This window comes from Ochrobactrum sp. AP1BH01-1, assembly GCF_018066705.1.
Classification (GTDB): Bacteria; Pseudomonadota; Alphaproteobacteria; order Rhizobiales; family Rhizobiaceae; genus Brucella.
Map to the genome: position 1 here is coordinate 171,053 of NZ_JAGPOU010000005.1, position 230,686 is coordinate 401,738.

The following is a 230,686-nucleotide window of genomic DNA, read 5'->3' on the forward strand; positions in this document are numbered from 1 at the left end:
TCGCAGCGAAGGGCTGCGCTTCAAAAAAAACGCTGTTCGCCCTTGAGCAGGCGCGTGCCGACGTTGCTCGCAGAAGACAGCGATGGAAGGCCCTGCAAAATCATCTTGATCCCGAAAGGCTGGTCTTCATCGACGAGACCTGGATCAAGACCAACATGTCGCCGATCAGGGGCTGGGGTCCAAAAGGCAAGCGACTGCGGGCATTTGCACCGCATGGCCACTGGCGCACGCTGACATTCCTGGGTGCCTTGAGAAACGATCGGCTTACAGCACCCTGTGTCTTCGACGGACCGATGAACGGCCAGTGCTTCTGCGCCTATGTCAAGCAACAGTTGGTGCTGGTACTCAAGCCAGGCGACATCGTCGTCATGGATAATCTCGGCAGCCACAAGTCGGCAGCCATCCGACAATTGATCAAAGCAGCCGGTGCGCGGCTCTGGTTCCTGCCACCCTATTCGCCGGACCTTAATCCGATCGAACAGGCCTTCTCCAAGATTAAACACTGGATGAGAAATGCACAAAAGCGCACCATCGACGACACATGGCGTCATATCGGCAGGCTGGTCGAAACCATCCAGCCCGCCGAATGCCAAAACTATCTCGAAAATGCCGGATATGGTTCCGTCAAAAGATGAAACGCTCTAGCAGTCACTTCTAGTAATTTTACGCTGAAAATAAAAAGCCCGCCGCATTTCTTTGCAGCGACCTTTGATATTCGGGCTATCGTCTTAACAATCAGCTCTGAAGACGGCGGCAAATCTCATCGAGTTGCTCAAGAGAACTATAGCGTATCTTGACGTCCCCGCCGCGATCCCGATGATTGATCTCAACCTTCATGCCGGTAACGTCCGAAAGCAGCTTTTCAAGCGCCTTGGTGTCGGCATCCTTTTCGGCCTGACCCGGCTTTGCCGGTTTGGCAGCGGCTTCGCCGCGGGCTTCCGCCTGCGCAAGTGCCTCGACCTGACGGACCGACAGACCATCCTTGACGATCCGTTCCGCCATTGCGGTCGGATTTTCCATGGTGATGAGGCTGCGGGCATGGCCTGCCGAAAGCGCTCCATCGACAATGAAATCCTGCACTGGCTGCGGCAGCTTCAACAGGCGCAGCGTATTCGCAACATGGCTGCGGCTTTTGCCGATGACCTGCGCCAGATCGTTCTGCGTATAGTCGTGATTATCGATAAGTTGTTGATATCCAAGCGCTTCTTCAACCGCATTCAGGTCGGCGCGCTGCACGTTCTCGATGATTGCGATTTCAAGCGCGACGCGATCATCGACGTCACGAACGATAACTGGGATGGTATCGACGCCAGCCCGTTGCGAAGCACGCCAGCGGCGTTCACCCGCGATCAGTTCGAAGCGGTCCGGCTGCCCCGGCGCTGGGCGCACGACGATCGGCTGCACGACGCCGTGCTCCTTGATCGACTGCGCCAGATCCTCCAGCTCGCCTTCCGAAAACATGCGGCGCGGATTGCGCGGATTGCGCGTGACGAACTCAATCGGAACATTCCGCTCGATGGGAACGGGCGCCTTGCGCTCTTCCGCGGGTCGGTCGATTTCGCCGATCAGCGCCGCTAAACCGCGGCCAAGGCGCTTTTTTGAAGGATCGTCATTCATCGTTCGGCTTATTCCTGAATTGTTTCGTCGTCGAATCGATTGGTCCGGAGCATGCTCATGCCGCCTGCAACTGCCGCTCACGCTGGATAACTTCCGATGCGAGCTGCAAATAAGCCTGGCTGCCAGCGCATTTCAGATCATAGAGAATGGCCGGCTTCCCGTGTGAAGGCGCTTCCGATACGCGCACATTGCGCGGAATCACCGTACGATAGACTTTCTCGCCCATGAAAGCGCGAACGTCATCCACCACCTGCGCCGCGAGATTATTGCGGCTGTCGAACATGGTGAGCACGATGCCTTGGATCGAAAGCTCGGCATTGATGGTTGACCGCACCTGATCCACCGTCTGCAGAAGCTGGCTTAGGCCTTCCAGCGCAAAGAACTCGCATTGCAGGGGCACCAGAACGGAATCGGCCGCAGCCATCGCATTCAGCGTCAGGAGATTGAGCGACGGCGGACAATCGACAAGCACGTAGGAAAAGCGTTCGGATACCGCCGAATCGAAGCGGAGGGCATCGCGCAAACGCCGCGTGCGGTCGGCTGACTGGGCAATTTCCATTTCAATGCCAAGAAGGTCGAGCGTCGATGGCACGATATGGAGGTTTGGAACATCGGTCGGCATCGCCGCATCGGGAACCGAGGATTCCTGTGTCAGCACGTCATAGGAAGACACGGGCCGATTGCGACGATCAATGCCCAGACCGGTGCTGGCATTCCCCTGCGGATCGAGATCGACAATCAGTACTGTCTCGCCAATCGCTGCCAATGCCGTGGCCAGATTGATGGCAGTGGTCGTCTTGCCCACGCCGCCTTTCTGGTTTGCAATGGTTATGATCCTGGACATTTTGTTCATCACCGTCGCCTTGCTGCTGTCCGCCCGTTCGAAAGTACCAGTCATCAGGCGCTATTCCGCCGAAGGTTGGTGATTTCGAGTATGACCGAAGCCTGATCGATAGCACTTTGATGTTGTACCAGATCGAAACTCCAACCGACACGGCTTTCATCGATCTCACGCTGATAATCCCGACCTTTTTGGAAAAGCGCCTTTGCGCCCTTGGTCAGCCACGGCTCTGCCAAGCTGAAAAGATCGTTCAGCGAAGCCAGTGCGCGTGCGGTAACCACTTGCGGCGTTTCGATTTTCTGCCACATCGTTTCAATGCGCGCTGAATGAACCCGCGCGGGTACGTGCAAATGTCCCGCTGCCGTGCGCAGAAATGCCGCTTTTTTCCCTGCGCTTTCGATGAGATCGATTGCGCCATCCGCTTCATCAGCGAGGAAACAGGCCGTCACGATGCCCGGAAACCCGCCACCCGAGCCGATATCCAGCCAGTGTCTGGCCTCGCTCGCCAAGGGGAAAAGCTGCGCGCTGTCCAGAATATGCCGCGTCCACAACTCGTTCAGGGTCGACGGCGACGCAAGATTGATCGCTTTCGACCATTTGCGAAACAGTTCTTCAAAGGCAATCAAACGATCCGCTGTTTCACGTGAAACAGCGGGTACGATTGCTTTCAGGCTTTCAAACCGCGTATCGGCGCTCATGCAGCGCCCTGCCCGAGTTCTGCGGATGCTTTATGGCGATAACCGAACTTCTTGATCTGGGCGATAAGAAGCGCCAGTGCGGCAGGCGTCATTCCGTCGACGCGCTGCGCCTCGGCAATCGTTTCCGGCTTGCGCTGCTTAAGCTTGTGCTTCAACTCGTTGGAAAGACCGGATATTCCATCAATATCCAATCCTGCCGGAATGAGCAGTTGCTCCTCGCGCTCCATGACCGCGATGTCGCTTTTCTGGCGATCCATATAGACGGCATACTGCGCCTCGATCTCCAGCGCTTCCCGCGTGACCGGATCGATGCTGTCCAGTTCAGGCCAGATCGACTTTAGCCGATCCAGATCGATTTCCGGATAGGACAAAAGATCATAGGCCGAACGGCGAACACCATCCTGATTGAGACGCAAATCGTAGCGGTTGGCGAGATTGGGTGTAATCGTCAGCGTCCTGGCCAATGCCCTCGCCTCGCTCAAAGCCGCTTCGCGCGCTTCAAATCGCTCCTTGCGTGCGCTTCCCAAGATGCCGAGCCGGTCCGCCAGCGGCGTAAGACGCTGATCGGCATTATCGGCACGCAGCGACAGCCGGAACTCGGCCCGCGAGGTAAACATCCGATAAGGTTCGCTGACACCGCGCGAAGTAAGGTCATCCACCATGACGCCGATATAGGCTTCAGTACGCTGGATAATAACCGGCTCCCCGCCCGATGCCCGACGCGCTGCGTTGATACCGGCAAGCAGCCCTTGCGCGCCAGCTTCTTCATAACCGGTCGTGCCGTTGATCTGCCCGGCCAGAAACAAACCACTGACCTTGCGTGTTTCGAGACTGCGCTTCAGCTCACGCGGATCGATGAAATCATACTCGATGGCATATCCGGGTTGCAGCATGACAGCCTTTTCAAGCCCCGGTATCGTCTTCAATATATCGAGCTGGACGTCTTCCGGCAGCGATGTAGAAATACCGTTTGGATAGACCGTATCATCGTCCAGACCTTCCGGCTCAAGGAATATCTGGTGGCCGTCACGGTCGCCAAACTTGACGATCTTGTCTTCGACCGACGGACAATAACGCGGTCCGATCCCCTCGATCGAGCCCGAGTACATCGCTGAACGATGCAGGTTGGCGCGAATGATCGCGTGGGTTTCCGGTGTCGTGCGGGTGATACCACAATCGATCTGCGGCGTGGTGATCCGATCCGTCATCAGGGAGAACGGCACAGGCTCTTCATCGGCAGACTGCATGTCCAGGCTCTGCCAGTCGATCGTGCGACCATCCAGTCGCGGCGGCGTTCCCGTCTTGAGCCGTCCAAGAGCAAAGCCGAACGATGTCAGCCGTTCGGAAAGACCAAGTGCCGGCTTTTCACCCATCCGGCCTGCCGGGATCTTTTTCTCACCAATATGGATCAATCCATTGAGGAACGTGCCGGTCGTCAAAACGACAGCACCGCATGTCAAGGTCCGCCCATCTGACAGAACGACGCCGGTGATCCGTCCATCCTGTTCCAGAAGGTCATGAGCCCCGCCTTCCACGACAGTCAGATTACCCTGCGCGGCAATCATTTTCTGCATGGCAAGCCGATACAGCTTGCGGTCGGCCTGCGTGCGAGGGCCGCGAACAGCGGGCCCTTTCCGTCGGTTCAGGAGCCGGAACTGGATACCGGCTTCGTCCGCGACGCGCCCCATCAGACCGTCGAGGGCGTCGATCTCGCGCACGAGATGGCCCTTCCCCAATCCGCCGATGGCCGGATTGCAGGACATAACGCCAATGGTATCAAAGCGGTGCGTCACCAATGCGGTTTTTGCTCCAGCGCGTGCAGCAGCGGAAGCCGCCTCGCATCCCGCATGGCCGCCACCAATTACAATGACATCAAAGGCTGTAGCTTCGGTCGAACTCATTGGGTTCATCCTGACGCAACTCGAATCCGTTTCAGAAAGATGTCTCTTTGCCACGATTGGCCTTGGAACGGAAGATCAAATGAGCGCCTGCTTGATCAAATATCGGATATAGCTCGACTCATGAATGGTGAGGGGAGTCAACTGGCGTGTCGGAATTCCACAGACGTTTCACGTGAAACAATTCATGTCGTGGTGGTTCCAAATGTGTTTCACGTGAATCATTTCCCGATGCAGAACTGGGAAAAAATAACGTCCAGAATCTCCTCAACGTCAACGTCGCCAGTAATCCGTCCGAGATATTGCGAGGCCAAACGCATATTCTCGGCGCGTAGCTCGAGCGGGAGGCTTGTTCCGTTTAGTGCCCTGTCGATCTCGGCTACAGTAGATCGCAAAAGGCTGATATGCCGTTGCCGCGTAGGAACTGCGTCTTCAATCAGCCCGATTTGGGCTTCTGCAAAGTTTTGCAGATCAGTCAGCAAGCCGTCCAGCCCTTCACCTGTTTTCGTCGAGATGCGGTAGGACCACTCGCCATGTGCCTTCTCGCTCAGGTCGGCTTTGGTACCGACCTTCCACAGAGCCGCAGTCGTCTCGTCTGTAGCGATGGCGACGGGATCGTTCATGTCTTCCAGCAGCAGAACCAGGTCGGCGTCGGCCATGCGGGCGCGAGCGCGTTCAATGCCGATTTTTTCGACGGTACTTTCCGTTTCGCGCAGACCTGCCGTGTCCGTCACATAGACCGGAATGCCGCCAAGATCGAGCTTTACCTCGAGAAGGTCGCGGGTGGTTCCGGCTTCCTCGGAAATGATCGCCACTTCGCGCCCGGCCAGAAAATTCAACAGGCTGGATTTCCCGGCATTTGGCGCACCGACAATAACGACATGCAGACCATCGCGCAGCATGGAAGCGCGCTTGCCGCTCGCAATATGGTTCTCGATTTCTGTCTTTAGCTGCGCCAGCGATTGCCAGACCTGCTCCGAGACCGAGCCCGGCACATCGCTTTCATCGGCGAAGTCCAGCTCCGCCTCGATGAATGCACGAGCGCGCAACAGACGTTGGCGCCATTCGGTGTACAATTCGCGCTGCGTGCCGGAAGCAACCTGCAAGGCAAGCCGCCTCTGCCCTTCCGTTTCGGCCGCGATCAAGTCAGCAAGGCCTTCGGCTATAGTCAAATCCATCTTGCCGTTGGAGAAAGCGCGTCTTGTGAACTCCCCTGCTTCCGCTATGCGGCACCCGGCGAGCTCTCCAAGCTCCGATAACAGTTTTTCGACAACGGCTTTGCCACCGTGCAAATGAAATTCTGCGCAGTCTTCCCCAGTGAAACTGTTTGGTCCGGGGAAGAAGAGAACTAGTCCACGGTCAACAGGATCACCATTACGGCTACGGAACAGCTTATATGCTGCGTAACGCGGTGACGGAACGGAACCAATGATCGTTTCGAGTACGAATCTAACTCTTGGGCCTGAAATGCGCACCACTGCCACACCAGACGGCAAACGCCCGCTCGACAAAGCAAAAATCGTATCTTGAGGGAAAGCGACCTCGCTCATTCCATTTCCTGACCTATAATCATAAGGGAAGCAGCCGAATATTGCTGAAGCAATGGCATATTCATTCGCGCAGTGAAAGAAAAGCCTTATGACAGAGTTAGACCGCAATCGCCTCGCTGACAGCAACCGCCTTGCCGAAGAGCCGAGCGCCTATCTGCGCCAGCACGCGCATAATCCCGTGCATTGGCAGCCATGGGATAGGCAAGCGCTGGATGCCGCGAAGGAACTGGACCGGCCCATTCTGCTGTCAATCGGCTATGCCGCCTGCCATTGGTGTCACGTGATGGCGCATGAATCGTTCGAAGACCCGGATGTAGCCGCGGTCATGAACGCGCTTTTCGTCAATGTGAAGGTGGACCGCGAGGAACGGCCCGACATTGACCAGATATATATGGCGGCACTGGGCGCGATGGGGCAGCAGGGCGGATGGCCGCTCACCATGTTTCTGCGCCCCGATGGCAAGCCCTTCTGGGGCGGTACTTACTTCCCCCGGCACAAGCGCTACAATATGCCGGGTTTTGTCGATGTGCTGCACGCGGTCAACAATCTCTGGAACAAGGATAAAGAGAAAATTAACCATAATGCGCAGGCTGTCTTCGACCATCTGGAAGGCAGGCTGGCGGCACAGATCGCCCCAGTTACGAACGAGGTTGAGCGGTTTGACGAGATCGCGACACGCATCAATAGCCTGATCGATCCGGTCCGTGGCGGCATAGAGGGAGCGCCAAAGTTCCCGAATGCGCCTTTCATGGACAATCTGTGGCTCTCCTGGCTCTATGGCCGCAATGAAACGCATCGCGACAATTATCTCCTCTCGCTGAAAGCGATGCTGCAAGGCGGGATATATGACCATCTGGGCGGCGGCCTCTGCCGTTATTCTACCGACGCCGACTGGCTGGTGCCGCATTTCGAAAAAATGCTCTACGACAACGCCCAGCTGATCCGTCATGCGAACTATGCTTTCGCCGAAACCGGACTTGATTTGTTTCGTCTGCGAATCGAAGAGATAATCGATTGGCTTATCCGGGAAATGCGTTTGTCGGATGGAAGTTTTGCCTCCAGTCTCGATGCCGATAGCGAAGGCGAAGAAGGACGGTTTTATGTCTGGAGCGAACAGGAGATCGATGAGGCACTCGGCGACGACAGCAAAGCCTTCAAGGACTATTACGGCGTCACGTCGGGCGGAAACTGGGAAGGTCACAACATCCTGAACCGCCTTCACGCCGTCAATGACAGCGCGAAATTGCCTCCGTCGATTGAAGCATCGCGACAGAAGCTGCTTGCGCGTCGCGAATTGCGGATACGTCCCGGACGGGACGAGAAAGCGCTGACCGATTGGAACGGGCTTGCCATCCGGGCCCTGGCCGAAGCAGGCCGCAGCTTCGGCAGGCAGGACTGTATCAATCTGGCGGAGGGTGCCTATCGCGCCATAATGAGCAGCTTTCGCGATGGCCGCATCGCGCATTGCCGCATGGAAAATTCGCTTCTCTACCCTGCCCTTTCGACCGATTACGCAGCGATGATCAACGCGGCCATCGCCCTTCATGAAGCGACGAGCCAACGCGCCTACATCGATGATGCCTTGAAGTTCAAGAGGGCGCTCGATGACGCTCATAAGGACGGCGCCGGTAATTATCGACTATCCGCGCTGGACGCCGATGACGTCATCCTGCACGCCTATGGGGATTATGATGAAGCGATACCCAGCGCGACCAGCCAGATCATCGAAGCATTGACGAGACTGTTCCTCGCTACCGGCAATATCGAACTTTATCAGAGCAACGAGACGCTGATCGAACAGGCGCTCGGACGGGCTTTCGCGCAGCAATATGGGCAGATCGGCATATTGAACGCAGCGCGTTTTGCGGCTGAACCGCTCTCCCTTGTCGTCGCCTCCGAGGACGACGGGGAACTTGTTTCGACGGCGAATCGAAATCCAGACCCACGGCGTGTCGACAAGTTCGTGCGGTTCGAACCCGGCCAGACGATAGAACTGCCGACTGGAGGAACCGCTGACGTGGAACAACCGTCCGCATGGTTCTGCAAGGGCCATGTCTGCCTGCCGCCCGTCGAAAGCGCCGACGCGTTACGACTGCTGCTTGGTAAAGCATCCTGAAACAAAAACGCCGCAACGGTTTCCCGCGCGGCGTTTCACATGCTTGCAGACTATCGATTACGTATTCATCGAATCGAAGAATTCGCCATTGCTCTTGGTCTGCTTCAACTTGTCGATAAGGAACTCGATCGCATCGGTCGTGCCCATCGGCGCGAGGATACGGCGCAGAACGAAAATCTTCTGCAGATCGGCACGCGGAACCAGCAGGTCTTCCTTGCGGGTGCCGGACTTGAGAATGTCCATGGCCGGGAAGATACGCTTGTCGGCCACCTTACGGTCGAGCACGATTTCCGAGTTGCCGGTGCCCTTGAATTCTTCAAAGATCACTTCGTCCATGCGGCTGCCCGTATCGATCAGCGCCGTCGCGATGATGGTCAGCGAGCCGCCTTCTTCGATGTTGCGCGCCGCACCGAAGAAACGCTTCGGGCGCTGCAATGCATTGGCGTCCACACCGCCGGTCAGAACCTTGCCGGAAGACGGCACAACCGTGTTGTAGGCGCGGCCAAGGCGGGTGATCGAATCGAGCAGGATCACGACGTCGCGGCCATGTTCGACAAGGCGCTTGGCCTTTTCGATGACCATTTCAGCCACCTGAACGTGACGCGCTGCCGGTTCATCGAAGGTCGAGGAAATCACTTCGCCCTTCACCGAACGCTGCATGTCGGTCACTTCTTCCGGACGTTCATCGATCAGAAGAACGATCAGATAGCATTCGGGATGATTGGCCGTGATCGAATGGGCGATGTTCTGGAGAAGGACGGTCTTGCCGGTGCGCGGCGGCGCGACGATGAGACCGCGCTGGCCCTTGCCGAGCGGCGCCACCAGATCGATGACGCGGGGCGAAAGATCCTTGGAGGTCGGTACTTCGAGTTCCATCTTGAAGCGCTCATTCGGGTAGAGCGGCGTCAGATTGTCGAAATGAACCTTGTGCCGGATTTTCTCCGGATCTTCAAAATTGATCGTATTGACCTTGAGCAGCGCGAAATAACGCTCGCCTTCCTTGGGACCACGGATCGGTCCTTCGACCGTATCACCGGTTTTTAGAGAAAAACGGCGCAGCTGCGAGGGAGAAATATAAATATCGTCCGGCCCCGGCAGGTAGTTGGCATCGGCAGAGCGCAGGAAGCCAAATCCGTCCTGCAGCACTTCGACGACGCCCTCGCCGATAATTTCGACGTCCTGGGCGGCGAGCTTCTTGAGGATCGCGAACATCAGTTCCTGCTTGCGCATGGCGCTCGCATTTTCGACCTCAAGCGTCTCGGCAAAAGCCAGCAGCTCCACCGGAGTCTTGTTTTTCAGTTCTTGTAGTTTCATTTCCTGCATGGATGAGGAACTCTTTGTAAATATAAAGGGAAAATGCAGTTGTTCGGAAAGGTGGCCACATGGAGTTGTGACCGGCATCGAAGGCCTGCTGTCTTGAAGGGAAGAGGCTTACTACATACCGATTTGCAGCATGCAGAGCAAGTCTCATGTAGGGATAGCGCGAAATTTCTGCAATAGAAAAATGGCAGAAAACCGGCCGTGTGGCGGATTTGAAGTTATCTTGCCCATAAATGGACAGGTCATCGATAACTTCAAATCCGCAAACCACACGAATTCAAGGTGTTGCCGGTGTGGCTTTTGAAGCCGAAATTTCCATTTTCACGGGCAATCTTCGAGAAAATTTCGGTTTCGCCACACTGGCGGGTTTCTTTTTTAAAGTCTTTTTCAGATCAGAACGGCTTCACGATCACCAATATGACGATCAGGATCATGAGAACTGTCGGCACTTCATTGATGATTCGCCAATGCTTAGCCGAGCGCGTGTTGCGGTCTTCCGCAAAAAGCCGCGTGGATTTTGACAGATAGCCGTGCAGGCCGGACAACAGCACGACAAGCAGCAGCTTGGCATGCAGCCAGCCGCCCTGAAAGCCATAGATTTCCCAGGCCATCCACAGGCCCGCGATCCAGGTTACCATCATGGCCGGGTTGATGATGAAGCGCAAAAGCCGCTTTTCCATCACCTTGAAGGTTTCCGATGTTTCGGAACCGGGTTTTGCGGCTGTGTGATAGACAAAAAGCCGTGGCAGATAGAGCATGCCCGCCATCCATGCGATGACCGCAATCACGTGCAGCGACTTGACCCAGAGATAGGCGTTGGCCGGATTCACGTGAAACAATGCCCAGACGCCGAGCGCCACCACGACGAGTGCGACGATAGCGCGAACGGCAACTGCCGAGCCGCGATTTTCGGGAGCTGTCTGGCTCATGCTTTTCCTCCGCGAATACGGTCGATCATGCGTTGCACATTTTCAATCGGCGCCTGCGGGGTGATTCCGTGGCCGAGGTTGAAGATCAGCGGCCCCTGGCCGAGACGGTCGAGAATGGCATCCACGCCTTCATCGAGCGCACTGCCCCCGGCGACGACGCGCAGCGGATCGAGATTGCCCTGTACCGCGCCTTCGTTCTGGAGGGACGCGGCAAAGGACAGGGGAACTGACCAGTCGAGGCCGAGAGCGTCCACGCCGGTCTTCTCGCGATAGCTCGCATAAAGCATCCCGGCCCCTTTCGGGAAGCCGATGATGCGCGCCTCGGGATAGACCGCCCTCACCTTCTGGACGATCCGCGCAACAGGCTGGATGCAGAAACGCTCAAAGCAGTCCTCGTCCAGAACGCCCGACCAGGAATCGAAAATCTGGACCGCATCGGCACCGGCGTCGAGCTGTTCGATGAGATACTCGGCGGAAACATCGGCAAGATCGTTCAGGAGCTTTTCAAAAGCTTCAGGGAAGCGATAGGCGAAAAGACGGGCCGGTGCCTGATCCGGCGTGCCATGACCGGCGATCATATAGGTCGCAACGGTCCAGGGAGCGCCACAGAAGCCGAGCAGCGTGGTTTCGTCGGGCAACTGCTCGCGCAGCAGCCGAACCGTCTCGTAGACCGGCTCAAGCCTTTTGGCGACGCCTTCTGTCTCAAGCCAGAAAATCTCGTCGGCATCGATCGGCGTCATCAAGGGTCCCCTGCCTTCTTCAAAGCGAAGGTCGCGTCCAAGGGCATGGGGGATGACGAGAATGTCGGAAAAGAGAATGGCTGCATCAAAGCCAAACCGGCGGATCGGCTGAAGCGTCACTTCGACAGCCAGATCGGGCGAATAGCAGAGGTCGAGAAAGCTCCCGGCCCTTTTCCGCGTCTCGCGATATTCGGGAAGATAGCGCCCGGCCTGGCGCATCATCCAGATGGGAGGTGGAAAGATCGCTTCACCGTCGATCACTCTCAAGACTTTACGCTTCATGTCTTTTCCATTCCACCCTGTTTGTTGCTTTAACCGGTTCTGGTCTGAAACTTATCCAGTGCGGTTCTCATAAAGAAAGGATGATTCAGGAATCTTTTGATTCTTAGAGTCTGTTGGAATCGGGGATTAAGCTCTGTCCTGTTTTTCCCCACAGGTCCCACGCAGCCACGCCATCCTGTGCAATCATTCACCGACAGTCTGACCAAAAACAATGAAAACGCAATTCCCTCTTTTAATATAAGAGGTTACGAATTGACGCAGTTCCTGGGCATTTGTGGAAAAGCTGGGAATAAAGGCGGGCTTTCGCAGTTTCATGAGTCTTGTCCACACATGTTGATGACCGCTCGCCACACGTTCGCCCGCTGTGGATGACTTGCCAAGTTTCCCACGGCCTGCCATGGCTTGTGGAAGACATTCGGCCTTTACGCACAGCCGTCAACAGGAGGGCAACAAAACAGTGGTGAGATCGCTTTCCTACTTTCATCTCCATCTGATTTCTGATGCGACCGGAGAGACTCTCCTGGCGGCAGGCCGCGCAGCGGCGGCGCAATATGCCAATGCGCGCGCCATCGAGCACATCTATCCGCTGATCCGCACCGAAAAGCAGCTGCGCAAGGTTCTTGAAGGCATCGATGCGGAGCCGGGCATTGTTCTCTATACGATCGTGGACCAGAAACTGGCGGCGATCATTGACGAAACCTGCGCCGAAATGGGTGTGCCGAGCGTTTCCGTGCTGGAGCCGGTGCTGAACACGTTTCAATCCTATCTCGGAGCGCCCGCGCATCGCCGCGCCAGCGCGCAGCATGTCCTCAATGCCGATTATTTTCGGCGGATCGACGCGCTCAATTTCACGATGGAGCATGATGACGGGCAATTGCCCTACGATATAGAGGAAGCCGACGTCATTCTGGTCGGCATTTCACGCACATCGAAGACGCCGACGAGCATCTATCTGGCCAATCGCGGCATCAAGGCCACCAATGTTCCGATCGTGCTCGGCATTCCCCTGCCGGAAGTGCTGTTCACGACCAAACGACCGTTGATCGTGGGGCTGGTCGCAACTGCCGAACGGATTTCGCAGATCCGCCAGAACCGGCCGCTTGGCAATGTGCCGTCGCTGGATACCGGGCTTTACACGGACCGCGTATCCATCTCGGAAGAACTGGCCTATGCGCGTAATATATGCAATCGGCACGGCTGGCCGATCATCGATGTGTCGCGCCGGTCGATCGAGGAAACCGCCGCGGCTATCCTCGCTTTGCTGCGCGAAAAGACGAACAGAAGGGATTTCGATCATGTCTGAACTCATCCTCGCCTCCAAAAGTCCTTTCCGTTCGGCATTGCTGAAAAATGCCGGCATAGAATTTTCGACGGCAAGCGCGGATATCGATGAACGCGCGGTGGAGGCCCCGCTTTACGAAACGGGCGCCACGCCGGAGGAAGTCGCGCAGGTTCTGGCCGAGGCGAAGGCGGTCGATGTGAGCGAGAAGAACCCCGGCGCGGTGGTCATCGGCTGCGATCAGACATTGTCGCTTGGCGACGAGATTTTCCACAAGCCTGCCGATATGGAAGCAGCCCGCCGCCAGCTTCTGAAATTTTCCGGCAAGACGCACCAGTTGAACAGCGCCGTCGTGCTGGTGAAGGATGGCGAGACCCTGTGGCGTCACGTTTCGATTGCCCGCATGACCATGCGCGATCTCGATCCGGGCTTCGTCGGCCGCTATCTCGGGCGCGTCGGCGATGCCGCGCTTTCGAGCGTCGGCGCCTATCAGGTCGAGGGCCCCGGCATCCAGCTTTTCGACAGGATCGACGGCGATTATTTCACGATTGTCGGCCTGCCGCTGCTGCCGCTCCTGGCCGAACTGCGCAAGGAAAAACTGATCGATGGCTGACTTGACCGCCACAACAGGACGCAAGGCTTTTGTCACCGGCTTTCCCATCCGGCATTCGCGCTCGCCCTTGATCCACGGCTTCTGGCTGAAAGAACTCGGCATTGACGGTTCTTACGAAGCCATAGAAGTGAAGCCGGAGGAATTTGTTTCCTTTGCCGATACGCTTGCCGAACAGGGTTTTGCCGGCGGCAATGTCACCATTCCGCACAAGGAAGCAGCCTTTGCTGCCGTGGAAAGTCTGGATGAGGCCGCCAAAGCCATCGGCGCGGTCAACACGCTCTGGTTTGAAAATGGCAGGCTTCATGGCGGCAATACGGATGCCTACGGTTTTGCCGCCAATCTCGATGCATCGGCTCCCGGCTGGGACAATGCCGACAGCGCCCTTGTTCTGGGTGCGGGCGGCGCAAGCCGCGCAATCGTCCATGCGCTTTTGTCGCGCGGCTTTACGAAAGTCGCCATCGTCAATCGCACGGTGAGCCGGGCGCAGGATCTCGCAGTCCATTTCGGACCGCGTGTTTCGGCGCATGGCTGGGATGCGGCGCACGATCTGATTTCCGACGCCGGACTGATCGTCAACACGACATCGCTCGGCATGAGCGGACATGACGGCGAGGACACGTTCCCGCTCGATCTCGGCAAGGCGTCATCAAAGGCGGTCGCAACCGATATTGTTTATGTGCCGCTCAAGACGCCATTCCTTAAGAAAGCCGAAGAGGCCGGACTGACAACGGTGGACGGGCTCGGCATGTTGCTGCATCAGGCCGTTCCGGGCTTTGAGCGCTGGTTCGGCCAAAGGCCGCAAGTGACGAACGCGCTGCGTGAGCATATTCTGGATGACATGAAAAAGGCTGGTGCTTTATGATCATCCTTGGTCTGACCGGCTCTATCGGAATGGGAAAAACAACGGCGGCGAACATGTTCGCCGAAGCTGGCGTGCCAATCTATAGCGCCGATGACGCGGTACACCGGCTCTATTCCGGCCGCGCTGCCCCGCTGATCGAGGCAGCGTTTCCGGGCACTGTGGAAAACGGTGCGGTCAACCGGGAAAAGCTTTCGGCCGCCGTCATAGGAAAACCGGAAGCCCTGAAGAGACTGGAAGCCATCGTCCATCCGCTTGTGCGTGAGGAAGAAGAAGCCTTTCGCCGCGATGCGGAAGAAACCGGCGCCGCTCTGGCGCTGATCGACATTCCGCTGCTTTTCGAAACAGGTGGCGACAAGCGCGTGGACAAGATCGTGGTTGTCTCCGCCCCTGCCGAAATACAGCGCGCGCGTGTGCTGGCGCGGCCGGGCATGAGCGAAGAAAAGCTCGATGCCATCCTCGCACGCCAGACGCCGGACGCTGAAAAGCGCGCAAGGGCCGATTTCGTCGTCGATACGAGCGGGAGTTTTGACAACCTGCGCCGCCAGATCGCGGAGATCATCGCGAAATTGAGTGGAAAGCCCGCATCGACTGCCGAATAAGTTCCATTGCCGTGCTATGGTGTGCGGATGATTTTCGAGAGGTTCTTCAATGCGTGAAATCGTTTTCGATACGGAAACCACCGGTCTTGAAAGGCTGGAGGACCGTGTGATCGAAATCGGCGGCGTGGAACTGATCAACAAGTTCCCCACAGGCCGGACTTTTCATAAATTCATCAATCCGCAGGGCCGTCAGGTTCATCCTGAGGCGCTTGCGGTGCACGGCATCAGCAATGAACAATTGCTGGACAAGCCGACCTTTGCCGAGATTCTCGACGAGTTTCTGGAGTTTTTCGACGGTGCGAAGCTGGTCGCGCATAATGCTATGTTCGACCTCGGCTTTATCAATGCCGAACTGATGCGGCTCGGACAGGCAGAAATCGTCTCGGAGCGCATCGTGGATACGCTGGCGCTCGCGCGCCGCAAGCATCCGATGGGGCCGAATTCCCTCGACGCGCTGTGCAAACGCTACGGTATCGACAATTCGCGCCGCACATTGCACGGAGCGCTGCTCGATTCTGAAATTCTGGCCGAAGTCTATATCGAGCTGATCGGCGGCAAGCAGACCGCGCTTGGCCTCAGCATGAGCGATGCGGCAGGCGGTAATAATGCCGGAGCGAACAATACCGCCATCATTCTTGCGGCCCGTCCCCGCCCCCTGCCCCCGCGCATTTCGGATGAGGAACGTGCGGCCCACGCAGCACTTGTGGCAAAGCTCGGCGATAAGGCCATCTGGAAGAAATACCTGTCCTAGAGCATTTCCAGCAAAAATGTGAAACGGTTTTGCGTCCGCAAATGCGGCAAGAACAAATGGATAAGGCGGTTCCAACGATCCCGTTAAGACAAGAACCGCTCCAAACGAAAAAAGCCCGGTCTAAACCGGGCTTTTTGCTTCATGAAGCCTGCGATCAGCTCTTCACAGCGGACTTGGCCTGTTCTTCAGCCATGCGCGTCTGGAACATCTGCGCGAAGTCGATCGGGTCGATCATCAGCGGCGGATAGCCGCCATTGCGCGTTGCATCAGCAATGATCTGGCGGGCGAACGGGAACAGAAGCCGCGGGCATTCGATGAACAGAAGCGGCAGCATATGCTCCTGCGGGATGCCCTGAATGCGGAACACGCCGCCATAGACGAGCTCCGTGTTGAAGAGGACGTCCTTGCCGTCGACGGCCTTGGCTTCCAGCGTCAGCACGACGTCGAAATCCGTTTCGGAAAGCGGATTGGCGTTGACGTTCACGTTGATGTTGATGGAAGGCGCCTTCTCGCGCGGGCGCAGCGACAGAGGCGCGCCCGGGCTTTCAAAGGACAGGTCCTTCACATATTGCGCCAGAATGTTGAGGGACGGCTCGGCCGTCGCGCCATTGCCGTTCTTTACTTCGCCCGCGGCCTTATCGCTCATTATCGGTATGCCTTCTATCGGTGATTAGATTTTTGCGCTTCCGGCGCAGGCCGCAAACAGCCTGCCCCGAAAGGTCGGAGTGTTTGGCTAGCATGAGCGCGGGCATGAGGCAAGAAAGGCTTTTTAGGTTAGTATTTGCGTAATCAGTGATCTTTGCCCGGATGTTTGCTTGGCGGGTTTTCGTCGGGCCTGGCCGTGTAATCCTCGGGATCGAGATCGATGATATGGTCCTGACGCGGATCCCGGCCGGAACTTTGATGCCCGTAACCGGTCGAATAGCGTGTCGATGTGGCGACGACCATGCGACCGCGCATGAATTTTTCCCACATGAAATCCCGGATGAACGGAATGAACAGCAGGATGCCGACGGCGCTGCTCACAAAGCCAGGCACGATCAGCAGGATTGCCGCCAGAACCAGCATGGCGCCATGCACCACTTCGCGGTCGGGGACGCGTCCCGCTGCCGTTTCGGTGCGAATGCGCTGCAGAAGTCCGATACCCTGCACGCGCAGCAGGAAGAAGCCCAGCATTGCGCTCAGAATAACGAGGCCGAGAGTCGCGAAAACGCCGATCTTGCTGCCGACAATGACGAAACCGGCTATTTCGATGAAGGGCATCGCCAGCAGGACGAAAGGGGCGAGGGAGGAGGACACGGAGGTTACGACCTTTGTTGTTTGGTTTCTGCATTCAAGTCTAACCTGAATTGTAACTTTTTCAGGTTCGGAACGAAATTGAAACTGTCTATCATGCAATATCAAATAGGTACGCGTGATCGGGATTTGAATGATGACGTAAGCCGATCTATATGTATGAGATACACACAGGGATAGGGAAAGGCGCAACGCCTCATCCTTCAATCAGCGGCAGGCGGCATGGAATTTTTTGATTTTGGCACGATTTTCTTCTTCATCGCAGCGGTGATCATCTTTCTCCAGCTGAGGAATGTTCTTGGCCGTCGTACCGGAAACGAAAAACCGCCTTTCGACCCCTATACATCGGCCCGCAGCGCCGACACGGGGCCTACTGCCGCCGATGCCGACAATGTGGTTTCCCTGCCGCGCCGCGCAGGCGAAAAGGATTTTACCGCCATCGACAAGGCCGCTCCGGCCGGCACGCCTCTCAATGACGGCCTGCGCGCGATTTATGCCGCCGATCCTTCGTTCGATCCAGCCAGCTTCGTGGATGGCCTCAAGATCGCCTATGAAATGATCGTGATGTCGTTTGCCGATGGTGATCGCAAGGTTCTGAAAAATCTGCTTTCGAAGGAAGTATTTGAAGGGTTCGTTTCGGCAATCGACGAACGCGAAGCCCGCGGCGAAAGCGTGCGTTCATCCTTCGTCGGCATCGACAAGGCGGAAATCACCGGCGCCGAGATGAAGGGGCCGGAAGCGCATGTCACGGTCAATATCGTCAGCCAGATGATTTCCTCCACCTATGACAAGGACGGCAAGCTGATCGACGGCGATCCGGACAATGTGCTTGAGATCAAGGATCTGTGGACATTCTCCCGCGATACGCGCTCGCGCGATCCGAACTGGAAGCTTGTCGCGACCGAAGCGGAAGATTAAGAAAAAGCTTGTGAATCGGGCCGCTGACCCAACGCAGCGGCCTTTTTGTTTATGCATGGTTAGACGGATGCGGCGATGAACGGCTTGGCGAGGATTTTGCGCCCCGTGGCTTTTTCCGATTGTCCGGGCTGGGACCGTGACGATCAGTCCGCTGCGTTTGCCGCGTTTCGCCGTTCCGCGGACTATGCTGCCGCCCATTCATACAAAAGCGGCGGCCTCGGTATCAGTTTTGAAGCGCTGAAGCCTATCTTTGCCGCTGCGCGCATGCTCGACAATCCCGGACCGGCGCAAGCGCGCGCTTTCTTCGAACAGAATTTTATCCCCTGCCGGATCGTTCCCGACGAGGGAAACGGCTTTGTCACCGCGTTCTACGAACCGGAGATCGAGGCCTCCCTTCAGGCCGACGACCGATTCAAGGTTCCCTTCCTGCGCCAGCCGGACGATCTTGTGAAGGTAACGGACGACAATCGCCCGGCGGGTCTCGATCCTTCCTTTGCCTTTGCGCGCCGGACCGGGAATGGTCTTGTGGAATATGACGACCGCCGGATGATTGAACAGGGCAGCCTTTCCGGGCGCGGGCTGGAAATCGCTTTCGTGGCGGATCGGGTCGACGCCTTTTTCGCGCATGTGCAAGGTGCTGCGCGCCTCAAATTGCGCAACGGCGCGGTGTTGCGCATCACCTATGCCGCCAAATCCGGTCATCCGTTCACAGGCATTGGCCGCATTCTGGTCGCCAATGGCGAAATTCCGGCTTCTGAAATTTCCATGCAGTCGATCCGACGCTGGCTGGCCGGGCATCCCGACAGGGCCGATGATCTCATCTGGCAGAACCGGTCCTATATTTTCTTCCGGGAAGCGCCGGTGGACGATCTGCTCGCCGGTCCTATTGCCGCCGCAAAAGTTCCGCTTTCTGCCGGGCGTTCGCTTGCCGTCGACAGATTGCTCCATACATTCGGGACGCCGATCCATGTCAGCGCGCCGACGGTAACCGTTTTTGACGGGGAGCCTTTTGCGCGGCTGATGATCGCGCAGGACACCGGAACGGCCATTGTCGGCCCCGCCCGCGGCGATCTGTTCGCCGGTTCGGGCGATATTGCGGGCGAGATCGCCGGCGGCGTGAAGGACGAAGCGGATTTTTATGCGCTGGTGCCGCGCAGGCTTCTGGAGGTTTGAACGGAATGGCGCGCGCAACCGACAAGCCGGAAAAGGATTATCTGCGGCCCGAAGACCGCATCTTATGGGAAACGGTCGCGAAGACCGCAAAGCCGCTGGTAAAGCCGAAGGCGAAACCGGACGAGCTTCCCGACTTCAAATCCCTGATGGCGGAAGAGGAACAGCGTCCCGCCAAGGCGAAGGTTCCGCCTGCGGTGGAGGCGGCCAAGCCGAAGAAGGGCCTGTCGGCGCTCAGCGAAATGCAGATACAGTCGCTCGACAAGCCGACACACCGGAAGATCGCCAAAGGGCGGGTGGATATCGAAGCCCGCATCGATCTGCATGGTCTCACGCAGGGAGAAGCGCACGGCCTGCTCTACGGTTTTCTGGTCAGCGCCCATGCACGCGGCCTGCGCCATGTCATGGTCATTACCGGCAAGGGCCGTTCATACGGCAGCGAAGGGATATTGCGGCAGGCGGTGCCGCACTGGTTCTCCACCCCGCTGTTCCGGCTTCTGGTCAGTGCCTATGAGGATGCGGCGCGTCACCATGGCGGGCATGGCGCCCTTTATGTAAGACTTCGCCGGCAGACCCAGAACACGGCCCTGCAAGCATTGCCCGGAGGAAACAGGCCGCGATGACGCCATTTGGAATACGCCTGCGCGAGTTGCGGGAAGAACGCGGAGTGACGCAGAAGGATATGGCGGCAGCGCTGCGCGTTTCGCCTGCCTATCTGTCGGCGCTGGAACACGGGCGGCGCGGCCAGCCGACCTGGGACCTGCTCCAGCGCATCATCACCTATTTCAATATTATCTGGGACGAAGCGGAAGAGTTGCAGAACCTCGCCGCCGTGTCGCATCCGCGTGTGGTCATCGACACGTCGGGCCTGTCGCCGCAGGCGACCGAGCTTGCCAATCTTCTGGCGCGCAATATCCGCATCATCGACCGCGAGACGATCAGGCATCTGAGCGAGGAAATCGAGGCGGCGCGAAAGCGCCGCCGTGGGATCAAGCCTGTTCAGCCCCTGTGATATTCAGCCCTGTGGTGTTCAGCCTTGTGATCAGAACAGCGCTTTCAACTCGTCCAACTTGGAATTGACCAGCCAGCCGTAGTAATTTTCCTGCGGCAGCTGGGGTTCCTGTCCGGCCGCCTTGCGCTGGGCGTTTTCATTGGCCAGCACCCGTGCCCGCGCTTCCGCGCCGCCGGTATTGTAGAGCGTGGCGGTGAGGCCCGGATTCTTCGAAATGTCGAAATCGGCGATCTGCCGGTAGGAATTGATCGACTGTTTCAGCGTTGCCGCGATGTATGGCAGCGTCAGATCGGGGTCCATGATCGTCTTGTAGACCACGTTGCCGTCTTCGGCATTGAGTTTCGGCAGGCCGGAAACGCGGTTCACCATGTCCGACATCTGCAAGGCCGTCAGCGGATTGATCTGGCCAAGGCCGAATGTCTGCCCGGCATAGAAAGGCTGAAAGAAGACCGCGCTGAAACGATTGTTGGGATAGGTATTGCCGCCGACCAATTTGCCGCGGAAGCTTTTGTTCCAGACATTTTCGCGGCATGACCACAGCGAATAGCTGTCCTTGTATTTCAGGCAATCGGCAAATTCCGGGCGTTTGATGAACTGGCCGATGCTCTCGCCATTATAGCCGAAGCTCACGCCCTGATTCACATAGGACATGGCCTTGACGTAATAGGTCTGCAGCCGGTCATAGACGTCGACATTATAGGTGTGCTCGCCGACGATCGCGCCGACGATGTGGATAGGCTCGATGCCATAGGCCGCCGCCGTGGAACGGATTTTCGAGCGCAGCGAGGCATCCTTCTTCAGAAGGGTGTAGATCTTCTGATACTTCTTCTCGTAAGTCGTGCTCAGCTCACGCGTGCGCTTGGCGGATGCGCCGGGGATCGGTGGCTGTTCCGCATTGCGATTGCCGGGAGGGACGAGTGTTGCCGCATGGGCGCTCTGGCTGGCTACAATGAAGGCGAGGCAAAGGCCCGCAATGCGGTTCAGTGATCTGGTCATTGTGCGGAAACAGCCCCAACATGGTGAAGATCTGATTAATTTGGGCCGGAAAATAGAAAACCCCCCGATGCAAGTCGAGGGGTTTTTGCCAAATCCTCTAAAGTGACCGGAAGTCGTGGCTTTCCGGTCACTTATCGAGCATTAGCGTCACAGGATGAAGCGCGACAGGTCGGTGTTCTTGGCAAGGCCGCCGATCTTGTCTTTGACATAGGCGGCATCGATGGTGAAGACCGCGCCGGTCTTGTCGGGAGCGGTGAACGAGATTTCATCCAGAACGCGTTCCATCACCGTCTGCAAGCGGCGCGCGCCGATATTTTCGACCGTTGCATTGAGATCGACGGCAATATCGGCCAGAGCGTCGATGGCGTCGTCGGTGAAGGTGAGCTTCACCTCCTCCGTTTCCATCAGGGCGATATACTGCTTGATCAGGCTTGCTTCGGTCTCCGTCAGAATGCGGCGGAAGTCTTCACGCGTCAGCGCATTGAGTTCCACGCGGATCGGCAGGCGGCCCTGCAATTCCGGCAAGAGGTCGGACGGTTTGGAAACGTGGAACGCGCCGGATGCGATGAACAGCACGTGGTCGGTCTTGACCGGCCCGTATTTGGTCGCAACCGTCGTGCCTTCAACCAGCGGCAGGAGATCGCGCTGCACGCCTTCACGCGATACGCCTGCACCCATGCCGCCTTCCCGCGATGCGATCTTGTCGATCTCGTCGATGAACACGATGCCCTCGTCCTCGGTGACGCGAAGCGCTTCCTGCACGATCTGGTCCTGATCCAGAAGCTTGTCGGATTCATCGTTGATCAGGATCGGATAGGAATCCTTCACCGTGGTCTTGCGCGTCTTTGTGCGCCCGCCCATGGCCTTGCCCAGCATGTCGGACAGGTTCATCACGCCGATATTGGCGCCCGGCATGCCTGGAATCTCGAAGCTCGGGCCGGAGCCGGTATCGGCGACCTCGATTTCGATTTCCTTGTCGTCCAGCTCGTTATTGCGCAATTTCTTGCGGAAGCTGTCGCGGGTTGCTGGGCTGGCGGTCTTGCCGACCAGCGCATCCAGCACGCGCTCTTCTGCATTGAGATGCGCCTTCGCTTTCACGTCTTCGCGGCGTTTTTCACGTACCAGCGTGATGGCAACCTCGACGAGATCGCGGATGATCTGCTCGACGTCGCGGCCGACATAGCCGACTTCGGTGAACTTGGTCGCTTCCACCTTGACGAAGGGAGCGCCGGCGAGCTTGGCAAGACGGCGGGAAATTTCCGTCTTGCCGACGCCGGTCGGTCCGATCATCAGGATGTTCTTCGGCATGACCTCTTCGCGCATCTGGCCTTCGAGTTGCTGGCGGCGCCAGCGATTGCGCAAGGCGATGGCCACCGCGCGCTTGGCGTCGTTCTGGCCGATGATGAAGCGGTCGAGTTCGGAAACGATTTCACGAGGCGAAAAATTACTCATAATTACAACCCACTTTGCCACTGCTTGATGAACTCGAACGGATGCAGCAGCATGATCACGTTGAGCGTAAGATTGTCGCGGATGACGATCAGCGCCAGAACTTCCATGAACAGCGCGATGGCGACGGTGATTTTGGTTGGCAGCCTGGCTGCGATCAGAAAGCCCAGAGCGGCAGCGAGCGTATCGGAAACCGAATTGACGATGCTGTCGCCGAAATAGTCCACCGAGGACGTATTGGCGCGATAGCGCTCGATGATGAAATTCGAGTTCTCGACCAGTTCCCAGGCCGCTTCGATGCCGACTGCAGCCGCAAGCCTCAGGCCGAGCGGGGCTTTGGGCGCGATGACCGTAAAAAGCCAGTAGAACAGAAAGCCATGGATGACATGCGACAGCGTATACCAGTCGGATATATGCTGCGAGTTTTCAGTCATAAGCGAACCGGACCATAATTTTATGGTCCCGCATTCGCACATGGCGATCCGCCCGTCGAGATAGAGCCAGAAGGCTTGTACCGCGATGATGGCGATGACGATCAGGGCGCCCAGGCCCCAGCGTTGCGCACCCGGTTTTGAGGCCTGCGCCAGCGAGCTCATTCTGCGTCCAGGCTTTCCACGAGGATGTTGTGGTTGGTGTAGATGCAGATATCGGCTGCGATCTCCATCGCCTTGCGGGCGATGTCTTCCGCCGATTTGTCGGTATCGACGAGGGCGCGTGCGGCGGCGAGCGCATAATTGCCGCCCGAACCGATGGCCATCACGCCATGTTCGGGTTCAAGCACATCGCCCGTGCCGGTCAGCGCCAGCGTCACCTTGCTGTCGGCAACCAGCATCATGGCTTCCAGCTTGCGCAGGTAGCGGTCGGTGCGCCAGTCCTTGGCAAGTTCCACCGAAGCGCGCATGAGCTGATCGGGATATTGCTCCAGCTTCGCTTCAAGGCGTTCCAGAAGGGTAAAGGCATCGGCAGTGGCCCCGGCGAAACCGGCAATCACATTGCCCTTGCCGATGCGGCGAACCTTGCGCGCATTGCCCTTCATGACGGTATTGCCGAGCGAAACCTGTCCGTCGCCGGCGATGACGACCTTGCCGCCCTTGCGCACGGTAACAATGGTCGTGCCGTAGATTGTCGTGGGATTGTGTTCGATCATGGATGCTCCTTTGGCGGCACAGGCAATCCCGAAAGGCAATTGCAGATGCCCCTTCATCTAATAGAGAAACAGGCTCCGTCAGCCAGCGGCGGATGAATCGTGCTTCGCTGAGAATATTTAAGAACGTACGCACGAATTGCAAATGCCGAATTGCAGCTTGCCAAACCGGCAAAAGGAATTGGCAAAGTGGGCAAGCTGTTCTAGAACGCCTCCAAGCTATTGAATGAGGAAAGCTTATGACTGCAGAAAGCACCCGCAAGGCAAGCATCGAGCGCTCGACCAAGGAAACGAGCATTGCCGTTTCCGTTGACCTGGACGGCGTGGGCAAGTTCGACATCACCACCGGCGTCGGCTTCTTCGATCATATGCTGGAGCAGCTTTCCCGACATTCGCTCATCGATATGCGCGTGATGGCCAAGGGCGATCTCCATATCGACGATCACCATACTGTCGAGGACACCGGCATCGCGCTGGGTCAGGCCATTGCCAAGGCCCTGGGCGAGCGCCGCGGCATCGTGCGCTATGCCTCGATGGATCTCGCCATGGACGATACGCTGACCGGTGCCGCCGTCGATGTATCGGGACGCGCCTTTCTGGTCTGGAACGTCAATTTCACCACCGCCAAGATCGGCACATTCGATACCGAACTGGTGCGCGAGTTCTTCCAGGCTTTCGCCATGAATGCGGGCATCACGCTCCATATCAACAATCATTATGGTGCCAACAACCACCATATTGCGGAATCGATCTTCAAGGCGGTGGCCCGGGTCCTGCGCACGGCGCTTGAAACCGATCCGCGCCAGAAGGATGCAATCCCCTCCACCAAGGGTTCGTTAAAGGGATAGGTCCCGAACGAAAGGACAGGTCATGGCGCAATATGTCGTGCTGGAGCCGAGGGATAGTAAAGCAATTTCAGGAAAAGTGGAAACCGGTTTTCCGTCCGAAATTGCGACAGAAAAAAGCGCCGAAAAGGCTATTTTTGTGCGCGATGGATTCCACGTATGGGCGCTGGTCCTGCCCTTTGTCTGGCTGCTGGCGCAGCGTCTGTGGTTCGAAGCCTTTGCCGTGGTAGGCGTCACGATCCTGCTCGGTCTCGTCGCGACCCACTTCGGCATTGAAGGCGCGGTGCCTCTTCTCACCCTGTTCATGTCGCTCTTCGTCGCGCTGGAAGGCGCCAACTGGAAGATCGCCAAGCTCAGGCGGCAGGGTTTCGCCGAAAAGGCGGCCATCGACGCGTCCGATCTGGAAGAAGCGGAAATCCGCTATTTCCATGGTCGCCCGGATACGGCCCGGCCTGCGCCCGTCGCGGACAAGCCTGCCCCCGATTGGGCGCAGCAGCCCCCTCGTCCCACCTATTCCTCATTTGGCTCAACGATCGGATTCGTGGGTCATCGCGGAGAAAACTGAAAATGCGTGTTGCAATCATCGATTACGGCTCCGGCAATCTGCGTTCGGCCACCAAGGCTTTTGAGCGGGCTGCGCATGAGAGCGGTATCGCGGCAGAAATCGAACTGACGGCGGATGCCGACCGCGTGGCGACGGCTGACCGCATCGTGCTTCCCGGCGTTGGCGCCTATGCCGACTGCCGCCGTGGCCTTAATGCCGTCCCCGGCATGGTGGACGCGCTGGAAGACGTCGTTTTGAAAAAGGCGCATCCTTTCCTCGGCATCTGCGTCGGCATGCAGCTCATGTCGGAGCGCGGACTTGAAAAGGAAGTGACCGAAGGTCTTGGCTGGATCGCGGGCGATGTGCGTGAAATGACGCCAGCCGATCCGGCACTCAAGATTCCGCAGATCGGCTGGAACAGGATTCACGTGAAACATTCTCACCCGATCTTCGAAGGTATCGAGACCGGCGAGAACGGGTTGCATGCCTATTTCGTCCATTCCTATATGTTCGACGCCAAGAACAGGGCGGAAGTGCTGGCCGTCACCGATTATGGCGGTGATGTCACCGCAACGGTCGGTCGCGACAATATGGTCGGAACGCAGTTCCATCCTGAGAAGAGCCAGCTTCTCGGTCTCTCGCTCATTGCCAATTTCCTGAAATGGAAGCCCTGACATTATGATCCTTTTTCCCGCCATCGATTTGAAAGACGGTCAGTGCGTGCGCCTGAAACTCGGCGACATGGATCAGGCCACCGTCTATAATGAAGACCCGGCAGCGCAGGCCAAGGCCTTCGAGGATCAGGGCTTTGAATGGCTGCACGTGGTCGATCTCAACGGCGCCTTTGCCGGCGAAAGCGTCAATGGCAAGGCTGTGGAAGCGATCCTGAAAGCCACGAAAAATCCGGTGCAGCTCGGCGGCGGCATTCGCACGCTCCAGCATATCGAGAACTGGCTTTCGAAGGGATTGCGCCGTGTCATTCTGGGCACGGTCGCCGTGCGCGATCCGGCGCTGGTGATCGAGGCCTGCAAACAGTTTCCGGGGCAGGTTGCAGTCGGCATCGACGCCAAGGGCGGCTATGTCGCTGTCGAAGGCTGGGCGGAAGCGTCTGAACTGGGTGTGATCGAACTGGCGAAAAAATTTGAAGGCGCTGGCGTTGCCGCCATCATCTATACGGACATTGACCGCGACGGCGTTCTCGCCGGCATCAACTGGGATTCGACGCTGGCGCTCGCGGATAGCGTCTCCATTCCTGTGATCGCGTCCGGTGGCCTGGCTTCCATGGATGACATTCTTCGCCTTGCCGCTCCTGATGCCCGCAAGCTGGAAGGCGCGATTTCGGGCCGTGCGCTTTATGATGGCCGCATTGATCCGGCGGAAGCATTATCCCTGTTGAGGGCTTCAGCATGACACTCAAAGCACGTGTGATCCCATGCTTGGACGTTAAAGACGGTCGGGTCGTCAAAGGCGTCAATTTCGTCGACCTGATCGATGCCGGTGATCCGGTGGAAGCCGCCCGCGCCTATGATGCGGCGGGCGCAGACGAACTGTGCTTCCTCGACATTACGGCGTCTTCGGACAATCGCGAGACAATTTTCGATGTGGTGGCCCGGACGGCGGAACAGTGCTTCATGCCGCTTACCGTTGGCGGCGGCGTGCGTCAGGTTGCCGACATTCGCAAGCTGCTTCTGGCCGGTGCCGACAAGGTTTCGATCAATACGGCTGCGGTCAAGAACCCGGAATTCGTTGCCGAAGCTGCCGACAAATTCGGCGACCAGTGCATCGTCGTCGCCATCGACGCCAAGAAGGTTTCCGGCGAAGGCGAAGCCGATCGTTGGGAAATCTTCACCCATGGCGGACGCCAGACGACCGGCATCGATGCGGTGGAGTTTGCGCAGAAGGTTGTGAGCCTTGGCGCGGGCGAAATCCTGCTTACCTCAATGGATCGTGATGGCACCAAGGCCGGTTACGACGTGGCCCTGACACGGGCCGTTGCCGACAGCGTGCGCGTTCCGGTGATTGCATCGGGCGGTGTCGGCAATCTCGATCACATGGTTGCGGGTATTCGCGATGGTCACGCAACGGCAGTTCTCGCAGCATCCATCTTCCACTTCGGCACCTATACGATTGGCGAGGCCAAGCGCTATATGGCCGAAGCTGGCATTCCGATGCGGCTTGATCCGGTCCGCTGAGAACATGATTTAAGGAAGTCCGATGACCGAGTTCACACTTTCCGACCTTGAACGCATCGTCGCGGAGCGTGCCAGCGTGACGGATGGCTCGTCCTATACGGCAAGTCTGGTGGCCAAGGGGCAGTCGCGAGCCGCCAAAAAGCTTGGCGAGGAAGCCGTGGAAACGGTCATCGCCGCCATTGAAGGCAACCGCGCAGAAGTGGTGACCGAAAGCGCCGACCTGCTTTATCACCTGCTGGTGGTTCTCAAGGTTGCAGGCGTTTCGCTTGATGAGGTTCTTCAAGAGTTGCAACGCCGCACGGCGCAGACCGGCCTTGAAGAAAAAGCCGCTCGTCCGAAAGCCTAAATGCAAATTGGACCGGAAGCTGCTAGTGCAGAATTGGCGTTGAGGGAGAGCAGCGACAATATGTGGGAAAAAGTGGACCAGCTAACGCCGTCGCGTTACTCGCCTTACCGTTTCTTTTCGGCTGAGGAATGGGCGGGCTTTCGCGCCGACACGCCGCTCACTTTGACTTACGACGAGGTCAAGCGGCTGCGATCGCTGGGCGACCCCATCGATCTGGACGAGGTGCGGCGCATCTATCTGTCGCTGTCGCGCTTGCTGTCGGCGCATGTGGAGGCAAGCCAGCTTCTGTTCGAGCAGCGCAAGCAGTTCCTCAATATGGAAGAGTCGTTCAAGACGCCTTTCATCATCGGCATCGCCGGTTCGGTCGCGGTCGGGAAATCCACGACCGCGCGTATCCTGAAAGAACTGCTCGCCCGCTGGCCGTCGAGCCCGAAGGTCGATCTGGTGACGACCGACGGTTTTCTCTATCCCAATGCGGTTCTGCGCGAGCAGAACATGATGGAGCGCAAGGGCTTTCCCGAAAGCTACGATGTCGGCGCGGTTCTGCGCTTCCTGTCGGCGATCAAGGCCGGCATGAGCCAGGTGCGCGCGCCGCTCTATTCGCATCTGAGCTACGACGTCTTGCAGGGCGAATATCAGATCGTCGACAAGCCGGATATCCTCATATTTGAAGGCATCAATGTGCTGCAGGTGCGCGATCTGCCGGAAGACGGCAAGATGGTGCCCTTCGTGTCGGATTTCTTCGATTTCTCCATCTATATCGATGCGGAATCGCAGCTGATCCACAAATGGTATATCGACCGCTTCATGCGGCTGCGGGAGACCGCCTTCGTCAATCCGGAATCCTTCTTCCATCGTTATTCGCAGCTTTCCGAAGACGCGGCGCGTTCGATCGGCGAAGGGCTGTGGAACAATATCAACCTGAAGAATCTCAAGGATAATATCCTGCCGACGCGCCCGCGCGCCGATCTGATCCTGCGCAAGGGCAGTGATCATCTGATCGAGGAAGTCGCGCTCAGGAAGATATGAAGAAGGGCCGGTTTCCGGCCCTTTTCTTTTGGTGGCAAGGCAGCCGGTCAGGCCGCGCAGTCGCGCATGAAACGCTGCAGATACGCATCGAAGACGGCTGGCGTCTCGCGGAAAGGCGCATGCCCTGCACCATCGATGACATGGGTCTTGTCTTCCCACAGATTGCCGAAACGGACTTTCGAGACGAAATCGAGTTCGACGAACGGCTCGTCGCGCCCGTTGACCACAGCTATGGGAAGCATTGCCGCGGCAACGATATCGCGCTGGTTTCCGCCGGTCCCGGCTGCAAATTTTTCGAACATGATGCGCCGCGCGCGTCCATCCGTACGGGCGACGATATCGAGCAGCGAGGCTTCAAAAGGTTCGCCGCAGGTACTGCGCGCATAGGATTCGACATCACGGGCTGAAAAGACTTCCTGTCCGGCGAGCGCCATGTCGGGACCGCTCTTGAACCCCTGCCCCACTTCCTCGCGCGCCACCGGCGGCGTGCCTGTGATCATCAGGCCACGCATACCGGGAAAGCGCGAGATCATCTCGATGCCGATATGGCCGCCGAGCGACCAGCCGAAGACCACCGCCTCCGAAATGCCGAGTTTTGCGAGAACTTCCGTCATCGCGTCGGCATAGCCTTCCATGGAATAGCTGCGGTCCGGATCGAGCGCATCGCCGGACTGGCCATGGCCCGGCAGATCCGGTGCGATTATCCGCCAGTTCCTGCCGATCTCGCCTTCAAGCTGGGGCGCGAAGATGGCGCCTGCGCTGGAATTGCCGTGAATCATCAAAAGCGGCATCCCCTCGCCCGCGCTTTCACGAATGGCAATGCTGCCGTGGCTGGTTTCAAGCTCGCGATAATTGATCGTCATGTCATCTGTTCCCACAATCTGGAAATTTAGTCGAAAGAAACCTTTCCGCGGCCCTTCTTGATGTCGGATCGTCCGGACTTGGCCTTGAGACGGCGTTCGACGGAGCCTTTCGTCGGCCTGGTCTTCTTGCGCGGCGGCGGCGGTGGTTCGGCTGCCTTGGCAACAAGTGCGATCAGCCGTTCGCGCGCGTCCTCGCGGTTGCGCTCCTGGGTGCGGAAACGATTGGCTTCGATCAGGATATCGCCGTCCTTGGTGCCTTTCTGTCCGGCGAGCTTGAACAGCCGCGACAGGATATCCTCCGGCAGGCCGGAGCGGGCAGCATGAAATCGCAGCTGCACGGCGGTGAAAACCTTGTTGACGTTCTGACCGCCGGGCCCTGAGGCACGGATAAAACTCTCCTCCAGATCGTCTTCACGGATCGTCAGGCGATTGGTGATGCGGATGATGTTCCGGTTCTCTTCCATGACGAGGAGATATACCGCTTTGTATCCCTTATACAAAAGAAAAACCCGGCCTTTCAGCCGGGCTCTCCCTCCTCCTTAGGATGGTAAAAGCATGTCTCCAAAAAGTGGGAACCGGTTTTTGGATGAAGACATGCGTAGAAAAAGCTATTCCGCGGCGATGCGGATCGACGGAGCCGCGTCCTTGACCTCATGATCGACATGGCTTTCGAACTTTTCGAAATTCGTGACGAACATGTCGACCAGTTTCCTGGCCTGCGCGTCGTAGGCAGCCTTGTCGGCCCAGGTCGAACGCGGATCGAGGATGGATTTGTCCACGCCCGGTACTTCGACCGGAACCGCGAAACCGAAATTCGGATCGATGCGGAATTCGGCATTGTTCAGCGAGCCGTCGAGCGCTGCCGCGAGCAACGCACGGGTTGCCTTGATCGGCATGCGCTTGCCGGTGCCGTAGGCGCCGCCGGTCCAGCCGGTATTGACCAGCCAGCAATCGACCTTGTGCTCGGCGATCAGCTTGCGCAGCAGGTTGCCGTATTCCGACGGATGGCGCGGCATGAACGGTGCTCCGAAGCAGGTCGAGAAGGTCGCTTCCGGTTCGGTCACACCCTTTTCGGTACCGGCGACCTTCGCCGTATAGCCGGACAGGAAGTGGTACATTGCTTGTGCCGGCGTCAGCTTGGCGATCGGAGGCATCACGCCGAAGGCATCGGCCGTGAGCATGATGATGTTCTTCGGCTGGCCGCCCTTGCCCGTCTTCGACGCGTTCGGAATGAAGTCGAGCGGATAGGCGCAACGGGTGTTTTCGGTCAGCGAGCCGTCGTCGAAATCCGGCTGGCGGTGTTCGTCGAGAACGACATTTTCCAGAACCGTGCCGAAACGCTGCGTGGTCGCATAGATTTCCGGCTCCGCTTCGGCAGACAGGCGGATGGTCTTGGCATAGCAGCCGCCTTCGAAATTGAAGATGCCGTGTTCGCCCCAGCCATGCTCGTCATCGCCGATCAGCGTGCGGGTCGGATCGGCGGAAAGCGTGGTCTTGCCGGTGCCGGACAGGCCGAAGAAAACGGCCGTATCGCCGTTCGGGCCTTCATTGGCCGAGCAGTGCATCGGCATCACGCCCTTGGCGGGCAAGATGTAGTTGAGCGCGGTGAAGACGGACTTCTTCATTTCACCGGCATAGGAGGTGCCACCGATCAGCACGATCCTGCGGGTCAGGTCGACGGCGATCACCGTTTCGGTGCGCACGCCGTAGCGCTCCGGATCGGCCTTGAAGGATGGCAGGTCGATGATCGTCATTTCCGGCACGTAGGAAGCAAGCGCTTCCTGTTCCGGACGGATCAGAAGATTGCGGATGAACAGCGAATGCCAGGCATATTCGGTAATGACGCGGGCATTGATCTTGTTGTCGGCATCGGCGCCGCCGATGAGATCCTGAACGAAAAGCTCCTTGCCCTTCGCATGTTCGATGAAATCGGCATGAAGCAGGTCGAAGGCCTCCCGGCTCATCGGCTTGTTATTGTCCCACCAGACGTGATCTTCGGTGTCGGCGTCACGCACGACGAACTTGTCCTTCGGCGAGCGGCCCGTGTGCTGGCCGGTGCGTGCGACGAGCGCACCTTGCGCCGACAGCTCGGCTTCGCCCCGGCGAACGGTTTCCTCATAAAGACGCGCTGGCCCGAGATTGTAAAAGACTGCGGAGAGTTCCTTCAGTCCTGAAGTGGCAATGGAAGCGGCCGTGTTGTGAATGCCGGTCTCTCTCATGATGTCTCCGCCGTGGTTTGACAATTGATCGGTCTCTTTTCGCGTCATCATATTTGAACGCAAAACAGAGGATGGCAGTCAGAAACAGATTAATCGTGGCAATTCAAATATTTAATCGATTTAAAATTTTTGAATTTTTTTTAAATCGGTTAACCTGCATGTTATGAGCCGTTCGATTCCGGGAATGTCCGCCCTGTGGCCATTAACCAAACGGCGATTCGGTGAAAGGCGTTTCACCGCTTCTTCGGGCGCTGCCACATTTTGTACCTAATTTGTACTGCACAAGCAGGCGCATTATACTAATATCGACGCCGAACCGGACGTTCGATCCATGAATCCGCCGGTTCTGGCGGCTGAAAGACGTCCCCGGCCGAAGCTATCGGTCGGCTTAGTTGAAGGAGAAAGGTTCGCATGAAGGAAGCCTCGGCAACGCAGACAATTGCGCTGGTCGACGACGACCGCAACATCCTGACCTCCGTGTCCATCGCGCTGGAATCGGAAGGCTATCGGGTCGAAACCTACACCGATGGCGCATCCGCGCTGGACGGTCTGATGGCGCGTCCGCCCAATCTTGCGATCTTCGATATCAAGATGCCGCGCATGGACGGTATGGAGCTTCTGCGCCGCCTGCGCCAGAAATCCGACCTGCCCGTCATCTTCCTCACCTCCAAGGACGACGAGATCGACGAGCTTTTCGGCCTCAAGATGGGCGCGGACGATTTCATCACCAAGCCGTTCTCGCAGCGTCTTCTGGTAGAGCGCGTCAAGGCGGTGCTTCGCCGGGTCGCGGCGCGTGACGGCACGGCCAAGCCGACCGGACAGCAGGCGAAGTCGCTCGAACGCGGCCAGCTGGTCATGGATCAGGAGCGCCACACCTGCACCTGGAAGGGCGAACCGGTCACGCTGACGGTCACCGAATTCCTCATTCTTCATTCGCTGGCGCAGCGCCCGGGCGTGGTGAAAAGCCGTGACGCCCTCATGGATGCGGCCTATGATGAGCAGGTCTATGTGGATGACCGCACCATCGACAGCCATATCAAGCGCCTGCGCAAGAAGTTCAAGGCGGTTGACGACGATTTCGAAATGATCGAAACGCTCTATGGCGTCGGCTATCGCTTCCGCGAGGCTTGATAGACAATTACATATCGCCAGGCCGTGAGGTCTGGCGGTAATTCAGTGAGAGCAGACAGAGCGACATGGTCGCAGAGACCCGGAACGATGGCCTGACCGGCCAGAAATCGGATTTGCGCGAACGCAGGGCCCGGCGGCAGCGCTCGGTCTTCTGGCGTCGCTTCTTTGCGCCCCTGCGCAAGTTTCTCGGCCAGTACCTGTTCTCGAGCCTGACGCGCCGCATCCTGTTTCTCAATCTGGCGGCGCTGGCGGTTCTCGTTTCCGGCATTCTTTATATGAATCAGTTCCGCGAGGGACTGATCGACGCGAAGATCGAAAGCCTGCTCACGCAGGGCAAGATCATTGCAGGCGCAATCTCCGCTTCGGCGACGGTCGATACCAATTCGCTGATGATCGACCCGGAAAAGCTTCTGGAGCTTCAGGCCGGGCAAAGCCTGACGCCTTCGCCGGATTCCCCGGATAATTGGGAATTTCCCATCAATCCCGAAAAGGTCTCGCCGCTGCTGCGCCGGTTGATCTCTCCGACGAGCACGCGGGCGCGCATCTATGATCGTTATGCCAACATGCTGCTCGATTCGCGCGCGCTCTATTCGCCGAGCTTCCCTTCGGCGGGACCGGTTCTGCGCTATGACCTGCCGCCGATCGAGGAAGAAACGCCGTCCATATGGGAACGCGCCGGAACATGGATTTCGCACCTGTTCTACGGCGGTGGCCTGCCGGTCTATCAGGAACAGCCGGGCGGCAACGGCCTCGCCTATCCGGAAATCGTCAAGGCGCTGGCCGGTTCGCCGCAAACCGCGCAGCGGCGCAATGAAAAGGGCGAGCTGGTCGTCTCCGTGGCCGTCCCGATCCAGCGTTCGCGCGCAATCCTGGGCGTGCTCCTGCTTTCCACCGAAGGTGACGATATCGACAAGATCGTGCAGGCCGAACGCATGGCGGTTTTCCGCGTGTTCGGCGTCGTGTCGCTCGTCATGGTCATCCTGTCGCTTTTCCTCGCATCGACGATTGCAAGCCCGCTGCGCAAGCTTTCAGCCGCAGCCGACCGCGTTCGTCATGGCGTGAAAAGCCGCGTGGAAATTCCCGATTTCTCCGAACGTCAGGATGAGGTCGGCCATCTTTCCACGTCCATCCGCGAGATGACCGATTCGCTTTATACGCGTATCGAGGCCATCGAGAGCTTTGCCGCCGATGTCAGCCACGAGTTGAAGAACCCCCTCACCTCGCTGCGCAGCGCCGTCGAAACCCTGCCGCTCGCCAAGACCGATGAATCGCGCAAACGGCTTCTCGATATCATCCAGCACGACGTCCGCCGCCTCGACCGCCTGATTACCGATATTTCCGATGCATCGCGTCTGGATGCGGAACTTGCGCGCGAGCATATCGACCGCGTGGACATGAAGACGCTTCTGACCAATCTCGTGACGGCAGCGCGCGAAGTGCGCCGCAACAAGGTTGGCACCGAGATCGTCTTCAATACCGGCAAGCTGCCAGCCGGAAAGAAGGGTTTTTATGTTGCCGGTCACGACCTGCGTCTCGGCCAGGTGGTGAGCAACCTGATCGAGAATGCCCGTTCTTTCGTCCCCGACGATACGGGCCGCATCGTGGTGACGCTTTCCGGCGAAGGCAGCCGCCTGCGCGTGCTTGTCGAGGATAATGGTCCGGGCATTCCGATCGAAAATATCGAGCGCATCTTCGAGCGCTTCTATACGGATCGCCCGGCATCCGAGGCTTTCGGCCAGAATTCCGGTCTTGGCCTTTCGATCAGCCGCCAGATCATCGAGGCGCATGGCGGCACGCTGACGGCGGAAAACATTGTCGATCCGGCAAAGCCCGACCAGTTCAGGGGCGCGCGTTTCATCGTCGACCTGCCGGCAAGCGCATGACGCCCGAAGAGGAAAAAAGCGGGCTTCACGCGACAACGCTTCAGGTGCGGGGTCGCGGCGTCATGATCATGGGGCGTTCCGGCGCGGGCAAGACCGAACTTGCCTTGACCCTTGTGGAAAGAGCGCTCCTGCGCGGTGAGGCGGCATCGCTCGTCGCCGACGACCGCACATTGCTTCATGTGGAAGACGGCAGGCTGGTCGCCAGCGTTCCCGCAAGCCTCGCCGGTGGCGTGGAGATTCGCGGTGCCGGGCTTTTCAAGGTCGCTTTCGTGGAGGCCGCGCCGCTTTATCTCGTCGTCAGGCTTGTGGATCGTGACGAGGCGGAGCGCTATCCGAGCGGCGGGACGTGGGAGTTCGAGGGTGTTTCCCTGCCCCGGCTTCTTTTGCCGGCTTTGTCGTCGAATGGCGATTCCAACGCGCTTTCGCGGGCTATCGAGGCCAGCCTGTTCTACGAAAAATGGCCTTCCGAGGAAGGCTGAAACGGGCTTCGTTACGAATCGATTAATTTTTCGCGACACTGCGGCATTTTGCTTTTTTCATGGCAGCGTGGGAATTTTTCACTTGCTATCAAGATTTGCGCTGCCAAGATGCACAACTCGCCGGCGCTTTTCCGGCGTGGTTTCAGTGCCATCTGACACTCTGGCGGGGTGATGCGGCGGGCACGCGACGGGAGCTTTTATAGTATGATCGGACTCGTGCTTGTTACGCACGGAAGATTGGCCGAAGAGTTTTTGCATGCTGTCGAGCATGTAGTCGGGCCGCAAGACAATTTCGAGACCGTTTGCATCGGTGCCGAAGACGATATGGAACAGCGTCGGCGGGATATCGTTGACGCGGTGGAGCGCGCCGATAACGGCAGCGGGGTCATCATCCTGACCGACATGTTCGGCGGTACGCCGTCCAATCTGGCTATTTCCGTCATGAAGGAAGGCAAGGTCGAAGTCATCGCGGGTGTCAACCTGCCGATGCTGATCAAGCTGTCGAGCGTCCGCATCGGGGGCGACATCAAGACAGCCCTGCGCGAGGCGCAGGATGCGGGGCGCAAATACATCAATGTTGCGAGCCAGGTCCTGACAGGAAAGTAATTCATGCACTCCAGCGTGCCCGTTACCGGTGAATACGAACCCGAAACCGCAGTTTCCCGATCCTTCGAGATTGTCAACAAGCGCGGCCTTCATGCCCGGGCTTCGGCCAAGTTCGTGCAGCTGGTCGACGGTTACAACGCCCATGTCCGCGTGAGCAAGGATGGCATGACCGTGGGCGGCACATCGATCATGGGCCTGATGATGCTCGCCGCATCGCCCGGCTGCTGCATCGATGTCAGCGCCTCAGGCGAACAGGCCGACGCGGTGCTTGATGCCCTTCAGACGCTTATCGCCGACAAGTTCGGCGAAGAATGCTGAAGAACGAAACTGCCGCCGCTGTGGGCGATCTCAACGATCCGGTGGCCGTTTTCGATGCGGGGATCGGCAGTTACGCGCTGGTCGAACTGATCAGGCGCAGCCAGCCACATCGCGATATCATCTATTTTGCCGACCGGGCGAGTTTTCCTTATGGCGCGAAGAGCCGCGATCAGCTGCTGTCGATCATGCGCCGTACGATTCATTACCTGACGGGACTTGGTGCGCAAACAATCGTGCTTGCGTCCAATGCACCTTCCGTCATGGTTCTCGATACGCTGAAAAGCGAGTTTTCAGTGCCGGTCTACGGTGTGGCGCCGCCGGTTCGTGCCGCGCTTGCGGCAAGCCGCAGCGGCAAGGTCGCGGTCATGGGCGTGCGCTCGATGATCGAGAGCGAAGAGCTCGCGCGTTTTATCCGGACACAGACCGATAGTCCTGACGATGTTGCCTTGATCGATGCGTCCGCGATGGTGGAACTGGTGGAAAACGGCGCTTTCCTTCGGCAACCGGACGAGACTGCGCAACAGGTCGCCGCATTCTGCGATGAGATTGCCGCCAGCCACCCGCTCATCGACACGCTGACACTCTCGAGCACCCATCTGCCTTGGCTGCGACCATTCTTTGAGCAGGCGCGCCCGCACTGGCGGTTTTTCGATCCGGCTGACGATGTGATCGCCGCGCTCCCGCCACCCGAAGGCGGTTCGGGCCGCACGGTCGCCCTTGTCACGGAAAGCGAAACCTATCCCGTTTCCGGTTTTCGCCACATGCTGGAAATATTGCAGGTCGATCTTCCTTTGACGGTCATTGATCCCCTGCCCGGCAGACATGCCTGATATGCACGTATAAAGATTTCTTTATATTGCGTTGTGCTCCGGCCCGCAATCTGCTAGTCAGATCGCCAGCCGGAGCGCTTTCCCGCATGGAAAGCCGCTCCTATACTGGAATGCAATTCCGGCCACAGACTACATTTTCGTCGCGCTGGAACTGCCCCGGAATTGCTTTTTGATTGGAGCACGCGATGACCGCAAGCCAAGATTTTGTCGTCAAGGATCTTAGCCTGGCCGACTGGGGCCGCAAGGAACTCGATATCGCAGAAACCGAAATGCCGGGCCTGATGGCGGCCCGCGAGGAATTCGGCAAGTCGCAGCCGCTGAAGGGCGCGCGCATTTCCGGATCGCTGCACATGACGATCCAGACCGCCGTTCTGATCGAAACGCTGCAGGCGCTCGGCGCACAGGTTCGCTGGGCTTCCTGCAATATTTTCTCGACGCAGGATCATGCAGCCGCCGCGATTGCCGCAACCGGCACGCCGGTTTTCGCCATCAAGGGCGAAACGCTTGAAGAATACTGGACCTATACCGATAAGATCTTCCAGTGGCCGGACGGCGAGCCGTCCAACATGATCCTCGACGATGGCGGCGACGCCACGATGTATATCCTCATCGGCGCGCGCGCCGAAGCGGGCGAAGACGTTCTGTCGAATCCCGGTTCGGAAGAAGAGGAAGTGCTTTTCGCGCAGATCAGGAAGCGCATGGCTGAAACGCCCGGCTTCTTCACGCGCCAGCGCGACGCCATCAAGGGCGTGACGGAGGAAACCACCACCGGCGTCAACCGTCTTTACCAGTTGCAGAAGAAGGGCCTGCTGCCTTTCCCGGCCATCAACGTCAATGACAGCGTCACGAAATCGAAGTTCGACAACAAATATGGCTGCAAGGAATCGCTCGTCGACGGCATCCGCCGCGGTACTGACGTGATGATGGCCGGCAAGGTCGCCGTGGTCTGCGGCTATGGCGATGTCGGCAAGGGCTCGGCCCAGTCGCTTGCCGGTGCCGGCGCGCGCGTCAAGGTGACGGAAGTCGACCCGATCTGCGCGCTTCAGGCCGCAATGGACGGTTTCGAGGTCGTTACGCTGGACGATGCCGCTTCCACCGCCGACATCATCGTGACCACGACCGGCAACAAGGACGTGATCACCATCGACCATATGCGCAAGTTCAAGGACATGGCGATCGTCGGCAATATCGGTCACTTCGACAATGAAATTCAGGTGGCTGCGCTGCGCAACCTGAAATGGACCAATGTGAAGCCGCAGGTCGATCTTATCGAATTCCCGGACGGCAAGCGCATCATCCTGCTTTCCGAAGGCCGCCTGCTCAATCTGGGCAACGCGACCGGCCATCCGAGCTTCGTCATGTCGGCCTCTTTCACCAATCAGGTTCTGGGCCAGATCGAGCTGTTTACCCGCACCGACGCCTACAAGAATGAAGTCTACGTGCTGCCGAAACATCTCGACGAGAAGGTCGCGCGCCTGCATCTCGACAAGCTTGGCGCCAAGCTGACTGTGCTTTCCGAGGAACAGGCTGCCTATATCGGCGTCACTCCACAGGGCCCGTTCAAGTCGGAACACTACAGGTATTAACCATACATTAAGCATTGCACTACATGTTGAGACCGGACAGTTGACAAGCTGCCCGGTCTTTCTTTTTGCGAGCAAGATGCTTCACGTGGATTCGCCGGAAGGGTATTGTGTAGGCGAATCAAGGTGTTTGAGCGGGTGTTTGCGTTGCGCGTTTTTTGCCGGTTGTGGCGGGAAGCGACAGGACGATTCATCCGTTAAGCGCCGCGCATTGGCCCGGAAATCGGAACCGGTTTTCGGAAAGCACAATGCGCAGATCAAACAGTTAGAGTGTCCCTTGTGCGCTGGTAAGAGCGCACGGCGCTCTAAAATGTGTCGGCTATCGTGCACTGTGGTGGCGTGCGTATGGTCGGCCTTGATGTGTATTGAAGTGTTTTAATGCGGCCAGTCTGCCCAGTCGGCAGTTTTCATGGCCGGGTGGCGGAGAAAAGGACAACATGCCAGAGTTCGGCGCAGCGGGGATTTTGCGGAATGTTTCCGCAATCGTTACTGGCAGGCAATGGCGTCCTGCCGCCCATGTTGCAAGGCCGTTTGCCTGGCTTGCCCCCAAAAAGGCCCTGATGAAGGCTTCCGTTTCTGCTGCAACGCTTTTCGCGGCGGCGCCCGCCTTTGCGCAAGGCGCGGAATCGGCCCGCATTGCCCTTCCCTTTGGCGGCGGCAGTATCGGCGCTTTCGAGGTTATCCAGTTTTCCATGTTCCTCGGCGTCATGGGTGCAGCCCTTCTTTCTGCCGGATGGCTGATTCGCGAACGGTCACGCGTTACCGCCGAAAACAAGGAACTGCGCTCCAAATTCGCCGATCTCAATCTGGTCGCCCAGCGCAATGAAGCGCTGCTCAACCTCAAGGATCAGCGTATTGTTGTCTGGGATGGCCACAGCACGCGCGCTGAAGTCGTCGGGCTTTTGCCGGACGAAAGCGCTGCCCCGCAGGACCGTTCGGCCTTTCTGGCCTTTGGCCGCTGGCTGCGCCCGCAATCGGTCGTGGCGCTTGAACGGGCCATTGCGATGCTGCGCGAACAGGCGCGGTCTTTCGATCTCACGGTTGAAACCGTCAACGGCACCCTGCTCGACGTGCGAGGGCGCACGTCCGGCGGATTTGCGGTCGCCCGTTTCCTGAGCTTGCAGGGCGTGCAGGCGGAACGCGCGGCGTTGCAGGCGCAGAATCGTGAATTTTCCGAACGTATCGAGCTTTTCCGCCGTCTTCTTGACCGGATTGAGCAGCCCGTTTGGGTACGTGACACCGGTGGTCGCGTCGAATGGGTCAATGCGGCCTATGCACGTGCGGTCGATATGGCTGATGCAAGCCAGGTCATTTCCGAAGGCCGTGAACTTTTCGGAGCGCAGGCGCGCCAGCGTCTGGAGCGCGACCGTTTTGCCGAACCCGTCCTGCAGGAACAGCTCACGGCTGTCGTGCACGGCGATCGCCGTCTTTTCAACGTGACGGATGTGAGTGCGGAAACGGGTTCAATCGGCCTCGGCGTCGATCAGACCGAAGTGCAGGCGGTGCGGGAAGAACTGAGCCGTACGCTGAAGAGCCACGCGGAAACGCTTGACCAGCTTTCGACCGCAGTGGCTATTTTCGATCCTGAGATGAAGCTGCAATTCTTCAATCAGGCTTTTGCGAAGCTCTGGTCGCTTGATACGGCGTGGCTGGAATCGCAGCCGAGCAACACGCTGATCCTCGACCGCCTGCGTTCGGAAGGCAAACTTCCGGAACAGCCGGAATGGCGCAAGTGGAAGGATTCAGTCCTTTCTGCCTATCGCGCGGTCGAGCCGCAGGAACATATGTGGCATTTGCCGGATACGCGGACGATGCGCGTCGTCGCCAATCCGCATCCGCAGGGCGGCGTGACCTGGTTCTTCGAGAACATGACCGAAAAGTTCGAACTTGAAGGCCGTTACAACACGCTGATCAAGGTGCAGGGCGAAACGCTCGACCATCTGGCGGAAGCCGTGGCGGTGTTCGGTTCCGATGGCCGCATCCGGCTTTCCAATCCGTCCTTTGCCGATCTCTGGGCGCTGCCGATGCCGCTCATTGTCGAAGGCACGCATATTTCGTCGATCGCCAAGATCTGCAGCGAGCGCGGCGGCAATGGCCTTTGGGACGATTTCGTCTCCACCGTCACCGGCTTCCTCGACAAGCGCGACGGGCGCATCGGGCAGGTGGAACTGGATGACGGCACCATTCTCTCCTTTGCCGTGGTTCCATTGCCCAAGGGCCAGACCATGCTGACCTTCATTGACGTCACCGACACGGTGCGCGTCGAACGGGCACTCAAGGAAAAGAATGAGGCGCTGGAGCTCGCCGACCAGATCAAGAACGATTTCGTCCAGCACGTTTCCTATGAACTGCGTTCACCGCTGACCAACATCATCGGCTTTACCGAACTGTTGCAGACGCCGGCCTTCGGATCGCTCAATGAGCGTCAGATCGAATATCTCGACCATATCAGCACGTCGTCATCGGTTCTGCTGACGATCGTCAACGATATTCTCGATCTTGCTACCGTCGACGCGGGGATCATGGAGCTGGAAGTCGGCGAGGTTTCCGTCGTGGAAGCGATTTCCGCTGCCGCCTCCCGCTTAGGCGAGCGCATGCGCGACCACGATATCGGGCTCGATATCGACATTGCCGACGATGTGGATGTGTTCAAGGCCGATGCCAACCGCGTCCGTCAGGTGCTTTTCAATCTGCTGTCCAACGCCACGAACTATGCGCCGGAAGGCTCCAGCATCCGGCTGCAGGTGGCGCGCGAAGGATCGGAAATCGTCTTTGCGGTTCACGATGACGGTCCGGGAATGCCGGGCGAGGTGCTCGACACGGTTTTCAAGCGCTTCCAGTCCTATCCGAATGGCGGGCGCCGCCGCGGTGCCGGACTTGGACTTGCCATCGTCAAGAGCTTTGTTGAGCTGCATGGCGGTTCGGTCGATATCGATACGGGCTCCGGGCGCGGAACAACGGTCATTTGCCGCTTTCCGTCGGAAACACGCAGCTTCCGCATCGCCGCCGAATAAGATAAAGGGTGCTCATGAGCGCCTTACCATCCAGCATCAGCTATTTCTTGCCCGACGAAACCGCAACGCAGCGTTTCGGTGAAGATTTTGCCCTCGCCTTGCAAAAGGGCGATCTTGTTACGCTTTCCGGTGATCTGGGGGCGGGAAAATCCTCGCTTGCCCGCGCAATAATCCGGGCAATTGCCGATGATCAAGGGCTGGACGTTCCAAGCCCGACTTTCACGCTGGTGCAAAGCTACGAGAGCCTGCGTATTCCTGTGGCCCATACCGACCTTTACCGTATTTCGCACGGCGAAGAGCTGGATGAGCTGGGCCTGCCTGAATTTATGGAGGACGGCGTCGTTCTGGCCGAATGGCCGGAGCAGGGTGAGGGCTTTCTGCCCGAACCGTCTTTTGCCGTTACGCTGAGCCATGAAGGGGCAGGGCGGCGCATTGCTGTGTCCGGTCCCGTGGCCGCGATCCAGCGGCTGGAACGGAGCCGCGCAATCCGCGCTTTTCTGGAAAACAACGACCGCAGAGAGGCTTCGCGCCGGTATTTTCAGGGCGACGCTGGGCCACGCCGATACGAGCTGATTACAAGCACTTCTCACGGTGTAGAAGTTCTCATGAATGCGCCGGCGATGCCCTATGATCCGCCGCTGCGTGATGGCAAGTCCTATCGCCAGCTCGCCCATATTGCGGAAAATATTCAGGCATTCGTGGCAATAAATGGCTTGCTCGCAAAACATGGTTTTCGTGTGCCGCAAATGCGTGCGCTGGATATTGATGCAGGGCTTTTGATCCTCGAAAATCTTGGAACCGAGGGCGTTCGGGCAGCTTCCGGTGAACCTGTCGCGGAACGCTATGAAGCTGCCGGGCGCTTTCTGGCGCATCTGCACGGTGTCGCCTGGCCGGACCACGCGCCGGTGGAAGGCCAGCCCGACCACATCATCGCCGGGTTTGACCGTAATGCGATGATGATCGAGGTCAGCCTGATCGGCCAGTGGTATGCGCCGCGCATGATGGGCAGGCAGCTTACGGACGCGGAAAAGCAGGCTTTTGAAGCCGCATGGGACCGCGTGATCGCCGATATTGCCGATGTCGAGAAAAGCCTGCTCCTGCGCGATTATCATTCGCCGAACCTGTTCTGGTTTCCGGAGGCAGAGGGCAAGGACAAGGTCGGTGTCATCGATTTTCAGGATGCGATGATCGGACCAGCAGCCTATGACGTGGCTTCGCTGGCGCTCGATGCGCGGGTGACGATCTCGCCGGAACTGGAGCAGGCGGTGGTCGCAGCCTATTGTGATGAGCGCCGTGCGCTCGGACACGCGTTCGACGAAACCTTGTTCCGCAAGGCTTATGCTGTCATGGGAGCGCAGCGCAATGCCAAGCTGCTGGGGCTTTTCGTGCGGCTTGACGAGCGCGATGGCAAGCCGGCTTATCTGCAACATCTGCCGCGTATTCATGACTATCTCGGACGCGTGCTGAAGCATCCGGTCATGGCGCCTGTGGCGGCATGGTTTGAGCAATTGAAGCTGATGCAGCAGGAAGAGGCCGCGCAATGAAAATGCCTGAAACGTCCCCGAAGACGGCTATGGTTCTTGCCGCCGGTCTTGGCAAGCGCATGCGCCCCATCACCGAAACCATTCCAAAGCCGCTGGTCAAGGTGGCGGGCAAACCCTTGATCGACTGGGGACTCGACGCGGCAGCACTGGCAGGCGTCCGCACCGCAGTGGTCAATGTGCATTATTTAGCCGACCAACTGGATGAATATCTGCGCGATCGAAACGATATGGAAATCGTCATTTCGGACGAGCGCGACATGCTGCTCGATTCCGCTGGCGGCATTGTGAAGGCGCTGCCGATCCTGGGAACGCAACCGTTTTTCATTCTGAATGCCGATACATTCTGGGTAGGCGACGAGAAGGCCCCCAACCTCATGGCGCTGGCCGACCTTTGGGATGCAGACCAGATGGATATTCTCCTGATGACGGCGCGTCTCGATCAGGAAACCGGCTATGAAGGCAAGGGCGATTTCGTTGCCGACGAGAAAGGGCATCTGCGGCGCGCGCGCGATGTTTCGGGCGAGCCGGTGATCTATGCCGGAGCAGGGATCATCCATCCCCGCATCTTCGATGGCGCGGAGCCGGTCGTGTCCTCGCTCAACCGTTATTTTGATGAAGCGATTGCGGCGGGTCGCCTTTATGGTATGCCAATGACCGGGCACTGGCTGACCGTCGGCACGCCGGACGCAATCGGCAAGGCGGAGGCGGCACTGACCGCATTCGCATAAGGAGGCAGAACGCATGAGCGCACGCAGACCCAGAGATGGGAAACAGCGCCTGTTTTCAATTCCTCCCGGCACACCGTTTCTGCCAGCTTTTGCCAAGGCCCTTCTGGAAGGGCGGCTGGTCGAAGGTTTTCCCGGCAATCCTTCCGATCCGCTGGCATTGGCCAATGCCACCATCTATGTGCCGACGCGCCGTGCGGCGCGTGCGCTAAGATCGATTTTAGTAGATAAGAATCTAGCTAGAAGCGCAATTTTGCCGACGATAAAACCGCTCGGCGATGTGGATGAAGACGCGGCTTTCTTCAATGCCGGCTCGTCAGGCGTCTTCGACGTCAATCCGCCAATCGGTACGGCGGAGCGGCTTCTGCTTCTGGCACGGCTCATCCGACCGTGGCGGGAATCGCTGCCATCGCATGTGCGCGCCTTGTTTGGTGTTGACGACGTTTCCGTTCCGGCAACCACCGCCGACGCGATCTGGCTTGCCCGCGATCTGGCGGGGCTGATGGACCAGGTCGAGACCGATGGGGCGAAGTGGAGCGAGCTTGCGACGATTGCCCCGGAAGACCTCGCCGACTGGTGGCAGGTCACGCTTGGCTTTCTCAATATCGTCACCAATCTCTGGCCGGATATTCTGGCGGAGCGCAAGCTTTCAAACCCCGCCGCGCATCGCAACGATCTCATCTTTAGCGAAGTAAAGCGCCTGCGCGCCCATCCGCCTGCCGGGCCGGTTATCGTTGCGGGTTCCACCGGTTCCATACCGGCGACTGCGGAATTGATTTCCGCCATTGCAAACCTGTCGAACGGCGCGGTGGTGCTGCCGGGGCTGGACCGCGACTTGGACGATGCCGCCTGGCAGCTGCTGGCGTCGGCGACTGATAATCCGTCGACTTTCGGTCATCCGCAGTTCGGTTTGCGCAAGCTTCTCGATGCAATGCAGACCTTGCGCGACGATGTGGAACATCTGGACGATATGCCAGCCTCCAAACGCCTGCGCGAGCGGGTGGTCAGCGAAGCGCTGCGTCCGGCGGAAACGACCGACGCGTGGGGTAAGCTCGATATAGAGGCTGGCAGCCTGTACGCCGCCGCGCAGACGATCGACCTGATTGAAGCCGCCAATGAACGGGAAGAGGCGCTCGCCGTCGCTCTTGCCTTGCGTGATGCGATCAATGATGAGGGCAAGACGGCAGCGCTCGTCACCGCCGACCGCAATCTGGCCCGGCGTGTGGTGGGCGAACTTGCCCGTTTCGGCATCGATGCCGACGATTCCGGCGGCAGGCATCTGCGCGATGTCGAAACCACGACATTGCTGCGGCTGCTGGTCGAAACCGTGTTCAATCCGGGCGATCCGGTTGCCCTGCTGGCGCTGGTCAAGCATCCATTGCTGCGGCTGGAGGCTCCTCGTATCGAGCGACGCCTTGCTGCTGAGACTCTCGAGCTCATCGCCTTTCGCGGCGGTACGGGCCGCGCCTCCGTGCTCGATCTTCCGGCATTTTTCGACCGGCGGCTGGAGGAGAGCGCCAGCCAGCCCTGGCAACCGGCATGGCACGACACCGTTACGCCGGATATGATCGCGGCTGCGCGAAATCTTTGCGAAAGCCTGTCGAATGCCGTGGCGCCGCTCGCACCTTTCGTCCTCGCTGGCCGCAGGACTGAGATCGGCGAAATCGCGCGCGCCACGGTCGAGGCGCTGGAAAATCTGGCGCGCAACGAAAAGGCCAGCGTCGCGCCTTTTTATTCCGGCGAACGCGGAGAACAGCTCGCCGCCTTTTTGCGCGGTCTGGTTTCGAGCGAAGCCGGGCTCGATTTCGAAGCTTCGGAATGGCCCGCCGTGCTGGATGCCCTGATGGCGGGCGAAACGGTCAAGCCGCATCCGGGCGGCCATCCGCGCCTCTTCATCTGGGGTGCGCTGGAAGCCCGTCTGCAAACGATGGATACGGTGGTGATCGGCGGTCTCAATGAGGGCAGCTGGCCCGCCCGCACCCGCAACGACCCATTCATGTCGCGCCCGATGAAGTCGATGATCGCGCTCGATCCGCCCGAACGGCGCACCGGCCTTGCCGCTCACGATTTCCAGATGGCGCTGGGCATGGATCATGTCGTGCTGACGCGCTCGCAACGTTCCGACAATGCGCCAACCGTGCCTTCGCGCTGGCTGCAGCGGCTTGAAACGGTGCTGGGCGCGGATGTGACTGCCGAAATGCGCAGGCGCGGGGCGCGTTTCATCCAGTGGTCACGGGAAATCGATCAGGCACCTGACGTGCCTTTCGTCAAGCGCCCGGAACCTGCCCCGCCTGTCGCTGCCCGTCCGAAGCATTTTTCGGTGACGGAAATCGAAACGCTGCGCCGTGACCCTTATGCGATCTTTGCGAAAAAGATACTGAAACTGCGGCCACTTGAGCCTTTGATCCGTGATCCGGCGGCGGCAGAACGTGGCACATTGTTCCACGATATTCTGGGTCATTTCACGCAAGAGGCAATCGATCCGCTGGCACCCGATGCCGCCGAACGCCTGATGGAGCTTGGCCGCATTCTTTTTGCCGATATGGACCTGCCGACCGAAATCGAGGCCGTGTGGTGGCCGCGCTTCACGGCGCTCATCCCGCAGTTTCTGGCCTGGGAGCGCGAGCGCGCCTATAATGTCCAGACCCGCTTCGCCGAGATTTCTTCCGACAAGCGTGAGGTAGAAGGACTTGGCGTCACGCTATCCGGCCGCGCTGACCGTATCGACCTGATGCGCGACGGGACAGCCGAAATCATTGATTACAAGACCGGCTCGACGCCATCGCCCAAACAGGCGCATGTGCTGCTGTCGCCGCAGCTGGCGCTGGAAGCCGCACTTCTGGTGCGCGGTGCGTTTCGTGAACTGGGGTCGGTCCGCGCTTCGGACCTCACCTATGTCCGTCTCAAGGCGGGCGGCGAGGTGAAGCCGGAGTCGATCCTCAAGATCGGACGACCGCCGTCGGAGAAAACCGCGCCGGCGCTTGGCGAAGAATCCTGGCAGCGGCTGGCGCAATTGCTGGCTGAGTATCAGAAGCCGGAAAAAGGTTATCTTTCCCGTGCCCTGCCATTCCGTGAAACCGATCTGACGGGCGATTACGATCATCTGGCGCGGGTGCTGGAATGGTCTGCCGGAGGCGATGCTGGCGGGGAGGGTGAGGCGTGAAGAAGAAGCTTCATATTCCGCCGGAAACATTGTTTGCGCAGGGCAGGGCCGCCGATCCGGCGGCTTCCGTCTGGGTGTCGGCCAATGCGGGTTCCGGCAAGACGCATGTTCTGACCGAACGTGTTATCCGCCTGTTGCTGGAAGGCACCGACCCGTCCAAGATTCTCTGTCTCACCTATACGAAGGCGGCGGCGGCGGTGATGCAGAACCGCGTGTTCATGCGGCTTTCCGAATGGGCCGTCTTGCCAGATGAAGAGCTGGCCGAACGCCTGAAATCACTGGAAGGCCGCAGACCGGGCGATGCGCGTCTTGCAGCGGCAAGACGGCTCTTCGCGCGTGCGCTGGAAACGCCGGGCGGGCTCAAAATCCAGACCATCCACGCTTTCTGCGAAGCAATCCTGCATCAGTTCCCGCTTGAGGCGAACATTGCCGGTCATTTCGAGATGATGGACGATCTGATGCAGGCCGCACTTGTCGGTGAAGCACGGCGACAGTTGCTCGAAACCGCGCATGGCGGCGGTGACATGGAGCTCGCCGCGGCCTTTGCGGATGTTTTGCAGGCAGCAGGCGAGATGGGCCTGCAATCGCTTCTCGATGAGGCCGTCAGCAGGCGTAATGGCTTGCAGACCTATATCGCCGAACTGGGCGTGGCGGCGCATCGCAGCGAAGCTTTGCACCGGGCATTCGGCTTCGACCCGCAAACCAGTGAAGACGATCTTCTCGCCGACCTCTGGCCGATACCGGAATTTTCCGACGATGCGCTCGATCTTATCATGTCGGTCCAGAAGGGGGCTTCGCGCGCGCAGGATTTTGCGCTGCAGCTTCGGCGTTTCGATAAGGTGACGAACCAGCGCGACCGCGAAGCCGTGTTGCGCGCCGCCTTCCTGAAGAGCACCGGCGAGCCGAAATCCGGTTCCTATGTCTGCTCGGCAGCGGTGAAAAAACTTCTGCCGGATTTCGAGGAGGATTTCGACGCGGCGGCGGCGCGTGTCGAACAGGGGCTGGACCGGCTGAAGGAGTTGCGCCTTGTGCGGCTCAATCTTGCCGCGCTGACGCTGGTCGACAATCTGCTGCAACGCTATCACGACCTGAAACGCCAGCGCGGCCTGCTCGATTTCGAAGATCTCATCACCCGGACCGTGGCGCTGCTTGCCCGCAACGGGGCAGGGCAATGGGTGCAATACAAGCTTGATCGCGGCATCGACCATATTCTGGTCGATGAGGCGCAGGATACCAGCCCCAACCAGTGGCAGGTGATCCGCATGTTGTCGGAGGAGTTTTTCTCCGGCCTCGGCCAGCGCAATATCGGCCGTACACTCTTCGCCGTCGGTGACGAAAAACAATCGATCTATTCGTTTCAGGGCGCAGTGCCGGAGGATTTTGCGGCGCAGGGGCGTTCCGTCAGCCTGCGGGCGGAAGATGCGGAACTGAAATTCGAGCGCGTCAGCCTCAATTTCTCGTTCCGCTCCGCTCCCGATGTTCTGCAGGCGGTGGACGAGGTTTTTGCCAGACCCGAGGCCAATCGCGGCCTTGCGGGCGCAACGGTGCATGAAGCCATTCGCGCCGATGCGCCGGGCGAGGTGGAAATCTGGGATATGCTGACACCAGAAGCGGTGGAAGAGCCGGACGACTGGCGCGAGCCGGTCGATCATCTGGCGGCACCCGCTGTCCGTCTGGCGGATCAGATTGCGGCCACCATTCGCCACTGGCTGGATAGCGGCGAAGCTATTCCCGGACAGAACCGGCGGATCATGCCGCGCGACATCATGGTTCTGGTACGAAAGCGCGACCAGTTCATGCCTGCTCTGTCACGGGCGCTGAAAAACCTGTCCGTCCCGGTTGCAGGCGCTGACCGCCTGCGCCTCACCAGCCATATCGCCGTTCAGGACCTGATGGCGCTTGGACGTTTTGTGCTGCAGCCCTCGGATGATCTTTCACTGGCGTCTGTCCTCAAAAGTCCGCTGTTTGGCTGGGATGACGATCAGCTCTTCGAGCTTGCCCATCCGCGCGGTTCAAGCCTTACGCTGTTCGAGCGGCTCTATCAGCTCTCGCGTGATGACACTGCGCTGGGGGAGGTGCACAAGACCTTGAGCCGCTGGCGCAATATGGCCGACACCATGCCGGTGTTCGAATTCTATGCGCGCATATTGAGTGCAGACGGTGCACGGCGAAAACTTCTGGCGCGGTTGGGGCCGGAGGCGGGCGACATCATCGATGAATTCCAGAATTATGCGCTTTCCGCCGAGCGTGCCGGTTTGCCCGGCCTGCAAGCCTTTCTTGAAACGCTGGAAGCGGCATCGCCGGAAATCAAGCGCGAACTCGATCAGGGCCGCAATGAAGTGCGCATCATGACCGTCCACGCCGCCAAGGGGCTGGAAGGGGCGGTGGTGTTCCTGGTCGATCCGGGAAGCGCGGTCTGGACCGGCAGCCGCGCGCCAAAGCTCATTCCATTTGATTTTTCAGACGGCAATCCGCCGGTGAAAGGCTATCTCTGGCAGCCGAATGCCGGATACCAGACCGGGTTCACGGCGGCGCAGATCGAGAAGCTGAAAACGCGGGCGGAGGAAGAATATCGCCGCCTGCTTTATGTCGGCATGACGCGGGCCGAAGATCGCCTCATAATTTGCGGCTATCGCGGCACGCGCGAAAGCGGCGAGACATGGCATCGTCTTGTCGAGGATGCGCTGGCCACCAAGGCCGAAACATTCGTGCATCCCGTGCTGAAAGTTGCCGCCCGGCGTTATCGCAACACGCCGCGCGGAATGGTCGAGATTGCCGATCAGGACAGGACCGAGGATCATGCGCTGCCTTCGCTGCCGCTCGACTATCTGCGGCCGATAAAGCCGGAAACCGGACTGCCGCGCCCGCTGGCGCCGTCCGGCGCGTCGGCGCTGATCGAAGCCGATGAAGAGCCACCGCTCGATACGATTTCGCCGGTTCTGGGGCCGGGCAATGCTACGCCAGCCTTTGCGCTGCGGCGTGGTACGGCGATACACATGTTGCTGCAATATTTGCCTGATGTTCCGGAAACCGACCGTGAAGCACTGGCTCACGGCTATCTGGACCGTATCGCTGCCGACTGGCCGGAAACGGAGCGGCAGATGGCATGGCAGAGCGTCAGACGTATTCTGGACGATCCCACCTATGCGCCGGTCTTTGCAGAAGGTTCGCGTGGGGAAGTGGCTATCATGGGCACGATCGAGCTTGGCGGGCGCGATCATGCGGTGTCGGGCCAGATCGACCGCATCAGCGTCGGTGAGGACCGCGTGTTGATCGTCGACTACAAGACCAACCGGCCGCCGCCAAAAATCATCGAGGCAGTCCCGTTTGCCTATCGGGCGCAGCTTGCGCTTTATCGGGAATTGCTGGCACCACTCTATCCGGGACGGACGGTGGAAACAGCATTGCTCTTTACCGAAGGCCCGTTTTTGATGCCGTTGCCGGATGCGATCCTGGACGAAGCGTTGCAGTCCCTGAAAGACTCTCAAGTAAAGGTGACGAACCAGAACTTGACGGATGGCAGCAGACACGCCACATGATATAGCGAATAAAGAGCGGATTGTGTTGTGAGTCTGGAAAGACGTCTGCCGTTCTTGGTGAGAAAAGAGGATAGCCCTATGGCAACCGTTAAGGTCGATAACAGCAATTTTCAGTCGGACGTTCTTCAGTCGAGCGAGCCTGTCGTGGTGGATTTCTGGGCGGAATGGTGCGGTCCGTGCAAGATGATCGCCCCGGCTCTGGACGAAATCGCGAGCGAAATGGCCGGTCAGGTCAAGATCGCCAAGGTGAACATCGATGAGAATCCGGAACTGGCCGCGCAGTTCGGCGTGCGTTCGATCCCGACGCTTCTGATGTTCAAGGACGGCGAACTCGCCGCCAATATGGTCGGCGCTGCTCCGAAGAGCCGCCTTGCCGATTGGATCAAGGCTTCTGCTGCTTAATCAGCGCATCCAAGAAATGAAAAAAACCCGGCCTTCGAGCCGGGTTTTTTTGTTGGTGAGCAGAAAGAGTTCGGACTTACTTCGACTTTTTCTGAGCGCGGGCTCTGTCGTCGTCGCTTGGATTGCATTCCTGATGCGTTCCCGGGACGTAGAATTTTCCGTCAGCGGCGGGATTGGTGCCGCCATCGCACCCCGGCATTCCATTTCCCGTGCTTCCCCCATCGCCGCCATTGCCGCCGGACTGAGCGAAAGCGGGTGTCGCGACGCCAACCACAAGGAATAGAATTAAAAACAAAAACGTCCTCATCTCGATTCCTCCCGTGGAGCGAGATAGATTGCTCGTTATTCATTCTATTGCCGGAAGACCTTTGCCGCATCCCCCACTTGTTGCCAGCAACTGGTCAATCAAACAGGCGGAGTTCCATTGTCTCTCAAGACTTCACCTGCAAGATAAAGCGATCCGCCGATCAGGATACGAGGCGGCGCTTCGTCCGGGGGCCAAGTGTCTCGCAGAAGTTTCAACGCATTGGCAACCGAATGCACGGGTTCTGCCGAAAGATTGGCTTTCTGCGCCGAAATCGCCAGCTCATCATTGGGTATACCCGCATCGCTGGACGGGATCGGCACGGTAAAAACATGCCGCGCCATGCCGGAAAAGGCTTCGAAATAGCCGACCGGGTCCTTGGTGTTGATCATGCCGGTGATGAGGAACAGCGGGCGCGCATTACGCTCCTCAAGATCGCCGAAAGCTTCTGCGATCACAGCGCCCGCACCCGGATTATGACCGCCATCGAGCCAGATTTCGGATGCAGCCGGGGCCATATCCACGAGCGCGCCATGAGTTAGCCGCTGCATGCGGGCAGGCCAGTCCACCACCATCAGCGCCTTTTCGACGGCCTTGTCGGTCAGGCTGAAACCAGCCATCTGCACGGCCTCGATTGCCGCTGCGGCGTTGGAAATCTGGTGGCGTCCGGACAGGCGCGGCAATGGCAGGTCGATCAGGCCGTCCTCGTTCTGGAACACCATGCGGCCGTGTTCCTCGAAGGCGAGGAAATCCTGCCCATAGACCGACACCGGACAGCCAAGCCGGTCGGCGGTCGAGACGAGCACTTCGCGCGCCGCATCGAAAGGCTGGAACCCAACCACGACCGGGCAATCCTTCTTGATGATACCGGCTTTTTCAGCAGCGATCAGTTCCACGCGGTCGCCCAGATAGGCCTGATGGTCGATAGAGACCGGCATGATGAGCGAGACGGCGGGATCGGTAATGACATTGGTGGCGTCGAAACGTCCGCCGAGACCGACTTCCATGACGACGACATCCGCCGGATGCTCGGAAAAGAGCACGAAGGCGACCGCCGTCAAAATCTCAAAAACAGTGATATGCTGTCCGCCATTTGCCGCTGCAACGCGCTCTATGGCGTCGGCCAGAACATCGTCGCTGACCAGCTTTCCGCCACCGGGCGCCGCCAGACGATAGCGCTCGTGCCAGTGGACGAGATGCGGCGAGGTGTGGACGTGAACGTCAAAGCCGCCTGCTTCCAGAAGGGCGCGGCAGAAAGCCGTCGCCGATCCCTTGCCATTGGTTCCGGCGATATGGATGATCGGCGGCAGCTTCAGATGCGGATTGCCGAGCTTCTCCAGAAGACCGCGGATGCGGTCCAGGGAAAGATCAAAACCCTTTGGATGCAACTGCATAAGCCGCTCGATTGCGGCGGCGGCTTTTTCTGTCACGATCAGGCTGCCTTGCTGTCTGCTTCCGTCTTCTTGCCGTCCGGAATATCGCTGTTGGCAGGCTGCTTGGTCATGATCTTGAGCAGGCGCGCAATCGTGCTCTTCAGTTCAAGGCGCGAAACGACCATGTCGACCATGCCATGTTCCATGAGATAGTCGGCGCTCTGGAAGCCTTCAGGCAGCTTTTCGCGGATTGTCTGTTCAATGACGCGCGGTCCGGCAAAGCCGATCAGCGCGCCGGGTTCGGCAATATGGATATCGCCCAGCATGGCGTAGGAAGCCGTCACGCCGCCGGTGGTCGGATTGGTCAGAACAACGATATAGGGCAAACCTGCTTCTTTCAGCATTTCCACCGCAACCGTGGTGCGTGGAAGCTGCATCAGCGACAGGATGCCTTCCTGCATACGCGCGCCGCCCGAAGCGGCGAACAGGACCAGCGGACGTTCCAGCTCGATGGCCTTTTCAAAGCCCTGGATGATCGCTTCGCCGGCGCCCATGCCAAGCGAACCGCCCATGAAGCCGAAATCCTGCACAGTCGCGACAATCGGCAGACCTTCAATAGTGCCGATGCCGTTGACGACGGCGTCGTCCATGCCGGTGCGAGTGCGATAATCCTTGAGACGATCGATATATTTCTTCTCGTCGCGGAATTTCAGCGGGTCAACCGGCACTTTCGGCGCTTCAAGCGTGGTGTATTCGCCATTGTCGAAGAAGAAGCGCAGACGGTCCTTCGCCTTGATGCGCATGTGATGGCCCGAGGAAGGGATCACAAACTGGTTGCTCTCAAGGTCCTTGTGAAACACCATTTCACCGGTCGACGGATCCTTGATCCAGAGGTTTTCCGGCATTTCACGGCGGCCGAGCATCGAATTGATCTTCGGACGGACGTAGTTGGTGATCCAGTTCATAACGTTTGGTTCCGTTTCTTGTTCTTCGGCAAAGAGCTTGTCAGGCGCTTAGAGTCTGAGCGCGCATCTTGCCCCAAAACCGCTTCGCACTTTTTAGGATGCGCTTTAAATGGACGATTTATTGGGCGGCTTCAAGGCGTGTGGCGTGCACGCTCTCTGCAAGAGCGTGGACAAGCCGGGTTGCGGCGGCGACTGGATCGCCCTTCGCCTTGCCGTTTTCATCCAGTTCACCGGCAATCGCATTGACAATCGCCGTGCCGACGACGACGCCATCGGCATGGGTGGCGATGGCTGCTGCCTGCTCCGGCGTCTTGACGCCGAAACCGACGCAGATCGGCAGATCGGTGCTCTTCTTGATGTGGCGCACAGCTTCGCCGACCTTTGCCGTATCGGCAATGGCCGATCCGGTAATGCCGTTCATCGAGACGTAATAGACGAAGCCCGATGAATTATGCAGCACCTTCGGCAGGCGCTTGTCGTCGGTGGTCGGCGTGGTGAGACGAATGAAACTGATGCCCGCCTTCATGGCAGGAATGCAAAGCTCGGCATCCATTTCGGAAGGAAGATCGACGACGATCAGCCCATCCACGCCGGAAGCCTTGGCATCGGCCAGAAAGCGTTCCACGCCATAGATGTAGATCGGATTATAGTAACCCATCATGACAATGGGGGTCGTATCGTCTTCCTTGCGGAATTCTGCTGCCATATGCAGCGTCTTAGCCAGCGTCTGGCCGGCATTGAGCGCGCGCAGGCCAGCCGCCTGAATGGCGGGACCGTCCGCCATCGGATCGGAAAAGGGCATGCCAAGCTCGATCACGTCCGCACCGGCCCTAGGCAGGGCCTTCATCACCTTGAGCGAGGTTTCCAGGTCGGGATCGCCACCCATGAAATAGGTAACGAGCGCCGGACGGCCCTCGGCCTTCAGTTCAGCGAATTTGGTGTCGATGCGAGTAGTCATACCGTGCCCCGTGGCAAAGTGCGCGCCAGATAGTCGACAACGGGCTTGCCCGCCATCGCCGTTTCCATCCATGCGCGCCGTTCAAAGTCTATGATTCCGAGTTCCCACACGCAGGCCATCAAAATTGGCTGTGCGGGCATGAAGTCTACCTCGTCGCCGAGTTCCGACTGCCAGAGGATTTCCGTCGCGATGCCGCCTTCCAGCCACCAGTGCAGAAGCAGCCACAGGCTCTCCTCGCCCTGATGCAGAACGGCAAAGCCAGCGCCCAGATGCGGCAATGCGGTGAGTTTTTCGGCGGCGGTTTCGATCTGCCTGCGGGCGAGGCCGACAGCAGCCTCCGCAACAGGATTGGCCGGATCAGCTTCGATGATGTTGAGCTTGATCGTCGCCGGACCGCACGTCGTCAGGCCGTCGAACCATGCGGCTCGCGGCTTGTAGACGGAGATTTCGGCGATGTCGTTACCCATGTCAGATGTCCATGCCGAGAAGCTGGCCGACCGTGTGCACGTCCTTGTCGCCACGGCCCGACAGGTTGACGATCATCACCTGATCCTTGCCCATGGTCGGAGCCATTTTCACGGCCTGCGCGATGGCATGAGCGGATTCGAGCGCCGGAATGATGCCTTCGGTGCGGGTGCAAAGCTGGAATGCGTCCAGCGCTTCCGTGTCGAGGATCGGCACATAATCGACGCGTCCGCTGTCCTTCAACCATGAATGTTCGGGCCCGACGCCCGGATAATCGAGACCGGCGGAAACCGAATGGCCTTCGAGAATCTGGCCATCATCGTTCTGGAGGAGATAGGTGCGGTTGCCATGCAGCACGCCGGGACGTCCTGCGCTCATCGAGGCGCAATGTTCTTCGCCGTCTAGGCCGCGTCCGCCTGCTTCGACACCGACGATTTTTACCGAAGCATCGTCGAGGAACGGATGGAACAGACCGATGGCGTTGGAGCCGCCGCCAACCGCTGCCACGATCACGTCCGGAAGGCGCCCTTCCTGTTCCAGAATCTGCTGGCGTGCCTCATTGCCGATCACCGACTGGAAGTCGCGTACCAGTTCCGGATAGGGATGCGGCCCGGCGGCGGTGCCGATCAGGTAATAGGTGTCCTCGACATTCGTCACCCAGTCGCGCAGGGCTTCGTTCATCGCATCCTTGAGCGTGCCGTTGCCGGCGGAAACCGGCTTCACTTCGGCGCCGAGCAGCTTCATGCGGAACACATTCGGCTTCTGGCGCTCGACGTCGGTTGCGCCCATATAGACCACGCAGGGCAGGCCGAAGCGCGCGGCAACCGTGGCCGAAGCCACGCCGTGCTGGCCAGCACCGGTTTCGGCGATGATGCGGGTCTTGCCCATGCGCTTGGCAAGCAGGATTTGGCCGAGGCAGTTGTTGATCTTGTGGCTGCCGGTGTGATTGAGATCTTCGCGCTTGAAGTAGATTTTAGCGCCGCCCAAATGCTTGGTCAGGCCTTCGGCATAATAGAGCTTGGAAGGACGACCGGCATAGTAGGTGGAAAGCGCGGAAAGCTCAGCCTTGAATTCAGGATCGTTCTTCGCCGTTTCATAGGCTTCCTGTAATTCGAGGATCAGCGGCATGAGCGTTTCGGCAACGAAGCGTCCGCCGAAAATACCGAACATGCCCTCTTCATCGGGGCCTGTTTTGTAGGAATTGGGTTCAACCGGCTTGTTCAACGCTTTCGCTCCGTCATTTCAGGCTGTCTGCGGGCGTCAGTGACAGCCCGGAAAAAATTCTCGATGAGACGCACATCCTTTTCGCCGGGCGCGCGCTCGACGCCGGACGATATGTCGATACCCGGCGCCTTGGTCTTGTGCAGCGCTTCGGCGATATTGTCCGCATTCAATCCACCGGAAAGCATGTAATCGATATCCGCGTCAAGCGCAGCCAGAAGTTCCCAGTCGAATGACACGCCGTTGCCGCCCGGAAGGTCCGATCCCTTCGGCGGCTTGGCATCGAAAAGGAAGCGGTCGGCTATGCCCTTATAGGCCGCAATCGCTGCAAGATCGCTCGCCTCGCGCACCGAAAAGGCCTTCATGACCGGCAGGCCATAACGCGCCTTGATGAAGGCCACGCGTTCCGGCGTCTCATGGCCGTGAAGCTGCAGAATATCCGGCTTTACCGTTTTCACGATCTCGTCCAGCGTCCCATCGTCGGCATCGACCGTAACGGCCACCGCAAGCGCGCGTCCCTTGACCACATCGCGCAAGGCTGCCGCTGTCTGCGGTGTGATATGGCGCGGACTTTTGGGAAAGAAGATGAAACCGATATGCGTCGCACCGCCGTCCAGGGCGGCGGCAACGGCGTCGGGGGTTTTAAGCCCGCATATCTTGATATCGAGAACCATGGTTTTCCGTCGCATAAATCGGGGGGCTACTCAAGCTATTCCGTCCATTCCGATCTATTCGGAGACCGGATGGCCATCAAAACCCTGTGCGATCAGAAAATCATACGCTTCCATGACCTCAAGGGGAACCGCTTGCGCGATCTGATAGCCCTTGGCGGGATATTCCAGAATGCGTTGCAGGTCGCCTGTCATCTCATGGATAAGCATTTCGACCGGATGATCAGCCGTTGGCTGATCCTCAAAGGTGGTGAGCGGAGCGGTGATGCTTGCGCGCGCTTCCGGCCATTGCCGGGCTACTGTTGCGAGAACACGGCGCTGCGTCTGCGGCTTGGTCACGAGGATGGCGCTGAGGGCGCCGGGGGCGAGCTTTTCGCGGCTGAACCTTATGTTTTCGCCGATATTGGTGGCATTGGGTTCGACGGTGATCGCTTCTTCCGGAACGCCCCGCTTCATGGCGATTTCGGCAAAGGCTTCCGCTTCGCTGGCCTTATAGAGTTTCTCCGTCCAGTGACCGCTTTTGCCAGTAAACACCAGCCACGTCGCCATGCCGGACAAAAACAGATCGGCTGCCCGTTCCGCCACACGCGGATCGTAGCTGCCAAGCCCGATGATGACATCGGCGGTTTCCAGCGGATCATAGATGCAATGATAGTCCCACAGCACCTTGGCGGCGGTCAGTATGGATGGTTTCATGTAAAATCGATAGCCTGCAATGCGCTGCCATTGCGCTTCAGCCAAGCCTTGCAGCGCTCCGTATCGGGGCAAAGCTCATGGCAGAGTTTCCAGAATTTCGACCCATGGTTCATCTCGATGAGATGGGCCACCTCATGGGCGACAAGATAATTGATCACCGGGGCGGGGGCCATGCCGATGCGCCAGGAGAAGGAAAGGACTCCGTCCGACGTACACGATCCCCAGCGGCTCTTCGTATCCTTGAAACGCACCGCTTTGGCCTTGCGGCCCACAGTGGCGGTGTGGCGGACGACAAGCGCCTCTATCTCGCGCTTCACTTCGCGCTTGATGTGATCGGCAACGCGGCGGGGCAGATGTGCCGGGTCGCCATGGACGAGCAGGATGTTGCCTTCGAGAAGCTCGGTGGTGCCGCGTCCAGGCTGGTGCACGATCTTGTGCGGAACGCCGCGCAGGGGAATTTTGATGCCGGCGCGCACGCCCGGCTGGTCGGGCAGTTTTGCGATGCGGCTTTCGATCCAGCCCGCGTGGCGGCTGAGAAAACTCAGCACTTCGCGCTCGGGGAGTCCGGGAGGAACCGTGACGCGTAATCCCTTGCCGCCGGTTTCGATGCGCAAGGTCAGCCTTTTGGCACGCGGATTTTCAAAAACACGCAAAGGAAGTTCTCGTCCGGCGACCGCATGAATGCGCTCGCTGCGAACCGTTGTCGTGCCAGCGGATGCCCCTTTACCGCTGATTTGCCGAAGAAAGGAAAGGCCCATCTCTTAAGAATAAGCGATTCGTGCAGGAGCGCATCCCGAAAAGTGCGAAGCGGTTTTCGGGTACGGATTGCGTGGAACGCGCTGAAAAGGCGGGTTTTTCTGTGAAAGACAGGAAAAAACGGCGCGGACATGCCGCGCCGTTCAATGATTTTGCAGACTGTTTTACCGATCAAAGATCGGTGATGTCGTCCTTGCCGCCTTTCGCGCGGGTGGCAGGAGTTTTCTTCGCGCTCGCACGGCGTTCCGCCATGAAACGGTCGAACTCTTCCTTGTCGCGAGCGCGGCGCAGTTCTGCAGCATAAGCTTCGAATTCGGCGCGGGCTTCCTCGAGTTTACGGCGTTCTTCGGCCAGTCGCTCCAGCTCGGCGCGACGCCAGTCGTCAAAGGCCTCGTTGCCGGTGGTGCCGCCAAAGTTGAAGCTTTCACCCTTGCGGCAGTTGCGGAACGAGCCGAACATGGAATCGGTCTTCTCGTTCACGCCGCGCTTGAACCCTTCGAGGCGATCACCCCAGAGGATATAGGCGAGCATGGCAAGGCCAAGCGGCCAGAACAGGAAAAAGCCGAGCACCATCAGCGCAATCGTGGCTGGCGTCCATGCCGGGCGGATCAATGCAGTATTGGTCATGGTCTGCTCCGTCGAAAAGCGCATGCCTACGACCGTCCGACATCGTCCGGCCACATGCGCGAAACCAAGGCCTGCCAGCCCGCTCCATGCGGGCATTCTCTTCTGGCGGCTTGACTTCGACGTGGTGAAAAGATTGCGGCTTTTCAAGAATGCAACCGGAGGATTCGCAACCCTCTTCACCTAACCAATGTAATTATTTCGAGATTTTTTTGCGAAGATGTTCGAGAAAAGTCACGCAAAGCCCGGCGATCAGTGCCCAGAAGGCGGAGCCGATGCCGAAAAAGGCCATGCCGGAGGCCGTCACTGCGAAAGTTACGGTGGCCGCAAGACGTTCCTGTTCATCCTTCAGCGCCAATGACATCGCGTTGATGAACGGGCCTGTCAGCGCCAGACCGGCAACAAGGGCGATGAGGGTTACCGGCAATACGGCAAAGATCGCGACCAGTGATGCCCCGAACAGGGCAAACACCACATAGATCGCCGCATAGACTGGCCCGGTGAGCCAGCGCTTGGTGGCATCGGGATGCGCGTCGGGGTTGGTGCAAAGCGCCGCCGAAATCGCGGCAAGATTGGTGGTCGAAGCGCCGAAAGGTGCCGTCAGCAGGGAAAACAACCCGGTTACGCGCAGGCAGGCGCTGGTCGGCGGCTTATAGCCTGATGCCCGCAATACGGCGAAGCCCGGCAGGTTTTGCGACGCCATGGTCACCAGATAGAGCGGGATCGCAATGCCGATCATCGCGCCCATGTGGAACTCCGGCCAGATAAGCGTAAGCGTGGAAATCTCGGGCGCGGGCAGCGCGGGCGAGCGCCCCGTGACCAGAGCAAAGACCATGCCGATGACCAGAACCGCAATGACGGCGAGCGAAGGATTGAACAGGCGAATGACGAAGAACAGCGCCACCAGCGGCAAAACGAAAACTGGATCGCCGGGCACGGTCTTGGCGGCGGCAATGACGAAACTGAGCAGCACACCTGCTAGCATGCCCGATGCAACGGAAGCCGGGATGCGTGAAACGAGCACCGACAATTGGCGGATAAGCCCGGTGGCAACCAGTGCCAGTGCGGTCACGATGAAAGCGCCGACCGCTTCCGGCATGGTGAAACCGGCACTCGCGCCGATCAGCGCCAGCCCGGGTGTGGACCAGGCTGCGATGATGGGCATCTTGTAGCGGGTGCTGAGCCAGGCGGATGAGGCGGCAATTGCAAGGCAGATAGCCGTGACCCAGCTTGCGGTTTCGGCCTGTGTGGCGCCCAAAACCTGCGCTGCGGCAATGATGAGTGCCAGCGTGCCGCCGAAGCCGACAATGGCCGCAACCGCAGAGGAAGAAAAAACCGAAAAACGCATGATCGTGCCCCGCTATGATTTTTCGCCGATGCGTTCCGCCAGACCGGATACGGTGCGGATCAGAAGTTCGAGGTCCTGCGGTCGCGAAAGGCGATGGTCGCCGTCGCGCACCAGCGTCAGGGTCACGTCATCGACGGGCAGGTGTTCCACCAGCGTCAGCGCGTGCCTGTAGGGAACGTCCGGATCCTGCATCCCTTGAAGGATATGCACGGGACAGCCAGTCTCGATGATGCCTCTGAGAACCAGATTCTTCCGGCCATCCTCGATCAGCGCCCGGGTATAGATATAAGGATTGGGCGAATATTCGGAGGGCTCTTCGAAATAGCCTTTCTCCTGCAGGTCGGTCTTCTGTGCGTCGGAAAGCGTGGGTTCGACGAGCACAGCCGTAAAATCCGGCGCCGGCGCAATCAGCACGATACCGGCAGGCGGGTTGCCTTCCTTCTTGAGTTCCTGCGCCATGCGCAGCGCGATCCATCCGCCCATGGAGGAGCCGACGAGAATCTGCGGGCCTTTGGCAAACTGCCGGTAAACGGCAAGACTTTCGGCGAGCCAGCGCGAGATGGTGCCCTGATTGAAATCGCCGCCCGATTCGCCGTGGCCGGAATAGTCGTGCCTGAGCGCGCTGTGGCCGGTCTGCCCGGCCCAGTCATCGAGAACCGCGGCTTTGGTGCCCAGCATGTCCGAACGATAGCCCCCGAGCCAGACGACGCCCGGAGACTTGCTTCCGGCTCTGTGACGCAGGGCGATTTTCGCTCCGTCCACGTCGATGAATTCCGGCCCCGCAACGTCCATGTCAGATCTCCTTAATTTACCGGGCTGTTTTGGCATGTTCCCAAAAGAGAGAAAACCCGCCATGTGGGGCGATGCCCTTGAAATGACGGGAAATGTGACCGATATGCCGCTTGTCCGCCGCGAAATGATGATAAAAAGCACGTTTATCACGCGGGGGTGATTTTTCCTGTCAAAGATGCTATTGACTTCGCCGCGTGCTTGACGACATTTCCGCGATCAACTGTGGTTTGATCGGGGCCATGCCGTCTGGCAGCAAGCATCCGACCGCATGAGACGTAACAATTAGGAGATAACGACCATTCGCCGACCCTTCAGAGCGACGCCGGTTCAGAAAGACGGACCGCGCTCCAACCGTGATATCCGGGTTCCCCGGGTTCAGCTTATCGATGCCGAAGGCCAGAACCACGGTGATGTTTCCATTCAGGAAGCTATCGCCATGGCTGAAGAAGCAGGACTCGATCTCGTCGAGATCGTGCCGAACGCGGAGCCTCCGGTTTGTAAGATCGTCGACCTCGGCAAGCTGAAGTATCAGAATCAGAAAAAGGCCGCCGAAGCGCGCAAGAAGCAGAAAACGGTTGAAATCAAGGAAATCAAGATGCGACCGAACATCGACACCCATGATTATGAGGTGAAGATGAAGGCTGCTCAGCGTTTCTTTGAGGAAGGCGACAAGGTCAAGGTTACCTTGCGTTTCCGCGGACGCGAAATGGCGCACCAGGAACTTGGCATGAAGCTTTTGCAGCGCGTCAAGGAAGACACTGTCGAAATCGCCAAGGTCGAGTCCGAGCCGAAGCTTGAAGGCCGTCAGATGATGATGGTTCTCGCTCCGCGCTGAACATTTCGAAATGCCTTGGAAAAGCCGCCTTCGGGCGGCTTTTCATTTGCCCGGACAAATATGAGATAACGGAAATACCATGAAGACTTTGGGCGAACTGGGGAAGTATCAGCAGCGGCGGCGCCTCGCAATCGGCGTCGTAGTGGTGCTTCTGGTTGTGGCGCTGCTTTTCGTAGGCTCGCGGTCGACCGGGCATTTTCACGAATATATTGAGGCTTTCGGTCTCAGCCTGATCGTTGCGGCCATTATCGGCCGCATGTGGTGCACACTCTATATCGGCGGGCGCAAGAGTGCGGAAATCGTGCAGAGCGGGCCCTATTCGGTCACGCGCAATCCGCTTTATGTCTTCAGCAGCATAGGTGCGATGGGTATCGGCGCGCAGACCGGCAGTCTCATCATTGCGATGACTTTCGGCGTGCTTTGCTATCTCGCTTTTTCCGTTGTCATCCGGACGGAAGAGAAGTTCCTCCGGCAGAATTTCGGCAAGCCGTATGAAGCCTATTGCGCCAGTGTCCCGCGCTTTTTCCCGAAGCTTTCGCTGTTTCATGACGACAAGGAGCTGATCGTCCGTCCCGACCGGCTTTACCGCACCTTCACGGATGGTCTGGTGTTTTTCGTCGCCTATCCGTTTTTCGAGTTCGTGGAATATTTGCAGGATACCAATGTTCTGCCGGTGCTCCTGCACCTTTATTGACGTCTAGATGGCGATTCAGCCCAATTCGGGCATTGCCTTTTGCGGTCTTTGAGCCTATAAGGCCGCGTTCGAACCGCCCGGCAGGGCATGCCGTGGCGGTTTCGTATGCTTTTCAGGCTTGGTCAGTCTGGAAGTGAAAACAGGGTTCCGGTCGGTGGTGAGCACCGACGCCGCTCAAACAAGAGGCGTGGAGTGCCGCAGGCACGACGGGGACTAAACAAAGGAGTAGCAAAATGCCCAAGATGAAGACCAAATCGGCCGCCAAGAAGCGGTTCAAGATCACCGGCACCGGCAAAGTCAAGGCCGCAGCTGCTGGTAAGCGTCATGGCATGATCAAGCGTTCGAACAAGTTCATTCGCGATGCACGCGGCACCATGGTTCTCGCCGATGCCGATGCAAAGATCGTGAAGCAGTTCCTGCCGAACGGCCTCTAAGAGTCTGAGAAGGAGATCATAACATGGCACGCGTAAAACGCGGCGTTACCGCCCACGCAAAGCACAAGAAGGTTCTGGATCAGGCTGCTGGTTTCCGTGGCCGTCGCAAGAACACCATCCGCACCGCCAAGGCTGCAGTTGACCGTTCGAAGCAGTATGCTTACCGCGACCGCAAGAACCGCAAGCGCTCGTTCCGCGCTCTCTGGATCCAGCGCATCAACGCTGCTGTCCGCGAGCAGGGCCTGACCTATGGCCGTTTCATCGACGGTCTTGCCAAGGCTGGCATCGAAATCGACCGCAAGGTTCTGTCCGACATCGCAATCCACGAACCGGATGCGTTCGGTGCGCTGGTTGCATCGGCAAAGAAGGCTCTCGAGTACCTCAAGAACACCGAGACGCCGAACGCTTTTGAAGGCGCTGTCCGCTAAGCCAGCCGCCTTTCCCAAGCAGTATTGATAATTTTGGGGACCCGCGCTGGCTCGGCTGGCGCGGGTTTTCGCTTTTCGGGAGTTCAAACCGGGCATGAAGGATGAACCGGGCAAGCTGAGACTGGATCTGGATGCGGATGATCTCCGCAGCCTGCTGGTGCTGCTCGCCCAGAGCCAGGGCAAGCGCATTTCCAGCGCTGTCATTGGCGGTCATCGTGTCTGGATCAAACGCTATGATGCCGAAAGACGCCCGCTCCCGAAGCGCCTGCACAGCCTGATTTCGCCTCTGCTTCCCTACCCGTTCCTGCGTAGCCCGAAGGATGAAGGTGAGGCGCGCATGGCCGACCGCGAAGAGCGCAAGATGGCCGCTTTCCTTCAGGCAGGCTTTCAAGTGCCCCGGATCGTCTACCATCAGGGAGCGGTGATGGTTCTGAGCGATGTTGCACCGATCATTCAGGATCGGCTTGACCGCTTGCGCCGCGACGATCAGCAGGGACATGACGCGCTTCTCGTCCATTGTGCGCGTGCTCTGGGCGAGGCGCATGCGGCCGGGCTTTGCCACGGGCGTCCGCATCCGCGTGATTTCTTCGAGAAGAACGGCGTTGCCGGTTTTCTCGATTTCGAGGAGGAACCGGAAACCGTCATGCCACTTGCGGCCGCGCAGGCGCGCGATGTCTGGCTCCTGTTTTTCCAGATCACCGCGCAGGCGCGCCTTGCAGAAACGCCGAAACGGGCATTCGCGGCCTATCGGACGGTTGCGCCGGCGGCAGTGATTCCCGAACTGAAGAAAATCGTCGGATTTTTCCGATTTACCATCGCGCCTTTGAGGCTGTTCCGCCGCATTTTTCTCGGTGGCGACGGAAGACGGCTTTTGCAGGCGATGGAATTTTTTGACGCCAATCTTGATGCGTCTCACCAATCAGGTCAAAGAGAGTGACGACAACGCTTCTTTGGCTGCCAAGCGAAATATGTGGAGCGCTGCAGGCGCAAACAGGGAACTCGAAACAAGAGGCGTGGCGTGCCGCAGGCACGCCAGGGATGTGAACCAAGAGGCGTGGAGCGCCGCAGGCGCGACAGGGATTTAAACAATGAGTGATCTAGAACAACTCGAACGGCAAATTCTTGAAGATATCGCGGCGGCGTCTGACGAGCCGGCGATTGAAGCTGTGCGTGTCGCAGCCCTTGGCAAGAAGGGTTCGGTTTCGGAAAAGCTGAAAACGCTGGGCAGCATGACGCCCGAAGAGCGCCAGGCGCAGGGACCGGCCATCAACGGCTTGAAGAACCGGGTTACCGAAGCGCTGACCGAGCGCAAGACCGAACTGCGCAGACAGGCGATTGCAGTGCGTCTTGAGCGCGAAAAGGTCGATGTGACGCTTCCCGTTCGCGAAAGTGCTGCATCGCGCGGCCGCATCCATCCGATTTCGCAGGTGATCGACGAGATCACGGCAATCTTCGCCGATATGGGGTTCTCGATTGCCGAAGGTCCGGATATCGAAACCGACTATTACAATTTCACTGCGCTGAATTTCCCGGAAGGGCATCCGGCACGCGAGATGCACGACACCTTTTTCTTCAATCCGGACGAGAAGGGTGAGCGCAAGCTTCTGCGCACGCATACCTCGCCGGTGCAGGTGCACACGATGGAGAAGTTCGCCGCCATCCGCGACGAGGAAGGTCGCGACGAGCCGATCCGCATCGTCATCCCCGGAAAAACCTATCGCATGGATTCCGATGCCACCCATTCGCCGATGTTCCATCAGGTCGAGGGTCTGGTGGTCGACAAGTCGGCCAATGTCGCCAACATGAAGTGGGTCCTGGAAGAATTCTGCAAGGCCTTCTTTGAAGTGCCTTCGGTCAAGATGCGCATGCGTCCGAGCTTTTTCCCGTTCACCGAGCCATCGGTTGAAGTTGACATCCAGTGCGACCGTTCCGGCCCGCATGTGAAGTTCGGCGAAGGCAATGACTGGCTCGAAATTCTGGGCTGCGGCATGGTGCATCCCAACGTGCTGCGCGCTTCCGGCTACGATCCGGATGTCTATCAGGGCTTTGCCTGGGGCATGGGTATCGACCGCATCGCCATGCTGAAATACGGCATGCCCGATCTGCGCGCCTTCTTCGACGCAGATGTGCGCTGGATCGAACATTACGGTTTCCGTCCGCTCGACATTCCGACGCTTTTCGGCGGATTGAGCGCGTAAGGACAGGAAGGGACAAAACAAATGAAATTCACACTTTCCTGGCTCAAGGATCACCTTGAAACCGATGCGACGCTGGAACAGATCGTCGAGAAGCTGACCGATATCGGTCTTGAAGTGGAATCGGTCGATGACCGTGCAGCTTTCAAGGCGTTCAAGATCGCCAGGGTCCTGACAGCAGTTCAGCATCCGGACGCCGACAAGCTACGTGTGCTTTCCGTCGACGCGGGCGACGGCAAGCCGGTTCAGGTCGTCTGCGGCGCGCCGAATGCCCGCGCCGGTCTGGTGGGTGTTCTGGGCCGTCCGGGCGACTATGTTCCGGGTCTTGATGTCACGCTTTCCGTCGGCAAAATTCGCGGTGTCGAAAGTTTTGGCATGATGTGCTCGGAGCGCGAGCTTGAACTTTCCGACGAGCACAATGGCATTATCGACTTGCCGGAAGATGCTCCGGTCGGCACCAGCTTCGCGACCTATGCGGGTTTGGATGACGCGGTGATCGAAATCGGTCTGACCCCGAACCGGGCCGACTGCACGGGCATTCATGGCATTGCACGCGATCTTGCCGCAGCCGGTCTCGGCACACTCAAGAACACTCTGCCGGAAGCCATCACGGGCGAAGGCGAAACGCCGGTCAAGGTCGTTCTCGATCAGGACGCGGAAAATCCGTTCTGCACCGGCTTTGCGCTGCGCATGGTCAAGGGCGTCAAGAACGGCCCGAGCCCCAAATGGATGCAGCAACGTTTGAAGGCCATCGGCCTGCGCCCGATCAACGCGCTGGTGGACATCACCAATTACGTGACCTTCGATCAGGGCCGTCCGCTGCACGTCTTCGACGCGGCCAAGGTCAACGGCAATCTGACGGTGCGTGCGGCAAAGGATGGCGAAACCATTCTCGGCCTTGATCAGCGTGAATATAAATTCAAGCCGGGCATGTATGTGATCGCCGACGAAAACGGCCCCGAATCGATTGCCGGCATCATGGGCGGTGAACATTCCGGCTGTGATGAAAATACGGTGGATGTGCTGATCGAGTCTGCTCTGTGGGACCCGCGCATGATTGCACGCACGGGTCGCGAACTCGGTATCGTCACCGATGCGCGCTATCGCTTCGAGCGTGGCGTCGATCCGGAAATGATGGTTCCGGGTGCAGAAATCGCGACCAAGCTGGTGCTGGAACTCTGTGGCGGCGAGCCGACAGTTCTCGACGTGGTTGGCTACAGCAAGCCAGAGCCGCGCGTGATCGATTTCCCGGTATCGGAAGTCAAGCGCCTGACGGGTATCGACGTTCCTTACGAAACGTCGCTCGATATTCTGAAGCGTCTGGGTTTCGGCGTGGAAGGTGACGGCAAGGTCATCAAGGCAATCATTCCGTCATGGCGCGGCGATGTGGAAGGCAAGGCCGACCTCGTTGAAGAAGTCATGCGCATTCACGGCATCAACCGGATTGATCCGCAGCCGCTGCCAAGCCACGGCGCGGTCAATGGCCGTATCCTGACGACGCTGCAGATCCGCACGCGTCATGCGCGGCGTATGCTGGCATCGCGTGGCATGATGGAGGCGGTGACCTATTCCTTCATTTCTGAAGCACAGGCAAAAATCTTCGGTGGCGGCAAGCCGGAGCTGAAACTTGCCAACCCGATTGCATCGGACATGTCGGACATGCGCCCTTCGCTTCTGCCGGGCCTCTTGGCTGCAGCACAGCGCAATGCGGATCGCGGCTTTGGCGATACGGCACTGTTCGAGGTCTCTGGCATCTACGAAGGCGATACGCCCGATAAGCAGCGTCGCGTTGCGGGCGGCGTGCGCCGCGGCACGGCCAAGGTTGACGGCTCGGGCCGTTTCTGGGCCGGCAATGCGGCCCCGGTCGGTGTGTTCGATGCCAAGGCCGACGCGCTCGCAGCACTGGAGGCCGCCGGTGCGCCGGTAGATCGCATCCAGATAGAAGCCGGTGGACCGGAATGGTTCCACCCGGGCCGTTCCGGCACGCTGAAGCTCGGCCCCAAGGTGGTGCTTGGCCACTTCGGCGAGTTCCATCCGGACACGCTGGAAGCGCTCGACGTGGCGGGCAATCTCTGCGGCTTCGAAATCTATATCGATGCGATCCCTGAGCCGAAGGCAAAAGCGACCCGCACCAAGCCTGCTTTGAACCTCTCACAGTTCCAGAGCCTGAAACGTGACTATGCGTTCGTGGTGGATGCAGATGTCGAAGCCGGAAATGTCGTGAAAGCGGTTTCCTCTGCCGACAAGAAGCTGATCGTCGGCGTGCAGGTGTTCGACATCTTCACAGGCAGCACGCTTGGCGAAGGCAAGAAGTCGATTGCGGTTGAAGTGCTGTTGCAGCCGCAGGACCGCACATTGACCGATGACGATCTGGAAGCATTGTCGAAGCAGGTCGTGGCAAGCGTCGCCAAGCAGACCGGCGGCGTCCTTCGCGGGTAAAGATCGGAAACGTGATGAAGATGAAAACGCCAGTCTGATGAATTCAGGCTGGCGTTTTTTGTATTTACAAATATAATAATAGAATTGTTCAATATATTTCTGAATTTAACAATACTGCAATAGGATAGATATGCGCTATTTTCATGTTGTTTTGATTTTGTTTTTATTTTCTCTCTCGGGATTATGCTCCAGCGCGGCAGAGCCGCAATCAAGGCTGGATCAAATCATTGCCCGCGGAGTTCTGAAAGTCGGCACGCCGGGCGATTACAGCCCGTTCAGCTTCAAAGATCCGAAAACCGGAGAATTTACCGGGCTTGATATCGATCAGGCACACAGTCTGGCAAAGTCCCTGGGTGTCCATCTGGAAATCGTCGAAACATCGTGGCCGACGCTCACGCAGGATTTTCGCGACGACAGGTTCGACATCGCGATGGGCGGTGTTTCGATCACGCTGGAACGGCAAAAGATCGGATTGTTTTCCCATTCCTATCTGGAGGATGGGAAGGCTCCGATTGCACGCTGTGCAGACAAGGACAAATACAGGACAATAGCCGAGATAGATAAGCCCGGTGTGAAGGTTATCGCCAATCCGGGCGGCACGAATTCTGTATTCGTGCGCGACAATATCAGACAGGCGCAAATCATCGCATGGAAGGACAATAAAAGCATCTTTGACGCGCTCGCAGCCGGGGAAGGCGACGTGATGATTACCGACGGCGCGGAAACGCACTATCAGCAGAAGCTGCGCCCCGGCATCCTGTGCGCTGTTGATGTCGCTAAACCCTTCAATCATATCGAAAAAGCCTACTGGATTCAGCGTGATCCCTACTGGGCTGCTTTCGTCGATCAGTGGATCGACCTGTCGAAACAGGACGGCAGTTTCGATGCAATCCGTGACGAGTGGATCAATTGACGAGATCAGGCTGGCCGGTTGCACGGACAGGCATGGCAAGCATCGCCATATCGATGATCTTTTGCACCGCGGCGCGTGAATTGCCGTCGCGGGCTTCAAAAGAGATGCTCTGCTGGATCATGTGGTAGAATTCGGTCATCTGCGCAATATCGGCATGCGCAGGTAAGTCACCGGCATCGATAGCCCGTTCCAAACGCTTGAAAAGCCGCTCATGATTGGCGTGACGGATAGCCTGGAGAAATTCCTTCACAGGCACATTTTCAGGTTTGCATTGGATCGAGCTGACGCTGATCATGCAGCCGCCCGCCGGGCAGGCGAATGCGCTGTCTGCACTCAGTTCCAGCCATTGGCGCAAGCCGTCATGAATGGTTGGCGCATTTTCAAGCGCGTCGAAAGGGGCTGCACCGATTGTGCGGCGATAATAATCGACAGCCTCACGAAACGCCTGCTCCTTGTTGCCAAAGGCGGCATAGAAGCTTGGCGGGGTGATGCCGATGGCGGTCGTGAAATCGTTGATCTGGGCGCATTCATAGCCCTTGGCCCAGAAAACCTTCATCACCTTTTCCAGCGCGGCATCTCGGTCGAAGCTGCGCGGGCGTCCGCGTGGAACCATTTTTCTCCCTTTCTATAGTCTTCTCTATATAATTCTCTTGACCGTTGGGGGCAAGGTGATAATAGATTATGTAATCTACACTACATAAATAGGATTCGTCCCATGAACGATACGTGCGAATCTGCCCTTGCGGCGGAAGGGGTGGCTGTGCCTGCAAAAAAGGCGCGCGCAATCCCGCTGGTTGTCTATTGCCTCAGTCTCGGTGTTTTTGCGCTCACAACTTCGGAATTGATGATTTCCGGCATGTTGCCTTCGCTTCAGCAGGCGTTCGGCCGCTCCATTGCCGATATCGGCAATCTGATATCGCTCTATGCGCTTGGCATGATGGTAGGCGGGCCGTTGGTAACGATACTGTTTCTGGCGCTGAAGATTGAGAACAAGCGGGGACTCCTGCTTCTGCTGGTCTTCTATGCGGCCGCGCAAAGCGTTGCGGCGTCCACCAGCAGTTTTCAGGTCTTGCTCGTTGCCCGCGTCCTGACCGGCATGGCGGCGGCGACAAGCTTCGGGTTGATGCTGGCCATCACGGCGCAGCTCGTCGGGCCGGAACTGCGCGGGCGCGCCTCGTCGCTCGTTTTTGCGGGCCTCATGCTTTGCACCGTCTTCGGTGTGCCCATAGCAACCGCAATCACCAATGCGTTCGGCTGGCGGGCGAGCTTCTGGGCCATTGTTGTTCTGATCCTCGTCTGTGCGCTCGTCATTGCAATCAAGATTGAGTCGTCGCCCGATGCGCCGCAGGCCGATCTGCGTTCCGAACTGAACGAAATGCGCAAGCCGAAACTCTGGGCTGCCTACGCCACAAGCGCGCTCGTCATCGGCTCCTCCTTCGCCGTCTACAGCTATCTGTCGCCGATCACGACGCAGCTTGCCGGCTTTTCGGCGATGCAGGTGCCATTGCTGCTGGCAGTCTATGGCGGCGCCAATATCATCGGAAATTATGTTACCGGGCGGTTCGCCGATCGCCATACGATCCCGACTATCGCTATCGGTATCCTGTTCATGCTGTCGGCCATGCTGATCTTCGCGCTTTTCGCAGAGTTGAAGCCCGCTGCAATCCTCGCCATCGTGATGATCGGCCTGACGGGGATTGCGCTCAATCCGGCCTTCATCGCGCGGGTGATGCGGATCGCACATCCGGGCGCGCTGGTAAACGCGATGCACGCTTCGGTCATCAATATCGGCCTCGGGCTGGGGCCGTGGGTTGGCGGACAGGCAATGGAGGCCGGGTATAGCCTTCATGCGCCGCTCTGGGTCGGCTTTGCGATGACATTGGCCGGGCTTCTGACACTCGCACCGCCAGCTTTGCGCAGGATGTAAAAAAAGGGAGCCCGAGAGGCTCCCTTTTTTTTGGAATATTTTGATCAGAGACCGGTCAGCGCAAGTTGCTGTTCGTTGTAACGCTTGCCTGCAATCAGGTTCGGCGTGGACACTTCGTCCAGGCGTTGCAGGTCCTCCGGTGTCAGCACAACTTCGACAGCTTTCACATTGTCTTCCAGATGGCGGATTTTTCGCACGCCGGGGATCGGCACGATGAAATCGCCTCGGCTCAACACCCACGCCAGCGCCAGTTGCGCAGGCGTGACCTGCTTTTCCTGCGCAATCTCGACGATGCGATCCACCTGCCGGTTGTTGGCTTCCAGATTGCCCGGCTGAAAACGCGGCAGGGTCTTGCGGAAATCGTCTTCGGCAAGGTCCGACTGCGAGCGCAATGTGCCAGTCAACATGCCGCGCCCGAGCGGACTATAAGGTACGAAACCAATACCGAGTTCACGGCAGACGAGCAGCACACTCTCTTCCGGATCGCGTGCCCATAGCGAATATTCGCTTTGCAGCGCGGCGATGGGGTGGACCGCATGCGCACGGCGCAGGGTGGAGGCTCCCGCTTCGGAAAGACCGATGGTGCGAATTTTTCCCTCATAGATGAGGTCCTTCAAGGTGCCGACCACATCTTCGATCGGCACGGACGGGTCGACGCGGTGCTGGTAGAACAGGTCGATCACATCGATGCCGAGCCGCTTCAGGGAAGCTTCGGCTACGTCGCGAATATGTTCGGGACGGCTATCGACGCCCTTCATCTGGCCGTCTTCGATCTTGAAGCCGAACTTCGTTGCAATCGTCACCTTGTCACGGAACGGTTTGAGCGCCTTGCCGACGAGTTTCTCGTTCTCGAACGGACCATAGACCTCTGCCGTATCGAAAAATGTCACGCCGAGATCGACGGCGCGGTGCAGGGTGCGGATGGCGTCCTGCTCGTCCTGTCCGCCATAGGCATGGGTCATTCCCATGCAGCCGAAACCAAGGGCGGAAACACTCAATTGCTGGCCGAGTTTGCGCTGTTGCATTGTAGTCCCTTTTGAATGATTGATTGAAAGTACTGAAAATTGTGCGGGAAATCGGAAGGTGAACGGGGCTGGGCGGGCCTTCGCAGCGACTGCAATCCGCCCGAACATCATGCTGCGAACCATAAAACGGGGCGATCAGTTCGATAATACCGATTTATTTTCACGGCTTGTTCTGTAATTTATAACAATGAATCGAAGTCAACTGTCACAGCTTGCCGTTCTTGCCGCTGTTGCCGCGCATGGAAGTTTTCGCGGCGCGGCGCGGGAATTGGCGATTGCCCCCTCAGCCGTCAGCCATGCGGTGGCCGCGCTGGAGGACAGTCTGGGCGTGCGCCTTCTGGCCCGCACAACGCGCAGCGTCGCGCCGACGGAAGCCGGGCGGCAATTGCTGGAGAGACTGGCGCCGGCGCTTGAGGAGATCAATGCGGCTTTGGGTGCGGCGGTCGATTCGCGGGATCGCCCGTCAGGGGTGCTGCGCATCACTGCGCCCTATGTGGCGGCGCAGCTTGTCATTGCGCCGCGTCTGGGCGAATTCGCCAGAGCCTATCCCGATATCACGCTCGACCTGCGGGTGGAAAATGGCTTCACCGATATCGTAGCGGCGGGCTTCGATGCAGGCGTGCGCCTTGGCGAAAGTCTCGAAGCGGATATGATTGCAACGCGGTTGACCGGCAATGTGCGTGCGGCAATCGTCGCAGCCCCGGCTTATTTTGCGAACCGTCCGGCTCCTGTCGAACCGCGCGATCTTCTGCATCATGCCTGCATCCGCCATCGGTTTCCGAGTGGGCGAACCTATCGCTGGGAATTTGAAAAGGCGGGCGAAGCGCAGGAAATCGCCATAGAAGGACCTTTGATCGTCAATGACGACAGGGTTATTCTCGAAGCAGCTTTGAACGGTACCGGGCTTGCCTATCTGTTCGAGGCCTATGTGCACGACGCTTTAGCGGAAGGACGTCTTGTCCGGGTTCTGAAAGACTGGTGTCAGCCTTTCGCTGGGCTTTATCTCTATTATCCAAGCCGCCGCCAGATGCGCCCGGCGTTGCGCGCTTTCATCAATTTTTATCGTCATGGAAGCAGTCAATGAAAGTACTGTCGAACCATTTGCGCCATGCTGGTCTCTCGCCCTCACAGCAGCGGAATATCTTTTCGCAGATGGTGCTGGAAAGCCCGATGCTGACGGATGCGCTGCATCGGCTGCAAGAGCTGGGCGGAAAGGCGTCCGAGTTCTGGCTCGTTTCGGGCGCGCTTTACAACACCATCTGGAACCGGCTGACCGGGCGACCGAACCTGCATGGAATCAAGGATCTCGACATCATCTATTTCGACGGCAGCGATCTTTCCTGGGAGGCGGAGGATGCGGTTATCGCGCGCGGCGCTGAAATCTTTCGCGATTTTCCGCTTCCAGTCGAGATACGCAATCAGGCACGGGTGCATCTGTGGTTCGAAAAACGATTCGGAAAGCCTTATCCGCCGCTTCTTTCCGCGACCGAATCGATAGAACGCTATTCGACGATTGCCCATTGTGTGGGCGTGCGGCTGGCAAAGGACGGCGAGACGGCCGAGGGCGGGCTGCTCATCCACGCTCCTTTCGGCCTCGACGATATTTTTTCATTTCGCATTCGGCCCAATCGTGCCATCGATAACCGCGAAACGCATGAAATCAAGGCTGCCCGTGCGCTGCAATTCTGGCCGGAACTGATCGTTCAGGGCTGGGACGTGCCGGATTGAGTTCATAAGAATGAGGGAATTGCATGTTTCGTTGGGGTATTCTTTCAACCGCCAAGATTGGTGTCACGCAGGTGATTCCAGCACTTTGCGCTTCCGAGAATGGCGTCGTTCATGCCGTCGCAAGCCGTGATCAGTCGCGTGCGCGTGCTGTCGCCGACCGTTTCGGTGCGCCGCTGGCATTTGGTTCCTATGAAGAGCTTCTCGCAAGCGACGCTGTCGATGGCGTCTATATTCCGCTGCCGACTTCGCAGCATATCGAATGGAGCCGCAAGGCGGCGGAAGCGGGCAAGCATGTCCTGTGCGAAAAGCCGATCGCGCTCAAGGCCGATGATATAGACCAGCTCATCGCGGCCAGGGACGAGCATAAGGTCACGATAGCTGAAGCCTTCATGGTCTATTACCATCCCCAGTGGATCAAGCTGCAGGAACTTCTGGCCGAAGGCGCCATCGGCAGGCTTCGCCATGTGCAGGGTGTCTTTTCCTATTTCAATGTCGATCCGGGTAATATGCGCAACCAGCCGGAACTGGGCGGCGGTGCTCTGCCGGATATCGGCGTCTATCCGACTGTGGTCACCCGCATGGTCACGGGTCAGGAGCCGCTATCGGTCCAGGCGTCGGTGGAGTATGATCCCGCCTTCGGTACAGACCGCTACGCCAATGTTTCGGCCCGTTTCGACGGCTTTGATCTGACCTTCTACGTCGCCACGCAGCTTGCAGGACGCCAGACAATGGTTTTCCATGGCGACAAGGGCTTCATCGAAGTCTACGCGCCTTTCAATACCGGCAAATACGGTCATGGCGGCATTGCGCTTTTCGATGCGGGTCATACCACGGCAAGCGAATGGTCGTTCGGTGATGCCAATCATTATCAACTGCAGGCTGAAAGCTTTGTGCGGGCCGCGCAGGGCGACAGGGATGCGCGGCTGTTCTCGCTTGAGAACTCGAAGGCGAACCAGCAGTTCATCGACGCGGTCTATCGTGCGGGCAAAACCGGCGTGAGCGAGACAGTCCGTTGATCCTGTAAGGAATATCGGGCAAGGAATCTGTCTTTGTCCGGCTCTTGTGACTTGCAGTGAAAAACCGCGTTTCTTATATACGCCTCGCACAGGGCATTGATGTGCGTCTGGAAACCGGGAGCGGTATCCGGATGCGCATCGTGAAAAGAGCATTGTGAAACCGATAGGAACCGCCCATGGAACGCTCGGTAGAGGTCTTGGCGGTTTGCTGAATGGAGAGAAATATGGCTAAAGTTATTGGTATCGATCTGGGAACGACCAACTCCTGCGTATCCGTCATGGACGGCAAAAGCGCGAAGGTCATCGAAAATGCCGAAGGTGCGCGTACAACCCCTTCGATCGTTGCATTCAGCGACAGTGACGAACGTCTCATTGGTCAGCCTGCAAAGCGTCAGGCCGTCACCAATCCGGAAGGTACCATTTTTGCGGTCAAGCGCCTGATCGGCCGCCGTTTTGACGACCCGATGGTTACCAAGGACAAGGGCCTGGTTCCATACCAGATCGTCAAGGGCGATAATGGCGACGCCTGGGTTGAAGTCCACGGCAAGAAATATTCCCCGTCGCAGGTCTCTGCGATGATCCTTCAGAAGATGAAGGAAACCGCTGAGTCCTATCTCGGCGAAACCGTCACGCAGGCTGTCATCACCGTTCCGGCCTACTTCAACGACGCTCAGCGCCAGGCAACCAAGGATGCCGGCAAGATCGCTGGTCTCGAAGTGCTGCGCATCATCAATGAGCCGACTGCGGCTGCGCTCGCTTACGGTCTGGACAAGAACGATGGCAAGACCATCGCCGTCTACGACCTTGGCGGCGGCACCTTCGACGTGTCGGTTCTTGAAATTGGCGATGGCGTCTTTGAAGTGAAGTCGACCAACGGCGACACCTTCCTCGGCGGTGAAGACTTTGACATGCGTCTGGTCGAATACCTCGTTTCCGAGTTCAAGAAGGAAAGCGGCATCGACCTCAAGAACGACAAGCTCGCTCTGCAGCGCCTCAAGGAAGCTGCCGAAAAGGCCAAGATCGAACTGTCGTCCTCGCAGCAGACCGAGGTTAACCTGCCGTTCATCACGGCGGACGCCACCGGTCCGAAGCACCTTGCCATCAAGCTGTCGCGCGCCAAGTTCGAAAGCCTGGTCGATGATCTCGTCCAGCGCACCATCGAGCCTTGCAAGGCTGCACTGAAGGACGCTGGCCTCAAGGCTGGCGAAATCGACGAAGTTATTCTGGTCGGCGGCATGACCCGCATGCCGAAGATTCAGGAAGTCGTGAAAGCCTTCTTCGGCAAGGAGCCGCACAAGGGCGTCAACCCTGACGAAGTGGTCGCCATGGGCGCGGCAATTCAGGCAGGCGTTCTGCAGGGCGACGTGAAGGACGTTCTGCTGCTCGACGTGACCCCGCTTTCGCTCGGCATCGAAACGCTGGGCGGCGTGTTCACCCGTCTGATCGACCGCAACACCACGATCCCGACCAAGAAGTCGCAGACCTTCTCCACCGCCGAGGACAACCAGTCGGCCGTGACGATCCGCGTCTTCCAGGGCGAGCGTGAAATGGCTGCCGACAACAAGATGCTCGGCCAGTTCGACCTCGTCGGCATTCCGCCCGCACCGCGTGGCGTGCCGCAGATCGAAGTGACTTTCGACATCGACGCCAACGGCATCGTCAACGTCACGGCCAAGGACAAGGGCACCGGCAAGGAACACCAGATCCGCATTCAGGCATCCGGTGGTCTGAGCGATGCCGACATCGAAAAGATGGTCAAGGACGCCGAGGCGAATGCCGAAGCCGACAAGAAGCGCCGCGAGGCTGTTGAAGCCAAGAACCAGGGTGAAAGCCTCGTTCACTCGACCGAAAAGTCGCTGAGCGAATATGGTGACAAGGTTTCAGCTGAGGACAAGAAGGCCATTGAGGATGCTCTCGCAGGCCTCAAGACCGCGCTCGAGGGCGATGATGCCGATGACATCAAGGCCAAGACGCAGACGCTCGCCGAAGCTTCCATGAAGCTCGGTCAGGCCATGTACGAAGCCGCTCAGGCTGCTGAAACCGGCGCTGCCGGCGGTAGCGAAGAAAAGGCTTCGAACGACGATGTTGTCGACGCCGATTATGAAGAAATCGACGACGACAAGAAGAAGTCGTAATTTCAGGCTCAATACGCTCAAGCCCGGGGTTTGCCCCGGGCTTTTGCCAATTTTCGAGATGTTCATATTCGCAGGTTTTGTATAAGCCTGCATAGAGGCCGGTGTCGGTGGAATTCCGATGGAAGCATCGGGCAAAGCCTCCATTTGAAAAATAGCTCTGGCCTGCATACATCTTGAAAAGCACGAGGCGGTTTCGGGCAAAGTGGGTGCTGATACTGAAACCCGGAGTGCTCCTCCGACATATGGGTCGGAACGCACTTCGATCGATGAACAATTGGAAACGCTGGCCCCTGACGAGTGTTGAATGCTTCGGGGCGTATCGCACGAATGTGGGGACCGGTTTCGGGATACGATGTCCGTGAAAACAAAAGGCGCGTTCCTGTCGCCGGGATAACGAACTGATGAAGATCGACTACTACGAAGCTCTGGGTGTTGAAAGAACAGCCGACGACAAGACCCTGAAGACGGCCTTTCGCAAACTCGCCATGGAATATCATCCGGATCGCAATCCGGATAATCCGGAGGCTGAACGCAAGTTCAAGGAAATCGGCGAGGCTTACGAAACGCTGAAGGACCCGCAGAAGCGGGCCGCCTACGACCGGTTTGGCCACGCAGCCTTTGAAAATGGCGGCATGGGTGGCGGTTTCGGCAATGGTTTTGCCGGTGGCGGCGGTTTTGCCGATATCTTCGAAGACATTTTTGGCGAGATGATGGGCGGCGGTCGCCGTCGCTCCAGTGGCGGACGCGAACGCGGCGCCGATCTTCGCTACAACATGGAGGTGTCGCTCGAAGAGGCCTATGCGGGCAAGACCGCACAGATACGCGTTCCGACCTCCATTACCTGCGACGAGTGCTCCGGTTCCGGCGCGAAGGCCGGTTCGCAGCCCACCACCTGTACCATGTGTTCGGGTTCGGGCCGTGTCCGCGCTGCCCAAGGCTTTTTCTCGGTGGAGCGCACCTGTCCGACCTGTAATGGCCGCGGGCAGATCATCAAGGACCCTTGCGGCAAGTGCCATGGTCAGGGTCGCGTCACGCAGGAACGTTCACTGTCGGTCAATATTCCGGCAGGCATCGAAGACGGCACCCGTATCCGTCTTGCCGGTGAAGGCGAAGCCGGTATGCGCGGTGGCCCGTCGGGCGATCTCTACATTTTCCTTTCCGTCAAGCCGCATGAATTTTTCCAGCGCGACGGCTCGGACCTCTATTGCAAGGTGCCGATCTCGATGACGACGGCAGCACTTGGCGGGCAGTTCGAAGTATCGACGCTCGATGGCACGCAGACGCGGGTCAAGGTCCCGGAAGGCACGCAAAACGGCAAGCAGTTCCGCCTCAAGGGCAAGGGTATGCCCGTACTGCGTCAGGCAGCTGTCGGCGATCTATATATACAAATCGATATCGAGACGCCGCAGAACCTGTCCAAACGTCAGCGAGAACTGCTTGAAGAGTTCGAAAAACTTTCCTCGCAGGAGAACAGCCCGAAATCAGCGGGGTTCTTCTCAAGAATGAAGGAATTCTTCGAAGGTATCGGAGAGTAATAAAGGGAGCCTTTCGGCTCCCTTTTTTGTTCTTTTCCTTATTCCCGCCTTGCTTAAGGAATTTAAAGCGGCATAAACTTGTCCAATAACGACAATGGGAGCAGCAAGAATGGCAGGACAGCTCGGCAGGAAACTGGCCGCTAAGTTCGATGAGGAGATCCGTTTTTTCAAGGGATGGATTGACGGGCCGAAAGCCGTTGGGGCCATTTTGCCCACGAGCTCCATTACAGCGCGCCGCATGGCTAGCGTCATCGACATCGGTTCCGGGCTTCCGGTTCTGGAGCTCGGACCGGGTACGGGCGTCATCACCAAGGCGATCCTGAAACAGGGCGTGAAACCTGCCGACCTTTATTCCATCGAATATTCGCAGGATTTTGTGGACCACCTGAATACGACTTTTCCAGAGGTCAACATCATTCAGGGCGATGCATTCGATCTCGACGCCGCGCTGGGTGAGAAGAAGGACCAGAAGTTCGACTGCATCATTTCTGCCGTGCCGATGCTGAATTTCCCAGTGGACCGGCGCGTCCAGCTGGTGGAAAGTCTGCTTTCGCGCATTCCACGGGGCCGGCCCCTGATGCAGATCACCTATGGTCCCCTGCCGCCGGTTCCAGCCGGTCGCGGCAACTATGTCGTCCAGCACTATGATTTCGTGGTGCGGAATGTGCCACCGGCACAGCTCTGGGTTTATCGCAGCCCATTGGTCTAATTTCGCACGAGGCTTTTCATGACTGCACGTATTCTCGTCTTCGCGGGCTCGGTTCGCATCGGCGCTTTTTCCGGCCATATGGCGGATGCCGCCGAAAAGGAATTGCGGACGCAAGGCGCTGAGGTCACGCGTATCACGCTTGCCGATTATCCGCTGCCCTTGATGGACCAGAATCTGGAAAAGGAGCATGGCGTTCCAGAAAACGCCATGAAGCTCGGTCGGCTGTTTGCCGAACACGACGCGCTTCTGATCTGCTCGCCGGAATATAATGCCTCAATCCCGCCGCTGCTGAAGAACACGCTCGATTGGATCAGCCGCATTTCCAGGGACGGCGACCAGCCGCTTCGCCCCTATAGCGGGCTCACGGTGGGTCTGTGCTCGACGTCGGACGGCATATTCGCCGGTATGCGCGGACTTTATCATCTGCGCGCGGTGTTGATGGCGGTTGGAACGCAGGTCGTGACCGAACAATGCTCGGTCGGTCGCGCCTCGGTGGCATTCAACGAGGACGGCACGCTCAAGGACGAGCGCAGCGCCAAGATGCTCACTGCCGTCTGCCAGAGCGTGATCAGCCGGGTCGGCTGATTCTCCCGTTCAATCTGCATATTTCAGGGCGCGGTATCTTTCGTACCGCGCCTTGTTGTGCGATTAGAGCATGATCCCGAAAAGTGGGCACCGTTTTCGGAAAAGATCATGCTCAAGCAAAATGCTTGGGCGGGATGATGTTCAACGTGAAATGGATCCCGCTCAAGATAAATTCACAGCGGAGAATTTCATGACGACGACAGAATTGCGCGATCAGCTGATCGTGGGCCTCGACGTGCCAACTATCGCCGAAGCGGAAAAAGCCGTAGAGGAACTCGGTGATGCGGTCTCCTTCTACAAGATCGGCTATCAGCTGGTTTTTGCGGGCGGCCTCGATTTTGCGAAGAGCCTGATTGCGGCGAAGAAGAAAGTCTTCCTCGACATGAAGCTGCTCGATATCGACAACACCATCGCCAAGGGCGTGGAGAATGTCGCGAAGATGGGCGTTTCGATGCTCACGCTGCATGCCTATCCAAAAGCTATGCGCGCTGCGGTCGAAGCCGCCAAGGGATCAGATATTTGCCTGCTCGGCGTGACGGTGCTGACCTCGATGGACGATGCCGATCTGCGGGAAGCCGGTTATTCCGACAACGCGGAAACGCTGGTCCTGAAGCGCGCGCGTCAGGCGCGGGAGGCTGGCATGGGGGGCATTGTCGCTTCTGCCGTGGAGGCTGCGGCCATTCGTCAGGCCATTGGTCCGGACATGGCCATCGTCACGCCGGGTATTCGTCCCTCCGGTTCAGCAAAGGGTGACCAGAAGCGGGTCATGACCCCTGCGGATGCCTTGAAGGCCGGAGCCAGCCATCTTGTCGTTGCACGACCGATCGTCGGTGCGATCGATCGCAGAGCGGCAGCCCTTGCCATTCTGGAAGAAATGCGCTCGGTTGCGTAAATAATTTTCGAGGAGGAAAGCATGACGAAAGCCTATTGGATTGCCCGCGTGGACGTCCGTGACCCCGAGCGATACAAGGACTATGTTTCGACGGCAAAACCGGCCTTTGAGCGTTATGGCGCAAATTTCATCGCACGCGGCGGCAAGGCTGAAGCCGTTGAAGGGCCGGGCCGCGCCCGCAATGTCATCATCGAATTCGAGACCATGCAGCATGCGCTCGATTGCTACAATTCTCCCGAATATCAAGCCGCCAAGGCGATCCGGCAGGAGGTCGCCGACGGCGAGATACTCATCGTGGAAGGTATTTAATCAAAAGGGCCCGTGCGGGCCCTCTTGTTTCTATAGCCGGACCGGCGGATCGTGTCGTCCGGCAACTGTGAGATCAAGCAGCAGGACCTTTCCCGCGTGGCGATCGGACCGGCGAGCCTCTTCGTCCAGTCCTTCATGGGCGCTTGTCACGATCATCGCCGTTGCATCCGGTCCGACGAAAGCCGGGCATGATGGCTGGCGCACAGGCAACGGAACGGAGCGGATGAGACGGCCTTGCGGTGAATAGGCATTGAGCGAATTGCCGCCCCAGCAGGCATTCCACAGCGTGCCTTCGGCATCAACGACCGAGCCATCGACACCGCCCTCTTCGGTTCGGTGGTGGAAGACACTTTTGTCGGATATCGGCAAGCCGGTTTCAGGATCCGTATCGACCCGCCAGATGATGTTGCGATCCGTATCGGCGAAGTAGGCTATCTTTCCGTCGGGAGAAAAGCAGATCGAATTGGTGATCGTGATGCCGGAGAACAGCTTTTTCACCTGCCCTTCCCGATACCACCAGATGGAACCGGCATCGGGTTCGGCTTTTTTGCCCATCGTGCCGATCCAGAACGACCCTGACGGATGCACCCGCGCGTCGTTGGAGCGGGTGATTTCATTGTCCGCTTCAAGCGGATGATGGAGGGTCAGCCGCCCGTTGGCGCGCTCACGAATGAATAGCCCGTGTTCGCTGACGATCAACTGCCGGTCGCGGTCGATCACGGCCAGCGCGCTCGCTTTCATGCCGAGCGCATGGACATGTGTTTCGCCGCTGTCCCAGTTCTTCTCTATCAGTTTCTGGCCGAGAATGTCGAACCACCAGACATTTCCGCTCAGCGGATCGTAGCCGGGGCCTTCGCCCAGTTCTGCTACTTGGTCGGCAAACAGGGTAGTGTTAACGACGGTCACCTTTTCCTCCCGAAACGGCCGCGGCGATTGCGTCCAGCATAGACAATGGATGGAAGCCGATCCAGTTCAACTTCACGCACCGAGAAAGCACAACCTATGTCCGGGCCGGATTGAGAGAAAGGACTATATTGCCTGATCATTCCGTTTTAGATTTCCCGCAACTTCGAATCGCGAGGAAATCATGGCTCTCAAAGTCGCGGTCCAGATGGACCATATCAGCACGGTGAATATCGCGGGCGATACCACATTCGCCCTCTCGCTCGAGGCGCAAAAGCGCGGTCATGAGCTTTACCATTATACGCCGGACCGGCTTTCAATGCGCGACGGCGTGGTTTCTGCCCGTTTGGAAAAGATGGAAGTGCGCGATATCAAGGGCGATCACTATACGCTGGGTGAGCCGATCCGCCGCGATCTGTCGGAAATGGATGTGGTTCTGCTGCGTCAGGACCCGCCATTCGACATGAACTACATTACCACGACCCATCTGCTGGAGCGGATTCACCCGAAAACACTCGTGGTCAACGATCCGGCATGGGTGCGCAACAGTCCCGAAAAAATCTTCGTGACAGAGTTTCCTGACCTGATGCCGGAAACGCTGATCACCAAGGACCCTCAGGAAGTCATGGATTTCCGTCGCGAGTTCGGCGACATCATCTTGAAGCCGCTTTACGGCAATGGCGGCGCGGGCGTGTTCCATCTGGCCGATGGCGATCGCAACCTGACCTCGCTTCTGGAAATGTTCGGTCAGCTCTTCAAGGAGCCTTTCATCGCGCAGCGCTATCTGAAGGATGTGCGCGCCGGTGACAAGCGCATCATCCTGATCGATGGCGAACCTGTCGGCGCAATCAACCGCGTGCCTTCGGAAACCGATGCCCGTTCCAACATGCATGTCGGTGGCCGCGCCGAACAGAGCAAGCTCACGCCGCGTGAACGCGAAATTTGCGAGCGCATTGGCCCATCGCTGAAAGAACGTGGCTTCATTCTGGTCGGCATCGATGTGATTGGCGACTACATGACCGAAATCAACGTCACCTCGCCGACTGGCATCCGCGAAATCCAGCGTTTCGACGGAACCAACATCGCAGCCCTGTTCTGGGACGCAGTCGAAGCCAAGCGTTAATTTGTTCCCTTAACGTTCTTGTGTTTGCCGCTCGTCCGTGCTTAACTCTTCAAGTTGTATTTGAGTATTTACTCACTTAAGAGTGGTGCGTGGCGAGCGGGGGCACATGGTCGCGCGGGTTGGAACAGTTGCTTTTCAGGGCATAGAGGCTGTGCCTGTCGACGTGCAGGTTATGGTGGCGCCGGGCAAGATGGGCATTTCGATGTATGGGCTAATTAAATTAGAATGTTTACACTAAATCGTCGTCCCTTAGAACGTAGAATTAGCCGATCACTGGCGGGATGATGCGAGTGTTGAAAGTGAAATTAATTCGTCTATCCACGCATCGTCCAGCTTTTCAGCATGAAGGATAAGGCTCCGAAGCTTCAGACGACGCTCCGATTTGGTATGCTCAGACATTTCATCCGACCAACCGAAGAAATAATTTGGTTCAATTTCCAACGAGTTACAGAGTGAAAGGACTGCGTCATAAGACGGCTTGTTTACTCCAGACTCCAATTTACTGAGCGTGATTGTTGATAATCCGGACTTCAACGCCAATTCGTCCTGCGTTAATCCGAAATATTTTCTCGCAGTTTTGAGGCGTTCGCCAAAGCTTCGCGCGGTTGTTGTCGTGGAGCGGGTACTCGTCATTCATATCTGATGAGACAAGAAACCGCGCAAAAGAATATCCAGAGGTATTATAATTCAGTTGAAACCAGTCTAATTATATAATAATTTCCAAAAACTTATCCATTGGTATGAGTTTCAGGAGGTTTCCCTTCATATTTTTTGAGGAGAAAACCGATTTGTCTCGAGAAAGGGAATGATAGTGAAATCAGGAGTGACAGCATTCTTGTTGTGGTGTTGCGGCTTCGTTGGGCTATGCGGACTTCACCGCTTCTACCTGGGTAGACCGTGGACAGGCTTGCTTTGGCTTTGCACTCTCGGTTTGCTGGGAATTGGCCAACTGATCGACCTTTTCATGCTAGGCTCAATGGTCCGTCAAACTAATTTACTGAACGGGTTAGCGCGTGCGTCAGCGAATGTTTCCAATCACAACGTCGTTGCTCCGGTGATTCACGTTAACGTCGATCCTACAAAGCTGTCGTCCTGATATAGGAGTTAGGAGTGCTAAACTCCGTCACAACCAACCGTGAACTGTCTTCAAACATCCTGAAAACAAGAATCTGGAATGGTTTGGGGCTTTCCATGCTGGTACTTCTCTTGGGTGCAGCAGAGAAACCCGTTCCGGTTGAATCGGAGAGGTCCAGTTTGGCGGAGGCAGCCGACCAAATCTTGAGCGAGAACAAGACGTGCACTGCGATAGATGACGGATGCATCACTTGTTCTTTGGGCGGTCGTGAACTGGTTTGTTCAACGCCTAGAATCGCGTGCATTCCTCATGAGTTGAAATGCACACTGACATCGAGTGGTCATGTTGACGGAGGCGCGAACAGATGAGAATTCCCTTGGTTCCCACAGTGTGCTTGATGGCGCTATTCGTCGGTCATCTATCCCCAGCTTACGCGGAAAAAATGCGTTTAAATAAGCTGGATCGGAAAACCGAAGTCTATCTTCAACGAGGATTGAACGACGCAGACTCCAGATGCTTCACGTACATTCTCAAGAAATTACGGAAAGAAGATACCAAACAGTGGTACATCAGCTTTGAGGAACCTGACCAAGTTGGTGTTGGATTTGGTGCGGCGGATTCCGATTCGAATTATTCGTGCGAAAATGGTCAACTCGTAAGCTATGAGATCGGGGAAAAATACGTAATCAAAACCTTCAGATAGCCGTGATGGGCAGCTTATCTCTCGACGTGCACATTTCCCAGTTGTCCATTCATCCGGTGACCAATGAGAGCAAGCCGTCCTCGCTTTGGCAGGAAGGTGATAATCGCACCCGAGTAGGTATATACTTTTCGTCCATCAGTAAGCTTCTGGTAGTATATGGAATGTTACCCCTAGATCATCACCATCTCTGGTGAAAGCATCAAATTTCATTGTATATGATATCACTTTATCTATATCGCTCGTATACCGCTTTACATCCACATTCTCAATGTCAATTGCACCACTAGGTTTCTCTAGGATGTTCTTGATAACTTTATCAAAACACTCCTTCATCGAAGAATTCAAAAGCCAAACAGAATGTATATGGATGTTATTCAAGTCTCCCACTTCACTCCAGTAGCGTGACCCATTCGCATCAATGCATGCAATACTCAGAGGCTTCTCTGAGTTTGGAGCCTTATTATATTTTCTCCCTAATGCCTCTCGACAAACCAGATTATACAGATGACGGAATTGCTTTAGCTCAACCTCACCAATTGCATACTCCCGATCTTCATCCTTGTATTTTTGTAAAATTTTATTCTGGTTGAACACCAATGTTACGAAGTAGAAATTGAATATCAGATAGGTCTCAAATGTTTGATATGCAACTTTCTCAAACTCATATCTTTCCTTGATTAATTCCCTTATCCATCCAATAAGGGCCTCACTATATTCAGATTTTTTTATTTTATTCATTGCTCATTTTCCCATTTTAACACTTACAAATGTCCGCTTTGTCGGTCAATTATGTTCTCCAATCTAATTAAAGTTACATTCCATAGCGTTAAATATTTTTTATGTTTTTCTTTTATATGGCTTTTGCACACTATGACGGGAGGCAAAAAACTGATTCTTATAGTACAATAATATGATGTTATATTATAATTACAAATTATATACATAGACAATAATACCAATTTTATATCCATTTTCTTTTTGTAATATATTTAAACATAATAATATACTCCCACCGAAGGGTAGGACGAAAATATGCAAACGAGTCGAGTAAAAACGCAGAGGATAGCCGTAAGGTAGATAATTCGAGCCTATATGGACTATTTAGGCTCGGACGCAGGCCAACTCGGATTCTAGCTAATTTTTTTGGGGGATTACCGAGCAACTGGAACCACAGTTGCGGGGCTCGGTGGCATGTTACTTCTGGCTTCGACGACGGCGGCAGGAACGGGCACCAATGAGAAGTTCGCAGCCGGAGACTGAAGCACTGTATTGATTACTGGGAAAGCGATCAGCCGTTCCGACAAATTCTCGTCACTTACCCTGATAGTACAGAGGCAAATCTGACGACTGAGACCTACGACGATGGCTGTTCGGTTCTCCGGCGGCGTGATTGGTACGTTGCCGATGACACCGAGTCAGCTGAAAGACGTGAGAAATCTGTATCACGCCCGTCAGTACCAAAAAGAATGAGCCGCGAAGCCGTCTATGACTGCTGTAACTAAGGTCACTGAGGAGGCGTTTGATTAAAATCAGCCAGCCCGAAAATGCATTCAGAAAAATTGCGTTCTTCATCTTCTAAAGAAGATGCATTCAAATCAAAATAATATTGATGCAATGCTATACCTTTTATTCGCCCTATCAACGACAGACCACCTCTTCCGTCGGGTCTCTTCTGCGTCACAACCACAACATTTTTGGTGTCGTATGCTAAAGCATAAGATATTACTTGATTTATATCGTCTCTATTAGGCTTATCCTTGTATTTTACTTCGACAACAAGGGATTTTTTTGTAGTCTTCTCCTTGATAACGATGTCTGGTTGGGCGGGCGGATTCTTCCGGTCATCGAAGAGAGGTTTCTGTCCTCCGTTGTTGCCGTCTAGTACCCAGAATTCTTCATTATTCCGCGCCTGCAAAATGTTTCTCAGGTAATTTTCAAACAAAGTTTCGAAGTTTATAAGGAAGCCACTCATTTCGATGTCATTGCCCTCAGACTGTATGGATATGTAGTTGTCTGAAAGAGCCATGATGGCGATGGATAGCGGTTTGTAGTAATAATCCCTACAGGCAGGTAGCGACCTTTTACTGATACTCTGGAAGCAGTATTGAAGGTCCGAGGACGTGGCGCGGCGAATTGTATTCGGCATATGCCTTAGAAAATTGGCGAGCTCAACAAATTCCTTACTACTCCCAATCCCACTTTTAATAGCGTTTTGAAGAAGCAGTTCGCAGGCGCTCCGCAGAACACGGTTCACGCTAATGTCAACTAAGTGTTCAAACCTTGAGGTGACAACCTCGTGTGTATTTCCGACGCTCCAACACCTTTTTATAGTAGCTGTAAAATCCAGCTTTCCTCGAAATTGGGAGCTTTCGTGAGTGCGCCGAGTGTATTCCTTGTGAAAGCCGTTAGTTGATATCGCCTTGATCGCCCCAGCAAAATCGCGTGCAACGAACTCGAAGATACTGAGAATCGAATTGCTTTCAGAGCGATAAGAGTGCTGAGTTTCGGTTAGATTCACCAAATCGCCATGAGCGACATCCACGATGCGAGCAACACTTCTGACGGGAAGTCTAGGTGTCACCTCAATGGTGATGTTCCGCGTTAATGGAATTCGCCCCACGAAGGGCCCCGCAGACACGACCGCTTTGCTCTGCCGGAACTGCAAAAATAAATATCCACGGTGCTCAACAAACGGAAAAATCTGCGAGACACCATCGTGGAATAGTTGAGAAATATCAACCTCGCACGACTTTCTCGACTCAAGAGCAATATTAATCTTCTTATCGTTCGACGGAGTCACTTAGCACCTGATTTGTAGACTCCGCTGGGGAAGAAGGTTCTATGGGTGCACTAGCCAATTCCAGAGCAGTTATACCGGCAACACAAGCGGTCCAAAGAGCTTCTACCTCGGAAAGCGCATCTGGAGAGAACCGGAGTTTTTTCTTGACGAGAAACTTGATTTGGGTTTCCCAGAGGCGAAGAAGAGAATCTTTGTCTCGCACAGTTCTGAAAACAGCGTGTCCGATTTCAAGGTAGCTTTGGAGTCCAACGAAAAATTCGACGGTTCGACCTAATACATGGTTCTCAGTTCCGTTATCCGCCAGAAATTTACTCAACGTCTCCTTATTTGGATACATCGTCACCTTCGACCAACGGCGCTCCATTGCTGTATCTATTTCATCGACGGAGCGGTCATCTGGGTTCATCGTGGCGAGGAAGATGAGGTTCTTGGGGATTGCAACCCGTCTTCCGGACAGCAGATAAAAAGGAACATCTCTAAGAGAACTCTCCATATAGGTTAAAGCTTCTCCAATAACCCTTGCTGGATCAGAGCGACTAAACTCATCTATAATTATTACAACCGGTAAATCCGTGGAAGATGCGACCGAAATCATCTTTAGAAGATGCTTATCGGTCAGGCGGAACCCGCCTCCATTATCCGGCGTATACCCCTCAACGAAATCTTCATATTGGTATGAGGGGTGAAATTGGACGTCGCACACACGCGTTAGGTCGCCGTTGGTTAACTTCAGAGCGATCTGGCGAGCATACCATGATTTCCCTGTACCCGGCGGCCCGACAAACATGATCCCCGACGCATTGTCGATGGTGAGTAGCTTTTGGACCTCAAGTAGGATCGGGTCGTCATCGTCAATGGAAGAAGCGATAACGTTAGATGGGTCCTCTGATTTATCGGAGTTGATGGCGACAGCGTCATTAAGATGTTCAAACCACGCCCTCTGGTTTTCGCCAAAATCGAGCCACTGCTGATGCTTCGCCAATTCCTCAGGAACAAGTAGCGCGCCAAGGGCTGTGAAGGATCTTCTGCCTTGCGTAGGCTCTTTATCGATCAGGAGCCCCCCAAACCCTGCAGCAGAAAACCAAGGCGTTATCCGACGAGCTGCCTGTTCAGAGTCGGGGTAAATGGCAGGCCCCAAGTGAGCAGTTGCGCTTTCTGTATTCTGCGGATCATAGTCATTGTTAGTCCGTGCGGCTTCTATTTTAGCGATGGCCTCATCGACTTCTTCAGAGCGCATAGCGCGCAGTAGTACCCGATGCACCTCTTCCCAATGTAGGGTCTTAAGGCGGTCGATGGCCCGCCAGATAGCTCGATAAGGCAGAACATCACATTCAGCCGGATATCCTCTGTTTTTGGTAGTGGGGTTGAGTAGTTGTTGGCGACCCAACACCCGCACTGCTGTCGCGGCGATCTTCAACCTCTCCCGATCCACCGCACTTTTACATTCAGCGTGCCCGTCTAAAATGACTTCCCCGAAGTGCGTATGATGTAGTATGCCGTCTTCGACCCATACAAGGCCCAACTCTTGAAAAAGCTTTTTCCAAGTTTCCAGCCGGTTCTCTGTGATCTGCTCCTTGAGATTCGCTCTTATTTCATCGTAAGGGCGTCGGTAGGGCTGACCCGAGCTTTGAAGAAAGCCCATAAGCCGGGAGTTTAGCTCTCCCAGCTCAAGGCGAAAATCGGCATCTGCCAGCACATCTCGCAGGGGAGTGCCCCAATTATCTATAGGCAAGTATCGGACCCCTTTTGTTCACAGTGGAGCTTGGATAAAGTATCAGAATCGGTAATGGTACCATCGGGTGAGATGAATAGCACGGGATTACCCTGCACGTTAAGATGCATAGGAACGCTCAAGTGAACGCAGAGATTGATGTAATTGATTTGTTCTGCGGATGTGGTGGATTAAGCACCGGATTTCAGTCTGTCCAGGGCGGTTATCGATTTAACGTGTTAGGAGGCGTTGACGTTGATACTCACGCAGCGATGACCTTTCAGAAACAGGTCAATGCGCCGGTCTTGGTCGCGGACGTCAGAAAACTACTTGCCGAGGAAGAGCTATCAAAGGCATCTGGCCTCTGGAAACCACGTGGGGAGGGTCCGCTCGTGGTGGTCGGCGGTCCCCCGTGCCAAGGCTTCTCAGCTCACAGGAAAAAAGACCTTCGGAATGATTCTCGCAACGACTTAGTTGATGTGTTTTTTCAGGTAGCGCTAAAGCTAAAGCCCGAATTCATTTTAATGGAAAACGTGCCAGAGGTTTTTGATGATAAGCACTGGCCTGCAATCTCGAAAACGATAGAAAGAGTTGAGAATGCGGGATATCGGGTTCGCGCTCGCGTTCACAACCTTGCCGACTTCGGAGTACCCCAAGCCCGGTTTCGCGCCGTGATCATCGCCAGAAGGGGCGGCCGTGTGTTTAATTTTCCTCGGGAACTAGAGGCGAGCCACCGTACAGTGCGCGATGCAATCGGTTCACTGCCGCCTATAAGAGCCGGTGAGCAGCACCCTGACGATCCAATGCATGTCGCGCCGGCCCACACAAACCGGATTCTAGAGTTGATAGCATCGGTGCCCCATGACGGTGGTAGTAGGAATGAAGCAAACCGTGAACTCCTACCCAATTGTCATGACGAGGTGGATGGCTTCCGAGATGTGTATGGAAGATTGGCTTGGGATCGACCTTCTATAAGTATTACGTCGAAGTCCTCAACCCCATCATGTGGGCGATTTCTCCACCCAGTGCAGGATAGGAATATTTCGGTGCGCGAGGCAGGCCTTTTGCAGGGCTTTCCGTCGGACTTTGTTTTTTCTGGTCCTCTGGTTCAACGATACCGCCAAATCGGAAACGCAGTCAGTCCAATTTTTTCGCGACATTTGGCAGCTCAAATCATTGTCGAGCTGGCTACACCTTCCGTTGAATGCCTTGACCTGGAAAGGGATGTTTGGAGCGCGCAAGGCCGATCATTTACCAGCTCCATCGCAGCCAAAAAGAAGAGAGGCCGCTCAGGTCAGCGTTCTGTTTGTAATCGGTTGACAGCAATCGATCTGTTCGCTGGTGCAGGTGGACTCAGCTTAGGCTTAATGCGTGCGGGATTTGACGTCCGATTAGCACTCGATAATGACCCTGACGCAGTCCGGACGTATCGTTACAATTTAGGGCCGCACATAATTCAGCGTTCCGCGAATGACATTTCTTTTACCGAGATTTTGGCCCTTTCCGGTGTAAGTCCAGGTGAATGCGACTTCTTAGTCGGGGGGCCTCCATGCCAGGGCTTTTCTCAACAGCGAAGAGGAAATGATGAAGACAAGCGCAATGATCTGATTCATTGGTTTGGCTCTGCTATCGTTCACATTCGACCGAAAGTGTTCATGTTGGAGAACGTGCCTTACATAGCAGCCAAACGAGGGCGCGCGATACTCGCGGAATTCATCCATCAGGTTGAAGGTGCTGGCTATCGCGTGCAAACCTCAATTGTAGATGCATCGAATTATGGCGTGGCTCAGCGTCGCCAGCGATTCATAGCTGTGGGGTTCTCGAGCAATCTGGCTGGGGGTTTTACGCTGCCGCTCTCTGCCGATGTTTCGGGACGGACGGTTCGCGATGTTATCGGCCAATTTCCGACTCCCGACATCAAGCAAGAACATCCGGATTTTGCAAATCATATTGGAACTGCCATATCGGAAGACAACCGCAAGCGGATTTCTTATGTGCCCCAAGGAGGGGGCTGGATGGACATCCCTGAAGAGCTTCGTCTGAACTGCCATACTAATCATCGCGGTCATGGGCACCTTGATGTTTATGGACGCCTCAGCTGGTCGGGCTTGGCGACAACCATAACAGCTCATTCGGATAGCTTTACACGTGGACGATATGCCCATCCAGAGGAAAACAGACCATTGACTGGACGGGAACTTGCGGCATTGCAATCCTTCCCCGCTTGGTTTCGGTTTGTAGCCGACAAAAAGAGCGTTGCGAGATTGATCGGCAATGCGGTTCCGCCGGCCTTAGCCGAGACTTTAGCCGCGGCTGTAAGGGAAGAACTGCTGCGGCCAGACAACATGCGATTGAAAATTAAAAGGGTCGCATGAGCGGCTAGAAAAATTTTTAACCTTGCAGAGGCTAAAGACCTTACCTGGACATGCTCTGAATTACTCCGCTTTTTACTGAAGTTGACGGTTTGGTAGAAGCAGGGGCAGCTAATTGAAATAGAAGGAAACCGTACCACTGTAGCGGCGCCGAGTCTTTCCAGCGAGATTCCCGGCGTTGTATGCGCTAGGCAATAAGCTTGAGATGCTTATGCTCTACCGTCACCAGAGGAATTAACGGCATTGAGGCCGTTCACAACGTCACGTGCCTTGCGGGTAACAACAGCCTGTTCAAGGTGGGCATATCGCATCGTTGTTCGAATATCGGAGTGACCAAGCACAGCCTTGACCTCTTGGATTGAGAGTCCGTTTTGAACAAGGCGCGTCGCGTGCGTATGACGAAGCGTGTGAATAGTGCAGTCTTCAAGGCCAGCGCGAAGGAAGGCCTTGCGAATGGCGGTTGCTGAATATCCTCTCTTCTCTCCGGCCTTATTCACGAAAACGGTTGGCGCATTGCTCTCCCGTAGACGACGGTGCAGGATCGTTTCCACGCGATCCGTCATGTAGATCACGCTCTCATTTTGAACTTTGGAGCGCCACAGGCGTATTTCACCGCGGGTTAAATCAATGTCCTGCCACGCAATGTTAGCGATTTCGCTGTAGCGCGCTCCGGTATCGAGTAGCATAACGACGAGATCATAATTGTCCTGCATCCATTTTTGCCGATCTTCTCGACGGGACGGGTCAGCAGATAGGCCATTTGCGACACGTGAGGGGGAGAGTTCATGCAGCAGGCGACGCTCTTCCTCGATACTCAGATATCGCATTCGGGAATTGGGTGTTCTAATGAGGGGCGCGCTGATTGACGGACTTTGATAACCGTCCTTCCGAGCAAGCTGAATCGCTCCTATCAGACAGTTCATGGCGTGCTTGATAGTCTGCGATGCGCATCCTTGGGATAGTCGCTTTTGCCGAAACCGTTCCAGTGTGTCGGAGTTGACCTTCATCAAAGGAATCGAGCCATTCAGTATTTTCAGTATCACCCTGATCTGACTTTCCAGATTCCGGTAGTTCGGGGTTCCGAGCTTCGAGTTCGCAAATCGATGAAGAGCAGTTTCCAACGTAATCGCCTCCTTTTTGCCAAGCAGCAGCTCGGAGTGGAAATTAGCCCGAATCCTGGCGGCGACTTGCAGGGCAATTCTGCGGTCAGTCGTCTTTGTTGACCGGACAATCGTTTGATGTTCAATTTGAAACTGCGCATACCAGAATTTCGAATTTCCACGTTTTACCAGCAACATAGGCTCCCTTTTTGAATATCGAGATATCCTACCGATGCAGGGCAACGTTCAACGGCACTATGAGATCAAGTATTCTGGCAAGCCCTCGAGATTATGACGACGTTCCCCAACACATCGATGTGGTAGAATCCGGAAAGGGCGTAGATGCCTAAGCCCAAGCTTGAGAACAAATTCACCTTCAAGATCGAACCCGACGATGAAGGGGGCAGAACAAAAACGGTTTCTATTCAGAGCGAGAACATTTTTGAGCCGCCAGTCGCCGGAAAAAAGCGAAAGACAAGGAAGGACCCGAGCGCTTATCTGCTCCTTGGTTTTGACACCGAATATCAGTCTTTGAAGGCAAACGAGCAGGAAAACTGCATCGAAGCAGGTGCAAAAAATGAGCTTCTTTCGTACCAGTTCTCGATCAAGCTGATTACTAAAGATGGACAGCCTGGCACGCCCGAAACAGATGGAATTATTATCCCCGATGCCGAACAGAGGTTAACGCTCGCCGAGTTTCTGGGTATTGCGGTCGGATCGCTGATCGAGAAATTTCCCGATGTGAAGGTGCCGAAATCCATCTACCTTCTAGGGCATTTCATTCGCGCCGACTTCCCGGCATTCAGTGATTTCAAGGACAACGCTCGACTGACTTCAAATGTCAGAAGCACATTCGTCAGCATTGACAGTGCTATTCCAGTAAGGTTTGGCGAAGCGGATAATCCGATTGCCGAGTTCAACGTCATTGTCCGCGACACTATCCTGCTTGCTCCGAGCAACGCTAAATCGCTTGCAGATATCGGTGATCTTCTCGGTTTCCCAAAAATCCAGCTCGGTCAGACGCCGAAGGAAGAGCGGGAAATCAAGGAAAACATGGCCCGTTTCAGAAAGGAACGGTGGAGCGAGTTTCGTGAGTATGCGATCCGCGATGCGCAGGTGTGCGTCCGTTTTGCCGAACGGATAATTCAGCAGAGCACTGCGCTTTTCACCTCTTTCAAAATGCCTGCAACGTTGACGTCCTTTGGAACCGGGTTGCTGCTTCTCGGGTGGCAAAACGATGGGTTGGATAGCAATCAAATCTTGGGGCGAGAAACCATCAAAGAGAGATTTTTCAGCAAGAAAGACGGCTATTTCAAAATCAAGACCGTAACGCCGCTGAAAGAGGAAGCTTATTTCAACGAGGCGTTCATCACAGAAACCTACCATGGCGGCAGAAACGAGCAGTTCATATACGGCATTGCTGACGAAGGTCAGTGGAGGGACCACGATCTCAGTTCTGCATATACCACAGCGATGTCACTGATAGGCATGCCTGACTGGGACAATATCACTAATCTGACAACGCTTGATGATGTTGGACCGCTCGACCTCAGTTTCTTCTCCGTGGACTTTGAGTTCCCCGAAACTGTACGTTTCCCAACTCTCCCTGTCCGCACGGCAAATGGAATCATCTTTCCTCGTAAGGGCAACTCGAAGTGCTCGGCTCCCGAACTATATCTTGCCCAGAAACTCGGAGCGCTACTGACTTTCCGCAAGGGCGTTCACGTACCATCCGATCCCAAGCAACCAGTTTTCAGGGATTTCATTAAGGAATGCATTGAAAAGCGTGCAGCGCATAAGAAGGGAACTTTTGACAACCTGTTCTGGAAAGAGGTCGGCAACAGCACCTACGGAAAAACGGCCCAAGGTCTTCGTGAAAAGCGGGTATACAACCTTCAAAACGATGGAATGGAAGCCCTTCCACCGAGCAAGATCACCCAGCCGTATTTTGCATCATTCATCACGTCGTACACGCGAGCAGTCCTCGGTGAAATTCTCAACGGTTTCCCTGAGGACGTACATGTCTTCAGTGTCACCACAGACGGCTTCCTCTCCAATGCCAGCGACCAAAATATCACAAAGGCAACCAGCGGAGAGTTATTCGAATCATTTCGACAGGCCCGAAGTCATCTGGATAAAGGCAGTCCTTTGGAGATTAAGCATATAGTTCGCCAACCTGTCGGCTGGCGAACGCGAGGCGCGGCAACGTTGAAACCGGGTGACGGCGACAACGGGATTGTCTTACAAAAAGGAGGCATCAAAACAAACCCGCTCAACGGTCTGTTTGAAGAGAATCAGGAGACGTTACGACTGTTCTTCAACCGCAGTCCCGACCAAAAAATTCAATACAAATCGGGCGTCGGTATCAAAGACATGCTGCGCGGCGAAACCGATTTCGTTTTTCGGTCCGTGACCAAGCGACTTTCAATGGAATTTGACTGGAAAAGGAAGCCCATAAACGCGCGCGATACTATCTTCGAGTTCGAAGGCAAGCAGTACATACACCTTACGTTCGAAACGAGGCCGGTGGAGGACGTTGCAGAATTCAATCTTGTGCGCGAGAACTGGGAAAACTACGACAAGAAATCTCCACACCTTCTAAAAACACTCGAGGATTTCAACTCGTTTGAAACATACCGCACGTCAAGAGATTCCCTCGGAGGTCGATCCAAGAAGTATCTGCGACAAACCGACGGAGATTTAAAAAGGCTTCGGGAAAGCTTGACACGAGCTTATCAGCAGCACCAAGCGGGGTTCGACCTCATCCGAAGCAAACAAAAAATGAAACACGCCGACTTTGTTATTGCCTTGGAGGCTTGCGGTATACCGTGCAAAATCAGCGATATCGACAACGGCAAAAGAAAGACGTTCGAACCACACTGCACACCGGCTACGGACAGGGTAGTCAAAGCCTTGAAGAAGTTGCAGGTGGAACATTACCCCGAATTGGAAATCGAGCTATTTGTCCCGGGAGAAGCCCTGTAAAAAACTCAAAAATCGTGGGATGACGAGGAATATGGGGAGAGGGGGCAATTCGATTTTAGAGTTTTTTCCACGCCTTCCCCCTTACCGTTGATGATGGTGGAAAGATAAAATCCGTAAATGTTGTGTCCCCACCTCCCATATATAACATTTACGGATTTTGATAATGCATTTAGTGATTGTTGGCGGGTTCACTACGGCGTTCCTTAGCTAGACGCCGTCGGCAGTTGTACCAATACGTGAGGGCGCCTTTTTCTGTCAGTGTTGCGCCTTCGATAAATGCTCTGACAATCACGTCCTGCTCCATCCCTTCCAGCTTTGCGTAGATTGCCAACGCAGTATCAATCTTGGATTTGCCAGCAGCAATCAGTTTTTTCCCTTCCGAAATCGCTTCCTCGATGATCGCTTTGTCGGCGGGAACGTCCGCAACGTTTTTCGGCTTCGCCATATCGTTTCTCCTTACTTGGTGAAACGAGAATCCCGTCAATTCTAGGTCAAGACAACGCGATCTTCTGAAAAAGGCCATAGCAAGGGATTGCTGCCGCTGAAACAGGGTCAGATTTTCAGACTTTCGTGGGTTTGTTCAGTTTCGATAATGAGACCATGCTTATCGACGGCTATCAGTTGTATGACTTTTAGAGGCTCCCTCCGGCTTACAGTCACTCGTCTCATAATGCCGTCCAACAGAACGACGGAGAACGACATGCCCGTGCTCACCTCACCTGACTGCGCTCCTGTTTCGAAGAAATCGAACAGCGCTTCAGACGATCCAAATTGAGATAGCACCAGTTTTTCGGCATCTTTTCGCAAACCGTCCGGAGCAAGGGTAAGAGATTTGATCATCATCTGAAGTCTGTTGGCAACGACACGACGTTTTCGCTCCAGATCGCCATCGTCAGCATCCTGAAGTTCCTTGATCAACGATTTGATCTGTTGGTCATCAACCGGAGCGAGGGCAGCATCTTTCTCCAGTTTGGCTTCCACCGCTCCCTTCTGATTTTCAAGTTCCAGAATTTCGGATGAAATCTCTTCAATTTTCGACTGGATGAAATCCTTGGAGGCATTGCTTGTTTGAAGCATGTCAAAAGTTGTATTCAGTAGCTCCCTCTTCCCTCGTATATTTTCATTAATGGAGACCAGTTTTTGCTCCAGCGTGTACCGTTCTGATTGTTCGTCAGCACGTTTTAAAGTTTCAACGAGGTCAAGTTCATGAACAAAATAAAGAAATACGTTTTCAAAATGGTCATATCGCCAACCCGATGCGGAGCATTCGAAATGACGCTCAGCGTTGGTGCATCTTAGGAACTGACCTCCTTTGGGTGGTTGCCCTTTGTGTACAAAGCGCATGGGGGAGGCGCAGTAAGCACACTTGGCAATTCTCGAAAATAAATTTCGATACACAGGACCTTTTCGACCAGCTCCTTCGACCAGTCGCTTCCGGCGCGCATGTTTAATGCGCAAAAACTGTTCCTCATCAATCAAGTGTGGGAAATAATCCGGGACTATATCGCCATCAGGCTCGGCGGTTCCATTCACCAACTTGTGCGGCTGGAACTCACCCAAAACCGATCTGTTGTTGAGTATTCTCGTGATATATGAAGCATGCCAACCCTTTGAATTTTCGCTAAAGGGAAGAACGCCTTCGTTGTTGAGAATGCGGCCAATCGAATAAGAACCATATCCTGAATCGGCCAGATCAAATATACGTTTAACAACATCATCCCTGCCCGGAATAACTTCAAACGAGTTTGAGTCTGTATTCAGTTTCAGCCAAGCGGGGCATACTTTTGTAAGTTTGCGTTGGTGGATGTTTTTCCTCTTGTTCGCCCAAGCTTTGCCAACTCGAAAACTCTTTGCGACCGATTCCTCATGGGCGCGACTGAGTACGACCATCGGGTACAGCAAATCTTTGAAATCAGCATTTTCCGCGCCATACACTTGCTCATCGATAAGTGTAACGATTTTGATTCCGGACTTAAGTATTTTTATGAATAAGGGGATAGATTCAAATATGTTTTCTCTACTGAGTCTGTCCAGCGATTCAATTAATAGGTAAGACCCAGCAGGGACAGTTTTGTTTTCGATAAGGGAGATAAAATCTCCGAGCATTCCCTCCTTAATATTCTTACCCTTGAACGCAGAAACGCCGATATCTTCAAAATTTTCAACCAATTGAAGATCATGGCGAATTGCATATTCTTTCGATTTTTCTTTCTGTCGTTCTAAACTGTTGCCCTTAAGCTGCATATCCGTCGACATGCGAACGTAGGAATAAGCGAGCGGTTTAGTGTTTTCTCTGTCCATTATGCGAGTGTAATCGATAAATTAATTAGCCACAACATCTCCATCGTGGGCTTGCCGGACAAGGCTGTGGCGGAAAGCCGGGAGCGCGTGCAGGCAGCACTTCACGCTTCTGGCCTTTCCATGCCGACCAAGCGGGTGACGGTCAATCTGGCGCCCGCCGACCTGCCGAAAGAAGGCTCGCATTACGATTTACCCATTGCGGTCGGGCTGATGGCGGCAATTGGAGCTATCCCGGCAGATGCGATCCAGTCCTATCTTGTTCTGGGGGAATTGTCCCTCGACGGTTCGATCACCTCGGTCGCCGGCGTTCTGCCTGCTGCAGTCGGCGCGAACCGGGAAGATAAAGGTCTCATCTGCCCTTATGCCTGTGGACCGGAGGCAGCCTGGGCGGGGGCCGACATTGATATTTTGGCTCCGCGCAGCCTCATCGCCCTTGCCAACCATTTTCGCGGTACGCAGGTTCTGACCCGACCTGAACCATCCATGCGAGTTTGCGGAGAAACGCAACTCGATCTTGCTGATATAAAGGGGCAGGAAACAGCGAAGCGTGCGCTGGAAATTGCAGCTGCCGGCAATCACAATCTGCTGCTTGTCGGGCCGCCGGGTTCAGGCAAGTCCATGCTGGCCCAGCGGTTGCCATCCATTTTACCGCGTCTTTCTCCGCGTGAATTGCTCGACGTGTCGATGATTGCCTCGATTGCAGGGGAGCTTTCGGGCGGAAAACTGTCGGACCGCCGTTCCTTTCGCGCGCCCCATCATTCGGCATCGATGGCGGCAATGGTTGGTGGCGGGCTGCGGGCACGGCCAGGCGAGGTATCGCTTGCGCATCATGGCGTGCTGTTTCTGGACGAGTTTCCCGAGTTCTCCCCGCAGGTGCTGGATTCTTTGCGCCAGCCCCTCGAAACCGGTGAATGTCTGATTGCTCGCGTCAATCACCGAACCAGCTATCCGGCGCGCTTTCAACTGATTGCAGCCATGAATCCATGCCGTTGCGGCATGGCTGGCGAACCGGGGCATGTCTGCGCACGCGGGCCGCGTTGCCAGGCTGACTATCAGGCGCGCATTTCAGGCCCGCTGCTCGACCGTATCGATTTGCGGGTGGATATGCCTGCTGTCTCCGCGTTCGATCTCATCAAGCCATCCCAGTCCGAGGCAAGCGAGACCGTCGCACAACGCGTCGCCCGCGCCCGCGCAATACAGAGCGAACGTTATTCCGCGCTCGGTCTGGAACCGTCCATGACCAATGCCTATTGTTCGGCCAAACTGATAGAGGAGGTCGCAAAGCCGGACGCGGCAGGCCTCAAGCTTTTGAGCGACGCGAGCGAGCAGATGCATTTTTCCGCGCGCGCCTATCATCGTATCCTGAAGGTTGCCCGCACGCTGGCCGATCTCGATGGAAGCGACAAAGTCGGACGCATCCATCTGGCCAGCGCAATATCTTATCGCATGGGCGCGGAAAGGCTGGTTTCTGCCGCCTGAATACCTTCTACGGAGTCACGAGCGGCTTGGTTCCAGTGTGCGTTTGTACGCGGATTTGGCCATCATTGAGAAAGAGATAAGTATCGAACAAAGTAAGGTCGAGCGGATTGGGAAGCCGGATATCTTCAATTGCCGGACATGCCTTGGTTGATGGATCAAAGGAGCGATCAATCTGTGATATGCAGAGAACGATATGTCTTCGATTTGACGTGAATGACCTGAGCGCCGCCATCTGGGTCGATAGGGTGGGTTTGTCGCGCTTCTGATCCAGTAGTTGCAGATAATCAATGACCACAACGGTTCCCGTTGGGGCATCATCAAGTTTGGCGATTATATAATCGGCGCAGATGGCATCCGAACAATCGAAGCGAAACAGATGCCGAAAATCATCCTGTTTGCAGTCGAGTGCCTGGAAGCGCGCGGCAATATCTCTTTCTGTGTAATCGAGCGAAAAGAACACGCCGCAATTGCCGCCTCGCATCGCTTCTATCATTATATCGAGACTCAACAGGGTCTTGCCATGACCCGGTCTCGCACCGATCAGCGCCATGTCGCCAGTTTTAAGAAAGTTGTATATTTCCCTTGCAGAAACGGGAGCGGATGCCTTGTTGACGAGCAGGCTCCAGCTTCGATAGCCTTCCTGAGCCGCAATGCGATCAAGCGCTGCATGGAACGGAATAGCAGTCTCGTTTGCCAAACGTCTGGCGCGCCTCTTCAGGTGATAGATAGGGGACGATAACCGCATCGATAAACCTCCTGTGACGAGCTGTCGTTGCAGTCCCTCCTTGTGCATGTGCCCGAACAGTTGGTTCGATGGTTTATTCTTCCTGCATGAAAAAATGCTTTCCCCAACGGAGGGGGGAGGCTTGGAAGAAGCCAGAATCAAAGCATAGCGTAAATGGCCGCCCCGGGGAACCAGTATATAATTCGGTGGTATCTTCGTTGAAATTTCAACGTGGTGCTATCGGTCTCCAGTGATGGAGGACAGTTCTTTCTTTACATGAATAACACCAATAGTGTCCCTGATAGGGCTGATCGTACTGGCGGCTGATCGGAAGTCCCGCGAGAGAGCAGAGCAGCAGCGTACCCGCGCCGCCGTGCCCAACGATGGCGATATCACCAGAAGTTTCAAGCCGCTTTACAGCTTCGAAGCCTTGCACGATGCGCTGTTGCACATCGATGGCTCGCTCCCATCCACGGATGCTTGCTTCGGGTGCTGAAAAGAACTGGTCGGCGACCATTTCATGCTGATCGGCGGGTAGAAATCCGGTAGCGCTTCGGTCGATCTCGTTAAAGCGACCATCCGTTGACAGGTTTGTTCCCAGAACGCCGGCCAGAATTTCCCCTGCCTCCCTTGCCTTTGTTTCTGTGCTCGACCAGATCGAAGTGATCGAGCGCAATTCCGGTTTGCCGGCAAATATACGCATCCGTTCAATACCACGCTCCGCCAGATGCCATGATGGAACTGGCTTTGCGGGATCAATGACGACTTCAGGATGCGAGATGAAGTAGATTTTTGTCATGCGTGGCTCCAATAGTCACGTCATTGTAAGCCAGAGGGCGCGAAACGCGCCCTGCCAGCCATTGGGTTCATAGCCCGAATGTTACAAGGCCGTTCTCGTCGATGGCCCAGGCGGGGTTCCAGGCAATTTCCCAGGCATGATCGTCAGGATCGGCGACATAGCCGCGAAAACCGCCGTGGGCTGGTGCATCCGCTGATCGCAACAGCTTGCCGCCCGCTTGAACCAGCCGTTTCATCAGTGGTGGGACATCAGCTTCTCGCTCCACATTGTGCGCAAGCGAAAAGGCGCCGGGCTGCAAAAGGCCACGGCGGTTCATGTCGGTTTCGAGCGAGGATTTCAGAAAAGTTCCGAGAACGAAGCCGTTCATCTGATAGAAAATGATTTCTTCGTTCTCGAAAACCGGCGCCCAGCCGAAGCCTTCTGCGTAAAAGCGTCGCGAGCGCTTAAGATTCGCGATTCCAACTGTAATAACAGAGATTTGCTGTTTCATGACCAAGACCCTTTGTTCTCCAATGCATCATTGCAACGGAGTTGGAAGGTCAAGGGACTCGACGCATCTGCCGAAATGAAAGCAATTGCGAAGGCCAGGACCCGCTTTGAAACGGGGATCGGGCTAACCGCACCGACCTCTCCTTTTTAGACCCGTACCGATTAGCACAGTCCGGGCCTCCGTTCAAATGAAACAGGTCTTTTAACCTCAGCGTACCGAGCCGACGAGGAGGTTGTCTGGACCTTCGATGGTGACCCAGCGACCGGTATCGTTCGCGGCCTGACGCTTCAGATAGGTGTAATCCGTCTCGTTCCAGCGCATGACTTCATCGGTCAGGTTGTCGAGAACGAAATCGCCGCGATCGGTGCGGATGGTAAGCACTGCGTGGCCTTCGCCGTCCGGCTTGCGGACGACGGTAATCAGAAGATCGGTGAGCGGGATGCCGGCTTTCTGCAATTCACGCTGCTTCAGCAATACGTAATCTTCGCAGTCGCCAACGGTGGTCGGATAAGCCCAGTATTCCTCGACGCCGTAGATTTCCATGTCGGTCATCGGCTTGATGCGCTCATTGACCGAAAGGTTGATCTCGACGATGCGCTGCCAGTTTGAATGATTGAGCTGCAGCGCGCGGGTGTCTCGGCTGGTGATGCCGCATTCCTTGGGTTCGCGCTTGCAGAACTCATAATGTCCGATCGGCTGCGAGGTCAGTTTGCCGGTCTGCATGAAGTCGCCAGAGGCTGCTTCCGCACCAAAGCTTGCCATCAGCAGTGACACTGCAAAACCGGCAGCTGCCATAATCTTTGTGGTCGAGCGAACAACGCAAAACATACTCAACGCCCTTTGGCTCTCGCCATTACTCATTTATTAACGAAACGTTAATGTCTGAAATAGTCTGGAGTCAATTCGGTTCGCCCCGCCATCGCCTGACTTCTTAATTAATGGTTAATGCGAGTGCTTGAGAGAAATACAATTACTGATTGAAATCTTCGGGTTATCCGCAGCTGGTTGGGCGGAAAATCACTCATAATTTTGCCACGGTCCGGGCGCTTGTTTTTTGCCTCGAATAAGCCAATTGTTGGTGTTCGACCGCATCGGAACGATCCCTTTGCAAAGGCCACGAGATGACGGGCGCAACGACGCGCAAGGCCACGGCAGACGACATAGATGCGCTCCTGCGCATCGAAGAACGCTGTTTCGAGACAGACCGGATTTCCCGCCGTTCATTTCGCGCCCTTATCGCGCGGCCAACAGCAGAGACTATCGTTGCTACATTGGAAGGGGCGGTTATCGGCTATGCGATGATCCTGTTCCGGCTCGGCACCGCGCTGGCGCGGCTCTATTCGATAGCCGTCGATCCGGAGGCAAAGGTCAAGGGCGTCGGCTCGCTGCTGCTGCAGGCGGCGGAAACGGCGGCCTATGACCACGACCGTCCTTTGCTGCGGCTGGAAGTGCGCGAGGATAATCAACGTGCCATCGCACTTTACAAACGGCACGGCTATCGTCCTATCGGACGCTATCTTGATTATTATGCCGACCATTCGGATGCGCTGCGTTTTGAAAAGACGGTTCGCGGGGACATTTCGCCGGTCACCGTCTTTCCTTATTACGAGCAGACGACCGATTTCACCTGCGGCGCGGCCTGCCTGATGATGGTGCTGGCCCGGCATAATCGGGAAACGCTACTTGATCCCGTGCTGGAGGTACGCCTGTGGCGTGATGCGACGACAATCTACATGATGTCGGGGCCGGGCGGTTGCGAACCATTCGGCCTTGCGGTCGCCGCGCATGAGCGTGGGCTGAAAGCCTCGATCATCGTATCGGTCGAGGACATGCTTTTCCTGCAATCGGTGCGTTCGGAAGAAAAGCGCAAGGTCATGCAACTGGCACAGACCGATTTCCGCCAGCGCACGGAAGCCTATGCCATTCCGGTGGATTATCGCGGTTTCACGCTGCACGATATTCTGGCTGCACTGCGTCGTGGGGCGGCAGTGATCGTGCTTATCAGCGGCTACCATATGTTCGGCAAGAAAGTGCCGCACTGGGTACTCGCCCACGGTGAAGACGGGCGGCACATTCTCATTCACGACCCCTGGGTGGAGGAAGAGCTAGGCGAGACCATCGCCGACGCTGCAAACGTTCCTGTTCCCTTTCACATTTTTGACCGTATCGCCCGGTTCGGCAGTGATGGGCTCAGGGCCGCCGTTATTCTGGAAAAAAGGACGGATTGATGACGATCTGCGTCATTCTGGTAGGGCGCCTCTCGGATATCGACAATGGGGCGACGCCGCACAAGGTCATGACCACGCGCGACTATCTCGCGCATCCAGCGCTCTTCAATGGCCAGTTGCGCCCGCGGATCATCAATCTGTCGCGCTCCTACGCCTATCAGAGCCGCGGATACTATGCTTCGCTTCTGGCTGAAGCGCGGGGACATCGCATCATCCCTTCCGTGGAGACAATGATCGACCTGTCGGAGCGGCGGCTTTATGAAAACGCCATTCCGGAACTCGAAGACATGCTGAACAAGGCGCTCGGCAAACATCCGGAAAAGGCGCCTGAAACAATCCACGTGCATTTCGGACTTGCCGACAGCCCGGACTTTGAAAAATTCGGACGGCTGCTCTTCGATTGGTTCCGCGCGCCATCGCTGGAAGTCTCGATCAAGCCCGGTGAATGGGCACGAATCCAGAAGATCAGCTTTGCCAACATCGCCAAGTTTTCGAAGGAGCAGAAGGAGCGTTTCGAGGACGCACTCGACCGTTACACCCAGCGTGAGTGGCGTGCGGCGCGCCCAAAGGTACCGGCGCGCTATTCCTTCGCAACGCTATGCGACCCGAAGGAAGCAATGCCACCATCGACCGTTTCAACGCTGAAGCACTGGGCGCGAATTGCGGCGCGGCTCGGCGTGGAAGTGGAACCCATCGGCAAGCGCGATCTTCCCCGGCTTGCCAATTTTGACGCACTGTTCATCCGTGAGACAACGTCGATCTCCAATCACACCTATCGTTTCGCCCGCCGGGCGCAGCAGGAAAACATGCCGGTGATCGATGACCCGATGTCCATGATCCGCTGCACCAACAAGGTATATCTGCACGAATTGATGCAGGCCAACGAGGTGGCGGTTCCGCCGACGGTGATGATCGCTGGCGAGGAGGATTTGGAACGCGCCGCCGACCTGCTCGGTTTTCCGATGGTCATCAAGATACCGGATTCGTCCTTCTCGCGCGGCGTGAAGAAGGTGAAGGATTTTGCCGAACTGAAAGCGCTCGCCACTTTATGGTTGGAGGACAGCGATCTCCTGCTGGCGCAGAAATATATGCCGACGAAGTTCGACTGGCGCGTTGGCGTTCTTGACGGCAAGCCGCTGTTCATCTGCCAGTATATGATGGCGAAGAACCATTGGCAGATCGTCAAGCACGATACGGGCGGCAAGCCGCTGGAAGGCGGGTTTCGGTCCTATGCGCTGGGCGATGCGCCGTCATCCGTACTGGAGACGGGCTTGCGCGCGGCGCGCTGCATTGGCGACGGGCTTTACGGCGTCGATCTGAAGGAAACGGATGATGGGGTGGTCGTGATCGAGGTCAACGACAATCCCAATCTCGAACACGGTATCGAGGACGCAGCCGAAAAGGACGAGGTCTGGATCAAGCTGACCCGCTGGTTCACCGACCGGCTGGATCGGAAATAGATCCAGCAGTCAGGCGAAGCCTCGCCGAAATCAAAGAGGCGTAAAGCAGACCTTGGTATGCCCTGCGCCGATGAAGCCGAGCCGGCCAGCGGCGCCCTTGGACAAGTCCAGAACGCGTCCCTTGATGAACGGGCCGCGATCGTTGATGCGCACGACAAGCGACTTGCCGTTTCTCTGATTGGTAACCTTGACCTTGCTGCCAAGCGGCAGGGTACGGTGTGCTGCGGTCAGGCCGGACGGGTTCATGCGTTCACCCGAAGCCGTACGGGAAGTGAGGGCGTACCAGGAGGCACCGCCGCATTGCTGTGCTGAAGCCTCGATTGCGGTGGCCGCGAGAAGACCGGTTGCCGCAACGGCAAGCATAGCCATACGGGTCTTGAAAGTCATGCCAGATCCACTAGTTGTTAACGGGATGTCCCACAGTTGTCGCTGAGAAAGACGGTTCCGAACTGGAATCTAAATGTGGCGCTGGCGTGGTTCGAATGAGAACATTGTGCGATAATTGAATCTATATCGCGCAGGGAAAATTGTCCTATACTGTTCGTTGTTTACTTGATAACATAAACATAACTGAGGAATATTAGGAAAGATTCAATTTGATTGCTGTAAAGCTGTTTACGATTCGTTAGGAATCTGAGGCGGTCTTTTGCTGGGCGTTGTGTTAGCGTGCCTTTCGCAAGAAAAGCTGCTTGCTTGGCTGCCCGTCGGACGGATCCGGGTTGCAATTTTTATTTGTAGGGAAAGTTTTGAGCTTCCGCGGCAAAGTTGACAAAATAAGGCATTTCGGGGGCAAAATTGCAATTTGTAACTGTGTTGCAGGGCAGCCTGTCGGCCTCAAAAAGTTATCCACAGGCCGGAAAGGCAGTGAGTTGACGTTTCTTTGACCGCCAGGGCCTGCACGAGAGGGCTGGATTCCTGCTATAAGCGTTCAGACCAGATGACGGAACGCCATGCAGGACCATCCAGAAAAAGACAGGATCGATACCGCTTCGCCCGCAATTTCAGCGAGCAAGCGCATCATCTATCTGTGTCTCGGCTTTCTCATGCTCGGACTTGGCATTGTGGGGGCCTTCCTGCCGGTCATGCCGACGACGATCTTCATCATTTTTGCGGCATGGTTCTTTGCGCGGTCTTCGCCGACGATCGAGGCGCGGCTACTGGCCGATCAGCGTTTCGGACCGCTGGTCATAAAATGGCGCGAACGTGGTGCCATTCCGCCGCGCGCCAAGCTCTACGCATGTCTTGGCATGGCGTTGGGATATATCCTGTTCTGGTGGGGTGCGAAACCTGGCTGGCTGCTGGCGACAGCGGTGACACTGTTCATGCTGGGCTCTGCCGCCTACGTGTTGTCTCGACCGAACGAGTGAGTTGAGCCGCCTATGGCGTCACGTCGAAACCGAACCATTTTTCGGATAATTTTTTGATGGTGCCATCGGCTTTCGCTGCCATGATCGCAAAGTTGAATCTCCGCTTGAGATCCGCTTCGTCCTTGCGCAGGCCCACAGCGACGCCGCGCCCGAGCAATCCACCTTTGAAAAGCGGGCCGGTCATGACGACATTGGAATATGCCTGCGTCTTCTGGATCGTGTTCAGATAGGAGCGTGCGGTGACCTGCATGTCGATGCGTCCGCTTGCGAGATCGAGATCGGCCTGCTCAGCGGTTTTATACTCGCGGACGGTGATACCATTACTGAAATAGGCGTTGACCAGCGAGTGGGCTATCGATCCGCCCACGACGCCGACAGTCGTTCCCCTTATCGCGGCCGCGACATCCTGAAGGGGCTGCTCTATGTCAGCCTTGTTACTCGAAAGGTCCAGATTTTCCTCGGTGTGAGGAAGCTTGCTGTACGGACCGTCGCGCAGGGTGGCGAAAACTTGCGGCGTACGGGCGTAGGATATGGAGAAATCGATGACTTTCTCGCGCGCATCCGTTGCCGACAACGCTCCCATGACAGCATCGGCTTTTCCAGCTTGCAAGCTTGCTATGATGGCGTCGAAGGGAATGGCTATGAAGTTGCATTCGACTTTCATCGTTCGACATAGATGCCTGCCGAGCTCAACCTCATAGCCGTCGAGCCTGCCGTCGGACTGCGTGAGATTATAGGGTCGAAAATACCCTTCGGTAGCAATTGTCAGCGCCGGGGTCGCATCTCGAGCGTACAACGGCAGCGTCGAGGATATGAACATCGCTATCCCGACGAGATTGAGCAGACGCGGATGTGTCACGTAAAAAACCTTATATTATTATTATTATTATGAATGAAGCGGATAGGCATATGCCGGGAAAAATGCGGCTGCGTAAACTGGCTGGAAATTGGGAGCTATGTTGGGGGGATTTCATTCATTTGGAAAAACGGAATTCCGCCGCCCGATCCTTTGCCGGTTCAGCAGCCCGCAGAACCCCACAAAATCACTGGCAAGCAGCTCTGATACAAACCTGTAACAATAGTGTCATATGAATGTAATATAGAGCGCGTAGAGGGCTAGTGACGCCACATCGTCCTATGTCTTTTACAACAGGAGCCGCAGCTCATGAACAAGATGATTTCCTCGACCGCAGCGCTCGCCATCGCTGCCGTTATGTCGGTTTCCGCCGCCCAGGCGCGCGATCAAATTCAGGTTGCCGGTTCCTCGACCGTTCTGCCTTATGCAAAAATCGTCGCCGAAACGTTCGGCGAAACCTTCCCGAATTTCAAGACGCCGGTTGTTGAATCGGGCGGTTCGGGCGCAGGTATCAAGGAATTCTGCAAGGGCGTTGGTGAAAACACCATCGATATCGCCAATGCATCGCGCGCCATGAAGGACTCGGAACTGAAGTCGTGCATCGACGCCGGTGTCAAGGACGTCCAGGAAGTGCGCTTTGGCTATGACGGCATCGTGTTTGCGACCGACGCCAAGGGTCCGGATTGGAAGCTGAAGCCGGAAGATGTCTACAAGGCGCTTGCAGCCAAGCTGGTCGTCGACGGCAAGCTGGTCGACAATCCGAACACCAAGTGGAACCAGGTTAACCCGAACCTGCCGGATTGGGACATTGCTGCCTATATCCCGGGTGAAAAGCACGGCACCCGCGAAGTCTTTGAAGAAAAAGTTCTGGCGGATGGCTGCAAGCATTCCGGCGCTCTGGACGAAATCAAGAAGACCGGTCTTGACGACAAGGCTGCTGCTTCGGCCTGTATCGCAGTGCGCAAGGACGGCAAGGCTGTCGACATCGATGGCGACTATGCTGAAACGCTGGCCCGCATCGACTCCAACAAGACCGGCGTTGGCGTTTTCGGCCTCTACTTCTACGAAAACAATGCCGACAAGCTGAAAGTTGCGACCGTCAACGACATCACGCCGTCGGCTGCAACCGTTGCCTCGGGTGAATATCCGGTTTCGCGTCCGCTGTTCTTCTACGTGAAGAAGGCTCATCTCGGCGTCATCCCGGGCCTGAAGGAATATGTTGAGTTCTTCCTCAACGACCAGATGATCGGTCCTGACGGTCCGCTCGCCGAATATGGTCTTGTTCCCGCTCCGGATGCAGAACGTGAAGCTCAGCGCGCTGCCTTCGCCGAAGGCAAGACGATGGCCGCGAAGTAAGTTTTGATCTGTGGAACGCGGGGATGAGGAATCTCCGCGTTCTTCTCCTTTCGCGCCTTTGCATTAAGACAGGCGCATTCGCGTGGAACGGCATAGGTGGAAGCTGCACCTCAAAGCCATCCGCATTCATCAGGGCAACCGGGGAAATTGAATGTCCTTCTTTCTGGTTCTCGTCAGTATCGTTGCAATCGGGCTGATCGGATTCTTCATAGGCCGCCAGCGTGCCGTTGCACTGGACAAGGCGCAGTCTGCTTCCGCAAAAGCCTCGCCGACCGAGAAAATGCATTCCCGCCCGCATTATCATGGCTGGTGGGTTTTCCTCGTTTCTGCATTGCCTGCGGTTCTGTTCCTCGCCGTCTGGGCTGTTGGAACGTCGGTCTATCTCGATCACAGTGCGACCGCCCGATTGCCGGATGCCATTGAGGAAGGTTCCTTCACCAATCGCAGCCTGCAGCTTGGCATGGTGCGTGGACTGGCCAACGGTCTTGAACGGTTGACGCCTGCCGAACTGGAAAGCTTTCCATCGAATTATCAGGATGCCCGCACGCTTCTGGCATCTAAGGGTGTGGCGCTTGCGACCGAAGGCCAGGATTACATGGTGCCGATCGCGCTCTACCTGAAAAAGGCAACCGCGCTGACGCACACCATCGGTTCCGCCGTTTCTCTGGTGATCGCCATTGCCGGGCTGGTCTTCGGTCTTTCGACCATCAGCCGGCGCATGCGTGCACGCAACAATGTCGAGCGGATCGTTCTCTGGGGGCTGATCGCGGCATCCGGCATCGCCATCCTGACGACCATCGGCATCATCTGCTCGATGCTGTTCCAGACCATCAGCTTCTTTCAATCTGTTTCGCCGTGGGACTTCTTCTTCGGCACGGTTTGGGATCCGCGCTTTGCCGCTGCCGGTTCGGGCGGCGAGACAGGCCAGTTCGGTCTCATCCCGCTTCTGGCCGGCACACTCTATATCGCTCTTGTGGCCATGCTGTTCGCGGTTCCGGTTGGGCTGTTTTCGGCCATCTATATGGCGGAATATGCTTCTCCGCGAGTGCGTACTATCGTAAAGCCGGTCCTTGAGCTTCTGGCTGGCATTCCCAGTATCGTATACGGCTTCTTTGCCCTTGTGACCGTCGGACCTTTCCTGCGCGATCTCTCTATTGCCATTGCTGGCGGTCAGGGTTTCATCATGGCGCAGAGCGTTCTGACCGCCGGTCTCGTCATGGGTGTGATGCTCATCCCTTTCGTGTCGTCGCTTTCCGATGACATCATCACGGCCGTGCCGCGGACATTGCGCGACGGTTCGCTCGGACTGGGCGCGACCCGCTCCGAAACCATCAAGCGCGTGGTCCTTCCAGCTGCTCTGCCGGGCATCGTCGGCGCGCTCCTGATGACCGCGTCCCGCGCTATTGGCGAAACCATGATCGTGGTTCTGGCAGCAGGTGTCGCAGCGCGCATCAATATCAATCCATTCGAGGCGATGACCACCATCACGGTGAAGATCGTCAACCAGCTCACCGGCGATCTCGAATTCAATTCGCCGCAAACGCTGGTGGCCTTTGCACTCGGCATCACGCTTTTCGTCCTGACGCTGATCATGAACATCTTTGCGCTGCACATCGTGCGCAAGTACCGGGAGCAGTACGAATAATGACCGATACGACCTTTAACGCCAGCGGCGCCGCGGCACAGCCGACGCGTCGCGATATCGGACTGAAACGCCGCTACGCTGCCGAACGCCGCTTCCGCTATTACGGCATTGCTGCGATTGCCATCGGCGTGTTCTTTCTTTGCGCGCTGCTGTTCTCGGTTTTCTCGAAGGGCTATACCGCGTTCTGGCAGACGACGCTTTATCTGCCGGTCAAGCTTGAAGAGAGCGTGATCGATCCGGGCAACAAGCGTGCGACCGATCCGAATGTGCTGATCACGGCCAACTATCCGCTGCTCGTGCGCAACGCTCTGGCTGAAAAGCTGGGTGTGGCGACGACGGACCGTCCGGCGATGCGCGATCTGGGCCGCTTCTATTCCGATGGCGTGCGCATTCAGCTCCGCGAGATGGTGATGAACAATCCATCGCTTATTGGCACGACACAGATCGTTCCGGTTCTGGCGGGCGCCGATATCGATTCGGCCTTCAAGGGGCAGATCGACCTTTCCGTTCCGGAGACGAACCGCAAGGTTTCGGACCGTCAGGTGGGCTGGATGAAAACGCTTTCGCAGGAAGGCGTGATGAAGGAAGCCTTCAATACGGGTCTGTTTACCTTCGGCGCGTCCAGCCGTCCCGAAACCTCTGGTCTCGGCGTCGCACTGATTGGCTCGCTTTACATGATGCTGATCGTTCTCGGCCTCTCGCTGCCTATCGGTGTTGCCGCTTCGATCTATCTGGAAGAGTTCGCCAAGAAGAACCGGTTCACCGACATGATCGAGGTGAACATCAACAATTTGGCGGCGGTTCCGTCCATCGTGTTCGGTCTCCTCGGGCTTGCGGTCTTCATCAACTTCTTCGGCCTGCCGCGTTCCGCCTCGCTGGTCGGCGGTCTGGTGCTGACATTGATGACGCTTCCCACCATCATCATTGCGACCCGTGCTGCCCTTCGTGCGGTGCCGCCGTCGATCCGCTCTGCGGCGCTCGGCCTTGGCGCTTCGAAAACGCAGATGGTGTTCCACCATGTCCTGCCGCTTGCAGCACCCGGGATCCTGACCGGCACGATCATCGGTCTCGCCCATGCGCTTGGTGAAACCGCGCCGCTTCTCCTGATCGGCATGGTGGCCTTCGTTGCCGACGTACCGTCGACGCCGATGGACCCGTCTACCGCTCTGCCGGTGCAGATCTATATGTGGGCAAATGAAGCAGAACGCGCCTTTGTGGAACGCACGTCAGGCGCTATCATCGTCCTGCTTCTGTTCCTTGCCGTGATGAATATTGCAGCAATCATCCTGCGCCGCCGCTTCGAGCGCCGCTGGTAAAACGGGAGTCGAAAGCTATGAACCTGATGACTGAACGATCTCTCGAGAAAGCCGTAGGAGAAAAAATGAACGCCAACGCCAGTTCCATAAAGATGCGCGGCGACAAGGTCTGCGTGTTTTATGGTGAGAAGCAGGCGCTGTTCGACGTCGATCTGGATATCCAGGAAAAGATGGTCACGGCGCTGATCGGCCCTTCCGGTTGCGGCAAGTCTACCTTCCTGCGTTCGCTCAACCGCATGAACGATACGATCGAAGGTTGCAGGGTTGGCGGCAAGATCACGCTCGACAATGAGGACATTTACGATCCGAAGATCGATGTCGTTGAACTGCGGGCCCGCGTCGGCATGGTGTTCCAGAAGCCGAACCCGTTTCCGAAGTCGATCTTCGAAAATGTGGCCTACGGTCCGCGCATCCACGGTCTTGCCCGTACCAAGACCGATCTGGAGGAAATCGTCGTGACGAGCTTGCAGAAGGCGAGCCTGTTCGAGGAAGTGAAGGATCGTCTGCACGATGCCGGTACAGGCCTTTCCGGCGGCCAGCAGCAGCGCCTTTGCATTGCGCGCGCGATTGCGGTCAGCCCGGAAGTCATCCTCATGGACGAACCGTGCTCGGCGCTCGACCCGATCGCAACCGCAAAGGTGGAAGAGCTGATCGACGAATTGCGGCAGAACTATACCATCGTGATCGTCACGCATTCCATGCAGCAGGCGGCGCGCGTTTCGCAACGTACGGCCATGTTCCATCTCGGCAATCTGGTGGAAGTGGGCGACACGGAAACCATGTTCACCGCGCCGACCGAAAAGCGCACGCAGGATTACATCACCGGACGCTTCGGCTGATCCGGAACTGCGCTCAACAGACAGTGCGGCTTCCCCGCAATTTATATTACGAGGTCTTACTATGCCGTCTCAGCATACCGTTCGCTCCTATGATGAGGAATTGAAGTTTCTCACCCACAAGATCGCCGAAATGGGCGGACATGCAGAACGCATGGTCGAGCAGTCGGTCACCGCTATCGTCAATGCGGACAATGCGCTCGCACAGCGCGTCATCTCCGACGATCTCATTCTGGATGCCAGCGAACGCGAGATCGACGACAAGGCCGTGATGATCATCGCCAAGCGCCAGCCCATGGCCGTGGACCTGCGCGAGATCATCGGCTCGATCCGTATTTCAGCCGATCTGGAGCGCGTCGGCGATCTCGGCAAGAACATTGCCAAGCGTGTTGCTGCCGTTTCGGAATCGCGCCAGCCGGTAAAGCTCTATCGCGGTCTGGAAACGCTGGCCGAACTGGCACTGACCCAGCTGAAAGACGTTCTCGACGCTTATGCATCGCGTTCGGTGCAGCAGATCAACGTCGTTCGCGACCGCGATGACGAGATTGATGCCATGTATACGTCGCTGTTCCGAGAACTGCTTACCTACATGATGGAAGATCCGCGCAATATCTCCGCCTGCACGCATCTTCTGTTCTGCGCCAAGAATATCGAGCGCATAGGCGACCATGCGACCAATATCGCGGAAACCGTTTATTACATCGTGACCGGCCTGCAAATGCCGGCTGAGCGACCCAAGGAAGACCTGAGCCACGGTATTGTCGTGGATGAGGCGCGTAAACCCTGAACTGCATCCGACCGGACCTCGGAGTCCTGCGGTTGAGAATGTGTGAATAGCGCGGCGGCACGCGGTCGATTGGGGGGATTGTATCCACCGCCCGCCGAATTTGGATAGGGAAATACTGGATGTCACAGGCACCCAAAATCGCTGTGGTAGAAGACGAAGAGGCGCTGAGCGTTCTGCTTCGCTACAATCTTGAAGCAGAGGGCTACCAGGTCGATACAATGCTGCGCGGCGACGAGGCCGAAATCGCATTGCGCGAGAATGTGCCGGATCTGCTCATCCTCGACTGGATGCTGCCGGGTGTTTCGGGCATCGAGCTTTGCCGCCGCTTGCGCCAATGGCCGGAAACCGAACGCCTGCCGATCATCATGCTGACGGCGCGGGGCGAGGAAAGCGAACGTGTTCGCGGCTTGAGCGTCGGCGCTGATGATTATGTCGTAAAGCCATTTTCAACGCCGGAACTTCTGGCGCGCGTCAAGGCGATGCTGCGCCGGTCCAATCCGAGTATCCTCTCCCATGTGCTGAAAGTGGGCGATCTTGTTCTCGACCGTCAGCAGCATCGTGTTTACCGCAAGGAAAAGGAGGTCCGTCTCGGACCGACGGAATTCCGGCTGCTCGAATATTTCATGATGTCGCCTGGCCGTGTCTTCTCGCGCAGCCAGCTTCTGGATGGCGTTTGGGGGCCCGACATCTATGTGGATGATCGCACGGTGGACGTCCATGTCGGACGGCTGCGCAAGGCGATCAATGTCGGTCGTGCGCTCGATCCGATCCGCACCGTTCGCGGCGCCGGTTATTCTTTCGGTTGATCGACACAGTCATTCAAACTCTCAAATACAGCTCTTGATCGGCCCGCCACGTCCCTCGTGGCGGGTCGTCTTGCTGGTGATCACTCACGCGGTTCGCTGACCCGATTCGCATTGGCATGGCCGAAAACCGGCGCCAGTCACCCGATTTCACACGTTGTTACAAATGTGTCTCCAAAGTTGAAAGGGATAGGCGGAACCCACGGGAAACAGAATTTCCGCAGATCATTTCAAGCACTGGGAATGTGGATTGAAAAACTGTCCAAGAAGAAGCGAATTAAGGCAGCGATAAGGCGTGTATTGAAAGAATTTGAATCCCATGAAATCAATATCTTACCTGAATTCGCAATTCCCGTTAAGAAATTATTAATATATTTTAAGGGGTTGTAGGCATATTCGCATTATCGATTCGAAATTGTTTGCGGGCTGTCCAACCGCTTCCATCATCGTTGGGATTTGACCCTTCGCCTTTTTTTGGCCTAAAAATTCCAAAACCTTGAATTCGATTGAGCGACAGTAGGGCGTGTGATTTTTGATCTTCGTCCTCTTTGACTTGCACCGCAGTCAGACATTCGCATGCATCGTTTCAGATGTATTCGCCTGAGTGGATGACTGGATCAGTTAAGGGTCCTAACATGAGATTGAGCCATTGACGCGCGCCGCGAAGTGGAAATTGCCCGTTCTTATCGGGCTGCTGGTCGCGCTTTTCGCGGTCACCGGCTGTACGACGACCGGAAACACGGGAAAAGCCAATTCGGAAAAGATGGCGGCAAGCCATGTCAAGTCCGTCAATGGCGTGAAGACCTATACCTACACGGCACGTGACAAGGAATGCCTTGAACGCGCAATGTTCTTCGAGTCCAACCGTTCGAGTTCCGATGGGCTTCTCGCTGTCGGCACCGTCGTCATGAACCGTCTCGCATCGGGCCGGTATCCTGATACGATTTGCGGCGTCGTCGGCCAGAAGAACCAGTTCGCGCCCGGTGTTCTCACCCGCAAGATGGATTCCAAAGCGCTGCCCGATGTTCAGGCCACTGCCGACGCAGTGTTGAAGGGCCAGCGTCATCCAAAGCTCAAGAACGCCATGTTCTTCCACACGGCGGGCCTGAGGTTCCCATACAACAACATGCACTATGTGCTCGTTGCTGGCGGCAATTCCTTCTACGAAAAGCGCAATCGCGACGGCTCGCTGCAAAATCCGGTCCCGCAGGAACCATACAACCTTGCTCTCGCCTATTCACCGCAATCGCCTTCCGTTCCGCAGGATGCATCCTACGACGTGACCCTGCCGCAGACTGGTCCGGTTCCGGGAACAGAGCCAACCGTTCAGGTGGCGCTCGCAGAAGCTGCAAAGGCTCAGGACGCAGAACAGAATACCGGTGCCGGTCCACAGGCTCGTGGTGACCGTCTGGCCCGTCATCGCGGTATTGCGGCGGCTCGAGAGGAGCAGCAGCCCGTGCAGGTGGCCTCCTACCAGTCGCAGTTCGATACTTCTGCTCCGCAATCGGCTTCGCTCGGTTATGCCCTCGCAAGCCAGAAGCAGGCCGACGCGATCGGCGCGCTTCTCCTGTCTCAGGACCGGCCGGAAGCGCCGCTATAATCAGCGCTTTTACAATCGACAATCTGCAACGCCGGTCTCGTTCAACCAGACCGGCGTTTTGCTTTCAGGGCAGCAGTCGTTTTCAGCGAAGGTGTCAGGGCCGGTAGACTGGACGGTAGATGACCATCGGAGCATCATAGAAATCGGCCTGGTTCTGCCACGCTCGCCTGTCGGCCCTGCGATCGAGGTCGAGCCGCATGAGGCAGTTGGCGAAAGCGTCGGTCCTGGGTTTGAAACCATAGCTTTGGCAAGTCTGCTCGTCTGCTGCGCGACGCTGTTCGGGCGTCATCGTCACGCAGCCGGCCAGAACACCGGTAACGCCCAGTAAGATAAGCACTTTCTTATTCATTGCTTTCTGCTTTCTCTGCAACTGACCGCAAGAATACTATAGCGTAAAAGGCAGGAAAAAAGGTGGTGAAATTATGCCGTCTGATAAACTGCCGGTGATTCCATATCCAAAGAGGTCTTCCACCCATGGCTCATGAACAGCTGAATCCAGTCATCGATCCGGTGAAACTCGAACGTCTTGCGGAAGTCGCCGTTCGTGTCGGTCTGCAATTGCGCGAGGGGCAGGATCTCGTCATTACGGCACCCGTCGTCGCGTTGCCGCTGGTCCGGCTCATCGCCAAACATGCCTACAAGGCCGGAGCCGGGTTGGTAACGCCATTCTTCGCGGATGACGAAATGACGCTCGCCCGTTACGAGAACGCAGCCGATGCGAGCTTCGACCGCGCCGCAAACTGGCTCTATGAAGGCATGGCAAAGGCCTATTCGGACGGCGCTGCCCGTCTGGCTATCGCAGCCGATAATCCGATGCTTCTCTCCAGCCAGGACCCCGCCAAGGTTTCCCGCGCCAACCGAGCCAATTCGAAGGCTTATCAGCCGGCACTGGAAAAGATCGCGGGTTTCGACATCAACTGGAACATCGTCTCCTATCCCAACCCGGCATGGGCGAAGCTCATGTTTCCGAACGAACCGGAGGATGTTGCGACCCGCAAGCTGGCCGATGCGATTTTTGCGGCTTCGCGCGTGGACGTCGACGATCCGGTCGGTGCCTGGGCGGCACATAACGCAGCGCTTCGCACCCGCACCCGTTTCCTGAACGGCAAGGCTTACCGCGCCCTGCATTTCAAGGGTCCGAATACCGACCTGACGGTGGGGCTCGCCGATGGCCATGAGTGGCACGGCGGGGCCTCCACCGCGAAAAACGGAATTACCTGCAATCCGAACATCCCGACGGAAGAAGTGTTTACGACGCCCCACGCCCTGCGTGTCGAGGGCTACGTGACGAGCACCAAGCCGCTGTCGCATCAGGGGACATTGATCGAGAATATCGCGGTTCGCTTTGAAGGCGGACGAATTGTCGAGGCGAAGGCGAGCCGCGGTGAAGAAGTGCTCAACAAGGTGCTGGACACGGACGAAGGCGCCCGTCGTCTTGGCGAAGTGGCGCTGGTGCCGCATTCCTCGCCGATCTCGCAGAGTGGGCTTTTGTTCTACAACACCCTGTTCGATGAAAACGCAGCAAGTCATATCGCGCTCGGCCAGTGCTATTCCAAATGCTTTATCGACGGAGCGAAGCTGACGCCGGAGCAGATCAAGGCGCAGGGCGGCAACTCGAGCCTTATCCATATCGACTGGATGATCGGCTCCGGCCAGATCGACGTCGATGGCATCAACGCGGATGGAACCCGCGAGCCGGTGATGCGCGGCGGTGAATGGGCCAACTGAGAATCGTAAAATGAAAAAGGCCGGAATGTTCCGGCCTTTATCTCTTAGAGCATTTTCAGTTTAAACTGTATCACACGAAATGCTCTATCTTTTTGTTTTTACGTCTATCCTTTGCAAAACCGCTTCGCACTTTGCCTGGAATGCTCTAGTTCTTTTCCTGAACGTGAGCCTCCAGAAACCACAGCGCCTTGTCGAGGCTGCGGGACGCTGCGGTAAAGATATCCGCCGTATCGTCGTCACCAGCATCATCTGCATCCTTGATCGATTTGCGCAGCAGGTTGGCGACGTCACCGTAGCGCTCGATCAATGCCAGCAGATGGTCGTGAACGGCATAGATGTCGGTCGGATAAGGCTTGAGCTTGCTTTCCTTGGCCACGACCTGCGTGGTGCCATAGGCCGTCCCACCGATCTGCACGGCGCGCTCGGCAATCGTGTCGACATGTTGATCGAGATCGTCGCGGAAACCGTCGAGCATTTCATGAACGGCGATGAATTGCGGCCCCTTGAGATTCCAGTGAGCCTGCTTGGTGATGAGGGCAAGATCGATTGTCGCGGCGAGGTTTTCGTTGAGTAGCGCGATCATTGTCGTCTTCGTATTGGAAGGAAGATCGTTGCGGGTTGCATGCATCGACTTCTGGGACATTTTATCCTCATATCCTTTTGCTCGATCCGGCTCAGAGAGACTGGTCGCTCATCATCGAGGGGGCAGTTCAACACAAACGAACCCGCCAGATCCTTATGAGGCTCGATTGCTGGAGCGGCCTTTATTGTCAAAGGCAATAAAAAACGTTCCCGCACCCGATAGGGAAATGCATGCCTGCAGTTTTTGTTCCATCGGGGCGACTGAAAAACTGAGCTGATCCGGGTTCGATCAAGTTGCGGCTTGTCGCGGCGCGAAATCTGATTTACCCGGTTGCCCATGAAGATACTCGCGCTTGATACTGCTGCTTCGTGGTGTTCCGTTGCCGTCTACAACTCCGATGGCGGTGTCGTGCTTGCCGATGTGAGCGAAAACATCGGCAAAGGCCATGCTGAAGTATTGATGACCTATGTCGAACGCGCTGTGACAGAAGCGAAACTATCGATCAGCGACATGGATCGGGTGGCTGTCAATGTCGGGCCGGGATCGTTTACCGGCGTCCGTATCGGTGTCTCGGCAGCGCGCGGTTTTGCCCTGGCACTCGGCGTTCCGGCTATCGGCGTCACCGCATTCGAAGCGCTGGCCGCTGAGACCCATATCGCGAACCCGGAAAATCCGGCGCTCGTTCTGCTCGACGCCCATCGCGGCGAGATTTACGCACAATCGTTCGATGCAAAAGGTTTGACAAGCGCGAGGCCTCTTGTCCTGTCGCGGGAGGAAGCGTTGGCTCTCGCAGCGTCCCAGGCGGAAAATACGGTTCTTGCAGGTTCGGCCGCTCGCTCGATCAACGAAGCGATCGGCGGTCGTTTCGCAGTGGGGTCGGCAGAACCGACCGCGACAATCGGCGTCTATGCGCGTCTGGCAGGCTTGCGCCAGCCGGGCGATGCGCCGAAGCCGCTCTACATGCGCGGGCCCGATGCGAAGCCGCAGGTCGGGTTCGCGCTGCCGCGGAAGAGCGCTGGGGAATAACCGATGATGGGTTTGCCGTTCGGACGTTTCGGTCGCAGGGAGGTTTCGGTGGAGCCGCTGAACGCACAGGACAGTCATGCGATTCAGCGCATTCACGCCGCCGCCTTCCATCATGGCTGGAGCTCCGATGATTTCAGGTCGCTGATCGGCGAGAACACTGTTTTCGGCTTTGTTGCCCGTGCGGAAGGCAAGCCGAACGATGCGTGCGGCTTCGTGCTGGCTCGCTTGGTTGCGGGAGAAGCGGAAATCCTCACCATTGCGGTTGCGCGCGACATGCAGCGGCAGGGCGTGGGACGCGCACTGATGGATGCCGTGCTGCGCCATCTCTATCAGGAACGGGCCGAAACGCTTTTTCTCGAGGTGGACGAAGCCAATGTCGCCGCGCAGGCGCTTTATCGTCGCCTCGGCTTCCAGAAGGTTGGCGACCGTCCGGCCTATTACGAAACTGCGAATGGACGTTCGGCGGCCCTCATCTTGCGGCGTGACCTGAAGAGGGCGCCATGATCGGCGTGATCAGGATATTTCTGGTCGTTGCGGCTATGGTCGCGCTGAGCCTGTCGCTGATTCCGGTCCAATATCTGTTTCTGAAAATGAAGAATGGCTGGAAACGCAGCCTGCCAAACTTCTTCCACCGCGTCGTGGCGCGCCTTTTCGGTTTCCGCATCAGAACTGTCGGCCAAATGCACGAAGGGCGTCCACTTCTTCTTGTCGCCAATCATACGTCGTGGAGCGACATCATTGTGCTCTCGGCGGTGGGGCAGGTGTCCTTCATTGCCAAATCGGAAGTGCGCGACTGGCCTGTCTTCGGCATGTTCGCCGTCTTGCAGCGCACCGTCTTCGTGGAGCGCGAACGGCGCGGCAAGACCGGTGAGCAAACCTCCGAAATTGCAAGGCGCCTGGCAACCGACGACGCAATGGTATTGTTCGCCGAAGGCACCACATCGGATGGCAATCGCGTTCTGCCGTTCAAGACGGCGCTTTTTGGCGCTGCGCATGCGGCGATCAAGGAAGCAAATGTTCCAGAAGTCATGGTTCAGCCGGTTGCCGTTGCCTATACGGGCGTTCATGGCATGGCGATGGGCCGTTACTTCCGCCCGATTGCATCGTGGCCGGGCGACGTCGAACTGATGCCGCATCTCAAAGGTATCTTGCGGGAGGGTGCGATAGACGTCGAAGTACGTTTTGGCGAGCCGGTTGTCGTTACGGCCAAGACAGACCGCAAGGCGCTGGCGCGTACGATGGAAAACCGGGTGCGCGCTCTTTTGCAAAGCGCATTGTTGGGGCGCGAGATACCGGAAGAGTGACAGCCGTCAGATTGTCACCTTCCAAAATGGCGACAAAAGCTGTAGATAGCCGCGCATGAGCGACAATATCACCGATCTTGAACCGCAGGCAGAGCGCGCCAATACGCGCAAGGTTTTTGTCAAAACCTATGGCTGCCAGATGAATGTCTATGACAGCCAGCGCATGGCCGACAGCCTTGCAGCGGAAGGCTATGTCGCGACCGATACACCGGACGATGCCGATCTGGTTCTGCTCAATACGTGCCATATTCGCGAGAAGGCGTCGGAAAAGCTCTATTCCGCGCTTGGTCGTCTGCGCAAGATGAAGGATGCACGTGAAGCGAATGGCAAGGAACTGACCATTGGCGTGGCGGGCTGCGTGGCGCAGGCTGAGGGACAGGAAATCCTGCGCCGTGCGCCGAGTGTCGATCTCGTCATCGGCCCGCAGACCTATCACCGTCTGCCCAATGCGTTGGCGCGGGTTCGCGGCGGCGAAAAGGTGGTCGAGACGGAGTATGCCCTTGAAGACAAGTTCGAGCATCTGCCGTCGCCAAAGCGTGAGGAAACGCGCAAGCGCGGTGTTTCTGCGTTCCTGACCGTGCAGGAAGGGTGCGACAAGTTCTGTACCTTCTGCGTGGTCCCCTATACGCGCGGCTCGGAAGTTTCGCGCAGCGTTAAGCAGATCGTGGCGGAGGCCGAGCGCCTGGCCGATAGCGGCGTGCGCGAACTCACCTTGCTTGGCCAGAACGTCAATGCCTGGCACGGCGCGGGCGACGATGGCCGTGAATGGGGCCTGGGCGAACTTCTGTTTCGTTTGGCGCGCATTCCGGGTATCGCCCGCCTGCGCTACACGACCAGCCATCCGCGCGACATGGATGACAGCCTGATAGCCGCCCACCGTGATCTGCGTCAGTTGATGCCTTATCTGCATTTGCCGGTGCAATCGGGATCGGACCGTATTCTCAAGGCGATGAACCGTCGCCACAAGGCGGATGAATATGTGCGGCTGATCGAGCGTATCCGCGAAGTCAGGCCGGACATGGCGCTGTCGGGTGATTTCATCGTCGGCTTCCCCGGCGAAACCGATCAGGATTTCGAAGATACGATGCAGCTGGTGCGTGAGGTCAATTACGCGCAGGCCTATTCGTTCAAATATTCGCCACGCCCCGGCACGCCGGGTGCAGATCTCGACGATCATGTCGAAGAAGCGGTCAAGGATGAGCGCCTCCAGCGCCTTCAGGCACTTTTGTCCGAGCAGCAATATGCGTTTCAGGATTCAATGATCGGTCGCGAGATGGATGTGTTGCTTGAAAAGCCGGGTCGCATTGCAGGCCAGATGGTTGGCCGCTCGCCATGGCTCCTGCCAGTCATCATCGATGACAACAACGACCGGATCGGCGACATCATTCATGTGAAAATCACGTCCACAGGCACCAACAGCCTTATTGCGCAAAAACTGGCCTGAAGGCATGATGATGTGGAGGCAGAAAATTTCGGCGCTCTGAGTCGCTTGCCGTAATCCTGTCGAGACTGTGATTGCAGTGCGTGAACGGATTGCGTTCACGCATAGTCTGGTCTGAAAAGTCCGCTACTTTTCAGGATTGTGCTTTAAGGAGATACGGTTGAGCGCTACGGAAAAGCTGAAGTCTGCCAAGCCAACCAATCAAACGCAAAAAAGCCCGACGACCGGGGCCTCGGATATGGCCCATATCGTGCTCACATTCGACAACAACCGTCTTGCCAGCGCGCTTTATGGTCAGTTCGATGAAAATCTTGCCCGTATTGAACAGAAGCTTGGCGTGGATGTCCGCTCCAAGGGGAACCAGCTGTCGATCCGGGGCGAGCCGACCGCGACCGAACAGGCGCGGCGCGCGCTCGACCATCTTTATGCAACGCTGCAGAAGGGTCATGAGCTTGGACCATCCGATGTGGATGGCGCACTCCGCATGGCAATCGCTGCCGATGACCAGTTGACGCTGCCGACCATGGAAAACAAGGGCAAGCTTTCCGCAGCCCAGATTTCCACGCGCAAGAAGACGATCTTTGCCCGCACGCCGACGCAGGATGCCTATATGCGGGCACTCGACCGGTCGGAGCTGGTGTTCGGCGTCGGACCGGCCGGTACCGGCAAGACCTATCTTGCCGTTGCTCATGCCGCCATGCTTCTCGAACGCGGTCTGGTGGAACGCATCATCCTGTCCCGCCCCGCTGTCGAGGCGGGGGAACGTCTGGGCTTCCTGCCGGGCGACATGAAGGAAAAGGTCGATCCCTATCTGCGCCCGCTTTACGATGCGCTTTACGACATGATGCCCGCCGAAAAAGTCGAACGGGCCATCACCGCGGGTGTGATCGAAATCGCGCCTCTTGCCTTCATGCGCGGGCGTACGCTGGCACATTCTGCGGTTATTCTCGATGAGGCGCAGAACACGACATCCATGCAGATGAAGATGTTTCTGACCCGCTTGGGCGAGGGATCTCGCATGATCGTGACCGGCGACCCGAGCCAGATCGATCTTCCGCCAGGCCAGAAATCGGGCCTCGTCGAAGCGCTTCGTGTGCTGGATGACGTCGAAGGCGTCATCAAAGTGCGCTTTACCGAAAAAGACGTTGTTCGTCATCCGCTGGTGGCGGCAATTGTCGGCGCTTATGACCGCGACGGCAAGCAGCACGCGCGTTCGGAATGATCTTGCAATTGCCTGTTGGAATCACGATTTAAAAGACGCTGTCTGCCTTTTGGCAGGCAGCTTTCTTGTAACTGAAAGGATGATGCGGCTAGCCAGCCCGGAGAGCCGCCGCAGAACGTGTCAAATAACGCGATCCATATCGATATCATGATCGAAGCCGGCAACTGGCCGGATGAGACCGCCCTGGAAGGGCTCGTCAGAAAGTCCGTCGAGGCCGCCTGGGCCGAACTTGGACTGAAAAGCGCTGCAAGCGAACTCAGTGTTGTCTTTACCAACGATGCCTCGATCCAGACCCTGAATGCGGAATGGCGCGGCAAGGACAAGCCGACCAATGTGCTCTCGTTCCCGGCGTTTCCGGTCAAGGCCGGGGCGCAGCCGGGACCGATGCTGGGCGATATCATCATCGCGCGCGAGACGGTGGAGCGTGAGGCGAAAGAGGAAGGCAAGCCGTTCGAAAATCACCTTGCGCACCTCGTTGTGCATGGGTTTCTGCACCTTTTGGGGTACGATCACGAAACCGATGAGGAAGCGGAAGTGATGGAGGCGCGCGAGCGCGAAATCCTTCATGCTCTTGCCATTCCCGACCCTTATGCTGTATCCGATTAGAACACGAACAACGATTGACCATGGCTGATCAAACATCGCACCCTCCGTCCGCTGGCGAAAATCGCAGCGAGACACAAGACGCCGAAGGGCAAAGTACGCAGCGGTCCGTAGTGGCCGAAAAGCGTTCCCTGTTGTCCAATATTTTCCCGTTCATGCGCTCGCGCCAATCGTCTTCGCTGCGTGAAGATCTGGCCGATGCCCTTTCCAGTACGGCAAGCGAGCAGGATTCCGCATTCTCGCCTGAAGAAAAGGCGATGCTGCACAACATCCTTCGTCTGCGTGAAATCCGCGTCGAAGACGTGATGATCCCGCGCGCCGATGTCGAGGCGGTGGAGATTTCCACGCCGCTCTGGGAAGTGCTGGAGCTTTTCGAAAAATCCGGCCATTCACGAATGCCGGTCTATGCCGAGACGCTGGACGATCCACGCGGCATGATTCATATCCGCGATGTTCTCAACTACATCACCAAGCAGGCCCGTCAAAAGACTACGCGCCGCAGCGGCACGCGCAGCAAGGCGACAGCCGAAGACGAGGCCGCCAAATTCGACATGGGCCGCATCGATCTCACCAAGACGATCGGCGAACTCAACCTCATGCGAAAGGTCCTGTTCGTGCCGCCGTCCATGATGGCAAGCGGATTGATGGCGCGCATGCAGGCGACCCATATCCAGATGGCGCTGGTGATTGACGAATATGGCGGCACCGATGGTCTCGTTTCGCTGGAAGACATTGTCGAAATGGTCGTTGGCGACATCGAGGACGAACATGACGATGAAGAAATCATGATCGCCGAAGAAGCCGACGGTGTGTTCGTTGTCGATGCACGCGCCGATCTGGAAGAGCTGGCCGCAAAAATCGGCCCGTCTTTTGAAGTGGGCGAGCATGGCGAGGATGTCGACACGGTTGGCGGCCTCATCTTCTCCGTTCTTGGGCGCATTCCGGTTCGCGGAGAAGTCGTCCAGGCTATTCCGGGCTACGAATTCCATGTGCTGGAGGTTGATCCGCGCCGCGTGAAGAAGGTGCGTATCGTACCGCTTTCCGCTGCCGATCGCCGCCGCCAGCAACGTGCTGTTCTCTCCGTTAAGGGAGAACAGCTAGCTGATGTCGAAACCGCAACCGACGCCCCCAAAGAGGCCTGATGATCGAAAGGCTGGCGGGGAAAATCATTCTGTCGAGCGGCTGGCGTCGTGCGCTGGCCGCTTTTCTGAGTGGCGCCCTCGCCACGCTGACCCAACCGCCATTTGATGTCTTTGTGGCGGGTTTCATTGCATTTCCGGTTCTTGTCTGGCTGATAGATGGCGCGATCGCCAATGCGAACGCCGGTCCGGTTAGGCGCCTTCTTCCCGCAGCCATGGTTGGCTGGTGGTTCGGCTTCGGTTATTTCGTTTCCGGATTATGGTGGATCGGCACGGCGCTGCTGGTTGACGCTGACCAATTCGCCTGGGCTCTTCCGCTGGCGGTTTTAGGTCTTCCGGCATTCCTGGCGCTTTTCTATGCGCTTGCAGCCGCGGTCGCCCGCATCTTCTGGTCGGACGGTTTGGGGCGCATCGTCGCGCTTGCGTCCGGCTTTGCGCTGGCGGAATGGCTGCGCCTTTTCCTGTTCACGGGTTTTCCGTGGAACGCCATCGGCTATGCGGTCATGCCGACCCCCCTCCTGATGCAATCGGTTGCCGTGCTGGGCCTGACCGGGATGAGCGCATTGGCCGTGTTTGTCTTTGCCGCTCCGGCCCTGCTGATCGGCGGACGATTTGCAAGAACAGGCATTGCATTTGCTCTGATACTCATCGCTGCCCATGTCGGCTTCGGCGCGTGGACGCTTTCACAAGCGCCGGCTGTGGGTGAGGAAAAAACCTCGCTTGCGGTTCGCATCGTGCAGCCGTCCATCGCCCAAACCATGAAATGGGATAATGCGGAACGTCGCTCCATCTTCGATAAGCTGGTGTCGCTGACGGCGGAAGCACCCGCCGACGGCAAGCCGAAACCCGATGTGATCATATGGCCGGAAACGGCAGTCCCCTATATCCTCACCTCAACGCCTGAGGCTCTTTCGCGTATAGGGGAAGTTCTCCAAGACGGTCAGGTTCTGCTGACCGGTGCGGTTCGCGAAGAAAGGGCCTCGGGTGGCGGCGAGCCGCGCTATTATAATTCGATTTATACGATCGATGATCGGGGCGTCATCGTTGATGCTGCCGACAAGGTGCACTTGGTCCCTTTCGGCGAATATCTGCCTTATGAAAATTTACTTCGCAGGCTTGGGCTTCAGGAAGTGGTGGAAATGCCTGGCGGGTTTACCGCCGGCACGGCGCGCCGCGCGCTGAACGTGAAAGGCGGTGAAACCTTTTTGCCGCTGATCTGCTATGAGGCGATTTTCCCCGACGAGCTCGGATATTCGGGCCAGAGGGCAAGCGCCATTATCAATGTGACGAACGACGCGTGGTATGGCGATACGCCCGGCCCCTATCAGCATTTCCGGCAGGCTCAGGTCCGTGCAGTGGAGCAGGGACTGCCCCTCATCCGCGCAGCGAATAATGGTCTTTCAGCTGTCGTGGACGCTTATGGTCGAATCACCAGCGGCCTTGCGCATGATGCCGTCGGGGTCATAGATGCTTACCTACCGTCAGCTCGTGCACCATTTTGGAGCACGCCGCCCGGCTTGCGACAATCTCTGGTAGCGCTATTAACCTTACTCGTGGTGAGCGTGGCTTTCCAGCTGCCAATCGGCAGGCGTTTTCATTGACAGACTAATATTGTTGCGATGTTATGGCTCGGCGGCGACGGTTTTTGCGGAAAATCGTCAGACTACCTCCCAAAACTTATTGTTATCGCTGTTCACATGAACAGAGCATGAATGAAAGCTCGCAGCTGCGAGGAGTGACAGTTGTATGATTGAGAATAAAAAGAAGCCCAACCCCATTGACGTGCATGTCGGCAGCCGCATCCGTCTTCGTCGTAACATGCTGGGCCTCAGTCAGGAAAAACTCGGCGAAAATCTCGGGATTACCTTTCAGCAGATCCAGAAATACGAGAAAGGCACCAACCGCGTCGGTGCAAGCCGACTTCAGGCGATCTCGGCAATTCTGAATGTCCCGGTTTCCTTCTTTTTTGAAGACGCACCGGGTTCCTCGAACCAGGCGGGTTTTGCAGAAGATAATGAAGCGACCTACGTGGTCGATTTCCTGAATTCCAATGAAGGCGTTCAGTTGACGCGCGCATTCACGAAAATTTCAGATCCCAAAGTGCGCCGCAAGATCATCGATCTCGTGAAGTCGCTCGCTGCAGACGCTGACTGATTGCATATCCGGAAAAAGCAATAAGCGCGGGACATAGGCGTGTCCCGCCGGCTCTGCGCCTTACGGCGCTGGAACAGGCAGAAAACGTTATCCGGAACGAATTTTCCTGCCGTGGCGCTGTCGCAACAAGAATATGCATTGACGGTTCAATCCCAACTTCGCTAACACATTAACCGTGCCCGGACCGCTGGAAACTGTTCCGGGCGCTACTGTGTTTCCATGGCGGAGATATTCTCCGTTGGATTTTCAAGAGGGGTTACCCGTGTCGCGCAGTTCTTATCTCTTCACCAGCGAATCTGTGTCCGAAGGCCATCCGGACAAGGTTTGCGACCGCATCTCCGATGAAATCGTGGACATGATCTACAAGGAAGCGCGCCGCACCGGCGTCGATCCGTGGTCTGTCCGTGTTGCCTGCGAAACGCTTGCCACCACCAATCGGGTGGTTATTGCCGGCGAAGTACGCGTGCCGGATACTTTCCTGAAGAAGAATAAGGACGGCACTATCGCCCATGATGCTGCCGGGCACCCTCTGATCAATCCTTCGCGTTTCCGTTCGGCGGCACGCAAGGCGATCCGTGAAATCGGTTACGAGCAGGACGGTTTCAACTGGAAGACCGTGAAGATCGACGTTCTTCTGCATCCGCAATCCGCCGACATCGCGCAGGGCGTGGACAACGCCGCCGACCGTCAGGGCGAGGAAGGTGCGGGCGATCAGGGCATCATGTTCGGCTATGCCTGCCGTGAAACCCCGGATCTGATGCCGGCGCCGATCTACTATTCGCACAAGATTCTCGAAAAGCTTTCCGAAGCACGGCACAAGGGCGAGGGCGACGCGGGCAAACTCGGTCCCGACGCCAAGAGCCAGGTCACGGTGCGCTACGAGGACGGCAAGGCCGCCGAGGTCACGCAGATCGTTCTTTCCACGCAGCATCTGGATGCTAGCTGGGATTCAAAGAAGGTCCGTTCGGTTGTAGAGCCCTATATCCGGGAAGCGCTCGGCGACCTTCCGATAGCAGCCAACTGCAACTGGTACATCAATCCGACCGGCAAATTCGTCATTGGCGGACCGGACGGCGATGCGGGACTGACCGGCCGCAAGATCATCGTGGACACTTACGGCGGTGCCGCTCCGCATGGTGGCGGCGCATTCTCCGGCAAGGACACGACCAAGGTCGACCGTTCCGCCGCTTATGCAGCACGTTATCTCGCCAAGAACGTTGTTGCTGCCGGTCTCGCCGACCGCTGCACGATCCAGCTTTCCTATGCCATCGGCGTCGCACAGCCGCTTTCGGTCTATGTCGATCTGCATGGCACGGGCAAAGTTTCCGAATCTGCGGTTGAGGAAGCGCTGCGTGAAGTCATGGACCTGTCGCCGACGGGCATTCGCAAGCATCTCGATCTCAACAAGCCGATCTATGCCAAGACCTCGTCTTACGGCCATTTCGGTCGCAAGCCGGGCCGCGACGGTTCCTTCTCCTGGGAGAAGACCGACTTGACCAAGGCGCTTAAGGCAGCGGTTGCGTAACTTCCCGGCAGGAAGTTGCATCGAAAGCCGCTTGGCGTTATGTGTCCCGACAAATTTCGAGGAGCGCGGTCTTGGATCGCGCTCTTCTGCTATTAGCGCATCCCGAAAAGTGGGAACGGTTTTCGGACAAGATGCGCGTCAAAATAAATAGATAGAGCACCGATATGGTGCCGACGGACAAAACATGACCGAAGAATCTCATCCTCTGCGCGGTGCTGGAAACTTTTTCGGCCGTCGCCATGGCAAGCCTTTGCGAAGCCATCAGAAGAACCTGTTCGAGGATCTTCTGCCGCGCCTGAAGATCGATGTCGAAAATCCCGCACCGCAGGATTTGCGCACGCTCTTTGAAGCAAAGGTTGATGCCGTGCGTCTGGAAATCGGTTTCGGCGGCGGCGAGCATCTGTACCATGAAACCGGCCGCTATCCGCAGACCGGCTTTATTGGCGTCGAGCCGTTTATCAATGGCATGGCCAAGATGCTTGCGGCACTGGATGGGGGGTCACGGCAAAACCTGCGCCTCTATGACGAGGATGCGACGGCGGTGTTGGACTGGCTGCCGGATGCTGCGCTTTCCGGTATTGATCTTTTCTATCCCGATCCGTGGCACAAGCGCCGCCACTGGAAGCGGCGTTTCGTGAGCGACGCCAATCTGGACCGCTTCGCCCGCGTTCTGAAGCCCGGCGCAAAATTCCGCTTTGCCTCGGATATTGAACATTATGTGAACTGGACCTTGCAGCATTGCCGTCGTCATGAGGCGTTCGACTGGCAGGCAGAAGGTCCATCCGACTGGAACGACGCCTATGAAGGCTGGCCTGGCACACGCTACGAAGCAAAGGCTTTTCGCGAGGGACGCCGTGCCGCCTATCTGACCTTCATTCGCCGTTAAAGCCGCCAATGAAAGAGGCGTGTATCCGAACATCAGAAGCGGTCTTGAAAAAATCCGCTTCCGCTGGTATATAAGTCTCAAATTCTTGGTCGTTTGAACAAGAGTGGGCCCTCCCGGACCCGCTCTTTTTTGTTACTTGCGGCCAACTTGAAGAGGCTTTCCAGCCTTTTGAAAGGTTTTTAGGTTGACGGAACAGGTTCAGGCAAACGAAGCAGAAACGCTCTCGGCAGGCGCGGACGAGCGCATCATTCGCGAGACGGGTATCGATGCGAAAGTGGCTTCCATCATTGAGCCCATCATCAATACGCTGGGCTTCCGGCTGGTACGCGTGCGTCTCTCGGGGTTGAACGGCCAGACCCTGCAGATCATGGCCGAGCGCCCCGACGGCACGATGACCGTCGATGATTGCGAACTGGTCAGCCGCACGGTTGCGCCGGTTCTCGACGTGGAAGATCCGATCAACGGAAAATACCATCTGGAGATTTCGTCTCCCGGTATTGACCGTCCGCTGGTCCGCAAGTCGGATTTTGCCGACTGGGCCGGTCACATCGCAAAGGTGGAAACGTCCATCGTCCACGAAGGTCGCAAGAAGTTCCGCGGGCGCATCGTTCTCGGCGACGCCGAATCCGTCGTGATCGAAAGTGACCAGATTTCCTATGGCAGCGAACCTGTTGTCCGCATTCCATTTGATCTGATTTCGGATGCACGCCTTGTTCTGACCGACGACCTGATCCGCGATGCGCTGCGCAAGGACAAGGCCCTGCGCGAAGGCCGCATTCCGGGTGACGATCTGGGTAGCGATGAAGCGGGCGAGCCGTCCGGCGAAGCCGCATCGGGCGAAGCCGAAGATAAAGAATAAGTTTCAGGCGTCCGGCATCTTGAGGGGCCGGGTGCGACACCAAGGAGAGTCCAATGGCAGTCAGTGCTAACAGGCTGGAGCTTCTGCAGATCGCCGACGCGGTCGCACGCGAGAAGTCGATCGACCGCGAGATCGTTCTTGCGGCCATGGCCGATGCGATCCAGAAGGCGGCGCGGTCGCGTTACGGCCAGGAAAGCAATATCCGGGCCGATATCAACGCAAAGTCCGGTGAGATCAAGCTGCAGCGCCTGCTCGAAGTCGTCGAGCATGTGGAAGATTACGCGACCCAGATTTCGCTCTTCACCGCCCGTGACCGCAATCCCGATGCACAGATTGGCGATTTCATCGCCGATCAGCTTCCGCCAATGGACTTTGGCCGTATTGCCGCCCAGTCGGCAAAGCAGGTCATCGTGCAGAAGGTACGCGAAGCCGAGCGTGACCGCCAGTATGATGAATACAAGGATCGCGTTGGCGAAATCGTCAACGGCACCGTCAAGCGTGTCGAATACGGCAATGTGATCGTCGATCTTGGCCGTGGCGAAGCCATCGTGCGCCGGGATGAGCTGATCCCGCGTGAAGCTTTCCGTTATGGCGACCGCATTCGCGCCTATGTCTACGACGTGCGCCGTGAACAGCGCGGTCCGCAGATTTTCCTGTCGCGTACGCATCCTTCCTTCATGGCGAAGCTTTTCACCATGGAAGTGCCGGAAATCTACGACGGCATCATCGAAATCAAGTCGGTTGCCCGCGATCCGGGTTCCCGCGCCAAGATTGCGGTCGTGTCGCGTGACGCTTCCATCGATCCGGTCGGCGCATGCGTTGGCATGCGCGGTTCCCGCGTTCAGGCCGTTGTCGGCGAACTGCAGGGCGAAAAGATCGACATTATTCCGTGGTCGCCGGATGCGGCTTCCTTCATCGTCAATGCGCTTCAGCCCGCTGAAGTTGCCAAGGTCGTTCTCGATGAAGATGCCGAACGTATTGAAGTTGTCGTCCCGAATGACCAACTATCACTTGCAATCGGTCGTCGCGGCCAGAACGTGCGCCTCGCTTCCCAGCTCACCGGCTGGGACATCGACATCCTGACGGAAGACGAAGAATCCGAACGTCGCCAGAAGGAATTTGCTGAACGTTCGACGCTCTTCATGGAAGCCCTCAACGTTGACGAGATGGTTGGCCAGGTTCTGGCTTCGGAAGGTTTCGCATCCGTTGAGGAACTGGCCTATGTCGAGCCGGGCGAAATCGCCTCCATTGACGGGTTTGATGACGATACGGCTGGCGAAATCCAGGAACGCGCTCGTGAATATCTGGATCGCATCGAAAGCGAACAGGATGATCGTCGCAAGGAACTGGGCGTCGAGGATGAACTGCGTGAGCTGCCGGGCATCACTACGGCGATGCTGGTCGCTGTCGGTGAGGATGGCGTAAAAACCATCGAGGACTTTGCTGGTTATGCCGTTGATGATCTGGTCGGCTGGCGTGAACGCAAGGACGGTGAAACCGTCGCCCATAGCGGTATCTTCTCTTCGTTTGACGTTTCGCGCGTTGACGCGGAACAGATGGTCCTGACTGCGCGTTTGAAGGCAGGATGGATCACGGAAGAAGAACTGGCATCGGCTCAGGAAGAAGAAGCAGAAGCCGAAACGGGCGAAGAGGAAGCCGCTTCCTAAGAAGCGTTCCGGAATAAAAGAGCCGCATGGCTTCTTACGTCTGGGATCATTCGGGCGTAAGCTATGCGGCTCTTGCAATTGAGCTCTGAAAAATGGCCGTCGTTCATTTGAATTGATTGGCCGGTTCAGCTTCGAGTGCGGTTCCGGCCATCTTACGGGTTGTGATAGGGCTTGTGCTCTGGTACAGCGCCCGCGTTACGTCCGATGCGTGGGCAGACCGCAATATGGCAAGACTGGAGTTCGGTTGGAGCAGGATATGAATGACAGAACCTGTATCGTCACGCGCGAAAGCGGTTCTGCCGATGATATGATCCGCTTCGTGGCCGGTCCCGACGGTTCCGTAGTGCCGGATTTGAAACGGAATCTGCCGGGCAGGGGATGCTGGGTGAAAGCCGAGCGTCGTCTGGTGGATGAAGCGGTCAAGCGCAAGCTTTTTGCGAGGGCGCTGAAAGAAGGCGTGACGCCGCAGGTGGATCTCGGCGCGCTGGTTGACCAGCTGCTGACGAAATCTGCACTCGGTAGCCTCGCTCTGGCTCGCAAGGCCGGGGCCGTGGTGTCGGGTTCGACCAAGGTGGATCAGGCGATCCGCACCGGGACAGCCGCCATGGTGTTGCACGCCAGGGAAGCCGCTGCCGACGGTGTACGCAAGCTTGATCAGGCTCGCCGCGCCGTGGTGCATCTGGATGGCCCGGAAATCCCTTCTTTCTCTCTTTTTACGGGAGAAGAAATGGATTTGGCATTTGGGGGCGGAAATGTGATACATGCAGCCGTACTTGAAGGAAAGGCGGCAGCCGGGTTCGTAAAGCGGGCGCTTATATTGCATCGCTATCGCGGTGAAAGCGCATCGGATCTGGATTAGAGCGTACTCTGGAGGGGCTTGGCAGACCCCGGATCGGATTGCGCGTTGAAGCGGATGACTGGAGCTTTATCCAACATGACCGGTCACGTTGGATAATGCTCGGGTAGAGCGGCCGGAGCCGCGAAGGAAACGGAAACGTAATGAGCGATAAAACGAACGACGACAAGACGCTGAGCGTTAATACGAAGAAGACGCTGACCATGAAGCGGCCAGGCGTCGAGCAGAGCACCGTGCGCCAGAATTTCAGCCACGGCCGCACGAAGGCTGTCGTCGTTGAAACGAAAAAGCGCAAATTCTCGCGGCCTGACGAGAAGCCGGAAGTCGAAGCGGCGGCCCCACGGCCAACTGCTCCTGCCCCGGCGGCTCCTGCGCCTGCAACCCCTGCACCGGCTCAGGCCGCACAGCCTGCCCAGGCTGCACAGCCCGCTCCGGCAGTGCGTGCGCCAGCACCTGCAACTCCGGCACCGAAGCCGGCAGCACCTGCAGCTTCGGTAACGAAGCCGCATGTCGCGCAGCAGCGCCCGGCGCAGCAGCGTCCAGGCGGTCAGCAGGCACAGCGCCCGCGTCCGTCCGACCGCTCGGGCATGGTGCTGAATACGCTGTCGCGCTCCGAAATGGATGCACGCCGCCGCGCGCTCGAAGAGGCACAGGTACGCGAAGTTGAAGAACGCGCACGCGCTGTCGAGGAAGCCAAGCGCCGCGCCGAGGAAGAAGCACGCCGCGCCAAGGAACGTGAAGAATCTGCCCGTCGTCAGGCGGAAGAGGAAGCTCGTCTCAAGGCTGAAGCGGATGCCCGCCGCAAGGCCGAGGAAGAGGCTGCCAAGCGCATGCCGCAGCCGGAAGCCCGCACCGAGCGTCGCGATGATGCGCGTCCGGCGCCACAAGGCAATCGTCCGCGTGAGGCCGGTCGTCCCCAGGGTAACCGCCCGCCGCAAGGTGGTCGTCCGCAGCAAGGCGGACCCCGCCCGGCACCGAGCCTCGTCGATGCCGCTCCGATTCCCGGCAAGCCGCTTCCGCAGAGCCAGCTTCGCAAGCCTGGTCAGTCGGAGGACGACGACGATCGTCGCGGCGTAGTCCGTCGCGGCGCGCCTGCCAAGCCTGAAGTGCGCGCACCAAAAGCCACCAAGGGTGAGGATGATCGGCGCCGCGGCAAGCTCACTCTGACGAGCAATCTTGAGGAAGAAGGACGTTCGCGTTCGCTTTCGGCGATGCGTCGTCGTCAGGAAAAGTTCAAGCGTTCGCAGATGCAGGAAACACGCGAAAAGATTTCGCGTGAAGTGACCATTCCTGAAACCATTACGCTTCAGGAACTGGCCCAGCGTATGGCTGAACGCTCTGTCGATATCATCAAGTACCTGATGAAGCAGGGGCAGATGATGAAGCCGGGCGACGTCATCGACGCCGATACCGCGCAGCTGATCGCCGAAGAATTCGGCCATACCGTCAAGCGCGTTGCTGAATCGGACGTTGAAGAAGGTATCTTCAATGTGGAAGACAATCAGGCTGCCATGGTTTCGCGTCCGCCGGTCGTGACCATTATGGGCCACGTCGACCACGGCAAGACATCGCTTCTCGACGCCATCCGCCATGCCAATGTCGTGTCGGGCGAAGCCGGCGGCATTACCCAGCATATCGGTGCCTATCAGGTCGAGCAGAACGGCCAGAAGATCACCTTCATCGATACGCCGGGTCACGCCGCATTCACGGCGATGCGTGCCCGCGGTGCGCAGGCTACCGATATTGCCATTCTGGTGGTGGCCGCTGACGACAGCGTGATGCCGCAGACGATTGAATCGATCAACCACGCCAAGGCGGCGGGTGTTCCGATCATCGTGGCGATCAACAAGATCGACAAGCCTGCTGCCGATCCGCAGAAGGTTCGCACTGCCCTGCTGCAGCACGAAGTCTTCGTCGAATCGATGGGCGGTGAAGTGCTCGACGTCGAGGTTTCGGCCAAGAATAAGATCAACCTCGACAAGTTGCTCGATGCTGTTCTGCTTCAGGCTGAAATGCTGGATCTGCAGGCAGATCCGACCCGTACCGCCGAGGGCGTGGTCATCGAAGCCCAGCTTGATCGCGGTCGCGGTTCCGTTGCTACCGTTCTTGTCCAGAAGGGCACGCTGCATCCGGGCGACATTCTCGTCGCCGGTAGCGAATGGGGCCGCGTGCGCGCTCTGGTCAACGACCGTGGCGAGCATGTCAAGGAAGCCGGCCCGGCAATGCCGGTCGAAATCCTCGGCCTTCAGGGAACGCCACAGGCGGGCGACCGGTTCGCGGTTGTCGCCAACGAAGCCAAGGCCCGTGAAATCGCCGAGTACCGTCAGCGTCTGGCGCGTGACAAGGCTGTTGCACGCCAGTCGGGTGCACGCGGTTCGCTTGAGCAGATGATGAACCAGCTTCAGGTTTCGGGCACGAAGGAATTCCCGCTCGTCATCAAGGGCGACGTGCAGGGCTCCATCGAAGCGATCAGCAATGCGCTGGACAAGCTTGGCACCGACGAAGTTCGCGCTCGCATCGTCCATTCGGGCGCAGGCGGTATCACGGAAAGCGACGTGTCGCTGGCCGAGGCTTCCAACGCAGCCATCATCGGCTTCAACGTCCGCGCCAACAAGCAGGCCCGCGACGCAGCCGACCAGCAGGGCATCGAAATCCGCTACTACAACATCATCTATGATCTCATCGATGACGTTAAGGCAGCGATGTCGGGACTTCTGTCGCCGGAACGCCGCGAGACCTTCCTTGGCAATGCCGAGATTCTCGAAGTCTTCAACATCACGAAGGTCGGCAAGGTCGCCGGTTGCCGTGTCACCGAAGGCAAGGTCGAGCGTGGCGCAGGCGTCCGCCTTATCCGCGACAACGTGGTTATCCACGAAGGCAAGCTCAAGACGCTCAAGCGCTTCAAGGACGAAGTGTCGGAAGTTCCGGCCGGTCAGGAATGCGGTATGGCGTTCGAGAACTACGACGATATTCGCGCAGGCGATGTCATCGAAGCCTTCCGCGTCGAACACGTTTCGCGCACGCTCTAATTACTGTACAGCCGGGCTGCCGAGAGGTGGCCCGGCTTTTCATTATCCGGTCCAGAGGGTCTGACTCCCGGCTGGATTGTGGTAAGTTGCGTATTATTGCGCCTGCCAATTTGTAGTCATGTTGTCGGACAGTCCTTCGGGATTGGATGCCGATTGGCGGCCGTTTATCGAGGATATAGCCATGGCACGTTCTCCAGATCCGAAAGGCTCAGGCGGCCTTTCACAGCGTCAGCTTCGCGTCGGCGAACAGGTCCGCCACGCATTGGCGCAGGTGCTTCAGCGCGGAGAAATCCGCGACGAACTCATCGCGCGCACTGTGATCTCCGTCTCGGAAGTGCGCATGTCGCCCGACCTCAAGATCGCGACCTGCTTCATCACTCCGCTCGGCGATGCCGACACGCAGGCGGTCATCAAGGCGCTGGCCGCAAACGCAAAGTTCATTCGCGGACGCATGGCGCCCAGCCTCAGCCAGATGAAATACATGCCGGAATTCCGCTTTCGGGCCGATACCAGCTTTGACAATTTTTCCAAGATCGATGCGCTGCTCCGCTCGCCGGAAGTCGCTCGCGATCTTGGGCACGATGATGAAAAAGACGGGGAGGCAGACAAGGCTTCCCGCAATGGAGACGAATAAAGCATGGCAAGACGGGGCAAGAAAAAAGGTCGCCCGATATCCGGCTGGGTCATTTTTGACAAGCCAAAAGGGATGGGATCGACCGAGGCGGTCTCGAAGATCAAGTGGCTGTTCAATGCAGAAAAGGCCGGCCACGCCGGTACACTTGATCCGCTTGCCTCCGGTATGCTTCCCATAGCACTCGGCGAAGCGACCAAGACCGTGCCTTATGTCATGGATGGGACCAAGATCTATCGTTTTACGGTCAGCTGGGGCGAGGAGCGCTCTACGGACGATCTCGAGGGCCAGCCGACCAAGACCTCGGACAAGCGGCCGTCGCGCGGCGATATCGAGGCATTGCTGCCGAATTATACCGGCGTCATTTCACAGGTTCCGCCGCAATTCTCCGCCATCAAGATTGATGGCGAGCGCGCCTATGACCTCGCCCGTGAAGGCGAGACGGTCGAAATCCCGTCCCGCGAAGTCGAGATAGACCGGCTGGAAATCGTCGGTATTCCGGATGCCGACCGCACCGAGTTCGAAGTCGAATGCTCCAAGGGCACCTATGTGCGCTCGCTGGCACGCGACATGGGCCGCGATCTTGGCTGCTACGGTCATATTTCGGAGCTGCGCCGCATTGAAGTTGCCCCGTTCACGGAAGAGGATTCCGTGACGCTGGCGGAACTGGAACAGGCATGGCCGCCGCTTCCGCCGAAAGACGAGGAAGGCAATATCGTCGAGCCGGCCCCGCGTCGCGATTTTTCGGCGATTGACGCATTGGTCATCGATACGGGTGCAGCCCTCGACTGCCTGCCGCAGGTGCCGCTTTCCGACGATCAGGCGCAGCGCGTGCGTCTCGGTAATCCGGTGATCCTGCGTGGTCGCGATGCGCCTTTGGAAGCGGACGAAGCCTGTGTCACCACGCGGGGAAAACTGCTTGCCATCGGCTATATCGAGCACGGGCAGTTCAAGCCGAAGCGCGTTTTCACAACGGGCTGACGCTTGCCGAAAGATCGCGGTGAGGCGGCAAATCGAATTGAGACTGGCATTCTTGCCATTTTTGCACTATATGCCCCTCATCGATCATGCGTAACAGCATGTCAGATCGTGTAAATGGCCCGCGCTGGACGACATCCCGGCCCGGGCGTCTGGTTTTCCTCTCATCTAGAAAGGGTGTTACGATGTCGATTACTGCTGAGCGCAAGCAAGCACTTATCAAGGAATACGCCACCAAGGAAGGCGACACCGGTTCTCCTGAAGTACAGGTTGCCGTTCTTTCCGAGCGTATCGCCAACCTCACCGAACACTTCAAGGGCCACAAGAATGACAATCATTCGCGTCGCGGCCTTCTGAAGCTGGTTTCGCAGCGTCGTCGCCTTCTTGACTATGTCAAGGGCATTGACGAAGCGCGTTATCAGGCGCTGATCGGCCGTCTCGGCCTGCGCCGCTAAGGTTGAAATCGGGCGACGCTTCAAAACGTCGCCCGTTTGATTTATAGGCATTTGGTCGTGCGGATAGCCGCGAACCGATCGAATGCGACTGTGAGCATGTCTCCCAAGAGCGGGAACCGGTTTTGGGACGAAGACATGCCTGGAAACAACAGATTGAGTTGAAGCGCGAACATATGTGAGCGCATCCGCTCTATCGGGCGAACGCCCGCTGGCATGAAACGACGCACCGGGTGCATTCCGTCATGCCTATGAAGAGCCCACAAGGCTCATGACCTGGACCAGTCATGGGGCAGGATTGCAGGCAGTTCGTGTCAGAGCGCATTCGGAAACGAATGTTCCGGCACATCACGAACTTCCCGTTGTCTTGCCCGTGGCCCGTCCGCCAACCGAGGCGATGCCTTCAGGCGCTTTTGCGCGGCATCACCACATGAGGACAAGATATGTTCAATACCCATAAAGTAGAAATCGAATGGGGCGGTCGTCCGCTCACGCTCGAAACCGGCAAGATCGCCCGTCAGGCCGACGGCGCTGTTCTGGCAACCTATGGCGAAACCGTCGTTCTGGCGACTGTCGTTTCTGCCAAGGAACCAAAGCCGGGCCAGGATTTCTTCCCCCTGACCGTCAACTATCAGGAAAAGACCTATGCCGCCGGCAAGATTCCGGGTGGCTACTTCAAGCGTGAAGGTCGTCCGAGCGAAAACGAAACGTTGGTTTCGCGCCTGATCGACCGCCCGATCCGCCCGCTCTTCGTCGATGGCTACAAGAACGACACACAGGTTGTCATCACCGTCGTCCAGCACGATCTGGAAAACGATCCGGACGTCCTGTCCATGGTTGCAGCTTCCGCAGCGCTCACCATTTCGGGCGTGCCTTTCATGGGCCCGATCGGCGGCGCACGCGTCGGCTACATCAATGGCGAATACGTCCTGAACCCGAATATCGACGAAATGCCGGAATCGAAGCTCGATCTGGTGGTCGCCGGTACGTCGGAAGCCGTGCTGATGGTTGAATCGGAAGCACAGGAACTTTCCGAAGAAGTCATGCTGGGCGCCGTTGTTTTCGGCCAGAAGGGCTTCCAGCCTGTGATCGATGCGATCATCAAGCTCGCTGAGGTTGCTGCCAAGGAACCGCGCGACTTCCAGCCGGAAGACCTGTCGGCCCTCGAAGCCAAGATGCTCGCCGTTGTCGAAAACGACCTGCGCGACGCTTACAAGATCACCGAGAAGCAGGCCCGTTACGCCGCCGTCGATGCCGCCAAGGCAAAGGCGAAGGAGCATTTCTTCCCCGAAGGCGTGGAAGAAACCGAAATGTCGCCGGAACAGTTTGCGACCATTTTCAAGCATCTGCAGGCCAAGATCGTTCGCTGGAACATTCTCGATACCGGCAGCCGCATCGACGGTCGCGATCTGAAGACCGTTCGTCCGATCGTGTCGGAAGTCGGCCTTCTGCCGCGCACCCACGGTTCGGCGTTGTTCACCCGTGGTGAAACGCAGGCTATCGTTGTTGCCACGCTCGGCACCGGCGAAGACGAACAGATGATCGACGCCCTGACCGGCACCTACAAGCAGCCTTTCATGCTGCACTACAACTTCCCGCCGTACTCCGTTGGTGAAACCGGCCGCATGGGTTCGCCGGGCCGCCGCGAAATCGGTCATGGCAAGCTCGCATGGCGCGCTATCCATCCGATGCTGCCTGCGGCAGAGCAGTTCCCATACACGATCCGCGCGGTTTCCGAGATCACGGAATCGAACGGCTCGTCCTCGATGGCGACCGTTTGCGGCACCTCGCTGGCTCTCATGGATGCAGGCGTTCCGCTCGCGCGTCCGGTTGCCGGTATCGCCATGGGCCTGATCAAGGAAGGCGAACGCTTCGCCGTTCTCTCCGACATTCTGGGTGACGAAGATCACCTTGGCGACATGGACTTCAAGGTTGCCGGTACGGAAAACGGCATCACTTCGCTGCAGATGGACATCAAGATCGACGGTATCACCGAAGAGATCATGAAGGTTGCTCTGGAACAGGCCAAGGGCGGCCGCGTCCACATCCTCGGCGAAATGGCGAAGGCTCTGTCCACGTCGCGTGAAGAACTGGGCGAATTCGCTCCGCGCATCGAAGTGATGAACATCCCGACCGACAAGATCCGTGACGTTATCGGTTCGGGCGGCAAGGTCATCCGCGAAATCGTGGAAAAGACCGGCGCCAAGATCAACATCGAAGACGACGGCACGGTGAAGATCGCTTCGTCCAACGGCAAGGAAATCGAAGCCGCCAAGAAGTGGATTCATTCGATCGTTGCCGAACCGGAAGTCGGCGAAATCTACGAAGGTACGGTCGTCAAGACCGCGGACTTCGGCGCGTTCGTGAACTTCTTCGGCCCGCGTGACGGTCTGGTTCACATCTCGCAGCTCGCTTCCGACCGCGTTGCCAAGACCACCGATGTCGTCAAGGAAGGACAGAAGGTCTGGGTCAAGCTGATGGGCTTCGACGAGCGCGGCAAGGTTCGCCTGTCGATGAAGGTTGTCGATCAGGAAACCGGCAAGGAAATCGTCCAGGAAAAGAAGAAGGAAGAAGCTGACGCTGAATAAGCGTTGCCTCTTCACTGAAATCGGAAAGCGCGCCGCAAGGCGCGCTTTTTTGTTGCATGGGATTTATTTCAAGACCATGGATGAACCATGATTACACCTATGACCCCACCGGCTCAGCAAACACTCTTTCTCCCGTTCGATCAGGGCATTCTGGATATACCCGAAGAAGGCCAGTCCTTCCTCGCTTGCGGTCTTTCCGCCGACCGGCGTCTTGAAGATGAATGGAAACAGGCACTGACGTTCCTGCAGCCATGGCGCCCCGATTGGCTGGCACTGGAAAAGGAAGGCTTCAAAGCAGTTCCCAGATTAGGCCCCAAATTGGACGAGGAGAGCCGTTTTTCCGGCGGGCTGCTTATGCTTGGAAAACATCGCGGACGCAATGAGGCGTGGTTTGCGGAGCTTCTGGCGCGTGTTGAGCCGGGCGGGTGGATTGCCGTGTCCGGGGACAAGAAGCTCGGCATCGACAGTTTTCGGAAATGGGTCGGCAATATTACCGAGATCAGCGACCGCATGTCGAAGAATCATGCCGTGGTGTTCTGGCTGAGAAGGCCCGCCGATCTCACCGACGATTTTATCGCCGCGCTGAAGCCGCTTGCTGCAGATATTGACGAAGTATTCCGGACCGAACCCGGCATGTTTTCGCATGGCGTCATCGACAAGGGGTCGGCCTTGCTCGTGCCGCATATGGAAAAGATCGTTTTCGGCCATGTCGCCGATCTTGGCGCGGGCTGGGGCTATCTCGCAGCGCAGAGCCTGAAATATGCTGATCGCATCAACGCAATCGATCTTTATGAGGCCGATTTTGAGGCTCTGGAAGCCGCACGCGGCAATCTGGAACGGCTCGGTGCGTCAGTGCCGATCCGCTTCAACTGGTTCGATGTGACGAGCGAGAAGTTGACGGGCATCTATGACACTGTGGTCATGAACCCGCCCTTCCACGAGGGGCGGGCGACGGATGTCTCGCTTGGTCAGGCATTTATTGCGGCCGCCGCGTCGCGTCTCAAGCCGGGTGGGCGTCTGCTGATGGTCGCGAACCGCCAGCTGCCTTATGAGGCGACGCTCAAAGGGTTGTTCAAGAATGTAACGCTGCTTGAGGAAGCAAGCGGCTTCAAGATATACGATGCGAAGAAGTAAAACAAAAAGCCGCCTCGAAAGGCGGCTTTTTCAATTCTGGAACGCTTATTCGCCGCGCTCGGCGTCGGAGCTTTTCAGCTCTTCGAGCGTGGGCATGGAAACAATGTTGTAGCCGGAATCCACATAATGGATTTCGCCGGTGACACCGCTTGACAGGTCGGACAGCAGATAGACTGCCGATTTGCCCACATCATCGATATCGACAGTGCGGCGCAGCGGCGAATTGCGACGCTGATAGCTGAAGATCGCACGCGCATCGCCAATGCCGGCACCGGCCAGCGTGCGCACCGGGCCCGCCGAAATGGCGTTGACGCGGATGCCCTGCGGGCCGTAATCGGCAGCAAGATAACGAACCATGGCTTCAAGTGCTGCCTTGGCAACGCCCATGACGTTGTAGTTCGGAATGGTGCGCGTCGATCCGCCATAGGTCAGCGTCAGGATCGAGCCGCCGTCCTTCATGAGCTTTTCGGCGCGCTGTGCCATTTCCGTGAAGGAGTAGGCGGAAATCACCATGGTGCGGCTGAAATTTTCGCGCGTGGTGACGTCTGCGTAGCGACCCTTCAGTTCGTTCTTGTCGGAAAAGCCAATGGCGTGAACGATGAAATCGAGCTTGCCCCACTTCTTCTCGATTTCGGCAAAAACCGCATCGACCGATTCGATATCTTCCACATCGCAAGGCAGCACGAAATCCGAACCCACCTGTTCGGCAAGCGGCTTCACGCGCTTGCCCAGCGCATCGCCCTGATAGGTGAAGGCGAGTTCGGCACCCTGTGCGGCGAGCTGTTTCGAAATTCCCCAGGCGAGTGAGTGATTATTCGCGACCCCCATGATCAGGCCGCGTTTTCCCTTCATCAAACCTTCCATATTTCCCTCTCCGTCAGCCCTGGTAACGCTGGAACACCAGCGTTGCATTGGTGCCGCCAAATCCGAAAGAGTTGGAGAGCACGGTGTTGAGCTGAGCATTGTCGATGCGCTTGCGCACGATTGGCATGTCCGCGAAGGCGGGGTCCAGTTCTTCGATATGTGCGCTTTCGCAGATGAAATTGTTCTGCATCATCAAAAGCGAATAAATCGCTTCCTGCACGCCTGTTGCACCGAGCGAATGGCCGGTCAGAGACTTGGTGGCGGCAATCGGCGGGCAGGCGTCGCCGGATCCGAAAATCTGGCGGATGGCTTCGATTTCCGGCGCATCGCCGGCAGGCGTCGAAGTGGCGTGCGGGTTGATGTAGTCGATCTTGGTTTTGACGGTCGAAAGCGCCATTTTCATGCAGCGGATCGCGCCTTCGCCGGACGGAGCCACCATGTCGTAGCCGTCAGAAGTGGCACCGTAGCCAACGATTTCGCCGTAGATCTTCGCACCACGCGCAAGGGCGGTTTCGAGATCTTCCAGCACCAGAACACCGGCACCGCCTGCGATAACGAAACCGTCGCGGTTCTTGTCATAGGCGCGGGAAGCGGTGGCGGGCCTGTCGTTATATTTGGTCGACATTGCGCCCATGGCGTCGAACAGCACCGAAAGCGTCCAGTCGAGATCCTCGCAGCCGCCTGCGAACATGCGGTCCTGCTTGCCATACTGGATCATTTCGAATGCATTGCCGATGCAATGGTTCGAGGTCGCGCAGGCCGACGAAATCGAATAATTGATGCCCTTGATCTTGAAGAACGTGGCAAGCGTCGCGGAAGCCGTCGAGCTCATGGCTTTCGGCACGGCAAACGGGCCGACCCGCTTCGGACCTTTTTCGCGGGTGATGTCCGCGGAATCGACGATGGTGCGGGTCGAAGGACCGCCGGAACCCATGATGATGCCGGTGCGGTCGTTGGAGATTTCCTCTTCGGAAAGCCCCGCATCTGCAATGGCCTGATCCATGGCAATGTGGTTCCAGGCCGTGCCACGGCCATGGAAACGCATCGCGCGCCGGTCGACGAGGGCTTCAACGTCGATTTTCGGGGCACCGTGCACCTGGCAGCGGAAGCCGAGCTCAGCATATTCCTCAGCGCGGGAAATGCCGGACTTTGCTTCACGCAGCGAAGCCGTGACTTCTTCGGTGTTGTTACCAATCGAGGATACGATCCCCATACCCGTTACGACCACACGCCGCATCGCGTTCTCCTTTACACCTGTTCCGTGAGCGACGCGCCCTTATTGCGGACTGCCGCTTGTTCACGGTTACATAGGTGAGATCTTCGCATGTTTTGAGCGCGGCCGCATGAAAACTGTTCACTTTTTGCAGTCGCGCTCGTGGATGATGATGATTGAGGCGCCTTACTGGCCCTCACTGTCCTTCGACAGACCGACACGAAGATCGGTTGCCCGGTAGATGGTTTCGCCATCGGCTTTCAGCCAGCCGTCAGCCGTGCCGAGCACGAGGCGGCCGCGCATGACGCGCTTGAAATCGATGCCATATTCAAGAAGCTTGGTATGCGGGCGCACCATGCCCTTGAACTTGACTTCGCCGGTGGAGAGAGCCATGCCGCGGCCCGGCTCGCCGAGCCAGCCGAGGAAGAAACCGGTCAGCTGCCACATGCCGTCAAGGCCAAGGCAGCCCGGCATGATTGGATTGCCCATGAAATGACACGGGAAATACCAGTCGTCGGGGCGCACATCATACTCGGCGCGGATATAGCCCTTGTCGAACTCGCCGCCGGTTTCGGAAATATCTGTGATGCGATGGACCATCAGCATCGGAGGCAGGGGAAGCTGAGCATTGCCGGGGCCGAACATCTCGCCGCGCGCGCAGGCCAGGAGTTCTTCATACCCGTAGCTTGATTTCTGTTCTGCCATTACGCCTCCCTTGAGGTTCATTCTGTATCGACCGGCAATCCGGCCCAATTGTAGGTTTCACCGGAACATCCCTACCACAGACAGTTTCCGGCAGTAAAATCATGCCTTGGATTAATTCGGGGTTTATCCGAAAAACCGCGCAATTCCCAAGGCTATTGATAGTTATTTCGCAACGGCATATATCAATGTCAGTATGCAATGGGCAACAGCCCGTTTGACGATTGATGATTTTGCAACAAGCTTGTGACGGAACCAACGGTGAATATGCAGTCTTCACATACCCACTCGACGGTCTCGATGGAAGAGCAGCTCCGCCGCGCGGGCCTGCGTCCGACGCGGCAACGCGTTGCGCTTGCGAGCCTGATCTTCGCCCAGGGTGATCGCCATCTGTCTGCGGAAGATCTCCACGAAGAGGCTGTCATGGCCGACGTGCCGGTGTCGCTTGCAACGGTTTACAACACGCTGCACCAGTTCACGGAAGCGGGCATGCTGCGCATCATTGCGGTTGAAGGCTCGAAGACCTATTTCGATACGAATATTTCGGACCACCAGCATTTCTTCCTGGAAGGAGAAAATGTCGTGTTCGATATTCCGCATGGCGAAAAAGGCCAGCCTACGGTTGCCAACATGCCCGATGCGCCGGACGGCATGGAAATCGTCAATGTGGATATCATCGTTCGCCTGCGCCGCAAGGGCCAGTAACAGGGCGCCCTGTTTCAGTCGAAATTAAAAGAAAGCGGCCATGGCCGCTTTTTTTTGTTGCCTATTGGCGCGCATGGAGCTGAAAAGGGAAAAAATTCTGCTGTCCCGGGTGAATCGCCTCCCAGATTTCGGCCGGGCCCATTCCATGGAGATATCATGCGCAAACTGCTTGTCGCCGCAACCATCCTCGCCGTCTTCACCGCCGGCAGCGCCTTTGCAAAAACCATACGGATCGGCGTAACTCCGGGGCCGCACGCCCAGATCATGGAAAAGGTGAAGGAAGTCGCGGAAAAGAACGGCCTGGAAATCGATATTCAGGAATTCTCGGATTATGTCATTCCGAACATGGCGCTCGCGGATGGTGCGCTGGAAGCGAACTCGTTCCAGCACAAGCCCTATCTCGACAATCAGGTGGCCGATCGCGGTTTCGAAATTGTGAGCGTTGCCGAAACCGTCAACTTTCCAATGGGGCTTTATTCGAAGAAATTGAAGAATATCTCCGAGCTCACCGACGGCGCGACGATTGCGATTCCCAACGATCCCACCAATGGCGGGCGCGCTTTGCTCGTTCTTGCCGAAAACGGCATCATCAAGCTCGATCCGTCCAAGGGGCTGAAAGTCAGCGCCCTCGATATCGTCGAGAACCCGAAGAACCTGAAATTCGTTGAGCTTGATGCCGCCCAGCTTCCGCGTTCGATGGAAGACGTCGATGCTGCCGTCATCAACACCAACTATGCCATGGAAGCGGGTCTGAACCCGGCAACCGACCCGCTGGTGCGGGAAGGCGAAAAGGCGCCTTACGTCAATATTCTTGTCGTTCGTACCGCAGACAAGGATGCCGACTGGGTGAAGGCGCTGATCTCTTCCTATCACAGCAATGAAGTGAAGGAATTCATCGCCACGACGTTCAAGGGATCGGTGATTCCTGCCTGGTGAAACATCAAGTGGAAGCGGGGCGATTTTTCGCCCCGCTCGCTTGTCAGCCTTTCAGTTCCATTTGAATGTTGCGGAAGGGAAGGCCGTCGTCGTCTTCCGCTCGCTCGCCGGCGACTTTGAAACCCAGGCGGCTATAGAAACGGCATGCTCGTTCGTTGTCGGCATAGACTTCGAGCGATAACTCGCCCTTCAATGCCAAGGCGTGATGAATCAGAATCTGTCCTATTCCACGGCCTTGAACGTCGGGGTCAACGAACAGCCCGCCGATGAAACTATCGAGCAGACCGATAAAGCCCACCGGCCTGCCATCGATTGCCGCAACCCATGTTTCCGCGTTTTCAAGATAGACGTCTTCTATGAGCCTGCGCTGCTCTTGAAGTCGGTCTTCTCCAAGAAAGGAATGGGCTTCCAGGGAGGCTCTATACCAGATGGATGACAAGGATGATTTATCCGACCCATCATAGGCGCGGATTATTGCTTCGTGATTTTTCATGATTTCCAGAGTTTTGAATATGCACAAGAGTTCCGCCGCACGGGCGGGTTCAAATCCGTTAAAACGGCAGCGATGAACGTCTGCGCATAAAACTCCTTCAAAATTTCAATTCAGCACGCAGCCGATCTGATTGAGTGAAACCGGCGCTCTAATCGCAATATCGGTTCGTGCCGGGCGAAGTCAAGCTTGGCCGGTCCGTTATCAAACACCGCAGGAAGGGGTCAGTCGAAAACCTCTCCGGGATAAACGCCCCAGAGATCCGATTGCTTTATCCAGCCGCGGACCCCGCCCATGTCCACCCGGCACCACTGGCCGGTGCACTCGCGCACAGTCCCGACCACACCCGGCTCGATCTCGGCCACCAGCCCCGCTGTATCGCTGGCATCGCGGCGCATATTGATCATTGAACCCTGATCGTTCTTGAGCCAGGGGGCTGTGATAGCGGTTCGTTTGCCAGAAAGCAGCGACTGGTAAACCCAGCCTTCCGTGCCGTCGGCATCGCGGATACGGCGCCAGTTGTCATATTCCTGAATGATTTCGACCGGCAGTCCTGCCTTCATGAAAAGCCATGAAACCGCATAATCACGCCCCGGTCCGATGCGCAGATTGACGCGAGCAGGTTTAAGGCTGACGAAACGCGGAACGGGAAGTCCGCTCGCGCCGACAGTGGTGCCTGCGGGTTCTGCAGCCTGTGAGGCATGTCTGTGCGAAGCGCCAAGCGGCGCCAGAATGAGAAAAAATGCCAGAAAGCCGAGCGTGGCTATCCAAAAGCGTTGCGAAAGTACTCTGTACAAACTGCGACCTCTCGCCGTCCTGTCACGACAGAACGGCAGTAGCTTCGGCAGTAAAGGGAGCTGCGAGGCGACGTTGCCGTCCTGTTTTCAGGTCGGTGCATCCATTTGTGTACAACAGATGGAGATGCGACCTAATTATTTGATTTCAAATGCACCTTTCCAGAAAGTCGTTGCAGGCTTTCCAAGAGGCACTTGAAGCTTCCGGTTTTTCTTTGTCTTTGCCGCTTCGCCTTGATAGAGATGTTCAGCCGAAGCAATATCCCATATTGCACCGCCTTGGTTAAGGAGGTCTCAACATGAAGCTTCGGTTAACGCATTTTCGGGAAATGTGGGAGTAGGTTTCCCTTGGAAATGTGCAGGAAATTTCTTGGAGCGCGCCCTGTCGGTTGATTACACTACAGGCTGTTCCGGGGGCTTTGCTCAACAATGGGGTGGAGATGTCGAACAAGAAGAAACCGCTGGTCGTTCTTACGCGAAAATTGCCGGACCCAGTGGAAACCCGAATGCGGGAACTGTTTGATGCGCGTCTGAACATAGACGACCACCGCATGAATCAGCCGGAAATCATCGCCGCGATGAAAGAAGCGGACGTTCTGGTGCCCTGCATCACGGATGTCATCGACGCGGCGGCAATCGAACAGGCTGGCCCCAATCTCAAGCTGATCGCAAATTTCGGCAATGGCGTCGACAATATCGACGTTGCCGCAGCCGCAAAGCGCGGAATTACCGTCACCAATACGCCCAATGTTCTCACCGAGGATACGGCGGACATGACACTGGCGCTGCTGCTCTCCGTGCCAAGACGTCTGGTGGAAGGCGCCAACATGCTGGGCGAGCGCCACGGGCAGTGGCCGGGCTGGTCGCCTACCTGGATGCTCGGGCGGCGTATCTGGGGCAAACGCCTCGGCATTGTCGGCATGGGGCGCATCGGTACGGCTGTTGCCCGCCGCGCCAAGGCTTTCGGACTTTCCATTCACTATCACAACCGCAAACGCGTCAGCCCGCAGGTCGAGGAAGAGCTGGAAGCGACCTATTGGGACAGTCTCGACCAGATGCTGGCCCGGATGGATATCATCTCGGTCAACTGCCCTTCGACGCCCGCCACATTCCATCTGCTGTCTGCACGTCGCATCGCACTGATGCAGCCGACCGCCTATATGGTCAATACGGCCCGCGGCCAGATCATCGACGAAAATGCGCTGATCGAACTGATCGAGCAGGGCAAGCTGGCTGGCGCCGGTCTGGACGTGTTCGAGAACGAACCGGCGGTCAATCCTCGCCTGCTGGCGCTTGCCGAAAAAGGCAAGGTCGTCCTGTTGCCCCATATGGGGTCGGCCACCATGGAAGGCCGCATCGACATGGGCGACAAGGTCATCATCAACATCAAGGCTTTTGTCGACGGACATCGCCCGCCCGACCGCGTATTGCCGAACCGGGTTTAACTTTTCCGGCTTGCGGTCTGCGTTTCTTCGGCATTCTTGCCGTCGATGAAACGCAGCACCGTGTGGGCGTAAAGACGTGGGTTTTCAACGGGAACGCCATGCCCGGCATCGGGCAGAATAATCAGCTCTGCGCCCGGTATCTGGCTGGCAATGAACTCTGTATGCTCGCGCGTGATGGCGGTATCGCGATCACCGATGACAATCGCCGTGCGCACGCGGATGCGGGACAAGTCCGCATCCGTATAATTCGGCTCGTTGGCCCAGAGCGCATGAATTTCCCTGTCAATGCTCTCATAATGGCGCAGTTCCGGTATCGGCTTTCCTTCGGCTCGTGCCTCGACATAACCGGTATTGCCGTCGGGCGTGGCGTTTGCCGCCTGCGCGAAAAGGCTTTTCAGCCGCTCGGGATAACGCATGGCGATATCGAGGCCGATAATGCCGCCATCGCTCCAGCCGACGAGATCGACCTTATCGATGTGGAGAAAATCGAGCAGCGCCACATAATCGTCTGCCATCAAACCATAGGTGATCGGCTCTACCGTGCGAGTGGAACGTCCCTGTCCGCGGCTGTCGGCGACGATCACCGTGTGGTGACGCGCAAGGATTGGAAGCTGCGCATCCCACACATGCTGGTCGGACAAGCCACCGGGAATAAGCAGGATCGGCGAACCGCTACCGACGATCCTGTAGTACATCTGGATGCCGTTTAAATCGGCGAAAGCGGGAGGTGACGCGGGAATGGTCATGCGCGCAATTTTTTCAGTCGAAACGGGGGAGGGAAAAGAGAAAGCGAAGCCGATCAGCAGAACCGCAACCGTCAGTGTAGTCTTTCCCTTCATGAATTCCCCGCCCCATTTTCAGGGTCTTCGGATAAGCGTCGGCAGATCATAGAGATAGGCAATTCGCTTGATGGCGTCCTGTAGCGGTTCCAGCGTGACCGTCATCGTATGGCCGCTCGCATGGATCAGCATGTCGGGCGATGCGCAGATGGCGACATGGCCCTTCCAGAAGACGAGATCGCCGCGCTTCAGGTTCGAATAATTCGCATCGGGCTCGACGATTTCGCCAAGCGTGTTCTGTTGCATGTCGGAATCGCGCAGAACCTTGCGGCCCGCCACCCACATGGAAAGTTGCACGAGGCCGGAGCAGTCGATGCCGAAGCCCGACGTGCCGCCCCATAGATAGGGGGTGTGAAGAAGGGTTTCTGCAACGGCCACATAGTCCGCCGCGTGTTCGTAGACCGGCGCAAGATGGCTTGCGATCAGCGCCTCACCGCTTTCCAGCAACGCATATTTCGTGCCTCGCGTCTCGGCAGCGCCGACGATGCGCACGCGTGAACCGAGCGACAGTGCCTTCGTATGCGGGAAGCGAAGATCAGAGCCGGGATAAATGAAGGTACGGGGCACCACTACCATATGCGTGGCATCGCCCGCCGGGCGTTCCAGCGCGGCAGCGGAGACATAACCCGTATAACCGTCGCGTTCTGCCTGAACCCACGACCAACCGTCCATTTCCTCGAAGACGCGGACAGAATCGCCAAAGATCATCTGGGTCTGCGGCCCGCTATCCATGCGCGGTTCGGCACGCAGGTCGACAACCGGGGCGGAAACCTGCATCGGCGTTCCCGCGGCAAACCGCGCCGCTTCTACCCGCCCGGTCAGCCTTTCATCGGCGAGGTCCGGGCGATAGGCGTTGAGGCGGCGGTCGAGCATGGTCAAAGTGGTAACTCCCTTGCTTTGGCGATCACCAGATCACCCAGTCTTTCAACATAAAGTGCACCGGCGACCGTTCTTTTTACTAGCACATTTCGTCGGTCTTTTTCATCACGATGCCGGGAGACGAACTCAAGCGCGCCCATTGTGTCGAGCGCGCGGGTGATAACCGGCTTGGTAACGTTCAGTTTTGCCGCAAGTCCCCGCACCGTATGCGGCGGGGGCTCCAGATAGATGGTGAGGAGAATGGCTGCCTGCCGCGTGGTGAGATCGGGCATCTCGTCGCGCACCTGTTCCAGCGACAGGGTTCTCAGCAATGTCAGGGCCTGCAACGGCTTCAGCTCAATTGGCATCCGGCTCCACCCGAACAGGGATTGTTTCGGAACCGTTTTATTCAATCTGCTTTCTGCGTTTCAGGCAAGGAGATTCATTGCGCCGGGTAGCGTTCCTTCAAAAGCTGGTAAAGAGCGCGAATGGCCTGCGCCTCGCCACCGACCGGAGAGGCAGGCTTTTCGACCGGCACCCAGCCGAAAATGTCGAAATGTGCCCATGCCTTGGCTTTTTCGACAAATTTGCTGAGGAAGAGGGCTGCCGTTACCGATCCGGCGAAGCCGTCGGTTGTAACATTGTTGATGTCGGCAATCCGCGAGGAGAGTTTTTGCGCATAGGGTTTCCAGAGCGGCATTCGCCACAGAGGGTCCGCTGTCCTATCCGCGCACTGGGCGATGGAAGCGGCAAGCCCGTCATCATGCGTATAGAATGGCGGCAGGTCTGGACCAAGCGCGACACGCGCAGCCCCCGTCAGCGTCGCCATGTCGATCACGAGTTCAGGCTCTTCCTCATCGGCAAGTGCCAGCGCGTCGGCGAGGACCAGTCGGCCTTCCGCATCTGTATTGCCGATTTCGACGGTCAGGCCCTTTCGGCTTTGCAGCACATCTCCCGGCCGGAAGGCATTACCGGCAATCGAATTCTCCACCGCCGGGATGAGGACCCGCAACCGCACCGGCAGTTGTGCGTCCATGATCATGGAGGCGAGACCCAGCACATTGGCGGCCCCGCCCATGTCCTTCTTCATGAGAAGCATTCCGCTTGCCGGCTTGATATCGAGACCGCCGGTGTCGAAGCAGACGCCCTTGCCGACCAGCGTGATTTTCGGATCGCCTGCCTTGCCCCAGCCAAGATCGATCAGGCGCGGCGCAATGGCGCCAGCGCGACCGACCGCATGGATCATCGGAAAATTCTTCTCCAGAAGCGCATCGCCTTCGGTGACGGCAATATCGGCATTGCATTTCTTCGCCAGTTCACGGGCGGCGTTTTCGAGGGCATCCGGCCCCATATCGTTGGTCGGCGTGTTGATGAGGTCGCGCACCAGCGTCACCGCGCTGGCGATGCGGCGAATTTCGGCTTCATCCACGCCATCCGGCAGGGCGAGGCGAATCGCCTTGCCGTTTGCCTTGCGATAACGCGTAAAATTATAGCCGCCCATCAGGAAGCCCAGAACCGCGAGCGCTGCATCGTCGACTGCGCCTTCTATATGCCAGTCTCCTTCCGGGAGGCTGCGCGCGAGCTTTCCGGCCAGAAGCTGCGACTGGCCGCCTATTTCCCCGTCGCCGGTCCCAAACAGTGCACCCGATACCGAACCGCCCGCGCCGGGGAGGGCGAGCACACGTCCGGCTTCGCCGTCAAAGCCATTGGCTTTGGCCCACGCAATTGCCTCAGGAGGAAGGCCGGAAGTTTCCAGCCCGCCTTTCGGCGTAAACCAGATCGGACGGCTTTGTTCGGATTTTCGGGAAAGAAGTTCGACAGACATGATGCTCTTTCTGGCCAGTAAACGCTGTCCGGCAAAAGCGCTGGGATTTTGTCGGAAGTTCATAAAAACAAGCAGATAGCGCATGCCGAAAAGTGTGAAACGATTTTCGGACAAGATGCGCTAAAACAAACGGATAGCGCGATTATTGCCGTGCGGAAACCAAAACCGCAATCGCTTTGTTAACCAATCATTAGGGTTAACAGATTATTGATTTAGCAGGAATTGGGCTTGAGGGGGCATGGGCGCATCGTCCGGCCTTGATCATGTCTCCCGAAAGGTTTCGGGATGAAGACATGCATGAGAACAAGAGACTAGAGCATGTTGGATGCACGACACGCTTTAGCAGGAGAGGTGGGATGCTGAACATCGCTCGAAAAGACGCTATCGCAACACGTCTGGGCTTCGCCTGCGTTCTTTCAGCATTGCTTCTTTCCGGCTGCACATCCGTCGACCGGACGACAACGGGCTCGGTCCGTCGCGCAGCAACGGTCGCCACTTTCGATCACATGAACGACGCGCAGCTTGCAGCCATGGCCGGGCGGCTTGGCGCGCAGTATGAACGTAATCCCAAGGATCGCCAGACGGCGCTCAACTATGCCAATGTGCTGACGCGTCTTGGCCGTAACGATCAGGCGCTGGCTGTCATGCGGGCGCTCGTCATTGTCTACCCGAAGGATCAGGCTGTTCTTGCCGCCTATGGCAAGGCGCTTGCCGGTGCAGGCCAGTTTGACGGAGCGCTCGACGCCGTTCGTCGCGCGCAGAACCCGGCCTATCCAGACTGGAAACTGGTTTCCGCTGAAGGTGCCATTCTCGACCAGATGGGCAAGCGGGAAGAAGCCCGCGCGACCTACCAGAAGGCGCTGCAGCTTCAGCCGAATGAACCGTCGATCATCTCCAATATGGGGATGTCCTATCTTCTGGCGGGTGATGCGCGGACAGCGGAAACCTATTTTAAACAGGCAGCAGCCGCGCCCGGCGCCGACAGCCGCGTGCGCCAGAATCTCGCTTTGTCGGTCGGTCTGCAAGGCCGCTTTCAGGAAGCCGAGGCGATTGCCGCGCAAGAGATTTCTCCGCAACAGGCCAAGGCCAATACGGATTATCTTCGTTCCATGCTCGCGCAGCAGAACTCCTGGAACATGCTCAAGGACAAGCCGAAGGGCTGAACCCTCTTTTATCAGTTGCCGCCGAACAATCCGCCTTGCGCCGAAATCTGGATGAAGGCCGGACCAAGGATGACGATAAAGAGCACGGGCAGGAAGAAAACGATCATCGGAACGGTGAGTTTCGGCGGCAGGGCCGCAGCCTTCTTTTCGGCTTCCAGCAGACGCAGGTCGCGGCTTTCCTGAGAAAGCGTGCGCAGCGCCTGCGCAACCGGCGTGCCGTAACGCTCTGCCTGAATCAGTGCCTGCGTGACCGATTTCACCGGGTCCAGACCGGTGCGATTGGCGAGATTTTCATAGGCCTGACGGCGTTCCGGCAGGAAGGAAAGCTCGGCATTGGTCAGCATCAGTTCTTCGGCCAGCTCGACGGACTGGATGCCGATTTCGTCGGCCACCCGGCGAAAGGCAGCTTCCGTTGACATGCCCGATTCAACGCAGATCAACATCAGGTCGAGCGCATCGGGCCATGCCCGACGGATGGACTGCTTGCGCTTGGTTGCGCGGTTCGAGACATAGAGGTTGGGCGCGTAAAAGCCAGCATAGCCAGCAAAAATGCAGACGAGAAGGCGGACGAAGAAGGTTTGATCGGCGAGCACGCCAAGCATGAAAATGTAGATTGCGGCAACGGTCATTGCCGCGAAAGGCAGCACGAAACGCAGGAACAGGAAAATGTTGAGCGGGTTTTGCCCTCTGAAGCCCGCCTGCCTGAGCGAAGCGATCGTCTTTTCGTCGGCCAGCGCGCGTTTGAGATCGAGCCTTTCCACGAATTCCCGGATGCCCTGCTTCTGCTGATGACGCAGACTGCTGCGACGGTCGCTTTCGGCTGCAAGGCGGGCCCGCTCGCGCGAGCGAATGGCCTCGCGCTCGGTGGCGACCGATTTCATGCGCGATTTGAGCGCGTTTCCGCTCAGTACCGGCAGGAGGATGGTCACCACGGTTGCAAAAACCGCGACCGTAATCAGCGCGCCGATCAGAAACTGCGGATCGGACAATTTCAGTGTGAGGAGAGAAAACATATCCGGTGCCTCACATATCGAAGTTGATCATGTTCTTCATGATGAAGATGCCGGTCAGCATCAGCACGGCTGCGATGCCCAGAAGCATATGGCCGGTCGATGACGTGAAAAGCAGCGTCATATAGAGCGGGCTTGTCAGATAGACGAGAACCATGACGATGAAGGGCAAGGCGCCGATAATCGCAGCTGAAGCCTTGGCTTCCATGGAAAGCGCATTGACCTTCGCCTTCATCTTCTTGCGGTCGCGCAGAACCTTTGAAAGATTGTTGAGCGCCTCGGAAAGATTGCCGCCCGCCTGTGCCTGTATCTGGATGACGATAGCGAAGAAGTTGGTTTCCGGGCAGGGCATGGAATCGGGCATCTTGCCGACCGCTTCGGGGATGGAAAGCCCGATCTGCTGCGCTTCGACGACCTTCTTGAACTCGCTCTTGACCGGTTCCACCGCCTCGCTCGCAATGAGCCGCAAGCCGTCATTGAGCGGCAGCCCGGCGCGAGTAGCGCGCACGATGACATCGAGCGCGTTGGGAAATTCCTCGAGAAATTTCTTCAGCCGCTGCTTGCGCTTTTGCAGCACGAACCAGCGCGGCAGACCGAAGAAGCCGGCAATCGCTACACCGGGAAGGAAAAGCAGCGGCGCGCCGAAAAGTAGCGCGATGAAAGTGGCGAAAAATGCCGAGGCACCGGAATAAAGATAGAATTTCTGCAAGGTGAGATTGAGCCCCGCCTGCGTCAGCAGGATGCGGAGCGGCGGGTATTTCTGGTTCTTCTCACGCTGCTTCTGCCGGGCTTCCAGATCCTTGATATTGTCCTGCAGCTGTTTGCGGCGCTTCTGGATGTCGGCGTTTCTGTCGCGCTCGCTGCGTGTTATCGCCCGTTCCGAACCGCTGTTGCGCACAGTTTCAAGACGCCGCGTTGCATGGTTCTTCTTACCGAGCTTGTCATAGAAGAGCGCGTAGAACAAAGCAGCACAAGCGACGACAGCAAGCACCACGAACATCACAATGCTGGCGGGCCCCGTCATGCATTGGCCCTTTCCATGCTGTCGAGCACGGAGGCGAGACGGCTGTCCTCATTATAGTAGCGGGCGCGCTCCCAGAAGGCGGGACGTCCGATACCGGTCGAGCTATGGCTGCCGAGAATGCGACCGGAAGCGTCTTCTCCCTTGATATCGTAGAGAACGAGGTCCTGGGTGGTGATCACGTCGCCTTCCAGTCCCACCACTTCCGTAATATGGGTGATGCGACGCGAGCCGTCGCGCAGGCGTGCCGCCTGAATGATGATGTCGACCGAGCCGACGATGATCTCGCGCACCGTCTTTTGCGGCAGCACATAGCCGCCCATGGCGATCATGGCTTCCATGCGGTTGAGGCATTCACGCGGGCTGTTGGCATGGATCGTGCCCATCGAACCGTCGTGACCCGTATTCATGGCCTGCAGGAGATCGAACACTTCGGGTCCGCGCACTTCGCCAACGATGATGCGTTCGGGACGCATGCGCAGGCAGTTCTTCACCAGGTCGCGCATGGTGACTTCGCCTTCGCCTTCAAGATTGGGCGGGCGGGTTTCCAGACGCACGACATGGGGCTGCTGCAATTGCAGTTCTGCCGAGTCTTCACAGGTGATGATGCGTTCGTGCGTGTCGATATAGCGTGTCAGGCAGTTCAGAAGCGTGGTCTTGCCCGAACCCGTGCCGCCGGAAATGATAACATTGCAGCGCACGCGACTGATGATCTGCAGCAGTTCCGCCCCGGCATTGGATATGGCGCCGAATCGCACCAGCTGGTCGAGCGTCAGCTTGTCCTTGCGGAATTTGCGGATTGTCAGGGTAGGGCCGTCAAGCGACAGCGGGGGCGCGATGACGTTGACGCGGGAACCGTCCGGCAGGCGGGCGTCGCAGATCGGGCTCGATTCGTCGACGCGGCGTCCCACCTGGCTCACGATACGCTGGCAGATGTTGAGAAGCTGCTGATTGTCGCGGAATCGGATGCCGGTTTCCTGCAGCAGGCCGTCCACTTCGATATAGGTGCGGCGCGAACCGTTCACCATGATGTCGGCAATGTCGTCGCGAGAAAGAAGCGGCTCCAGCGGACCATAGCCCAGCACGTCGTTGCAGATGTCGTCGAGCAGTTCTTCCTGCTCGGCAATCGACATGACGAGGTTCTTGATGGCGATGATGTCATTGACGATGTCGCGGATTTCCTCGCGCGCGGCATCGGGCGCCATGCGGGACAATTGCGACAGATCGATCGTATCGATCAGCGCTGAGAAGACCTGCGATTTGGTATCGTAATAGCTTTCAGTTTTTTCGCGTCCCTGGGTGCTGGATTGACGCGTACTGGTCTGCCCCGACGTTTTGGAGGGCGTGACCGGTTGGGCAGCCTGCATGCGAGATGGCTGCACGGCCGGTGCGGGCGTGGCAGCGGGCGCGGCTGGTTTGGGCGCGGGCGGACGCGTTCCGCTTTCCGGCCTGTTTCCCGTATCGTTGCCTCTTCTGCCGAACATGATTCCCTGCCGTTACTTGGTCTTGCGTGCAAACTTGCCGAGAAGGCTCGCTATGCCGCTCTTCTTGCGCGGTTGCACATCGGCCCTGCCGGTCACGACATGCGCAATGTGGCTGATGGCTTCGGCAACCGGGCTTTCCGGATTGGTCTCCGCGATCATCCGGCCATTATTGGCTGCATTGCCGAAAAGCTGCGGATCGAAATCGATGGTGGCGATCGGATCGATGCCGAGCGGTTCCGTAAAATCGGCGAGTGCTATTTCCGGCCGTTTCGGAATGCCCATCTGGTTCAGGACGAGATGCGGTTTCACATCGTTGGGGCGCAACTGAGCCAGCGTGTCGAGGAGGTTCTTCGTATTGCGAAGATTGGCAAGATCTGGCGTCGCGACGATCACGACTTCATCGACGCGCATCAAGGTCGTCCGCGTCCATCCGCTCCAGCCATGCGCCACGTCCAGCACGACCAGCGGAGAATTGCGCTGGGCAACGTCGATCAGTTCGGCAAAGGCATCTTCCGTGAAATCGAATGTCCGCTCCAGGCTCGAAGGTGCGGCGAGGATCGACAGATGGTCGCCATATTGGACGAGCAGCCGGTCGAGATAGACCTCATCAATGCGTTCCGGCGAAAAGACGGCATCGGCAATGCCGAGCGTCGGGTCCTGATCGAAATTGATATTGGCCGTGCCGAAGGGGAGGTCCATGTCTGCCAGCACGACATCGTGCCGGAACATATTGGAGATCGACCAGGCGACATTATGGGCGATGGTCGACGCGCCTACGCCGCCTTTCGCGCCGATGAAGGCGACGGAACGGCCAAGCGGTTCCGCACCGGGATCGAGGAAGATCGAAGATACGATGGCCAGAATGTCGGCGAGCGACACGGGCGCCACGATATATTCCGAGACGCCCCGGCGCAGCAATTCGCGGTAGAGCCAGACCTCGTTGGAATGACCGATGACCATGACCTTCGAGCCGGGATCGCAGACCTCTGACAGCTGCTGCAGTTCTTCAAGCAGCACATTGGGTTCGGACGCCGATTCGACGATGATCAGATTGGGTGTCGAGGCGGTCTGATAGAATTCGATTGCAGCCGCAATGCCGCCCATCATGACCTTCAGATGGGTTTTAGCCATGCGCCGGTCGCCGCCTGCGCGTTCGATGGGAATGGCCACGCTTTCGTTCACGCAGAATGCCTGGATGGAAATGCGCGGAATAGGGCGCACATTTTCGAGCATGATCGGCGCACGACCTGTTTCCGGGCCTAGTGCTTCTTCCTCCGGTTCGAACGCGAAGTTGCTCATGGCGCCCTCTTAATACTCGGCCTGTTGGCTGCGGATTTCCTGCCAGTTGTCCGTCTGTGCAGGCGACATTTTCACATAGCCCTGATTGCCGTTGAGCCGTGCCGTCGCGCGATCCGAATCGATTGGCGACATGGTGCGCGGCCCCAGAAGATCGGCGGGATTGGCTACCTGCGCGGCCAGATTGTTCTGCGAGGCGCAGCCGAAATTGGCGTAGTGCTTGTTTTCAGGTGTGCTGGCGAGGTCATCCGGCCAGCGACCGCACGGCGTCGTGCCAGCCGTTATCGCATAATAGCTGATGCGGATTGGCGCGGCCGCGTCCGGGCTTTCGACCGGATAGTTTTCAATGGCAATATTGTTCGCCTTGATGCCGCTGCGCCGCAGTGTTGCTGACACCTCCGTGCTCAGCCGATAGGCCGCGGCCTGATTGGACGCGCCCGAAGGCACCAGAACATAAACCATGCCGGAGCCGTTGCGCCGGTAGTTTGCGATTGCGCCCTGAACGATGCCGCGCTGCATCGGGCTCAGCTTCCGGTCGGCCTGTGCGATCGGAATATCGGTAACCTGCTCCCGCTCGGCAATCGTGATCGGGTGGTTGGTGCGGTAATCGTCCGGCAGCGCACCCACGGTGATGTGCTGGCGGTTCGCGCAGCCTGCAAGGGCCAGCGACAGGGCAACGAGTGCTGATCGGGTGGAAATCCTGCAAAAGCTTCTGACTGAATAGGTCATGATCTGTCCCGCTCACTTGTAGATATAACCGACGACGCCGTTGTAGCGACCGGGCGGCAATTTGGTTTCCATCGTTCCGTAAACGCGATTGACCTTGCCGAGGATGTATCCCGCGCCATCGCTGGCGGGGTTGAGATTGTCGTCAGGCCGCGCAAGCTGCTGGCGGGCGACCGGGCGCGCCAGATAAGGCGTGACGATCACAACCAGTTCGGATTCGTTGCGGATGAAATCCTTGCTGCGGAACAATGCGCCAAGGACCGGAATTTTGGTGAGGCCCGGAAAGCCCGAAACCGACTGGCGCACTTCATCGCGGATCAGGCCGCCGATCATCATGGAACCGCCGGACGGAAGTTCGACCGTCGTGTCGGCGACGCGCTTTCGCAGCGACAGGACGCTCGCGCCCACGCCTTCCATCTTGTTTGTCGTGCCCGCGCCTTCCGTCGTCGGCTCCGAGACGGAGGTTCTGATTTTCAGGCTGATACGTCCCGGCCCCAGCACGGTCGGCATGAATTCCAGACCGATGCCGTAATTGATCTTGGCCAGCTGATTGGTGCGTTTTCCGTCGTCATCATAGGTCACGCTGTTGATGACATTATATTCGCCGCCGACATTGAAAGCCGCCTTTTCACCGGAAATTGCGGTCAGCGTCGGCTCGGCGAGGGTCTTCATCACGCCTGCCGATTCCATCGCCCGCAGATAGGCGGAAAAGTTGCTCGTCGCGAGGCCGAACCCGGTATCGGACAGGTTGTTGCCAATGGCGCCTGCGATATTCTCGGAAATTCCGCCATAGGAAATGCCGTTCGATACGCCGCTGCCCGTCATGTTGACGCCAAGCTGCTTCATGACGGAGCGGCTGACCTCGGCGACGGTGACTTTCAGCGTCACCTGATCCTCGCCGACGATGGTGAGCATATTGACGATGGCGCTCTCGCGGCGGCCTCGATCGGGATTATTGATGGCCACACCGCCGCCATCCGTTGGCGCGGATGCAGTCGTGGTGAACTGACCGGTTGTTGCTTCGCCACCGGAAACGAAAAGACCGGCAAGCTTCGCCGCCTTAGCCGAATCCTGCGGGGTCTGTACCGTTCCGGTCAGCACCACATTATCGTTGATCAGTTCGACGCGAATATCGGAACCCGGAATAAGGCGCTTCAATTGGGACGAAAGCCCGCTCACGTCCCGCTCGATTTCGACATCGATCGACGCGACCTGTTCGCCGTTCGGACCGAAAACGAAGATATTGGTCTGTCCGACCTGCTTGCCGAAAAGATAGATGCGCCGCGACGTGCGCGTCACCGCATCGGCTATTGCCGGATTGGAGACGAGAACGTCATAGGCATCCTGCGGAAGGTCGAGAACCACCGACTTGTTGAGCCCGAGCTTGATCGTCTGTGAACGCTGCTGGCTGCCTACCTTGACGATGCCAGCCGCCGCCATTGCAGCCATGTCGGCAAGCGGCAGGGAAAAGGCCGCCAGCGCACTGGCAAACAGTGCGATCTTTGCGGAATACGGGCGCACGCGGTTTGTCTTTCTCATGAGCGCGGTCCTATTTCTGTAACGCTGCCGGATTTGATGACCTTGACCGTCCCGCTGCGGGTGGGCGAGGAAACCAGATAGTCGGCCTGCTTGATATCCCTGTCCTCGACATCCTGTGTCGAGCGAAGCGCCAGCGTCAGGCGGTCGGCCATCTGCTGGGCGACGGTGATGATTTCAGCCTGTTCCGGCGTAACTTCCAGCGTCGCGGTCTGGCCCACCATGACCTTGCGGCCCTGCTCGTCTTCCTGAATGGCCTGGTCGATGGCCAGAACACGCACATTCTGCAGTACGGTTTCGGTGGTGAAGGGTGTGAGCGACTTGTCGCCATTGTCGGGCTTGCGGCGGGTCATGATGACATCGACGAAATCATTGGGAAGAATGAAGCCGCCTGCCGAGCTTTCGGCGTTGATCTGCGTCGCAACAGCGCGCATGCCCGGCGGCAGGATCGACGACATGAAGCTCTGGCCGGGGCCGATGAGTTTGGCCTTGCGGATCGGTTCGCCCGTGAAGAACTGGAGCCGGACCGTAGCGCCGCTCAGTTGATTGATGGCATCGGGTTCGCTCGCGCGGGTGATATAGCCTTCGCTGATTGCCTCCGCGGGCCAGGGTTGCCAGCGCATCTGCGACGTCAGTTCTGCGCCGACACCCAGATTTTCGGTGGCGACGAGCACGTCCTCCAGTTTGATCTGCGGTGCTTCAGGCGCGGCGACGACGGGTGCAGGCGGCGGCGCGGCGAGGTTCATGGCAATATAGCCAGCGCCACCAGCCGCAAGAACGGCTACTCCTAAAATGAGCAGTCGAGCTGATTTCATGATATGCCCCGCGCAAATCCCCACGCCTTGATGACGTGTTCCAAAATTGCACTGGCAATCGTGTAATTATGGTTAATATAATCTTATTCACATAAAGAAAGATTGAAATTACACGTAGGCGTTGTGCGTCAAAGCGCTCAGAATGCTCCCGCCATATAGGCTTTCATTGCTTCTCCGACCGGCGACAGCGGAAATGTCCAGAGACCGGCAGCGCCAAGCGCAATGCCATAGGGAATGCCTACATCCTTGCGGGCGAGCGTCCCCATGAAGGCAAGGCGGTCAGCCAGAAGCGGGCGCGGCACCATCCGGTAGAGGATGATCGTGAGCGTGAGCACACCGCCGAGGATCGAAACCATCACGAGATAATCCACGAGGCTGGGATTGGGGCCGTACCACAAGGCCGTCGCCGCGATCAGCTTGGCGTCGCCGCCACCCATGGCGCGAAGGCAGAAGAGCGAAAAGGTGATGACGAGCGCGATGCCGCCAACCGCCAGATGCCAGCCGAAATCGGAAAGGGAAATGCCGCAAAGTGGCGCGAGCAGAAAGAAACCGAGTGTCAGACCGATGGAAACACGGTTGCGGATCGTCATCGACGTCAGGTCGGTGACCATGGCCGTGACCATCGCCAGAGCGAAGATTGCTGTCATGGCTGCTGCTGTCATTGCCGATGCCCCCGCGTCGCCCGTAACTCCACCATATGCACGCAATTGCGCGTTATCGATTAGCGGTTTGTCGCCTGTTCGAACTGTCTGGCCGTATCGCTGAATTTTTCGCCGACACTGCCAGCCATGAGCGCGACGCCGCTTATGATCGCAATGGAAACGAGCGTGCCGATCAGCGCATATTCGATCGCTGTCGAACCGGCCCTGTTCTTCATGAAACGCGTCATCAATGTCGGCATCGCATGCTCCTCGCTGTTCCGATTGCGCTGGTTTTTGGGAACGCGCTTTAATTTCGGATATGCTCAAGCATAGGAGAGAGGGATTGTGGCCCTCTTAACAGGTATGGTTAATGAAATGCTGTGGCGCTTGCGAGGCGTCGGCAATCGCGCGATTGGTTAATCTTTGGCGAATTGCGGGCGCGGTCTGCACCGATGGGTGGTGACTTAATTCTTCCTTCACCAATCCCGTTCATTCTTTGCTCATCATATTGATGGGGCTTCATTAGCTTGGCCCATTATATCAGCGGGGGAATGTCGCGTGGCGCGTCGTTTGTTTTCTTTGGGTGGCTTCGGCGTGGTGCCCGCCATGGGCGCTGCATTCATGGCTGTGTGTGCGGTCGCACCGGCCTCTGCGGAAGACTATATTGCCCTTGAAACCAGCCAGGCGCGCATTTTGCGGCTGGCGCGTCCCGCCGACAGCGTCGTGATCGGCAATCCGTCGATTGCCGATGCAGTCGTTCAGGATGCACAAACCATTGTCCTGACTGGCAAGGATTTCGGTGTGACCAATATCGTGGTCATGGACAAGCAGGGTGAACCGATCCTCGACCGGGAACTCGTGGTTTCCCGCAATGCACGTGGAACGACGCGGATTTACCGCCAGGCCGAAGTACAAACGCTTTCCTGCACCCCCTATTGCGAAAAAGCTTCGACAAAGAACGGTTTCGACGACAAATAACAATATTCAGCCGCAAGCAGCCATTTCCGTTAATACTCTTTCAGGTTGTCCTGTTGTAACGATACGCCCATCGGATTCATGATCGAATTCAGGCAGAATTGGGTGGGGTTATGACATTGGGGATTTTTGCGCGACGCCTTGCGCGGGTGAGTGCGAATTTGCGCCGTTTCGCCCGCGCGCAAAACGGCGTGGCGGCGGTTGAGTTCGCGCTGCTCATCGTTCCATTTCTCGTCATCATCTTTGCGACGATTGAGGTCGGCGTGAGCTTTGCGGCACGCCAGGTCATATCCAACGCGACGGAGACCGTGGCGCGCAAGTTGCAGACGGGCCGGATCAGAGGGGGGGCGATCAGCGAGGAAGCCTTGCGCACCGAACTCTGCCAGCAGATGCAATTCATGGTCGCTTCGGGCTGTCCCAATCTTTCGTTCAATCTTGGAACCTATGAGGGGTTCGCCAATGTTCCGACGGACAAGATTCTCGATGACGAAGGCAGGCTCATACAGACAGGCGTTACCGGTACGAGCGGAACCTCGACGATCAACCAGCTTAATGTTGTGTATGCCTGGCCCGTGCTGACGAACATCCTTTATCTGGCCAAAAGTCCCCATGCGGCAGGCGGCACGATGCCGCTTTTCGCAACGCTTACCTGGCAGAACGAACCCTTTCCGAACTGACACAACCCACGCCCGTCCCTCGGGACGCGCTCTGGAGCGATTGATTGTCATGCGTAATTCTCTTCGAAAATTCCTGCACGACCGGCGCGGCCTCGGTGCGGTCGAATTCGCCTTGATCGCCCCTCTCCTGCTTCTGATTTATCTGGGTTCCGTCGATCTTGCCGACGGTGTCGACACCAACAAGAAAGTCTCGCGCTCGGCGAGCGTCCTTGCCGATCTGGTTGCCCGCCAATTGTCGGTCACGAAGGATGACCTGGATGACATGTTCAATATCGGTCGCGCGTCACTCCTGCCCTATGGCCGGAGCAGCCCGAAGATAAGGATTACGGCAATCAGGATCGACGGAACGGCAAGCGCCAACAATCTTACGCCGAAGGTCGACTGGTCCTACGCCAATATCGCGGATTTTGCCGTCAAGAAGGGCGGCACCGGCGCTATCCCGTCGAGCCTCGTGGGCGAAGGATCTTATTTTATCAAGGTCGATGTCGAACTTGACTACAAGCCGCTCAATTCATGGATTTCCACGAGCATTCCGATGAGCGAAACCTACTATCTGGCGCCCCGCTATACCAATACGATCCCCTGCACCAATTGCTGAACATCTTGGCATTGCTGACAAAACTGAACATATAAGGGTAAAGCCTATTCAAGGCTCTCGTTCAGGAACAGTTTTCAATGCCCGAATTACCAGAGGTCGAAACGGTTCGCCGTGGTCTGCAGCCTTTCATGGAGGGCGCGACCGTCGCCCAAGTCGAACAGCGGCGCCCGGACCTGCGTTTTCCCTTTCCCGACCGTTTTGTTGAACGTCTTTCCGGCCGGCGTATCGCAGCGCTCGGGCGACGTGCGAAATATCTCACGATCCATCTCGACGACGGGCTTTCCGTCATCAGTCATCTGGGCATGTCGGGTTCATTTCGCATTGAGACCGATGATGGTGGTGGCACGCCCGGCGAATTTCATCACGAGCGTTCCAAGCTGAGTGCGCACGATCATGTCGTGTTTCATCTCCGGCGCGCCGATGGCGCTCCGGCCCGCATCATCTACAACGATCCGCGACGTTTCGGCTTCATGCTCTTTGCAGAGGAGGGCGCGCTCGACAGCCATCCGTTGCTCGCAGGTCTTGGCATCGAGCCGACAGGCAATCTGCTTTCGGGCGCGGTTCTGGCAGAACTTTTCAAGGGACGTAAAGCGCCGCTCAAGGCGGCGCTGCTCGATCAGCGCCTCATCGCCGGTCTCGGCAATATATATGTCTGCGAGGCGCTCTGGCGCAGTCACCTTTCGCCTCTGCGTGCCGCCGGTTCCGTTGCACAGGACCCCGCAACCATGGAGCGGCTTGCTTCCGACATTCGCACAGTGATCGCGGAAGCCATTGCCGCAGGCGGCTCGACGCTCAAGGATTATATACAGGCAGATGGCGCGCTCGGCTATTTCCAGCACTCCTTTTCCGTCTATGGCCGTGAAGGAGAGCCGTGCAGAAATCCCGCCTGCAAGGGCTTTGTGGAACGAGCCGTACAGTCGGGACGTTCGACTTTTTTCTGTGCTTCCTGCCAGCAATGAGGCCTTGAAAAAGAAGCTGTGCCGGTCCACTTTGCCCGCCAATCAGTGAAAGCGGATCCCGAAAAGTGTGAAACGATTTTCGGGCAAGATGCGCGGTTCAAACCAAAAAGATAGGGCATTTTCCGTGATTCAGAAAAAACAGGAAATGCTTGATCTGTCCGAAGGAGGAGTTCAAATTCATGGCCTATGAAACGATCATCGTTGAGACGCGCGGCAGCGTCGGCCTCATCCGCCTCAATCGCCCGCAGGCGCTCAATGCCCTGAACCGCAAGGTGCTCGACGAACTGACAGAAGCTCTCGGGGCTTTCGATACGGACGGCAAGATCGGCGCCATCGTCCTGACCGGTTCCGAAAAGGCGTTCGCCGCCGGTGCCGACATCAAGGAAATGCAGCCCATCGATTTCGTGGACGCCTATCTTCAGGACATGTTCGCCGACTGGCAGAAAGTGGATCGTGTCCGCAAGCCGATCATCGCGGCGGTTTCGGGCTATGCGCTCGGCGGCGGCTGCGAACTGGCCATGATGTGCGATTTCATCATTGCCGGCAGCAATGCAAAATTCGGCCAGCCGGAAATCACGCTCGGCGTCATGCCAGGCATGGGCGGCTCGCAGCGTCTCACCCGCTATGTCGGCAAGTCCAAGGCGATGGATATGTGCCTGACGGGACGCATGATGGATGCGGCGGAGGCCGAGCGCAGTGGCCTGGTCTCGCGGGTGGTCGCGCCGGAGGAGCTTCTGGAAGAAGCGCTGAAGGCGGCCGAACGCATCGCCTCCTTCTCGCAACCGTCGGTTCTGATGACAAAGGAAGCGGTCAACCGCACCTATGAAATGACGCTGAGCGAAGGGCTCCGCTTCGAGCGGCGCCAGTTCCATTCCCTGTTTGCGACGGAAGACCAGAAGGAAGGCATGGCGGCCTTCATCGACAAGCGTACGCCGTCATTCAAGAATCGCTGACTGACCGGCAGGCCTCCCAGGGTCACCCGGGAGGAGGTTTACGGGAGCCCTCAAGTCGCTTTTGAGGGGCTCTCAGGCCGGGTTTGCGGCTTTTTGATCAAGCTTTGGGGCAGAATCCACGTTGACGCCGCGCCAAAGCTGATCTATAAGCCCGCCCACGGATCGGCGGCCCAAAGGATTTTTCTCGGCTGCCCTAGAGGTTTTGTGCCCGGCGGTTTTTGCCCCTGGCTAGCTGACAGAAAAAAGAGAGGCATTTATGGCCAATACTCCTTCGGCCAAGAAGGCAGTGCGCAAGATCGCTGCCCGCACCGAAATCAACAAGTCCCGCCGTTCGCGCGTTCGTACCTTCGTGCGCAAGCTGGAAGACGCCCTGACAAGCGGCGACAAGCAGGCTGCAGAACTCGCCTTCAAGGCCGCTGAGCCTGAACTGATGCGCGCAGCTTCCAAGGGCGTGATGCACAAGAATACCGCCTCGCGTAAGGTCTCGCGCCTTGCCCAGCGCGTCAAGGCGCTGAACGCCTAATATTAGTCCATTCTTATGGAACAGTTTCAAAACCCGGCTCATTGTTAGCCGGGTTTTCTTTTTTTAGCGTTTTTTGGACAATCGGCTTTCACCCTCTCCACCTGGAATTGAAGAGACATTTCAATGACTAGCTGGAAACCTTCCGAGGGAAGCCAATCTTGTGAGTGACGATTTTATTAGTATTTTCAAATGGTTGCAGAATCTTATCCACTGTTATCCACAGGCTGGTTTAGGGACTCGGAAGGGGTGGTGAGTCAAGAATTTTTTTTAAATTTATTTTTCGGACGGAACATATCAGGACCACCTAAAAATTGTCTTTTGAAAACGCATTGAATCCAAAGGTGTTATTTCGCTGGCGTCCGATTCCCCCCTGTTGCGGGGAGGCCCTGCAAGAGCTTTCAGCAAAAAAATGTGGCTTTCTGAGGCTTGCCCTTTGCGGCAGGGCTTCGCTAAAGTCAGGGCATAAGAGGGGTGGGCCACCGGCCCGGAGTTAGCATCAAATAACGAGTGTTGTCGGCGTGGGTGTCATAACCCGCGGGTGTTATATTCTGGTCGTAAGGTTCTGTTCCTCATGGTTGTTTGCTTACCATTCATTAACCGGAATGCCGTTTTAGGCGTGGCCCCGACAATTGAATGGTTGTGACGGATTTCTTTCCGGGCAATCAGCCTCCGATAAAAGTGTTGTGAGTCGTAAAAAGGTCGCCGGGAAGGAGTATCCGGGTGTTGGTCCTGATGGGACCGTTTGAGTTTGTGTTTGGCCCAGAGCTTTGGAGCCGGGCTTTGTGAGTGAGTACCTGCCGGCCAGACGGATGATCGATCTGCGGTTCGGACAGGAAAAAAATGACAAGCGTCAGAAAACGGCGCGTACGAATGTGAAGGCAGGCGAGACGATGGCAATGATGACCGGCAAATCGACGGCAACGATGGGTGATGATGCACATGCGAACCGTATCCACGGATCTTCTGCTACCGGAAATGACAAGAGCCTGGTCGAGTTGAGCGGCAATGCAGGTGACGAGGTTTTCGAGCGCCTGACGGCAAAGCTGAAAGCCCGCGTCGGTACCGAGATTTATTCCAGCTGGTTTGGTCGTCTGAAGCTCGACGACATCTCCAAGAGCATTGTCCGCCTGTCGGTTCCGACGGCGTTTCTGCGCTCCTGGATTAACAATCATTATTCCGAACTGCTGACCGAGCTTTGGCAGGAAGAAAACCCGCAGATTCTGAAGGTTGAAGTCGTGGTTCGGGGCGTAAGCCGCGTGGTGCGCAGCGCTGCTCCCGCTGAAGCTTGCGAAGCTGCAGAGAACAAGCCGGCCGTCGCCCCGCGCGAAAAGATGGTGTTTCCGCTCGGTCAGTCCTTTGGCGGCCAGCCGGTGGGAGAAAAGCGCGGTTCCGCGGTGGTCGCAGAATCGGTCGCCGCTTCCGGCTCGATTCTCGGTTCGCCGCTCGATCCGCGCTATACCTTCGACAGCTTCGTCGACGGCGCATCGAATCGGGTGGCGCTTGCCGCCGCCCGCACCATTGCGGAAGCAGGTTCCAGCGCCGTTCGTTTCAATCCGCTTTTCATTCATGCTTCCGTCGGTCTCGGCAAGACCCACCTTCTGCAGGCAATCGCCGCTGCCGCGCTCCAGCGCCAGGAGAAGGCCCGCGTCGTCTATCTGACGGCTGAATATTTCATGTGGCGCTTTGCCACCGCGATCCGCGACAACAATGCGCTGTCCTTCAAGGAACAGCTGCGCGATATCGACCTTCTCGTGATCGACGACATGCAGTTCCTGCAGGGCAAGTCCATTCAGCACGAGTTCTGCCATCTCCTGAACACGCTGCTCGACAGCGCAAAGCAGGTTGTGGTTGCCGCCGACCGCGCGCCTTCCGAACTGGAATCGCTCGACGTGCGTGTCCGTTCGCGTCTTCAGGGGGGCGTTGCGCTTGAGGTCGCTGCTCCAGACTATGACATGCGCGTCGAGATGCTGCGCCGCCGTCTGGCTGCCGCACAGGCGGAAGATCCAAGCCTCACCATTGGCGAAGAGATTCTTTCCCACGTTGCCCGCACCGTCACCGGATCGGGCCGCGAGCTGGAAGGCGCGTTCAACCAGCTTCTGTTCCGCCAGTCTTTCGAACCGAACATTTCCATCGACCGCGTCGATGAGCTGCTCGGCCATCTGACCCGCGTTGGCGAACCGAAGCGCATCCGTATCGAGGAAATCCAGCGCATCGTGGCGCGTCATTATAATGTCTCGAAGCAGGACCTGCTGTCGAACCGCCGCACGCGCACCATCGTCAAGCCGCGTCAGGTGGCAATGTATCTCGCCAAGATGATGACGCCGCGCTCCCTGCCGGAAATCGGTCGCCGCTTTGGTGGTCGCGATCATACCACGGTTCTTCATGCCGTGCGCAAGATCGAGGATCTGGTCGGCGCTGACACCAAGCTTGCCCAGGAGCTTGAGCTTCTGAAGCGCCTGATCAACGATCAGGCCGCCTGATCGGTAAACTTCTCCGCTATCAATGGCGGTTATCAACAAAAAGCCCGGGCCCTGTCGCTTTCCGACACGGCGCGGGCTTGCTTTTCTCCTTAAAAATCTGCCACTTTAACGGACCTTCTGGCGCCTTGGGCGCCTTATCGACAGGGGCCGCCTGCCTGCCCGTCAGATGCAGTTGCCCTGTCCCAGCGAGCGAGTGCGTTTGAACATGCGTGTTACCCTAGAGCGATCGAACCTTCTCAAGTCTCTCAACCACGTCCACCGCGTCGTGGAGCGCCGCAACACGATACCGATTCTGTCGAACGTGCTTTTGCAGGCCGAGGGCGCAAGCCTCGCACTCAAGGCGACTGACCTTGATCTTGAGGTTAACGAAGCGACGGCCGCGATGGTGGAACAGGCTGGCGCCACCACGGTTCCGGCGCATCTCCTCTATGACATCGTCCGCAAGCTGCCGGATGGCGCGGAAGTCATGCTGTCGACCAACCCTGACGGCGGTTCCATGTCGGTCATTTCCGGCAAGTCGTCCTTCCGTCTGCAATGCCTGCCGCAATCCGATTTCCCGGAACTGACCGCCGGCGCATTCACCCACTCCTTCCGCATCGAGGCGCAGGCGCTGAAGCGGCTCATCGACCGTACGCAGTTTGCGATTTCGACGGAGGAAACCCGTTATTACCTCAACGGCATCTTCTTCCACGCTATCGAAAGCGACGGTGCCTTGAAGCTCCGCGCTGTCGCGACGGACGGTCACCGACTGGCGCGCGCCGAGCTGGAAGCACCGTCCGGCACGGAAGGCATGCCGGGCATCATCATCCCGCGCAAGACGGTCGCCGAACTGCAGAAACTGGTCGATGTGCCGGATGTGGTTGTCACCGTGGAACTGTCCGACGCCAAGATCCGCTTTACTGTCGGGTCGGTGGTTCTCACCTCGAAGCTGATTGACGGCACCTTCCCCGATTACCAGCGCGTCATTCCGTCCGGCAACGACAAGAAACTCACCATCGGGCGTCAGGAATTTGCGGCCTCGGTGGATCGCGTCTCGACCATTTCGAGCGAGCGTGGCCGTGCGGTCAAGCTTTCGATAGCCGATGGCCAGCTGACGCTGACCGTCAACAATCCCGATTCGGGCAGCGCCACGGATGAACTGGCGGCGGACTACGACGCCGATCCGCTCGATATCGGTTTCAACTCGAAATATCTGCTCGACATTACCAGCCAGCTTTCGGGTTCCGATGCGGTCTTCATGCTGGCCGATGCCGGTTCTCCGACACTGGTGCGCGATACGGGCGACGATGACGTCCTTTACGTCCTCATGCCGATGCGTGTTTAAAGAACGGACAAGTGAATACGCCTGAGCCTGATCAAAGCCGTCCGGATCGTGTCTCGATCCGGCGGCTTAAGCTTGTCAATTTCCGCAATTATGCGGAATTGTCGCTGCCGCTTGGCCCCGGTCATGTGGTGCTGACCGGCGAAAACGGTTCCGGCAAGACCAATCTGATCGAAGCGGTTTCGTTTCTGTCGCCGGGGCGCGGCCTGCGCCGCGCTGCTTATGACGATGTTGCACGCACCAATTCGCTCGACGGCTTTGCCATCCATGCCGCGCTCGACTGTATGATCTATGGCGAGGCTGAAATCGGCACCGGCACGGCAGGCGGCGGCGAGGGTGGCCGCAAGGTCCGCATCAATGGTATTGCCGCTTCCGGCGACGATATGCTCGACTATGCGCGCATTCTCTGGGTTGTACCGTCGATGGATGGGCTATTTACCGGAGGCGCTTCCGACCGGCGTCGTTTTCTGGACCGCATGGTGCTCGCCATTGATACCGCGCATGGCAAGCGGGTGCTCGATTATGAAAAGGCGATGCGCAGCCGCAACCGTCTGCTGAATGATGGCAATAATGACAGCCAATGGCTGGATGCGATTGAAAGCCAGATGGCTGAACTGGGCACGGCCATTGCAGCCGCCCGCGCCGAAGCCATGCGCCTGATTGCGGCGATGATCGAACGGCTGCCCGCCGAAGGGCCATTTCCGAAAGCTGATTGTTTTCTGGAAGGGGCGCTGGAGCAGAGAATCAATGTCGAGGCGGCGCTTGATCTTGAGGAGGATTTCCGCCGCACCCTGCGTGATGGCCGCGCGCGCGACCGGGCAGCGGGTCGCACGCTGGAAGGTCCGCATCGCACGGATCTGATCGTCCAGCATCGCCCGAAGGCGATGCCCGCCGCGCTCTGTTCCACGGGCGAGCAGAAGGCATTGCTGATCGGTCTGGTGCTTGCCCATGCACGGCTGACGGCGGAGCTTTCCGGCATGGCTCCAATTCTCCTGCTCGATGAAATCGCCGCGCATCTCGATACGGGACGTCGTGCAGCGCTGTTCGGCATTCTGGATGAACTTGGCGGGCAGGCTTTCATGACCGGCACCGATCGGGCGCTTTTTGAAGCGCTAGAAGGGGAGGCGCAGTTTTTCAACGTGTCGGCTGGCACGCTCACGCGGCTCTGAGGCAAAATAGCCGCTGACAGCGCGTCTGGAGAGGCATATGTTCGGCCATCATGAACGCATCATCGAAGCCCTTTTCGTCTGAAGAACTTGAACGTTATGCGCGCCATATCGTGCTGCCGGAAGTCGGCGGGCCGGGCCAGCAGAAGCTGAAGGCCGCCCGTGTGCTGGTCGTCGGCGCAGGCGGCCTTGGCGCGCCTGTCCTGCAATATCTGGCGGCTGTCGGCGTCGGCACACTCGGCATCGTCGATGATGACACGGTTTCGTTGTCGAACCTGCAACGTCAGGTCATTCACGATACGCAAAGTGTCGGCCAGCCGAAGGTGGCAAGCGCGCTTGCCTCCATTGCCGGCATCAATCCGCATGTGAAGGTCGAGGAACACCAGCTCCGCCTCGATGCGGATAATGCCGAGGCCTTGATCGGCAATTATGACATTGTCGTGGATGGTTCCGACAATTTCGCCACGCGCTATATTTTGGCCGATGCCGCTGCCAAAGTCGGTCGCCCGCTGGTGACCGGCGCGATGGGCCGTTTCGATGGCACGGTCACGGTGCTCATGCCCTACACAACCAGCGCCGACGGCACACCGAACCCGTCCTATCGCGATCTCTTTCCTGAAGCGCCGCCGCCGGGAACCGTGCCGACCTGTGCCGAAGCCGGAGTGCTGGGCGTCCTGCCGGGTGTGATCGGCAGCTTGCAGGCGATGGAAGTCATCAAGCTCATCACCGGCATCGGCGAGCCGCTGGTCGGTCGGCTGCTGCTCTATAACGCGCTCAATGTCCGCTTCGAGACCATTCGCTACAAGGCGCGCAAGAAGGGCTGAATATGGCACTGACATTAACCGATGAAGAGCGCTCGATAGCCGCCGGCGATCAGGGGGAAGGCGCTGCGATGGCCATGCGCATCGTGGCCGACACTGCGCGATTGATGGGCGCGCCGCGCCTTATCCCGGTCGCATCGGCGCATATCGACGGCGCGCTTTACCACGGCGACAGCGGAACGCTTTTTGCCGAGAAGCTCGTCGAGGGCGGTGCGAAGGTCAAAATTCGTTCGACGCTCAATGTCGGTTCCATCGACCTGACCGGCTGTTCGCGCAATCTTTTGCCGGCTCATGAAGCAGGAATGGCGAAGCGGATGATGCGCGCCTATATCAAGCTTGGCTGCGAGCCGACATGGACCTGCGCGCCTTATCAGGCAGGCCACAGGCCGGCACAGGGAACCGATGTCGCATGGGGCGAATCCAACGCGGTCGTCTTCTGCAATTCGGTTCTGGGTGCGCGCACCAATCGCTATGGCGATTTTCTCGATATTGCCTGCGCCATTGCAGGACGCGCGCCTGACTATGGCCTCCATCGCGTCGAAAACCGCCGCGCTACGGTGGTGATCGATATTTCGGCGCTCGATCCTGTCTTCCTGTCTTCGGAGGTGGCGTGGCCCATTCTCGGCAATCTGTTCGGTCGCAGCGTGGGAACGAATATCGGTGTCGTCGCGGGTAGTCCCGTTCATCCCGACGAAGACGATCTCAAGGCATTCGGTGCGGCCTCCGCATCGGTGGGGGCTGTCGGTCTGTTCCATGTGGCGGGCGTGACGCCGGAAGCGCCCGACCTTGAAACAGCTTTGCAGCACCAGCAACCGGACGGCGTCATCCATGTCACAACGGAAATGATCGAAGCGACGCGCAAGCGGCTTTCGACGGTTGAGCGGGTGGACCATATCGATGCGGTCGCCATCGGCAGTCCGCATCTTTCGATAACGGAATTCGACCGCCTGGAGCGCGCCATAGCGGAACGCAAGCTTGCAGTACCGCTTTATGCCTGTACGGGTCGTCATGCGCTGGTCGAACTGGAGAAGAACGGGCGCAGGCAGGCGCTGGAAAAGGCAGGCGTCGTCATCGTCGCCGATACATGCGTGGTGGTAACGCCCATTTTGCCAGCTAAGGATGATGCCGTTTTGATGACCAATTCCGGCAAGTTCGCCCATTATGCGCCCGGCAATACCGGCTATGGCGTGCTTTATGGCTCGCTGGAGGAGTGTGTGGAAAGTGCCGTCGCGGGCAGGCCGGTTTTCGGAAAGCAGGCAGCATGAGTGTGGGAAAGAGTTCTGTGCTCGTTGCGGGCAAGGGCGCTGAGGCGCAAGCTCTGGTTCTCTCCGCTCCGATCAGTTTCTGGGGCGGTGTCGATCCGAAGAGCGGCCGCATTGCCGATGTGCGTCATCCGGAACATGGGCAAAGCATCGCCGGGCGCGTGTTGTGCCTGCCGGGAACCATCGGTTCGTCGTCAGCCGCCGCCGTGCTTCTGGAACTGGTCCATAGCGGCCACGCGCCCGCGGCCATCATCCTGCACGAACCAGACGCCATTCTGCTTCTCGGCCTCATCGTCGCCCGTGAAATGGGCCATGACGTGCCGATAGCCGTTGAGCTCGACCGCGAAGCGCAAAGGCAACTCGCCGGCCATCGGGTGACGGTCGGCGAGGATGGGGCGATTGGTATCGCTGCCTGAACCAGCGTAGTTCGGGTCGAGCCTATTGATGCTTTTTCAGCTTCTTGTTCGCCGTCACCACGCTTCCCCCTCATCCTGAGCCTGTCGAAGGACGAGGGCGGGCGCTGTGCGTTTTCCCTCAGCCCTTCGAGACGCCTCCTTCGACAAGCTCAGGAGGCTCCTCAGGATGAGGGAAAGGACTACACAGGCGGCTCTAATATTGCGTGTTGCGGTCCACGACGTGTTCCAGCGTCCCGTCGCGCTCGAAGGCTTCAATCTGCCGGATGATCTGCGGCACCAGGGCGGTAGCGGATGAGCTTGCCGCCGCATGAGGCGTGATCGTCACGCGCGGATGATCCCAAAGCGGGCTGCTGGTCGGCAACGGTTCCTGCGTGAACACGTCAAGCGAGGCTGCCGAAAGAAGGCCGCGATCAAGTGCTGCCAGAATATCCGCCTCATTCTGCAATCCGCCGCGTCCGGCATTAATCAGCACCGGGGCACCGAGCGGCCCGTCGCTCTTCAGTTGCGCGAACATCGACATGGAGAGAATGCCCTTTGTGTCGGGCGTCAGCGGCAGCAGGCAGACGAAGATATCGGCTGTCTTGAGGAATTTCCCAAAGCCGTCCTTGCCGTGATAGGTCTGTACGCCATCGATTTCCTGCGGACGGCGGCTCCAGCCGGTGACATTGAAGCCAAGCGTTGTGAGTTTTTCAGCCGCATCGCGACCGAGCACGCCAAGACCCATGATTCCGACCGTCACCTCATGGGCGGCTGGCTGGCGGCGATCCTCATGCCAGACATGATTCTGCTGCTGCTTGCGATAGCGCTGTCCGAGGCGGTGGTGATCCAGCACCTGCCAGACGACATATTCTGTCATGCGCATGGTGAGGTCGTCGGAGATGATGCGCACCAGCGGTACATCGGGAATTTGGTCATCGCGGAAGACGTGATCGACGCCTGCGCCCAGTGAGAAGATGACCTTCAAATTGGGCAGGTTCGCAAGCGAACCGGGCTTTTGTTTCCAGACAAGCGCATATGTGATGGAAGGATCGTTCTCGGCGCGGTCCGTCACCACCGGACGATCCGGCGCATGATCCCGAAACGTCTTCAGCCAGATTTCCGGGTCCCAGTCGGTGATCGCGAGAAGAATATTACCCTTTGTTTCGCTCATTGTCTCACTCCCCCTTCGGTCGCCTCCATGTGGAAAGCGGCTGCCATCAGTGCCTTGGTGTAGTCGGTCTGCGGATTGGCAAAAACGTCCTTTGCCGCGCCATATTCCACCGCCTTGCCGTTACGCATCACCAGCACATCATTTGCCAGTGCCCGCACCACTTTCAGATCGTGGCTTATGAAAAGATAGGCGAGATCGTGCTTCTTCTGCAATGCGCGCAGCAGATCGACCACCTGCGCCTGCACGCTCATGTCGAGTGCGGAGGTCGGCTCGTCCAGCATGACGAATTTCGGGTTCAGCACCATGGCGCGCGCAATGGCGATGCGCTGGCGCTGGCCACCGGAAAATTCATGCGGATAGCGGAAGCGGGTTTCAGGATCGAGATTGACCTCTTTGAGCGCCGCCACCACCCGCTCGTCGCGGTCGTCGGCTGAAAGCTTCGGCTCGTGCACGAGAAGCCCTTCGGCGATGATGTCGGCGATGGTCATGCGCGGTGACAGCGAGCCGAACGGGTCCTGAAACACGATCTGCATTTCGCGGCGCAGCGGGCGCATGTCCTTGAAGCTGAACTTGGCGATGTCGCGCCCATCGAAATTGATCTCGCCCTTCGACGAGATCATGCGCGAAAGCGCCAGGCCAAGCGTCGTCTTGCCGGAACCCGATTCGCCAACGACGCCGAGCGTCTGGCCGGCGCGCAAGTTCACGTCGATGCCGTCCACCGCCTTCACATGGTCGACGGTCTTGCGCATGAAACCCTTCTTGATCGGGAACCAGACGCGAATGTCCTTGCCTTCCATCACCGTCCTGGCGGCGGGATCGGCAGCGGGCGGCTCGCCCTTCGGTTCGGCGGCAAGCAGGTGCTTGGTATAGGGATGCTGCGGATTGTCGAAGATGTCTCTGGTCGGTCCGGTCTCGACGATCTTGCCCTTGCTCATCACGCAGACCCTGTCGGCGATCTTGCGCACGATGCCGAGATCATGGGTGATGAAGAGCATCGACATGCCCTGCGCGGCTTTCAATTCGGCAAGCAGCTTCAATATCTGCGCCTGCACGGTGACGTCGAGCGCGGTGGTCGGCTCGTCGGCAATCAGCAGCTTCGGCTTGTTGGCAAGCGCCATGGCGATCATGACGCGCTGGCGCTGCCCGCCGGAAAGCTGGTGCGGGAAGGCGGACAGGCGCTTTTCCGGTTCGCGGATGCCGACTTCATGGAGAAGCTCCAGTGTGCGCTTCCGCGCCGCTTGATCGCCCATACCCTGATGCATTTTCAGGATTTCGCCGATCTGCCGTTCCACGCTGTGCAGCGGATTGAGCGAGGTCATCGGCTCCTGAAAGATCATCGTGATGTCGTTGCCGCGCACACGGCGCAGTTCGGGCTCCGAGGCTTTCATCAGGTCCTTGCCGTTGAAAAGGATTTCACCGGAAGGATGGCTGGCTGACGGATAGGGCAGCAGCTTCAGGACGGACAGGGCCGAAACGGATTTGCCTGAACCCGATTCGCCCACGAGTGCTACCGTTTCACCTTCGGCGATGTCGAAGGACACGCGGTCGACAGAAACGCGCTCTTCGCCATTCTGGCGGAATGCGACGGACAAATCGCGGACGGACAGCAGTATATTGTTCATCGATCCGCTGCTCATTGAAATGCCTTTCGCGGATCGAAGGCGTCGCGGGTTGCCTCGCCGATGAAGATCAGAAGCGACAGCATCAGCGAGATGACCACGAAGCCGGTAATGCCGAGCCACGGCGCTTGCAGATTGTTTTTGCCCTGGGCAAGAAGTTCGCCCAGCGAGGCCGATCCGGGCGGCAGACCGAAGCCAAGGAAGTCGAGCGAGGTGAGCGTGGTGATCGAGCCGTTGAGGATGAAAGGCAGGAAGGTCAGTGTCGCAACCATGGCGTTGGGCAGGAGATGCCGCCACATGATGGTGCCGTTCTTCACGCCGAGCGCGCGCGCCGCATTCACATATTCGAAGTTTCGCGCCCGCAAAAATTCCGCGCGCACGACGCCGACGAAGGCCACCCATGAAAACAGAAGCATGATGCCGAGAAGCACCCAGAAGCCGGGCGGCAATATCGCAGCGATAATCAGCAACAGATAGAGAACCGGGATCGAAGACCAGATTTCAATGAAGCGCTGGAACAGAAGATCGACCCAGCCGCCGAAATAGCCCTGAACAGCACCCGCCGTCACGCCGATGATGGCGGAGAAGAAGGTGAGGATAAGGCCGAACAGCACCGAAATGCGGAAACCGTAGAGTGCGCGCGCAAAGACATCGCGCGCCTGATCGTCGGTGCCGAGCAGATTGAAATTGCCGAAGCGGCAATTCGGGTCTTCCACGCCTTGCGGGTAGCGCTGGCAGCGCTCTTCCGCCGAATAGAGCCAGAATGGCCTTGAAGGCGCGGCCTCTGGTATCTCGTTGTTCACGGTGTTGTAGGAATAGCGGATCGGCGGCCAGATGGCCCAGCCATTATTGTTGATCTCGTCCTGTATCACCGGGTCGCGATAATCGGTGACCGCATAAAAGCCGCCGAATTTTTCTTCCGGATAATCGACGAAAACCGGCATCAGCAGCTCGCCCTTATAGGAAACGAGGATGGGCCGGTCATTGGCGATGAACTCTGAGCAAAGTGCTGCGACAAGCAGGAACAGGAATATCCACAGCGACCAGTAACCGCGCTTGTTGGCCTTGAAATTCTGCCAGCGGCGCTTGTTGAGCGGCGACAGAAACGGGCGTTTTACCGGCTTTGCGGTGGCGAGGGTGGTGTCGGTCATCACACGTCCCTCCGGTCAAAGTCGATGCGCGGATCGATCCACGTATAGGTGAGGTCGGACAGGAGGCCGACCAGAAGGCCGATCAGCGAGAAGATGAAGAGATTGGCGAACACCACCGGATAGTCGCGGTTGATGACCGACTGGTAGCCAAGCAGGCCAAGCCCGTCGAGCGAGAAGATGGTTTCGATCAGAAGCGAACCGGTGAAGAACGCCGAGATGAACGCGCCCGGAAAGCCGGCAATCACGATCAGCATCGCGTTGCGGAAAACGTGGCGATAGAGAACCTGATTCTCGGTCAGCCCCTTGGCGCGTGCTGTGGTCACGTACTGCTTGCGGATTTCTTCCAGAAAGGAGTTCTTGGTCAGAAGCGTCGTGGTCGCGAAGGCGGAAAGCACGAGTGCGGTCACCGGCAGCACCATGTGCCACAGATAGTCGCCGATCTTGCCCCAGAACGACATCTGCGCGAAATCCGGCGAGGTGAGGCCGCGCAGCGGAAACCAGTCGAAGAAGGAACCGCCCGCAAAAAGCACGATCAGCAGGATGGCGAAAAGAAAGCTCGGGATCGCATAACCGACGATGATGACGGCGCTGGTCCAGGTATCGAAGCGCGAGCCGTCCTTGATCGCCTTGCGAATGCCGAGCGGGATCGAGATCATGTAGGACAGAAAGGTCAGCCACAGGCCGAGCGAGATCGAAACAGGCATCTTTTCCTTGATGAGATCAATCACGCTGATATCGCGGAAATAGCTGCGCCCGAAATCGAAGCGCAGATAGTTCCACAGCATCTGGCCGAAGCGCTCCAGCGGCGGCTTGTCGAAACCGAACTGCTTTTCAAGATCGGCGATGAATTGCGGGTCCAGCCCCTGCGCGCCGCGATATTTGGAATTGACCGAGCCGCTATCGACAGCACTCTGGCCGAAATCGCCGCCACCGCCCGAAAGTCGGTCGAGAGCGTCGCCGCCCTGTCCGGAAAGCTGCGCGATCACCCGTTCGACCGGACCGCCGGGGGCGAACTGAACCACAGCGAAGGAAATGGCCATGATGCCGAAAATCGTCGGGATCATCAGAAGCAGGCGGCGGAGAATATATGCGCCCATCAGCCCGGCTTTCTCCGCAGGTTCAGGTCAGTCTTATGGCTTGCCAACAGCTCTCGCCTTTTCTTCATCAATCCACCACAGCGTCTCGACAGGGAAGCCGTAATCGGGCTTCGGCTCCTTGAAACCGAACCGGTCCCAATAGGCCGCGAGATGATTCGCTGACGTCCAATTTGGAATCCAGTCGCGCCGGATACGCAAGTACCGATCGAGCACCCGCATCGTGGCGACGAGCTCTTCACGTGTCGAAACCTTGCCGATATCCGCAATCAGCGCATCGATCAACGGATCTTCCGTGCCGGGAAGGTTGTAGCTGCCCGGCATTCTGGCCGATTCGGAACCAAATATGCCGGCAAGCGATTCCCGGGTCGGTGTCGGGCTGAACTGTAGCCCCAGACCCACCATGTCGAACTGGAAATCCCGCACCAGTGCCTGGTACTGGCTGGTATCGACAAGCCGGTGGCTTGCATCTATGCCGATGGCGCGCAGCTTCTGCACATAAGGATTGTATACGCGGGAGAAACCCTCCGAATTGCTCAGGATTTCGAGCACGAACTTCGATCCATCCTTGTCGTGGAACTGGCCGTTCTTGCGCTCGAAGCCTGCCGCCTCCAACAGCTTGATGGCCTCTGCGAACTGTTTCCGGTCGCGTCCCGATCCGTCCGATACCGGCATCAGCACGGCTTCGCCGAAAATGGCGTCGGGCAGCTTGCCGCGATAGCGTTCAAGCACTTTCAGCTCGTCGGGCGTCGGCAGGCCGCTTGCCTGAAAATCCGATCCGTTGAAGCAGGATTGCGAACGGGCATAGACGTTGTAGAAAAGATGCTCGTTGGTCCATTCGAAGTCGAAGCAGAGCGCGATTGCCTCGCGCACACGCGGATCGCGAAAGCGTTCGCGGCGCTGGTTCAGCGCCCAGGACTGCATCAGCGGGCGCTTTTCTGGCGGAAAGGTGCGCTTGATGACCTTTCCCTGCTGGATTGCCGGGAAATCATAAGCGGTCGCCCAGTTCTTGGAGACCGTCTCTTCGCGATAATCGATGCTGCCTTTCTTGAAGGCTTCGAATTGAGGCTGGCGGTCGCGGAAAAATTCGATGCGGATACGGTCGAAATGGTTCAAGCCTTTTTGCACCGGCAGGTCTTTCGCCCAATAGTCTGCGACGCGCTCATATTCGATGAACTGCCCGGCGGCGAAATTGCCGACCTTGTAAGCGCCGGAGCCCAGAACCGGCTCCATGGTCGTGGCTTCAAAATCGCGATCCTTGAACCAGCTTTCCGACAGGATGGGCACCTGCACGGCATCGAGAAGGGCATTGGCTCCGCGCCCCTCGCCGAAACGTATGCGCACTTCGCGATTACCGGTTGCCTCCACCTTTTCCACGCCTGCCAGATACTGGCGCAGGGTCGGATGTCCCTTCTGTTTGATGGTCGTATAGGTGAACGCCACGTCCTTCGCCGTGATCGGCGAGCCGTCGTGAAAACGCGCTTCCTTGCGCAGCTTGAACGTGCAGCTGCGCCGGTCTTTGGAAAGCGTCGCGCTTTCCGCGATGAGGCCATAGAGGGAATCGGGCTCGTCCAGCGCCGGAGCCATCAGCATATCGAAGGTCAGCTCCATGCGCGGCGGCGCATCGCCCTTGAACGTGAAGGTGTTGAGCGTGTTGAACGTGTCGGTATTCTGGTTCCAGACCCAGATCGACGGCGCGAGATTGAACGTGCCGCCCTTCGGCGCTTCGGGGCTGGCATAGTCGAAATGCGAAAAATCGGGACCGTATTTCAGGTCCCCGAAAGCCGAGAGTCCATGCAGCGCCTTGCCCGTCGGTATGTCGGCGAAGGCCCTTGGCGGCAGGAAGGCTGTAACGGCTGCACCTCCCGAAAGCCCCAGAAAATGGCGGCGGTTCATGCGAAGGATTGTCATTCTGGCTCGGCCCTCATTCACTGCCGGTCTTGAGCTTGGCTTCCTTCGCAGGGTCTATCCACCAGGAGAACGGGTCAAACCCAACATAATCGGGCTGCTTTTCAGGCATTCCGAACTTGTTCCAGTAGGCCACGTTGATCTTGTCCGAATACCACTGCGGAATGATGTAATAGTTCCACAGAAGAGCCCGGTCGAGCGCATGGGTCGAGGCGACGAGTTCATCGCGATCCTTGGCATAGATGATACGGTCTATCAGCTTGTCGATGGCCGGGTTCTGGATACCGGCATAGTTGCGGCTGCCCTTGTAGTCGGCGGCCTTAGAGCCCCACATGTCGCGTTGTTCATTGCCGGGCGAGGCCGTCTGCGGGATGACGGAGGTAATCACGTCATAGTCGAAGTCGTTGACGCGGGCCTGATATTGCGCCGTATCGACGATACGCACGGTGGCGTTGATGCCGATCTTGCGCAGGCTTGCGGCGAAGGGGTTGTAGATGCGCTCGTCGGTCGGGTCCTTGCCGAGAAACTCGATGGTGAATGGATTGCCCTTGGCGTCGACGAGCTTGTTCCCCTGCAATGTCCAGCCTGCTTCCGAGAAGAGTTTCAGCGCGGTGCGCAGGTTTTCGCGCGTTGCCTGCGGCGTATCATAGACCGGCAGCTTGAATTCCTTGGTCAGCGCATCGGCGGGAAGCGAATCCTTCACGGTTTCGAGAATGGCCTGTTCTGCTGGCGTCGGCGGACCGCTCAGCTCCAGTTCATTGCCCGCGAAATAGCTGTTGATGCGCTTGTACTGGTTGAAGAACAGCAGCCGGTTCATCGATTCGAAGTCGAAGGCATAGGTCAGCGCCTGACGCACCTTCGGGTCCTTGAACTTGTCGCGGCGGTTGTTCAGGAAATAGCCCTGCATGCGTCCGACGGCATGGTAGGGAAACGAAGCCTTCACGACGTCGCCGCGTTGCACGGCCGGGAAATTATACTGCTCGGCCCAGCGCTGCGCGCGGTTCTCGTTGCGGTAATCATATTGGCCGCCCTTCTTGAAGGCTTCCCAGGTCGCATCCTCATTGAAATAATATTCGTAACGCAGACGGTCGAAATTATTGCGCCCTACGTTGACGGCCAAATCCTTACCCCAATAGTCGTCGACGCGCCCCCAGGTGATGGAGCGTCCGGGCGTCATGCTCTCGATCTTGTAGGCGGCGGAGCCGAGCGGAACTTCCAGTGTCGGGCGGGTGATGTCGCGCTGCTTGCCCTGCGCGTCCTTGCCCTCCCACCAGTGCTTGGGCAGAACGGCAAGCTGTCCCATGATCTGCGGCAGTTCGCGGTTGCCCTTTTGGCTGAAGGTGAATTTCACCTCATGTTCGCCGGTCTTTTCCGCCTTTTCCACGTCGCCATAATATTTGTTGTAGAGCGGCGACTGCTTCTTCAACACATCGAACGACCAGATCACGTCATCGACCGTGATCGGCTGGCCGTCATGCCATTTGGCGTTCGGATTGAGCCTGAACTTCACCCAGGAAAAATCGTCGGGATATTGAAGCGCTTCGGCAATCAGCGGATATTGCGTTGATCCCTGATCCTGCGAATCCGTCATCAGCGTATCGTAAAGCATGCCGCCGCCGAAGTCGGAGAGGCCCGCGGCGGGAACCCCTTGCACCACGAACGGATTGAGGCTGTCGAAAGTGCCGACGGCCACCATGTTCAGCGTGCCGCCCTTGGGCGCATCGGGGTTCACATAGTCGTAATGCTTGAAATCGGCTGGATATTTGGGCTCGCCGATGAGGCTGGAGGAATAGCGCCATTGGGGTTCCGCGTCATTTGCGCGAACCATAGAAACCGTGCTCGCAAGCATGGCCACCGCGAACGCACCCGCCCAAAAAGCTCTCATCCAGCCTCTCCGTTTCTGCTTCGAATTTATTAGGAGAAGTCTTATGGGATTTTGCGGAGGAAGAAAGGCATGCGGGCAATAAATTTGATGCGGGCAAGAAAAAAGCCCGGCGAACCGGGCTTTGATCGTATCTCTGTGTTGCCGGCTTAATTGGCGGGCGCCGGTTCCGCAGGTTTCTGCTCGCCGCCTGCCGGGGTGCCTGCCGGTGCGCTGCCTTCAGCGGGCTTTTCGCCTTCGGCCGGCTTGGCGTCGCCGCCAGCGGCAGGTGCGGCATCAGCGGCCGGCAGCGGAGCCGGATTGTCGGACAGCGTGCGCAGATAAGCGATCAGATCGGCGCGTTCATTGTCCTTCTTGTCGCCGGCAAAGCCCATGGCCGTGCCTTTGATGAAGCCCTTCGGCGAGGTCAGGAACTTGTTGAGATGTTCAAAGTCCCACTTGTTGCCCGCAGCGCCGAATTCCTTCATCGCAGCCGAATAGCCGAAACCTTCAACGGAGGCAGCCGGACGGTTCACGACATCCCAAAGATGCGGACCCACCTTGTTGGCGCCACCCTTTTCACCGGTATGGCATGCAGCGCAACGCTTGAAGACGGTTTCACCGCGTGCCGGATCGGCAGACTGCAGCAAGGTCGCAATCGAAACTTCTTCCTTGGCCGGTGCAGCTCCCCCTTCACCGGTGGAGGCTTCCGCCGCTTCGATGGCAAAGCCCGGCTTTTCAGGCGCAGGCGAGTGAAACAGCGAATCGGACAGGATGCCCGTTGTCATGACAACGAACACCGTTGCCAGAAAAGCCATGATAAACTTGTTAGTCCGGGTTGAATTCATCGCCGGTCAGCGCTCCCTCTACCAAAACGCTCTCCCCGAGAACGCTCTCCTAGCCGGCATGCAAGCCTTTAAAAAAGGTCGCAATTCTCTCCCCGGCATCGGGCGGAAACTAGGTCTTTTGCCAGGGCGATGCAACACCTATAAGGGTGACCGGACCCGTGACTTTTTGACACTTTTGATGCATTTCCAGTACCGGCGAAGCGCGTTACAAGGCGTTCGCCCCCTTATAGTTCTCAAGAGGCGATCATGCTGCAGACCTTAAAGACCCTCACGCTGATTCCCGCACGGATGGCCTCCACGCGCCTGCCGAACAAGCCGCTCGCCGATATTTGCGGCAAGCCGATGATTGTCCATGTGGCCGATCGCGCGGCGGCTGCGAAGCTGGGCCGGACGGTGGTTGCAACCGACAGCGAAGAGATTTTTTCGGTCGTGACCGCGCATGGCCACGAAGCCATCATGACGCGCGAGGATCACGAATCCGGTTCCGACCGCATCTATGAGGCGCTTTTGAAAGTCGATCCCGCGGGCGAGGTCGATGCGGTGGTCAATGTTCAGGGCGACCTGCCGACCATCGATCCGGATATCATTCGCCGCGCGCTTCTGCCGCTGGAAGACGGACCAGCCGACATTGCGACGCTCGGCGTCGAAATCGAGGAAGAATCGGAAAAGACCAATCCGAGCGTGGTGAAGATCGTGGGCTCGCCGCTTGCCGGCAGCAGCCGCCTGCGCGCGCTCTATTTCACCCGCGCAACCGCGCCCTATGGCGAAGGTCCGCTCTATCATCATATCGGCCTTTACGCCTATCGGCGCCCGGCACTCGAACGCTTTGTGAAGCTCGGGCCGTCGCCTTTGGAAAAGCGGGAGAAACTGGAACAATTGCGGGCTCTCGAAGCCGGAATGCGCATCGATGTTGAACTGGTGAAGACGGTGCCGCTTGGCGTCGACACGCAGGCCGACCTTGACCGAGCGCGCCTTCTTGTCGCAAAGGGTATCTGACGACCGCCGTTAAGCGGCAATTGAGAAAGCATGGACACGATGAAGACCAACAGGATTTCCTTCCAGGGTGAAGCGGGCGCAAACTCCGATACGGCGTGCCGCAACATGTTTCCCGACATGGAGCCTTTGCCGTGCCCGACTTTCGAGGATGCCTTCAACGCGGTTGAAACCGGTGCTGCCGACCTTGCGATGATCCCCATCGAGAACACGCTGGCCGGACGCGTCGCCGATATTCACTATCTGCTGCCGCTCGCCGACATGCATATCGTCGGCGAATATTTCCTGCCGATCCATTTCCAGCTCATGGTGCTCCCGGGCGTCAAGCGCGAGGAAATCAAGACCGTTCACAGCCACGTCCATGCGCTTGGCCAGTGCCGCAACGTCATTCGCCAGAATGGCTGGAAAGGCGTCATCGCGGGCGATACGGCAGGGGCCGCGCGTCTCGTCGCCGATATGAAGGACCGTTCAATGGCGGCATTGGCGCCACGCCTTGCCGCCGATCTCTACGGGCTCGAAATTCTGGAAGAAAATGTCGAGGATTCGGAAGACAATGTGACCCGCTTCGTGGTTCTATCCAAGAACAAGCAATGGGCGCCGCGTCCCGAAAACGGCGAGCGCATCGTGACGACTTTTGTCTTCCGCGTGCGCAACGTCCCGGCTGCGCTCTACAAGGCGCTGGGCGGTTTTGCCACCAATGGCATCAACATGACCAAGCTCGAAAGCTATCAGATCGGCGGGCGTTTCATTGCCACGCAGTTCTATGCCGATGTGGAAGGACACCCCGAAGATCACAATCTGCAGCTCGCGCTGGAAGAATTGCGCTTCTTCACCAAGGAAGTGCGCATCCTCGGCGTCTATCAGGGCAGCGATATTCGCGGCACGCAGCTGCTCGCCGCAGAATAAGCACCGTAATCACCCTGCATCATAGGCCCATGCCTTTATGAGATGGGTTGCGATGGCGCCGGATGGCGGCACCCGCAACCCATTTTCATGCGTGCCTTCCAGCATGGTGCGCACTTCGGCCTTCGAGAACCAGCGTCCGTCTTCCAGCTCCGAGCGGTCGATGGTGAAATCATCGCTCAAAACCTCGGCATGGCAGCCGATCATCAGCGAATAGGGAAATGGCCAGGGCTGGCTCGCATGATAGGCGACGCGGCCGATGGCGAGCCCCATTTCCTCGACGCTTTCGCGGCGCACGGCTGCCTCGATCGTTTCTCCATGCTCGATAAAGCCCGCAAGACAGGAATAGGAGCCCGGCGCGAAATGCGGCCCGCGCGCCAGAATGCATTTTTCGCCGCGCACCGGCAGCATGATTGCCACCGGATCGGTGCGTGGAAAATGTTCCGCGCCGCAGTTGGGGCATTGCCGTTTGGCGCCACCCGCGCGCATTTCTGTCTTCGTGCCGCAGCGTCCGCAGAAACGGTGATTGGCGTGCCATGCGGTGAGTGCGGCGGCTTGCGCCAGCGCGCCGAGCAGGTCGGCGGACACCAGCCCCTCCGTATAGATGCTGCGATAGTCCTGCAGCCGGAACGGCGCTTCCATCGTCTCCGGGTCGAGCGGGGTTGTCAGCGCCACGATGGGCATGCCGTCCTGAAGGCCGAGCAGGATGGGCTCATGAAGCTCAGCCGCAAATTCCTTCGCTTCGCCGAGACGGAACAGGGCGCGCGGCGCTTTCTCATCGGCATAGTCGAGAAGCAGCCTGTTGCCGCCCAGCAGCATGATTCGCGTTTCGGGAAGTTCCAGCGCCGTGAAGGCCGAATCATCTTGCCGCTTTTCGGATTGGCGGTCGATCCGGTTGCCGGAAAATCCGACAGATCGGCTTGGTTCGATTTCCGGCAGGTCATAAAGACGGAAAGCCATAATGGTCTCGGAATTGTGGGAGGATCAAAGCGCACCCCGAAAAGTGTGAAACGGTTTTCGGAAAAGATGCGCGCGAAAACAAACTAAAGCGCTGCGCGAATGTCGGCGATGAGTTTTTCGGCGGCTTTGTCGTCATAGGTCTCGCGGGTGCCAAAACCCCAGACGGGACCGGGCCAGCCTGCATCGCCTTCATTGCGGGCGATCACATGCAGGTGCAGCTGCCGCACGATATTGCCGAGCGCGCCGGTATTGATTTTTTCGCAGCCCGTCGCCGACTTGAGCGCCTGCGCGACGATGCCGGTCTCGAAGGTCAGCATGGTCTGGTCCAGCGGCGTCATGTCGTGAATTTCGGTGAGATCGGGGCGGCGCGGCACCAGGATCAGCCATGGCCAGCGCCGGTCATTCATCAGCCGAAGCTCGCACAGGCCGAGCTTGGCGACAGAAAAAGTGTCGGCATTGAGCCGTTTATCGAGTTCGAACATGTTTCATGCGCCGATTCTACGTGTCTGATCCAAAAGCGCCACGCTGGGCTGCAAATGGCAATTTGCGTTTGCATCCGCATAATCCCGAAAAATCTGCAACTTTTCAGGATTATGCGAGGCTCCCGGTGCTCACATACCTTAATGTACGCTGCGCTCCGGTTCTCGAAATCACCCTTTTCGCCGCAGCCTGTCGCCTTTTGCTTCAGACACTTATCAGTTTTTTTCGCCCGGCGCTTGCTTTTTGCGCGACGCCCTTCTTGCTTTTTGCTTCACAATTGACGATATGCAGACCGGGAGGTTGGTGGTGGACGAGCCACTCGCCAACCGGGTCAGGTCCGGAAGGAAGCAGCCCTAACGAGCCACGGCACGGGTCATCGTGCCAGCCTCCCACCCCTTCTCACCGCGCCGACGACTGTTGATGGACAGCCTCTTTGGTTGACGCCGCTCATGCGTCCGGTCCAAACTGGCGGCTGAGAAAGAAGCGAATGGAGAACGGAAGGGCAGCTCATGGACACAAAATCCGCTGATGGCGCCTATCGCGTTCTCGCCCGCAAATATCGCCCCCAGAATTTCAACGATCTTGTCGGCCAGGAGCCGATGGTTCGCACGCTCAAGAATGCTTTCGAGACGGGCCGCATCGCGCAGGCGTGGATGCTGACCGGCGTGCGCGGGGTCGGCAAGACCACGACGGCCCGCATTCTGGCGCGCGCGCTCAATTACAAGACCGATACGATCGACCAGCCGACCATCGACCTCTCCGTGCAGGGCGAAAACTGTCAGGCGATCATGGAAGGCCGACATGTCGACGTGATCGAGATGGACGCCGCCTCGCACACGGGCATCGACGATATTCGCGAGATCATCGAGCAGGTTCGCTATCGCCCGGTTTCGGCGCGCTACAAGGTCTATATCATCGACGAAGTGCACATGCTTTCCACTGCCGCCTTCAACGGTCTGTTGAAGACGCTGGAAGAGCCGCCGCCGCACGTCAAATTCATCTTCGCCACCACGGAAATCCGAAAAGTTCCGATCACGGTTCTGTCGCGCTGCCAGCGCTTCGACCTGCGCCGCATCGAATCGGGCACGCTTGCCGCACATCTGCGCCGCATCGCGGAAGCCGAACAGATCGCGGTGGACGACGCGTCGCTCGCCATGATCGCCCGCGCAGGCGAAGGCTCGGCACGCGATTCGCTGTCGATCTTCGATCAGGCCATTGCGCATGGCGCGGGCACCGTCACGGCGGAAGCCGTGCGCTCCATGCTGGGGCTTGCCGACCGCGCCCGCATCATCGACCTGTTCGAAATGCTGATGCGCGGCGATGTGGCTGGCGCACTGACAGAGTTTCGCGCGCAATATGATGTCGGCGCCGATCCCTCGGTCGTGATGACCGATCTTGCCGATTTCAACCATCTGGTGACGCGTTTGCGTTTCACCCCGGATGTGGCGGAAGACGTGTCATTGTCGGAAGATGAGCGCGTGCGCGGCCGTGAGTTCGCACAAAAACTTTCCGTCCGCGTGCTGTCGCGCACCTGGCAGATGCTGCTCAAGGGCATTGCGGAGGTCGATACGGCGACGAGGCCGGTTCAGGCCGCAGAAATGCTCTTGATCCGGCTTGCCCATGCAGCCGATCTGCCGACCTTGGACGAAGCGATCCGCAGTCTCGACAATGGCTCGGTTGCAGCGCCGCGCCCGCAGCCGGGCAGTCCCCGTCCGAATGGTGGCGGTCAGCCTGAAGCGCGCTTTGCTACTGACGCGGTTGGCTCCTCTTCGATGGCTCCCGCTTCCGGCGGTCCGGCGACGGCCATGCGTATTGTGGAAACACCGCCTCAGCCGGTTCAGCCATCAGTCGCGCCGCAGCAATTCATCGAGCCTGCGCCGCAGCCTTCCGTTCCGGTCAACAGCCTGCACGATGTTGTCGCGCTCGCCGACAAGCATCGCGACATGCAGTTCAAGATTCTGGTCAAGAGTTGCGTGCGTTTGGCGGCAATTGCGCCGGGACGTCTCGAAATCGGCCTGACCGACGATGCGCCGAAGTCGCTGCCGAGCGACATTTCGCAACGCCTCCTCAACTGGACCGGCATTCGCTGGATCGTCACCGTCGCGCGCGACGTGGCGGGGCAGACCATTTCAGAGGCGGAAACCGAACGCCGCGATAATCTGGTGACGGACGCCCGCGCCGATCCCGATGTTGCCGCCATTCTCGCGGCCTTTCCGGGTGCGAAGATCACCGATGTGCGCATTGCCGTGCCGGAACAGAATGACGACGAGGATATAGACCTCGATGCCGCGGTGGATATACCCGGCGCACCGTCTGAAGACGATTGATATACGGAATGATGGAGTGAACCCATGCGTGACATGATGGGCATGATGAAGCAGGCGAAGGAATTGCAGGCCAAGATGAAGGCCATGCAGGACGAAATCGCCAATCTGGAAGCCTCGGCGTCTTCCGGCGGCGGCTTGGTGACGATTACGCTTTCCGGCAAGGGCACCCTGTCGGCGCTGAAGATCGACCCCTCGCTGATGAAGGAAGACGAGGTGGAAATCCTCGAAGACCTGATCATCGCGGCGCATAACGACGCCAAGGCGAAGCTTGAAGCCGCCATGGCCGAAAAGACCCAGTCGCTCACCGCCGGCCTGCCGATCCCTCCGGGGTTTAAGCTGCCGTTCTAGGGGATTAGGGCAGTAAGGCATTAGGGCAGTATGTTTTTTTGCCCTAAACGCTGCTGCCTCTGCTTTCCCTATTGCCTTACTGCCCTACTGCCTTATTGCCTTAAAAGATGTCCAAACGAATAGCCGGTCCCGAAATCGAACGTCTCATCCAGCTTCTGGCCCGCGTGCCGGGGCTTGGGCCGCGTTCGGCCCGTCGTGCGGCACTGCATCTTATCAAGAAGAAGGAAGCCCTTCTGGTGCCGCTTGGCGGCGCCATGCAGGAGGCCGCTGAAAAAGTGCGCATCTGTTCGTGCTGCGGCAATGTCGACACAAGCGATCCGTGCACGATCTGCACCGATGAGCGCCGCGATCCGGCCACCCTCATCGTGGTGGAGGACGTTTCCGATCTCTGGGCGCTGGAGCGCGCCGGTACGATGAATGTGCGCTATCACGTTCTCGGCGGCCGCCTGTCGCCGCTCGACGGCATCGGCCCGGACGATCTCAATATCAAGGGACTGGTGGAGCGCGTTGCCAGCGGCAACATCAAGGAAGTGATTCTCGCGGTCAACGCCACCGTCGAAGGCCAGACCACCGCGCATTACATCACCGACCAGCTGTCGGGCTTCGATGTGCGCGTCACACGGCTTGCGCATGGCGTTCCGGTCGGCGGCGAACTCGATTATCTGGATGAAGGCACGCTTGCTGCCGCCTTGCGGGCACGTACAACGCTTTAATTTCGGGAGAAATGCATGGCAGCGGGACATTGGAAGCGTAGCCTGAAGATTGCTCTCGGACTGGTAGCCAGTCTTGCCATTTCTCCCGCCATCGCCGCGCCCTCGAAAGCACAGGTCGAAAGCCAGTATCGCAACTGGCTTGAAAAGGATTTATGGCCCGAGGCCAAGGCGGCAGGTGTGTCCCGCGCCGTGTTCGATCAGGCTTTCGCCGGTGTCTCGATCAACTGGAAGCTGCCAGATCTCGTCATCCCCGGCGAAAAGCCCTCGACGCCGAAAGAGCAGAAGCAGGCTGAATTCGGAGCTCCGGGCAAATATTTCAATGCCAAGACGATGAGCACCGTCACAAGCGGCGGACAGGCGCGCTATGGCCAATATGCCGGGCTGTTGAAGCGCATCGAACAGAAATATGGCGTCCCCGGCCCGATCCTGCTCGCCGTGTGGGGCCGTGAATCCGGCTTCGGCACGGTCAAGATTCCCTATAACGCCTATGAGGTTCTCGGCACCAAGGCCTTTATGGCGACGCGCAAGGAGATGTTCCGCAAGGAACTGATCGCCGCGCTCGAAATCGCTTCCAAGGGCTATATCGACGAAAACGCCATGAAAAGCTCATGGGCGGGCGCGCTCGGCCAGCCGCAATTCATGCCGACTTCCTATCTCAAGCACGCCGTCGATTTCGACGGCGACGGCAAGCGCGACATCTGGAATTCCGTGCCCGACACGCTCGCCTCCATCGCCAATTATCTGAAACTGCATGGCTGGCAGAAGGGACGCGACTGGGGCTTTGAGGTCAATGTTCCGCAAGACGTGTCCTGCTCGCTGGAAGGCCCCGATCAGGGCAAGACGATTGCCGAATGGGCGAAGCTCGGCATCACGCGCGCCAACGGCAAGGCTTTCCCGGCCAATGAAATGAAAGGCGAGGGTTTTCTGCTCATGCCTGCCGGCCGCTTTGGCCCGGCATTCATCGTGAGCCCGAATTTCTACGTGCTCAAGGACTATAATATGAGCGATCTCTATGCGCTTTTCATCGGCCATGTCGGTGATCGCATCGCCTATGGTGCGGGTGATTTCAGCCGCGCATGGGGCAATGTCGGCACGATGTATCGCTCCGACATCGGCGCGATGCAGAAGCGCATGCAGGCGCTGGGCTATGATGTCGGCAAGCCCGACGGCCTTCCCGGTTTCAAGACCCGCCGCTCCATCGGCCTGTGGCAGGCAAAGAACGGCATTGCGTCGACTTGCTTCCCGCAACCGGAATTGTTGCGTCAGATTCGCTGATCTCCGTCGCTTAGCAAATTGGCGAAAGACTGAAGAGCTTTCGTCCTGTAGCGGTCGTTGTGCTGCAGCATGAGAAACTGGCGCTGGGGCAGAGCGAAGTCCGCCTTCACCAGCGTTCCGGCAGCAAGATGCGGGGCAGCGACAAGCTCCGATATGGCTGTCACATAGTCGCCGGACCGCACCGCCGAACAGATGGCTTCGTTCGAGGGCAGTTCCAGCGCCACATGCAGCCGCGCCGGATTGTAGCCGGATGCGCGCATGGCATCCTCGAAAACGCTGCGCGTTCCTGATCCCTGCTCGCGCAAGATCCACTTCTCCTTGAAAAGCCGGTCCCAGGTCAGTTTTCCGCCCCCGGCCCATTCATGATCGGGCCGCGCCACCAGAATAAGCTGATCGCTTGCAACCCTGGTGATCGATAGCGACGGAGCCTGCACCGCACCTTCGACAAGGCCGATATCGGCAGCGCCTTCCTCTGTGGCTTCGGTAACGCTTTCGGTGTTTCCTAGCGTCAGCCGCACATCGATCGAGGGATAGGCGGCATGAAACCGTGCCAGAAAGGACGGAAGCCAATAGCTGGCAATAGTCTGGCTGGCGTGGATGGCGAGAATGCCGCGCTTGCCGCCACCGAGTTCCGACAGCATGCGCTCGGCGGAACGCGCGCGGGCAAGTGTCGCGCGCGCCTCGTCCAGAAACATGCGCCCGTCACCCGTCAGTTCTATCCGCCGCCCGATACGGTTGAAAAGCGTCGCGCCGTAGCGTTCCTCCAATGTGCGGATCGCGGAACTGACCGCCGAAGGGGTCAGGTGCAAGGCTTCGGAAGCACGGGTGAGGTGCTCGCGCTCGGCCACTTCGATGAAAATTCGCAGTTGTTCCAGTGTCATAGCAATAATCATTCGATTTTATCGAATGAAATATGACATATAATGAAATGGAATGAACAGGGAAAATCGGGCATCTGATGGGAAAATATTTCCCTTTTCATACGAAATGCCGAAAATGACCTACTCCAAAATCCACAACGTCCTCCCAGGGCTTGGTCTGAGCATAGCGGTTGCGGCAGCAGCGCTCGGGCTGGAAAGAGTCGAGGAACATTATGCAGGGCGGGCCTGGCTGGAAGCGCTGGTTATCGCCATCCTGCTCGGCACGGTCGTGCGGACGTTCCTGCGGCCCGGCCCACAGTTCAACAAGGGAATAGGCTTTTCCGCCAAGCTTCTTCTGGAAATCGCCGTTGTGCTTCTCGGCGCTTCGATCAGCGCAAGCGCGGTCGTTGCTGCGGGCTCGGGACTCATTTTCGGCATTGCGGGCGTGGTTGCGGTGGCCATCACGCTCAGCTACGGGATCGGCCGCCTGTTGAAGCTGCCGCATCGAATGGCGGCGCTGGTCGCCTGCGGCAATTCCATCTGCGGCAATTCGGCAATTGCCGCCACTGCGCCGGTCATCGGGGCGGAAAGCGAGGACGTGGCCGCCTCCATCGCATTTACGGCGATCCTCGGTGTGATCGTGGTGCTGACCCTGCCGCTGCTGGTGCCGCTCCTGGGCCTGTCGCACACGCAATATGGCGTTCTGGCGGGGCTGACCGTTTATGCGGTGCCGCAGGTTCTGGCGGCTACCGCGCCGGTCGCCACGATCAGCGTGCAGCTCGGCACCTTGGTAAAGCTCGTGCGCGTGCTCATGCTGGGGCCGGTCATTCTCGCTCTGGCGCTTCTTGCCGGAAACAAGGATGCGAATGCCAAGCCGGGCTTTTTCCAGCTGGTGCCATGGTTCATCATCGGCTTTCTGGGCATGATGGCGCTGCATTCCATGCACCTGATACCGGAAGCGCTTTTGCCCGGCATTCAATATGCTTCCACCTTGCTGACGATCATTTCAATGGCGGCCCTCGGGCTGGGCGTGGATGTACGTTCTGTCGCGGCCGCCGGGGGCCGCGTGACGCTGACGGCCATTCTCTCGCTGCTTGTGCTGGGCCTCATCAGCCTTGGGCTGATTCATATGCTGAACATCGCCTGAAGGCCATGGGCGCAGGCACCAATGAACTCCGCAAAAATTGCGGTTGTGGCGGTTTTTGGAACATGGTGCGATGCGGTAGCCAACCAGTGAGAGATTCCCATGGCCCTGCTACCCCTTACCATGATCCCCGACCCGCTTTTGCGGCAAGTGTCCCGGCCTGTCGAAACCGTTGATGATAAAATCCGTCAGCTTGCGGGTGATATGCTCGAAACGATGTATGAAACGTCCGGCGTGGGCATTGCCGCCGTGCAGGTTGGAAGGCTCCTGCGCATGACCGCGATCGATGTCGAATATCGCAACGGCGAGCGCAAACCCATCGTCGCCATCAATCCCGAGATCATCGCCGCCTCCGAAGAGAAAAGCAGCTACGATGAGGGTTGCCTGTCTGTCGGACCCTACAGGGGTTCCGTCTCGCGTCCCGCACGGGTGACGATCGCCTATAGCGATCTTGAGGGTGAAAGGCACAGGCTGGATGCCGACGGCATCCTGGCCACCTGCTTCCAGCACGAGATAGACCACATGAACGGCGTGCTCTTTCTCGATCATCTGACGGCGGAACAGCGCGAGGAAATCCTGGAGAAAGTGGAAACGCAGGCGCCGCCGGATGCCTGAATGATCCCCGTGATGAGCCCTGCTCGGGATATTGTGAGCAGCGGCAAAAGAAAAGGCCCGGCGAGAGCCGGGCTTTAACATTCTGATTCATCACATCGTTTAGAGCGCGTCCCGAAAAGTGTGAAGCGGTTTTCGGAAAAGATGCGCGTCAAAACAAAGAGATAGAGCGCAAATCCGTTGGAGATGCGCTCCAGAATCAATAACAAAAATAGGCTGCATGGGTTATGGCTAGAAGCTCTTCGTCCGTATAGGAGCCATTTTCGTAATAATGTGGCGGCATACAATTGGAAATATACCAAGTGGCAAAGCTCGTCATCGCATCTATTACGAAGCTCTTCATAAGCCATCTCCATTGAAAGACGGCTGTATTATGGGCCTATTCCGAAATAGGCGCATGTCCAATCCCGCGTGTGCAATTTTTATCTAACTAAAACCGCCACCCGAAGGCGACGGTTGATTGCGCCTGTGGCGATCATGGAAATGCCTTCAAGGCAGGTTCGCCGCGCGCATTCTTGAAAAAGAAAAAGCCCGGCGAGAGCCGGGCTTTTCCATTATTCGGTCGAAACCGGAAAAGATTAGTTCTTTTCCTGCTTCTTCAGGGCTGCGCCGAGAATGTCGCCGAGCGAAGCGCCGGAGTCGGACGAACCGTACTGAGCGACAGCTTCCTTTTCTTCGGCGATTTCGAGCGCCTTGATCGAGACCTGCAGCTTGCGGGTCTTCTTGTCGAAGGCGATGACGCGGGCGTCAACCTTCTGACCGACCGTGAAGCGTTCCGGACGCTGTTCGTCGCGGTCACGCGACAGATCCGAACGCTTGATGAAGCTTTCCAGATCGTGGTCGACGAGACGGACTTCGAGGCCACCGTCGGTAACGGCGGTCACTTCGCAGGTCACAACGGCGTTCTTGCGCAGTTCGCCCGAAGCTGCTGCTTCACCGACCTTGTCGCCGGAAAGCTGCTTGATGCCGAGCGAGATGCGTTCCTTCTCGACGTCAACATCGAGAACGACAGCCTTGACGACTTCACCCTTGTTGTACTCTTCGATGACCTGTTCGCCCGGACGGTTCCAGTCGAGGTCGGAGAGGTGAACCATGCCGTCAACGTCGCCGTCGAGGCCGATGAACAGGCCGAATTCGGTCTTGTTCTTGACTTCGCCTTCAACAACGGTGCCGACAGGGTACTTCTGGGCAAAGGTCGTCCACGGATTGTCGAGGGTCTGCTTGAGGCCGAGCGAGATACGGCGCTTGACCGGATCAACTTCGAGCACAACGACTTCGACTTCCTGCGTGGTGGAGAGAATCTTGCCCGGATGGACATTCTTCTTGGTCCACGACATTTCGGAAACGTGGATGAGGCCTTCGATGCCCGGCTCGATTTCGACGAACGCACCGTAGTCGGTGATGTTCGTGACGGTGCCGGTGATCTTTTTGCCGATCGGGTACTTCGCGCCGATGCCATCCCAAGGATCGTTCTCGAGCTGCTTCATGCCGAGCGAGATACGATGGGTTTCCTGGTTGATGCGGATGATCTGCACCTTGACCGTCTGGCCGATGGTGAGGATTTCCGACGGATGGTTGACGCGGCGCCATGCCATGTCGGTGACGTGCAGCAGACCGTCGATGCCGCCGAGGTCGACGAACGCACCGTAGTCGGTGATGTTCTTGACGACGCCTTCAACGACCTGACCTTCTTCTAGGTTCTGGACGATTTCCGAACGCTGTTCCGCACGGCTTTCTTCAAGAACGGTACGGCGCGAGACAACGATGTTGCCGCGACGCTTGTCCATCTTGAGGATTTCGAACGGTTGCGGGACGTGCATGAGCGGGGTGACGTCGCGGATAGGACGGATGTCGACCTGCGAACGCGGCAGGAAGGCAACAGCGCCGTCGAGGTCGACGGTGAAACCACCCTTGACCTGATTGAAGATCACGCCGTCGACGCGCTCGCCATTGGCGAACTTCTGCTCGAGCTTGACCCAGCTTTCTTCACGGCGTGCTTTTTCGCGCGACAGAACAGCTTCGCCCAGCGCGTTTTCGATGCGCTCGACGTAGACTTCAACTTCGTCGCCCGGCTTCAGCGTGCCGTCTTTGCCCTTCGCGCCGAATTCCTTCAGCGGCACGCGGCCTTCGACCTTCAGACCGGCGTCGATGATCGCCATGTCCTTTTCAATGGCCACAATGCGGCCCTTGACGACATAACCTTCAGCAAGGTCGTTCGTGGCAAAGGATTCCGCCAGCAGCGACTCGAAGTCTGCGAGGGTTGGATTGAATTCTGACATGAATACTCCTGGTGCATCCGGAAAATTCATCGGATGCAGCGCCGGGGGTTAGTGTTGCGTTATGCCCGACCTCGGCCCCGTCTTTGCAGACAACCGGCGCGTGGAACGCGAAGTCAGGCTTTTCAGTATGAGTGCAGCCTATATAGGTCCGAACTCGGGATAATCCAGCTTTTCAGGGCACAATGACGCCCGGAAGCACGAAAACTTGCCGGATATCATCCCCGATGCTGCGCCAAAGCGTGATCGATCAGCTTTTTTGCGGCCAGAAATGCCGCTTCTATACTCATTTCGCTCGTATCAAGCAAGTGCGCGTCTTCCGCAGGCTTCAAAGGAGAATCGATGCGGTTCGTGTCGCGCTCGTCGCGCTTCTTGAGATCGGCAAGGATTTCTCCAAGGTCGGCCTTCTCGCCGCGCGCCACGATCTCTTCATAGCGGCGCTCGGCGCGCACTTCCGGCGAGGCCGTGACAAAGAGCTTTATGGCTGCATCGGGACAGACGACGGTGCCGATATCGCGCCCGTCCAGCACGCTTGAGGGCAGGGCATTGGCGAAATTGCGCTGCGCTTCGACGAGCGCCCTCCTGACCTTCGGCATGACGGCGACCTTGGAGGCCGCCTCGCCGATGGTGTGGGCGGAAAGGACGGCCTTGTCCATCTCGCGCAGGTCGAGATCGCGTGCTGCCTCAGCCGCCACCGCCTCGTCGTCGAGCGGCAGGCCCTTGTCGAGAAGCGCTTTGGCGACGGCGCGATAGGTCAGTCCCGTATCCAGATGCGGCATGCCGTAGTGAATGGCGATGCGCCGGGCAAGGGTTCCCTTGCCCGAGGCAGCCGGTCCGTCGATAGCGACGATAAACGGCATCATCACGCGCCGTTCAGCTCGATCTTCGCGCCCAGTCCCGGCATCATGTCCATGAATTCGGGGAAGGACGTGGCGATCATGTTGCTGTCGTCCACCGTCACCGGCTTTTCCGATGCAAGGCCCATCACGAGGAAGCTCATCGCGATGCGGTGATCGAGATGGGTTGCGACCGTGCCGCCGCCCAGTCCCTTGCCGTCAGGGCGGCCGCGGACCGTCAGCGACATTTCGCCTTCGGTGCAATCGACGCCATTGGCTTCAAGGCCGCGCGCGACCGCCGCCAGGCGATCGGATTCCTTGACGCGCAGTTCATCGAGCCCGTCCATCACGGTTTCGCCTTCCGCGAAGGAGGCGGCAATCGCGAGAACAGGATATTCATCGATCATCGACGGTGCGCGTTCCGGCGGCACGACGACGCCCTTGAGTTTCGAGGCTTTTACGCGCAGGTCGGCAACGTCCTCGCCGCCGGCAAGGCGAGCGTTGAGGACTTCAATGTCTGCTCCCATTTCCTGCAGCGTCAGGATCAGGCCGGTGCGGGTCGGGTTCATCAGCACGTTGCGGATGGTGACGTCCGAACCTTCGACCAGAAGGGCCGCGACAAGCGGAAAGGCGGTCGATGACGGGTCGCCCGGCACGTCGATGGTCTGGCCGACAAGCTTGCCCTGTCCGACGATCCGGATATGGCGCACGCCATCCTTGTCGGTTTCAACCGAAAGATCGGCGCCAAAACCCTGCAGCATCTTTTCGGTATGGTCGCGGGTCATGACCGGCTCGATGACGGTGGTGACGCCCGGCGTGTTGAGGCCGGCGAGCAGCACGGCGGATTTCACCTGCGCGGATGCCATCGGCACGCGATAGGTGATCGGATTGGCCGTCTTCGGGCCGATCAGCGTCAGCGGCATGCGGTCGCCTTCGGCTGCTTCCACCTGAACGCCCATTTCGCGCAGCGGGTTCAGCACGCGGCCCATCGGACGCTTCGACAGCGAAGCGTCGCCGATAAAGGAGGTTTTCATGTCATAGGTGCCGACAAGGCCCATGGTCAGGCGCGCGCCAGTTCCGGCATTGCCGAAATCGAGCGGCGCTTCGGGCTGCAGCAGGCAGCCATTGCCGACGCCGTTGATGATCCAGACATCGCCCTCTTTACGGATTTTCGCGCCCATGGACTGCATGGCGCGGCCCGTATTGATGACGTCCTCTCCTTCCAGAAGGCCGGTGATGCGGGTTTCACCCGACGCAAGACCGCCGAACATGAAGGAACGATGCGAGATGGACTTGTCGCCCGGAATGCGGATTTCGCCGACCAGCGCCTCCGAGCGGCGGGCGGTTGCTGGTTTCGGGGAAGCAGAATGGGACATGGATTTTCACAGTCACATTTTTGGCGCGATCGCGCGCCGGGATTGAGAGATAAGCGGGGCTTCCCTAGCATAGGAAAAAGCCGGGGTCATCCGCGAATACGCGGCGCGAACGACACGGAGCCGGAAGAGTCTGCATATGCGCGTGCGTTTGGCTTTGACAAACGCGCCAAATTGCGTTTATGCACCGGACAACACTATAAACGCGCTCAAGTCTTGCCCTTGCCATATGGCTCAGCGAACAGCATGGTGATGGGCTATATGCTTCGAGGGCATCCCGGCGCGGTTTTATGAATTTGTGTCCCCGTGTGAATTAACGAGGCTAAACGTGGCAAAAGCTGAACTTGGTACCAAGCGTATCGACCCGGAAACGGGCAAGAAATTTTACGATCTCAATCGTGATCCGATCGTTTCGCCTTACACCGGCATTTCCTACCCGCGTTCCTATTTCGACTCCACGCTTGAAAGCCGCGTCGTCGAAGAGGAAACCGAGGAGGAAGAACTGGATACGGCGCTGGAAAAGCCGGAGTTCGTCTCGCTTGAAGATGCCGACGACGAAACCAAGGGCAGCGGTGACGATCTGCCGGATATCGACGACGACGATGTCGATCTGGGCGATGACGATGACGACACCTTCCTGGAAGAAGAGGAAGACGAGGACGACGATATGTCGGGCATTCTCGGCGGTGGCGTCGGCGGCGACGACGAAGAAGGCTGATCCATTCAGCCGGTCAGGATATTGTGTTTTTGCGAGGCGGCCTTCGGGTCGCCTCGTTTCGTTTGGGCGCGTCTCGCACGGGAGGCCGCCGCGATCTGTGAATTATTTTTGGCAGATGTGGAAAGAGTTGCGATTTAGCTCTTGATCTTCTCGCGAACGCCATTTAATAAGCCGCCACACCGGGCAGCAAGTGCTGCCTGATGCGCCTCGAAAGAGGTCTGATGGGGCCATAGCTCAGCTGGGAGAGCGCCTGCATGGCATGCAGGAGGTCAGCGGTTCGATCCCGCTTGGCTCCACCAAATTTTCCTTCACAATAAGCCAAACACACCGGTTTGATCGACCGGCCTGTCATCGGACAATGCTTGAATGAGCTCTGTTTGTTTCCGTGACGGAAACGATCCCGGCGACATTCGACCGGCTTTCCCCGATGGCCATGCTCGACAACTCCCAAAAAGTTGGTAAGTAGAGTTTTGTCGAAGTAATTCAGCATGGCTATTTTGAATGAGCAGGCTTCCTGATTTCGATGGACTGCGGTTTCTATTGTGTATCGGAATCGCCGTCTTTCATTTTTCTTTCCGCATTCCGGTGAAGAGTGAAATATTGAATGAAGTTATATTAGCCTTCTCTTATTTTACCGATATCTTCTTCATTGTTTCCGGGCTCTTTCTGGCAAGACGGCGAAATTATATCTGGAACTGGCCCGATTATGCAGCCTTCATCGGAAAGCGGCTGGCGCGGATCTATCCGCTGCATGTGCTTGCCTTTTCGTGTTTCGCGCTGCTGTCCGCCCTCACCGCAGCGGGAATCCTGCGTCCTCTGGGCAATCCCAGCACAAGCTGGAGCGACGGGCTGACCCAGCTTCTTCTGGTCCACAATTGGGGACTGGGCCGCACGTCCTCCTACAATTATGTCAGCTGGTCGCTGAGTGCCCTTTTCGCCATGTATCTGGCCTTTCCGCTGTTCGACATGTTGTGCAGGCGGTTCGGAAGCTGGGTGCTTGTCGGGGTAATCATTGCCGCCATCGGCGGTGAATATCTGGCGCAGAAGCTTGGCGTATTGTCGCTCACCCGCATACAAATCTCCAATGTGGGGGTGTTCCGGACCTTACCATCCTTCCTCTTCGGGATGTGGCTCGCCCGGCGGGAACATCCGGTCATGCCCCGCGCGGTCGTCAAGGCATTGCTTGCCGTCTGCCTCGCCCTGTTCCTGTTCTGCCACCCGGAAAACGGGCCGGGCGAACCTAACACGCTGGAAGGTCCGTTGCGGCTGGCATTCGTCTATGCGAGCGTTTATGTGCTCTATCTCGCATCCAGCCAGGGCATCCATACGCCGCTGCAATGGCGCGTGCTGACGAAGCTCTCCCGTTACAGCTTCGGTATCTTCATTCTGCATCCGCTGGTCGGGATGCTGTTTTTCCGAATAGTGCCGGAACGATGGAGCGAGACGACTGCGGGCGCGGTTCTGGTCATCGGCGGCGCTGCTGTTGCCAGTGTTCTGACCGCAGCTGCCGCCTATCACCTGTTCGAGAATCCTCTGCACCGCTGGCTGGTGAAGAGGATAGATGGCTGGGTTGGCAGGTCGCAAGGCATGAGCGGGCCTGCTGAATCGACACAAGGCGGCCTGCCTGTCTCCCGATAGGCAGGCAACGCTCCCGCCTGGTCAGGCGGTGCGCGTCGTGCCGCTATCCTGCCGCATCAGGTATAGCGATGCGCCGACGATCAGGGCGGCTCCCGGCCAGAAGTTGATGCCGGGCGTGGCGGCAAAAACGATCCAGCCGAAAATCACATTGATCGGCAGTCTCAGGTCGTCGAAGGGCTGCAGATAAACAGCGTCCGCGATCGAATAGGCTGCGATCTGGAAATATTGCGCCAGCGCGGTGAAAGCGCCGATCACGATCAATATCGACCAGATTTCGATACCCGGTGCGGTGATTGTCGACATGCTGAGGCCCGACGCCAGCCAGAGCGCCGCATTGATGGGCGTGAGCAGCACCAGCATATAGGCCGAGATACTGGCGGGCTTTTCAAAACGGGTCAGATATTTGGTCATCACCGAATAGCCTGCCCAGAGCGCTGCGGCGAGGACCGGCAGCAGTGAATAGACCGTATAGGAATCCGACCACGGCGCGATGATGATCAATGCTCCGACAAACCCGGTGAATGTAGTGACCAAACGCGCCAGCGTGACCTTTTCCCGCAGAAACAGCCGCGCGCACAGAATGACGAAGAACGGCGATGTCATGGACAGGGCAACCACCTGCCAGATCGGCACATGGGCGAGCGCGTAAATCCAGACCTGCACGCCAGCAGCGGCCAGCGCGACGCGCATGACGTGAAAGCCGAGGCGGCTGGTGCGCAAGGCCCGCGCGCCATCGCGGATGAGCAGGGGCAATGTCAGCACCAGGGCGATCACATATTGCCAGAAGGCGATGATGACGGATGGAATGCCGGTCCGCGTTCCAGCCCATTGGGTGGCGACATTGACTGCGGCATAGGCCGAACAGGCCGCGACCATCAGCGCTGCGCCGCGCACGGTCGGTTTCAAAGTTGGGGCAGAGGCAAGTTGGCTCAACGGTTTCTTCCCTTTTTTAAGCCTGTTACCTCAGGGTACGGGAAGAAAAGCTGCACGACGAAGACGGCAAGCCGTCCAGCCGGGCATGATTCCAACCTCGTTCTCTCTCATCCGGACTATGACCGTCGGCTTCGGAATTGCACCGAATCTGCTGACCCTGACACGTCTGCCGTGTCAGGCGCTCGCGGGCTTCGGGTGTTTCACCCGTTACCGCCGGTGGGGAATTTCACCCCGCCCTGAGAACTGGATATTTCTTTTGCACCGAATGGCATGAAGTCGCGTCCGGCGCTCGCGATAAATAGGCCGCGTTTTTTCGCAAGGCAAGATGCATATGCCCGGGGAAGCTGAATCGATACCATGCGGCATTCGCAGTCGGGTGCGGGCGGCGAGCGTTTGACGCTCGCCTGATCGCCATGCCATGGAAAAGCATGGACGTATCCGCAACTCTCTTCTAGAAATCCGTAACGGGGTTGCCCGAAGAGGCCGGCTCCGCATGGTTCTGGGAGGAATGATGAGCACCAACGCAGTCCCCACGCAGTTTTCGCACGATCATCCGCTGTGGCAGCCGGATGCCCGGCGTATTGCCGGCAGCAATCTGGAGCAATTCCGCATTCGCGCCGAACAGCGGTCGGGCCTCAGCCTGCCGGACTATGTGGCGCTGCATCGCTGGTCTGTCGAGGATCGTGCGGGGTTCTGGACGCTCATCTGGGATTTCTGCGAGGTCATCGGCGAACGCGGCGGCAAGGCACTGGTTGATCAAGGCCACATGCGTGCGGCAAAATTCTTCCCCGAAGCAAGGCTCAATTTCGCGGAAAACCTGCTGCGGCGCAAAGGCCGTGAGGACGCAATCGTCTTTCGCGGCGAAGACAAGGTCGAGCGCCGTCTGACATGGGACGATCTTCATGCGCTGGTGTCGAAGCTGCAGCAATTCATGCTGGCGGAGGGCGTGGAGCCCGGCGACCGCGTGGCGGGCATGATGCCCAATATGCCGGAAGCGGTTGCGCTGATGCTGGCCGCTTCATCGATCGGCGCGGTCTGGTCCTCATGCTCGCCGGATTTCGGCGTCCAGGGCGTGCTCGACCGCTTCGGTCAGATCGAGCCGAAGCTGTTCTTCGCCTGCGATGGCTACTGGTATAACGGCAAGCGCATCGACGTGGCCGACAAGGTTGCCGAAGTAACCGCAAAACTGCCGGGGCTGAAACGCGCGGTCATCGTCACCTATCTGGGCGAGGCGGAAGCGGTCGCCAACAAGGCTGAAAAGGGTGTTGCACTCGATGCGGCGCTTGCTCCATTTGCTGCAAAGCCGGTGGCGTTTACGCGGCTTCCCTTCGATCATCCGCTCTATATCCTGTTTTCCTCCGGCACGACTGGCATCCCGAAATGTATCGTGCATCGGGCGGGCGGCGTGCTGTTGCAGCATCTGAAAGAACACCGCCTCCATGCGGATTTGCGCGAGGATGACCGCTTCTTCTATTTCACCACCTGCGGCTGGATGATGTGGAATTGGCTGGCGTCGGGCATTGCATCGGGTGCAACGCTGCTGCTCTATGACGGTTCGCCCTTCTATCCCGATGGCAATGTACTGTTCGACTATGCGCAGGCCGAAGGCATGACCTATTTCGGCACCTCGGCAAAATTCATCGATGCCGTGCTGAAGGCCGGGCTGAAACCCGGTGAGACGCATGATCTGTCGGCGCTGCGCACCGTTTCTTCGACCGGATCGCCGCTATCGCCGGAAGGCTTTGCCTTCGTCTATGAAGCAATCAAGCAGGACGTGCATTTGGCCTCCATTTCCGGCGGTACGGATATTGTCTCCTGCTTCGTGCTGGGCGTGCCGACCGAGCCGGTATGGCAGGGCGAAATTCAGGGCGCGGGGCTTGGCATGGCCGTCGATGTCTGGAACGACGATGGCAGGCCGGTACGGGGCGAAAAGGGGGAACTGGTCTGCACGAAGGCATTTCCGTGCATGCCGCTGCAATTCTGGAACGACCCGGACGATGCGAAATATCAGGCCGCCTATTTCGAGCGTTTCGACAATATCTGGTGCCATGGCGATTTCGCCGAATGGACCGAACATGACGGCATCGTCATTCATGGCCGTTCGGATGCAACGCTGAACCCCGGCGGCGTGCGCATCGGTACGGCGGAGATCTACAATCAGGTCGAGCAGATGCCGGAGGTCGCAGAGGCGCTGTGCATCGGGCAGGATTGGGACAAGGACGTGCGGGTTGTGCTGTTCGTGCGGCTTGCCGGAGGTGCCGCGCTGGACGACGATCTCAAGGCGCGCATCAAGGCGAAAATCCGTACCGGCGCCACACCGCGTCACGTTCCGGCGAAGATTGTTGCGGTTGCGGATATTCCGCGCACCAAGTCGGGAAAGATCGTGGAATTGGCCGTGCGCGACATCGTGCATGGACGCGAGGTGAAGAACCGCGAGGCGCTGGCCAATCCGGAAGCGCTGGAGCTTTATCGCGACATTGCCGAGCTGCAGCAGGACTGATTGAGCGCCGGATAACGGGCGCAACAAAATTTCGTTATCCGGCAATAAATAGCCACAGAACGCCACGCAACCCCATTGCCTATTTGACCGCCACGGGACACTCTGCCTTCAACATAAGCCATCTTGCAAAGGATGGTCGCCGGGCAGAACTTGTGGAGGACGAGTATGTTTGCATCGGGTATAAACTTCGGTCTTGGCGAGGAGATCGAAGCCCTTCGCGATACGGTGCGCCGTTTTGCGGAAAGCCGCATTGCGCCGCTGGCCGCCGAGACCGACCGCAACAACGCATTTCCCATGCATCTGTGGCGTGAACTGGGTGAGCTTGGCGTGCTCGGCATTACCGCGCCCGAAGACTATGGCGGCGCTGGCATGGGCTATCTTGCCCATTGCATCGCGATGGAAGAAATCAGCCGCGCTTCTGCCTCCATCGGCCTCAGCTATGGCGCCCATTCCAATCTCTGCGTCAACCAGATCACCCGCAACGGCTCGCCCGCGCAACGCGAAAAATATCTGCCGAAGCTCATTTCCGGCGAGCATGTCGGCGCGCTCGCCATGTCCGAGCCGGGGGCGGGTTCCGACGTCGTTTCGATGAAGCTTCATGCCCAAAAGCAGGGCGACCGCTATATCCTCAACGGCAACAAGATGTGGATCACCAACGGTCCCGACGCCGATGTGCTGGTTGTCTATGCCAAGACTGATCCCTCGGCAGGCCCGCGCGGGATCAGCGCCTTCCTCATCGAAAAAGGCTTCAAGGGCTTTTCGACCGCGCAAAAGCTCGACAAGCTTGGCATGCGCGGTTCCAACACCTGCGAACTGGTGTTCGAGGATTGCGAAGTTCCCGCCGAAAACCTGATGGGAACCGAGGGCAAGGGCGTCAATGTGCTGATGTCGGGCCTCGATTATGAGCGCGTGGTGCTGGCGGGCGGGCCGCTCGGCATCATGGCGGCGTGTCTCGATGTCGTCGTGCCCTATGTGCATGAGCGCAAGCAGTTCGACCAGCCGATCGGCGAGTTCCAGCTCATGCAGGGCAAGCTTGCCGACATGTATGTGCTGTTCAACGCTTCCCGCGCTTATGTCTATGCCGTGGCAGCAAGCTGCGACCGGGGCGAGACGACGCGCAAGGATGCGGCGGGCTGCATTCTCTATGCGGCGGAAAACGCCACGCAGATGGCGCTTCAGGCGATACAGGCGCTGGGCGGCAATGGCTATATCAACGATTACCCGACCGGACGCCTGCTCCGCGATGCCAAGCTTTATGAAATCGGCGCGGGCACTTCGGAAATAAGGCGGATGCTGATCGGGCGGGAACTCTTTCAGGAGACCCGTTGATGGCGGTTCTCAAATCGGAAATTTCCACCCGCAGCGCCAGCTTCGAGGCCAACCGCAAGGCGATGCTGGCGGCAATCGACGTGGTGGCGGAAGCCGCGCGCACTGCGATTGATGGCGGTGGCGAGAAGGCGCGGGAACGCCATGTTTCACGCGGAAAACTGCTGCCGCGTGAGCGCGTCGCGCAATTGCTGGACCCCGGGTCCCCCTTTCTCGAAGTCGGGCTGACGGCGGCGCATGGCATGTATGACGGGGCGGCTCCTTCGGCTGGCATCATCACCGGCATAGGGCGCGTCTCGGGCCGCGACTGCATGATCGTCTGCAACGACGCGACGGTGAAGGGCGGCACCTATTATCCGGTGACGGTGAAAAAGCATCTGCGCGCGCAGGAGATCGCTGGCGAAAACCGTCTGCCCTGCATCTATCTGGTCGATTCCGGCGGGGCCAACCTGCCCAATCAGGACGAGGTTTTCCCGGATCGCGATCATTTCGGGCGCATTTTTTATAATCAGGCGCAGATGTCGGCGGCAGGCATTCCACAGGTCGCGGTCGTCATGGGGTCATGCACGGCAGGGGGTGCCTACGTGCCCGCCATGAGCGACGAAACGGTGATCGTGCGGGGGCAGGGCACCATCTTTCTGGCTGGCCCGCCATTGGTGAAAGCCGCGACCGGCGAAGTGGTGAGCGCTGAAGATCTCGGCGGCGGCGATGTGCACACAAGGCTTTCCGGCGTCGCCGATCATCTGGCCAATGACGATGCCCATGCCTTGCAAATCGCCCGCGCCATTGCCGCCAATCTCAACAGCGAGAAGCGCGGCTTCATTTCGCGTGGGGATGGCGCTGCCCCGCTCTACGACCCGGAGGAAATTCTGGGTATCGTTTCCGCCGATACGCGCATTCCCTATGATGTGCGCGAGGTGATTGCGCGCCTCGTCGATGGCTCTGATTTCGATGAGTTCAAGGCGCGGTTCGGCACCACTCTGGTCTGCGGTTTTGCCAGTATCTATGGCATGCCGGTTGGCATCATTGCCAATAATGGCGTGCTGTTTTCCGAAGCAGCGCTCAAGGGAGCGCATTTCATCGAGCTTTGCTGCCAGCGCAATATTCCGCTGGTGTTCTTGCAGAACATCACCGGCTTCATGGTCGGGCGCAAATATGAGGCCGAAGGCATCGCCAAGCACGGCGCCAAGCTGGTGACGGCGGTGGCGACCGCCAATGTGCCGAAAATCACCATGCTGATCGGTGCATCCTATGGCGCGGGCAATTACGGCATGGCCGGGCGGGCCTATTCGCCGCGCTTTCTGTGGACATGGCCGAACAGCCGCATCGCCGTGATGGGCGGCGAGCAGGCGGCAGGCGTGCTGGCGACCGTCAAGCGCGACGGGATCGAGCGCACAGGCGGCACATGGTCGGCGGAAGAGGAAGCGGAGTTCAAGCGCCCGACGCTCGAAATGTTCGAGCGCCAGAGCCACCCGCTCTATGCCTCGGCGCGGCTTTGGGATGACGGCATCGTCGATCCGCGCAAGAGCCGCGAAGTGCTGGGCCTGTCGCTTTCCGTCACGCTCAACGCACCGGTTGAGCCGACCCGTTTCGGCATTTTCAGAATGTAGGAAGACAATCAGATGTTCAAAAAGATACTGATTGCCAATCGCGGAGAAATTGCCTGCCGGGTCATTCGCACGGCGCGGAAACTGGGCGTCGCCACGGTCGCGATTTATTCCGATGCCGACGCTCATGCGCTGCATGTGGAGATGGCGGACGAGGCGGTGCGGGTCGGCCCCGCCATTTCCGCGCAAAGCTATCTGAATGTCGAAGCGATCATCAGGGCCGCGAAGGAAACCGGCGCTGAGGCCATCCATCCGGGCTATGGATTCCTGTCCGAAAATGCCGGTTTCGTGGATGCGGTCGAGGCGGCGGGCTTAGTCTTCATCGGTCCATCGGCCAACGCCATTCGCGCCATGGGGCTGAAGGATGCTGCCAAGGCGCTGATGGAAAAGGCAGGCGTGCCGGTCGTGCCGGGCTATCACGGGGATAATCAGGATGCAGGTTTTCTCAAAAGCGAGGCGGAGAAAATCGGCTATCCCGTGCTGATCAAGGCCCGCGCTGGCGGCGGCGGCAAGGGCATGCGCCGAGTCGATCAGGCAAGCGATTTTGCGGCGGCACTCGACAGCGCGCGCCGCGAGGCGGAAGCCTCTTTTGGCGACAGCGCCGTATTGGTCGAAAAATACATGGCGAAGCCGCGCCACATCGAGGTGCAGGTCTTTGGCGACAATCATGGCAACGCGGTGCATCTGTTCGAGCGCGATTGCTCGTTGCAGCGCCGCCATCAGAAGGTGATCGAGGAGGCGCCCGCGCCCGGCATGACGCGGGAGATGCGCGCCGCCATGGGCGAGGCGGCGGTCAGGGCCGCGCTCGCCATCGGCTATTGCGGCGCTGGCACGGTGGAATTCATCGCCGATGTGTCGGAGGGGCTCAGGCCCGACCGCTTCTTCTTCATGGAAATGAACACGCGCCTGCAAGTGGAGCATCCGGTGACGGAAGCCATCACCGGGCTTGATCTGGTGGAATGGCAGTTGCGTGTTGCTTCCGGTGAGGCGCTGCCGAAACGTCAGGACGAACTTTCCATAAATGGCTGGGCGTTCGAGGCGCGGCTTTATGCGGAAGACCCGGTGCGCGATTTCCTGCCTGCCACCGGCAAGCTCGCGCTCTTTGACCCGCCTGAAAATGCGCGTGTCGATTCCGGTGTACGAACCGGCGACACGATCACGCCGTTTTACGATCCGATGATCGCAAAGATCATCGCCCATGGCGCAACGCGCGATGAAGCGCTGAACCGGCTCGATGCGGCGCTTGGCAAGACCCGTATCGCCGGGCTTGTCACCAACCGCCAGTTCCTGTCGGCGCTCTGCAATCTCACAGGCTTTCGTGAGGGCGATGTCGATACCGGGCTGATCGGGCGAGAGACGGCAGCGCTTTTCACCGACGAGCAGCCTTCGGATATTGCCTTTGCGCTGGCCACGCTCGGTGCGCTCGATCTTCTGGATGCGCCCCAAAACGGAGATACTCAAGACGATCCATGGACAAGCCTGCGCGGCTTCCGCCTCTGGGGCGAGGCATCGCGCTCGGTCCTGATCGAGCATCACGGCGAGCGCCGCACGGTCAGCTTCGCGGCCAGAGGTGGCGGGCATTTCGGCTTTGCTTTCGGCGTCATTGAAATCCGTGCCCATGAAAACGGGCTGGTTCGCTTCGCCCTCGATGGCCGCGTGTCGGAGGCATCGGTCTCGCGCATCGGGCATGATGTGACGGTGCAACTCGAAGGCCGGGACACCATATTTCATCATGTACAGTCGATAGGCGCGGAAGAGGATGGCTCGAGCGAAAGCCGCATCCTGTCGCCAATGCCGGGACTGATACGGCTGGTTTCCGTGGTTGAAGGTGCGAGCGTCTCCAGGGGCGATCCGCTGGTGACGATGGAAGCGATGAAGATGGAGCTTTCGCTGACCGCGCCGCGAGACGGCAAGGTTTCGTCCGTGACGGTCGCGGCAGGCGATCAGGTCAGCGAAGGGGCGCTGCTGGTGGAACTGGAGGAAGAACATGGCTGAACACGTGGAAATCGTCGAAATGGCAGCGCGTGATGGCCTGCAGAATGAAAAGCGTTTTGTGCCGACCGCCGACAAGATCGCGCTGATCGACCGCCTGTCCGATTGCGGCTATGCCCGCATCGAGGCGACCAGCTTCGTCAGCCCCAAATGGGTGCCGCAACTGGCCGATGGCCGGGAAGTCATGGCCGGTATCCGCCGCGCCGACAGCGTGCGTTATTCGGCGCTCGTGCCCAATATGAAGGGCTATGAAGCCGCTGCTGCCGCCAATGTCGATGAGATTGCGGTGTTCATTTCCGCCTCGGAAGGCTTTTCCAAGGCCAATATCAACTGCACGATTGCCGAGAGCATCGAGCGCCTGTCTCCGGTCATCGGTGCCGCGATCAACGATGGTCTGGCCATTCGCGGCTATGTGAGTTGCGTGGTCGAGTGCCCCTATGACGGGCCGGTGGCCCCGCAGGCGGTTGCCGATGTGACCGAACAGCTTTTCTCGCTTGGTTGTCACGAGGTCAGCCTTGGCGACACCATCGGGCGCGGCACGCCGGACAAGGTTGCCGCCATGCTCGATGCGGTGCTGGCCATCGCACCGGCGCACAGCCTTGCCGGTCATTATCACGACACGGGCGGCCGCGCACTCGACAATATACGTGTCAGTCTGGAGAAGGGCCTGCGCGTGTTCGATGCTTCGGTCGGCGGTCTTGGCGGCTGTCCCTTCGCGCCGGGGGCGAAAGGCAATGTCGATACGGTTCTTGTCGCTGAAATGCTGCATGATCTTGGTTTTGAAACCGGGCTGGATATCCAGAAACTGAAATCGGCGGCGCTTTTCGCGCAAGCGCTACGTCGGGATAAAGCCGCCTAGGAGCAATTATGAGCGCCTTCGAAACCCTGCAAATCGCATTGGACCAACGCGGCGTGGCGACACTGACGCTGAACCGGCCCGAACAGCATAATGCGTTGTCCGGCCGGATGATCGACGAGCTGACGACGGCGGCGCTGCATCTGGCGGATGATCCCGGCATACGCATCGTGGTCCTGACCGGCGCGGGCGCGAGCTTTTGCGCGGGCGGCGATCTTGGCTGGATGCGCGAGCAGGTCAATGCCACGCGCACGCAACGCATTGAGGAAGCGCGCAAGCTTGCCCTCATGCTGAAAGCACTGCGCGACCTACCGAAACCTCTGATTGGGCGCATCAACGGGCAGGCCTATGGCGGCGGCGTCGGCCTCATCAGCGTGTGCGATGCGGCGATTGGCGTTTCCGGCGCGCGTTTCGGTCTGACGGAGACAAAACTCGGACTGATACCCGCCACCATCAGCCCTTATGTGGTGGCGCGCATCGGGCAAGCGCAGGCATTGCGCACATTCACATCCGCCCGCCTGTTCGATGCCGAGGAGGGACGGCGCATCGGGCTGCTGCATGATGTGGTCGAGGCGGAGCGTCTCGATGCGGCGGTGGAGGCGGAGATCAAACCCTATTTTTCCACCGCGCCCGCCGCCGTCGCCGCTTCCAAGCGGCTGGTTCACGCGCTCGGCGCGCCGATAAACGAGGCGGTGATCGACATGACGCTCACCCGCCTTGCCGATACATGGGAAACACCGGAGGCCGCGGAAGGGATCGCGGCCTTTTTTGCGAAGCGATTGCCGACATGGAAAAAGGAGGGAGAAACGAATTAGGAGGAGGCGGTTTTTCGTTGTAGTTGCGGGTACTTGGCGCTTGCAATCGAAAGCCGGAAATGCATTCTTATTACATCATGAAAGCGCGCTCCCGGTCTGGAGCATGATTCCGAAAGGGCGGATGCAGTTTCGGATAACATTATGGCTCTGGCCTCTTCGAGGCGGCGGTGCGGTGTGCTTTTGAAGCGCATCCCGAAAAGTGTGAAACGGTTTTCGGGTAAGATGCGCATTGATGCATATGATTTGGAGCGTCTGGCGCTCTAAATCGACCCTTTGAGATCATGTGATGAACAAAAGGGAGGGCCCGGCAATTCGGCAGCGCAGATGCGCTGAGATTTGACCGGCATGGGTTGTCTCGGGGCCGTCGGAGGACGCTGCCCCACCAAAGGAGAAAAAGAATGAACCTGAAACTTCTGTCCAGCGTGGCTTTCGCAGCTACACTCGGCTTTGCCAGCGCCGCTTATGCAGACATCACCATCGGCGTCGTTGCACCGCTGACGGGTCCTGTCGCCGCTTTCGGTGACCAGGTGAAGAAGGGTGCGGAAACCGCCGTTGAAGTCATCAACAAGGCTGGCGGCATCAAGGGCGAGAAAGTCGTTCTGAAATTCGCCGACGATGCCGGTGAGCCCAAGCAGGGCGTTTCCGCTGCCAACCAGATCGTCGGCGACGGCATCAAGTTCGTCGTCGGCCCGGTTACGACCGGCGTCGCCATTCCGGTTTCCGACGTCTTCTCGGAAAACGGCGTCCTGATGGTCACGCCGACCGCCACCGGCCCGGACCTGACCGCGCGCAATCTGGAAAACGTGTTCCGCACCTGCGGCCGCGACGACCAGCAGGCCGAAGTCATGGCCGATTACGTCCTGAAGAACATGAAGGACAAGAAGGTCGCCGTGATCCACGACAAGGGCGCCTATGGCAAGGGTCTGGCTGACGCTTTCAAGGCCGCGCTCAACAAGGGCGGTGTCACGGAAGTGCATTACGATTCCGTCACGCCGGGCGACAAGGATTTCTCCGCGCTCGTCACCAAGCTGAAGTCTGCCGGTGCAGAAGTGGTCTATTTCGGCGGCTACCATGCCGAAGGCGGTCTCCTGTCGCGCCAGCTGCACGATGCCGGTCTCCAGGCTCTGGTTCTCGGCGGTGAAGGCCTGTCCAACACCGAATATTGGGCAATCGGCGGCACCAACGCACAGGGCACGCTCTTCACCAACGCCAAGGATGCCACCAAGAACCCGGCTTCCAAGGATGCCATCGAGGCTCTGAAGGCCAAGAACATCCCGGCTGAAGCCTTCACCATGAACGCCTATGCCGCCGTTGAAGTCATCAAGGCTGGCATCGAACGCGCCGGCTCGACCGATGACTCGGCAGCCGTCGCCAAGGCACTGCATGACGGCCAGCCGATCGAAACGGCTATCGGCACGCTGACCTACGGCGCAAGCGGCGACCTCAGCTCGCCGAGCTTTGACATCTTCAAGTGGGACGGCGGCAAGATCGTCGGCCTCGAATAAGATCGTCGCCTCAAAGAGAGCGCATCCCGAAAAGTGTGAAACGGTTTTCGGATAAGATGCGCGGTTCAAATAAACAGAAAACGCCGGGGTTTGGCCCCGGCGTTTTGCGTTCGTGGAGAAAGAAATCGTCAGGAGCCGGTATAGCCGAGTTCCGCCTCGATAGCCTCGAATGTCCTTTCCATGGCGTAGGTGGGGCTCAGCGGAAAGCCGAAATGCCCGTAGGCGATGGACAGCTGCCCTTCGGCCTCGCTTTCGCTGCCCTTGGCGATTGCCGCCACATAGAGCGCCGCGGCGAGACCTGTGCGGTCGGCGCCGGATCTGCAATGGATGAGCACCGGCTTTTCCGCATTCTGCATCAGGGAGATCAGCTGTCTGGTCTGCGCGGGGTTGAGTTCCTTGCTGGATGACATCGCAAAATCGGTGTGGCTGATGCCCAGCGTCTTCGCAGCCGCAATCTCGTCGTCGTACCATTTCGATCCCGGTTCCGCGCCGCGCAGATTGATGATCGTCCTGATGCCGTAAAGCTTCTGCAACGAAGCGATGCGCGCCGGGTCGGGCTGGTTGGAGCGGTAGGCCTGTCCGTCGATAATGGCGTGGACATTGCCCTTATAATGCAGCGTGAAGAGATATCCCCCCATGACGCTCCCGCCAATGAGCAGTCCGAGCCCGGCAAGCCGGGCGCAACGGAAGAACCAATCGACATATTTCCGAAAGAACGACATGCACACCTCATCTGAAGGAAATCACATCATGAAATAAAGTGGGTGCAAAATTTTTGCTTGGCTTTGGCGCCAAATATACTAAGATTTAGACTTAATCTTGTCCAGATAAGTAAGAATTTCCTCTTTCTGTTTAAGTTGTTTTTTAATTAGAGACCCGTGTGGGTAATTTTGTGAACAAGCGTCTGTCTGGTTTGTGAGGTCGGTGGAACAGCTGGTTTTTCGCGGCTTAAGCTTCGGTTAACCATGACTGTTTAATCTGCGACCCTGTGCTGGGGCAGTTAGCGGAGCAGGTTTATGCAGCGCTACAGATTTGACGATAAAAGAATTCTGATCGAGGCGATTGTTGAGCTACTCAACCGGGGCCTGGAGCCCGACGAACTCGATCTCGTGCTGAGCCGGATCGGTCCGGTCGATCTCGATTTGATGCGGCAATGCCTGATCGAGGTGTGGAACTACAATCATCCGGAACTGGCCGAAGCGCCGATGGCGGCCTGAAGGCAAGTTCAGAGAGGGTGCAGAACCTCAGGCATCGGACCGCGGAAGCAGGACCGAAGCGGACAGAAGGCGCGATCGGGCGCCCGCGTGAGAATACGGCAGTTGCAGGCAACGGTTTGGGGCCGTAACTGCCGGGGCAGGGCCGGGGTTGAGCCGGTTTTGGAGCAATCTGGCCGCTGCCCGCAATGTCATATTCCTGAAACGCAGGCGGGTTATACCCATATGCGTATCGGGAATTCACTTGGGATCGTGACCACGGATGTACTGGCGCAACTCAGGTGAAAGCGGAAGGTCGGGTTCAGCCCGGCCTTTTTCGTTTCCAGGGTACTGGCGCTGCTGTCCGGCGGCGGGAAGCATTTTCCCCACCCCAAAAACCGTCTATGAAGGGTGTTGCCTGCCGCCATTTCCGTCCCTAGCGATTTTGGGGCAGGCCCTTGTTTTCAATCACGGAAGCGCTTCATGATACGTCACATCGTTCTCATCAAATTCCGGCCCGACCTCGCAGCCGCGCAGATCGAAGAAAGGTTGCAATCGGTCGTCGCGCTCAAGGGCAAGATAGACGGCATCCTGTCCATCACGGCTGGCGAAAACAACAGTCCTGAAAATCTTGAAAAGGGATTCCGGCACGGCTTCGTCGTGGATTTTGCGGATAGCGCGGCACGGGACGCGTACCTTCCGCATCCCGAGCACGCGAAGGTCGGCAAAAGCCTCGTTGAAGCAGCCGAGGGCGGCATCGAAGGGGTACTGGTTTTCGACTACGCGATCTGAGCACCGGTTCCAAAAGTCGCCATGCCGGTCTGCAAATGGTGCTTTTCTGCGTTCCGGTGCTCACGTATGTTTAAGTACGCTCCGCTCCGGTACTCGAAAATCGCCATTTTCACCGCGGCATGCCGCTTTTTGATTGAGGCTCCGGGATCGCTGCAGCGATGCAGCCTACAATACCAGCCCGCCCACGCCCATGCGGGAAAGATCGTCGGCGGACAGCGCAATTCCCGCCATCAGGCGATCCAGCACCCAATCGAGGCTGTTTTCGCGGGCGCTGCGGGCCGATCCGGGCGCGGCGACAATATATTTGCCGTTGTGCCGGCCCAGAATGAGCAGGTTGCCGGGATCGACCGGCATGCCGATGCGCAGGATTTCACCGCCCGAAATATGGATCGATTGCGGCACGATATCCGCCTCGTCGGCAACCGCCGAAGCGCTGAAAATCACGATGATGTCGCAGGCCGGGCCAACCTCTCCGATTGCCGCCGCCAGTGCGGCCTGATCATGCACAACGCGTTTTTCGCACACAAGCGCGCCGCCATTTCTGACAGCCCGCTTTTCCATCAGCTCGCGGGTCTTCTCAAGAACCGTCTCGCGGATCGAAGGGAGGCGCGACTGGATCAGCCCGATCCGCGCGCCATTGAAGGGATGGACGTGAAGCGCCGGCTCCGCATCGAGACCGATTGCCCGCAGCAGGGTCTCCGGCACGGCAAAAGGAATGATCTTGACGGTGGCGATCATCTGACCGGCTTCCACCCGCACGTGATTGCGCAGCGTCGCGATGGAAATGCGCGCATCATGTGCGTTGATGGCATCGATGCGGTCTGCATCTGCCGAAAACACGCCATTCTTCCGGGCATGCAGGTTGACGCGACCGGTCGTGGCATTGCCGATTTCCACATCGGCGGAAGCAACTATGCGCGCGACGGCAAGCGCCGCTTCATCCTCGCCGATGTCGCCCTGTTCCAAGCGTGCGGCCAGAACCGAGCCTATGCCCGCTTCCCGCAGCACAGTGAGGCTGACGGCATCGAGAACCGTGCCTTTGCGTAAGGTCAGCGCCCCCGCCGTCATCGCATAGCCGAGAATTGCACCTTCGGCTTCATCGAGCGGCATTTCGGCAAATATCATGTCTACCCCCAATTCCCTCGTGAAAATCCAATAGAGCATAATCCGGCCAGAGTGAAACCGGGGCGATCAAGTTTATGCGCCGGCGGCTTTGCCAGGCGGGTGTGGCGAATTCGGTAAAATTCCATCACGATCCCGTTTATTCATTGGGTAAACGGCGGTTTTCATCTTGCAAACCCCGTTCTTTGGGCCTATTCGCCACGCCGCACCTGGCAATTGGCACCCCTTTCTATCGCATCGGGGATTGCTCCAATGGCGCGGCCCGCATCAGCGATCAGGCCGGATTGTTCAGGCAAAATGCCCGCGTTCGGGCGCGACATTACGATCCAGCACAATTTTCGTCAGGCACGTGACAAACAGGATTATTCGTTATAACGGTACTTTTGGAAATTTCAGAATTTACCGAAAACTAGGAAATGACGCATGCGCCGGAGATGACACTCTGCGCGCAGGATGGAAAGACAAATGAAACACGGCACCCCCCGGACGATCGTTTCGTTCGCCGTCATGGCCCTCACCGCGTTTCTCGCCGGCTGCGAGAACCAGGTCCTTCTGTCCCCGAAAGGGGAGGTTGGCATGGCAGAGCGCGATCTCATCTTCTTTGCGACCGGCATCATGCTGCTTGTCGTTCTGCCTGTCATCTTCATGACGCTTTACTTCGCATGGAAGTACCGCGCCTCGAATGAAAAGGCGGATTACCAGCCCGACTGGCACCACTCGACCAAGATCGAGCTTGCCGTCTGGCTCATCCCGATGGCGATCATCGTCGTGCTCGGCACGGTGACGTGGATCAGCACCCACAAGCTCGACCCGTATCGCCCGCTGGAATCGAACGCGAAGCCGATCAATGTCGAAGTCGTCGCGCTCGACTGGAAATGGCTTTTCATCTATCCGGATCAGGGCATCGCCACCGTCAATGAGATGGCAATGCCGGTCGATGTGCCGGTCAACTTCAAGCTGACCTCCAGCAACATCATGAACTCCTTCTTCATTCCGCAGCTCGGCAGCCAGGTTTACACCATGCCAAGCATGCAGACGAAGCTGCATCTGGTTGCCAATCACGAGGGCGAGTTCGACGGCATCTCCGCCAATTATAGCGGTCAGGGTTTTGCCCAGATGCGCTTCAAGGCGCATGCCTACAATCAGGCCGACTTCGACAAGTGGGTTGCCGATGTGAAGGCCAGGGCGAATGGCGAAGAGCTGAGCCGCGACCGTTACGCCTCGCTGGTCCAGCCGAGCGAGAAGGTTCCGCCGCAGTTCTTCACCTATAGTGATCAGGCGCTGTTCCACAACATCGTGAACCGCTGCTGGGACGGCAAGTCCGTCTGCCTCGACGATGAAATGCATCGTCAACAGATGATCCGCGAGGCGCGCGCCAATCTGCGCAAGTCTTCGCCTGTCGATTTCAGCCAGTGGGCGAGCGACATCATCTGCGCAGTCCAGCCGCAGCGCCTCTCGCAGCTCGAAAACTGATGTGCCGATCGGCCCGTGACCTCGCATGAGGTCACGGTCATTCGCATTCAATCCCTTGTTTCACGCGGTTCCGGAACGACGGCCCTCTTGTGCCATCCCGGAATTGCTCCAATCGAAGCGTGATAAAAATGTTCGGAAAACTTACGCTCGAAGCGATACCCTATCACGAGCCAATCATCATGGTCACTTTGGCCGCGGTGGCTGGCGGGGGGCTCGCTCTTCTGGCAGCCATTACCTACTACCGCAAATGGGCTCCGCTCTGGAACGACTGGCTGACATCGGTCGACCACAAGCGCATTGGCGTGATGTACATCATCCTGGCGCTCGTGATGCTGTTCCGCGGCTTCTCGGACGCCGTGATGATGCGCGCGCAGCAGGCGCTCGCTTCCGGCGCCAATGAAGGCTTCCTGCCGCCGCACCACTACGATCAGGTCTTCACCGCCCATGGCGTGATCATGATCTTCTTCGTGGCGATGCCCTTCATCGTCGGCCTGATGAACTTCGCCGTGCCGCTTCAGATCGGCGCGCGCGACGTGGCTTTCCCCTACCTCAACTCGCTCAGCTTCTGGCTGACGGTTGCCGGTGCGATCCTCGTCAACATCTCGCTCGGCGTCGGCGAATTCGCCAAGACCGGCTGGCTTGCCTATCCGCCGCTTTCCGGCAAGGAGTTCAGCCCCGATGTCGGGGTGGATTATTATATCTGGGCCTTGCAGATTTCCGGCATGGGCACGCTGCTTTCAGGCGTCAACCTCATCACCACCATCATCAAGATGCGCGCGCCCGGCATGGGCATGATGCAGGTTCCGGTCTTCACCTGGACCGCGCTCTGCTCCAACGTGCTGATCGTTGCGGCCTTCCCGATCCTCACCGTCACGCTGGCGCTCCTGTCGCTCGACCGCTATCTGGATTTCCACTTCTTCACCAATGATGCCGGTGGCAATCCGATGATGTATGTGAACCTCATCTGGATCTGGGGCCACCCGGAAGTCTACATTCTGGTTCTGCCGTGCTTCGGCATTTTCTCGGAAATCGTGGCGACCTTCTCCGGCAAGCGACTGTTCGGCTACAAGTCGATGGTTTACGCCACCGTTGCCATCACCATCCTGTCGTTCCTGGTCTGGGTCCACCACTTCTTCACCATGGGCGGCGGCGCCAACGTCAACGCCTTCTTCGGCGTGGCGACCATGATCATCTCCATCCCGACAGGGGCGAAGGTCTTCAACTGGCTCTTCACCATGTATAAGGGCCGCGTCCGCATGGAAACGCCGGTCATGTGGACCATCGGCTTCATGTGCACCTTCGTCGTCGGCGGCATGACGGGCGTTCTGCTCGCGGTTCCACCGGCGGACTTCGTGCTGCACAACTCGGTATTCCTGATCGCCCACTTCCACAATGTGATCATTTCGGGCGTTCTGTTCGGCTGCTTTGCCGGTCTCGTCTACTGGTGGCCGAAGGCTTTCGGCTTCAAGCTGAACGAACGTCTGGGCAAGAACGCCTTCTGGTGCTGGCTCGTCGGCTTCATCCTCGCCTTCATGCCGCTCTACGTGCTCGGCCTGATGGGCATGACCCGTCGTCTGAACCACACCGAAAACCCGGCATGGCACATCTACCTCATCGTTGCCGCCATCGGCGTTGCGATCATTCTTTGCGGCATCGTGTTCCAGGTTCTGCAGATCGCCATCTCGATCCGCGACCGCGAAAAGCTGCGCGACACCAATGGCGACAGCTGGGGCACGGGCCGCACGCTGGAATGGTCGCTGGCTTCGCCGCCTGCCTTCTACAACTTCGCCGAAGTTCCGCATGTCCGCGATCATGACGGCTGGTGGGACATGAAGCAGAACGGCTATGTGCGCCGCACCGAAAAGTTCGCGCGCATCCACATGCCCAAGAACACCGGCACCGGCTTCATCATCGGCATGCTGAACATTCCGCTCGGCTTTGCCTTGGTCTGGCACATCTGGTGGCTGGCAATCGCCTCCGCCCTCGCTGTGCTGGCCGTTGCCATCGCTCATTCCTTCAATAATGACAGGGACTTTTACGTCTCGGCCGAAGAGGTGCAGGAAGTCGAAGACCTCCGCACCCGGCAACTGACTGCTCAGGAGGCCTGATTCCGATGAGCGCAAGCATTTCGACCGCCGCTCCGTTCACGGGCGGAAACGAGCACCCCGCGCACGAGGACCATCACGACGCAGGGTCGACCACGCTGGTCGGCTTCTGGATCTACCTGATGAGCGACTGCGTCCTGTTCTCGGGGCTTTTTGCAACCTATGCCGTTCTGGCGCATCAGTTCGCGGGCGGCCCGACCGGCCGTGAACTGTTCGACCTGAATTTCGTTCTGATCGAAACCATGCTCCTGCTGGTGTCGTCGCTGACCTATGGTCTGGCCACGCTTTCGATGTTCAAGAAGAACCGCGCAGGCGTGCTGTTCTGGCTGGGCATCACCTTCCTGCTGGGCGCGGCCTTCCTCGCGATGGAAGTCTATGAGTTCAATCACCTGATCCATGAAGGTGCAGGTCCGGGCCGCAGCGCGTTCCTGTCCGCCTTCTTCGCGCTGGTGGGAACTCACGGCCTTCACATCACGTCGGGCCTGATCTGGATTCTGGTGCTTTCCGCCCAGCTTCTGCGTGACGGCCTGACCGAAAAGAACCAGACGCGCGTGATGTGCCTCAGCCTCTTCTGGCACTTCCTGGACATCATCTGGATTGGCGTCTTTACCCTTGTCTATCTGCTGGGTGTACTGTGATGAGCTCTGCACACGAAACACATGATCACGCCACTCACGGCAGCCTGAAGTCCTATCTGATCGGCTTCGTGCTGGCGGTCGTCCTTACCGTCGTTCCTTTCATGCTCGCCATGAACGGCTACTTCACGCCGGGAACCACCGCCGCCATCGTGCTCGGTATCGCCGTCGTCCAGATCCTGGTGCATCTGGTTTATTTCCTGCACCTCGATCCGAAGTCGGAAGGCGGCTGGAACATTCTGGCGCTCATCTTCACGGTCATCATTCTGGCCATCGTGCTTGCAGGCTCCATCTGGGTCATGCATCACCTCGATACCAATATGATGCCGATGTACATGTCGCCGGAAGATATCCGCAATCTGCCGTAAGCTTCATCAAAGGCATTCCCTGCATCGCAACGCTTGCAGGGAATGCTTCTGTGAGCCTCGCGAAACAACTGGCCTGACGGCCCGGCAAGCGGCCTATTAATTAGCCCAGTAAGCAGGCATCCTATCGCGGCTTTATCCTCCCTCTCTCCCCCAAAAGCCGCGTGGCGCCCCGGTTCATTCCGGGGCGCCTTTCTTTTGTGCGCCGAATTGTCGAAATCGCATTGTTAAATTCGAGTAAAATTTATGTAAAATTGATTATATTCATTGTAACGGACAGTTGATGGTCGTATTATCTCATTGCATAAAAGTATAATATACGTCGTAAATTTACCATTATTGAGGGAGTTGTTTGCATCTCGCTGAATATTGGCGTAGTATCAATTTTGTTTGATACTTTATTGCGTCTCTGCGTACTCGCAAATCTGGAGTAGATGCGATGTCATTATTTAAGAAAGTTCTTAATAACAATCGTTTTATCGGCGCCGCGATTGCCGCTGTTGTTCTGGTCACGCCCGCTGTTGCTTCCGCTGCGACGGCCTATGTTTCGGCTGCGGTCAATATACGTTCGGGACCGGGCTCCAACTATGCCCGGCTTGCCGCACTTCCCGCCGGTGCAGCTGTCAATGCCGGTTCCTGCCGCAACGGCTGGTGCCAGATTTATAATGGCAACAGTGTCGGCTGGGTGTCGGCGCGCTATGTCCGTTTCGGTTCCTACGGCGGTACGGCCTATGCCGCGCCGTCCACGACGGCTGTCGTGGTCGACAATGGCTATGATGACGGCTGGGCACCGGGCTTTGGTCTGGGGCTGGCGACGGGCTGGGCGACCGGCGGCTATTGGGGCGGCGGCTATCGGGGGTATGGCTGGCGCGGCGGTCCCAACTATTACAATGGCTGCATCGGGCGCAATTGCCAGTCCTGGCGCGGCGGGCATAATCACTGGAATCCGCGCTGGGGCGTCGGTCCCGCCTGGCGGACGCGGCCGGCAAACCATTATTGGGGGCCGGGTCCGGTAAGACCGCGCTTCACCGCTGGGGGCTTCAACGGCGGCGGCTTCAACCGGCCCGCATTCAACAGGCCTGCATTCAATCGCGGCTTCGGCGGCTTCGGTGGGTTCGGCGGCGGCCATTTCGGCAATATGCGCCCGATCCATTCCGGTCGCTGATCCCACTCGCACACCCGAACTGCTTTCTGTCAGGTCATCCTCCTCCCTCCTCCCGTGACCTGATGGGCGGCCCGCCGACACCCCGCCGGCGGGCCGCACTTTTTTTGAAAATTGCGATTATCGCCGGCTGTCACAGTTTGTGTCCGTTCAACCGAAGCGGGTGGGCGGAGGCGTATGGTAACGTTAATACTCCGTTGACTGAAATGGTCCATATCTAGCGTTGTCGCTTGGAGTTCTGTTCTCCCCATGGTAATCCCTGAAACGTCCTGGGCTGGGGGTGGTGAACGGGACGCTGCCAGGCGACCGCATAGACAGGAACCGGACAGTAACGCGTATGACTTGGAGTAACAGGACGATACAGGGAAAGAGCATCGCCATGCTTTTGCTGGCGGCGCATTTTTCCTCGCTCACGGTGTCGCCTGCGCTGGCATTCGAGCTGTTCGGAATCCGCCTGTGGGGCGAGGACAAGAAGGAAGACCCGGATATCATCGACCCGAAGACCTATACGGTCGAGGTCACGACCACGGGCGACCGCAAGAATGCGGACGGCACTGAAGCCGATCTGAAATCCACCATCGAAGGCGCATCGGGCCTCGTCGCGGATGCGGAGCGGCCCGCTTCGGGTTCCGCCGGTCTGCTGGCCAAGGCGCGCGGCGATTATCGCCGCATTCTGGCAGCGCTTTATGGCGAGGGTCGCTATGGCGGCACCATTTCCATTCTCGTCGATGGCCGCGAGGCGAACGACATTCCCCCCGATGCCGAAATTCCCAACAATGCGAAGGTCGCGATCGCTGTCGATCCCGGCCCGCAGTTTTTGTTCTCGCGCACCGCGATCTCCAATATTGCGCCGCCGCCGGTCGACAAGCGCGATCACGTGCAGTCGCCGGAAGAGGCAGGTTTCGCGCCGGGGCAGGTGGCTCGATCCGGCACCGTCATCAAGGCCGAACGCCTCGCCGTCGAGGCGTGGCGGCAGCAGGGTTACGCCAAGGCGCGTGTGACCGGCGAGGACATCGTGGCGGATCATGCCGACAACCGGGTTTCCGCCGATGTGTCGCTTGATCCGGGACAGAAGGCGCATTACGGCCCGGTCAGCGTGCTCGGTACGGCGCGCATGGACCCGCAATTCGTGGCGTGGATGACCGGGCTGAAAGAAGGCCAGGAATTCGATCCCGACGATATCGAGAAAGCCAAGAAGCGTCTCGGCCGTATGGAAGTCTTCCGTGCGATGAGTTTCGAGGAAGCCGAAAAGATCGAGCCGGACGGCAGCCTGCCGATGACGCTCAACGTGCAGGAGCGAAAACCCCGCCGATTCGGCTTCGGCGCCGAATATTCGACCATCGACGGCTTCGGCCTCACCGGATACTGGATGCACCGCAACCTGTTCGGGCGCGGCGAGCGCCTGCGCTTCGACGCCAAGGTCAGCGGCATTGGCGGCACGCAGGACAATTCCTTCGATCCGAAGAACTTCACCTATCTTCTGGGCACTACGTTCACCAAGCCGGGTGTCTATACGCCGGATACAGACTTTGTTGCCTCGCTTGACGCCAAGCGCGAGGTGCTGGACGCCTATACCGAAACCTCGGTCAATGCGAAAACCGGCTTCACGCAGATATTCAGCGACGAACTGTCGGGCGCGCTTTACGCCAAGGCGAGCCATGGCCGCTTCAACGACGACGTGTTCGGCACCCGCACCTTCACGACGGCGGGGCTTGAGGGCAATCTCCTCTACGACAGCCGCAACAACAAGCCGGACCCGAGTTCGGGCTTCTATCTGGAAGGCAATATCCAGCCCTTCTACGAGTTCCAGTACGGCAATTTTGCCACCCGTTTCACCGCCGAGGGCCGCACCTATTACGGTTTCGGCGAAAAGGACCGGGTGATTCTCGCGGGTCGCTTGAAGGTCGGTTCCATTGTCGGCGCGTCCATCGCGGACCTGCCGCCGAGCCAGCTGTTCCTTGCGGGCGGCGGCGGCTCGGTCCGCGGCTACGGCTATCGCAATATCGGCGTCAGCGCGGGCAATGGCGAAATCGTCGGCGGACGCTCGCTCGTCGAGGCCAATGGCGAAGTGCGCGCCCGCATCACCGATTCCATCGGCGCGGTGGCATTCGTCGATGCCGGTTATGTCGGCGAAAAGTCGTTTCCCGATTTCTCGGAACAGATGCGCGTCGGCGCCGGTGGCGGTCTGCGCTACCTGACCGGCCTTGGGCCGATCCGCCTTGATGTCGCCGTTCCGCTCAACCGCCGCTCGGGCGATCCGAGCTATGGCTTGTACGTAGGTATAGGACAGGCGTTTTGACCAGATTTCTCGCCATCATCGCCTTCATCGCGTTCGCCGTCACGGCAGTTATCTTCGGCTGGCCGGAGCGGGAGGCGCCGGTGCTGGCCCATGCCCAGACGAATGCCCAGACGAATGCGCAGACCAATGGGCAGGCGCAAACGCCGGAAAGCGCGCAGGCCGAGCCCGAAGAAGAGAAATCCTATTTCCTGTCCTTCGTGGAAAGCCAGCTTTCCGCGCCGAACCGCCGCATCTCCATCTCGGGCATCAGCGGCGTTCTGTCTTCGGAAGCAACGGTCGGTTCGATCACCATCGCCGACCGCGAAGGCGTGTGGCTGCGCATCGAGAATGCCAAGCTCAACTGGAGCCGCACCGCACTTCTCGTCGGTCGTCTCAGCATCCAGTCGCTGGCCGCCGAGCGGATCGACTTCATTCGCAAGCCATTGCCGGACAACAGCCTGCCGTCGCCGGAATCCTCCAGCTTCAGCCTGCCGGAACTGCCGATTTCGATCAATCTCGACCAGCTCGCCATTGCCCGCATGCATTTCGGGCCGGAGATTTTCGGTCTTGAATCGGAAGTGGCGGCCAATGGCCGCCTCTCGCTTGCCGATGGCTCGCTGGATTCCAGTTTCGACATCAAGCGGCTCGACGGTCCGGGCGGTACTTTCGCGCTGCGCGCAGCCTATGCCAATGCCGATCAGAAGGTCGATCTCGACCTGAAAGTCTCCGAACCGGCCAACGGCATTGTCGCCAACCTGTTGAACATCGATGGCCGTCCCCCGGTCGATCTCACCCTGACCGGCGCCGGTCCGCTCGACGGGTTGAAGGTCGATCTGGCGCTCGACACCAATGGCAGCCGCACGCTGACCGGCGAATTTACGCTCAACCGGCAAGGTCAGGCGCCCGATGGCGGCCGTGTGTTCTCCGCCCGTTTCAATGGCCCGATTGCCGTGCTGGTGCCGCCGGTCTTCCGCGATTTCTTCGGTGCCGAAACGGTTCTCTCCGCCGATGGCTTCCTCAAGGATGCGGGCGGTTTTCGCCTCGACGATCTGGCGTTGAACAGCGCGGCCCTGAAGCTCAAGGCTTCCGCCGAGACAGGGAACGACCGTTTCCTCAACAAGCTGCGTATTGATGCCACTATTGCCGATGACAGCAAGGGCCGCGTGCTTCTGCCGGTCAAGGGTGCCGAAACCTACATCGACAATGCAAAATTCCAGGTCGCTTACGGTGATCGCCCGACCAATGACTGGACGGGAACGCTTTCGGTTGCCGGTCTCAAGAACGCAACGATTTCTGCCAAGAGCATCGCGCTCGACATGGGCGGCGTTGCCGAAAACCTGGATGACGCCGCCAATCGCCATATCACCTTCAAGGTCAATGGCGGGGTGGACGGCATTTCGGCGGAACGTGCTGAAATCGCCGAGGCGCTCGGAAACAGGATTGCGCTCGCCGTCGACGGCGCGTGGCGCGCCGGTTCGCCGGTCGAGCTTGCAAAGGCCAATATTGCCGGCAATGGTCTGAGCCTCGATCTCAAGGGCAATATTGACGATTTTGCCTTCAATGGCGATATCGCCGCCAAGGTGGCAAGCCTCGCGCCTTTCGGCGCTCTGGCTGGCCGTGACCTCGCGGGCAGCATCGATGTCAACGCCAAGGGCATCGTCCGCCCGATCAGCGGCGCTTTCCAGCTCGACCTCAACGGCACGGCGCAGAACATGCGCACCGGCACTGAGGCCGTGGATCGTATTCTCGACGGCGCGGTCACGCTGGGCGGCGCGCTTGGCCGCAGCAGCGAAGGATTTTCAGCGCGCGATTTCCGCATCGGCAACGAGTTGAGCGAAATCACCGCCAACGGTTCCTTTGCGTCCGACAAGGCCAATTTCGATTTCGGCGTCATGCTGTCCGATCTCAAGCTTCTTTCCGATCAGGCATCGGGCCGGATGACGGTCAAGGGCAGCGCGCGCGGCGACGACAAGCTGATCGCGCTCGCATTGCGCGCCGATGCGCCGCAAGGCACTTTGGCCGGGCGCAAGCTTTCCGAAGGTGGCCTTGATTTCAACGCCATGCTCGACGGCAATGCAAAGACAGGTGCGGCCCTTTCCGGCAAGCTTGCGGGGAGCGCCTTCCTCAACGGCCAGCGCATTGATCTTGGAACGCTGATCGACATCGTCAATGACGAGAAGCGCCTCACCGATCTCGTCTTCAACGCGGGCGGCGCGCATCTTTCCGGCAATGTCACCCAGAGCGCGAAAGGTCTTCTCACCGGCGCGCTGAAGCTTGACGCCCCGGATATTTCCACCGCCGCTGCCCTTGCGCTTGCCGAAGCGACCGGTGCCGCCAATGCCGACATTACGCTTGACGCCACTGACGGACGCCAGAATGCATCCGTCACCGCCAATGCCAAGGGGATAAAGGTAAACGGCAATCGCATCGCCTCGGCTGACATTGCCCTGACGGCAAAGGATCTGTTCGGCGTGCCGGTGGTCGATGGCAATGCTGCGGCGCGCGACATTCTGGTCGGCACTTTCGGCATCGACAGTTTTGACGCCAAGGCCAATGCGACGGGATCGAAGACCGATTTCACGGCCAATACCAGATTGAAGATTGGCACGGTTGCGAGCGCTGCCGGTTCGCTGGAGCCGAAGGATGGCGGTTTTGAACTGGGGCTCGCCTCGGCCAATGTGAAGCAGGGGACGCTCAGCGCCAATCTGGCCGCACCCGCCACCATTTCCATGAAGGGTGAGGAAATCTCCTTCGGCGATATCATCATCAATACGGGCGCGGATGCCAGCGCCGGACAGGTCAAGGTCAACGGCGTGGTCGATGGCCGTCTCGATCTTTCGGTCGCGCTTTCCAATCTGCCGCTGGCGCTCGCCAATACGTTCAAGCCGGAACTGGGCCTTGGCGGCACGGTGAACGGCACGGCCCGCATCACCGGCACCAAGGAAGCGCCCAATGTCGCCTTCGACATGGCGGCGCGCGGCGTGACGGCAGCCGAGCTCAAGAAGCAGGGCATTGCCGCACTCAATGCCGATGCCAAGGGCACTTCCGCGAATAACCGGCTCAATGTCGATGCGCATGTCACCGGGGGCGGCGGCATTGATGTTCGCGCCAATGGCGGCGTGCCGCTCGGTAAGGGCGACCTTGCCGTCGACGTCAATCTCGCCAATCTTCCGCTGGCGGCGCTGAACGGTGCGGTCAAGGGACAGGATCTCGCGGGCAATGTCACCGGAACGGCACGTGTCACCGGACCGCTCACCAATCCGGGGGCAACGTTCAACCTGCGCGGCACCGGCCTTGCCGCCAAGCCGCTGCGCGAGAACGGGCTTGCGCCGCTCACCTTGCAGGCTGCGGGCAGCTATGCAGCCATGGCCCTCGACTTTTCGTCTGTGACCGTCGACGGTCCGCGCGGCCTCAACGTCACCGCTAACGGCAAGGTGCCGTTTTCGGGGCAGGGGCTCGGCGTCAATGTCAATGGCAGCATTCCGCTGGCGCTTGCCAACCGTTTCCTGGCGGATCGCGGCGCGCAGGCAAACGGCACGCTGACGCTGACGGCAAGCGTTTCCGGCGGCTTCGACCGTCCGCAACTGCGCGGCATGTTCTCCACCAATGGGGCAACCTTCGTCGATCCCGACACAAATGTCCGCTTGAACAATATCAATGTCATGGGCAGCATGGATGGCGAAACCATCACGCTGCGCCAGGTCAATGCCGCGCTTGGCAGCGGCGGATCGGTTTCCGCCAGCGGCACGATCTCGACCAATGCGGCGGCGAATTTCCCGGCCAATATCGATATCAAGCTTGATCGCGCCCGCTATGCCGATGGCAAGCTCGTGGTCGCGACGGTCAATGGCGGGATCACGATCAACGGCCCGCTGATGCGCGATCCGCTGATTTCAGGGCGTATTGATGTTGACCGGGCGGAAATCTCGGTGCCGGAAAATCTCGGCGGCGGCGCGGCCTATGTGCCGGTTCGCCACAAGAACACGCCGAAGAATGTTCAGGTGACGCTCGATCGCGCCAAGGTCGAAACGCGCCGCAGCCGGGTGCCGACCCCGACAGCGCGCCCGACCGTGCCCCGCCTTGATGTTCTCATCAACGCGCCGAACCAGATTTTCGTGCGCGGTCGCGGTCTCGATACGGAGCTGGGCGGACGCCTTCGCCTGACCGGGCCTGTGAGCGATATCAAGCCGGTCGGTTCCTTCGACATGATCCGTGGGCGCATCGGCATTCTCGGCCAGCGCATCACCTTCGATGAAGGCCATGTCACGCTGGTGGGCGATCTCAATCCGCAGCTCAACTTCGTCGCCCGTTCGGAAGGCAATGAAATCACCGCAATCGTGACGGTGACGGGTACGGTCGACAATCTCGACATCAAGTTCTCGTCGACGCCGGAACTGCCGCAGGACGAAGTGCTGGCGCAGCTGATCTTCAAGCGCTCCATCGGCGAATTGTCGGCGTTCCAGATCGCGCAGCTTGCCGCAGCCGCAGCCGAACTTGCCGGCGGTTCCAATAACTCGCTGATGAACAAGCTGCGCGCCGGGACAGGTCTCGATGATCTTGATGTGGTGACGGATGAGAAGGGCCAGACGGCGGTTCGCGCCGGGCGCTATATCCGCGACAACATCTATCTGGGGGTGGAAGCGGGTTCCGGCGGCTCGACCAAGGGCACCGTCAATCTCGACATTACCCGCAATCTGAAGGCCAAGGGCGCGCTGGGAGCGGAAGGCGATTCCAGCGGCGGCATCTTCTACGAAAAAGATTATTGATCGCCGTAAACAATGAATGCGACAGGCCGGGTTTCACGACCCGGCTTTTTGCTGTCCGGGAACAACCCTGAATAGCGCACTGAGGCAAAAGACATAATTTTGCCATCAAAAAGCCGCTTCTGACGCACGCTCGACACATTTGCCTTGATTTTTAAATCGATTGAATGTGGCTGGTCACTGCAATTCTAGCTTTAAACCGCAATTTTCCGACACGTTTGCGCGAGTTGTTTAACCCTTCCTCAACCATAAGAACGCAAATTGATGTTCAATATGGCGGTCGCGCTGCGGCTGTTTTTCAACCCTCGTTTCATCCCTTGTTTCAGGGCCAGTTGCATGTCGAAGTCGCGTGATGATCTAAGCCGCCGCCATTTCCTTTTGGGTACCGGAGCCGTTCTCCTCACCGGCGCTGCCGGTTGTTCGCAGACGATGGACATGTCTGCCTTCCAGATGAATATCGACCCGATGTCGACGGGCGGCATCACGCCGATGCGTCCGCAGATCAGCGTTGACCGCGACATCACCACGCCGGACGTCATGTACGCCGCCGTGCAGGAGGGACCGTACTCGCTGCCGGCGATCCCCTATCAGAAAGTGCCGAAGGAGTTCCGCCGCCAGATCGTGCCGGACCCGACGGGACAGGCGCCGGGAACCATTGTGGTCAGCCTCAAGGACCATCTTCTCTATTACGTGCTGCCGGGCGGCGAAGCGCTGCGTTATGGCATCGGGATCGGCAAGGCGGGTTTCGAGTGGTCGGGACGCGCCAATGTCCAGTACAAGAAGCAATGGCCGGTCTGGACGCCGCCGCCGGAAATGATCCAGCGCAAGCCGGAACTGGCAAAATATCGCAACGGCCAGGAACCCGGACCGCAGAACCCGCTCGGCGCGCGCGCGCTCTATATTTTCCAGAATGGCCGCGATACGGGCTACCGCATCCACGGCTCGCCGGAATGGTGGTCGATCGGCCAGTCCATGTCGTCCGGCTGTATCCGCCTGATGAACCAGGACATTATCGACCTTTACAACCGTGTGCAGGGTAAGGCGCCGATCATCGTAGCGTAAGTACTTGGTTTGCCGGAACGAAAAAGGCCGCGCCTGATCAGGCGCGGCCTTTTCTATTTCAGTGTCAGCACGATTATTCGAAGCGCACCGACTTCGGCATAGCCTCGCCAAGCTCGACGAAATGGCGCAGCTCGGCGCGCAGGATTTCAGCCGAAGCCATATGAACCTGGCGCTGCGGCGCGCTGTCGTTCTGCGCGATCTGGGTGGATACGCCCGGCATGACGAACGCTCCTGCGGTCAGGACGAGGGCGGCGGCAATGCCGAGACGTCGTTCGGTTCTGGCCTGCATTTCTATCTCCTTGCGCCGATGGGCGGCGACTAAAATCTCGAATCACGTTCATTCGCAAGACGCTGGGACTTTTCCGGCCCGTGTCGGGTCAGTGAAAAGTCGCGCGCTGCGTAAAATTCAAAGCGCTGTCGATGGCATGGACCGGTATTGGCAGCAAAGTCTGGCCGAAATCGGCCAGCGTCCCGGCAAAATTGCGCGCGGCCTCTGCCACATCGTCGCAGCGCCGCGGGCAGGCGATGGCCGCCAGGCACGTATCGAGCAGCAGCGCGTCCTGATTCTGGAGGCCGGAAATCAGCCCCAGCGTCAGGCATTCCTCGCGGCAGACATGGTGTGAATCGAAGGGAAAGGCGCGCAGCGGACAGACCGCGCAATGACGCAGGA

Annotated in this window: 210 protein-coding genes, 1 tRNA gene, 1 other RNA gene, 2 pseudogenes and 1 riboswitch (2 of these 215 cut by a window edge); of the genes and pseudogenes, 132 read left to right on the forward strand and 82 right to left on the reverse strand. The window is 57.9% G+C overall.

Annotation, left to right across the window (positions count from 1 at the left end; translation table 11 throughout):
* Nucleotides 1-635, forward strand: a protein-coding gene (locus J9800_RS18660) for an IS630 family transposase (protein WP_114214499.1) whose coding sequence is annotated in 2 segments (ribosomal slippage) — nt 1-22 and nt 24-635 — 948 coding nt in all; it begins 314 nt to the left of the window's first position. Because the reading frame shifts where the segments join, the coding sequence is not laid out codon by codon here.
* Between the two features lie 100 nt (nt 636-735).
* Here the strand turns inward: J9800_RS18660 and J9800_RS18665 are convergent.
* The 5 genes from J9800_RS18665 to mnmE form a co-directional block, all read right to left on the reverse strand.
* A complete protein-coding gene (locus J9800_RS18665) occupies nt 736-1,617 on the reverse strand; it encodes a ParB/RepB/Spo0J family partition protein (RefSeq protein WP_114214498.1) in 882 nt (293 codons plus the stop codon).
* A gap of 55 nt (nt 1,618-1,672) precedes the next feature.
* Nucleotides 1,673-2,470 (reverse strand): ParA family protein, encoded by a 798-nt coding sequence (locus J9800_RS18670; protein ID WP_112586970.1) that lies wholly within the window; start codon nt 2,468-2,470, stop codon nt 1,673-1,675.
* Nucleotides 2,471-2,514: 44 nt separating this feature from the next.
* Complete coding sequence (gene rsmG / locus J9800_RS18675; RefSeq protein WP_114214497.1) at nt 2,515-3,156, reverse strand: 16S rRNA (guanine(527)-N(7))-methyltransferase RsmG; 642 nt, start codon at nt 3,154-3,156, stop codon at nt 2,515-2,517.
* The gene (mnmG, locus tag J9800_RS18680) at nt 3,153-5,057 is read right to left on the reverse strand and encodes a tRNA uridine-5-carboxymethylaminomethyl(34) synthesis enzyme MnmG (RefSeq protein ID WP_114214496.1); all 1,905 of its coding nucleotides are present in this window, start codon (nt 5,055-5,057) and stop codon (nt 3,153-3,155) included. The genes rsmG and mnmG overlap by 4 nt, the downstream gene beginning before the upstream one ends.
* Before the next feature lie 218 nt (nt 5,058-5,275).
* Nucleotides 5,276-6,604 (reverse strand): tRNA uridine-5-carboxymethylaminomethyl(34) synthesis GTPase MnmE, encoded by a 1,329-nt coding sequence (mnmE, locus tag J9800_RS18685; RefSeq protein WP_114214495.1) that lies wholly within the window; start codon nt 6,602-6,604, stop codon nt 5,276-5,278.
* 88 nt (nt 6,605-6,692) lie between these two features.
* Between mnmE and J9800_RS18690 the strand changes: the two genes are divergently transcribed.
* Nucleotides 6,693-8,720 carry a thioredoxin domain-containing protein gene (locus tag J9800_RS18690; RefSeq protein WP_114214494.1) on the forward strand — a complete coding sequence of 676 codons (2,028 nt, stop codon included), beginning with the start codon at nt 6,693-6,695 and terminating at the stop codon, nt 8,718-8,720.
* Between the two features lie 57 nt (nt 8,721-8,777).
* Here J9800_RS18690 and rho read toward each other — a convergent pair whose 3' ends face one another.
* From rho to hemE, 3 genes are all read right to left on the reverse strand, one after another.
* The gene (rho, locus tag J9800_RS18695) at nt 8,778-10,043 is read right to left on the reverse strand and encodes a transcription termination factor Rho (protein WP_105543315.1); all 1,266 of its coding nucleotides are present in this window, start codon (nt 10,041-10,043) and stop codon (nt 8,778-8,780) included.
* A 389-nt stretch (nt 10,044-10,432) separates the two neighbouring features.
* Nucleotides 10,433-10,969, reverse strand: a complete 537-nt coding sequence (gene hemJ, locus J9800_RS18700) for a protoporphyrinogen oxidase HemJ (RefSeq protein ID WP_114214493.1) — start codon at nt 10,967-10,969, stop codon at nt 10,433-10,435.
* A complete protein-coding gene (hemE, locus tag J9800_RS18705; protein WP_114214492.1) occupies nt 10,966-11,991 on the reverse strand; it encodes a uroporphyrinogen decarboxylase in 1,026 nt (341 codons plus the stop codon). Before hemE ends, hemJ begins: the two co-directional genes overlap by 4 nt.
* A 397-nt stretch (nt 11,992-12,388) precedes the next feature.
* On the opposite strand from hemE, the gene J9800_RS18710 reads away from it, so the two are divergent.
* Genes J9800_RS18710 through dnaQ form a run of 5 tightly spaced genes read left to right on the forward strand, consistent with a single transcriptional unit; the run spans nt 12,389 to nt 16,095 of the window.
* Nucleotides 12,389-13,294 (forward strand): pyruvate, water dikinase regulatory protein, encoded by a 906-nt coding sequence (locus tag J9800_RS18710; protein ID WP_114214491.1) that lies wholly within the window; start codon nt 12,389-12,391, stop codon nt 13,292-13,294.
* A complete protein-coding gene (locus tag J9800_RS18715; protein WP_286191813.1) occupies nt 13,287-13,883 on the forward strand; it encodes a Maf-like protein in 597 nt (198 codons plus the stop codon). The genes J9800_RS18710 and J9800_RS18715 overlap by 8 nt, the downstream gene beginning before the upstream one ends.
* Nucleotides 13,876-14,745 carry a shikimate dehydrogenase gene (locus J9800_RS18720; RefSeq protein ID WP_114214490.1) on the forward strand — a complete coding sequence of 290 codons (870 nt, stop codon included), beginning with the start codon at nt 13,876-13,878 and terminating at the stop codon, nt 14,743-14,745. Before J9800_RS18715 ends, J9800_RS18720 begins: the two co-directional genes overlap by 8 nt.
* Nucleotides 14,742-15,344 (forward strand): dephospho-CoA kinase, encoded by a 603-nt coding sequence (coaE, locus tag J9800_RS18725; RefSeq protein WP_114214489.1) that lies wholly within the window; start codon nt 14,742-14,744, stop codon nt 15,342-15,344. The genes J9800_RS18720 and coaE overlap by 4 nt, the downstream gene beginning before the upstream one ends.
* Before the next feature lie 49 nt (nt 15,345-15,393).
* Nucleotides 15,394-16,095 carry a DNA polymerase III subunit epsilon gene (gene dnaQ / locus J9800_RS18730; protein ID WP_112586811.1) on the forward strand — a complete coding sequence of 234 codons (702 nt, stop codon included), beginning with the start codon at nt 15,394-15,396 and terminating at the stop codon, nt 16,093-16,095.
* 154 nt (nt 16,096-16,249) lie between these two features.
* Here dnaQ and secB read toward each other — a convergent pair whose 3' ends face one another.
* Entirely contained in the window at nt 16,250-16,741 is a 492-nt protein-coding gene (secB, locus tag J9800_RS18735; protein ID WP_104755118.1) for a protein-export chaperone SecB, read from the reverse strand.
* 143 nt (nt 16,742-16,884) lie between these two features.
* The gene (locus J9800_RS18740) at nt 16,885-17,394 is read right to left on the reverse strand and encodes an FxsA family protein (RefSeq protein ID WP_112586813.1); all 510 of its coding nucleotides are present in this window, start codon (nt 17,392-17,394) and stop codon (nt 16,885-16,887) included.
* A 219-nt stretch (nt 17,395-17,613) separates the two neighbouring features.
* Between J9800_RS18740 and J9800_RS18745 the strand changes: the two genes are divergently transcribed.
* The 4 genes from J9800_RS18745 (at nt 17,614) to J9800_RS18760 (ending at nt 20,491) form a co-directional block, all read left to right on the forward strand.
* Nucleotides 17,614-18,309, forward strand: coding sequence for a Tim44/TimA family putative adaptor protein (locus J9800_RS18745; RefSeq protein ID WP_114214488.1), 696 nt, complete (start codon nt 17,614-17,616; stop codon nt 18,307-18,309).
* A 75-nt stretch (nt 18,310-18,384) separates the two neighbouring features.
* Nucleotides 18,385-19,482, forward strand: a complete 1,098-nt coding sequence (gene mltA / locus J9800_RS18750; RefSeq protein ID WP_114214487.1) for a murein transglycosylase A — start codon at nt 18,385-18,387, stop codon at nt 19,480-19,482.
* 5 nt (nt 19,483-19,487) lie between these two features.
* Nucleotides 19,488-20,102 (forward strand): Smr/MutS family protein, encoded by a 615-nt coding sequence (locus tag J9800_RS18755; protein WP_114214486.1) that lies wholly within the window; start codon nt 19,488-19,490, stop codon nt 20,100-20,102.
* Nucleotides 20,099-20,491: a helix-turn-helix domain-containing protein gene (locus J9800_RS18760; protein ID WP_112586821.1), complete on the forward strand. Its 393-nt coding sequence runs from the start codon at nt 20,099-20,101 to the stop codon at nt 20,489-20,491. Before J9800_RS18755 ends, J9800_RS18760 begins: the two co-directional genes overlap by 4 nt.
* Before the next feature lie 30 nt (nt 20,492-20,521).
* Here J9800_RS18760 and J9800_RS18765 read toward each other — a convergent pair whose 3' ends face one another.
* The 4 genes from J9800_RS18765 to hslV form a co-directional block, all read right to left on the reverse strand.
* Nucleotides 20,522-21,487, reverse strand: a complete 966-nt coding sequence (locus J9800_RS18765; RefSeq protein ID WP_114214485.1) for a DUF1402 family protein — start codon at nt 21,485-21,487, stop codon at nt 20,522-20,524.
* Nucleotides 21,488-21,634: 147 nt separating this feature from the next.
* Complete coding sequence (hslU, locus tag J9800_RS18770; protein WP_114214484.1) at nt 21,635-22,939, reverse strand: ATP-dependent protease ATPase subunit HslU; 1,305 nt, start codon at nt 22,937-22,939, stop codon at nt 21,635-21,637.
* A gap of 2 nt (nt 22,940-22,941) precedes the next feature.
* Complete coding sequence (locus tag J9800_RS18775; RefSeq protein ID WP_114214483.1) at nt 22,942-23,532, reverse strand: DUF2585 domain-containing protein; 591 nt, start codon at nt 23,530-23,532, stop codon at nt 22,942-22,944.
* Entirely contained in the window at nt 23,529-24,083 is a 555-nt protein-coding gene (hslV, locus tag J9800_RS18780) for an ATP-dependent protease subunit HslV (RefSeq protein WP_112586977.1), read from the reverse strand. Before hslV ends, J9800_RS18775 begins: the two co-directional genes overlap by 4 nt.
* Nucleotides 24,084-24,319: 236 nt before the next feature.
* Here hslV and hisB point away from each other — a divergent pair, with 236 nt between their 5' ends.
* Genes hisB through coaA form a run of 7 tightly spaced genes read left to right on the forward strand, consistent with a single transcriptional unit; the run spans nt 24,320 to nt 29,036 of the window.
* A complete protein-coding gene (hisB, locus tag J9800_RS18785; RefSeq protein ID WP_112586829.1) occupies nt 24,320-24,928 on the forward strand; it encodes an imidazoleglycerol-phosphate dehydratase HisB in 609 nt (202 codons plus the stop codon).
* A gap of 22 nt (nt 24,929-24,950) precedes the next feature.
* Entirely contained in the window at nt 24,951-25,490 is a 540-nt protein-coding gene (locus tag J9800_RS18790) for a DUF2628 domain-containing protein (protein ID WP_114214482.1), read from the forward strand.
* 2 nt (nt 25,491-25,492) lie between these two features.
* A complete protein-coding gene (hisH, locus tag J9800_RS18795; protein ID WP_114214481.1) occupies nt 25,493-26,143 on the forward strand; it encodes an imidazole glycerol phosphate synthase subunit HisH in 651 nt (216 codons plus the stop codon).
* A gap of 4 nt (nt 26,144-26,147) precedes the next feature.
* The gene (hisA, locus tag J9800_RS18800; protein ID WP_114214480.1) at nt 26,148-26,879 is read left to right on the forward strand and encodes a 1-(5-phosphoribosyl)-5-[(5-phosphoribosylamino)methylideneamino]imidazole-4-carboxamide isomerase; all 732 of its coding nucleotides are present in this window, start codon (nt 26,148-26,150) and stop codon (nt 26,877-26,879) included.
* Nucleotides 26,876-27,661, forward strand: a complete 786-nt coding sequence (gene hisF, locus J9800_RS18805) for an imidazole glycerol phosphate synthase subunit HisF (RefSeq protein WP_114214479.1) — start codon at nt 26,876-26,878, stop codon at nt 27,659-27,661. Before hisA ends, hisF begins: the two co-directional genes overlap by 4 nt.
* 22 nt (nt 27,662-27,683) lie before the next feature.
* On the forward strand, nt 27,684-28,007 hold the full coding sequence (locus J9800_RS18810; RefSeq protein ID WP_114214478.1) for a phosphoribosyl-ATP diphosphatase: 324 nt from the start codon (nt 27,684-27,686) through the stop codon (nt 28,005-28,007).
* A gap of 60 nt (nt 28,008-28,067) precedes the next feature.
* Nucleotides 28,068-29,036 (forward strand): type I pantothenate kinase, encoded by a 969-nt coding sequence (gene coaA, locus J9800_RS18815; RefSeq protein ID WP_114214477.1) that lies wholly within the window; start codon nt 28,068-28,070, stop codon nt 29,034-29,036.
* Nucleotides 29,037-29,083: 47 nt separating this feature from the next.
* Here coaA and J9800_RS18820 read toward each other — a convergent pair whose 3' ends face one another.
* The 3 genes from J9800_RS18820 to J9800_RS18830 form a co-directional block, all read right to left on the reverse strand.
* On the reverse strand, nt 29,084-29,899 hold the full coding sequence (locus tag J9800_RS18820) for an alpha/beta fold hydrolase (RefSeq protein ID WP_114214476.1): 816 nt from the start codon (nt 29,897-29,899) through the stop codon (nt 29,084-29,086).
* 26 nt (nt 29,900-29,925) lie between these two features.
* On the reverse strand, nt 29,926-30,363 hold the full coding sequence (gene arfB / locus J9800_RS18825) for an alternative ribosome rescue aminoacyl-tRNA hydrolase ArfB (protein ID WP_210845909.1): 438 nt from the start codon (nt 30,361-30,363) through the stop codon (nt 29,926-29,928).
* A gap of 144 nt (nt 30,364-30,507) precedes the next feature.
* A complete protein-coding gene (locus J9800_RS18830) occupies nt 30,508-32,118 on the reverse strand; it encodes a phosphoenolpyruvate carboxykinase (RefSeq protein ID WP_114214475.1) in 1,611 nt (536 codons plus the stop codon).
* Between the two features lie 411 nt (nt 32,119-32,529).
* On the opposite strand from J9800_RS18830, the gene J9800_RS18835 reads away from it, so the two are divergent.
* From J9800_RS18835 to J9800_RS18900, 14 genes are all read left to right on the forward strand, one after another.
* Nucleotides 32,530-33,249 (forward strand): response regulator transcription factor, encoded by a 720-nt coding sequence (locus J9800_RS18835; protein WP_006468074.1) that lies wholly within the window; start codon nt 32,530-32,532, stop codon nt 33,247-33,249.
* Between the two features lie 65 nt (nt 33,250-33,314).
* Nucleotides 33,315-35,132, forward strand: coding sequence for a sensor histidine kinase (locus J9800_RS18840; RefSeq protein ID WP_114214474.1), 1,818 nt, complete (start codon nt 33,315-33,317; stop codon nt 35,130-35,132).
* Entirely contained in the window at nt 35,129-35,611 is a 483-nt protein-coding gene (locus J9800_RS18845) for an HPr kinase/phosphorylase (RefSeq protein WP_112586845.1), read from the forward strand. Before J9800_RS18840 ends, J9800_RS18845 begins: the two co-directional genes overlap by 4 nt.
* 204 nt (nt 35,612-35,815) lie before the next feature.
* Nucleotides 35,816-36,217 carry a PTS sugar transporter subunit IIA gene (locus tag J9800_RS18850; RefSeq protein WP_006472522.1) on the forward strand — a complete coding sequence of 134 codons (402 nt, stop codon included), beginning with the start codon at nt 35,816-35,818 and terminating at the stop codon, nt 36,215-36,217.
* 3 nt (nt 36,218-36,220) lie between these two features.
* Complete coding sequence (locus tag J9800_RS18855; protein ID WP_112586847.1) at nt 36,221-36,535, forward strand: HPr family phosphocarrier protein; 315 nt, start codon at nt 36,221-36,223, stop codon at nt 36,533-36,535.
* Nucleotides 36,529-37,365 carry a glutamate racemase gene (locus J9800_RS18860; RefSeq protein WP_114214473.1) on the forward strand — a complete coding sequence of 279 codons (837 nt, stop codon included), beginning with the start codon at nt 36,529-36,531 and terminating at the stop codon, nt 37,363-37,365. The genes J9800_RS18855 and J9800_RS18860 overlap by 7 nt, the downstream gene beginning before the upstream one ends.
* A 185-nt stretch (nt 37,366-37,550) precedes the next feature.
* Nucleotides 37,551-38,951, forward strand: coding sequence for an adenosylhomocysteinase (gene ahcY, locus J9800_RS18865; RefSeq protein WP_021587566.1), 1,401 nt, complete (start codon nt 37,551-37,553; stop codon nt 38,949-38,951).
* Nucleotides 38,952-39,508: 557 nt separating this feature from the next.
* Nucleotides 39,509-41,962, forward strand: a complete 2,454-nt coding sequence (locus tag J9800_RS18870; protein WP_286167408.1) for a sensor histidine kinase — start codon at nt 39,509-39,511, stop codon at nt 41,960-41,962.
* Nucleotides 41,963-41,976: 14 nt separating this feature from the next.
* The gene (gene tsaE / locus J9800_RS18875; RefSeq protein ID WP_114214471.1) at nt 41,977-43,506 is read left to right on the forward strand and encodes a tRNA (adenosine(37)-N6)-threonylcarbamoyltransferase complex ATPase subunit type 1 TsaE; all 1,530 of its coding nucleotides are present in this window, start codon (nt 41,977-41,979) and stop codon (nt 43,504-43,506) included.
* Complete coding sequence (locus J9800_RS18880) at nt 43,503-44,234, forward strand: nucleotidyltransferase family protein (RefSeq protein WP_114214470.1); 732 nt, start codon at nt 43,503-43,505, stop codon at nt 44,232-44,234. Before tsaE ends, J9800_RS18880 begins: the two co-directional genes overlap by 4 nt.
* Before the next feature lie 13 nt (nt 44,235-44,247).
* Nucleotides 44,248-47,394, forward strand: coding sequence for a double-strand break repair protein AddB (gene addB, locus J9800_RS18885; RefSeq protein WP_114214469.1), 3,147 nt, complete (start codon nt 44,248-44,250; stop codon nt 47,392-47,394).
* A complete protein-coding gene (gene addA, locus J9800_RS18890; RefSeq protein ID WP_114214468.1) occupies nt 47,391-50,933 on the forward strand; it encodes a double-strand break repair helicase AddA in 3,543 nt (1,180 codons plus the stop codon). Before addB ends, addA begins: the two co-directional genes overlap by 4 nt.
* Nucleotides 50,934-51,011: 78 nt before the next feature.
* Nucleotides 51,012-51,335 (forward strand): thioredoxin, encoded by a 324-nt coding sequence (trxA, locus tag J9800_RS18895; protein WP_112586861.1) that lies wholly within the window; start codon nt 51,012-51,014, stop codon nt 51,333-51,335.
* Nucleotides 51,336-51,468: 133 nt separating this feature from the next.
* A complete protein-coding gene (locus J9800_RS18900; RefSeq protein ID WP_162792612.1) occupies nt 51,469-51,618 on the forward strand; it encodes a hypothetical protein in 150 nt (49 codons plus the stop codon).
* Nucleotides 51,619-51,740: 122 nt separating this feature from the next.
* Here the strand turns inward: J9800_RS18900 and J9800_RS18905 are convergent, their stop codons facing one another.
* The 11 genes from J9800_RS18905 to J9800_RS18955 all read right to left on the reverse strand — a co-directional run bounded on the left by J9800_RS18905 (nt 51,741) and on the right by J9800_RS18955 (nt 61,508).
* A complete protein-coding gene (locus J9800_RS18905) occupies nt 51,741-53,033 on the reverse strand; it encodes a bifunctional folylpolyglutamate synthase/dihydrofolate synthase (RefSeq protein ID WP_205315879.1) in 1,293 nt (430 codons plus the stop codon).
* Nucleotides 53,034-53,071: 38 nt separating this feature from the next.
* Nucleotides 53,072-53,977, reverse strand: a complete 906-nt coding sequence (gene accD, locus J9800_RS18910; RefSeq protein ID WP_114214465.1) for an acetyl-CoA carboxylase, carboxyltransferase subunit beta — start codon at nt 53,975-53,977, stop codon at nt 53,072-53,074.
* 118 nt (nt 53,978-54,095) lie between these two features.
* Nucleotides 54,096-54,935: a tryptophan synthase subunit alpha gene (trpA, locus tag J9800_RS18915; RefSeq protein WP_114214464.1), complete on the reverse strand. Its 840-nt coding sequence runs from the start codon at nt 54,933-54,935 to the stop codon at nt 54,096-54,098.
* Entirely contained in the window at nt 54,932-55,402 is a 471-nt protein-coding gene (locus J9800_RS18920) for a hypothetical protein (protein ID WP_114214463.1), read from the reverse strand. Before J9800_RS18920 ends, trpA begins: the two co-directional genes overlap by 4 nt.
* A 1-nt stretch (nt 55,403) precedes the next feature.
* Nucleotides 55,404-56,624, reverse strand: a complete 1,221-nt coding sequence (trpB, locus tag J9800_RS18925; RefSeq protein WP_114214462.1) for a tryptophan synthase subunit beta — start codon at nt 56,622-56,624, stop codon at nt 55,404-55,406.
* The gene (locus J9800_RS18930) at nt 56,621-57,295 is read right to left on the reverse strand and encodes a phosphoribosylanthranilate isomerase (RefSeq protein WP_114214461.1); all 675 of its coding nucleotides are present in this window, start codon (nt 57,293-57,295) and stop codon (nt 56,621-56,623) included. The genes trpB and J9800_RS18930 overlap by 4 nt, the downstream gene beginning before the upstream one ends.
* A 54-nt stretch (nt 57,296-57,349) precedes the next feature.
* The gene (locus J9800_RS18935; protein WP_114214460.1) at nt 57,350-57,988 is read right to left on the reverse strand and encodes a YdcF family protein; all 639 of its coding nucleotides are present in this window, start codon (nt 57,986-57,988) and stop codon (nt 57,350-57,352) included.
* A complete protein-coding gene (locus tag J9800_RS18940; RefSeq protein WP_114214459.1) occupies nt 57,985-58,746 on the reverse strand; it encodes a M48 family metallopeptidase in 762 nt (253 codons plus the stop codon). The genes J9800_RS18935 and J9800_RS18940 overlap by 4 nt, the downstream gene beginning before the upstream one ends.
* Before the next feature lie 169 nt (nt 58,747-58,915).
* Complete coding sequence (locus tag J9800_RS18945; RefSeq protein WP_112586981.1) at nt 58,916-59,371, reverse strand: DUF2852 domain-containing protein; 456 nt, start codon at nt 59,369-59,371, stop codon at nt 58,916-58,918.
* Between the two features lie 193 nt (nt 59,372-59,564).
* Nucleotides 59,565-60,716 carry a benzoate/H(+) symporter BenE family transporter gene (locus J9800_RS18950; protein ID WP_114214457.1) on the reverse strand — a complete coding sequence of 384 codons (1,152 nt, stop codon included), beginning with the start codon at nt 60,714-60,716 and terminating at the stop codon, nt 59,565-59,567.
* A gap of 12 nt (nt 60,717-60,728) precedes the next feature.
* Nucleotides 60,729-61,508 carry an alpha/beta hydrolase gene (locus J9800_RS18955; RefSeq protein WP_114214456.1) on the reverse strand — a complete coding sequence of 260 codons (780 nt, stop codon included), beginning with the start codon at nt 61,506-61,508 and terminating at the stop codon, nt 60,729-60,731.
* A 298-nt stretch (nt 61,509-61,806) separates the two neighbouring features.
* Between J9800_RS18955 and infC the strand changes: the two genes are divergently transcribed.
* From infC to J9800_RS18995, 8 genes are all read left to right on the forward strand, one after another.
* On the forward strand, nt 61,807-62,343 hold the full coding sequence (gene infC, locus J9800_RS18960; RefSeq protein ID WP_112586884.1) for a translation initiation factor IF-3: 537 nt from the start codon (nt 61,807-61,809) through the stop codon (nt 62,341-62,343).
* A 79-nt stretch (nt 62,344-62,422) separates the two neighbouring features.
* Complete coding sequence (locus tag J9800_RS18965; RefSeq protein WP_114214455.1) at nt 62,423-63,037, forward strand: methyltransferase family protein; 615 nt, start codon at nt 62,423-62,425, stop codon at nt 63,035-63,037.
* A gap of 233 nt (nt 63,038-63,270) precedes the next feature.
* The gene (gene rpmI, locus J9800_RS18970; RefSeq protein WP_002965184.1) at nt 63,271-63,471 is read left to right on the forward strand and encodes a 50S ribosomal protein L35; all 201 of its coding nucleotides are present in this window, start codon (nt 63,271-63,273) and stop codon (nt 63,469-63,471) included.
* A 23-nt stretch (nt 63,472-63,494) separates the two neighbouring features.
* Nucleotides 63,495-63,899 carry a 50S ribosomal protein L20 gene (gene rplT / locus J9800_RS18975; RefSeq protein ID WP_006468099.1) on the forward strand — a complete coding sequence of 135 codons (405 nt, stop codon included), beginning with the start codon at nt 63,495-63,497 and terminating at the stop codon, nt 63,897-63,899.
* A gap of 94 nt (nt 63,900-63,993) precedes the next feature.
* A complete protein-coding gene (locus J9800_RS18980) occupies nt 63,994-64,836 on the forward strand; it encodes a BUD32 family EKC/KEOPS complex subunit (RefSeq protein WP_114214454.1) in 843 nt (280 codons plus the stop codon).
* Between the two features lie 151 nt (nt 64,837-64,987).
* Entirely contained in the window at nt 64,988-66,097 is a 1,110-nt protein-coding gene (gene pheS / locus J9800_RS18985) for a phenylalanine--tRNA ligase subunit alpha (protein WP_114214453.1), read from the forward strand.
* A 21-nt stretch (nt 66,098-66,118) separates the two neighbouring features.
* Nucleotides 66,119-68,533, forward strand: a complete 2,415-nt coding sequence (gene pheT / locus J9800_RS18990) for a phenylalanine--tRNA ligase subunit beta (RefSeq protein WP_114214452.1) — start codon at nt 66,119-66,121, stop codon at nt 68,531-68,533.
* Between the two features lie 130 nt (nt 68,534-68,663).
* Nucleotides 68,664-69,446 (forward strand): transporter substrate-binding domain-containing protein, encoded by a 783-nt coding sequence (locus J9800_RS18995; RefSeq protein ID WP_114214451.1) that lies wholly within the window; start codon nt 68,664-68,666, stop codon nt 69,444-69,446.
* Here J9800_RS18995 and J9800_RS19000 read toward each other — a convergent pair.
* A complete protein-coding gene (locus tag J9800_RS19000; RefSeq protein WP_114214450.1) occupies nt 69,439-70,059 on the reverse strand; it encodes a TetR/AcrR family transcriptional regulator in 621 nt (206 codons plus the stop codon). The genes J9800_RS18995 and J9800_RS19000 overlap by 8 nt on opposite strands.
* A 102-nt stretch (nt 70,060-70,161) precedes the next feature.
* Here J9800_RS19000 and J9800_RS19005 point away from each other — a divergent pair, with 102 nt between their 5' ends.
* A complete protein-coding gene (locus tag J9800_RS19005; protein WP_114214449.1) occupies nt 70,162-71,373 on the forward strand; it encodes an MFS transporter in 1,212 nt (403 codons plus the stop codon).
* Nucleotides 71,374-71,417: 44 nt separating this feature from the next.
* Here J9800_RS19005 and J9800_RS19010 read toward each other — a convergent pair whose 3' ends face one another.
* Nucleotides 71,418-72,398: an aldo/keto reductase gene (locus J9800_RS19010; protein ID WP_114214651.1), complete on the reverse strand. Its 981-nt coding sequence runs from the start codon at nt 72,396-72,398 to the stop codon at nt 71,418-71,420.
* Nucleotides 72,399-72,585: 187 nt separating this feature from the next.
* Between J9800_RS19010 and J9800_RS19015 the strand changes: the two genes are divergently transcribed.
* The 9 genes from J9800_RS19015 to J9800_RS19055 all read left to right on the forward strand — a co-directional run bounded on the left by J9800_RS19015 (nt 72,586) and on the right by J9800_RS19055 (nt 81,307).
* A complete protein-coding gene (locus J9800_RS19015; RefSeq protein ID WP_112586899.1) occupies nt 72,586-73,482 on the forward strand; it encodes a LysR family transcriptional regulator in 897 nt (298 codons plus the stop codon).
* Entirely contained in the window at nt 73,479-74,126 is a 648-nt protein-coding gene (locus tag J9800_RS19020) for a nucleotidyltransferase family protein (protein ID WP_114214448.1), read from the forward strand. Before J9800_RS19015 ends, J9800_RS19020 begins: the two co-directional genes overlap by 4 nt.
* 23 nt (nt 74,127-74,149) lie before the next feature.
* Complete coding sequence (locus J9800_RS19025) at nt 74,150-75,142, forward strand: Gfo/Idh/MocA family protein (protein WP_114214447.1); 993 nt, start codon at nt 74,150-74,152, stop codon at nt 75,140-75,142.
* Nucleotides 75,143-75,366: 224 nt separating this feature from the next.
* Nucleotides 75,367-77,277, forward strand: a complete 1,911-nt coding sequence (gene dnaK, locus J9800_RS19030) for a molecular chaperone DnaK (protein ID WP_112586905.1) — start codon at nt 75,367-75,369, stop codon at nt 77,275-77,277.
* 401 nt (nt 77,278-77,678) lie between these two features.
* Nucleotides 77,679-78,812: a molecular chaperone DnaJ gene (gene dnaJ / locus J9800_RS19035; protein ID WP_162707435.1), complete on the forward strand. Its 1,134-nt coding sequence runs from the start codon at nt 77,679-77,681 to the stop codon at nt 78,810-78,812.
* A gap of 109 nt (nt 78,813-78,921) precedes the next feature.
* A complete protein-coding gene (gene pmtA / locus J9800_RS19040; protein WP_112586909.1) occupies nt 78,922-79,521 on the forward strand; it encodes a phospholipid N-methyltransferase PmtA in 600 nt (199 codons plus the stop codon).
* 18 nt (nt 79,522-79,539) lie between these two features.
* Entirely contained in the window at nt 79,540-80,106 is a 567-nt protein-coding gene (locus J9800_RS19045) for an NADPH-dependent FMN reductase (RefSeq protein ID WP_112586911.1), read from the forward strand.
* A 190-nt stretch (nt 80,107-80,296) separates the two neighbouring features.
* Nucleotides 80,297-80,998 (forward strand): orotidine-5'-phosphate decarboxylase, encoded by a 702-nt coding sequence (gene pyrF / locus J9800_RS19050; RefSeq protein WP_114214650.1) that lies wholly within the window; start codon nt 80,297-80,299, stop codon nt 80,996-80,998.
* Nucleotides 80,999-81,019: 21 nt separating this feature from the next.
* Nucleotides 81,020-81,307 (forward strand): DUF1330 domain-containing protein, encoded by a 288-nt coding sequence (locus J9800_RS19055; RefSeq protein WP_114214446.1) that lies wholly within the window; start codon nt 81,020-81,022, stop codon nt 81,305-81,307.
* A gap of 30 nt (nt 81,308-81,337) precedes the next feature.
* Here J9800_RS19055 and J9800_RS19060 read toward each other — a convergent pair whose 3' ends face one another.
* Complete coding sequence (locus J9800_RS19060) at nt 81,338-82,213, reverse strand: SMP-30/gluconolactonase/LRE family protein (protein WP_114214445.1); 876 nt, start codon at nt 82,211-82,213, stop codon at nt 81,338-81,340.
* 181 nt (nt 82,214-82,394) lie between these two features.
* Between J9800_RS19060 and gshB the strand changes: the two genes are divergently transcribed.
* Complete coding sequence (gene gshB / locus J9800_RS19065) at nt 82,395-83,333, forward strand: glutathione synthase (RefSeq protein WP_063619846.1); 939 nt, start codon at nt 82,395-82,397, stop codon at nt 83,331-83,333.
* Between the two features lie 106 nt (nt 83,334-83,439).
* Nucleotides 83,440-83,547, forward strand: a pseudogene (locus J9800_RS22250) (ATP-binding protein); the annotation flags it as partial.
* Nucleotides 83,548-83,603: 56 nt separating this feature from the next.
* Here the strand turns inward: J9800_RS22250 and J9800_RS19070 are convergent.
* Nucleotides 83,604-83,966, reverse strand: coding sequence for a helix-turn-helix domain-containing protein (locus J9800_RS19070; protein WP_112586919.1), 363 nt, complete (start codon nt 83,964-83,966; stop codon nt 83,604-83,606).
* Between the two features lie 172 nt (nt 83,967-84,138).
* On the opposite strand from J9800_RS19070, the gene J9800_RS19075 reads away from it, so the two are divergent.
* Complete coding sequence (locus J9800_RS19075; protein WP_286191814.1) at nt 84,139-84,429, forward strand: TM2 domain-containing protein; 291 nt, start codon at nt 84,139-84,141, stop codon at nt 84,427-84,429.
* Between the two features lie 817 nt (nt 84,430-85,246).
* Here the strand turns inward: J9800_RS19075 and J9800_RS19080 are convergent.
* From J9800_RS19080 to J9800_RS19090, 3 genes are all read right to left on the reverse strand, one after another.
* The gene (locus tag J9800_RS19080) at nt 85,247-85,849 is read right to left on the reverse strand and encodes a hypothetical protein (protein WP_112586923.1); all 603 of its coding nucleotides are present in this window, start codon (nt 85,847-85,849) and stop codon (nt 85,247-85,249) included.
* A 766-nt stretch (nt 85,850-86,615) separates the two neighbouring features.
* Nucleotides 86,616-87,911 (reverse strand): 5-methylcytosine restriction system specificity protein McrC, encoded by a 1,296-nt coding sequence (locus J9800_RS19085; RefSeq protein WP_112586925.1) that lies wholly within the window; start codon nt 87,909-87,911, stop codon nt 86,616-86,618.
* Nucleotides 87,892-89,643, reverse strand: a complete 1,752-nt coding sequence (locus tag J9800_RS19090) for an McrB family protein (RefSeq protein ID WP_162707436.1) — start codon at nt 89,641-89,643, stop codon at nt 87,892-87,894. Before J9800_RS19090 ends, J9800_RS19085 begins: the two co-directional genes overlap by 20 nt.
* 122 nt (nt 89,644-89,765) lie before the next feature.
* Between J9800_RS19090 and J9800_RS19095 the strand changes: the two genes are divergently transcribed.
* Nucleotides 89,766-91,997 (forward strand): DNA cytosine methyltransferase, encoded by a 2,232-nt coding sequence (locus tag J9800_RS19095; RefSeq protein ID WP_162707437.1) that lies wholly within the window; start codon nt 89,766-89,768, stop codon nt 91,995-91,997.
* A 206-nt stretch (nt 91,998-92,203) separates the two neighbouring features.
* On the opposite strand, the gene J9800_RS19100 is transcribed toward J9800_RS19095, so the two are convergent.
* The gene (locus J9800_RS19100; protein WP_112586931.1) at nt 92,204-93,292 is read right to left on the reverse strand and encodes a tyrosine-type recombinase/integrase; all 1,089 of its coding nucleotides are present in this window, start codon (nt 93,290-93,292) and stop codon (nt 92,204-92,206) included.
* Between the two features lie 144 nt (nt 93,293-93,436).
* On the opposite strand from J9800_RS19100, the gene J9800_RS19105 reads away from it, so the two are divergent.
* On the forward strand, nt 93,437-96,079 hold the full coding sequence (locus tag J9800_RS19105; protein ID WP_210845910.1) for a DNA polymerase: 2,643 nt from the start codon (nt 93,437-93,439) through the stop codon (nt 96,077-96,079).
* A gap of 169 nt (nt 96,080-96,248) precedes the next feature.
* Here J9800_RS19105 and J9800_RS19110 read toward each other — a convergent pair whose 3' ends face one another.
* The gene (locus J9800_RS19110; RefSeq protein ID WP_094540976.1) at nt 96,249-96,524 is read right to left on the reverse strand and encodes a hypothetical protein; all 276 of its coding nucleotides are present in this window, start codon (nt 96,522-96,524) and stop codon (nt 96,249-96,251) included.
* A gap of 107 nt (nt 96,525-96,631) precedes the next feature.
* Nucleotides 96,632-98,380: a recombinase family protein gene (locus J9800_RS19115; protein ID WP_112586936.1), complete on the reverse strand. Its 1,749-nt coding sequence runs from the start codon at nt 98,378-98,380 to the stop codon at nt 96,632-96,634.
* Nucleotides 98,381-98,416: 36 nt separating this feature from the next.
* On the opposite strand from J9800_RS19115, the pseudogene J9800_RS19120 reads away from it, so the two are divergent.
* Nucleotides 98,417-99,859 (forward strand): annotated as a pseudogene (locus J9800_RS19120) (YifB family Mg chelatase-like AAA ATPase); the annotation flags it as partial.
* Nucleotides 99,860-99,866: 7 nt separating this feature from the next.
* On the opposite strand, the gene J9800_RS19125 reads toward J9800_RS19120, so the two are convergent.
* The 4 genes from J9800_RS19125 to J9800_RS19140 form a co-directional block, all read right to left on the reverse strand.
* Nucleotides 99,867-100,604: a DNA helicase gene (locus tag J9800_RS19125; RefSeq protein WP_114214433.1), complete on the reverse strand. Its 738-nt coding sequence runs from the start codon at nt 100,602-100,604 to the stop codon at nt 99,867-99,869.
* Nucleotides 100,605-100,809: 205 nt separating this feature from the next.
* A complete protein-coding gene (locus J9800_RS19130) occupies nt 100,810-101,382 on the reverse strand; it encodes a histidine phosphatase family protein (RefSeq protein WP_114214432.1) in 573 nt (190 codons plus the stop codon).
* Between the two features lie 67 nt (nt 101,383-101,449).
* Nucleotides 101,450-101,872, reverse strand: a complete 423-nt coding sequence (locus J9800_RS19135; protein ID WP_114214431.1) for a VOC family protein — start codon at nt 101,870-101,872, stop codon at nt 101,450-101,452.
* A 207-nt stretch (nt 101,873-102,079) separates the two neighbouring features.
* A complete protein-coding gene (locus tag J9800_RS19140; RefSeq protein ID WP_114214430.1) occupies nt 102,080-102,700 on the reverse strand; it encodes a transglutaminase-like cysteine peptidase in 621 nt (206 codons plus the stop codon).
* Nucleotides 102,701-102,993: 293 nt separating this feature from the next.
* Here J9800_RS19140 and J9800_RS19145 point away from each other — a divergent pair, with 293 nt between their 5' ends.
* Together J9800_RS19145 and J9800_RS19150 are read left to right on the forward strand one after the other, a co-directional pair.
* Nucleotides 102,994-104,100, forward strand: a complete 1,107-nt coding sequence (locus J9800_RS19145) for a peptidase C39 family protein (protein WP_114214429.1) — start codon at nt 102,994-102,996, stop codon at nt 104,098-104,100.
* Entirely contained in the window at nt 104,100-105,560 is a 1,461-nt protein-coding gene (locus tag J9800_RS19150) for a RimK family ATP-grasp domain-containing protein (protein WP_114214428.1), read from the forward strand. Before J9800_RS19145 ends, J9800_RS19150 begins: the two co-directional genes overlap by 1 nt.
* Before the next feature lie 30 nt (nt 105,561-105,590).
* Here J9800_RS19150 and J9800_RS19155 read toward each other — a convergent pair whose 3' ends face one another.
* Nucleotides 105,591-105,947 carry a septal ring lytic transglycosylase RlpA family protein gene (locus J9800_RS19155; protein WP_006468123.1) on the reverse strand — a complete coding sequence of 119 codons (357 nt, stop codon included), beginning with the start codon at nt 105,945-105,947 and terminating at the stop codon, nt 105,591-105,593.
* A gap of 563 nt (nt 105,948-106,510) precedes the next feature.
* On the opposite strand from J9800_RS19155, the gene J9800_RS19160 reads away from it, so the two are divergent.
* Nucleotides 106,511-106,927 (forward strand): YbaN family protein, encoded by a 417-nt coding sequence (locus J9800_RS19160; RefSeq protein ID WP_114214427.1) that lies wholly within the window; start codon nt 106,511-106,513, stop codon nt 106,925-106,927.
* Between the two features lie 10 nt (nt 106,928-106,937).
* On the opposite strand, the gene J9800_RS19165 is transcribed toward J9800_RS19160, so the two are convergent.
* Nucleotides 106,938-107,786 carry a transporter substrate-binding domain-containing protein gene (locus J9800_RS19165; protein ID WP_114214426.1) on the reverse strand — a complete coding sequence of 283 codons (849 nt, stop codon included), beginning with the start codon at nt 107,784-107,786 and terminating at the stop codon, nt 106,938-106,940.
* A 306-nt stretch (nt 107,787-108,092) separates the two neighbouring features.
* Here J9800_RS19165 and J9800_RS19170 point away from each other — a divergent pair, with 306 nt between their 5' ends.
* The 7 genes from J9800_RS19170 (at nt 108,093) to J9800_RS19200 (ending at nt 116,126) form a co-directional block, all read left to right on the forward strand.
* Nucleotides 108,093-109,139 carry a PstS family phosphate ABC transporter substrate-binding protein gene (locus tag J9800_RS19170; RefSeq protein ID WP_112588435.1) on the forward strand — a complete coding sequence of 349 codons (1,047 nt, stop codon included), beginning with the start codon at nt 108,093-108,095 and terminating at the stop codon, nt 109,137-109,139.
* Between the two features lie 151 nt (nt 109,140-109,290).
* Nucleotides 109,291-110,784: a phosphate ABC transporter permease subunit PstC gene (gene pstC, locus J9800_RS19175; protein WP_112588437.1), complete on the forward strand. Its 1,494-nt coding sequence runs from the start codon at nt 109,291-109,293 to the stop codon at nt 110,782-110,784.
* Nucleotides 110,784-112,100, forward strand: a complete 1,317-nt coding sequence (gene pstA / locus J9800_RS19180) for a phosphate ABC transporter permease PstA (RefSeq protein ID WP_112588439.1) — start codon at nt 110,784-110,786, stop codon at nt 112,098-112,100. Before pstC ends, pstA begins: the two co-directional genes overlap by 1 nt.
* A 65-nt stretch (nt 112,101-112,165) precedes the next feature.
* Entirely contained in the window at nt 112,166-112,939 is a 774-nt protein-coding gene (pstB, locus tag J9800_RS19185; protein WP_286167385.1) for a phosphate ABC transporter ATP-binding protein PstB, read from the forward strand.
* Nucleotides 112,940-113,000: 61 nt separating this feature from the next.
* Nucleotides 113,001-113,723 (forward strand): phosphate signaling complex protein PhoU, encoded by a 723-nt coding sequence (gene phoU, locus J9800_RS19190; RefSeq protein WP_114214424.1) that lies wholly within the window; start codon nt 113,001-113,003, stop codon nt 113,721-113,723.
* Nucleotides 113,724-113,842: 119 nt separating this feature from the next.
* Nucleotides 113,843-114,529, forward strand: coding sequence for a phosphate regulon transcriptional regulator PhoB (gene phoB, locus J9800_RS19195; RefSeq protein ID WP_006468130.1), 687 nt, complete (start codon nt 113,843-113,845; stop codon nt 114,527-114,529).
* A gap of 646 nt (nt 114,530-115,175) precedes the next feature.
* Complete coding sequence (locus tag J9800_RS19200) at nt 115,176-116,126, forward strand: cell wall hydrolase (RefSeq protein WP_114214423.1); 951 nt, start codon at nt 115,176-115,178, stop codon at nt 116,124-116,126.
* Nucleotides 116,127-116,220: 94 nt separating this feature from the next.
* Here the strand turns inward: J9800_RS19200 and J9800_RS19205 are convergent, their stop codons facing one another.
* Nucleotides 116,221-116,475 (reverse strand): hypothetical protein, encoded by a 255-nt coding sequence (locus tag J9800_RS19205; RefSeq protein ID WP_112588447.1) that lies wholly within the window; start codon nt 116,473-116,475, stop codon nt 116,221-116,223.
* 125 nt (nt 116,476-116,600) lie between these two features.
* Here J9800_RS19205 and J9800_RS19210 point away from each other — a divergent pair, with 125 nt between their 5' ends.
* Complete coding sequence (locus J9800_RS19210; protein ID WP_114214422.1) at nt 116,601-117,854, forward strand: aminopeptidase; 1,254 nt, start codon at nt 116,601-116,603, stop codon at nt 117,852-117,854.
* Nucleotides 117,855-117,999: 145 nt separating this feature from the next.
* Here J9800_RS19210 and dps read toward each other — a convergent pair whose 3' ends face one another.
* The gene (gene dps, locus J9800_RS19215) at nt 118,000-118,497 is read right to left on the reverse strand and encodes a DNA starvation/stationary phase protection protein Dps (RefSeq protein WP_112588451.1); all 498 of its coding nucleotides are present in this window, start codon (nt 118,495-118,497) and stop codon (nt 118,000-118,002) included.
* Between the two features lie 276 nt (nt 118,498-118,773).
* Between dps and tsaB the strand changes: the two genes are divergently transcribed.
* The 20 genes from tsaB (at nt 118,774) to J9800_RS19315 (ending at nt 141,931) form a co-directional block, all read left to right on the forward strand.
* Nucleotides 118,774-119,463 (forward strand): tRNA (adenosine(37)-N6)-threonylcarbamoyltransferase complex dimerization subunit type 1 TsaB, encoded by a 690-nt coding sequence (tsaB, locus tag J9800_RS19220; protein ID WP_114214421.1) that lies wholly within the window; start codon nt 118,774-118,776, stop codon nt 119,461-119,463.
* A gap of 3 nt (nt 119,464-119,466) precedes the next feature.
* Nucleotides 119,467-119,967: a ribosomal protein S18-alanine N-acetyltransferase gene (rimI, locus tag J9800_RS19225; protein ID WP_114214420.1), complete on the forward strand. Its 501-nt coding sequence runs from the start codon at nt 119,467-119,469 to the stop codon at nt 119,965-119,967.
* Nucleotides 119,964-120,767 (forward strand): lyso-ornithine lipid O-acyltransferase, encoded by an 804-nt coding sequence (gene olsA / locus J9800_RS19230; protein WP_114214419.1) that lies wholly within the window; start codon nt 119,964-119,966, stop codon nt 120,765-120,767. Before rimI ends, olsA begins: the two co-directional genes overlap by 4 nt.
* A 55-nt stretch (nt 120,768-120,822) precedes the next feature.
* Complete coding sequence (gene miaB / locus J9800_RS19235) at nt 120,823-122,211, forward strand: tRNA (N6-isopentenyl adenosine(37)-C2)-methylthiotransferase MiaB (protein ID WP_114214418.1); 1,389 nt, start codon at nt 120,823-120,825, stop codon at nt 122,209-122,211.
* Between the two features lie 157 nt (nt 122,212-122,368).
* Nucleotides 122,369-123,430, forward strand: coding sequence for a PhoH family protein (locus tag J9800_RS19240; protein WP_021587621.1), 1,062 nt, complete (start codon nt 122,369-122,371; stop codon nt 123,428-123,430).
* A gap of 117 nt (nt 123,431-123,547) precedes the next feature.
* Entirely contained in the window at nt 123,548-124,036 is a 489-nt protein-coding gene (gene ybeY / locus J9800_RS19245) for an rRNA maturation RNase YbeY (RefSeq protein WP_114214417.1), read from the forward strand.
* Nucleotides 124,037-124,056: 20 nt separating this feature from the next.
* The gene (locus J9800_RS19250; protein ID WP_210845911.1) at nt 124,057-125,175 is read left to right on the forward strand and encodes a hemolysin family protein; all 1,119 of its coding nucleotides are present in this window, start codon (nt 124,057-124,059) and stop codon (nt 125,173-125,175) included.
* Nucleotides 125,175-126,773 (forward strand): apolipoprotein N-acyltransferase, encoded by a 1,599-nt coding sequence (gene lnt / locus J9800_RS19255; RefSeq protein WP_114214415.1) that lies wholly within the window; start codon nt 125,175-125,177, stop codon nt 126,771-126,773. Before J9800_RS19250 ends, lnt begins: the two co-directional genes overlap by 1 nt.
* A 145-nt stretch (nt 126,774-126,918) precedes the next feature.
* Nucleotides 126,919-127,326 carry a helix-turn-helix domain-containing protein gene (locus J9800_RS19260; RefSeq protein ID WP_006468145.1) on the forward strand — a complete coding sequence of 136 codons (408 nt, stop codon included), beginning with the start codon at nt 126,919-126,921 and terminating at the stop codon, nt 127,324-127,326.
* A gap of 262 nt (nt 127,327-127,588) precedes the next feature.
* Nucleotides 127,589-128,851, forward strand: coding sequence for a methionine adenosyltransferase (gene metK, locus J9800_RS19265; RefSeq protein WP_112588467.1), 1,263 nt, complete (start codon nt 127,589-127,591; stop codon nt 128,849-128,851).
* Nucleotides 128,852-129,035: 184 nt separating this feature from the next.
* Nucleotides 129,036-129,737 (forward strand): tRNA (guanine(46)-N(7))-methyltransferase TrmB, encoded by a 702-nt coding sequence (gene trmB / locus J9800_RS19270; protein ID WP_114214414.1) that lies wholly within the window; start codon nt 129,036-129,038, stop codon nt 129,735-129,737.
* Between the two features lie 184 nt (nt 129,738-129,921).
* A complete protein-coding gene (gene rimP, locus J9800_RS19275) occupies nt 129,922-130,596 on the forward strand; it encodes a ribosome maturation factor RimP (RefSeq protein ID WP_112588471.1) in 675 nt (224 codons plus the stop codon).
* A 53-nt stretch (nt 130,597-130,649) separates the two neighbouring features.
* Nucleotides 130,650-132,263, forward strand: a complete 1,614-nt coding sequence (gene nusA / locus J9800_RS19280) for a transcription termination factor NusA (protein WP_112588473.1) — start codon at nt 130,650-130,652, stop codon at nt 132,261-132,263.
* Between the two features lie 244 nt (nt 132,264-132,507).
* Nucleotides 132,508-133,122 carry an RNA-binding protein gene (locus tag J9800_RS19285; protein ID WP_286191816.1) on the forward strand — a complete coding sequence of 205 codons (615 nt, stop codon included), beginning with the start codon at nt 132,508-132,510 and terminating at the stop codon, nt 133,120-133,122.
* Nucleotides 133,123-133,262: 140 nt separating this feature from the next.
* The gene (infB, locus tag J9800_RS19290; protein WP_114214413.1) at nt 133,263-136,148 is read left to right on the forward strand and encodes a translation initiation factor IF-2; all 2,886 of its coding nucleotides are present in this window, start codon (nt 133,263-133,265) and stop codon (nt 136,146-136,148) included.
* A 181-nt stretch (nt 136,149-136,329) separates the two neighbouring features.
* Nucleotides 136,330-136,782, forward strand: coding sequence for a 30S ribosome-binding factor RbfA (gene rbfA, locus J9800_RS19295; protein WP_114214648.1), 453 nt, complete (start codon nt 136,330-136,332; stop codon nt 136,780-136,782).
* A gap of 3 nt (nt 136,783-136,785) precedes the next feature.
* Nucleotides 136,786-137,760, forward strand: coding sequence for a tRNA pseudouridine(55) synthase TruB (gene truB, locus J9800_RS19300; protein WP_114214412.1), 975 nt, complete (start codon nt 136,786-136,788; stop codon nt 137,758-137,760).
* 182 nt (nt 137,761-137,942) lie between these two features.
* A complete protein-coding gene (gene rpsO, locus J9800_RS19305) occupies nt 137,943-138,212 on the forward strand; it encodes a 30S ribosomal protein S15 (protein WP_006473093.1) in 270 nt (89 codons plus the stop codon).
* Between the two features lie 440 nt (nt 138,213-138,652).
* Nucleotides 138,653-140,797 (forward strand): polyribonucleotide nucleotidyltransferase, encoded by a 2,145-nt coding sequence (gene pnp, locus J9800_RS19310; RefSeq protein ID WP_114214411.1) that lies wholly within the window; start codon nt 138,653-138,655, stop codon nt 140,795-140,797.
* A gap of 99 nt (nt 140,798-140,896) precedes the next feature.
* Nucleotides 140,897-141,931: a class I SAM-dependent methyltransferase gene (locus J9800_RS19315; protein ID WP_114214410.1), complete on the forward strand. Its 1,035-nt coding sequence runs from the start codon at nt 140,897-140,899 to the stop codon at nt 141,929-141,931.
* Between the two features lie 45 nt (nt 141,932-141,976).
* Here the strand turns inward: J9800_RS19315 and fabI are convergent, their stop codons facing one another.
* The 3 genes from fabI to fabA form a co-directional block, all read right to left on the reverse strand.
* Nucleotides 141,977-142,795, reverse strand: coding sequence for an enoyl-ACP reductase FabI (gene fabI / locus J9800_RS19320; RefSeq protein ID WP_112588485.1), 819 nt, complete (start codon nt 142,793-142,795; stop codon nt 141,977-141,979).
* Between the two features lie 13 nt (nt 142,796-142,808).
* On the reverse strand, nt 142,809-144,032 hold the full coding sequence (gene fabB, locus J9800_RS19325) for a beta-ketoacyl-ACP synthase I (protein WP_112588487.1): 1,224 nt from the start codon (nt 144,030-144,032) through the stop codon (nt 142,809-142,811).
* A 162-nt stretch (nt 144,033-144,194) separates the two neighbouring features.
* Complete coding sequence (gene fabA, locus J9800_RS19330) at nt 144,195-144,713, reverse strand: 3-hydroxyacyl-[acyl-carrier-protein] dehydratase FabA (protein ID WP_006473091.1); 519 nt, start codon at nt 144,711-144,713, stop codon at nt 144,195-144,197.
* A gap of 264 nt (nt 144,714-144,977) precedes the next feature.
* Between fabA and irrA the strand changes: the two genes are divergently transcribed.
* Complete coding sequence (irrA, locus tag J9800_RS19335; protein ID WP_025090646.1) at nt 144,978-145,415, forward strand: iron response transcriptional regulator IrrA; 438 nt, start codon at nt 144,978-144,980, stop codon at nt 145,413-145,415.
* A gap of 156 nt (nt 145,416-145,571) precedes the next feature.
* Nucleotides 145,572-146,351 carry a MetQ/NlpA family ABC transporter substrate-binding protein gene (locus J9800_RS19340; RefSeq protein ID WP_114214409.1) on the forward strand — a complete coding sequence of 260 codons (780 nt, stop codon included), beginning with the start codon at nt 145,572-145,574 and terminating at the stop codon, nt 146,349-146,351.
* Nucleotides 146,352-146,394: 43 nt separating this feature from the next.
* Here the strand turns inward: J9800_RS19340 and J9800_RS19345 are convergent, their stop codons facing one another.
* Both J9800_RS19345 and J9800_RS19350 read right to left on the reverse strand, forming a co-directional pair.
* On the reverse strand, nt 146,395-146,844 hold the full coding sequence (locus J9800_RS19345; protein WP_114214408.1) for a GNAT family N-acetyltransferase: 450 nt from the start codon (nt 146,842-146,844) through the stop codon (nt 146,395-146,397).
* A gap of 221 nt (nt 146,845-147,065) precedes the next feature.
* The gene (locus tag J9800_RS19350; protein WP_114214407.1) at nt 147,066-147,638 is read right to left on the reverse strand and encodes an SH3 domain-containing protein; all 573 of its coding nucleotides are present in this window, start codon (nt 147,636-147,638) and stop codon (nt 147,066-147,068) included.
* Between the two features lie 437 nt (nt 147,639-148,075).
* Between J9800_RS19350 and J9800_RS19355 the strand changes: the two genes are divergently transcribed.
* Nucleotides 148,076-149,080: a 2-hydroxyacid dehydrogenase gene (locus tag J9800_RS19355; RefSeq protein ID WP_112588495.1), complete on the forward strand. Its 1,005-nt coding sequence runs from the start codon at nt 148,076-148,078 to the stop codon at nt 149,078-149,080.
* Here J9800_RS19355 and J9800_RS19360 read toward each other — a convergent pair.
* The 4 genes from J9800_RS19360 to J9800_RS19375 form a co-directional block, all read right to left on the reverse strand.
* Nucleotides 149,077-149,919, reverse strand: a complete 843-nt coding sequence (locus J9800_RS19360) for an alpha/beta fold hydrolase (RefSeq protein WP_114214406.1) — start codon at nt 149,917-149,919, stop codon at nt 149,077-149,079. The two genes, J9800_RS19355 and J9800_RS19360, sit on opposite strands and share 4 nt — an antisense overlap.
* Nucleotides 149,920-149,937: 18 nt before the next feature.
* Nucleotides 149,938-150,792: a C40 family peptidase gene (locus J9800_RS19365; RefSeq protein WP_114214405.1), complete on the reverse strand. Its 855-nt coding sequence runs from the start codon at nt 150,790-150,792 to the stop codon at nt 149,938-149,940.
* 2 nt (nt 150,793-150,794) lie between these two features.
* The gene (locus J9800_RS19370; RefSeq protein WP_109987099.1) at nt 150,795-151,145 is read right to left on the reverse strand and encodes a MarR family transcriptional regulator; all 351 of its coding nucleotides are present in this window, start codon (nt 151,143-151,145) and stop codon (nt 150,795-150,797) included.
* 74 nt (nt 151,146-151,219) lie between these two features.
* Nucleotides 151,220-152,602 (reverse strand): leucyl aminopeptidase family protein, encoded by a 1,383-nt coding sequence (locus tag J9800_RS19375; protein WP_114214647.1) that lies wholly within the window; start codon nt 152,600-152,602, stop codon nt 151,220-151,222.
* A gap of 356 nt (nt 152,603-152,958) precedes the next feature.
* Between J9800_RS19375 and J9800_RS19380 the strand changes: the two genes are divergently transcribed.
* A complete protein-coding gene (locus tag J9800_RS19380) occupies nt 152,959-153,765 on the forward strand; it encodes a tetratricopeptide repeat protein (protein ID WP_114214404.1) in 807 nt (268 codons plus the stop codon).
* 11 nt (nt 153,766-153,776) lie between these two features.
* Here J9800_RS19380 and J9800_RS19385 read toward each other — a convergent pair whose 3' ends face one another.
* The 9 genes from J9800_RS19385 to J9800_RS19425 all read right to left on the reverse strand — a co-directional run bounded on the left by J9800_RS19385 (nt 153,777) and on the right by J9800_RS19425 (nt 162,554).
* A complete protein-coding gene (locus J9800_RS19385; RefSeq protein WP_114214403.1) occupies nt 153,777-154,778 on the reverse strand; it encodes a type II secretion system F family protein in 1,002 nt (333 codons plus the stop codon).
* Between the two features lie 10 nt (nt 154,779-154,788).
* Entirely contained in the window at nt 154,789-155,799 is a 1,011-nt protein-coding gene (locus J9800_RS19390; RefSeq protein WP_112588504.1) for a type II secretion system F family protein, read from the reverse strand.
* A complete protein-coding gene (locus J9800_RS19395; protein ID WP_114214402.1) occupies nt 155,796-157,280 on the reverse strand; it encodes a TadA family conjugal transfer-associated ATPase in 1,485 nt (494 codons plus the stop codon). Before J9800_RS19395 ends, J9800_RS19390 begins: the two co-directional genes overlap by 4 nt.
* A 12-nt stretch (nt 157,281-157,292) precedes the next feature.
* Nucleotides 157,293-158,579, reverse strand: coding sequence for a CpaE/TadZ family protein (locus tag J9800_RS19400; RefSeq protein ID WP_114214401.1), 1,287 nt, complete (start codon nt 158,577-158,579; stop codon nt 157,293-157,295).
* 9 nt (nt 158,580-158,588) lie between these two features.
* Nucleotides 158,589-159,305 (reverse strand): CpaD family pilus assembly protein, encoded by a 717-nt coding sequence (locus tag J9800_RS19405; protein WP_114214400.1) that lies wholly within the window; start codon nt 159,303-159,305, stop codon nt 158,589-158,591.
* A gap of 12 nt (nt 159,306-159,317) precedes the next feature.
* Nucleotides 159,318-160,841, reverse strand: coding sequence for a type II and III secretion system protein family protein (locus tag J9800_RS19410; protein WP_114214399.1), 1,524 nt, complete (start codon nt 160,839-160,841; stop codon nt 159,318-159,320).
* Complete coding sequence (cpaB, locus tag J9800_RS19415) at nt 160,838-161,653, reverse strand: Flp pilus assembly protein CpaB (RefSeq protein WP_114214398.1); 816 nt, start codon at nt 161,651-161,653, stop codon at nt 160,838-160,840. Before cpaB ends, J9800_RS19410 begins: the two co-directional genes overlap by 4 nt.
* A 137-nt stretch (nt 161,654-161,790) precedes the next feature.
* Nucleotides 161,791-162,315 (reverse strand): A24 family peptidase, encoded by a 525-nt coding sequence (locus J9800_RS19420; RefSeq protein WP_114214397.1) that lies wholly within the window; start codon nt 162,313-162,315, stop codon nt 161,791-161,793.
* Between the two features lie 59 nt (nt 162,316-162,374).
* Nucleotides 162,375-162,554 (reverse strand): Flp family type IVb pilin, encoded by a 180-nt coding sequence (locus J9800_RS19425; protein ID WP_112588518.1) that lies wholly within the window; start codon nt 162,552-162,554, stop codon nt 162,375-162,377.
* Between the two features lie 298 nt (nt 162,555-162,852).
* On the opposite strand from J9800_RS19425, the gene J9800_RS19430 reads away from it, so the two are divergent.
* The 12 genes from J9800_RS19430 (at nt 162,853) to J9800_RS19485 (ending at nt 174,445) form a co-directional block, all read left to right on the forward strand.
* Nucleotides 162,853-163,272 (forward strand): pilus assembly protein N-terminal domain-containing protein, encoded by a 420-nt coding sequence (locus tag J9800_RS19430; RefSeq protein WP_114214396.1) that lies wholly within the window; start codon nt 162,853-162,855, stop codon nt 163,270-163,272.
* Between the two features lie 110 nt (nt 163,273-163,382).
* Nucleotides 163,383-163,946 carry a TadE/TadG family type IV pilus assembly protein gene (locus J9800_RS19435; RefSeq protein ID WP_114214395.1) on the forward strand — a complete coding sequence of 188 codons (564 nt, stop codon included), beginning with the start codon at nt 163,383-163,385 and terminating at the stop codon, nt 163,944-163,946.
* A 49-nt stretch (nt 163,947-163,995) separates the two neighbouring features.
* A complete protein-coding gene (locus tag J9800_RS19440) occupies nt 163,996-164,544 on the forward strand; it encodes a TadE/TadG family type IV pilus assembly protein (RefSeq protein ID WP_112588524.1) in 549 nt (182 codons plus the stop codon).
* Nucleotides 164,545-164,621: 77 nt separating this feature from the next.
* A complete protein-coding gene (gene mutM, locus J9800_RS19445) occupies nt 164,622-165,503 on the forward strand; it encodes a bifunctional DNA-formamidopyrimidine glycosylase/DNA-(apurinic or apyrimidinic site) lyase (RefSeq protein ID WP_210845912.1) in 882 nt (293 codons plus the stop codon).
* Nucleotides 165,504-165,682: 179 nt separating this feature from the next.
* Nucleotides 165,683-166,456: an enoyl-CoA hydratase gene (locus J9800_RS19450; protein WP_114214646.1), complete on the forward strand. Its 774-nt coding sequence runs from the start codon at nt 165,683-165,685 to the stop codon at nt 166,454-166,456.
* A 256-nt stretch (nt 166,457-166,712) separates the two neighbouring features.
* Complete coding sequence (gene rpsT, locus J9800_RS19455) at nt 166,713-166,979, forward strand: 30S ribosomal protein S20 (protein WP_112588528.1); 267 nt, start codon at nt 166,713-166,715, stop codon at nt 166,977-166,979.
* 896 nt (nt 166,980-167,875) lie between these two features.
* Nucleotides 167,876-169,459 carry a chromosomal replication initiator protein DnaA gene (dnaA, locus tag J9800_RS19460; protein WP_112588636.1) on the forward strand — a complete coding sequence of 528 codons (1,584 nt, stop codon included), beginning with the start codon at nt 167,876-167,878 and terminating at the stop codon, nt 169,457-169,459.
* 205 nt (nt 169,460-169,664) lie between these two features.
* Nucleotides 169,665-170,783, forward strand: coding sequence for a DNA polymerase III subunit beta (gene dnaN, locus J9800_RS19465; protein ID WP_112588530.1), 1,119 nt, complete (start codon nt 169,665-169,667; stop codon nt 170,781-170,783).
* Nucleotides 170,784-170,794: 11 nt separating this feature from the next.
* Nucleotides 170,795-171,949 (forward strand): DNA replication/repair protein RecF, encoded by a 1,155-nt coding sequence (gene recF, locus J9800_RS19470; RefSeq protein ID WP_114214394.1) that lies wholly within the window; start codon nt 170,795-170,797, stop codon nt 171,947-171,949.
* Between the two features lie 50 nt (nt 171,950-171,999).
* Nucleotides 172,000-172,770, forward strand: coding sequence for a molybdopterin-synthase adenylyltransferase MoeB (locus J9800_RS19475; protein WP_114214393.1), 771 nt, complete (start codon nt 172,000-172,002; stop codon nt 172,768-172,770).
* Between the two features lie 2 nt (nt 172,771-172,772).
* Entirely contained in the window at nt 172,773-174,032 is a 1,260-nt protein-coding gene (locus tag J9800_RS19480) for an aconitase X (protein ID WP_114214392.1), read from the forward strand.
* Entirely contained in the window at nt 174,029-174,445 is a 417-nt protein-coding gene (locus J9800_RS19485; protein ID WP_114214391.1) for an aconitase X swivel domain-containing protein, read from the forward strand. The genes J9800_RS19480 and J9800_RS19485 overlap by 4 nt, the downstream gene beginning before the upstream one ends.
* Nucleotides 174,446-174,638: 193 nt before the next feature.
* On the opposite strand, the gene J9800_RS19490 is transcribed toward J9800_RS19485, so the two are convergent.
* The 7 genes from J9800_RS19490 to J9800_RS19520 all read right to left on the reverse strand — a co-directional run bounded on the left by J9800_RS19490 (nt 174,639) and on the right by J9800_RS19520 (nt 184,076).
* Nucleotides 174,639-175,595, reverse strand: a complete 957-nt coding sequence (locus J9800_RS19490) for a 2-hydroxyacid dehydrogenase (RefSeq protein ID WP_114214390.1) — start codon at nt 175,593-175,595, stop codon at nt 174,639-174,641.
* Entirely contained in the window at nt 175,592-177,217 is a 1,626-nt protein-coding gene (locus tag J9800_RS19495; RefSeq protein ID WP_114214645.1) for an ABC transporter ATP-binding protein, read from the reverse strand. The genes J9800_RS19490 and J9800_RS19495 overlap by 4 nt, the downstream gene beginning before the upstream one ends.
* An 11-nt stretch (nt 177,218-177,228) precedes the next feature.
* The gene (locus J9800_RS19500; protein ID WP_112588544.1) at nt 177,229-178,365 is read right to left on the reverse strand and encodes an ABC transporter permease; all 1,137 of its coding nucleotides are present in this window, start codon (nt 178,363-178,365) and stop codon (nt 177,229-177,231) included.
* Complete coding sequence (locus J9800_RS19505) at nt 178,365-179,462, reverse strand: microcin C ABC transporter permease YejB (RefSeq protein WP_021587664.1); 1,098 nt, start codon at nt 179,460-179,462, stop codon at nt 178,365-178,367. The genes J9800_RS19500 and J9800_RS19505 overlap by 1 nt, the downstream gene beginning before the upstream one ends.
* A gap of 33 nt (nt 179,463-179,495) precedes the next feature.
* Nucleotides 179,496-181,370 carry an extracellular solute-binding protein gene (locus J9800_RS19510; protein ID WP_114214389.1) on the reverse strand — a complete coding sequence of 625 codons (1,875 nt, stop codon included), beginning with the start codon at nt 181,368-181,370 and terminating at the stop codon, nt 179,496-179,498.
* 13 nt (nt 181,371-181,383) lie between these two features.
* Entirely contained in the window at nt 181,384-183,252 is a 1,869-nt protein-coding gene (locus J9800_RS19515; protein ID WP_114214388.1) for an extracellular solute-binding protein, read from the reverse strand.
* 146 nt (nt 183,253-183,398) lie between these two features.
* Nucleotides 183,399-184,076 (reverse strand): c-type cytochrome, encoded by a 678-nt coding sequence (locus J9800_RS19520; protein WP_114214387.1) that lies wholly within the window; start codon nt 184,074-184,076, stop codon nt 183,399-183,401.
* Nucleotides 184,077-184,322: 246 nt separating this feature from the next.
* Here J9800_RS19520 and J9800_RS19525 point away from each other — a divergent pair, with 246 nt between their 5' ends.
* On the forward strand, nt 184,323-185,072 hold the full coding sequence (locus tag J9800_RS19525) for a 3-deoxy-manno-octulosonate cytidylyltransferase (RefSeq protein ID WP_114214386.1): 750 nt from the start codon (nt 184,323-184,325) through the stop codon (nt 185,070-185,072).
* Nucleotides 185,073-185,111: 39 nt separating this feature from the next.
* On the forward strand, nt 185,112-185,975 hold the full coding sequence (locus J9800_RS19530) for a prephenate dehydratase (RefSeq protein WP_112588638.1): 864 nt from the start codon (nt 185,112-185,114) through the stop codon (nt 185,973-185,975).
* Between the two features lie 9 nt (nt 185,976-185,984).
* Here the strand turns inward: J9800_RS19530 and nudC are convergent, their stop codons facing one another.
* Nucleotides 185,985-186,932, reverse strand: coding sequence for an NAD(+) diphosphatase (gene nudC, locus J9800_RS19535; protein ID WP_114214385.1), 948 nt, complete (start codon nt 186,930-186,932; stop codon nt 185,985-185,987).
* 83 nt (nt 186,933-187,015) lie between these two features.
* On the reverse strand, nt 187,016-187,414 hold the full coding sequence (locus J9800_RS19540) for an HIT domain-containing protein (protein WP_114214384.1): 399 nt from the start codon (nt 187,412-187,414) through the stop codon (nt 187,016-187,018).
* Between the two features lie 293 nt (nt 187,415-187,707).
* Between J9800_RS19540 and ffs the strand changes: the two genes are divergently transcribed.
* The 5 genes from ffs (at nt 187,708) to J9800_RS19565 (ending at nt 192,075) form a co-directional block, all read left to right on the forward strand.
* Nucleotides 187,708-187,805, forward strand: an RNA gene (ffs, locus tag J9800_RS19545) — signal recognition particle sRNA small type.
* 116 nt (nt 187,806-187,921) lie between these two features.
* Nucleotides 187,922-189,739, forward strand: coding sequence for a DNA polymerase III subunit gamma/tau (locus tag J9800_RS19550; protein ID WP_114214383.1), 1,818 nt, complete (start codon nt 187,922-187,924; stop codon nt 189,737-189,739).
* Between the two features lie 24 nt (nt 189,740-189,763).
* On the forward strand, nt 189,764-190,087 hold the full coding sequence (locus tag J9800_RS19555) for a YbaB/EbfC family nucleoid-associated protein (RefSeq protein ID WP_112588560.1): 324 nt from the start codon (nt 189,764-189,766) through the stop codon (nt 190,085-190,087).
* Nucleotides 190,088-190,194: 107 nt separating this feature from the next.
* The gene (gene recR, locus J9800_RS19560; RefSeq protein ID WP_114214382.1) at nt 190,195-190,800 is read left to right on the forward strand and encodes a recombination mediator RecR; all 606 of its coding nucleotides are present in this window, start codon (nt 190,195-190,197) and stop codon (nt 190,798-190,800) included.
* 15 nt (nt 190,801-190,815) lie between these two features.
* Nucleotides 190,816-192,075 carry a lytic murein transglycosylase gene (locus J9800_RS19565; protein WP_114214381.1) on the forward strand — a complete coding sequence of 420 codons (1,260 nt, stop codon included), beginning with the start codon at nt 190,816-190,818 and terminating at the stop codon, nt 192,073-192,075.
* Here J9800_RS19565 and J9800_RS19570 read toward each other — a convergent pair.
* Nucleotides 192,063-192,956 carry a LysR family transcriptional regulator gene (locus J9800_RS19570; protein ID WP_114214643.1) on the reverse strand — a complete coding sequence of 298 codons (894 nt, stop codon included), beginning with the start codon at nt 192,954-192,956 and terminating at the stop codon, nt 192,063-192,065. The genes J9800_RS19565 and J9800_RS19570 overlap by 13 nt on opposite strands.
* A 106-nt stretch (nt 192,957-193,062) precedes the next feature.
* Here J9800_RS19570 and J9800_RS19575 point away from each other — a divergent pair, with 106 nt between their 5' ends.
* Entirely contained in the window at nt 193,063-194,082 is a 1,020-nt protein-coding gene (locus J9800_RS19575) for a YeiH family protein (RefSeq protein WP_205315873.1), read from the forward strand.
* A 99-nt stretch (nt 194,083-194,181) separates the two neighbouring features.
* Nucleotides 194,182-194,694 (forward strand): peptide deformylase, encoded by a 513-nt coding sequence (gene def, locus J9800_RS19580; RefSeq protein ID WP_114214380.1) that lies wholly within the window; start codon nt 194,182-194,184, stop codon nt 194,692-194,694.
* Between the two features lie 575 nt (nt 194,695-195,269).
* Here def and rpsA read toward each other — a convergent pair.
* From rpsA to aroA, 3 genes are all read right to left on the reverse strand, one after another.
* Nucleotides 195,270-196,970 carry a 30S ribosomal protein S1 gene (rpsA, locus tag J9800_RS19585; protein ID WP_112588570.1) on the reverse strand — a complete coding sequence of 567 codons (1,701 nt, stop codon included), beginning with the start codon at nt 196,968-196,970 and terminating at the stop codon, nt 195,270-195,272.
* A 215-nt stretch (nt 196,971-197,185) separates the two neighbouring features.
* Complete coding sequence (cmk, locus tag J9800_RS19590) at nt 197,186-197,827, reverse strand: (d)CMP kinase (protein ID WP_114214642.1); 642 nt, start codon at nt 197,825-197,827, stop codon at nt 197,186-197,188.
* Between the two features lie 2 nt (nt 197,828-197,829).
* A complete protein-coding gene (aroA, locus tag J9800_RS19595) occupies nt 197,830-199,179 on the reverse strand; it encodes a 3-phosphoshikimate 1-carboxyvinyltransferase (RefSeq protein WP_114214379.1) in 1,350 nt (449 codons plus the stop codon).
* A gap of 325 nt (nt 199,180-199,504) precedes the next feature.
* Here aroA and J9800_RS19600 point away from each other — a divergent pair, with 325 nt between their 5' ends.
* From J9800_RS19600 to J9800_RS19610, 3 genes are all read left to right on the forward strand, one after another.
* Complete coding sequence (locus tag J9800_RS19600) at nt 199,505-199,894, forward strand: TIGR02300 family protein (RefSeq protein WP_112588577.1); 390 nt, start codon at nt 199,505-199,507, stop codon at nt 199,892-199,894.
* Nucleotides 199,895-200,117: 223 nt separating this feature from the next.
* Nucleotides 200,118-200,193: transfer RNA gene (locus J9800_RS19605), tRNA-Ala, on the forward strand.
* Nucleotides 200,194-200,395: 202 nt separating this feature from the next.
* Nucleotides 200,396-201,532, forward strand: coding sequence for an acyltransferase family protein (locus tag J9800_RS19610; RefSeq protein WP_114214378.1), 1,137 nt, complete (start codon nt 200,396-200,398; stop codon nt 201,530-201,532).
* Between the two features lie 21 nt (nt 201,533-201,553).
* Here J9800_RS19610 and J9800_RS19615 read toward each other — a convergent pair whose 3' ends face one another.
* A complete protein-coding gene (locus J9800_RS19615; protein WP_286167378.1) occupies nt 201,554-202,465 on the reverse strand; it encodes a DMT family transporter in 912 nt (303 codons plus the stop codon).
* A 95-nt stretch (nt 202,466-202,560) separates the two neighbouring features.
* Nucleotides 202,561-202,713, reverse strand: a riboswitch (FMN riboswitch).
* A 263-nt stretch (nt 202,714-202,976) separates the two neighbouring features.
* Between J9800_RS19615 and J9800_RS19620 the strand changes: the two genes are divergently transcribed.
* The 7 genes from J9800_RS19620 (at nt 202,977) to J9800_RS19650 (ending at nt 213,066) form a co-directional block, all read left to right on the forward strand.
* Nucleotides 202,977-204,965 carry an acetoacetate--CoA ligase gene (locus J9800_RS19620; protein ID WP_114214377.1) on the forward strand — a complete coding sequence of 663 codons (1,989 nt, stop codon included), beginning with the start codon at nt 202,977-202,979 and terminating at the stop codon, nt 204,963-204,965.
* Nucleotides 204,966-205,130: 165 nt separating this feature from the next.
* Entirely contained in the window at nt 205,131-206,294 is a 1,164-nt protein-coding gene (locus J9800_RS19625) for an isovaleryl-CoA dehydrogenase (protein WP_114214376.1), read from the forward strand.
* Nucleotides 206,294-207,901, forward strand: coding sequence for a carboxyl transferase domain-containing protein (locus tag J9800_RS19630; RefSeq protein WP_114214375.1), 1,608 nt, complete (start codon nt 206,294-206,296; stop codon nt 207,899-207,901). Before J9800_RS19625 ends, J9800_RS19630 begins: the two co-directional genes overlap by 1 nt.
* A 12-nt stretch (nt 207,902-207,913) precedes the next feature.
* Nucleotides 207,914-209,893: an acetyl/propionyl/methylcrotonyl-CoA carboxylase subunit alpha gene (locus J9800_RS19635; protein WP_114214374.1), complete on the forward strand. Its 1,980-nt coding sequence runs from the start codon at nt 207,914-207,916 to the stop codon at nt 209,891-209,893.
* Entirely contained in the window at nt 209,886-210,749 is an 864-nt protein-coding gene (locus J9800_RS19640) for a hydroxymethylglutaryl-CoA lyase (RefSeq protein WP_114214373.1), read from the forward strand. Before J9800_RS19635 ends, J9800_RS19640 begins: the two co-directional genes overlap by 8 nt.
* An 8-nt stretch (nt 210,750-210,757) precedes the next feature.
* Nucleotides 210,758-211,561 carry a crotonase/enoyl-CoA hydratase family protein gene (locus J9800_RS19645; RefSeq protein WP_114214372.1) on the forward strand — a complete coding sequence of 268 codons (804 nt, stop codon included), beginning with the start codon at nt 210,758-210,760 and terminating at the stop codon, nt 211,559-211,561.
* A gap of 398 nt (nt 211,562-211,959) precedes the next feature.
* Nucleotides 211,960-213,066, forward strand: coding sequence for a branched-chain amino acid ABC transporter substrate-binding protein (locus J9800_RS19650; RefSeq protein ID WP_114214371.1), 1,107 nt, complete (start codon nt 211,960-211,962; stop codon nt 213,064-213,066).
* Between the two features lie 128 nt (nt 213,067-213,194).
* Here the strand turns inward: J9800_RS19650 and J9800_RS19655 are convergent, their stop codons facing one another.
* Entirely contained in the window at nt 213,195-213,788 is a 594-nt protein-coding gene (locus J9800_RS19655; protein ID WP_114214370.1) for a tyrosine-protein phosphatase, read from the reverse strand.
* Between the two features lie 294 nt (nt 213,789-214,082).
* On the opposite strand from J9800_RS19655, the gene J9800_RS19660 reads away from it, so the two are divergent.
* Entirely contained in the window at nt 214,083-214,283 is a 201-nt protein-coding gene (locus tag J9800_RS19660) for a hypothetical protein (protein ID WP_210845913.1), read from the forward strand.
* Between the two features lie 459 nt (nt 214,284-214,742).
* Nucleotides 214,743-215,051, forward strand: coding sequence for a Dabb family protein (locus J9800_RS19665; protein WP_114214369.1), 309 nt, complete (start codon nt 214,743-214,745; stop codon nt 215,049-215,051).
* 165 nt (nt 215,052-215,216) lie between these two features.
* On the opposite strand, the gene J9800_RS19670 is transcribed toward J9800_RS19665, so the two are convergent.
* A complete protein-coding gene (locus J9800_RS19670) occupies nt 215,217-216,176 on the reverse strand; it encodes a molybdopterin-binding protein (RefSeq protein WP_114214368.1) in 960 nt (319 codons plus the stop codon).
* A gap of 462 nt (nt 216,177-216,638) precedes the next feature.
* On the opposite strand from J9800_RS19670, the gene cyoA reads away from it, so the two are divergent.
* The 8 genes from cyoA (at nt 216,639) to J9800_RS19710 (ending at nt 230,016) form a co-directional block, all read left to right on the forward strand.
* Complete coding sequence (gene cyoA, locus J9800_RS19675) at nt 216,639-217,646, forward strand: ubiquinol oxidase subunit II (RefSeq protein WP_114214367.1); 1,008 nt, start codon at nt 216,639-216,641, stop codon at nt 217,644-217,646.
* Between the two features lie 128 nt (nt 217,647-217,774).
* A complete protein-coding gene (gene cyoB / locus J9800_RS19680) occupies nt 217,775-219,754 on the forward strand; it encodes a cytochrome o ubiquinol oxidase subunit I (RefSeq protein ID WP_114214366.1) in 1,980 nt (659 codons plus the stop codon).
* 5 nt (nt 219,755-219,759) lie between these two features.
* Nucleotides 219,760-220,389: a cytochrome o ubiquinol oxidase subunit III gene (gene cyoC / locus J9800_RS19685; RefSeq protein WP_112588603.1), complete on the forward strand. Its 630-nt coding sequence runs from the start codon at nt 219,760-219,762 to the stop codon at nt 220,387-220,389.
* The gene (gene cyoD / locus J9800_RS19690; RefSeq protein ID WP_114214365.1) at nt 220,389-220,754 is read left to right on the forward strand and encodes a cytochrome o ubiquinol oxidase subunit IV; all 366 of its coding nucleotides are present in this window, start codon (nt 220,389-220,391) and stop codon (nt 220,752-220,754) included. The genes cyoC and cyoD overlap by 1 nt, the downstream gene beginning before the upstream one ends.
* 436 nt (nt 220,755-221,190) lie before the next feature.
* Nucleotides 221,191-221,916 (forward strand): SH3 domain-containing protein, encoded by a 726-nt coding sequence (locus J9800_RS19695; protein WP_114214364.1) that lies wholly within the window; start codon nt 221,191-221,193, stop codon nt 221,914-221,916.
* 334 nt (nt 221,917-222,250) lie between these two features.
* Nucleotides 222,251-224,212, forward strand: coding sequence for an autotransporter assembly complex protein TamA (locus J9800_RS19700; RefSeq protein ID WP_502696692.1), 1,962 nt, complete (start codon nt 222,251-222,253; stop codon nt 224,210-224,212).
* Nucleotides 224,209-228,957, forward strand: coding sequence for a translocation/assembly module TamB domain-containing protein (locus J9800_RS19705; RefSeq protein ID WP_114214362.1), 4,749 nt, complete (start codon nt 224,209-224,211; stop codon nt 228,955-228,957). Before J9800_RS19700 ends, J9800_RS19705 begins: the two co-directional genes overlap by 4 nt.
* A 333-nt stretch (nt 228,958-229,290) precedes the next feature.
* The gene (locus tag J9800_RS19710) at nt 229,291-230,016 is read left to right on the forward strand and encodes a L,D-transpeptidase (RefSeq protein ID WP_114214640.1); all 726 of its coding nucleotides are present in this window, start codon (nt 229,291-229,293) and stop codon (nt 230,014-230,016) included.
* Nucleotides 230,017-230,089: 73 nt separating this feature from the next.
* On the opposite strand, the gene J9800_RS19715 is transcribed toward J9800_RS19710, so the two are convergent.
* Together J9800_RS19715 and J9800_RS19720 are read right to left on the reverse strand one after the other, a co-directional pair.
* Nucleotides 230,090-230,305: a hypothetical protein gene (locus J9800_RS19715; RefSeq protein ID WP_114214361.1), complete on the reverse strand. Its 216-nt coding sequence runs from the start codon at nt 230,303-230,305 to the stop codon at nt 230,090-230,092.
* 88 nt (nt 230,306-230,393) lie between these two features.
* Nucleotides 230,394-230,686, reverse strand: the 3' portion of a protein-coding gene (locus tag J9800_RS19720; protein WP_210845914.1) for a hypothetical protein. Its footprint extends 217 nt past the window's final position; 293 of the gene's 510 nt are visible here — the last part of the coding sequence; the start codon falls outside the window, past its right edge — the gene reads right to left on this strand; the stop codon is at nt 230,394-230,396.

Coding starts and splice junctions, on each gene's coding strand:
- J9800_RS19405 (WP_114214400.1), bottom strand. CDS start 159,305: ATGACCTATTCAGTCAGAAGCTTTTGCAGGATTTCCACCCGATCAGCA.
- J9800_RS19575 (WP_205315873.1), top strand. CDS start 193,063: ATGCCGAAAATGACCTACTCCAAAATCCACAACGTCCTCCCAGGGCTT.
- pmtA (WP_112586909.1), top strand. CDS start 78,922: ATGGCAGGACAGCTCGGCAGGAAACTGGCCGCTAAGTTCGATGAGGAG.
- J9800_RS18920 (WP_114214463.1), bottom strand. CDS start 55,402: ATGGGTAACGACATCGCCGAAATCTCCGTCTACAAGCCGCGAGCCGCA.
- J9800_RS19020 (WP_114214448.1), top strand. CDS start 73,479: ATGAAAGTACTGTCGAACCATTTGCGCCATGCTGGTCTCTCGCCCTCA.
- J9800_RS19070 (WP_112586919.1), bottom strand. CDS start 83,966: ATGACGAGTACCCGCTCCACGACAACAACCGCGCGAAGCTTTGGCGAA.
- cyoD (WP_114214365.1), top strand. CDS start 220,389: ATGAGCTCTGCACACGAAACACATGATCACGCCACTCACGGCAGCCTG.
- ahcY (WP_021587566.1), top strand. CDS start 37,551: ATGACCGCAAGCCAAGATTTTGTCGTCAAGGATCTTAGCCTGGCCGAC.
- J9800_RS19100 (WP_112586931.1), bottom strand. CDS start 93,292: ATGTTGCTGGTAAAACGTGGAAATTCGAAATTCTGGTATGCGCAGTTT.
- rpmI (WP_002965184.1), top strand. CDS start 63,271: ATGCCCAAGATGAAGACCAAATCGGCCGCCAAGAAGCGGTTCAAGATC.
- J9800_RS19390 (WP_112588504.1), bottom strand. CDS start 155,799: ATGACGGGGCCCGCCAGCATTGTGATGTTCGTGGTGCTTGCTGTCGTC.
- J9800_RS19665 (WP_114214369.1), top strand. CDS start 214,743: ATGATACGTCACATCGTTCTCATCAAATTCCGGCCCGACCTCGCAGCC.
- J9800_RS19630 (WP_114214375.1), top strand. CDS start 206,294: ATGGCGGTTCTCAAATCGGAAATTTCCACCCGCAGCGCCAGCTTCGAG.
- pstC (WP_112588437.1), top strand. CDS start 109,291: ATGTCCTTCTTTCTGGTTCTCGTCAGTATCGTTGCAATCGGGCTGATC.
- J9800_RS19515 (WP_114214388.1), bottom strand. CDS start 183,252: ATGAGAGCTTTTTGGGCGGGTGCGTTCGCGGTGGCCATGCTTGCGAGC.
- J9800_RS19715 (WP_114214361.1), bottom strand. CDS start 230,305: ATGCAGGCCAGAACCGAACGACGTCTCGGCATTGCCGCCGCCCTCGTC.
- J9800_RS19540 (WP_114214384.1), bottom strand. CDS start 187,414: ATGTTCGAACTCGATAAACGGCTCAATGCCGACACTTTTTCTGTCGCC.
- J9800_RS19485 (WP_114214391.1), top strand. CDS start 174,029: ATGAGTGTGGGAAAGAGTTCTGTGCTCGTTGCGGGCAAGGGCGCTGAG.
- J9800_RS19480 (WP_114214392.1), top strand. CDS start 172,773: ATGGCACTGACATTAACCGATGAAGAGCGCTCGATAGCCGCCGGCGAT.
- J9800_RS19490 (WP_114214390.1), bottom strand. CDS start 175,595: ATGAGCGAAACAAAGGGTAATATTCTTCTCGCGATCACCGACTGGGAC.
- dnaQ (WP_112586811.1), top strand. CDS start 15,394: ATGCGTGAAATCGTTTTCGATACGGAAACCACCGGTCTTGAAAGGCTG.
- J9800_RS19140 (WP_114214430.1), bottom strand. CDS start 102,700: ATGTTTTGCGTTGTTCGCTCGACCACAAAGATTATGGCAGCTGCCGGT.
- trpA (WP_114214464.1), bottom strand. CDS start 54,935: ATGACTACTCGCATCGACACCAAATTCGCTGAACTGAAGGCCGAGGGC.
- J9800_RS19475 (WP_114214393.1), top strand. CDS start 172,000: ATGAACGCATCATCGAAGCCCTTTTCGTCTGAAGAACTTGAACGTTAT.
- J9800_RS18900 (WP_162792612.1), top strand. CDS start 51,469: ATGCGTTCCCGGGACGTAGAATTTTCCGTCAGCGGCGGGATTGGTGCC.
- miaB (WP_114214418.1), top strand. CDS start 120,823: ATGAGCGACAATATCACCGATCTTGAACCGCAGGCAGAGCGCGCCAAT.
- J9800_RS19315 (WP_114214410.1), top strand. CDS start 140,897: ATGACCCCACCGGCTCAGCAAACACTCTTTCTCCCGTTCGATCAGGGC.
- J9800_RS18995 (WP_114214451.1), top strand. CDS start 68,664: ATGCGCTATTTTCATGTTGTTTTGATTTTGTTTTTATTTTCTCTCTCG.
- tsaE (WP_114214471.1), top strand. CDS start 41,977: ATGAGCGCCTTACCATCCAGCATCAGCTATTTCTTGCCCGACGAAACC.
- J9800_RS19505 (WP_021587664.1), bottom strand. CDS start 179,462: ATGGGCGCATATATTCTCCGCCGCCTGCTTCTGATGATCCCGACGATT.
- mutM (WP_210845912.1), top strand. CDS start 164,622: ATGCCCGAATTACCAGAGGTCGAAACGGTTCGCCGTGGTCTGCAGCCT.
- coaA (WP_114214477.1), top strand. CDS start 28,068: ATGTGGGAAAAAGTGGACCAGCTAACGCCGTCGCGTTACTCGCCTTAC.
- J9800_RS19110 (WP_094540976.1), bottom strand. CDS start 96,524: ATGGCGAAGCCGAAAAACGTTGCGGACGTTCCCGCCGACAAAGCGATC.
- J9800_RS18710 (WP_114214491.1), top strand. CDS start 12,389: ATGGCTTGTGGAAGACATTCGGCCTTTACGCACAGCCGTCAACAGGAG.
- J9800_RS18820 (WP_114214476.1), bottom strand. CDS start 29,899: ATGACGATCAATTATCGCGAGCTTGAAACCAGCCACGGCAGCATTGCC.
- accD (WP_114214465.1), bottom strand. CDS start 53,977: ATGAACTGGATCACCAACTACGTCCGTCCGAAGATCAATTCGATGCTC.
- J9800_RS19015 (WP_112586899.1), top strand. CDS start 72,586: ATGAATCGAAGTCAACTGTCACAGCTTGCCGTTCTTGCCGCTGTTGCC.
- J9800_RS19610 (WP_114214378.1), top strand. CDS start 200,396: ATGAGCAGGCTTCCTGATTTCGATGGACTGCGGTTTCTATTGTGTATC.
- J9800_RS18665 (WP_114214498.1), bottom strand. CDS start 1,617: ATGAATGACGATCCTTCAAAAAAGCGCCTTGGCCGCGGTTTAGCGGCG.
- pnp (WP_114214411.1), top strand. CDS start 138,653: ATGTTCAATACCCATAAAGTAGAAATCGAATGGGGCGGTCGTCCGCTC.
- hslV (WP_112586977.1), bottom strand. CDS start 24,083: ATGATCGAACACAATCCCACGACAATCTACGGCACGACCATTGTTACC.
- J9800_RS19155 (WP_006468123.1), bottom strand. CDS start 105,947: ATGACTTTCAAGACCCGTATGGCTATGCTTGCCGTTGCGGCAACCGGT.
- J9800_RS19370 (WP_109987099.1), bottom strand. CDS start 151,145: ATGCCAATTGAGCTGAAGCCGTTGCAGGCCCTGACATTGCTGAGAACC.
- J9800_RS18905 (WP_205315879.1), bottom strand. CDS start 53,033: ATGCAGTTGCATCCAAAGGGTTTTGATCTTTCCCTGGACCGCATCCGC.
- J9800_RS19700 (WP_502696692.1), top strand. CDS start 222,251: ATGACTTGGAGTAACAGGACGATACAGGGAAAGAGCATCGCCATGCTT.
- J9800_RS19420 (WP_114214397.1), bottom strand. CDS start 162,315: ATGACAGCAGCAGCCATGACAGCAATCTTCGCTCTGGCGATGGTCACG.
- cyoB (WP_114214366.1), top strand. CDS start 217,775: ATGTTCGGAAAACTTACGCTCGAAGCGATACCCTATCACGAGCCAATC.
- secB (WP_104755118.1), bottom strand. CDS start 16,741: ATGAGCGATAAGGCCGCGGGCGAAGTAAAGAACGGCAATGGCGCGACG.
- J9800_RS18765 (WP_114214485.1), bottom strand. CDS start 21,487: ATGACCAGATCACTGAACCGCATTGCGGGCCTTTGCCTCGCCTTCATT.
- J9800_RS19125 (WP_114214433.1), bottom strand. CDS start 100,604: ATGCGGTTATCGTCCCCTATCTATCACCTGAAGAGGCGCGCCAGACGT.
- J9800_RS19160 (WP_114214427.1), top strand. CDS start 106,511: ATGCAGGACCATCCAGAAAAAGACAGGATCGATACCGCTTCGCCCGCA.
- J9800_RS18845 (WP_112586845.1), top strand. CDS start 35,129: ATGACGCCCGAAGAGGAAAAAAGCGGGCTTCACGCGACAACGCTTCAG.
- mnmG (WP_114214496.1), bottom strand. CDS start 5,057: ATGAGTTCGACCGAAGCTACAGCCTTTGATGTCATTGTAATTGGTGGC.
- J9800_RS18965 (WP_114214455.1), top strand. CDS start 62,423: ATGAAGACTTTGGGCGAACTGGGGAAGTATCAGCAGCGGCGGCGCCTC.
- J9800_RS19210 (WP_114214422.1), top strand. CDS start 116,601: ATGGCTCATGAACAGCTGAATCCAGTCATCGATCCGGTGAAACTCGAA.
- J9800_RS19500 (WP_112588544.1), bottom strand. CDS start 178,365: ATGACCGACACCACCCTCGCCACCGCAAAGCCGGTAAAACGCCCGTTT.
- aroA (WP_114214379.1), bottom strand. CDS start 199,179: ATGTCCCATTCTGCTTCCCCGAAACCAGCAACCGCCCGCCGCTCGGAG.
- hisB (WP_112586829.1), top strand. CDS start 24,320: ATGACTGCAGAAAGCACCCGCAAGGCAAGCATCGAGCGCTCGACCAAG.
- J9800_RS19250 (WP_210845911.1), top strand. CDS start 124,057: ATGGCTGATCAAACATCGCACCCTCCGTCCGCTGGCGAAAATCGCAGC.
- J9800_RS19135 (WP_114214431.1), bottom strand. CDS start 101,872: ATGAAACAGCAAATCTCTGTTATTACAGTTGGAATCGCGAATCTTAAG.
- J9800_RS19660 (WP_210845913.1), top strand. CDS start 214,083: ATGCAGCGCTACAGATTTGACGATAAAAGAATTCTGATCGAGGCGATT.
- J9800_RS18690 (WP_114214494.1), top strand. CDS start 6,693: ATGACAGAGTTAGACCGCAATCGCCTCGCTGACAGCAACCGCCTTGCC.
- hemE (WP_114214492.1), bottom strand. CDS start 11,991: ATGAAGCGTAAAGTCTTGAGAGTGATCGACGGTGAAGCGATCTTTCCA.
- J9800_RS19075 (WP_286191814.1), top strand. CDS start 84,139: ATGATAGTGAAATCAGGAGTGACAGCATTCTTGTTGTGGTGTTGCGGC.
- fabB (WP_112588487.1), bottom strand. CDS start 144,032: ATGCGGCGTGTGGTCGTAACGGGTATGGGGATCGTATCCTCGATTGGT.
- J9800_RS19355 (WP_112588495.1), top strand. CDS start 148,076: ATGTCGAACAAGAAGAAACCGCTGGTCGTTCTTACGCGAAAATTGCCG.
- J9800_RS18860 (WP_114214473.1), top strand. CDS start 36,529: ATGCTGAAGAACGAAACTGCCGCCGCTGTGGGCGATCTCAACGATCCG.
- J9800_RS19650 (WP_114214371.1), top strand. CDS start 211,960: ATGAACCTGAAACTTCTGTCCAGCGTGGCTTTCGCAGCTACACTCGGC.
- J9800_RS18715 (WP_286191813.1), top strand. CDS start 13,287: ATGTCTGAACTCATCCTCGCCTCCAAAAGTCCTTTCCGTTCGGCATTG.
- J9800_RS19145 (WP_114214429.1), top strand. CDS start 102,994: ATGACGGGCGCAACGACGCGCAAGGCCACGGCAGACGACATAGATGCG.
- J9800_RS19435 (WP_114214395.1), top strand. CDS start 163,383: ATGACATTGGGGATTTTTGCGCGACGCCTTGCGCGGGTGAGTGCGAAT.
- trxA (WP_112586861.1), top strand. CDS start 51,012: ATGGCAACCGTTAAGGTCGATAACAGCAATTTTCAGTCGGACGTTCTT.
- def (WP_114214380.1), top strand. CDS start 194,182: ATGGCCCTGCTACCCCTTACCATGATCCCCGACCCGCTTTTGCGGCAA.
- rpsO (WP_006473093.1), top strand. CDS start 137,943: ATGTCGATTACTGCTGAGCGCAAGCAAGCACTTATCAAGGAATACGCC.
- J9800_RS19670 (WP_114214368.1), bottom strand. CDS start 216,176: ATGATATTTGCCGAAATGCCGCTCGATGAAGCCGAAGGTGCAATTCTC.
- J9800_RS18880 (WP_114214470.1), top strand. CDS start 43,503: ATGAAAATGCCTGAAACGTCCCCGAAGACGGCTATGGTTCTTGCCGCC.
- J9800_RS19525 (WP_114214386.1), top strand. CDS start 184,323: ATGCTGCAGACCTTAAAGACCCTCACGCTGATTCCCGCACGGATGGCC.
- J9800_RS19645 (WP_114214372.1), top strand. CDS start 210,758: ATGAGCGCCTTCGAAACCCTGCAAATCGCATTGGACCAACGCGGCGTG.
- J9800_RS18755 (WP_114214486.1), top strand. CDS start 19,488: ATGGCGCGCGCAACCGACAAGCCGGAAAAGGATTATCTGCGGCCCGAA.
- J9800_RS19410 (WP_114214399.1), bottom strand. CDS start 160,841: ATGAGAAAGACAAACCGCGTGCGCCCGTATTCCGCAAAGATCGCACTG.
- hisF (WP_114214479.1), top strand. CDS start 26,876: ATGACACTCAAAGCACGTGTGATCCCATGCTTGGACGTTAAAGACGGT.
- irrA (WP_025090646.1), top strand. CDS start 144,978: ATGCAGTCTTCACATACCCACTCGACGGTCTCGATGGAAGAGCAGCTC.
- J9800_RS19260 (WP_006468145.1), top strand. CDS start 126,919: ATGATTGAGAATAAAAAGAAGCCCAACCCCATTGACGTGCATGTCGGC.
- J9800_RS19400 (WP_114214401.1), bottom strand. CDS start 158,579: ATGAGCAACTTCGCGTTCGAACCGGAGGAAGAAGCACTAGGCCCGGAA.
- hemJ (WP_114214493.1), bottom strand. CDS start 10,969: ATGAGCCAGACAGCTCCCGAAAATCGCGGCTCGGCAGTTGCCGTTCGC.
- mnmE (WP_114214495.1), bottom strand. CDS start 6,604: ATGAGCGAGGTCGCTTTCCCTCAAGATACGATTTTTGCTTTGTCGAGC.
- J9800_RS19150 (WP_114214428.1), top strand. CDS start 104,100: ATGACGATCTGCGTCATTCTGGTAGGGCGCCTCTCGGATATCGACAAT.
- J9800_RS18930 (WP_114214461.1), bottom strand. CDS start 57,295: ATGGTTCTCGATATCAAGATATGCGGGCTTAAAACCCCCGACGCCGTT.
- cpaB (WP_114214398.1), bottom strand. CDS start 161,653: ATGAAATCAGCTCGACTGCTCATTTTAGGAGTAGCCGTTCTTGCGGCT.
- J9800_RS18940 (WP_114214459.1), bottom strand. CDS start 58,746: ATGGGCCTTTCCTTTCTTCGGCAAATCAGCGGTAAAGGGGCATCCGCT.
- J9800_RS18835 (WP_006468074.1), top strand. CDS start 32,530: ATGAAGGAAGCCTCGGCAACGCAGACAATTGCGCTGGTCGACGACGAC.
- cyoC (WP_112588603.1), top strand. CDS start 219,760: ATGAGCGCAAGCATTTCGACCGCCGCTCCGTTCACGGGCGGAAACGAG.
- trmB (WP_114214414.1), top strand. CDS start 129,036: ATGACCGAAGAATCTCATCCTCTGCGCGGTGCTGGAAACTTTTTCGGC.
- dnaK (WP_112586905.1), top strand. CDS start 75,367: ATGGCTAAAGTTATTGGTATCGATCTGGGAACGACCAACTCCTGCGTA.
- dnaA (WP_112588636.1), top strand. CDS start 167,876: ATGATGACCGGCAAATCGACGGCAACGATGGGTGATGATGCACATGCG.
- J9800_RS19440 (WP_112588524.1), top strand. CDS start 163,996: ATGCGTAATTCTCTTCGAAAATTCCTGCACGACCGGCGCGGCCTCGGT.
- J9800_RS19045 (WP_112586911.1), top strand. CDS start 79,540: ATGACTGCACGTATTCTCGTCTTCGCGGGCTCGGTTCGCATCGGCGCT.
- mltA (WP_114214487.1), top strand. CDS start 18,385: ATGAACGGCTTGGCGAGGATTTTGCGCCCCGTGGCTTTTTCCGATTGT.
- J9800_RS19625 (WP_114214376.1), top strand. CDS start 205,131: ATGTTTGCATCGGGTATAAACTTCGGTCTTGGCGAGGAGATCGAAGCC.
- J9800_RS19635 (WP_114214374.1), top strand. CDS start 207,914: ATGTTCAAAAAGATACTGATTGCCAATCGCGGAGAAATTGCCTGCCGG.
- nusA (WP_112588473.1), top strand. CDS start 130,650: ATGGCAGTCAGTGCTAACAGGCTGGAGCTTCTGCAGATCGCCGACGCG.
- J9800_RS18775 (WP_114214483.1), bottom strand. CDS start 23,532: ATGAGCTCGCTGGCGCAGGCCTCAAAACCGGGTGCGCAACGCTGGGGC.
- J9800_RS19520 (WP_114214387.1), bottom strand. CDS start 184,076: ATGAATTCAACCCGGACTAACAAGTTTATCATGGCTTTTCTGGCAACG.
- phoB (WP_006468130.1), top strand. CDS start 113,843: ATGTCACAGGCACCCAAAATCGCTGTGGTAGAAGACGAAGAGGCGCTG.
- J9800_RS19385 (WP_114214403.1), bottom strand. CDS start 154,778: ATGTTTTCTCTCCTCACACTGAAATTGTCCGATCCGCAGTTTCTGATC.
- J9800_RS19000 (WP_114214450.1), bottom strand. CDS start 70,059: ATGGTTCCACGCGGACGCCCGCGCAGCTTCGACCGAGATGCCGCGCTG.
- J9800_RS19105 (WP_210845910.1), top strand. CDS start 93,437: ATGCCTAAGCCCAAGCTTGAGAACAAATTCACCTTCAAGATCGAACCC.
- cyoA (WP_114214367.1), top strand. CDS start 216,639: ATGAAACACGGCACCCCCCGGACGATCGTTTCGTTCGCCGTCATGGCC.
- J9800_RS19130 (WP_114214432.1), bottom strand. CDS start 101,382: ATGACAAAAATCTACTTCATCTCGCATCCTGAAGTCGTCATTGATCCC.
- J9800_RS19345 (WP_114214408.1), bottom strand. CDS start 146,844: ATGAAAAATCACGAAGCAATAATCCGCGCCTATGATGGGTCGGATAAA.
- J9800_RS18950 (WP_114214457.1), bottom strand. CDS start 60,716: ATGCGTTTTTCGGTTTTTTCTTCCTCTGCGGTTGCGGCCATTGTCGGC.
- J9800_RS19570 (WP_114214643.1), bottom strand. CDS start 192,956: ATGACACTGGAACAACTGCGAATTTTCATCGAAGTGGCCGAGCGCGAG.
- J9800_RS19555 (WP_112588560.1), top strand. CDS start 189,764: ATGCGTGACATGATGGGCATGATGAAGCAGGCGAAGGAATTGCAGGCC.
- rsmG (WP_114214497.1), bottom strand. CDS start 3,156: ATGAGCGCCGATACGCGGTTTGAAAGCCTGAAAGCAATCGTACCCGCT.
- J9800_RS19565 (WP_114214381.1), top strand. CDS start 190,816: ATGGCAGCGGGACATTGGAAGCGTAGCCTGAAGATTGCTCTCGGACTG.
- J9800_RS18935 (WP_114214460.1), bottom strand. CDS start 57,988: ATGAAACCATCCATACTGACCGCCGCCAAGGTGCTGTGGGACTATCAT.
- J9800_RS19425 (WP_112588518.1), bottom strand. CDS start 162,554: ATGCCGACATTGATGACGCGTTTCATGAAGAACAGGGCCGGTTCGACA.
- pyrF (WP_114214650.1), top strand. CDS start 80,297: ATGACGACGACAGAATTGCGCGATCAGCTGATCGTGGGCCTCGACGTG.
- J9800_RS19025 (WP_114214447.1), top strand. CDS start 74,150: ATGTTTCGTTGGGGTATTCTTTCAACCGCCAAGATTGGTGTCACGCAG.
- J9800_RS19365 (WP_114214405.1), bottom strand. CDS start 150,792: ATGCTCGACCGCCGCCTCAACGCCTATCGCCCGGACCTCGCCGATGAA.
- J9800_RS19495 (WP_114214645.1), bottom strand. CDS start 177,217: ATGAACAATATACTGCTGTCCGTCCGCGATTTGTCCGTCGCATTCCGC.
- rplT (WP_006468099.1), top strand. CDS start 63,495: ATGGCACGCGTAAAACGCGGCGTTACCGCCCACGCAAAGCACAAGAAG.
- coaE (WP_114214489.1), top strand. CDS start 14,742: ATGATCATCCTTGGTCTGACCGGCTCTATCGGAATGGGAAAAACAACG.
- J9800_RS18745 (WP_114214488.1), top strand. CDS start 17,614: ATGGAATTTTTTGATTTTGGCACGATTTTCTTCTTCATCGCAGCGGTG.
- pstB (WP_286167385.1), top strand. CDS start 112,166: ATGAACGCCAACGCCAGTTCCATAAAGATGCGCGGCGACAAGGTCTGC.
- rpsT (WP_112588528.1), top strand. CDS start 166,713: ATGGCCAATACTCCTTCGGCCAAGAAGGCAGTGCGCAAGATCGCTGCC.
- rimI (WP_114214420.1), top strand. CDS start 119,467: ATGATGGGTTTGCCGTTCGGACGTTTCGGTCGCAGGGAGGTTTCGGTG.
- J9800_RS19655 (WP_114214370.1), bottom strand. CDS start 213,788: ATGTCGTTCTTTCGGAAATATGTCGATTGGTTCTTCCGTTGCGCCCGG.
- fabA (WP_006473091.1), bottom strand. CDS start 144,713: ATGGCAGAACAGAAATCAAGCTACGGGTATGAAGAACTCCTGGCCTGC.
- J9800_RS19115 (WP_112586936.1), bottom strand. CDS start 98,380: ATGGACAGAGAAAACACTAAACCGCTCGCTTATTCCTACGTTCGCATG.
- recR (WP_114214382.1), top strand. CDS start 190,195: ATGTCCAAACGAATAGCCGGTCCCGAAATCGAACGTCTCATCCAGCTT.
- fabI (WP_112588485.1), bottom strand. CDS start 142,795: ATGGAAGGTTTGATGAAGGGAAAACGCGGCCTGATCATGGGGGTCGCG.
- J9800_RS18850 (WP_006472522.1), top strand. CDS start 35,816: ATGATCGGACTCGTGCTTGTTACGCACGGAAGATTGGCCGAAGAGTTT.
- pstA (WP_112588439.1), top strand. CDS start 110,784: ATGACCGATACGACCTTTAACGCCAGCGGCGCCGCGGCACAGCCGACG.
- J9800_RS18810 (WP_114214478.1), top strand. CDS start 27,684: ATGACCGAGTTCACACTTTCCGACCTTGAACGCATCGTCGCGGAGCGT.
- phoU (WP_114214424.1), top strand. CDS start 113,001: ATGCCGTCTCAGCATACCGTTCGCTCCTATGATGAGGAATTGAAGTTT.
- J9800_RS18830 (WP_114214475.1), bottom strand. CDS start 32,118: ATGAGAGAGACCGGCATTCACAACACGGCCGCTTCCATTGCCACTTCA.
- J9800_RS18760 (WP_112586821.1), top strand. CDS start 20,099: ATGACGCCATTTGGAATACGCCTGCGCGAGTTGCGGGAAGAACGCGGA.
- J9800_RS19205 (WP_112588447.1), bottom strand. CDS start 116,475: ATGAATAAGAAAGTGCTTATCTTACTGGGCGTTACCGGTGTTCTGGCC.
- dnaJ (WP_162707435.1), top strand. CDS start 77,679: ATGAAGATCGACTACTACGAAGCTCTGGGTGTTGAAAGAACAGCCGAC.
- tsaB (WP_114214421.1), top strand. CDS start 118,774: ATGAAGATACTCGCGCTTGATACTGCTGCTTCGTGGTGTTCCGTTGCC.
- addB (WP_114214469.1), top strand. CDS start 44,248: ATGAGCGCACGCAGACCCAGAGATGGGAAACAGCGCCTGTTTTCAATT.
- J9800_RS18955 (WP_114214456.1), bottom strand. CDS start 61,508: ATGGACGTTGCGGGGCCGGAATTCATCGACGTGGACGGAGCGAAAATC.
- dps (WP_112588451.1), bottom strand. CDS start 118,497: ATGTCCCAGAAGTCGATGCATGCAACCCGCAACGATCTTCCTTCCAAT.
- cmk (WP_114214642.1), bottom strand. CDS start 197,827: ATGCCGTTTATCGTCGCTATCGACGGACCGGCTGCCTCGGGCAAGGGA.
- J9800_RS19550 (WP_114214383.1), top strand. CDS start 187,922: ATGGACACAAAATCCGCTGATGGCGCCTATCGCGTTCTCGCCCGCAAA.
- arfB (WP_210845909.1), bottom strand. CDS start 30,363: ATGGAAGAGAACCGGAACATCATCCGCATCACCAATCGCCTGACGATC.
- J9800_RS19640 (WP_114214373.1), top strand. CDS start 209,886: ATGGCTGAACACGTGGAAATCGTCGAAATGGCAGCGCGTGATGGCCTG.
- J9800_RS19360 (WP_114214406.1), bottom strand. CDS start 149,919: ATGAAGGGAAAGACTACACTGACGGTTGCGGTTCTGCTGATCGGCTTC.
- J9800_RS19005 (WP_114214449.1), top strand. CDS start 70,162: ATGAACGATACGTGCGAATCTGCCCTTGCGGCGGAAGGGGTGGCTGTG.
- hisH (WP_114214481.1), top strand. CDS start 25,493: ATGCGTGTTGCAATCATCGATTACGGCTCCGGCAATCTGCGTTCGGCC.
- J9800_RS18980 (WP_114214454.1), top strand. CDS start 63,994: ATGAAGGATGAACCGGGCAAGCTGAGACTGGATCTGGATGCGGATGAT.
- J9800_RS18670 (WP_112586970.1), bottom strand. CDS start 2,470: ATGAACAAAATGTCCAGGATCATAACCATTGCAAACCAGAAAGGCGGC.
- gshB (WP_063619846.1), top strand. CDS start 82,395: ATGGCTCTCAAAGTCGCGGTCCAGATGGACCATATCAGCACGGTGAAT.
- J9800_RS18840 (WP_114214474.1), top strand. CDS start 33,315: ATGGTCGCAGAGACCCGGAACGATGGCCTGACCGGCCAGAAATCGGAT.
- J9800_RS19375 (WP_114214647.1), bottom strand. CDS start 152,602: ATGTCTGTCGAACTTCTTTCCCGAAAATCCGAACAAAGCCGTCCGATC.
- J9800_RS19510 (WP_114214389.1), bottom strand. CDS start 181,370: ATGACAATCCTTCGCATGAACCGCCGCCATTTTCTGGGGCTTTCGGGA.
- J9800_RS19080 (WP_112586923.1), bottom strand. CDS start 85,849: ATGAATAAAATAAAAAAATCTGAATATAGTGAGGCCCTTATTGGATGG.
- truB (WP_114214412.1), top strand. CDS start 136,786: ATGGCAAGACGGGGCAAGAAAAAAGGTCGCCCGATATCCGGCTGGGTC.
- J9800_RS18855 (WP_112586847.1), top strand. CDS start 36,221: ATGCACTCCAGCGTGCCCGTTACCGGTGAATACGAACCCGAAACCGCA.
- rbfA (WP_114214648.1), top strand. CDS start 136,330: ATGGCACGTTCTCCAGATCCGAAAGGCTCAGGCGGCCTTTCACAGCGT.
- J9800_RS18870 (WP_286167408.1), top strand. CDS start 39,509: ATGAAGGCTTCCGTTTCTGCTGCAACGCTTTTCGCGGCGGCGCCCGCC.
- pheT (WP_114214452.1), top strand. CDS start 66,119: ATGAAATTCACACTTTCCTGGCTCAAGGATCACCTTGAAACCGATGCG.
- J9800_RS18790 (WP_114214482.1), top strand. CDS start 24,951: ATGGCGCAATATGTCGTGCTGGAGCCGAGGGATAGTAAAGCAATTTCA.
- rho (WP_105543315.1), bottom strand. CDS start 10,043: ATGCAGGAAATGAAACTACAAGAACTGAAAAACAAGACTCCGGTGGAG.
- J9800_RS19620 (WP_114214377.1), top strand. CDS start 202,977: ATGAGCACCAACGCAGTCCCCACGCAGTTTTCGCACGATCATCCGCTG.
- nudC (WP_114214385.1), bottom strand. CDS start 186,932: ATGGCTTTCCGTCTTTATGACCTGCCGGAAATCGAACCAAGCCGATCT.
- J9800_RS19710 (WP_114214640.1), top strand. CDS start 229,291: ATGTCGAAGTCGCGTGATGATCTAAGCCGCCGCCATTTCCTTTTGGGT.
- J9800_RS19010 (WP_114214651.1), bottom strand. CDS start 72,398: ATGCAACAGCGCAAACTCGGCCAGCAATTGAGTGTTTCCGCCCTTGGT.
- J9800_RS19530 (WP_112588638.1), top strand. CDS start 185,112: ATGAAGACCAACAGGATTTCCTTCCAGGGTGAAGCGGGCGCAAACTCC.
- lnt (WP_114214415.1), top strand. CDS start 125,175: ATGATCGAAAGGCTGGCGGGGAAAATCATTCTGTCGAGCGGCTGGCGT.
- infB (WP_114214413.1), top strand. CDS start 133,263: ATGAGCGATAAAACGAACGACGACAAGACGCTGAGCGTTAATACGAAG.
- hslU (WP_114214484.1), bottom strand. CDS start 22,939: ATGAGTAATTTTTCGCCTCGTGAAATCGTTTCCGAACTCGACCGCTTC.
- J9800_RS19450 (WP_114214646.1), top strand. CDS start 165,683: ATGGCCTATGAAACGATCATCGTTGAGACGCGCGGCAGCGTCGGCCTC.
- J9800_RS19395 (WP_114214402.1), bottom strand. CDS start 157,280: ATGTTCGGCAGAAGAGGCAACGATACGGGAAACAGGCCGGAAAGCGGA.
- J9800_RS19340 (WP_114214409.1), top strand. CDS start 145,572: ATGCGCAAACTGCTTGTCGCCGCAACCATCCTCGCCGTCTTCACCGCC.
- J9800_RS19695 (WP_114214364.1), top strand. CDS start 221,191: ATGTCATTATTTAAGAAAGTTCTTAATAACAATCGTTTTATCGGCGCC.
- J9800_RS18720 (WP_114214490.1), top strand. CDS start 13,876: ATGGCTGACTTGACCGCCACAACAGGACGCAAGGCTTTTGTCACCGGC.
- pheS (WP_114214453.1), top strand. CDS start 64,988: ATGAGTGATCTAGAACAACTCGAACGGCAAATTCTTGAAGATATCGCG.
- J9800_RS19380 (WP_114214404.1), top strand. CDS start 152,959: ATGCTGAACATCGCTCGAAAAGACGCTATCGCAACACGTCTGGGCTTC.
- J9800_RS19170 (WP_112588435.1), top strand. CDS start 108,093: ATGAACAAGATGATTTCCTCGACCGCAGCGCTCGCCATCGCTGCCGTT.
- J9800_RS18945 (WP_112586981.1), bottom strand. CDS start 59,371: ATGACCAATACTGCATTGATCCGCCCGGCATGGACGCCAGCCACGATT.
- olsA (WP_114214419.1), top strand. CDS start 119,964: ATGATCGGCGTGATCAGGATATTTCTGGTCGTTGCGGCTATGGTCGCG.
- rpsA (WP_112588570.1), bottom strand. CDS start 196,970: ATGTCAGAATTCAATCCAACCCTCGCAGACTTCGAGTCGCTGCTGGCG.
- J9800_RS19055 (WP_114214446.1), top strand. CDS start 81,020: ATGACGAAAGCCTATTGGATTGCCCGCGTGGACGTCCGTGACCCCGAG.
- dnaN (WP_112588530.1), top strand. CDS start 169,665: ATGCGTGTTACCCTAGAGCGATCGAACCTTCTCAAGTCTCTCAACCAC.
- hisA (WP_114214480.1), top strand. CDS start 26,148: ATGATCCTTTTTCCCGCCATCGATTTGAAAGACGGTCAGTGCGTGCGC.